This is a genomic window from Pseudarthrobacter sp. AB1 (genome assembly GCF_014926485.1).
GTDB lineage: Bacteria > Actinomycetota > Actinomycetes > Actinomycetales > Micrococcaceae > Arthrobacter.
Genome location: NZ_PZKO01000067.1, coordinates 1 through 170,880, shown reverse-complemented (window position 1 = coordinate 170,880; position 170,880 = coordinate 1). Strand labels below are relative to the sequence as shown.

The following is a 170,880-nucleotide window of genomic DNA, read 5'->3' as shown; positions in this document are numbered from 1 at the left end:
TCGGCGTAGCGGCGGGGCATGCCCATGACCCCTAGCCAGTGCTGGATCAGGAACGTGCCGTGGAAGCCAAGGAACAGCATCCAGAAGTGGATCTTTCCGAGGCGCTCGTTGAGCATCTTGCCGGTGAATTTTGGCCACCAGAAGTAGAAGCCTGCGAACATCGCGAACACCACCGTGCCGAAGACCACGTAGTGGAAGTGCGCCACCACAAAGTAGGAGTCAGACACGTGGAAGTCCAGCGGCGGCGACGCCAGGATGATGCCGGTCAGGCCACCGAAGAGGAAGGTGATGAGGAAGCCGATGCTCCACAGCATGGGGGTCTCGAATGTAATGGATCCCCGCCACATGGTGCCGATCCAGTTGAAGAACTTCACGCCGGTGGGGACCGCAATCAGCATGGTCATGAAAGCGAAGAACGGCAGCAGGACCGAGCCGGTCACGTACATGTGGTGCGCCCACACGGTCACGGACAGGGCTGCAATGGCGATGGTTGCGTAGACCAGGCCCTTGTAGCCGAAGATCGGTTTACGGCTGAAGACCGGGAAGATCTCGGACACGATGCCGAAGAACGGCAGCGCAATGATGTACACCTCGGGATGGCCGAAGAACCAGAACAGGTGCTGCCACAGCACCGCGCCGCCGTTTTCCGGATCGAAGATGTGTGCACCGAAGCGGCGGTCGGCGCCGAGAGCGAACAATGCGGCAGCCAGTGGCGGGAAAGCCATCAGCACGAGGATGGATGTCACCAGGGCGTTCCAGGTGAAGATGGGCATCCGCCACATGGTCATGCCCGGAGCACGCATGCAGATGATGGTGGTGATGAAGTTGACCGCACCCAGGATAGTGCCGAAGCCGGACAGCGCCAGACCGAAGACCCACAGGTCGCCGCCGATGCCTGGGCTGAACGTGGTGTTGGACAGCGGCGCGTACGCGAACCAGCCGAACGACGCCGCACCCTGGGGGGTGATGAAGCCGGACACCGCGATGGTGGAGCCGAAGAGGAAGAACCAGAAGGCCAGGGCGTTCAGCCGCGGGAACGCGACATCGGGGGCACCGATCTGCAGCGGCATGATGACGTTGGTGAAGCCGGCGAACAGCGGCGTCGCGAACATCAGCAGCATGACGGTGCCGTGCATCGTGAACAGCTGGTTGTACTGCTCCTTGGTCTGCAGGATCTGCATGCCAGGTTCGAACAGCTCAGCCCGGATGAGCAGAGCCATGACGCCACCGAGGCAGAAGAACACAAACGACGCGATCAGGTACATGTACCCGATGGTCTTGTGGTCGGTGGAGGTGATCCAGTTGACGACGATGCGTCCCTTGGACTTAGGAACTACGGGAGCCTCTAGGGTTCCGGCAGGTGCGGTCTGGGTATAAGTTGCCACGTCGCTCCCCTTACTTAATTTCGTTCAGGTTCGGGTTGCGGTCATACTCTTCACCGAGGAGTCCCGCGTTGCCGTCTGCCTTGAGCTTGTCCAGGTGGGCCTGGAATTCGGCTTCGGAGACAACCTTGACGCGGAACAGCATTTCGGAGTGGTACTCACCACAGAGCTCGGCGCACTTGCCGTCGTAGGTTCCCTCTTTAGTGGGCGTGAACCTGATGTAGTTGGTCTTGCCGGGGATCATGTCGCGCTTCTGGAGGAAGGCGGGAACCCAGAAAGAGTGGATGACATCGCGGGAGTTCAGTTCGAGGTCAACTGACTTTCCAACCGGCAGGTAGAGCGTCGGCAACGCTTCCTTATTGATGGTGTTACCAGTCAGGTGTGCCTGGACTCCTGCCTCGTGGACATCCTCGGTGACGACGTCGCCGGACTTGTAGTTGAAGTCCCAGGCCCACTGCTTGCCGCGGACATCAACAACGACGTCGGCCGGCTTGGAGCGGTCATCGATGGCCTGCTGGTCGCGGTCGGTGAAGTAGAAGAACACCAGGACCATGAACAGCGGGATGGTCAGGTAAAAGACCTCCAGCGGGAGATTAAAGCTGGTCTGCCGCGGGAAACCCGTGGTGCCCTTGCGGCGGCGGTAGGCGACAAGGCACCAAACGATCAAGCCCCACGTGATGATGCCCACAACGAGGGCGGCAATCCATGAGTTGACCCAGAGGTCCATGATCCGGTCAGTGTGATTGGTGGTGCCACGCTCGGTGGGCAGCCACCCCTTCTCTACCTCTGGCGAACATCCAGTCAAAACCAACGCGCCGGCAACTGCCAAGCCTGAGATCGTAGTGATCGTTTTGCGTCGGCTGCCGGTTCGGTTCTGCGAACTCACAGACGGCCCTTCCTACTTGTTGCTGTTGCCCGGCCACCCAAGGGGCCGTCCGGGCACACTAAAAGTTTTACTACTCGGTGTAGAGCTTACCGCTCTGCCGGGCGTTTCGCCCACATGTCGGCGCCGTGCCTCCGTGCCGTTTTCGGCGGACGGAATGCAGGCGCCGGCATCGGGCGAAATAACCGGGTCAGTGGAACGAATCACCACAGGCGCAGGAGCCACCGGCATTGGGGTTGTCGATGGTGAAGCCCTGCTTGGAGATTGTGTCCTCGAAGTCAATGCTGGCTCCACTGAGGTACGGCACGCTCATCTTGTCCACCACAACTTCGACGCCGTCATAGTCGCGGACGGCATCTCCATCGAGGAGGCGCTCGTCGAAGTACAGCTGGTAAATGAGGCCGGAGCAGCCGCCGGGCTGGACGGCAACGCGGAGGCGGAGATCGGTCCGGCCTTCCTGCTCCAGGAGGCTGCGCACCTTGCCTGCTGCGACGTCGGTCAGTTTGACCTCGTGTGCGGCCAGTTCATCGCTGGCAGCGCTGGTGGTCTCGGTGATGTTCTCGTTGGTTGCAGTGCTCATTTGGCCTACCTTAGGACGGTCCTGGCGGCCCCGCGTCAGCGGCGCCTGCCCCTACGGATACGGTACGGGCTATAGCTACATGCTACTTCGGTCAGCCCTGTAGCTCTAACTCCTGACGTAACCAAGCCGGTCCGCTGATTGTTCCCAATGGTGAAGGAATGCCGGCATCAGGGGGGCCCGGGATCAGGCCAGGCCTTCTGTGTTCAGCCGGGCGAGCAGCAGCGCCTCGGCCACCACGGCGTTCTGGAAATCACCAATGTGGAGCGACTCGTTGGCACTGTGGGCACGGGAATCGGGATCCTCGACACCGGTCACGAGGATCTGGACTTCCGGATATACGTCCGTCAGGTCCGCGATAAACGGAATTGACCCGCCGATTCCAGTCTCCACCGCCGGAACACCCCAGGCCTCCCCCAGCGCCCACATTGCGCACTTCGCCGCCTTTGAGGATGTATCAGCGAGGAACGACTTTCCGCTTTCTCCCGGAGTGAACACCACCTTTGCCCCAAAGGGTGCGTTGGCCTGGACGTGGGCTTGAACGGCTTCCATCGCTGCCGCCGGATCCTGGCCGGGCGCCAGGCGCAGGCTGAACTTGGCACGCGCCCGCGGCAGGAGCGTATTTGAGGCCACGTCCACGGCGGGAGCATCGAAGCCGATGATGGACAGCGCGGGCTTGGTCCACAGCCGGGCGGCGATGCTGCCTGTGCCTGCGAGCCGGACGCCATCGAGAACGGAGGAATCGGCACGGTACTCCGCTTCGGTGAGCTCCACGCCGACATTGTCATTCGATACGAGGCCTTCGATCGCCACGTTGCCGTCTGCATCGTGCAGGGTGACAATCAAACGGGACAGCAGGGTTGGCGCATCCAGTACGGGGCCACCGAACATGCCCGAGTGGACAGCATGCTCCAGCACCTGAACTTCAATGGTTCCGTCCACAAGGCCGCGCAGGCTGGTGGTAAGGGCGGGAATGCCCACCTTCCAGTTGCTGGAGTCGGCCACCACGATCACATCGGCCTTCAGCAGTTCCCGATGCGTTTCCAGGAACGAACGGAAGGTGGGAGAACCAGCTTCCTCCTCCCCTTCGAAGAAAAACGTCACGCCAAGCCCGAATTCCGCGCCCAGCACCTCGGTCGCTGCGGCATAGGCGGCCACATGGGCCATGATCCCGGCCTTGTCGTCAGCAGCGCCGCGTCCGTACAGCCTGCCGTCCCGTTCGACGGCGGCAAAAGGCTCTGTTTCCCACAGCGCCGGATCTCCGGGCGGCTGGACATCGTGGTGGGCGTACAGCAGGATGGTCGGCTTCCCTGCTGCCGCCTGGCGACGTGCGACGACGGCAGGACCGCCGGGTGTGCCGTCGACCTTGTTACTGCGCAGGACCTGGACATCCTCCACGCCGGCGGTGCGCAAAAGTTCCGCTACGGCCTGCGCGCTGGCTTCCAAGGGGGCGGGATCGAAACTCGGCCAGGCGATGCCGGGAATGGCCACAAGTGCCTTGAGCCGGTCGAGGGTGGTAGCGAAGGAAACTGCGACGGACAGCCTGAGTTGGTCCGCGTCGATGGCCCCTGCAGGGTGACCGGAGCCGGGGGTGTTGGCGTCGGACGGGTTGGCTGCTGGAGTGGGAGTCATGGCGAACACAATACCCGCGCCGAATCTCCTTGGGCCGCAAGGTATTCTGTTCACGTGTTCGGACGTAAAAAGGAAGCGCCAACGGCGCAGCAATCAATAGACCAGCAGGCCGCTGAAGCGGCAGCCCGGCAGGATGCCGCGTTGGGCAAGGGTGCGCCCACGCCCAAGCGCAAAGCCCAGGAGGCCGCCCGCAAACGGCCCCTGGTGCCGGAGGACCGCAAGGCGTCCAAGGCCGTTGAGCGCCAGGCCATCCAGGACCAGCGGGCCAAAATGCGCCAGGCGCTCGATACAGGTGATGAGAAATTCCTGCCCTTGCGCGACAAGGGACCGCAGAAGCGTTATGCCCGCGACTACGTGGATGCGCGCTTCAGCCTGGGCGAATACCTGATGTTCGGTGCTCTCGTATTTGTCATCATTTCCCTGATCGTGCCGGCTTCGAGCGAGCAGATGGTTTATGTCCTGGGCGGTTTCTGGGTCATGTTCCTGGCCGTCTTTGTGGATGTGTTCATTCTGTCCCGGCAACTCCGCAAGAAGCTGACCGAGAAGTTCGGCGAGGTTGAGCGCGGCACGGTCTGGTATGGCTCCATGCGCTCCCTGCAGTTCCGCAAACTGCGCCTGCCCAAACCGCTTGTGAAGCGCGGGCAATACCCGTCCTGATATGCATGCCGGACCAAGCGCCGGCAGCGCATTTCTTCTTAGACAGCAAAACCCCGGCAGTCAGGCTGCCGGGGTTTTGCTGCTTAGTCAGCTGTTGCGCCGGGCTTTCGCCAGGCCGCGGTTGATCCGGGACGCCCAGAAGGGCCCCTCGTACAGGAAGGCCGTGTAGCCCTGGACCAGAGAGGCGCCGGCATCCAGGCGGTCCTGGACGTCTTTGGCCGTCTCGACGCCGCCGACGGCCACCAGCGTGATTGCACCCCCGGTGGCCTCCTTGAGGCGGCGAAGGACTTCCAAGGAACGCTGCTTCAGCGGTGCCCCGGATAGGCCCCCGGCACCACATTCCTCCACTTTCGCAGCCGGAGACGCCAGCCCCTCACGCCCGATCGTCGTATTCGTGGCAATAATGCCGTCCAGCTTGAGATCCAGGGCCAGCTTGGCGACGTCGTCGATGTCCTCATCGCTGAGGTCCGGTGCAATCTTCACCAGCAGCGGGACGTGCCGGCCAGCCGCATTGTCCGCCTCGTGCCCCACGGCGGTCAGCAGCGGACGGAGGGTCTGGACATCCTGCAGGAGGCGCAGCCCGGGCGTGTTGGGTGAGCTGACATTGACCACCAGATAGTCAGCGGCCGGCGCCAGGCTCCTTGCACTGATCAGGTAATCGGCCACGGCGTCATCGAGTTCCACAACTTTGCTCTTGCCAATGTTCACCCCGATCACGGGGCGCACGGTGGGATGCCGGCGCTGCAGCGCCGCGCGTGCCGCTTTAAGGCGCGGTTCGACGGCGGCAGCGCCATCGTTGTTGAACCCCATCCGGTTAATAACAGCCCGGTCCTCGATGAGCCTGAAAAGGCGCGGCTTCTCGTTGCCCGGCTGCGCCTGCCCGGTGATGGTTCCTACTTCTACATGGCCAAAACCAAGTTCGGCGAGGGCCTCGATGCCGAATCCCTCCTTGTCGAACCCGGCTGCGAGGCCGAACGGGGACGGGAAGATCAGCCCAAAGGCAGAAGTCTGCAAGGAGGCCGCGGGCGCCGTGAACCGGTGCAGCAGCCTTCCTGCGCCGGAAGTATGGGCAAGTTTGATTCCCTTGAATCCGATCTTGTGGGCGCGTTCCGCGTCCATCCACGAAAAGGCCAGCCTGAAGAATGTCGGATATACGCGCATGGCTCTAGTTTTCCGTCTCGGACGGTCCAGACCAAACCGGGCCGCCATACATGCGGCTCCGGCTAGCATAAAGCCATGAGGTGGCAGCCAGATATCCTCGGTGCTGGCTTCGAAGCCTGCACCTTCGAGGCCGGGGGCGAAGACGGCGTCCAGCGCACCGCCACGCTGGTGCGCTTCCGTCCGGCGAAGGAACCGGCAGCCACCCGCGGGCGCCGGACAGTGCTGTTCCTCCATGGTTGGAGCGACTACTTCTTCAATGTGGACCTGGCGCAGTTTTGGACACACAGCGGCTACGAGTTCTACGCCCTCGACATGCATAACCACGGCCGCAGCCTGCGCCCGGAAACGCCGGGCGGCTACGTGGCGAACCTGGCGGACTATGACGCCGAGATCGAAGCGGCCATCGCCATCATTCTGGCCGACACGCACAGGCCGGAACTGGAAGCCAAGGCCTCCCTCACGCTGATGGGCCACTCCACCGGCGGCCTGGTGGCCGCCCTCTGGGTCAGCAACCACCCCGGAGCGGCCTCCCAGCTGGTGTTAAACAGTCCCTGGCTGGAGATGCACGGCAGCTCGCTGGTCCGCCGTGCTGCGTCCACGATGGTGGGACCCGTGGCGCGGTTCCGGCCGGAGGCTGTCCTGCGGCTGCCCGAGCGGGGGTTCTATTGGCGGACCATCAGCAGTTCAGCCGACGGCGAGTGGCCGCTTGACGACAGGTTCCGTCCGCCCATGGCATTTCCGCTCCGCGCGGGCTGGCTCAGCGCCATCCTGGCCGGCCACACCAAGGTGGCCCGTGGCCTGGACATCGACATACCCATCCTGGTGCTGCTGTCCCGGGGAAGCGCCACCGGGCCGTTCTGGTCCGAGGAAATGCGGCGCACCGACGCGGTACTGGACGTCAACATCATCGCCCTCCGCGCCCTGACACTGGGGCGCAGCGTCACGGTGGAACGGATCGACGGCGCGCTCCACGACGTCTTCCTCTCCCCTGCCAAAGTGCGGTCATACGCCTATGCGCGGCTCGCCCGCTGGCTCCGGGGTTACGGTACGGCTGAACCCGGTGCGGCGTCGACGGCGCCGCCGTAGCGCCGGTCCCGCTGGGCGTAGATTTCGACGGCGTCCCACAAGGTCCGCCGGTCGACGTCGGGCCACAGCGTGTCCATAAAGACGAACTCCGCGTAGGCCGACTGCCACAGCAGGAAGTTGGAGAGCCGCTGCTCCCCCGAGCTCCGCAGGAAAAGGTCCACGTCCGGCAGGTCCGGCTCGTCGAGGAACTTCTGGATGGTTTTCTCGGTGATGGCACCGGGCTTGAGCCGGCCTGCGGCAACCTCGGCGGCAATTGCCGATACTGCGTCTGTGATTTCCGCCCGGCCGCCGTAATTAACACACATGGTCAACGTGCAGGTGCTGTTGCCCGCGGTAAATTCCTCGGCCTCTTCGAGTTCGCGGATCACCGAGCCCCACAGCCTGGGACGCCGGCCGGACCACCGCACGCGGACACCCCACTCGTCCAGCTGGTTTCGCTGCCTTCGTAGCACGTCCTTGTTAAAACCCATCAGGAAGCGGACTTCTTCAGGTGAGCGGCGCCAGTTTTCGGTGGAGAATGCATAGACGCTCACGAACTCGATGCCCAACTCGATGGCGCCCGCCACGACATCCAGGAGGGCAGGCTCGCCCGCCTTGTGACCCTCGATCCGCGGCAGGCCCCGCTGGTTGGCCCAACGGCCGTTTCCGTCCATCACAATAGCCACATGGCGGGGGACGAATTCGGCGGGGATCGCCGGGGCAACCGCGCCTGAAGGGTGCGGATACGGTGCCACCACAGGGGTGGTCCGTTGCCGCGAAGGACTCTTCTTTTTTCCCAGGGCCACTGTCAGCCACGCTCCACATGTTTGAGGGATTTCAGGACACGCTCAAGGTGCCATTGCAGGTATACGGCCACCAGCCCCGCAGCCTCCCGGCGGTGCGGCACCTGCGAACCATCCGCCGTCGTCCAGTCCCCCGTCAGCAAGGCACCCAGCAGTACGACGGTCTCTGCCGCCGGCGCGGGCGAACCCGGTGGCCTGCAGTCGGCGCAGACCATGCCGCCGAGCGGAGCTGAAAACGCCGTATGGGGGCCGGGCCGGCCGCAGCGGGCGCAGTTGGTGAAACTCGGCGCCCAGCCGCCGGTGGCAAGAGCGCGCAGGAGATAGGAATCGAGGATCAGTCCGGGCGCATGTTCGGCCCGGCTCAGCGATGCCAGCGCACCCACCAGCAGGTTGTACTGGGCGGTGCCGGCTTCGCCGTCGACATCCGTCAGTTTCTCCGCAGTTTCGGTCATGGCAGCAGCAACGGTGTAGCGGCCATAGTCTGCGGCGATGTTGCTGCCGTAGGCGCCCTTGGCAACCGCCTGGGTGACGATGTCCAGTGTCTTTCCGGAGACCAGCTGCAGGTCTGCAACCATAAAGGGCTCCAGCCGCGCCCCAAACTTGCTGCTGGTCCGCCGTACTCCCTTGGCGACGGCGCGAATCTGACCGTGGTGCTTGGTCAGCAGGGTGATGATGCGGTCGGCCTCGCCCAGCTTGTGGGTACGAAGCACCACGGCGTCATCCCGGTAAGACCGGGCAGCAAAGGATTGTTGGACCACGGTTAATCTTCGCACTGAGTTCCGGAAAGCCGGCGATGCCGGCGCGTTGCGCGCCGGGATTCCCGGCGCGCAACGCATTCCGAATCAGGCGCGGGAATCCCGGATGGCCCGGTTGACTGCGGAAATGACGGCCTTGAGCGAGGACATGCTGGTGTTGGCATCAATGCCGACACCCCACAGGACCCGCTCCCCCACGGCGCACTCGACGTAGGCTGCGGCCATGGCGCTGCCGCCTTCCGAAAGGGCATGCTCGCTGTAGTCCAGCACCCGGACATCCACGCCGTCCTCGCGCAGGATGCTCAACAGCGCCGCAATGGGCCCGTTTCCGGTGCCTGTCCGTCGGGCCTGGACACCGTCAACAGTGAGCGAGGCGTGCAGGGTCATCCCGCCGTCGTCATCGGTTTCGGTGCTGACGGAACCGAGCGAGTAGCGGCCCCACTGGCCGTCCGTTTCGCTGGAGGGCAGGTACTCGTCCTGGAAATGCTGCCACAACTGGGCGCCGCTGACTTCGCCGCCCACGGTATCGGTCTTCTTCTGGATGACGCCCGAAAATTCCATCTGGGCGCGGCGCGGCAGGTCCAGGCTGTGTTCGTTCTTGAGCAGGTAGGCCACGCCACCCTTGCCGGACTGCGAGTTGACCCGGATGACGGCCTCGTAGCTGCGGCCCAGGTCCTTGGGGTCAACGGGCAGGTACGGGACTTGCCAGGTGAAGTCCGCGACGTCCTTGCCGGCGGCTGCGGCGTCCTTCTCCAGCGCCTCGAAGCCCTTCTTGATGGCGTCCTGGTGCGAGCCTGAGAATGCGGTAAACACCAGGTCGCCGCCGTAGGGGGAGCGCTCTGCGACGGGGAGCTGGTTGCAGTACTCCACGGTGCGCCGGATCTCGTCGATGTCGGAGAAGTCGATCATGGGATCGATACCCTGCACGAACATGTTCAGGCCCAGGGTGACGAGGTCCACGTTGCCGGTCCGCTCGCCGTTGCCGAACAGGCAGCCCTCGATCCGATCCGCGCCGGCCAGGTACCCCAGCTCGGCGGCGGCCACGCCGGTGCCCCGGTCATTGTGCGGGTGCAGGGACAGGATGATGCCTTCGCGCGGGTGCAGGTTCCGGCTCATCCACTCGATGGAATCGGCGTAAACGTTCGGAGTGGCCATTTCCACCGTGGCGGGCAGGTTGATGATGACCTGGCTGTCGGCGGATGCTTCGAAGACGTCGGCGATGGCGTTGCAGACCCGAACGGCGTACTCCAGTTCGGTTCCGGTGAACGACTCCGGCGAGTATTCATAGGTGATGTGCGTGTCCACGAGGGTTTCCTCGTACTTCTTGCACAGCCGGGCGCCCTGGAGCGCGATGTCCAGAATGCCGTCCTGATCCTGGTTGAACACCACGCGGCGCTGCAGGACGGACGTTGAGTTGTACAGGTGGACAATGGCCTGCTTAGCGCCGACCAAGGACTCATAGGTCCGTTCGATCAGGTGCTCGCGTGCCTGGGTGAGGACCTGGATGGTGACGTCGTCCGGGATGTGGTTTCCGACGATGAGCTGACGGACAAAGTCGAAATCGGTCTGCGAAGCAGACGGGAAGCCGACTTCAATTTCCTTGTAGCCCATGCGGACCAGCAGATCGAACATCTTCATCTTGCGGGCGGGGCTCATCGGGTCGATCAGCGCCTGGTTGCCGTCACGCAGGTCCACGGCGCACCAGCGCGGGGCCTTGTTGATGACCTTGTCCGGCCACGTGCGGTCAGGCAGTTCAACGGTGATCAGATCCTGGAACGGCGTGTAGCGGTGGACGGGCATTCCGGAGGGCTTCTGTGCGTTTCGCATTACTATCGGGGCCTTTTCTGTGGTTCAAATCTGAAAGGGTGGCCGGGCAACACAAACTCCGCGACGAGGATGGGCCTTGCGCTAGATCGCGTCTGAGGCCTCGCCGCGGCAGCTAAGAAGGAGCAGTTCTGCGCGCACCATTTCACAGTAACACGGGTGCGTAAGATGAAGGAGCAACACCTCCAGCACCGTCCACAATGCAGACGCCGCGCCGGTGCAACCGACGGCCGCGGCTCGTCACACGAAGGAGCTTTTGTGCCCATCTCGGGGATCGATCTGTCCAACATTGACCGCACCGTCAGGCCGCAGGACGACCTGTACCAGCACGTGAACGGGTCCTGGCTCAAGGCCACGGAAATTCCGGATGACCGGCCACTCGAGGGAACATTCACCGCACTGCGCGACGGAGCGGAAATCGCGGTCCGGGACATCATCGAGGAAGCGGCCGCCAAAGGTGAGGCCGCCAGCGGGATAGAACGGAAGGTCGGCGAGCTCTACAACAGCTTTATGGATGCAGCCACCGTGGAGGCCAAGGGAATGGAGCCCATCCGCGGTCGCCTTGCCGACGTGTTCGCCACCACCACGGTTGCCGACCTTGTGGCCCTGGCCGGGCGCCTGTTCCGGTCAGACGTTTCCGGGCTTTTCTACATTTACCCGGCTCCGGACGCGGGCAACCCGGACCGCATCCTGCTCTATACCGGCCAGGGCGGCCTCGGACTGCCGGACGAGTCCTACTACCGGGAAGAAAAGTTCGCCCCCATGGTCAAGGCCTATGGCGAGCATGTCCGGACCATGTTCACCCTGGCAGGGGTGGCTGATCCGGAGACGGCGGCCGCGCGCGTCGTTGCGCTCGAAACCAAACTTGCTTCCCATCACTGGGACAACGTCACCCTGCGCGACCCGCAGAAGACCTACAACCTTAAATCCGCCGAGGAAGCAGCCACGCTGTTCCCGCTGCTCAACACCTGGTTCGAAGCTGCCGGGATCGACGCCGACAAAAGCAGCGAAATCGTCGTGAGCACTCCGGACTTCTTCAGCGGGGCCGCTGGCCTGCTGGAGTCCGAACCGCTCTCTGTGTGGCAGGAGTGGCTCGCCCTGCGCGTCGTCAACGGCGCGGCGCCCTACCTGTCCGCCGAGTTCGTGGATGCCAACTTCTCCTTCTACGGAACAACCATCAGCGGCACCCCCCGGAACAAGGACCGCTGGAAGCGGGCCGTCGCCGTCGTGGAAGCCGCGCTCGGTGAGGCCGTTGGGCAGATTTACGTCTCGAAGCACTTCCCCGAATCCCACAAAGCCCGCATGCAGACCTTGGTGTCCAACCTGATCGAGGCCTACCGGCAGTCCATCACCGGCCTTGCGTGGATGGGTGCGGAAACCAAGGCTGAGGCGCTGCGGAAACTGGAGGCCTTCCGCGCCAAGATCGGCTACCCCGACAAGTGGATTGATTACTCCGCTGTGGAGATCGACCCCGCGGACCTACTGGGCAACGTCGAGCGGGCCCACAACGCCGACGTCAACCGCCACCTGGATGAGGTGGGCAAACCGGTGGACCTCAACAAGTGGCTTATGACACCGCAGACGGTGAACGCGTACTACCACCCGATGCTCAACGAGATCGTGTTCCCGGCGGCCATCCTGCAGCCACCGTTCTTCACGGCCGACGCCGATGACGCCGTCAACTACGGCGGCATCGGAGCGGTGATCGGCCACGAGATCGGCCACGGTTTTGATGACCAGGGGTCACAGTTCGACGGCGGAGGCGCGCTGCGGAACTGGTGGACCGAGGCTGACAGGACGGCCTTTGAGGAGCTCACGGCGAAGCTCGTGGCACAGTTCGATGCGTTGTCGCCGTATGCCGCGCCAGGGCATAACGTCAACGGCAAGCTGACGCTCGGGGAAAACATCGGCGACCTCGGTGGCCTGACCATCGCCTACAAGGCTTATCTCCTCAGCCTCGATGGCAGGGAACCCGAGGTGCTGGACGGACTGACGGGGCAGCAGCGGTTCTTCGCGTCCTGGGCGGCCGGCTGGCGGCAGGTGATCCGGTCTGAAGAGGCCATCAGGAGGCTCGCCACGGATCCCCACTCCCCCAACGAGTTCAGGACCAACGCCATTGCCAAGAACCTCGACGCCTTCCACGAGGCCTTTGGCGTGACCGGGCAGGACGGCATGTGGATGCCCCAGGAAGCCCGCGTCAGCATCTGGTAATCATCCCGGCAGAGACACCGGGAGGCGGGGCCTCCTGGCCCCGCCTCCGGTGTCTACTGGGTTCTGCCGTCAGTCCTGGACGATCAGCACCGGGTTGGCCTGCTGGCACACAGTATCGCCGGCCGTCTGGTTGACGATGTCCTCGGGCAGGGCGGCGCCCGCGCCGGCGCCGTAGGTTGCCCCGGTGGAGAAGTCAGTTCCAAGGTAGACCTGGACTCCGGCGACGCGCGGTGCCAGCTGGACCTGGGCGGCCGGGATCCCGAGCAGCGCAGCCACATCGGCTGCGACGTCGGCGAATTCAGTACCGTAGTAGACAACGCTCTGCGCGACAGGTGCGGCTTGTAGCGGCCCGGATTGGGTGAAACCGCCGGTAATCAAGGCCTGCACGATTTCCTGGGCGCGCCCCGGGATGCCGCTGCCGTTGGCCACGGTGACTGGCTGCAGCGCCTTGTCATACGGTGGCACAGCCGGGGCTGTTTCTGTGGGCAGGGCTGTCGTTTCTGTCGGCGCCGGGGTAGGAGTGGTGGGCGCAGTTGGATCCGTGAGGTCCACGTCCTCGCGGAGTGCCGCAAACAGCTGTGACCCTGCGGGCTCCGCAATCTGCAGGCGGTTGATATCCGTGGCTGCCGGCGTGTTGGGCACGGCCACAAACGCCACCTTGCTGATGTCGATGTCCTTCAGCCGGCTACCTATACTCACGAGCGACGGCACGGAGGCCAGCCCCTCATCCACGGTGAGGTTCTTCGTCACCACATCGGCAATGTTCAGCATTTTAGAGGGGTCGGACAGTGTGCCGTCGTCCTTGATCTTGCGCGTAAGGGAGGACAGGAATCCCTGCTGTGCCCTGATCCGGCCGAGATCGCCGCCATCGGCGAAGGCGTGCCTGGTCCGCAGGAAAGCAAGGGCCATTTCGCCCTTGACCGAGGATGTGCCCTTCGGCAGGCGCAACCGGGAGTCCGGATCGTAGACGGCGTCACTGATGCACACGTCAACGCCGCCCACCGTGTTGGAGAGTTCCTTCACAGCTGTAAAGTCCGCCATCATGAAGTGATCGATCTCCAGGCCAGTCAGCTTGTTGACCGTGTCTACGGCGCAGCCGATGCCGGCTTCATTCATGGCCTCGTTGATCATGGCACCGCTGCGGGCAGGATACGTCCGTTTGGTCTTCTGGTCGGTGCACTCCGGAATATCGACCAGCAGGTCCCGGGGGAAGCTGATGACGCTGACGCGCTTGTTGTCCGCCGATACGTCCATCAGCATCATGACGTCGGACTTGCCGTAACCGGTTGAGGCGTCCGCAGAGCCGTACTCAGCGTTTGCGCCGTCCCTGGTATCCGAGCCCAGGATCAGAATCTGCATCCGCTCCGATTTGTCGGCCTCGGGGTTCGCGGTGCCACCGGCGTTCAGCGGCGCAGTCGTGATGTTGGACTGAAGCCGAAAATACCAATACCCGGCGAAACCAAGACCGCCGACCACCAGGATGGTTACCACTGCGGTAGTCACCTTCACCCACGCCCGCATCCGGCTGCGGGAGCCGAGATGCCGGGCGACGCCGACGGCGGTGGCATCAGCGTGGCGGGAGACCGGACCGGTCCCGGCTGACGCGTCAGCTCCGTACTCGCGATTGTCGCGGCCTCGCCCCATGTGTGGTGTACCTTCCTCGAAAAAATTGAATCCGGCCTATTTTAGTTGCCCAGTCTGGGAACTTCCCGACGACCGGCCGGGGCACGGTGTAAGGGCCGCGTCAGAAGCCCAGCTTGACCAGCTGCTTCGGGTCACGCTGCCAGTCCTTTGCCACCTTCACATGCAGGTCAAGGTAGATTCGGGCGCCGAGCAGCGCCTCGATCCCCTTGCGGGCGGTGGTACCGACTTCGCGGAGCCGTGCGCCGCCTTTGCCGATGATGATGGCCTTCTGCGACGGACGCTCCACGTAAACGTTGACCCGGACGTCGAGGAAGGGCCTGTCCTCGGGCCGGCCTTCACGCGGAACAATCTCATCAACGACGACCGCCAGGGAGTGCGGCAGTTCGTCCCGTACGCCCTCAAGGGCCGCTTCCCGGATGAGTTCCGCGATCATCACAGCTTCCGGTTCGTCCGTCAGGTGGCCATCCGGATACAGGGGCGGCGATGCTGGCATGTGGCTGATCAGGACGTCTGCGAGGGTGTCGACCTGGAACCCGTCGGTGGCGGAAACGGGCACGATGTCTTTCCAGCCGTCCTCGCCGATGACATCCCGGCCCAATGCAGCGACGGCGAGCAACTGCTCCGTGAGCGCCTGCCGGTCCACGGTGTCCGCCTTGGTGACGACCGCGATGACCGGCTTGTTGCCAATGGCGGCGAGCTGCGCGGCGATGTACTTGTCGCCCGGGCCGATCTTCTCGTTGGCGGGAAGGCAGAAGCCGATCGCGTCGACCTCGGCGAGGGTGTCGGCGACGAGTTCGTTCAACCGTTTTCCCAGCAGGGTTCGGGGGCGGTGCAGGCCAGGCGTATCAACCAGGATCAACTGGGCGTCATCGCGGTGCACGATCCCTCGGATGGTGTGCCGCGTGGTCTGCGGCTTGGCGGAAGTGATCGCCACCTTCTGGCCCACCAGGGCGTTCGTCAGGGTTGATTTGCCCGCGTTCGGCCGCCCCACGAGGACCGCAAAGCCCGCCCTGTATCCGCCGAACTCTGTTGCGGCTGAATCCGGGCTTGCCGGACGACTATTTTTCTTGCTCACGTGGAACTCCCTGCTGGGTTGCTTCCGCCTCGTCGAGGACGTCTTCAAGGTCAGTGTCTGTCTTTGGTGCTGCTGCGGCAATGATGTGGCTGACGCGGTTGCGGCGGCCCTCGAGCCGTTCGGCGAGCAGTGAGATGCCATCCACCTCCACGCGGCTGCCCACGATGGGAACGCGACCCAGGGCCTTGGCCAGCAGCCCGCCCACGGTGTCAACTTCGTCGTCGTCGAGCTCTATGTCGAACAGTTCTCCAAGGTCATCGATGCTCATCCGGGCGCTCACGCGGTACGAACCACTGCCCAGGGCCACGGCCTCGGCGCTTTCCGTGTCATATTCGTCCACGATTTCGCCGACGATTTCCTCGATGAGGTCTTCGAGGGTGACAAGGCCGGCCGTGCCACCGTATTCGTCGATCACGATGGCCACGTGGGTTGACTCCTTCTGCAGCTCCCGGAGGAGGTCGCTCACCGGCTTGGACTCCGGGACGTACCGCACCCCGCGGGCCAAGGCTTCGACCGGGGGCGGCTCGTCGTCGGGCCCCAGCTCATGAAGCGTCGCCGCAACGTCCTTGAGGTAGACAATTCCGAGAATCTGGTCCGTATTGTCTCGGATCACGGGGATCCGAGAGTAGCCCGACCGCAGGAACATCGACATGGCCCGCCTGAGGCTGGAACCGGCGTCGATGCTGAGGATATCGGTCCTGGGCACCATTACGGCGCGCACCAGGGTATCGCCGAAGTCAAAGACTGATTGGATCATTTCCGCTTCGGTGTCTTCGATCATGTCCGATTCAGAGGCCCGGTCCACGAGTTCGCGGAATTCCTGTTCGCTGAAGAACGCGTCATCACCGGCAGGGGCGCCGGGAGCGGCGGCACTGCCCAGCGCCACGAGCCACCCGGGAATGGGACCGAGGACCCAGGTCAGGAACCTGATCAGCGATGCCGTATACCGGACCACCGCGGCCGAATGGAGCCTGCCGATCTGCCGCGGGGAAACTCCCACGATAACGAAGCCGAGCAAGGCCATGATCCCGGTTGCGGCAAGCCCGGCCAGCCAGACGTTGTCCAGCAGGCTGTGGAGCAGCACAGCCACGGCCACGGCTGAAGCCATCTCGAACCAGACCCGCCAGAACCTCAACGCCCGGATGTGGGCCACCGGCTGGGCCAGGATGCGCTGCATGGCGTTTCCGCGGGTTTTCAGCAGCGCGTCTTCGGCGTCATGCCGGGAAAGAAACGTGAACGCGGCCTCGGCTGCGGTCAGGAGTGCTGCGGTGCTGAGGAAGGCCAGGGCCATGCCGACAAGGAGCAGGGGCGTCACTGCGTGGTCTCGGCGGGTGCTTCTTTGCCGGTGAAGCCGGAAAGCAGCTGGCGCTGGAGGCCGAACATCTCTTCCTTTTCCTCGGGCTCTGCGTGGTCATAGCCGAGCAGGTGGAGGATCCCGTGGGTGGTCAGCAGCAGCATCTCATCCTGCAGGGAATGCCCGGCGTTGGCTGCCTGCACCTGCGCCACCTGGGGGCACACGGCAATGTCACCCAGCATCCCTTGTGGAGTGGGCCGGTCCGGCGTACCGGGGGTCAGTTCGTCCATGGGAACCGAGAGCACGTCTGTGGATCCGGGCTCGTCCATCAGTTCGATGTGGAGCTTTTCCATGGCTGGTTCATCCACCAGGAGAATGGAGAGTTCAGCCTGCGGGTGGATAAACAACTGCTCGAAAACGTACCGGGACAGTGCCACGAGCCCGGCTTCATCAACCTGGATGCCGGATTCGTTGTTAACCTCAATGCTCACGCGTTTTCCCCCCGCTTTTCCCGGCTCACCGAGTGTTTTACTTTGCTCCGCTGGACGTCATCCCAGAGACTGTAGGCACGCACGATGTCACCCACAAGGCGATGGCGGACCACGTCAGTGGAGTCCAGGACGGTGAAGTTCACGTCGTCGATTCCCTGCAGGATCTCCTCTACGATCCGCAGGCCCGACCGGGTGCCAAAGGGAAGGTCCACCTGGGTGACGTCGCCGGTGACCACCATTTTGGACCCGAAGCCCAAGCGCGTCAGAAACATCTTCATCTGTTCCGGTGTGGTGTTCTGCGCTTCGTCCAGAATGATGAAGGCGTCATTGAGCGTGCGCCCCCGCATGTAGGCCAGCGGCGCCACTTCGATGGTGCCCGCCGCCATCAGCCGCGGGATGGACTCGGGGTCCATCATGTCGTGCAGTGCGTCGTACAGCGGGCGCAGGTAGGGATCGATCTTGTCGCTCAGGGTGCCCGGCAGGAATCCCAGCCGTTCGCCGGCCTCGACTGCGGGCCTGGTCAGGATAATGCGGCTGACTTCCTTCTGCTGGAGGGCCTGAACAGCCTTGGCCATCGCGAGGTACGTCTTACCCGTGCCTGCAGGGCCAATACCGAAAATCACTGTGTTCGCGTCAATCGCGTCCACGTAGTTCTTCTGGTTCAGGGTTTTGGGCCGGATGGTCTTCCCCCTGCTGGAGAGGATGTCATGAGTGAGGACATCCACAGGGTTCTGCAATGACTGGCTGCGGAGCAGCGCAACGAGCTGGTGCAGCACCGCGGGGCTGATGACGGTGCCGCGGGCCACGAGGCCGCGCACTTCATGCAGGAGCCGCATAATGCGCGGAACTTCGTTGGCAGGGCCGCTGATGGACAGCTCGTTTCCACGGACGTGGAAGTTCACCGACGGGAACTGCTCTTCGATGTAACGCAAGGCCTCGTCATGGCTGCCGAGCGATTGGACCATCTGGTCGGAGTTGTCAAAGAGAACCACCTCCGTCCGGACACCAGGAAGTGAATGGGGGAATTCTGCGGCGGCGCGGTCAGTATTGAGCCGGCGCTTTCCGTTCGCTGATTCAGTCATGGTGCTGGCCCGCGGGCCTGTGGTCTCCTCCAGTTCGAAACTTAAAGTGCCGCCGGCTGCTGTGTGGACGGGGCTGTTGCCGAGCGCGCAGAAGCCAGCGGAGTCCTACCATCTTACGCCAGGAGGCACCTCCCGGCAGCGCCCGGCGGTCGCCGGGAAAGGTACCCGTCACCAGCGTGCTGCGGGACGGTTGCCGTCTTTAGGTATCAACTTCATATCAGGCGCATATCGTTCCCGTTGCAGTTGCACCGGCAGCCGGGATCTGGTCCTTTTGGCAGAACCGGTTATGCCATGCTGGAAATCACAGCCGTCCGGGGACCGGCTCACGGGGCCCAGGCCTCACCATTTCACAGCCGGGAAAGGACAGGCCACGAGAGTGCCGCAGACAGCGACCCCCCTTAGTGCCAGACGCGCCGAGCCGCGCTTCCGTCCGCAACTCCTCCTGGGTCTACTGCCAGCATTCCTCCTTCTCACAGGTTGCATCGCGGACCCCAACCCCGGGCCCAACCCGACGGCAAACTCCAGCCAGGCTGCCACCGGCTCACCCGGGGGCCCCTCCACCAGCGCGCCCTTGGAAACCACACAGTCTTCCAACAAGGCACCCGTCTACTGGATTGGCCGAAGCAACAACAACGTGTTCCTGTACCGGGAGTTCCGGGACGTGCCGGAGCAGGAGAATCCTGTGACACGTGCCCTCCGGGCCATGATGTCGGAGAAGCCGCTGGACCCGGATTTCTTTACGCCCTGGCAGAATCCGGAGAAACTTGCCTCGTCCATCTCCGGCAAGAACGTCATCACGGTCGACATCTCCGAAGATGCCTTTAACAGCAATCTCGACGCCGACATGGCTGGCCGCGCCATCCAGCAGCTGGTCTTTACCGCTACGGCGGCGGCTGCGAGTTCCGGCCTGATCGATTCCGGCCAGCAGATCCAGGTCAGGATCCTGGTGGATAGCCACACCGACTACGTTGCCTTCAACCACATCCAGCTTGGCGACCCAATGTCCCGGGCTGCCGGAATGGTGGCGCCTGTCTGGATCATCGATCCGCAGGAAGGGACGGACCTGGCTGGCGGAAGCGTCAAGATCACAGGCCGCAGCACGGTTCCTGGCGGCAAGCTCCGCTGGCAGATCCTGCGGGCCGAAGCGAACGGGAACAAGGCGCCCTACCTCACCGGGGAGACCACTGCAGCGGCCGAAGCGGCCCAGGCCGGAGTGTTCACGCTTGCGCTGAGCCTGTCCGCCGGGAACTATGAGCTCCGTGTTTCGCAGGTGGAGACAGCCGGCAGCAGCCAGGAGCTGAATGTGGATACGCGGAACTTCAAAGTCCGGTAGCAGGCCGCGTCAGGACACTGGCACTGTCCAGCGTCCCAGGACATCGCTCGCCAGGACAACCGCTGCCGGTCCGGCCGTGGATGACCTGAGGACGTGCTGGCCCAAGAGGGCCGTCACGGCCCCGGCGTCGCAAAGCCGGGTGACTTCGCGGGGACTGATTCCGCCTTCCGGGCCAACGATGAGCAGAATTTCCAGGGGTCCGGTGTCAGCCTGGGCGCCCTGCCATAACTCCAGGACGGACCGGAGCGGCCGGACCGCGTCTTCGTGCAGAATTACGGCCAGATCCGCTGCCGCCACTGCCGCCGCAAGGCCTGGCGTTTCGACGGCGGCGCGCACCTCGGGGATCCAGGCGCGGCGTGCCTGCTTGGCGGCGGCGGTGACCACGGACTGCCATTTTGCGTGGGCCTTGGCCGCGCGCTCACCCTTCCAGCGGACGATTGAGCGCTCGGCCTGCCAGGGAATTACGGCATCAATCCCGAGTTCGGTTGCCGTTTCCACGGCCAGTTCGTCGCGGTCCCCCTTGGCGAGGGCCTGCACCAGCACCAGCCGGATGTCGGGCCGGTCCTCCACAACGAGGGCGGAGCATTCCACGGTAAGCTCTGCCGGCGACGCCGAGACAACAGTTCCCGTCAGCCGTTTTCCGGCGCCGTCGGCAATGTCCACGGCCTCTCCAGGAGATAGCCGTTTCACGGTCACGGCGTGGCGTGCCTCCGGCCCTTGAAGGATAAATCGGGCACCGGGCACCAGCTCGTCGAGCGCCCCGGCACCGCTGAAGAAAACGGGATTGCTCACCGCTACAGGTTACCGAACCGGTCCCGCAGCTTGGCAAAGACGCCGCCGCTGGCTGCCAGTTTACCTTCCGTGAACTGCTCGCCCCGAAGCTTCGCCAGCTGCCGCAGGAGGTCCTCCTGCGCCGCATCCAGCTTGGCTGGCGTCTCAACCTGCAGATGGACCATCAGATCCCCGCGGCCGTAACCGCGCAGGTGCGTCACGCCGAGTCCGCGGAGCGTGATGATCTCCCCTGACTGCGTGCCCGCCTTGACGTCGATCTCCTGCAGTCCGTCAAAGGTTTCCAGTGACAGCTCGGTGCCCAGGGCGGCGGCTGTCATCGGAATGTGCAGCGTCGCGTGCAGGTCGTCGCCGTCGCGGGCGTAGGTGGCGTCGTTGTTGACCCGCAGTTCCACATAGAGGTCCCCGGATGGTCCTCCGGCCGGGCCCGCTTCGCCTTGCCCGGAGAGCTGGATCCGCGTGCCCGTGGCAACACCGGCGGGCACCTTGATGGTGAGGGACCGCCGGCTGCGAATGCGGCCCTGTCCGCTGCATTCGTTGCAAGGGTCCTTGATGACCGTCCCGAAACCATCGCAGCTGCCGCACGGGGCCGCCGTCATGACCTGGCCCAGGATGGAGCGCACGGCACGCTGAACCTGGCCGCTGCCGCCGCAGATATCGCAGCGGACAGGGTGGCTGCCTTCGCGGCAGCATGACCCGTTGCAGGTGGGGCAGGTAACCGCGGTGTCCACTTCAAGTTTCCGGTTGACGCCGAACACGGCATCGCGCAGTTCGATTCGGACACTGATCAGTGCGTCCTGGCCGCGGCGGACCCGGGACGCGGGGCCGGAGGAGCCGCCCGCGCCGAAGAACGTGTCGAAGATATCCTGGAACGCGAAGCCCTGGCCGGAGTATCCGCCGCCGCCGAACCCGTTGTCGGTGCCGTTCTCGTTGCCGGTGGTGTCATAGATCCGTCGCTTCTGCGGGTCCGAAAGTACCTCGTAGGCGTGGGTCACGGCCTTGAAGCGGTCCGAAGCATCCTCCCCGGGGTTTACATCCGGGTGAAGAGTGCGGGCCAGCTTGCGGTAGGCCTTCTTGATCTCTTCCCCGGTGGCTTCCGGCGAGACTCCGAGGACGTCGTAGTGGCTGCTCAAAGTTCGTATCTCTTCCTTGTTGTACTGCCGGCAGGCGGGCTGCCGGCACTGCTCTTCGTGCCTGGACCGTAGTGCTGTTACGGACCCAGAATTCTTGAAAGGTAACGGGCTACTGCCCTGACGGCGGCCATGGTGGTGGGATAGTCCATCCGGGTGGGGCCCAGCACACCGATCTTGGCGGTGCTGTCTGGTCCGTAGCCCGTGGCCACCACGGAGGCTTCCGCGAGCCCGTCGTACGGGTTTTCACGCCCGATACTGACTGCCACACCCCTCGGATCCTGCGCCATGTCGCTTAGGAGGCGCAGCAGGACAACCTGCTCCTCGAGGGCTTCCAGGACCGGTCCGATACTGAGCGGAAAATCCACATTGGAGCGGGCGAGGTTCGCTGTTCCGGCCATGACCATGCGTTCCTCACGGCTGTTGTGGGCGAGCGTTTCCAGCCCCTGGGCCAATGCCTGGGCCGCCGCACGCTGGCCCGGGCTGACGGACGAAACGACCCCCGGCAGCGACGGCGTCAGGCGGCTCAGCGAGATGCCCGCGAGGGATCCGAGGAAGTGTGCCCGCAACGACGCGACGACGTCGTCGCCGAGGTCCTGGCCGACGTCGATTACGCGCTGTTCTACCTTGCCGGTGGTGGCGATGAGGACCACGAGGACCTGCCGGGGCGCAAGCAGGACGAATTCGATGTGGCGGATGGTGGCGCGGCTCAGATGCGGATACTGCACGACGGCGACCTGGTTGGTTAGCTGCGACAGCATCCTGACGGTCCTGTCCAGGACGTCGTCCAGATCGTCTGCGCCCTCCAGCAGCGCCTGGATCGCCCGCCGTTCCGCCTGGGAAAGCGGCTTTACTGCTGAAATCTGGTCCACAAACAGCCGGTAGCCTTTGTCTGTGGGGATCCGTCCGGCGCTGGTGTGCGGGGCAGTGATCAGGCCGTCGTCTTCCAAGGCCGCCATGTCGTTGCGGATAGTGGCGCTGGACACGCCGAGGTGATGGCGTTCCACGAGCGCTTTGGACCCCACCGGCTCGCGGGAGTGCACATAGTCCTCCACGATGGCGCGCAGTACTTCGAGTTTGCGCGGCTCGCTCATACTCCACCTCCATCCGTGGTCACTGCGGGGTTAGCACTCGACGTGCCTAAGTGCTAACAGTCTAATATGAGTCACCCCGTTGTTAGCATTGGTACCGCTCCGGGCGAAATTCCGGGCCAGGATCTAGCGGCAAGGCGGAATCAATCCATGCATTACCAGAACTGGGGTCCGCAGGAGATCACCGCGCCCGTCAGGAGCGAACTTCCTGAGGTTCCCGTGGAACGCGGCATGGTCCTTGAAGATGCCCAGTCCGGCTGGGTGGGAGCGGTGACCCGGGTGGAGAAGTCCGGCGGCATGCATGTCGTGGCCCTCGAAGACCGGCGAGGCAAGTCCCGGTCCTTCCGGCTCGGCTTCGGGTTCCTCCTGGAGGGGCAGCCCATCCGGCTCGTTCCCCCGGCGCCCAGGCAGGCCGCCCCCGTGGCGGCCGGCCGGACGGCGTCCGGCTCAGTCCGCGTGGCCGGCCAGCGTGCCCAGGTGGCCAAGGCGAACAGAATCTGGGTGGAAGGAAAACACGACGCCGAACTGGTGGAGAAAGTCTGGGGTGACGATCTCCGCGTTGAGGGCATCGTCGTCGAACCTTTGCATGGCATTGATGACCTCGCCGGGGCGGTGGCCGCGTTCAGTCCGGGTCCCGGCCGCCGGCTGGGGGTCCTGGTGGACCACCTGGTGCCGGACTCAAAGGAGTCTCGCATCGCTGCCGCCGTAATGGATTCCCCCGGCGCTGCCGGCAATGTCCTGATCGTCGGTCACCCTTACGTTGACGTGTGGCAGGCCATCCGGCCCGCTGTCCTGGGCATCGAACAGTGGCCTGTGGTGCCCCGCGGGCAGGACTGGAAGACGGGTATTCTGACAGCGTTCGGCTGGCCGCACTCCACCAAGGAAGATATTGGGCTTGGCTGGCAAAGGCTGCTGGGCGCTGTCCGCAGCTACGCGGATCTGGAGGCATCACTGCTCGGGCGAGTGGAGGAAGTCATCGACTTCCTGACAGTGCCTTAACGCCGGATCCGGCTCCGGGCGGCGGCATTTGATGGCTGAACCAGTATTCTTGGTACTGCGGAGGCTGCAGTTGCTTTCAGTCCGGCATTCTCCAACCCAGCACCATTGCACTTTCGAAGGAAGAAAACCGTGGCACAAAACGCACGCGAGCACCGGGACGACCACGGCGGCCAGGGCCGTTCCGAGTACCAGGGCGTTCCGGCAAATGCGCTGCCGCTGACCGCCAGCGAAGACCGCCAGTGGGCCACGCTGGCGCACTTCGGCGGGATTCTCGGCTGTGTTCCCTCCCTGCTGATCTACCTGATTTTCCGTGAGCGCGGGCCGTTTACCGCCCAGGAATCCAAGGAAGCACTCAACTTCAGCCTGCCGCCCACCATTGCTGCGCTGGTGGCCAACGTCCTGGTGTTTATTCCGGTGGTGGGAAACATTTTCGCTGTCATCGCCACCCTGATCTGGATTGCCCTGACCTGCTTCTCGGTGGCCGCAGGCATCCATGTCAACAAGGGCCAGCCGCACCGATACCAGTACAACCTGCGCTGGATCAAGTAGTCCCCACCCGCACCCTGACGGCGTGGGCCCACCACTGTTAGTCCGGCAGGATCCTGCGGACCACGGCATCGGCCAGCAGGCGCCCCTTCAGGGTCAAAACCAGCGTGCCGCGGAAGGCTGCCGGCGGCTCCACCAGGCCGTCCGCAATGAGCCCGGCCACGGCGTGCTGACCGTGTTCGCCCAGCGTTGACGTTGCCAGCCCCGACACGAGCCGGGCCTCAAGCATCACGCGCTCCACGTCGCGGGTTTCGGCGTCGAGCGTTTCCCGCCCGGCGGCCGGTGACAGGCCCTGGGCGAGCCGTCCGGCGTAGGCCGTAGGGTGCTTGACGTTCCACCACCGGACTCCGCCGACGTGTGAGTGCGCACCTGGTCCGATGCCCCACCAGTCGTCCCCCCGCCAGTACGCCAGATTATGCCGGCATGCCTGCTCCGGCGTCCGGGACCAGTTGCTGACCTCGTACCAGCTGAGGCCCGCCGCGCCGATCAGTTGGTCGGCGAGTTCGTACTTGTCGGCGTGGTCGTCGTCGTCGATCCCCGGGACTTCACCACGGCGGATCTGGGCGGCCAGCTTGGTGCCGTCCTCCACGATCAGTGCGTAGGCACTGATGTGGTCAGGCTGGTAGGACAGGGCCGTCTCCAGGGAGAACCGCCAGTCCGCCAGGGACTCCCCCGGCGTCCCGTAGATAAGATCCAGGCTCACGGCCAGTCCGGCGTCCCGCGCCCACTGGACCACCTGCGGCACGCGACTGGGCGTGTGCGTGCGGTCCAAGACCTTCAGGACATGGGGAACCGCGGACTGCATGCCAAAGGACACCCGGGTGAATCCGGCCTCGGCCAGCACCTGCAGTGATGCAGGGGTGACCGAGTCCGGGTTTGCTTCGGTGGTCACTTCGGCGCCGGGTTCCAGGCCCCAGTGCCCGACGGCAGAAGTCAGGATCCGGGCGAGGTCTTCCGCAGGGAGCAGCGTAGGGGTGCCACCGCCGAAGAAGACTGTACTCAGCGGCCGGTCCGGAAGACCCGAGTCCCGCAGGGCGGTGGCGGCAAAGTCAACTTCGGACACGGCCGTGCTGGCGTAGGCGTCCTGCGACGCGCCGCCGCCCAGCTCGGTGGCCGTGTACGTGTTGAAGTCGCAGTATCCGCAGCGCACCGCGCAGAACGGGATATGCACGTACAGTCCGAAGGCCCGGTCCGAAGCACCTTCCACTGCCTGGGCGGGCAGCAGACCGTCCGACGGAGCCGGGTCGCCGAGCGGAAGAATGCTAGGCATTGCAGGGGCCTCCGGTGTTGCCGGCCACTGTCATCACTACTTCTTGGCCTTGTCCTTGGACTCGTCAGTGGTCAACGCAGCGATGAAGGCTTCCTGGGGGACCTCAACACGGCCCACCATCTTCATTCGCTTTTTGCCTTCCTTCTGCTTCTCCAGCAGCTTGCGCTTACGGGAAATGTCACCGCCGTAGCACTTGGCCAGAACGTCCTTGCGGATGGCGCGGATGCTTTCCCGGGCGATGATCCTGGAGCCGATGGCAGCCTGGATGGGCACTTCGAACTGCTGGCGGGGAATAAGCTCGCGCAATTTGCCCGTCATCATCACACCGTAGGCATAAGCCTTCTCGCGGTGCGTGATGGCGGAGAAGGCATCCACCTGTTCGCCCTGGAGCATGATGTCCACCTTGACCAGGTCGGCCACCTGCTCGCCGTCGGCCTTCCAGTCCAGCGAGCCGTAGCCCCGGGTCTTGGATTTGAGGATGTCAAAGAAATCGAACACGATCTCAGCAAGCGGCAACCGGTACCGGATTTCGACCCTGTCCTCGGACAGGTAGTCCATGCCGCCGATAACACCGCGGCGGCTCTGGCAAAGTTCCATGATGGCGCCCACGAATTCATTCGGCGCAAGGATGGTGGCAGCCACCATCGGCTCGCGGACCTCGGCGATCTTGCCGGAGGGGTATTCGCTGGGGTTGGTCACGTGGACCACATTCTTGTCCTCCAGCGTTACCTCGTACTCCACATTGGGGGCAGTGGAGATCAGGTCAAGATTGTATTCGCGTTCGAGCCGCTCCCTGGTGATTTCCAGGTGGAGCAAGCCGAGGAAGCCAACGCGGAAGCCGAAGCCGAGCGCGGCTGACGTTTCGGGCTCATAGACCAGCGCGGCGTCGTTAAGCATCAGCTTCTCCAGCGCATCGCGAAGCACGGGGTAGTCCGTGCCGTCCAATGGGTACAGGCCGGAGAAGACCATCGGCTTGGCATCCGCATAGCCGGGAAGCGACTGCGTGGCGGGCTTGGCAAGATTGGTGACGGTGTCGCCCACCTTGGACAGGCGGACGTCCTTCACACCGGTGATGAGGTAGCCCACTTCGCCGACGCCGAGGCCCTTGGAGGGGGTGGGCTCCGGGGAGCTCACCCCGATCTCCAGGAGTTCGTGGGTGGCCCGGGTGGACATCATCTGGATGCGTTCACGGGGGTGCAGCATGCCGTCAACCACACGGACGTAGGTGACCACACCGCGGTACGTATCGTAGACGGAGTCGAAGATCATGGCGCGCGCGGGCGCGTTCGGGTCCCCCACGGGGGCCGGAAGGTCGCGGACGATCTTGTCCAGCAGGACCTCGACACCCATGCCGGTCTTGCCGGAGACGCGGAGCACGTCGTCGGGGTCGCCGCCGATCAGGCTGGCCAGTTCGGCCGCGTACTTCTCGGGCTGAGCCGCCGGGAGGTCGATCTTGTTCAGCACCGGGATGATGGTGAGGTTGTTTTCCATCGCCAGGTACAGGTTTGCGAGAGTCTGCGCCTCGATGCCCTGCGCCGCGTCAACAAGCAGTACTGCCCCTTCGCAGGCTGCCAGCGAACGGGACACCTCGTAGGTGAAGTCCACGTGACCGGGTGTGTCGATCATGTTCAGCGCGTAGCTGGTCCCGTCGAGTTCCCAGGGCATGCGGACCGCCTGGGACTTAATGGTGATGCCGCGTTCGCGCTCAATGTCCATGCGATCCAGATACTGGGCCTTCATATCGCGGGACTTAACCACCCCGGTGAACTGCAGCATGCGGTCAGCCAGGGTGGATTTACCGTGGTCAATGTGCGCGATGATGCAGAAATTCCGAATGATGGCCGGATCAGTCGCGGCGGGCACCGGGGCGGTGCGGGCCATGGGAGACACGCAGAGTCCTTACTGTTGACATTCGTGCCGCCGCCGCCAGGACGCACCGAAGGCACCCTGCGGCTGGACCGCACATTTGGAACTTCCAGTCTCCCACGTCCGGACGCATCGTATTGCATTCAGGTCAAACGGGCACGGGGGCCCGACGATAGTCTTGCCCCATGCCTATCAACCTCCGCTCCTTGGCGAACGCCGTCCGGACATCCGTCAGGTTCCTACAGAAGTTCCGTTCAGGCCCAACCGGATCTGTGGGACCGGCCACGCCCAAGCCGGCCCGCCACGCACCACCGGCCACGCCGGCCACGCCGGCCACGCCCGGCGTCTATCCTGGCGACTTCAACGGCACAGCAGCCCTCCGGTACGCCCCGCAGCCCGACGGCAGTCCAGACCCCGGCGAGATTGTGTGGGCATGGGTGCCGTATGAAGAGGACCACAGCCGGGGCAAAGACCGTCCTGTTCTGCTGGTGGGCAAGAACCGGCAGTACCTGCTGGGGGTGATGCTCACCAGCAAGGACCACGACCATGCCGGCAAAGGCTCCGGAGAGTACCTGGACATCGGGACCGGCAGTTGGGACCGTCAACAGCGGCCCAGTGAGGCGAACCTCGGCCGGATCCTACAGATCAGCCCGGACGCCATCCGGCGTGAAGGTGCTGTTCTGGACCGGAAACGCTTCGATCTGGTGGCTGCAGGCATCCGGCGCCGACACGGCTGGAAATAGACCGTCAAATGGCCAGCCTGCGGGGGGTCTGCTATTCTGTATAGCTGTGTGTCCGTGCAGGTCGACGGCCACTCATGGTTGGTCGCCATAGGTATCCCCACGCCGCTCAGTCAATGGCCAATCTGAAAGCCCTCTAGACCATTTCCGCATTAAAAAGAGAGTTCACACGTGGCTAATATCAAGTCCCAGAAGAAGCGCATCCTTACCAACGAGAAGGCCCGCCTGCGCAACAACGCAGTCAAGTCTGAGCTGAAGACGGCCATCCGCGCCGTCAACACCGCCGTTGAGTCCACCGACAAGGATGCAGCTGCCGCTGCCCTGCTTGTTGCCGGCCGCAAGCTGGACAAGGCTGTCAGCAAGGGTGTTCTGCACAAGAACAACGCAGCAAACCGCAAGTCGGCCATCTCCAAGAAGGTCAACGCGCTGTAAGGTTTCCAGTTCACCTGAACTGATGATTATGGCCGGCACCCATGGGTGCCGGCCATACATCTTTAAGCCATCAAGGCTTCCGCCAGGGCCACCGCCCGCAGCCGGGATCAGCTGGAGTCAGTGCCCCCGCACAGAGGTCGCAATGATGGTCACCGCGTGTTCGACGGCGTAGACGGGATCACGCGAAAGGCCCTTGACCTGGGCGTCGGCCTCGGCAGTGGCCTGGATGGAGCGGACCAGGCCCTCCGGGGTCCACCGGCGCACATCGCGCTGGGCCTGCTCCACAAGCCAGGGCTGCATGCCCAGTTCCCGGGCGATCTGCGCCGGAGATCCGTGGGCGCCGGCAACCTTGGCCACCGTCCGCAGCTTGGCCGCCAGCGCCGCCACCAACGGAACCGGATCGGCTCCGGTGGCCAGCGCGTGGCGGAGGGTGGAAAGCGCCAGTGGCCCGTTTCCGGCCATGGCGGCGTCCGCGACCTTGAAGGCCGTGGCTTCGATCCGGCCGCCATAGTAGCGGTCCACCATCTCCGGAGTCACTGCCCCCGTGGCATCCGCGATCAGTTGACTGCATGCCGCCGCGAGTTCCGAAAGGTTGGCACCCACAGCATTGACCAGCGTCTGTACGGCGTCTGAACTGATCTTCCGTCCGGCGGCCCTGAACTCCGTCGCCACGAAGGTGGCCTTGTCCGCATCCTTCTTCAAGGGCTGGCAGTCCACTACCGGCCAGCCGCCGTTTTTGACGGCATCAAGAAGCTTCTTGCCCCGGACTCCCCCGGCGTGGCGCAGGACGAGCACCGCGTCCGGCTCCGGGCGGGCCAAGTAGGTCAGTGCGTCGGCCAGGAAGGCGTCGTTCATGCCTTCAACGCCTTCGACCTCGATCAGCTTGCGCTCACCGAAGAGTGAGGGACTGACGTTCATGGCGAGGGTCCCGGCTTCGTAGGCGCCTGCTGTGAGGCGGCTGACTTCCACGTCGGGGAACGCGGTGCGCACCTGGGCGCGGAGATGGTCCATGGCACGGATGCCGAGGTATTCCTCCGGTCCGCCCACGAGGACGATTTCGGCAGGTGTCACGTCCCGCCAGGTGGCCGAGTTGGACGCCGGAGTCCTGGTTCGAGTGGTCTGGGCTGCGGCCATGGTGGATTCCTCCCGGAAATTCTGGTGCAGTGTCTAAGCCTGCCACGGTGCGCCGCCGCCACCAAGCCGGGGGCACGGTGGTTTGGTCCACGCCGGCCTGGGCCACGCCGGTCCGGCCGCTGGCACACGGCGGCCCCCAGACGCCGTTCCAGGAGGTCCAACACAGATTCTGTCCGGGCGTGCAGTGCCAGGACCCAACGGAACACCTGACGCGGCCGGACGGCGAGCCAGAGAATACCAAGCGTCAGCACGGAGAACAGCACCATAGTCAGGAGACCGAACGGGCCCTCGGGCCACGGCAGCGCGGCCCCCGGCAACCCGGCCGTAATCCGCGCGGTCCCTGCCACCCCGGCACTGAAAGTCCAGGCCACCGCGATCAGGACTGTCGCCAACCACGGCGCGGCAACCACCAGCGGGACCGCTGCCGTGCCCAACAACGTCACCGGCGCCACCAGCGGGGCAGCCATCAGGTTCGCAAGCAACGAATACGTCGAGAACTGGGGCTGCAGAAGCACAATCACCGGGCCGCACAGCAACTGCGCGGAGAGCGGGACGGCCCAGGCCGCGGCTGCCCAGCGCGGAATAACCGCGGGGGTCCAATCAATCATCCGTCTGCCCAAAACGATGATGCCCAGCGTCGCGAGCACCGACAACAGAAAGCCAAAGCTGGTACCGAGACCGGGATCGATCAGGAGCAGGCCCATGACAGCGAGGCAGAGGAAACTGAGCCCGCGGCCCGTCCGGCCCCCTGCCAACGATGCCACCGCAATTGAACCCATCAACGCAGCACGCAGCACGCTGGCATCCGGGCCCACCAGCACCACAAACATAGCCAGACCGGTCAAAGCCAATCCTGCCGCGGGGAGCCGGGGCAGGCGAAGACTCCGTGCAGCGATCAACAGCGCGCCCAGGACCAGGCTGCAGTTTGCTCCAGAGACTGCCTTGAAAGGAGATGGGTGAAATCCGTGATCATGTTCGATCAAACTGCGAGCCAGCGCCGCTGTTAAGTGCGGGCTTTCAAACGTGGGGACCACCGAACGTACGCCCTGTTTGCGGCAGGCGCGAACGGGATTCCGATGCGGCGGTTCTCGTCCGTGTGCTTCTTGGCAGCGCCTAAGTAGATAATTTCCGCAGTCTCCTCGTCCTGGGCTCCAGGGATGAAGAAGGGTTGTGGTGTATAGGGTCGGCTGAGCAAATACGCATCGTTGTGTGTCATAGCGACACTGTAGGGCGCTTGGCATGTTCGTTGTGGGAGGAGAGCTTGTTCACCTTCGGCCCGCCCCGCCGCGACCTCCGAAGCCCTGGTCTTTCCCGTGACGCCAGAGGACGACGTCCATGATGCGCAGTTCAGACAGTCGTAGTTCCACTTCCGAGAGTCGGTGAATCTCCGTCAAACGCTCGGGCAGGCCGGTGCCGTCGGTCAGGAGCCGGTGCCAGTTCATCCACTGGTCTGTTGAGCTGTCCACTCTGATGACCTGGCCAATGACCTCGTCCCAGATCGGAATGAGGTGGGGCCGCTTCCTGGCCATGATCTTGCTTGCGGTCGTAGCTCCGATTCCCCAGCGGTTGCTCTTCGTTCTGCGGAGTTCCGTCCAGAGCAGGGCGGCAGGGCCGCGGCCCGTGAGCAGGGCCGCTGCTTTTTCGCTGCTGAGGCGGCTTAGAGGCACGTTAGTGGGAATTTGCTCCAGCAGCTCTGTGATGCGCGCTGCTGTTTCAGGTTCAGCGAGCCCCACAATGGCTTTTGCCGGGACGGTGACGCTGAGCATGGACACGGCCACGGCGTCACTGTCCGTGATGACATCTCGGCTTTCCATGTCCCCACGGCCTGCCCACTCATCGAAGTAGCTTCCAGTACTGAGAAGCCCCTGCTTGTCGGGTTCGAGGTAGTAGCGATGCAGTAGCTTGGCGGCCGCCTTCACGTCCTGGTCGCTCAGGATGTCGGGTAGATCCAAGGTGCCCTTTCGGTTCTTCTATGCGCACTGCTGACGTACGCTGCGCCAGCTCGTTGACGGCGGGCGTCCAGAAAAAACTTGCGTGGGGTTCAGCTCTGTTTCGCAGGGCCCCGCTCGGGAGCAGAAACCCATCTCTTCTCGACGATCAGGGCGCAATGAGTTGTCTGAATTTGGATCTACATGAGGTCAATCGGTAATGAGGTCGAAAACGTCGTCCACCTCGACACCCTGAATCAAGTCCAGCTCAAGCGGGTACCCGTCCCATGAGTTCTTGGTCTTCGCATCCACCAAGGCATTGATGACCTGATTTTCGAGCGCCCCGGGGTCTTCCATCTCAATCCGCTTGCCCTCGGCGTTGAGGATGACCCCCGCGTAAAGATACGGGGCGTCCGTCTCTGGGTCATTGACGTGTATGTGGGCATGTGTGGCGCCGGGAACGGCTTCGCATAGTGCGGCCGCGATCTGCGGAACCAGTTCGTTTCGCAACTTGATATCAAAATCTGCATTTACCCAAGCCATGTCCCCACCCATCAGTAGTAGTCTCACAGGGCTCATCAGCCCCTTGCCAGCACCCTATCGCGACTCAGGTCCGGCAGTTGATCTGGCTGCCTTGGATGTCAATAGGTACGGCAACTGACGGCCGTCCCCTGCCCATCCCTAGGAGGCATCCGTGGGAAGATCATGTTGCTAATTCAGCAGCCGGATACGGGCACAAACTGAAGCAGGGACATGGACATAAGACGAGCCAACCGGGGTGACCAGGTGGCAATAGGCCACCTGATATTCCCGTGGGACCGGGACAACGGTCAGAGGTACCAGCGTGGGCGTGGTCGGGTCAGTGATCGCGAGTTCGTCGCCGAGGACGCCGACGGGATAGCGGGCTGGATTTCGGGACACCACAACGCGAAGGCATGGCAGTTTCTCGCGGCGTACGAGGACCAGCCTGAGAACTGGATCTGCTCGCAGATCGTGAAGTTTTTCGTGCACCAGGAGAGGCGGTCCCAGGACATCGGAGGCCTCCTCCTGGCGGAGTTCGAAAGAGACGCCCAAGATGCCGGGTGTGATCTCGTTGTGGTGACACCCGACGACAATGGGGAGAAAGAGAGGCTTCTTAGGTTCTACCGTGAACACGGGTATGAGTTCATGGACCCGTGCAGTGATTATTCAACGAGGCCGGCGTGGTTGATGACAAAATCCTTGCCGGTCCTGCGGTAGGCAATGGAGCCTGTTTCAATGGACGAGCTGACTCCGGACATGGAGATGAGTTCCAGGGAGGCCGCGGCGTACCTGAGCGGTCCCGCGGGCTATACCCTCAATGCGAAGTTTGTGAGGGACCTCAAGTATGTCGACATGGGTCCGGTCGTGGAGAAGCGCGGCGGCCGGCTCGTTTACCGCAAGTCAGCATTGGACGCCTTCCTTAGCGAGAACGGTCCCGACCCTGAGGTCTGGATACAGGGTGGCTGGAAAAAGGTCGCCGACCAGTTGCGCGGGATAGCAGAAGTCACTGGGGATACTGGTTTTGACCAGATGATTGAGACCCTGGACAAACGTGGCCCCCAGGATGGCTGGGACCCAGACCAGGTGAAGTAGCAGTGTCGGGACCGCTGGGTACTCCCCTGACATCGGATAATCGACACGTGACTGACCGACCAGCCCTCTATCTGTTCCCGTATCTTCGTCTGCGCAAGGAAGTGACAGCTGGACCGTGGTCACTGCAACCGCTCGACCCGGAAATACTGGCTGCGCCTTTTAGCGACTTTGGTCGGACGTTGAGTGCACTCCTTGCCCGGTTCCGTGACGAAGCCGGCCAGCCGTTGACGACTGCGACTCTCGTTCAGCGTACGGAGCCAGAGCTGGACCCTGGAGAGGCACGCGAGCACGAACGAGATGCCCTCCGGGCTGCCGTGTCATTTGCCGTTGCCGATGCCAACGCCGGCTATGGGAATGAGATCCCTTGGGATGCGCCTGCATTGAACCTTGCTACGGCTGAGGTCGCGACGTTCTTTGTCGGTGAAGTCTCTGCACTCGAAAAAGGCACATTTGTCCGAACCAGAGGCGGAGCACTAAACCACCGAAGCATTGGCGGGGGCACGGTGCATGATGACTTCGTGGTCGTCCCGCCGCCGGAAGGGTTGGTATCGATCCCGGACCTTGCACTCGATGGTGTGCTCATGGACGCCGTGTACCAGGTTGCCGTTGAAGCGTTGTCAGATGACTCTCCCACCATCAACCGTGAGGTTTTGGCCGCGCTTCATTGGCACAGCCGGGCATGGGAAAATTCGCCGCTTCACATCATGCCGGACGTCATCGTGCAGCTAAAGACTGCCATCGAAGCACTCTCAGGTAAGCACAGAACCTCTGACGGGATACCCGTTCTCGAAGGGATCTACCGCTCAGTGGCGGGAACAATCGGTGCCGATGAGTTTTTGTGGCAGAAGTCAGGCCCGAGCTTTCCTCGCGTATTCGACAAGGGGACCAAAATGTACAGCTCCTTTGGTCACTGGTACTGGTACCTGGCAGACACTCGTAACGCGATCGTCCACGACACAGAATCACCCGTCATGGAGCACATCGCCGACGGATCACCGTTCCACGGGAATCTCTTTCGTGTTGCCGAGAGAGTGACACGCGAACTCATCAAGATTCGCCTCGCCCACCTGGGCCACCTGGAAGCCGCGCTCAGCCCGTCGAGGCGGGGTCACCTTCACATCGCCGGGTACCTCGGCCAGCAGATCAGAACCATCGCCCCGTTGCAGAGCCAGCCAGCTGGGGTGAAATGAGTAATGGCGGGCCGGCGACCATCACCTGCGTCGGTAGAGTGTGCCCATGATCACTTCTCGGTACACAACGCCGGCCTGCATCGCCTTTGTTGGGCTGCTTCTCGCCGGCTGTGCAGCGCCTGCGCCTCCGACAGCCGAGGAGACTTCAACACCGTCGACATCAGCGGCTCCGGGCAGCACGCTGACTGACGCGGAGCGTGTGACCAAGGCGGAGGCCGCAGTCCAGGCTGTACTTCCGAATGCGCCCATCTGGAAAGGCATGACTTTCAAAGGGGTCGTCGTTGACGCATCCGAGATCTGCGTTGACCGCACCTGGGCTCCGGGCGGAGGACCGGATCATGTCGGCGGGAACGCCGGCTACGTCGTGGTCAGCTTTCCTGCGGTCGCCCTGGGCAAACCACAGGACGGGACATGCGCAGATTATGCACTAGCATCTGCCAAGGCACAGCCCACCGTTGAGGTGCCCTCTGCCGTAGCCAATGACCCGGGTCTTCTTGTCAGCACCGATTTCGGAGATAAGTGGCCGCTGACAGTTCCTTATGTTGAGGCCCATTGTCAGGCCATCACCGTGGACGGCCGCCGCCTCAAGGCGGTCTTTCTCGACGCCCCAGGGGGTAAGACTTACGCACTCAATGGCACAGCCAAGGACCACAGCAGCCATCCCGACATTGATCCAATCTGGGCACCGCATCCCGACGTCGCCGGTCTGAAAATCGACATCAGCCCGGTCATTGATGCCGCGCTTGCACTTTGCGACTGACCCTCGCCGGGGATACTTCCCGGCGCTGCAACCAGCAGCCTAAGTTTAAGTCCCTCAACATGCACTACCGCGGTGAAGACGCGCGTAACGGAAGGAAGGCTCAGTCAGGTGGAGGTCAGCAAGCGGCATCACACGGTTCCAAACTTCTACCTGAAGGGCTTCGCATCTTCGGACAAGAGACCACGAATCGGCGCAGCCAGTCTCGACGATGGACGACGCCTGGTGGTTCCGACAAGCGATGCGACCGTGCGGAAGAACTTCTACTCCCTCGATGGCCACCCAGACGGCTCCGACGTCTTTGAGAAGGAGCTGTCCAATCTGGAAGGTGACGCATCAGCGGTGATCAAGAAGGCCGTGTCCGGTACCTGGCCGCTGACCCTCGAGGATCGCGAGATCCTGGGCACCTTCCTGGCCTTCCAGTTTCTCCGGGGCCCAGACACCAGGATCTCGCTGGACCAGATCAGCACAACGCTGCTGTCCAAGGTGATTTCACAGCTGGGTGCGGACGGTATCCGGAACACACTGGCCAAATCGGGTGGCAAGCCAGTCGATGACGACATCGTGCGCCGGCTGCTGGAACAGGCATCCCAGCCCGATGGGCTGACCGCGAAAACCACGTCGGCAGGCCACATCAACCACATGCTCGAACTCGTTCCGGAATTGGTACGCTACTTCGTGGGCCGGCCATGGGTCCTGATCAGGTTCAGCAGCAGGAAGCTGCTGACGTGCGACACTCCCGTGGCGCTCGTGCCGAACCCGGAATTCGAGGATGCGTATTCCGGGGTGGGTCTGATGACCGCCTGGGGAATCACCGTCCCTCTCACCAGGGAAGTCGGTCTTCTGCTGGCCAATCCGATGGCCCTGGCCGAAGAAGACACTCAGAAGCCCTTGGAGGAGCTGCTGGAGGACGTCGTCAGCGGGAAGTATGACCATGAGCAGAATCCTTCGACCAAGATGGCTCACTTTTTCAACAACCACACGATCGCCAACGCCCGCCGCTGGATCTTCCACCACCCGGATGATGCAGACCTGCTTCCTGATAGCCTTCCCGATCCCCGTGACCGGGAGGTGGAGTCCGAAGTGATTTCGGGCTAGGCGTCTAACGCATCCTCACTCATCCGGTCAGCCTATCTACGGGACCTGCCGTTTCCTTCCAGTAGGCTCGCCAGCGTGACTGATGAGTATGTGCGAGCCGCCTACGGGGCATGCGCTGCCGAGTACACGAGCCTTCTTGGCTTCGTCGAGGACATGCATGAACTGGATCGGCAACGCATCAAACGATGGGCAGAACGAATCGACGGCCAGGTGATCGACGTCGGTTGCGGTCTCGGCCACTGGACTGATTTCCTGCAGCGGAACGACGTGCAAGTGCAGGGCCTCGACCTCGTTCCGGAGTTCATCGACAGCGCGCGAGCACGCTTTCCGAGCGTCTCATACCGGGTCGCCTCGCTCCGGGATCTCGGCGTGCCAGACGGCTCTCTGCACGGGGTGCTCGCGTGGTACTCCTTCATCCACGTTCACCCTGCCGAGCTGCCTGCGATTCTCTCGGAGATCGCTCGCGCTCTGGCCCATGGAGGACATCTGCTCATCGGATTCTTCGAGGGCGCGGCGGCCCAGCCTTTTGAGCATGCGGTCACGACGGCTTACTACTGGTCTGTTGAGCAGATGCGACACCTGCTCAGCGAATCGGGGTTCGACGTGATCGACGTCGAAACGGGCCAGGATTCAGGTAAGCGGCCGCACGCCGCCGTCGCCGCCATTCTCCGCTGAGGGTTCCCCAGATTTGGCCGGCGGCAGCAGTGCCGATTAATTCTCGCGTTTACCGGCAACGCGACTCACCACCATCGGTATTTACTAGGGATCAAGCCCGCGAGCGAAGCCAGGCCGCCGGCGCAGAATATAACTCCCACGAAACCGGCAATCCCGTCACTTACCGGTCCTGTAGTGAGAAAGACGCCGAGGCCGAGGCCGGCTACTCCGCGGCCGAGGCGCCACGCGCGGTTCGCCTTCGTGTTCGGCTGGTATCTCGAAACCCATACTTCCGCCGCTCTCCTGCACGGTTTCCTGGCGGGTTCAGTACAGTTTGAGTGGGTCCCTCAATGACCCGGCCGAATTCGTCCACCCATTGGCCGGTTCCTACTTCCGGGCAGTGGGCGTGCACGCTCTCGTCGATGGCAGCGAAGTCCGCCGGGCATGGACCGATAGTTACACATTCAGGGCGCAACTGGCCGGGGGTCTCCAGTCTTCCCGATGTCATGAGCGGGACGGCCGCACAAGCGGCCCCGGACTTTCTCGCTGCCGCCCACCCGGCTTTCGTTCTTTGGTTCTTTCGTTCTTTCGTTCTTTCGTTCTTTCGTTCTTTCGGACAAGCGTGAGCGCTCGTTCTGGGCAACGGAGGCAAACATGTCAAAAAAGAGTTTGCTGAAGGTGCAGAGCCGAGCCGATGGAACTCCTGGCCACTGAAGCCACCATCGACAACTACGCCCAGCACAGGTCCTGGGTCGTGGGTCCTGCGTCACCGCGATGCTTTCGGTCTGGGCGCCCCCTGGTCGGAGCCCTCATGCTGCAAGTCTCGAGGCTCCTTTGCAGCAACTGCGGAGCAAGCCCGGGTTCATGCCACTGAAGATCGCAGTCGCCCTGGCCGAATGCGGTTATGCGCGCCCAAGACGCTTGAACGACGCTGAAAGTCCGCTTCTTCCAGACGTTCTCGCGATAGGGCCGGACAGAGACTAGGTGTTCTTTACCCAACTTGGTGCCTCTGTCGCGCCCTGGTAGAGGGCTCGTAGCGTCTCAAGATTTTCGACGCCCGCGGTCAGGAAGCCACCCAGAACGCTGATGCGCGAAGTGAGACGGAACATCTTGCCATTTTCAACATCGCCGGCGAACTTCCGCTCCAGGATCACGGGCATTACAGCACTGTTCGCATGAGCAAGGCCGCTGCACGATTTCCACACCTGGAGACCGGTGAAACTAACTCTGGTAGACACTGCTTTGTCCGCAGCAGAAACCACGTCAGTTGTTGTTGACCGCGCGGTGAGGTCCCTGTTCCGGTAGGCGGGAATGGCTTGCTGAAGCTCCAGCAACCGCCTGCGGACGTTGCCGCCTGTTCCCTGCTTTGGCCCGAAGACCTTGCCGAGGTTGGCGAGGTCTTCATTGTTTTCGTACGAGATGCGAAGCGAGAGGAAGGCTTGCTTGTCGACTCTGCCGGCACCCAGCAGCCAGAGCCCATAAGACGATGCTTCCACGGCAGACCGGATCATCGAATAAAGGGCCGTCATGGGAACATCATTGGCTTTCTCGATGTACTTGACGGCCGCCCGCAGGTTGTCGAGGGCAACCATGTGAAAGATGGAGAGCTGATTGGACATCGGCTGATATGGAGTGAGCGCATCGACGGCGGCAAGCCGACTGCCCTTCTCGGGATCTTGTAGATCCGGCCCATTCAGGACCGCTTCTACACGGTGCCCAGCTTGCTGGATGAGCCATAATCCAGCCCGTTCGTCCTCTTCAGATTCAGTTGTATCCAGCGAGTAGACCATGGCTTGACGGTACACAACTCAATCCCGCAATGGCCGATGCCACGTACCGGGATCTGAAGGAGCGTATCCCGCGAGGATGAGTGCCGGCTCCAGAAAGAGTCCTGCGAGCAAAAGTCCAACACCCTGTTGGACTTGCCACTGGTATAGCTTCAGGCAGCTCTGACGACAAGCAGTTCGGCCCACTCCGTGGTGTAGCGCGGTGACAGGGCCTCGCGCCGCATGCCCCAGTCGGGCGCCTCCACCATCCCGGCGCGGCCCAGGCCGATAGACCCAGTTCCGAATCGGTCCATAATGTCGCCAAGGAGGGCCCCGATGTGTTTTTCCTCGTGGGCGGTGGCAAATACGGGCAGCTGCGGTGCGGCGCCGGCCGGTGACAGCTCTGTCAGCATGACCCCTGCCCTGGCGTACGGCACCCCGTCCACGATCCGGTTCTCCAAGGCGGACACTGCCGCCTTGGTCAGGATCACCGGGTCTGCCGTCGGCGCCGGCAGCTTCACTGTCGCAGACGGGAACGAGGAGAATCGCTCATTGAAGTGTGACGTGCCCGCGAAGGACGACATCAGCGTGGCCTGCTGATGGTCCTTGGCCAGCCGGATGGCGGCCTGCTGGGCGTAGATCGCCATCACCTCGTGCATCCTGGCCGCCGAGGTTACCGGCTTGGAGAAGGACCTCGAAAAAATCAGCTGCTTCTTACTGGCGATCTCGGTCTCCAGCGGGATGCAGGGGATCTCGTTGAGCTCCATGATCGTGCGCTGCATCAGCACCGAGAACTTCTTCCGCATGACGACCGGGTCCGTGGCTTTCAGGTCAGCGATCGTGAAGATCCCCAGGGCGTTGAGCTTCTTCCCGAGCCGACCGGCGATCCCCCAGATGCCGGTCACCGGCACCCGGGCCATGATGTGGTCGCGATGAGGCACAGCAAGCGTGTCGTAGCTGCATACCCCGCCGAGGGCAGGGTTCTGCTTCGCAACCCGATTCACGAACTTGGCCAGGGTCTTCGTGGGGGCAATCCCGACACAGACCGGCAGACCTACGTGCCTGGCCACGGCAGTTTTGATCTCCCGCCCGATGCGCTCCAATTCCTGCGGCTCTCCGCGCAGCATGGCGAATGCCTCGTCGATCGAATACACCTCGACGATATAGCTGTAGCGGCCAATGAGCTCCATGACCCTGGAACTCAAATCTCCGTAGAGCTCGTAATTGCTGGATTTCGCAATGAGACCCCTGAGTCTGGGATCCGCCTTGAGCTTGAACCAGGGGTCGCCGTTTTCGATGCCCAGGGCCTTGGCCTCATTGGATCTGGCGACAACGCAGCCATCATTGTTGGACAGCACCACAACCGGTTTGCCGTCCAGCTTCGGGTCGAAGGCGCGCTCACACGAGACGTAGAACGAGTTCACGTCAATGAGGGCTGTCCGCTCCACCCGGCCGCCAGGAAGATCCTGCATCAGACGTGACCCTAGAGTCGATGGAGACAGCGGGTAACAACGCCCCAGACGCTGAGCTCGGCAAGCTCCGGAATAACCACGTCAGGATAGGCGGGATTCTCGGCAGCCAGCCGCACGCAGCCATGCTCCAGCCGCAGCCTCTTGATGGTCATCTCCCCGTCGATGATCGCGACAACGACGTTGCCGTCCACAGGGGTCAGCGACCTGTCCACAACCAGTTCGTCGCCGTCGTATATACCAGCACCGTCCATAGAGTGTCCGGACACCCTCACCAGGAACGTGCTGGTGATGTCGTTGATGAGGTGTTTGTTCAGGTCGATGCGGCCGGTGAAATAGTCCTGGGCAGGCGAAGGGAAGCCAGCCGGCACAGCAACAGAACAGTACAAGGGCCCCGGAAGGCCGGTCACAAAGACGTCCAGAGCGGCGACAACGACAGCACTCATCGACCACTACCTCCCGGGGATTTCGAAACTATGTTCTCCACAGGCTTATACACATGTGAATATGTCTTCGATTAAAAGTATACGACCGGTGCGGGGGTCCAGGGTCTGGGCCGCTGACGAGAGATCACCAGGTCGTCTATGTGGCGGACACCAGTGGGACGAGCCACTCCTGGATTTTCATCATCACGTCGTGGGGCTTCGGTGCCGCTGAGTAGACGCGTACTTCCCCGTAGTTTGGATGCTGGATGTCCAGCGGGATCAAGTCGTCTTCCCGGAGCCGCACCACGAGGTAGCCGGCTGCCAACAAGTCCCGTGTCTTGTATTCATCGACAAGGACCTTCGCAGGAGGGCGGTGCCAGTACGCGCCGTCGTACTCGATCACCAAGGTGTGGCCACCTACCACCGCGCTGATGTCGGCAGACCACGACTTTCTGGTCTGGAATACAGAGTCACGGAGGATTGCCCCGGACCGGGCGCCAGAGAAGGCAGCTTCCGCAGCCGCATGGTGGGCGAGCTCAACCTTGGACTTTCCCACCTTTTTGCATTCAGGGCAGCCCGATCCATTGGAACGCCCGGCCAGGGAGCTTGGCCAGACATGCGCATTGTTGATCGCACAGATCCATTCAGGAACGAAGTCTGTTTTCCCGTACGACCTGACTTCCCACGCCGTCACCGGGTTGGCGTCGCTCCACTCGGCTGCCAACCCGGGGTCCTGCCATGCCAGAGATCCCAGCTTGGTCTCACAGCGCGGACAGCGGAGACGGTCATACTTGTCCCGGTCCCTGGGGGTGGCCCCCCACTCATGGCCGCAGCAGTCGGCGACCCACCAAATAGTGCGCTTCGAGTCCCAAAAGACTGTCTGCGGGGCGAGTTTGCCGTTGCGTGTCGGATGCCACTGGCTCGCTATTTCCGGCAGTATGTCTGCCACCATGGAGCGCTTGGCTTTCCTGGTCTCCGCCGCTTTGCAGCTGGGGCAGCCAGACTGGAGGAAGGTCAGCGGCACGAGGCTGCACGCGTGGCCCTGGGGACACCTGAACTTTCGTAGGGGCCGGTGGCTGCTGCCCACCACCATCACCTGGGACGGGTCATCCCCATCGACCCATGCCGCTGCGAGTTCTGGAACGTCAGCGACTGGAGTGACCTTCCAGCGCTCATATTCCTCGTTCCACTGAGCACGTCTGGCGGCTGCGCACACGGGGCAGGAAGGCCTCTGCGCGGTCATCTCGTTAACCTTCTCCGGGAAACGGTGTCCGCAGCTGGGGCAGCGCCAATTGCATGCCCGCGTCGCTTTCAGCGTGACCGTCTGAAAGGCGGCCTCGTCGTTGTTCTCGTGGTCCCACCACGACAGGGCGGGGCTATCGGAATCGACAAGCAGCTGCCGGCCGCTTGTTTTTGCCCCCGGCGTCGTTGACCGCTTGTTCTGCTTACATGTACAACCCCAGCCATAGTCGCTGAGCCGCTGTGCTGTGATTCTGCCGCATCTCCGGCATTTACCCACGACGGGGTCCATTCCGTCGTTGAACTCGACGGTGTTGGAGATGAAGTCATAGCCGTGGCGATCCAAGTGTGCTTTGAGCCTCTCCCCGGGCCACCAATGAGCATCAAGAAATTGCTGGCCTTCGGGCTCGGGAAGCAGGTGCAGGATCATGACCGGCTTGCCGGCGCGCAGGATGGTCCGGAGCATAACTTCGAAGGCATCTGGAGGATTGAGCTTCCGGGCGTACGCTGCCCACTCTTTCCAGTGGCAGGCGCGGCACGTCTTTTCTTTCTCCGCGTTCTTATCCGTGACGTAGGTGAACTTGTAGTGGGCCGAGACCCCGCATTTCAGGCACTCTGTCAGCCACCAGGCATCGCGCCCGGGAAACGGCTCAATGGCTTTGAGGCCACCCTGTTCCAAAATCCCCTCAATGCACTTCAGGCACCATGCAGGCTTGCTCGTCGTACGGTATGCAGCCTGCCCCGAGCAGTCCGAAGTAGAACATGCCTGTGATGCGGCCAAAATTCTTCCCCCAAATCCTCGTTCACCTCCAATATAGGTTTTCCGGCCACGCACTTGCGGTGGACAGCTCTGCGCCGCGCCCCTAGCGCCGGGAAGCGGCGGTCTGGCGCAGGCTGATCGTGGTTAGGCTGAGTGCTACGGGCACAAGCGTGCCGAGCACGTTGACGTCTGGAGGATCGCCATGGCCGACCTTGTCCCTGAATACCTGACCTTCGACTACCGCTGCCATTTTCGGGGGATTCCCGGCACCCGCCATGACCCGGAAGACTACCCGGTGTTCTGGACCGTCAAGGTCAAGGCAACTGACTGGGAGAATGATGACGACGAGGGCAAGGAAGTGTCCGTCGGGGAAGCCCACCTGTACATGGTTCCGGACGCGGGGGCCATCGAACTGTTCCTGACCCTGGACGCAGTGAGCCAGGAAGTGGCGAATGTCGGGGAGATGCTGACGATTAACCGCCCGGACCTGATCGACGACATGGCCCTGGGCGGGGACCTGCTGGTCCTGTCCTCACTGCGGATCGCTCCGACATTCCGCGGCAACAAACTCGGCCACTCCATCCTGAAAGCTATTCTCTGCACGGTCGGCCGCTCCGCGAGCAAGGTCATCCTGGAGGCAGCACCGGTACTCACCAAAGGTGCCCCCGAGGAAGGAACACCGGAGCACGATGCCGCCAAAGTGGCGCTGCGGCAGTACTGGGAGAGTTTCGGCTTCCAGCCGGCCCACGGCGACTACCTGGTCTTCGACGACATGGCAGACGTCACGGACTAACGGAACCGGGGCAGCTGAAACCCTGCTTTCCCTGGAGATTCCGTCCGGATCCTTGGATCGCTACTCGACGTCCGGTTCCCCGTCGTCGATGATCTCGCCGGAGGCGATGCTCTCGGCTGTGCGCTGGTAAGCCTCGGCGACGTAGTCTTCGAGGTCCTGGCGAGCGGTGCGCCACAGGCCCCTCCCGCCGATCTGAATGGCGCGAAGCTCTCCGGTCTTGATGAGGCCCCGGATGAGGCTTTGCTTCACGTTCAGCTCTTCAGCTGCCTGCTCGATGGTCAGGAAGCGGTGTTGTGTGGATTCGTCGGACACCGAACCATCGTATGTGCGCGAAGATAAGTGCAGCGGTCGTAGACTCGGTCCATGAAGTCGGGATGGCGGATCCTGGGAACGTCACTGCTGGTTGCTATGGGGCTGCCAACCACTGGATGCAGTGTCATATGCCCGGCCGTGGGGTACGCCAGCGTCATTACCGTCAATGTTGAAGGCAACGCCGCGGCCGTCGATGAGGTGCAGTTATGCAGCGATCAGGGATGCTCCGAACGGCTGCCGGACTACGGGCCCGCCGTGCCCATGAAATCGGTGCAGCCAGGCTTGCCGAGTCCCACGGCACCGAGCCCCGCCGCTCCAAGCACTCCCCCGGTCGCCTTTCTTGGCACGAGGACCGACGCGAAGACCTGGACGTTCAGCATTTCCCAGCGGGGGCTACCGAAACACGTGACGGTCCGCGCCCTGGCACCCAACAAAACCGTGCTGGCCGAGCAGGAAAACGACCTCGTATGGACCAGGGTCGGCGGGTCCGAGCAGTGCGGCGGACCAGTCACCACTCCCGCAATCACCGTTAAGGTCGGCGCGAAGTAGCCCAGCCTGGCAGGTGATGACCATTCACTACTCTTCTATCCCCGCTGCCGGCGGCCGGCTGCGGACACGGCGATTATCGCAGCACTGGTTCGCTTGGTGATGTGGGATTATCCGAGGCTCTCGAACACCATGGTTGCCTGAATGCGGTCACCGCCGCCAAGTCCCTTGCTCCCACTGCTTGACGTGGTAATCGTGTGGAGCCGGTAGCCCTTCGCGGCCTGATCGTTGATGGCCTTCTCCAGGGAGGTCAGGTTGCCCGAACCCGTTCCCAACAGTTTCTCTTTGAGTATCACCTGTATGACGACGTACTGCTGCATGACGCTGCTTCCTTCCGTTGCTGGTCAACTGGCAGCAATGCTACGCGATGGCTCGGGACGCTCCTCGGGGCGTGAGCGGGTGGCGCTTTGGGTTTCACACCCCAATTAATCATCGGTGTTTTTCGACCGGCCGGTACCTGTCGCCAAAGGCGACCAGAGTGCTCTGGAGCAGCGTCATGCTGTGCAGTATGTCCACGGGACGGGAACGGCATTCTGCCGGCAGTGGACTGACCATCCACGCAGCGAACACGTTGTGTGGAATCTTCAGGCTCATCGCCTGGTCAAAGAGGCGCACCACCGGTTCGTGTAAAAGTCCATCTTTGAGTTGGAAGCCCGGGCAGAAGGTTCCCTCGCCGATGAACACCCGGACTGCACGGCGCATGGCCTCGGGGTCGCCAAGTGCCCGGAAGTGGGCCTCCAGGTCTGCGCTGGTCGGCAGCGTGAATTCTTCGCGGATGCTGTCCCAGATGCGCTCCGGGACAGCCGGCCAAAATCGCTCAGCCTTCACATTCAACGCAGTAGGCATGGCCGTCCTTCTCGCGCGCCTTCTGCGAACGGTGGCGGACCAGGAAGCAGGAATAACAGGTGAACTCATCGTCAGCCTGCGGGATGACCTGGACGACGAGCTCCTCAGCAATGAACTCCCCGCCGGGAGTCAGCCCATCGAGAGCATCAGCCTCGTCGAGCTCTTGAACCACGGACTGCGCATCCGGTGCTTTGGCGGACTTCAGGGCCTCCAGTGAGCTTTCCTGGGACTCCTTGACGTCGGTGCGCAGTTCATCGTAATCGGTTGCCACGGAGGTGTATCTCTTCTCTGTTGAGGGGGTGTTACCGGTCCTGCAACGTACAGGACATGGGAAGAATTCCCGGGGAGGGCCCACCTGTCACCCCAATGCGGCCGTCGTGATGCGCCCCTGCTGATTAAGGAGCATGATGCAGTGCAGCAAGGAATGTCTTTCCGTGCGGGGTCGGTGACAACATCCATCGCGTCAAAAGGTCAACGAAACGGCTCAGGTGGTTGACGATACGGACGGCAACACTCTCGGGGTCCTGGTCGGTGTAGGCACGCACGGCGTCGTCAACTGTATTCCCGGTTCCAAGGCTGCCGGCGATGTCCTGCAGCCCGAGGTGAATAAGTCCGTTCCGCAGCTTTGACTGTCCCAGAACCCATGCCGATTCAGGGTCGTCCAGAAAGTCGAACATTTCAGCGGACTGCGGGGGGCTGCCGCCGTCTGCCCGGATGGTTTCGAGGGCTGTCAGGGATTGGAACAAGGCGACGAACCGATGCTTGCGGGCGGCGGCTCGGCACCACGTGCAGAGCGATCGGGACGAGCTCATCATTGCAGAGGAAGAAACACTGTGAACTGTCAGTAGGGCTGCTGCTAGAGACGGTTCGAGCTCGCCGCCGAACAGCCGCGGTAACGCGCCGACGCTCTTCCCATCGAACCATCGAAAATCCGGGACGGAGCCGTGCTCATGAAAACTAATGCCGGAGTATTTCAATAGATAACCAGCGACGTTACCAACGCCAGTGCTCAGGCGCCCGATAGCGGGACCGCCAGTTGCAAGGTCGCTGACCTGCTCAGGCCCGAGCCCCGTCAGATAGTGCGCGCTGACAAGACTCGTATACGGCCGGCCATCGAGGATCACAACTGACAGATCGTCGCGGAGAATGTCGAAGAGTCGGCCCCGCCGGTCAGGCGGGAAGAAGGCCCCGCGGTTAGCCCGGAGAAGCTCATCGAAGTGTGCGACAACGCCGTGGAGATTTCGCTTTTTGTCGGCGAAGAATTTCCCGCTCATGCGGGCTGCCTTCGCCGTGTCTGCGTCCCATTTCGCGTTCAGGCTCCAGCCCAGAGTCTTGCCGAAGTGCAGGTGCGCCTCGTAGGCCGCCATGGCCCCGTATTGAAGTAAAGCGATCTCAGCGGCGATCGCGGAATTCGGAAGGCCGACCAGGGAAGTAGCTACGTAGTGCATATCGGCGCGTGCTATGTCGAGGGCAATGACCTCAATCGGGTCGAGCTCCGTTAAGGTCATGCACGTATCCCTTCGTGTAGCCAATCATTTTCTCCACCGGTCAGCACGAGCGAACCTAGCGGCCGCTCGTCGTGGATTCGCCGCCAATTCCGATTCCCCGAAGTAGCCGAACATTTACCTAATCGTAGGCAAACACGGAGTGGATGCCGGTGTATTCCTCGACGAACGAGGCGCTTCACGCCTGCTCAGCGCCCTCCTCCCCGTCGTCTGTGATCTCGCCGGAGGCGATATGTTCGGCGGTGCGGCGGTACCCCTCGGTGATGAAGTCTTCGACGTCGTTGGCCCCAATGCGCCACTGGCCGCGTCCGCCGACCTGGATGCCGCGCAGCTCACCGGTCTTCAGCAGGGCGCGGACCTGGACGGGTGAAACGTTCAGTTCTTCGGCAGCCTGGCCAATGGTCAGGAAGCGGCGATTCTTGGGTTCGTCGGACACCGACCCATCCTATGTGCGGGCCTGCCTGTCCGGCGGGATCAGCCCCGTGCCCGGCAACGAAAGCCGCCGCTCCCAGACAGGAACTTTGCCGGTGAGCTTCTTGGACGTCAGGTGCCAGTGGTGGCATTCCTGGCAAGGGTAGGCCCGGGCGGGCTGCTTGCCGTCCTTCCCGCGGGAACGGATCGATTCCAGGGCCCGCAGGGCCAGATACTGGGTGGGGTACGGGCTTTGTGACAGGCCATTGAGGGCACCAATCGTTCGTGTGACCGAACGGTTCATACCCGCCTACAGTCGCCATGTTCATAGCGGTTTGCTTCTGGCCGGCCAGCGTAGCCCCTGCAGATTAGGCTTCTGAGATGCACACCGATTCGCGAGCACACCAGCCCTCATCAGGCGACGCTCCGCAGAGTCCGCCGGTCACCAGGACTAACCGCCGGGCACCGGACCCGGAGTTCGTGGAAATGTACCGGAAGGGCATCCCGGCCCCGAAGATCGCCGCCGGAGCCGGCCTGCCCGCAAGCACCGTCCGGTATCACCTTCACCTGGCAGCCCGGGAGGAGCCGGGGCTCCGGGATGAGCTTAGAACAGCACCGGGCAGGGCACCGCGCAACAACCGGGCCGGGCTGAGGAACCTCCGGGATGTCCTGGCTTTCCACCAGACACAGGGACGCCTGCCGACGACCGGCGGGAGCACGGCACGGGAACGGGCCCTGGGCGTGTGGCTGCACCGCCGCCGGCAGGACGCTGCCGCGGGCACCCTCTCCCCCGCCTATGGCCCCGGCTTCGGACGCCTTGGCTTTCAACGCTCCCTCGACGGTGGTCTTGGTGCGCCCGGTTTTCTTGGCGATCGATGCCGCTGAAACACCGATCAGGGAAAGCTGGTGGTAAGCGTCGGCCTCGTCCGCTTCGGTCAGCTCGGCGCGCTGGATGTTCTCCACAACTTGGGTGACGATGCGCTCGGCTTCCTCGGGGCTTTCCATGATCATGACGGGGATGAGGGGCCGGGCAGCTTCGACGGCGGCGCGGGTGCGGCGCTGGCCCATCAGGACGTGCACGGTCCCGTCCTCCTTGCGGTGGGCAATGACGGGTTCAAGCACGCCGTGTTCCTTGATGCTGGCAACGAACGAAGGCGTCAGGGCGGCGTCCTTACGCACGTTCACATCAACGCTGAGGGCTGCCGGGTCCAGCCATTCCAGCGTCGGGGTGGACATGGGGGTTTCTTCTGTCTGTGGGGCCACCCGGGGAAGCCTTTCTGCACCCGTCGACCCGCTTGCTCGCGGGCGTGTCTGCTCCTTGGAGTGCCCGTGCGTTTATTTTGCGTCCGGTTGGGTCTTCAAGGGTGCACTTGTCGGCAGTGGGTCCCGGTCTCCGGAAGGGATTGCGGCGGCATCTGCCTTCCAGGATCTGTTCGCACGTGCGGAACGGGTCCAAAGGAAAGAGCGCCGGGGGCCGGTTGCTTTGACCACCAGAACGGCGATGAGGCTCGTGACAGGGATGGCGAGTACCAGCCCCACGGAGCCGACCAGGGTTCGGACTACTTCCTCGGACATCTCGGTGCTGGTCAGCGCCTCCCCTAGTGGGCGGCTGTAGAGCATCACAATGATCATGATGGGCAGGGCGGCGCCTGCGTAGGCGAACGCGATTGTATAGACGGTGGAGGCAATATGATCGCGTCCGATCCTCATCGCGGAGCTGAAGAGCTTGCGGGCAGAGGTTTCCGGGGCCAGTTCGTAGAGTTCCCATACCGCGGACGATTGGGTGATGGTGACGTCGTTGAGGACGCCAAGTCCGGAAATTATGAGTCCGCACAGGACGATGCCCGAGATCGAGATGTCGCCCGATATGTTGGCCAGGGTGGCGGCCTCAAAGTTTCCGCCGCCCGACAGGTTCGCCGCGTGCGTTGTCCAGGCCGCCAGCAGCGCGGTGATGCCCAATCCGAACATTGTCCCCAGCAGGGCGGTGGACGTTCGCGCTGAGAACCCGTGTGAGAAGTACAGCATGCCTATCATGATCACGGTCGAGCCTACGACGGCGAGAAGCAGCGGGGGTTTGCCTTCCACCAGGCCCGGGAGCATGAACCCAGCCAGCACAGCGAACGCGCCCACCAGTCCAATCAGAGCCCGGAGCCCGCGCCAGCGGGCCACCGCGACCACGACCACGGAATACAGGACGGCCAGCAGAAAAATCGGCACGGTACGGACGAAGTCGACAAAGATGAACTGGGGTGTGGTCTGGCTGGTGCTGGCGCCTACGGATGCCGTCAAGTCCACGTAGCTGATGTTGTCTCCGGCCTTTACCCCATGGGACTTCGCGACGTCCGGGTTGATAACCACCTTGACCGGGCTGCCGCCTTTATCCGGCTCGGTAAACGCAAACACACAGTCGGAGGCGTCCTGTCCGCGGGCATCCGGGCTTGCTTCCTGCGTACAGCTTTCCTGAACCACGCGGTGGATCTTGCCGGTCTCAAAGGTCGCACCGGGCGCACCGGCGTACGGGTTGGCAAGGGTGAGACCTTCCCTGCTCCCCGAGGGCCACATCAGGATCATGGCGGCCAACGTCAGCAGTGCCAGAGGTACCAGCACGGCGAACAGCAACCGGTTTGCCCGCCGCCGCAGGGCCACCGCGCCCGGTGACGGATCCGGCTCGGTAAGAGAGTGGGCGTGTCCGTGGCCCATCAGCAGTTCAACCTCACCCGTTGAACTCTACGGCTCAAGGAGCCCTTGCCCCGCCCCGACAGCTGTCGGGGCACCGGTCATGACGTCCGAGAATCCTGGGCCGAAGGGAGGCGCCGGCTGCCGGGGGACCGTGTTGTGGCGTGTCCGTTGGGCAAGCGTGTCCCATGTCCTGCCCCTGTCATTCGCCCTGCTCAGCCTGCGGATGAGCGGCCGCGCCGTGTCCTTCCCCGGGTTCCTTCGTCAGCTCCCGCCCCGGGCTGTCTCCCCGGGTCCGGACCATCCGCACGATGATGGCTGCAAGCAGGCCGGCCGCCATGGTGACAAGTCCCCCGACACCGATGTAGAACAAGGCGGGCGCGATGGCGGGCACGGCCGCAGAGGCGTCGGCGGCCGCGGTAATGACCCACCAGTACCCGGCTGTTGCTGCTGTCCAGATCGCTCCGGCGATGCTGACGAGCCAGGACAACGGGGAGAACCATCGGGGGCCGGCTCTGTAGGAGAGCGCCACGGCCAGGGTCCCGGTTCCTGCCGCAGCCAGGACGAGACCGCCAAAGACGAACCGGCCTGCCAGAATCCCCACCAGCACGCAGGCTGCGCCGATCAGGACAACCCGTCGGGCCGGAAGCGGCATCCCCGTGCGGCCAGCTGGTGCTCCTCCAGGAGGCGTGGTAAGGGAATCTTCGTGGTCATCGCTGCTCATACGGTTCTCTGGTCCTCACGGGTTTGGTGATAGTGCGTGGCATGTTCGCATCAGACTGGCGAATTGCTCAGTGTCACCCCATGCTGACACACGGGTAACACCGGCATTGGCCTCCCGTCACACTCACGCATACCCCCTGGGGGTAGTTGCGGGCATACCCTTAGGGGGTATAAATTGGTTATATGCATGAAGAAATTGCCATCAGCAAGGACGTTTCCGAGGACACCGGCACCGCCGTGGGTGCGGACCACGGGTACACCAGCGAGAAGGACGCGTATCTGCGTCGGCTTAAACGCATTGAGGGGCAGGTGCGCGGGATCGCCCGGATGGTGGATGAGGATTCGTACTGCATCGACATCCTGACCCAGGTCGCGGCCGTGAACAAGGCCCTGCACGCGGTCAGTTTGGGCCTGTTGGAAGAACACATTGGCCACTGCGTCGTCAACGCCGCGGCGGAATCCGACGAAGCCGGCGGGGCGAAAGTCAAGGAAGCAACAGAGGCCATAGGGCGTCTGCTGCGCTAGCAACGAAGGGGAATCGCCATGAGCATCAATACAACGGTCAACATCTCGGGCATGGACTGCAGCCACTGCGTTGCCTCAGTCACCGAAGAGCTTCAGAAGCTCAACGGCGTTAAGGAAGTGGCCGTCGAGCTGAACAAGGACGGACTTTCGGTTGCCACGATCACCTCGGCGTCCGATCTGGAGCCTGAACAGATCAACGAAGCCATCACGGAAGCCGGCTACGTCCTGGTCAGCAGCGGGACCTAAGGATGGCCGCCGAAACCTTTACCGGGACCCGCATCATCGAACTCGACATCGAAGGCATGACCTGCGCCTCGTGTGTCGCCCGGGTCGAACGCAAACTTGGCAAACTCGACGGGGTCGAGGCCAGCGTGAACCTTCCCCTGGAATCCGCGCAGGTCACCGTTCCGGACTCCATCACGGACCAGCAGATCATCGATACGGTCACAGCCACCGGCTACTCGGCACGACTCAAGGCAGCTCCCGGAACGGGCGAAGGAGGCGGCCTCCGGCCTGAGGATGACCCGGCCGTGGATGGCCTGGACGATGACGATCGGCCCGCCTCTGCCGCAGCCGCCGCCCTGCGTCCGCGGCTGTTGCTCGCTGCCGTTTTAACCCTGCCGGTGGTGATCATTTCCATGGTCCCGGCCGCCCAGTTCCCGCACTGGGGCTGGGTGGCCTTGGCGCTGAGCCTGCCCGTGGTCAGCTGGGCCGCGTGGCCATTCCACCGTGCCGCAGCGGTCAACGCCCGGCATCTGGCATCCACCATGGACACCCTGGTGTCCATCGGCGTGAGTGCCGCCTTCCTGTTTTCGGCCTGGCAACTGTTCGTGGACCCCGCCCTGACCGAACACGCTGGCATGGACATGAGCGCCCATGCCCTGTACTTCGAAGTCGCCGCCGTCGTCACGACGTTCCTGCTGCTGGGCCGCTACCTGGAAGCCAGCGCGAAACAGCGCGCGGGCAACGCGCTGCGGGCACTACTGAACCTGGGGGCGAAGGAAGCAATAGTGCTCCGCAACGGGATCGAAACCCGGATCGCCGCCGACCAGTTACAGCCCGGCGATGTCTTCATAGTCCGCCCGGGCGAAAAGATCCCTACCGACGGATACGTCATCGAGGGTCAAAGCGCCGTGGACACCTCCCTGATCACCGGCGAATCCTTGCCGGTGGAGGTCGGGGTCGATGACACGGTGATCGGTGCGACGATCAACACGAACGGACGGTTGCTGGTAAAGGCCACGCGGGTGGGCAGCGAAACCACGCTCGCGCAGATGGGAAGGCTGGTCAGCCAGGCCCAGAGCGGCAAGGCCCCCATTGCCCGGCTTGCTGACCGGATCAGCTCAGTCTTTGTCCCCGTCGTCCTCGGCATCGCGGCCGTCACCTTCGCGTCATGGTTCTTTGCCACCGCTGACCCGCAGTCCTCCTTCACCGCCGCGGTCGCGGTCCTGGTGATCGCCTGCCCCTGCGCCCTGGGCCTGGCCACGCCCACGGCACTGCTGACCGGGACGGGACGCGGCGCACAGCTGGGCATCCTCATCAAGGGCCCGCAGGTCCTCGAAGACACCCGGACCGTGGACACCATCGTGCTGGATAAGACCGGAACGGTCACCAGCGGACAGCTTTCCGTTTCCGCCGTGCAGTCCTTCACCTCGACGACCGGGGAGGAGATCCTTGCCCTGGCAGGAGCCGTCGAAGCCGCCAGCGAACACCCGATCGCCCACGCCATCGCCCGCGCAGCCAAGGCCAACGCACCGCTGCTGCCCGTCACAGCTTTCGACAGCGCACCGGGTGGGGGTGTGCGCGGGACCGTGGACGGCCGACGGGTGGTTGCCGGCCGGGCCGGCTGGCTGGAGGATAACGGCATCACTCCCGCCGCGGACAACTACACGGCGCTGCGGTCACAGGAGGAAGCCGGCGCGACCGTCATCTGGGTCGGCATTGATGGTGAACCCGAGGGAATCATCAGCCTCACCGACACGGTCAAAGAAGGATCTGCGGCCGCGATCGGACGGCTGAAAGCTCTGGGGTTGCGGCCCGTCCTGCTGACCGGGGATAACGCATCGGTCGCCGCCGCCGTGGCCGCCCAGGTGGGTATCCCGGCGGAAGATGTGATGGCCGGAGTCCTGCCCGAGGGCAAGGTGGAGGCCGTCCGGCGGCTGCAGGCCGGCGGAGCCATAATGGCGATGGCCGGTGATGGCGTGAATGATGCTGCCGCCTTGGCGCAGGCTGATCTGGGCATCGCGATGGGCAGCGGCACCGACGTGGCGATTGCCGCCGCGGACCTGACAGTGATGGGCAGCGACCTGGGCCAGGTCGCGGACGCCATCGAGCTCTCCCGGCGGACGCTGGCCACGATCAAGACCAACCTGTTCTGGGCGTTTTTCTACAACGCCGTCGGCATCCCGGTCGCGGCCCTCGGTCTGCTAAATCCGATGATCGCAGGAGCCGCCATGGCAGCCAGCTCTGTGCTGGTGGTCAGCAACTCCCTGCGGCTGCGCCGCTTCACCGGACAGAAGAGGACGGGGACCCCGATCGTAGCGGCGCGCACACCGGTCCGCTGACCAGGCATCAGGATGCCCGGCCGCAAGAGGAGCGATCCTGCGAAGGGCATGGAGAAGGCCGGTGATGCGCTGCCCCCAAGGCAGCGAATCACCGGCCTTCTCGTTGTTGGTTACCCGGCGCGGACGAAGGTGACTGAGCCTTTGGCTGTCATCCACGTCAGGGGGTGGACTGCGGTTTCGTTCTTGCCGTTCAGGCCCGAGCTGAGGACCTGGCCGTTGCCGACGTAGATACCCACGTGTCCGGGCTGCATGACCATGTCCCCGGGCTGGGGGTCCGTGACGACGGTGCCGTAGTTCATGAACTGCATCGGTCCAAGATCCCCGACGGGGATCCCGGCAGCATTAAGGGCGTTCTCCACCAGTCGGGTGCAGTCCTGGATCATGCCGATCTGGGCGTAGGCGGCCGAAACCATGGTCGCGTTCACCCCTCCGGCGGCCGGAGCAGCAACCGGCGCAGCAGCGGGGGCTACGGTGATGGTAGCTTTCGCCGGCGCGGCGGAAACTGCCGGCGCGGCTGCAGGCTTGGGTGCGGGGGCTGCGGGCTTGGGTGCCTCCACGACGGGGGCTGGTGTGGTGCTGACAGCGGGTCGCTCGTAGGAGATCCTGACGGTCGCATCGGCGCTCAACGGCGCCGGAGCCTGACTGGTCACCTCAAGGTTTGAAGCCGGTTCGGCATCGCGCTGCGCGGGGGCTTCTGCGGCCTGCGCGGCGATGCCACTGGTCAGAACCAGGCCGGAAGCAGCTGCGATAACGGCCGCCTGGCGGCCTACACCTCCGGCGTTGTCGGCGAATGTCCTGGACAGGGCCGCGAGCGGGCTTGCCTGGACGATGACCGCGCGGTGGCGGCCGTGAGTTCTGCGAATGGACATGAAGTGGCCTCTCCCAATGCCTGCGGGGTGAGCTGTCGGATTCGGATGGGAGTCACCCGGCCGCGGTCCTGCACCAAATGCAGTACAGCGGCTTCACCCCAAGGCCTGCCCGAAGCAGGCCACAAATTGGGTTCCCCGTCTCTGCCGGACGAAATATGCGATCGGATCCCGGGCCGCGGCAGAGTTAGGCAATCAGCTCGGGAGTGCCGCCTTCGGAGAAAACCGGCACGAATTCGACCGTACAGGAGAGCTGACCCAATGTCACATTTGAATAACGGGGCCACCCGAGGGCAGAGGACCCCGGCCCGGTGATGCAACCCGACCCCGGCCTGCCGGTCTAAACAGGGGTGCGCCGGGGGCCCGGCCGCTCACGCCGGCTGTTCGATCTCCGCGAGGGGACGCCGGCATCCACCTTGCCAAGAATACCCCATGGGGGTATCATTCAGGTGTTGTCAGTGAAGTGGTTTGTCCAGGCCGGTGCGCTTTCCGGCCGTTACAGCCGTTCAACCCCAGCGCGTCCCCATGATTTCTCTTGCACAGGACCAAACTGACATGTGTGCACTCGAAACCCGGACCGGGCTGCCCATCGTGGCCGCTGAACCGTCCGGATGCAGCTGCTGCTGCTCCACCGCTTCCCGGACCTGGCGTCGCCGGCACTTCAAGGCAGCGACTACTCCGTCGAAGGAATGACCTGCGGGCATTGCGTCCACAGCGTTGAAAAGGCAGTGTCCGCCCTCGCCGGAGTGGAGGCCGTCACCGTCGAGCTGGTGGCCGGAGGGGCAACCCGGCTCAGCGTCTCCGGCACCCCTACCAAAGCGGAGATCCGGGACGCTGTCACGGCCGCCGGGTACAGCCTCACCAGCAGGTAGTCCAACGCCCGCCCTGACGGACAGCGCCGCTGCCGCCGTCAGGGCAGACTTTCCAGCCAGGAGAGGGCAACAATGGAAGATCACAATCATCACGGCCCTGGACGCCCAGTTGTTGCGCAGGGTGAAACTGAATGCTTCCCAGGTTCGTTGAACTGTAAGCCCGGCAGGGTAGGATCCCTGCCGTACCCTTAAACCCATGAATGGCTACGGAAGGAGGAACACCATGGCAGCAACCGGATCCGTCCGCGTCACGGCGTTCCTGACCCGTGCCGTTCTGCTGACGGGATTCCTGGCCATTGTGGCCGGGATCCTCGGTATGCACATCATGACCGGAGCCCACTCCATGCCGACGGCCACCCCAGGCATGGATACGGCCGTTCAGCAGATACAGAACCCGGTCAGCCATCCCGGCCGCGCCCCTGCACAGTCTTCCCAGACGGCCTCCGCGGCCGGGCCCGGGATGCTTGCCGGATCAGCTTCCTCGTGCGCCGATGCCACCAATGCCGCCGGCTGCCAGAGTATGTCGGCGATGGACGCGGTCTGCGTCCTGTCCCCGGCGAACACCTCCCTGTCGGCGCCGCTGCCCGGCACCGCACCGCTCCAGACCCCTGACACGAATGCCCTCGCCAAGGCAACTATCAGTTATTCCTTCCCGCCGGAGAGTCCTTCCCCCGGCGACCTCTGCATCAGCCGGACGTAAAGCTGCGCTGCGCCGTGTCCTGCCCGGCGCACCCTCCACGCCACGCTTGCGTACCCCCCCCTGCATACGCCCGCCTGAGATTCGGCGAGCCCTGCAGCCACGCTATCCACAGCGGCGCCTGACGCCGGTCGATATTTTGAAGGACCTGATGTTGATGAAGAAAACACTGACCATTTCCGCTGTCACCATCGCCGCGGCGATCGCCCTGGCCGGTTGTTCCGCGGGTTCGGACGGAGGGAGCATGCCCGGAATGAACCACGGCAGCTCCGGGATGTCCTCCAGCTCCGCGCCCGCTGTCGCGGACTTCAACGACGCCGACGCCATATTCGCCCAGATGATGATCCCGCACCATACCCAGGCCGTGGAGATGTCCGACATGATCCTCGCCAAGGAAGCAATCCCGGTCCCCGTGACGGATCTGGCCACGAAGATCAAAGCGGCCCAGGCACCGGAAATCGAGAAGATGACCGGCTGGCTGACCAGCTGGAACCAGCCCACTGAGATGCCCACGGACATGCCCGCCGGGCACAGCATGTCCGGCATGATGGGCGATGAAGACATGGCCAAGCTTGAAGCCGCTCAGGGAACCGAGGCGGCCAAGCTGTTCCTGACCCAGATGATCGCCCACCACGAAGGCGCCATCATGATGGCCAAAACTGAAACTACGGACGGTAAGAACGCCGAGGCAGTCCAGCTCAGCAAAGACATCGTCACCTCCCAGGAAGCTGAAATGCAGGAAATGAAGGACCTGCTGGCCGCCCTCTAGCTGGCAGACCCTGCGCCTCCCCTTCACACCTCTTTTTCGTTCCGTCACCTGGAGATTAATCGTGCCTGCGCGCTCTCTTAAACGTTCCCGTATCATCGCCGTCTCAGCCGCCTCACTGTCCCTGGCGCTGTCCCTGGCTGCCTGCGCCCCGTCCATTGACCCGACGGCCGACACCCCGTCATCAGCCGGCTCCGCCACAGGTCTGCCCAGTGCTCACATCCATGGCCTGAGCGTCAACGGTGAAACCGGCCAGGTACTCCTGGCGACGCACGAGGGCCTGTTCGACGTGTCCAAAAAGCCCGCCGTCAGAGTCGGACCCACGAACGATCTGATGGGCTTCACCGCCGCCATGGAGCAAGACGTCTTCTACGCTTCCGGCCACCCCGGGACAGGCTCGACGCTGCCCAACCCGCTCGGACTCATCAGGACCAGCGACGGCGGCAAAACCTGGGAGCAGCTCTCCCGGCAGGGCGAATCGGACTTTCACGCCCTCGCCACCACCAAGTCCGGGATCGTGGCCTTTGACGGGACGCTCCGCACCAGCCCGGACGGAAAAACCTGGAAGACCGCCGCCTCCAGCTTTGCCCCGGCAGTACTGGCCGGGAACCCTTACAGCGATACCGTTCTCGCCACCACCCAACCGGGCCTGCAGCGTTCCACCGACGGCGGCGCCACCTGGGTCCTGGACAAGGCAGCCCCGGCGATCCAGTTCGCCGCGTTTGCCAGCGCCACGGAAGCCGTCGGAGTCGAACCCGGCGGCGCCGTCCACTACTCCCCTGACGGCGGGGCCACCTGGACCCCGAAAGGCAAGATCAGCGGCGCGGTCCAGGCCGTCGCAGCGACCGAAGGGTCGGACGGGAACCCCTGGATCTGGGCCGCTACCTCTACCGGTCTGGTGGTTTCCACGGACGGCGGGGCCACGTTCCGGTCCTCTGACGCGGACTGAACCGATGGATATCGGCGGGTACTTTGCGTCCATGGTGAGCTCCGGAGCGTTGCATATCGCCATCCCGCTGGCCATGACGGCAGGGCTGGTGTCTTTCCTCTCGCCCTGCATCCTGCCCCTGGTGCCAGGCTACCTGGGCTTCGTGTCCGGACTGACGGACCCGACGCAACCGCACAACCGCCGCCGGGTCCTCACCGGCGTCGGGCTCTTTGTCCTGGGTTTCGCCGCCGTATTCACCCTCTACGGGGCCGCGTTCGGCGCCATCGGCTCCTGGCTGCTGCGCTTCCAGGATGCCCTGATGCGCGGCCTCGGTGTCGTGGTGATCCTGATGGGACTGGCGCTCCTGGGCCTGGTCCCCTGGCTACAGCAGACCCGCAAACTCACCCTCGGCCGCAGGACAGGACTCGCCGGCGCACCCCTGCTCGGGATCGTCTTCGGGCTCGGCTGGACACCCTGCATGGGCCCGACGCTGAGCGCTGTCCTGTCCCTGAGCGTTACCACCGGCAGTGCCGGACGCGGCGCGCTGCTGGCCTTCGCCTACTGCCTGGGCCTGGGCATCCCCTTCGCCCTGACGGCCATGGGTTTCGGCTGGGTCAGCAACACCCTTGCCCTGGTCCGCCGCCACATCCGGGTCGTCAACATCGCCGGCGCCTCCATGCTCATCATCCTGGGGGTCCTCATGGTTTCCGGTGTCTGGGTGAAGTGGATCTACCAGCTCCAGAACCTCTCCGGAACCTTCCTCACCCCGATCTAAAACCCCGCACCTCCATGGGTCCCCCATTGAAGCCCGATCAGGAGAACTCCTATGAATACCCTCACCGATCATCACCTCGGCCGCCGCCGTTTTCTGAGCCTGTCGGTCGCCGGGGCCGCCGCTGCGGCTCTCGCGGCCTGCACCAACACCCAGGGCACCGCCGGCCTCCCGGGCCGTATCCAGCCCACCGATCCAATCGTTGCCGACTACGAAGCCCGCCGGGCGGCCAGCGGAAAATCCGTCACCCGAAACCTGACGGCAGGTACCGTCCAGGCAACCGTCGCCGGCAAACCCCTCACCACCTGGGGATACAACGGCGGCCTTAACGCGCCGGTACTGCGGGCCGTGGCCGGGGACCGCCTCCAGGTCCCGCTGACCAACAACCTCAAGGACGAAACCAGCATCCACTGGCACGGCCTGGCCCTGCGCAATGACCAGGACGGGGTTCCCGGCCACACCCAGGACCCGATCGCCGCCGGCGCCGCGTTCACCTACGATTTCCGGCTCACCCACCCCGGCACGTACTGGTACCACTCCCATGTTGAGATGCAGCGCGAAAGGGCACTCTACGGAGCACTGATCATCGAGGACCCGGCAGAAAAACTCGTCTACGACCAGGACTGGGTCATCGTCCTCGATGACTGGATGGACGGTATCACCGGCACCCCCGATGATGTCCTCAAAGAACTCTCCGGCGGCATGCCCATGTCCGGCGGCACGATGCCCGGCATGGACCACGGTTCCATGTCCGGCTCCATGTCCTCCGCATCCCCTTCCCCTTCCGACCCCGGGTCAGCGGGGATGGGGATGAAGCACATGCTGATGGGCTCCCGCAGCGACTTCCTCGGCGGGGACGCCGGGGATGTCAGCTACCCGTACCACCTGTTCAACTCAAAATCCCCGGATGAAGCGGACACCTTGGCCGCCGCGGCCGGACAGGTGATCCGGCTGCGGATCATCAACGCCGCCGGAGACACCGCCTACCGTGTGGGCATCCCGGGCCAGAAGCTCACCCTCACCCACACCGACGGATTCCCGGTCGTCCATCAGGACGTGGACGCCGTCGTGCTCGGGATGGGCGAACGCATCGACGCCCTCATCACCGTCAAAGACGGATTCACTCCCGTGGTGGCGCTGACCGAGGGGAAAATCGGCCAGGCACTGGGATTTATCAGCACCGGCACGGGAAAACAGCCTCTCCCGGCCACCCTGCCGAACAAGCTCGAAGGCACCGTGGTCGACGGCGGTCAGCTCAAAGCAGCCCCCGACGTCGTCCTCTCCGCCAAAACGCCTGACCGGACCCACGAGCTCAAACTCACCGGCGGCATGGAGAAATACGACTGGGGCATCAACGGGCACCGCTTCGACATGACCAAGCCCTTCGAGAACGCCTTCGATATCAAAGCCGGCGAACGCGTCGAGGTGCGATTCATCAACGACACCGACATGTGGCACCCCATGCACCTGCACGGCCACACCTTCCAGGTCGGTGCCGACGGGGCGCGCAAGGACACCGTGATCGTCCGTGCCAAGCAGACCGTCACGGTGACATTCGACGCCGACAACCCGGGCCAGTGGCTGACCCACTGCCACAACGCCTACCATGCCGAACGCGGCATGATGGGCGTCTTCTCCTACATCAAATAAGGGACCCGACCATGAACACCCCTGTCATGACAGAACTGATCTTCCCCTCCCCGACCGTGAGCGCCTTCCAGTTTGGGCCGCTGACCATCCGCTTCTACGCCCTCGCCATCATCGCCGGCATCGTTGTCGGTGTCTGGCTCACCGCCCGGCGCCTGCGGTTCCGGGGCGGCACCATGTCCCAGACCCTGGACATCGTGACATGGGCGGTGCCGTTCGGCATCGTCGGTGGCAGGCTCTACCATGTCATCACCGACAATCAGCTCTACTTCGGGCCGGGCAAAGACCCCTGGGGCGCGGTCCGGATCTGGGAAGGCGGCCTCGGGATCTGGGGCGCCGTCGCCCTGGGCCTGGCCGGCGCCTGGATCGGGGCACGGCGCGCCGGGGTGCCCTTCACTGCATTTGTGGACGCGGCCGCCCCGGGCCTGCTGATCGCCCAGGGCCTGGGCCGGTGGGGGAACTGGTTCAACAACGAACTCTACGGCGAACCCACGGACCTGCCCTGGAAACTCCAGATCCACGCCATGAACCAGGCCACCGGGCAGGCCGTCATGACCCCCGATGGCACACCGGTGATTCTCGGCTACTTCCAGCCCACTTTCCTCTACGAATCCCTGTGGTGCCTGGGCGCCGCGTCGCTGTTGATGTTCCTGGACCGCAGATACAGGCTCGGTGCCGGCTCAGTCTTCGCGCTCTACGTCGTCCTCTACACCGCCGGCCGGTTTGCCTTCGAACTGATGCGCTCCGACCTCGCCAACACCATTCTGGGGCTGCGCGTGAACACCTGGGTCTCCGGCCTGCTCTTTGTTGCCGGGCTGGCCCTCGTCCAGGCCTTCCGGTCCCGGCCGCGCTCCGAAGTCGAAACCAGCTCGCCCGATCTGCGCCAGGATCGTGCCGCAGCCACCGAAAGGACAAACACATGAGTAACGCCGGAAAACGACGCACCGACCACGAGGCTGTCCTGGCCGCCGTCCGGGCCCAGCAGAAGGCCAAGCAACGCAAATGGAACCTCTTGGTCTACGGCGGTTTCGGCCTGGTCCTGGCGATCATCATTACCGCCGTTGCCTTCACCGTCACCGCATCGGTCCAGGAAAAAAACGTCGCCGCGGAGGCTGCGAAAAGGCCCATCGACGGGGTCCAGACCTACACCGAGCTCTCCCGCAACCACGTCCAGGACGCCGTCGCCTACCCCCAGGAGCCCGGCGTGGGAGGCGACCACGCGCCCGTCTGGACAAACTGCGGCGTCTACACCGAACCGGTCAACGAACAACGCGCTGTGCATTCCCTCGAACACGGCGCCGTGTGGCTGACCTACAAACCGGACCTGCCAACGGCAGAGATCACCAAGCTCACCGACCTCGCCAAGGCCAAACCCTATCTCCTGCTCAGCCCCGACAAAGACCAGACCGGACCGGTCACAGCCACCGCCTGGGGAACCCAACTGAACGTCCAGGACGCCGGCGACCAACGCCTCGCCGCCTTCATCGGCGCCTACGCCCAGTCACCTAAAGCACCCGAACCCGGCGCCGCCTGCACCGGCGGAACCAACGGCTAACCACCACCCTCAAGGAAAACCATGAAAAATTTCCGCAAGCCCAAGAAAGCGGCCGGCGCCGAATCACGCTACCGCCGGCACCGGCGGCTCGTCCGGATCGGACAAGCCCTCATGGCCGCCGGGGCGCTGGTCGCCATCAGCCACTGGATCGCCCACCTGGCCGCTACCGGGCAGGGGCCCAGCCTTACCGAGGACATTTTCATCGGCTACCCCACCGGTGGCCTGCTGATCCTCATCGGCGCTGTTCTGGCCGGCCGCACCGAGACGAAAAAGCGCTGAGCATGCCGCCCCTGGATGTTGTCCTGGCCTCCTGGACCCTGAACTGGCCGTCCCTGGCTCTGCTGGCCGCCGCAGCCCTGCTCTATGGCCGTGGCCTCCGCACCGCACGGCACCGAGGGATCCGGTGGCCCTGGTGGCGGACCCTGACGTTCTATCTCCTGGGCCTGGGCAGCTTCGCCGTGCTCAGCTTCGGGTTCACCGGGGTCTACAGCCACGACCTGCGCTGGGTCTTCACATTGAAGACCACCTCATACCTGTTCATCGTTCCGCTCCTCGTCACCGCGGGTAAACCCCTCACCCTGGCCCGGGAGACCCTCGGACCGGCCGGTATGGCACGACTGGACCGGTTTCTGGGCCACGCACTGATGCGGGCGCTGAGCAACACCATCGTCGCCGCGCTGCTGGGCCTGGGAATCTTCACCCTCTTCCTGACACCGCTGTTCCACCCCCTGCGGACGGACCCGCTCTGGGACATGGCCCTGACCATACTCGTGCCGCTGACCGGGATGCTGATGGTCGTGCCCATCATCGAAGACGCGTCCTCCAAGACCGTCAGCGCGCTGATCATCGTCGAATTCATCTACGTGTTCATTGAACTCGTCGCCGACGCCGTGCCAGGGATCATGATGCGAATCAGCCCACAAATCCTGGACGGGGCAACCCAGGGACTCACCGGACATCCGGGCTGGCTGCCGGGACCGCTCCGGGACCAGCAGCTCGCCGGGGACCTCCTGTGGTTCCTGGCCACGGCGGGCCGGATCCTCGTCTCCGGGCAGGACACCTCCACTCTCGGACCCGCGCAGCTGTCGCGGCTTCGGTTGCAGGAATTCGGTTTCGTCTTCCAGACCTTCAACCTGCTCTCTGCACTGACGGCGGAGGAAAATGTCATGATGCCCCTGCTCACGGCAGGGGTGCCCCGGAAAGAGGCCCGGGCCAGAGCCCGGGCGGCGCTGGAACAGCTCCAGCTCGGGCACCGGTTGCGGAATCTGCCCCGGGACCTCTCCGGCGGGGAGAAGCAACGCGTGGCCATCGCCCGGTCCCTGGCGAATGACCCCCGGCTGATCCTCGCCGACGAACCAACGGCCAACCTGGACGCAAAGACCGGGCAGGACGTGACCCTGCTCCTGTGTGAGACGGCATGCCGGGAAAACAGGGCCGTCATCATCGTCAGCCATGACCAGCGGCTCCGCACGGCCGCTAAACGGGTCATCACCATCGAGGACGGGCGCCTCACCGCCGAAGAAGCAGGCGACCACAACCTGAATTGCCGGATGCACCCGAACGCGGCACCGGCATGAAGATGACTGATGAAGAACTGCTCGCAGCACTTGCCGACCCGGCCGAGGACCCGGCCCGGATGGAACGGATCGCCACGGAAATCGGAGCCGGATTTCATCTGCTCTCGGGCCGGTTCGGGAAAGCAGTGGCCGTGTTCGGATCTGCACGCCCCGGACCGGACGATCCCCGCTACGCAGCAGCCCGGATACTGGGGTCCCGCCTCGCCGCCGCGGGTTTCGCGGTCATCACCGGTGGAGGCCCGGGCCTGATGGAGGCGACCAACCGCGGCACCGTCGAAGCCGGCGGCACCTCTGTTGGTTTGGGCATCGAACTCCCGCATGAACAGTCACTGAACCCCTACCTGGATGTGTCCATGACCTTCCGGTACTTCTTCGCCCGGAAGCTCATGTTCATTCGGTACGCCTCGGCTTTCATCGTCCTTCCCGGGGGTTTCGGCACCCTTGACGAACTCTTTGAAGCCCGCACACTCGTCCAGACTGGCAAAATCCACGAATTCCCTGTGGTCCTGGTCGGCGCGGAACACTGGTCAGGGCTTATGGTCTGGATCCGGGACCGCCTCCAGAGCCCGGGATTCATCACTCCCGAGGATATCGGGCTCCTGCGGGTCACCGATGACATCGACGAAGCCATCGAGCTGATCCAGCGCTGCCACCTGCGTCAACGCGCCCTCTGACCCGGAAAAGGGATGAGGAACGGGCGGGTGACGGACATGTGCGGAGAGCCCCCGGCAAGGAAACGCCAGACGCTGGCCGCGACGACGTCCACGTCGCCGAGGCCGGAGGAGAACATGGTCCCGTTGCGTCCTGCAAGCCAAGCCTGAAGGCCAGAAAACACGGGCCCCGCGGCGGCGATCCAGAGTATCGTTGGTTCCTCGCGGCCAGCAGGGTCGCGCCGATCATGAGCCAGGCCAGGAACGCCGCCCGCTGTCCCGGCCAAGGACAGGAACAGCAGGACCGCGATGAACTGCGGGGTCCAACTTATCGCCGGCAGAGAATCCACGCACTCCCTATCGGACCTCCCGACTGGACAATGCTCGCGCCCGTCGTCGGCGTCGGTGTCTCGCTGTTCCTATCCGGGGAACGCCCGCCGCCGGGCGGTGGTCGGCATCGGACTGATTTTGGCCTCGCTCTGGCTAGTGCTCCCGGGACCTCCCAGGGGGACCGGCCAGGGCAAGGGGACTACGACTCCCCGAGGACTCTTGACGGCGGAAGCCCGCGGGAACGAGAGTGGACATAAGGGCACCAATGGGTCCAGATGGCAGCGAGGAAGCAGAGATGATGTTTTGGGGCGGGGACATGGGCGTCTTGGGGTACATCCTGATGGGCGTGAGCTTTGTGCTGTTCTGGGGTGCCATCATCACCGCCATCATCCTCTTCGCCCGATCCATGGGAGCCGGGAACCGGTATAAAGATGGCGGGCCCCGTTCAGGCGTCGCCGAGAATCTGCTCGCAGAACGTTTTGCCCGCGGTGAAATCGACGAGAACGAATACACAGCCCGTCTCACAGTGCTCCGCCGGGGCTGGGGAGCGTGACCGGCCGCCGTTTCCGGCAGGGGCAACCAAAGCGTGCGTGTTATCTTGCACTGAGGTCCGGTGTGGGTAACCGCAATTCGGGGGTGCGAGTGCCCGCTATGTCTGTGGACTGCCGAGAATGCTTTGTTTGCCAACATCAGACCCCATTTTCATGGCGTTCACACTAATTTTCGGGGGGTGATTATGGCTGCCATCGGGGAGTGGATTCTCGTGGCATGCGGATTGGCTGTGGCCGGCATCGGCTTCTTCTTCGCCGTCCTCCGGCCGCCGCTCCTGCCCGAGGACCGTCGCTACATCGACACGTCCGCACACGCCGCCGATACGGAGTCGCCGGGCCTGCTTCGTTGGCTCAGGTTGGTGTTCATTGTGATGGGGGGTTACATGGTGGCCACTGGTGTTTTGACCGTCAACATTGCCATGTCTGGCGTCCGAGAAGGCTCGACCGCCGCGCTGGTGGTTGCAGGGGTGGCCGGTGCTGCTTCGGTCGGCGTCATGGTCGTGGTCAATATCGTCCTTCGTTCGCACTTCCGGTGGCCGTTGGTGGCCCTGGGCGCGCTGTGGACCACCGCCGTGGTCCTATTGGCATTCGGCGCCTGATGGAGGGCAGTCGCGCGGCGTGGCGCACCGGTGCTATGCATCGAGGAGGCGTGCGGGCCGCCTGTCCGGGCTGAATCTTTATCCGGCTCAAGGCAGTTGAAACCGTCAGATTTCCCGGCCGACCCGGGCCGGTAGTCTTAAACGAAGACAGCCCAACGGAAGGAGGAAAGACCATGACAGCAAGCCTGTCCGCGCGCGCTGTGTCCTTCCTCCGCCGAGTGGCCCTGTTGGCCGGGATGCTGGCCCTCATCGCCGGGATTCTGGGCATGCGCATCATGACCGCGTCGTCCTGATGCGCTCGGACCCGCTGGACGTGCACATCGCCCTGCAGACCGGCAAAGGCACAGTGCGGAAGATGCGCCAGAACCTGGGTTGGGCCGTGGGGTACAACGCGATAGCGCTGCCCATCGCGGCAGGGGTCTTCGCGTTCGCCGGGGGCGTCCTCAGCCCGGAGATCGCGGCCCTGTCGAGGTCCGGTTCCCGCTTCCTGGTTACCGTCAACGCCCTCCTGCTTAAGAGGCTCCGGCTTCCCCGGCCGGAAACACCCGAGGCCACCACGGCGCGTGCTGCCCGGCCGCTGTCCCTGGTCGGGAACCGCTAGGCACGCCGCCATGGACCTCCGGCTCATCTCCCGCGTACTGTTCCTGCGCGCTGCGTGGCGCAGAAGGGACCACTGGGACGCCGCACGAATCACCGCCCACCAGGACCGCGCCCTGCAGGAACTGCGTCGTGCCGCCTACGCGGGCTCGGAGTTCTACCGGCGCCATCACGCCGGCCTTCACGACGCTCCGCTGCACCAGCTGCCGATCGTGACCAAGGCGGACCTGATGGACCACTTCGACGAGGCTGTTACCACACCGGACTTCAGGTTGGCGGATCTGGAGAGCCATCTGCGGTCCCTGACCGAGCACGGTGGAGACCCGGGGATGCCGTGGAAGGGCCGGTGGTGGGCGGCTGCGACGGCAGGGACCACTGGCCGGCGGGGAACGTTCGTCTGGAACCGCTCTGAGTGGGGGACTGTCCTGGCGTCCTATGCCCGGGCGAACGATTGGGCAGGGATCTCCGCCGGCCCCACCCGGCCCCTGAAAATGGCCCTCGTGAGCTCCCGCGTCCCCACACACCAGTCAGCCGTCGTCGGCGCCTCGCTGCGCTCCAAGCTCATACCGACCCTCCGCCTGGACGTCACCGCACCCATGGATGAGACGGTCGCAGCGCTCAACCGGTTCCGGCCCAGGGTCCTGGTCGGCTACGCCTCAGCACTCAAACCCCTCGCCGCTGAGCAGCGCGCCGGCAGGCTGCACATCTCACCCCAGGGCGTGATGTCCGCCTCCGAAGTGCTCAGCCCGCACACCGCCGCGGAACTGGAAGCGGCGTGGGGGAGCGCGCCCTTCGACGTGTACGCCGCCACCGAAACAGCCGGGATCGCCTCCCCGTGTACCTACCGGAACCGCCATGTCTATGAGGACCTGCTGATTATCGAACCCGTGGACCAGGACGGGAATCCAGTGTCGCAAGGGACAACCGGGGCAAAGCTCCTCGTCACAGTCCTGTTTTCGCGGACCCTGCCGCTGATCCGCTACGAAATGTCCGACACCGTGCGGCTGGGCGGACGAGATTGCCCCTGCGGACGCTCCTTCACTTTAATGGAGGACATCGAAGGCCGGATCGAAGACGTACTCCACCTGGCAGGCCAGGCCGGAAGCGTAGATGTCCACCCGATCGTGTTCCATCACGTTCTGGACCAAGCCGCCCTTGCCGGATGGCAGGTAATCCAGGAACCCTCCGGGCTGCGGGTACTCCTCGCGGGCCTCGCGCCCGGAGCGTCCATACAGGGAGTCCGGACGGCAGTAGGCGACGCCCTCACCGCGGCAGGAGTTGTGCCGACTGGTGTGGATGTACACCTGGTGGAACACCTTGAACGGACAGCACTGGGCAAGGCGCCCTTCGTGCGCGGGTTGAAGGGCCCGCGATGACAGAGTCACCAACCGCCGCTGCTGCTTTGCCGCCTTTTGACGCCGTTATATTTGATCTGAATGGCGTCGTCAAGGAAACGGCGGCTGTGCATGAGGCAGCATGGACCGAGCTCTACGAGGTGCTTAAAGATCCGCGGGTCCCACCAACGGCACGCAGGAACCCGTTCAACACCAGGGACTACCAGAAGTATGTCGACGGCAGAGGCCGCAACTCCGCCGCTGTTCTAGCAGCCGGGGGCCTGTCCCGAGCCTTTGACCTGGTCATCGATGGCGAGATTGCCCGGAAGCGGGGCTAGCCGGGAAACCAGACCCCGCATCGTTCCTTGAAGTGGTGCACCGGCTGCGCAGATAATGTTCTCGGGCACGATGACCGGCTTTGTCGCAGCCCCTTCGAGGCGGTCATCGATGGATTTCATGGACCGGTAGGGCAACGCGGAGGCGGCCATTGACGCGGCCTCGGCCCAGCCCGGCCGCATGGTTTCCGGGGTCAGGCACCGGGCCAACAGTGTTGCCGCATCCACAGCCTTGGTCGCGCGTCGTATGACGGCAGCGGGTCTCCCGGGACGGTCAGGTCTTATGCCTTCAATCTGCGGGACTTCTTCGCTTTTCTCGCACCGCGGCGGTGTTCACAGCAAGTTGATTGCTGCGGGATAGGCCACCGGGAATTGCATACCGGGCACCGTCCGGTCCTGCGCCGGGCATCGTCTGTGGCATCTGACCTGTGGCAGGACCTGTGACGGAAGCTTTGCGTCTGGCTACGCCGTTTGCCGTCGCGCCATTGCCTGCTGTTTTTCAGTTTTTCCCTGCCCGTATCGCGTGAGCCCACGAGGTTTATAGATTGACAGCACCGTGGTGACAACCAGCGCCAGCAGCGCAGCACCGGCATCAAACACGAGCTGGACCCGCATGCCGGTCATGTCCGCCGAACCCAGGGATGAAGATGCTGCGATTTCCGCCATTGAGGTAACGGGCTGCAGATGAACCAGCAGCAAGGCGCTGGCCACGGTGGTAATCATGAGCTTGATCAGCACCCAGTAGTGACGGAACAGAGATGTGGGGATGCCGAAGTTATGGGATGAGACTGTGGAGACACATCGCGGGGCAGTCCTGACCGCTATCTTGGACGCTGCCGCAACCCTGGTCGCCGGCCATTCGGCGGCTGCGGTGACGATGTCCGGTATCGCCCAGACGGCCGGTATCGGCCGCGCAACGCTCTATAAGTACTACCCGGATGTCGAGACGATCCTAGCGGCCTGGCATGAGCGTCAGGTCCATGCGCACCTGGAAGTCCTGACCCGGATTAGGGACAGCACGCGGGGCGCCCGCGAGCAGCTTGAAGCCGTGCTGGAGGCCTACGCCTTCCTCTCACACTCCGGGCACGGAGCAGCCGACGCCGTCGCCCTGCACCAAGGCGCACATATGGGCCCCGCCGAGCGCCACCTGTCGGGATTTCTGACAGAACTCCTGCGCCAGGGTGCGGAAGCCGGGGTATTCCGGGGGGACGTAGCCGCGGATGAACTCGCCGCGTTCTGCCTTCACGCCCTCGAAGCGTCCGCCGGCCTGACATCGCCGGAGGCCGTTCACCGGCTGGTCAAAGTCACCTTGGCCGGGCTCCACCCGGTGCCCTGAGTAGGCAGGTGTCCCCTGGGACCTGCGCCTGCAGGCATCCCGGGACCGACTGCTGCTGTCCACCCCGGGTCGTCAGTCTGGGCTTCGATCAAAGGTGAAGCCACAGGCGCACCGGTACATCAGCACGCCCCCGGACGGCTCCGGGGGGTGACTGACCGATGCCTCCGGGAAGAGAAGTACAGGCATTTTGTCGGCCGGGACCAGACGCATAGGCTCACCGCAATGCATGTGGGTGGCCAGCATTCGCCGCAGCTGCGGGTCGTCGACCGGGCTCCCGGACGCGGCACCTATCCCGGCCAAGGTGCCGCCGGCAGGAGGGATGGACCCCTGACGCGGGCCTGAGGGCTGCCTGGGTTTCATTTATTCCTTTCGACGGAAGATGGCGCCACGGTCGCCGAGCGATTCGTGGCGCTGGTCGCGCCCCCGACACGGATTAACGATTCGACTGGCACTTTCCTCCCCTTGGATGCTCCGGCGGCAGAGCTCAGGGACGCATTGGGGGTTGCCTTAAGGCCGGGATGCCGCCGGGCAGGCCTTCCCTCGGGTGCCGGATGTCGTTGGATCTCCGGTCACCGTTGGGTAGGGCCGTGGGGCAGGGTCAGCCGAGCGAGCCGAGAAGGTCGTTGCATGCCCTTTCGCAACGGCGGCAGGCCTCGGCGCAGAGCCGGCAGTGTTCATGCATGCCTGCGTGTTGTTCGTATTCCTCGGCGCAGGCCTTGCAGATGGTGGCGCAGGCCTGCAGCACCGCGCGGGAGACGTTGGCGTCATAGCCGGTGTGGCGGGAGAGGACGTTTGCAGTGGCCGCGCAGATGTCCGCACAGTCAAGATCGGTGCGGATGCATTTGGTCAACTCGGCGACCATGTCTTCGCCGAGGCAGGCATCAGCGCAGGCGGTACAGGCCTGTGAGCAGTCAAAGCACGCCGCAATGCATTCGGCGAGCATGTGCTGATCGATGCCGCCGAGATCCTTCGGGTACGCATCGAGCATCTTGTGGGTGCTTCCGTGTGTCATTTCTTTCTCTCTTTCCAATATTGAACGGGAGGAACCTGGTGCGGAGACCAGCTGATGTTTTCTGATGTGCCGGCTGTTTGGCTGATGTTCTTTCTCGGGCCTCCTTCTGATCGGCTGAAGGCAGGACCCAAAGGGCGGCCCGCACGCGGTGTCTACGCCAGCCAGGTCGAAGGGTGCCACTTGCCGGCCATATGGCCTGGCGTTCGCGCGGCCGGACGGGGAGAACGTGCGCTTTATGTCCGACTGACAGACAGTTGAGTTAGGGTTAGCGCCTGCCAGCTCAGCGGTGCTTGGGGCCTGTTGGCGATGTGGGATGCCGGGGGCCGGGCGCGCGGGCCAGCGGAATCCGGTATGAGCGTTCCTGACCTTGGCTGCGCCGCGTCGGTCACAGCAACAGGCCACGACCGTGGACTGACTGCCCGGGTGTCTCCGGTCTCGTGGCATCCTCTGCGCGGGCCCCCGCGGAGCACGTCGGAGGCGGATTGGGCTCCGACTGGGCTCACTCTGTTCGAACGTCCCCGAGGGTTCTCCTGTCCCCCGGGGATCGCAGTCTCGGGCTGGCGCTGTGCGGCGGCGCCAGGCCTGGGGTCTGACACGCCCACCACGTGTTCCTGTCCATCGCAGAAGGTAACTGGCCCGGCCGAAAGGAGGACGACCACGAGGCAGGAAAGGACAGCCCGCGGCGCCGCAAGCCTGCGGACCAGCAGTGGAAGCGTCGAACGTTGAAGGGCCATCTGGTCTCTCCTGAAGGCAAGTCCCGCCCAGCGTAACCTTCCGGTGCCCCGCCAGTCACCATGCCTGTCCCCTTAAGCCCAGAGCGCTTTTGATAACGGATTTGTAACTTAAGCCGACGCTTCGCTAAAGTTGGATAAGCACATACCCCCAACGGGTATGGATGTGACCGCTTCGCCAAACCCCGCCGGCGGTCCGTGAACCTGATCTTTCTCAGGCGGGGGCGGAGGACCCAACTTTGGTGCGTAATGATGCACCTTGGGGTGAAGCCGACCCTGTGACTGCGCGTCCTGATCGCGTCCTGCAGGGCAGCCGGACAGTCCACTCGTCCGAATCCGACAGCTAACTTCGCCGGCGCCGAGAGGACCGCTATCTTGCCTGCCCAGCCAAAACACGGCCGTCGCCGTGCCCTTCCGGCCGCTGCCTCACCACGCCGCCGTCCGTTTTTCCAGGAACCAACGTTCCGGCTACGCGGCCAGCAGTTCGGCCTAACAGCAGCCGTCACAGGAATGATTGCCCTCACTGCTCTGTCCGCGGCGCAGGCTGACTCCGGCAGCCGCGCTGCGGCCCAGGACAGGCCGGCGGCCGTGGCAGCCGCGGCTCCGGAAGCAGCGGTTACGGCAGCAGCTGACACTGTTCTTACCTTTGACCGCCCGGAGGTGACCTCCCAGCCGGCGCCTGCGCCCGTTGCCCCGGCGCAGTCCGCGGGGGCGGTTAAGGCACCCGAGGCTGCCCCCGAGCCCGTGCCGGCATCCCCATCCACGGGGTTGCGTTCCCCGCTCGCGTCGATTAACGTCAGTTCCCCTTTCGGCTTCAGGATCAGCCCGATCACCGGGGCCGTGGGGGAAATGCACACCGGGATCGATCTGACCGGGGCGTGCTCGACGGCGGTCTTCGCCGCCGGTTCCGGCACTGTCACCGAGGCCGGCTGGAGCCCGTACGGTGGCGGCAACCGGATCGTCGTTGATCACGGCAACGGGCTGAAGACCACTTACAACCACCTGGCCAGCATCGGTGTCTCCCTCGGACAGGCCGTGGTTCAGGGCCAGCAGATTGCAGGGGTAGGCACAACCGGTGCCTCCACCGGCTGCCACCTTCACTTCGAGGTCATGGTCAACGGCCAGACCGTCGACCCGGCTGCCTTCATCTAAGAGGCCCGGCCCGCAGCCTTTTAGATGGCTGCGCTGACTGCTTGCGCGTGAAGGCGGCAGCCGCGCGATGAAGCGGTACAGTTGCGGGTGCGTCCTGCACCCTGTTTTTGACTTTCCTGATGGACCTGCGCTCACTGCCAGTCAGGGTTCCAGACCCGGGCGGATAACGCAGGAAGGCCGTCTGCGGGCGCCCACATATCGAGCCGGACAAAGGACTATACAGTGCAAATCCCGATGGCAGCCGCAGGCCTGTACGCCCTGGCCACGACGCCGGCCCCGGGTCCCGGGAACGAAGGGCTGAGGCCAGGGCTGGATGCGGATCAGGTAACTCCCGGATTCCTGGGTTTCGCGATGACGGCGTTCATGGTCATCGCAGTTGTCCTGCTCATGGTTTCCATGACCAGGCGAATCCGGCGCGTGCGATACCGGGCGCAGTTTGAGCAAGGAAGCGAACCCGTTTCGGCAGGGACGGACGACAACGCCCCCAGCCAGCATGGGATCAACAGACCCGAGGCGACCAACGGAACCGGACGGGGCGGCGAAAGCCCCGGACGGGACTGAGGCCGCGGCTCCCGCGGCAGGCTAAGTCGTCCAGGTCCTCGGTGGTTCCCGCTGATCACCTGGCCGTGAAGGCTATGGCGGACATAGCCCCGGCCGGGGGACATTGAGTGGCGATGTCCGCCGCCCTATTGTCCCTGGGAGCCGTCGCGTGGATTTTTTAGTCAAACGGTTGCTCCGGGTGTGCCCCGGTCCACACCCGGTACCTGTCTCCTCCTATAGGGCTCATCTTCCTATTCCTCTCCTGAAGGACCTTTGCTAGACCAGCCACGGAGACGCTCTGGACTTCCGACGCATGTCCGGAAGGCCCTGCCGCCTGGGTCCACTTGGTTTCCGGTCGCTGACCGCTAACCCGGTGCCACGGCTCCTGTAATGAGGGATTTGAGGATGCTCTGGTCGGCCAGGCCCAGGATCCGCGCCGCGACTCTGCCTTCTCTGTCCAGAACGAGTGTGGAAGGGACAGCCTGGGGTGGAACGTACTGGGACATGGCCAGCAGGATGCCCCCGTCTTTGTCGTGCATGCTGGGGTAGGTGACGCCGAAGGTCCGTTCGAATGCGGCGGCGGTAGGTTCCTCATCACGGATGTTCACGCCGAAGAAAGAGACGCCTTGTGTTTTGAACTCCCTCGATAGCGCCTCCAGCCGTGGAGCTTCGAGCCTGCACGGCGCACACGCGGCGTACCAGAAGTTCAGGACGATCACTTTTCCGGCCCAGTCGCGGGAGTTCACGGCTGTCCCGTCGTACAGTTGCCCCGTCAGCACCACCGGGGGTTTCCGTTCGGCTGCAGCATATTCGGTGACGGAGCCGTCCCCGGCGATGTAGTTTTTGTTGTCACCGGCGCTGGCCTGCCGGGCGAGGGTATCCGTGGAGCCGCAGCCCGCGAGCAAGGGCAGGCCAAGACCAAGTATTCCCAGGGAGAGAAGACGGCGGCGGGGTAACCCGGCCCTTTGCACGGGTCCTGGGGCAGCGGGTGGGGCCGTCGAGGGGCGGAACTCATGCATGATTTGTCCTTTGATAAAGGCCGATGCGAAGTTGAATGGGGTCGCGGAAACGTGGGACCCGCAGGGCAGCGGTTGCGGCGGTCGCCGGTGTTCTCGAATGTCAGTTCTCAGGCTCGTCAGGGCGTCTGCTGAATGGGACACCGTGATCGGCCTGAGCGTGGCGTGTTCCATCTCCGTGTCCCTAAGTGCCAATAAAGCGATGGGGAGCGGGAGTAGGGGAGCGGGCTTTGCGCATCACTGCTGCCCCCCGGTTGTGCGTGGTCCGTGCAGGTGTTCGTGGTTCGGCGCCTCCAGCTGGGCGTCGGTGAGGCTGTCGAAGGAGCTCGCTTCGTTCCGGTCGCTGCGTGCGAAACGGACGAACATGAGGATGATCAGGGGCACGTCGACATGAGGGTCCCGATCATGGACAACAGGGTTGTCTTTCCCGACCCGGAGGGCCCCATCACGAGCACAATGTCCCCGGCATCAACGCTGAGGGAGACGTGGTCCACGGCGGTCACCGCCGTGTGGCCGGCCCCGAAGGTCTTGGACACGTCTTCGACCGAGACGACGTTCATGCCCGGAACACTTCCGCCGGGTCAATGCGGGCCAGCCGGCGGACCGGCAGCAGCGAGGACACCACCGCCATGACCAGGGTGACGCCGAAAATCCAGGCGGCATCGAGCCACCTAATTTCCGTGATGAACTCCGGGACATAGATTCCCGCGGCGGAGCTGACGACCAGGGCCAGAACCGCACCGACGAGGTACCCGAGCACGGCCGCGGCGACCGCCTGCTCCACCACGACGGTGTAGAGCTGGCGGTTGCTCACCCCGATGGCCTTCAGAACCCCGTACTCGCGGGCTTTTTCGATGGTCGAGGTGAAGATGGTCAGGCCGATCACGGTCATGCCCACCGCGATTCCGATCAGCAGCAGGACCAGGATGATCGGCAGGAACGTGTCACGGACGATGTTCGTATTGTTTTCCACGAACCTGTCCTTGGTGATGGCATCGACCGCCGGGTCGGCTTCGATCCGGGACGCGACGCCGGCAGCGTCCGCGTTCGCTTTCAGTGTGACGAGGAAGAAGTTGGTCGCTCCGGGCAGTTGGAGGATGCTTTCGGCGTCGTCTTTGGTGGCGAACGCGAAGGAGAAGCTGAGGATGTAGCCGCCCTCGGAATAGCCGGCGACTTTCAGTTCCCTGCCGGCGACCGGGATGGTGTCCCCGATCCGGATGTTCTCGCTGCGTCCGACCACCCCGTCAATGATGATTTCGCCCTTGTCCGGGACGGCCTTGCCCTCGACCACCCGGGCGGGCGCTCCGACGTTGTTCTCCGTGTCGTCGGCAATAACGTAGAGGTTGATGTCCTTGCCGTTGTGCGCGAACGCCACACGGCGCCCGCTGAACGGTTTGGCCGAGGCAACCCCCTCAATGGCGGTGAGCTTTTCCCTGACGATCAGGGGCAGCACCGATGGGGTATGGAACATGTCCGTCGCGCCGGTCTGGGTAATCCAGTAATCGGCCGGCACGGTCCGGATGTATTCGCCGATCTTGTTGCTCCAGCCCTGGTACAGGCCCTGGATGCTCATGATCAGCAGCACGCTGAAAGCCACCCCGCCGACGCTGATCAGGAGCCGGGTCTTTTCCTGGAGCAGGTTCTTTATGGCCAAGAACAGCATGGCACCACTTCCCGGGTTGTATCCGGCCGCCCGGGCATTACAGCCCCTCCTGCGGTGTCCGCCCTCGACTGCCGGCGGTCCGCCGTCCGAAGCGAGGGACGAACCCGAGGACCTGGCGCCGGTAGGCGGCATACTCGTCACCGAACTCAGCCTCGACCATCCGTTCTTCCTTCCGGTCCAGGCGCAGGTACACGATGACCAGGACCGGGAACATGAGAAGGGTCAGCAGCGTGGGCCATTGCAGCAGGAACCCGGCCATGATGGTCAGGAACCCCAAGTATTGGGGGTGGCGCAGCCTTGCGTAGACACCGGTCACCGCCAGCCGGTGGTCCCGCTGGGCCGCGAAGAGGACCTGCCAAGACACGTATAGCAGGATGAACCCGGCCGCGATCAGCACGTTGCTCAAAATGTGCAGCGGGCTCAGGTGCGGATCCCCCTGCCAGCCGGTGAGATCCTGCCACAAATGACCCGAGTTGTGATTCAGGAGATCCCCACCCGGCATCCGGTTACCCAGCCATCCCGAGAGCAGGTAGATCGTCAGCGGGAAACCGTACATTTCGGTGAACAGCGCCACGATGAACGCCGAAAATCCGCCCAGCGCCCGCCAGTCCAGTTTCGTTCTGGGACGGACGAAACTGAACGCAAAAATGATGAACACGGCCGAATTGATGATCACCAGCCCCCACAGGTCATACCCGTAATCAGTGGACATGGCCGGCACCTCCTCCGGGCCCTGGCCGGGCAGGCCCTCCCCGGGCCTCCTGCCCGCCGTGCCCCTGATGGGAGCTGCCGTGTCCGCCGTGGCTTCCATGCCCGAACATACAAAAGCTCATCACCAGCACCACACCCAGATAGGGCAGTGCATCCAGGACATGGAGCCAGTGGTTGGTGATGAGGTAGATCGCCGCTGCGGTGATGAGGACTATCAGCAGCGTCTGTGTCCAGGGCTGTAATGGGCCGCGGGACGGAATCGGGCGGCGTGCTTCAGGGAGACGCGGATCAGGAAGACTGCTCATTCCTTGAGTGTTGACCCGCCGGGCCCTGTCCGCAAGGGCCTGACGGCCCCGAAGCCCACCGGAGGCCGACGCTGTGGGACCATTGCATATAATACCCCTAGGGGGTATTATATGGGTGTTGTCAGTGACGTGGTTTGTCCAGGCCCCCGGGCCGTTACAGCCGTTCATCCCCAACAGCCCCCCCCTTTACATCCACCCTCTCGAAGGAAAACTGACATGTGTGGAACCACCGAATCACGAACCCAACTCCCCCTGGCCTCCGCCGCACAGCACGGCTCCAGCTGCTGCTCCCCCGCCGCAGACACCCAGGCCGGGGCTTCGGCGACAGTCAAGGCGGAGCTCCACGCTTCCGGTGCGCAGTACGGCGTGGACGGGTTGACCTGCGGACATTGCGTTCAGACCGTTGAGAAGGCTGTGTCCGGCGTATCAGGGGTCCAGACCGCAACCGTCGATCTCGTCCCGGGCGGCACGTCCCGGCTGACCGTCACGGGCACTGCCGCCCGGGAGGCCCTGGCCGAGGCAGTCCGGTCCTCCGGCTATGCCCTGGCCGGCGCGAAGTAGCCATCCAATGGTTGGCTGACAGAGGGAGGCCCGGCTTTCCCGGGCCTCCGTGCTCCTTTGGCTTACCTGTTGGGTGTCAGTGGCCCGCAGTGTGGTCACCGGTATGGTCCACCGTGGGTACCGGGCCGGGGTTCACATCCCCCCCTGTGCCGCTGATGGCCGGGCCGATGACGAACGCGGACAACGAGAACATGGCCACGAAGACCAGCAGCCCCAGCACCGGGGCAATCCAGCTGCCGAACCGCCGGTAGAGGCGGATTAGCATGGGAATGGACGCCAGAAGCCCCAGTGCCCCGAACAGTACGGTGCCGCCGGATCCCGCGACCAGGGCGGTCCCGGCCAGCAGCCCGATATGGTGCAGGACGTGCGGCAGGAGCCCCATGATCAGGCCGACCGCGCCGACCAGCGTGTGCCACAGTGCGTGGAGCCTGCCCCTAAAGGTACGCGCTGCCGGAACCGATTCTCCGTGACCGGTGCCGGCGGCCGGATGCAGGTGGGAGGAATGGTCAGCTGTCACGGTCTCTGCTTCCCGGCGGCGTGAGGCATCCGGCCGGTCACCGGATTGCTCATACCTCACCACTGGTGAGCGACCGGACTACGAGCACCGGGCAAGTCGAATGATGAACGACCTGCGTGGACACGGAGCCGAGCAGCAACCCGGTGAATCCTCCGAGGCCGCGGGAACCCACCACCACCAGGTCGGCGTTCTCGGCCGCCTTCAGGAGCACGCCGGCCGTGCTGCCCTGGACAACATCACCGCTCACAGTCACTCCCCCGCTGTCCACCCGACTCAAGGCGTCGTCCTGAAGCCTGTGGGCGGCCTGTGGAAAGATCTCCGGATCATGGACCAGGCCTTCCATCCCGACCGTCACGGGCGGGTACTGCCAAGCAGTCACGGCCTGAACTTCTCCGTGGCGCAGCCGCGCCTCAGCGACTGCCCATTCCAGTGCGAAGCGCGAGGGGGCAGACCCGTCCACCCCCACCACGACCCTGAACACTTCGTCGCCGCCCATGAGCACCGCCTTCCACCAGGTTCTTCACAATGTTGCCCTCAGTGTGTCCCCCACGTGATTCTCACCGCAAGGGCCGAAGTTCCCGACAGCAACCGCACAGCGGCCGGCAGGCTCCAGGGCCATAGCGCAGTCAACCACAGTTCCACTCTCCGCGGCGGGTTGGCCGGATTCAGGCGGTTTCGAGTTCCTTCAGGGCTGCGAGGAGCCTGCGATCGGCGTCCGTGGCGACTTCGGAGACGGCAGGGGCGTCGCTGAGCTCCACCATGGTCTGCGGGTCGATGGTCTGGATGACGGTGGTGCCGGTGTCTGGCCCACGCCTGATGACGACGTTGCAGGGCAGCAGCAATCCCATGTCCGGGTCCGCGGCGAGAGCTTTCTGCGCCAAGGCTGGATTGCAGACGCCCAGGATGAGATAGTCGCCCAGGCCCTGCCCTGCGTCGGACCCGAGCTTGGCCTCGAAGGTGGCGCGGACATCGATTTCGGACAGCACGCCGAAGCCTTGCCCGGAGAGGGCTTCACGGGTCCGGGTTACTGCTTCGGCGTAGGGCAGGGCGACGGTGATGGTGTGTGCGTAGCTCATTGTTGTGCTCCTTCATCGCTGTTCTCATTTATGCAAAGGGCTTCGGGGTCGCCGTGCTACCGGGCTTCGATCAGGCCCATCATGCCGTTGTCCTCGTGGTCGAGGATGTGGCAGTGGTAGACGGTTTTGCCGGTGAAGTCATCGAAGGCGACCCGGACCCGGACGCTGCTGCGGGCCTGGACGTTGACCACGTCCTGCCACACGGGAGTGTCCACGGGCCGGCCTGCCTGTTCGAGAATCTGCATTGGCCACACGTGCAGGTGCACGGGGTGGTCCATCGGGCTCGTGTTCCTCAGGGTCCATTCCTCGACGGCGCCGACGGGGACGGTGGTGTCGACCCGGGCGGGGTCGAACGGCCTGCCGTTGATGGTGAAGCTCATCATCCCCGACCCCGCCCCACCGCCCATACCCATGCCCTGGGCGCCGCTGTTCATGCCCATGGCGAAGACCAGTTCCCGGTGCGCGGTCACAGCCACAGTCCGGAGATCCCGCGGTGCCGGCTGGGCCGGAACCGGTCCTACTGCGGCAGCCGGCGCGCCAGCAACGGCCAGGGTGGCCAGGACGGTCCCGTCCGGCCCGGGCGGGGGTTGCCCGCCTCCGTTGTTGCCGCCCATCATGGATCCTATACTGCCCCTGTCCACGGGCAGGGTGCGCAGCACGGCCGCACCCTCCGCCGCGGTGACCAGCAGGTCCGCCCGGTTGCCGGGGGCCAGCAGCACCTCCTCAACGTACCGGGGTTCCTGGTAGCGGCCCGAATCCACACCCAACAACTGCAGGAACTGGCCGTCCAGGCGCAGTTTCAGATACCGGGCAGTGCAGGCATTGATGATCCTCCACCGTTCACGATCTCCGGGCCGGGCGGCCAGTTCCGGGTTCAGCTGCCCGTTGACCAGGATCAGGCTCCCTTCCCGGCCCATCATTTTCTCCATCGCCGAGACGGCGGCGATGGAACCGCCACCGTCTAGGGAAATGTCAGAGATGACCAGGACCCGTTCCCTGCTGACCGGTACGGGCTGGGGGTCCTGGACGATGATCGCCCCGTACAGGCCGCCGAAGATCTGATCGGCCACGCTGCCGTGGCGGTGCGGGTGGTACCAGTACACGCCCGGCGGATGGTGTGCTGGCAGGCGGTACTCATAATCAAAAGACGTTCCCGGGTCAACCGAGACCAGCACGTTGTCGCTGTTGCCCTCGGGGGAGACGTGCAGGCCGTGGACGTGCAGGTTGGTCGGGCCCTCCAGCCGGTTCTCCAAGGCCACGTTCACCCGGTCCCCGGCCTTCAGGAACAGGGTGGGCCCGGGCAGGGACCCGTTATAGGAGAAGACGCTGGCGTCCCTGCCCGCCACCCGCACCCGGCCCTGGGCTGCTGACAGTTTCACCTGAAGGTGACCATCTGCACTGTGCAGGGCCTGCGGCTCACTGAGGTCCTGCCCGCCGGCAGCCTGAAACACGGCGCCCGTGCCCTGGCCCCACAGCAGGCCTGCCGCGCCCGTCACGCTCGCCACCGCCCCCGCACCTCCCAGGAACAGTGCACTGCGACGACTCAAAGGCTGCATCATGCATCGTCCCCGAGGACCTTGAGCCGTTCACGGTATTCTTCCGTGCTCAACTCTCCCCGGGCGTACCGTTCGTCCAGGATCCGGCGGCCCGCACCGGCGCCCGAAGCGGGCCCGGCCGTGCCGGGGCCCGCCCCGCGGCCGGTTCCGCCACGATTCATACCGCCGTAGAAGAACCGCGCGGCAAGGATCACCAGCAGCACGATACCGAGAATCAGAAGCCCCCAGAACAGCCAGGTCCAGCCCATCATCGAACCATATCCGCCCATCATTTTCCTTCTCCGTTCCTATGGCATCGGCTTCTATCCCGCCGCCCGCCCCCGGGAGCCGCGGCAGTTCGTGGCGGGGCCGGTGCAACGATGGCGAGCAATGACGCCGCCGTATCGGACCCTAAGGTCCAGGCCACAACCGGAGCGGGTCACACCTGCTCCCTCCGTGGGCTGGTTTTTCGGTGGTTGCGGCTCAGGCGAGGGACAGGAAGAGTTTTTCCAGGTCTTTCTTGTCCATGCTGGCATCTTCCCGGGTGATGCACTGCTCCAGGCCGGTGGCGATGATGGCGAATCCTGCCCGGTCCAAAGCCTTCGAGACCGCTGCGAGCTGGGTGACAATGTCTTTGCAGTCGCGGCCCTCTTCCAGCATCCGGGTGACGGCGGCGAGTTGTCCCTGGGCGCGCTTGAGGCGGTTGATAACCGGGGCGAGTTCTGTCGAATCAAGTTCCATGGCGGACTCCAGAGCTAGGCGGTGCTACCAACAATATACCCGTGCGGGTATAACGGCCAGCGCTGGGGCGCCTGCACCCGGGCGGCCGTCGACCGCTCGCAGGATACCCCGATGGGTATCCTCGCGTATTGGACGGCCCCCCGGAAACTCCACCATTGCCTTCACGACGGAGAGGCCCATGCTTATTGAGCGGTCGTCCTTATCTGGACCATGCTGCACGCCCGCTTCCCCGGCATCCCAAACCCGAGCGCAGCTAGGAACACCATGGATACGAACAGCAGGATCGAACAGGAAATCCCGGGCACCCATGACCGGCGAAGTGTTCATGCGGGATCAGCGCTGCCCAACCAGCACTCGAGGTTCCCTCAAAGACTCTCCTCGTCCTCCGGGAACCGGGCACAGTGAGACATGCCGAAGATCACGATAATGACCGAGGTCCTTGTGACAAGGATTTGAGGTTCCGCGCAACCGGCCGGGGTAGGATCGCTGCAGAGGGCGAAACCTACTAGTTCTTTTTCGCGATGAACACGGGGTGGGCAAAAGTGCGTCATTCGATGCGACAGCACCAGGCCTTTTCCAACGTGGCCACAATCACCGCGGTCCTATCGTTCCTCCTCGCCGTAACGGGCATTCTTGACCTGCCGATGACGTCTTCGCCAGCAACCGGACCTGGCGCTGTATCGCACACCATCGCGTCGTCCCGCACGGAAGCCGCTGAAGGCGTGAGCCTTCGCTACATCCTGTCCGGTGACACAGTTGTCGCTGCGAATAAGGCACCGGGGAGACAACCGGTTCCGTCCCGTACTGGACACTGCCCCATGAACCTGGGCTTGTCGGTGGCCTGCCCTGATGTGCTGTCGTCTGCCGTCCTTGCCGCATCAGTCCCGGGATCTCCCGGCAGCGCCCCGCCTGCCGATACGGCAGCACAGCCAGCCGGGGCGCTGCCCGAGGTTCCCGGGGCACCCCTGCACCCTGTATCGCTCATCCGGCTGTCCATCAGCCGCGTATAGGATACCCCTGCCGTCCGGACTTTTGATCGGGGGCGTCGACGTCCCGCCACTGTGTCCACGCATCTGGAGCGGACGCACTCCGGAACTAACCAGGCCGTCAGATCGGGAAACCTCATTTCCAGGCCTGTCACCACCGCTAATACCCGGCCTGCGCGCCACGAGAGCGACGGCTGGACACTTCTTCAACCGCTTTATCGAGCCCTGAGAGGAATTTCTGTCATGAGTAATAGGACACAAACCGCGGTCATGGAGGTGGCAGGTGTCCATTGGGCCTCGTCCAAGAGCATCGCCGAAGCCACGCTCTCCCGCCGGCCGGGCGTGCTCAGCGTGGAAGCGAATCCGGTCTCGCAGACCGCGAACGTCACGTTCGACCCAGACAAGACCTCCATCGCCGAGCTGGCCAGCTGGGTACGGAAATGCGGCTACCACTGCGCCGGGCTCTCCGTCCCGGACCACATCTGCGATCCCATGGCCGGCGTCAGCCCGGCCCCGTCGAAGGATCAGGGCCATACTCACGATGACCACACCGCCATGTCCCATGCCGGTCATCCCGGGCACGGCACGATAGCCGCCAAGGAACCCCAGGCCCACGCCGGGCACAGCGGGCCGGTCACTAGGAATGCGCAGGAGGTCATGGGTCATGGCGGCGGCCACGGCGGCATGTCGATGGCTTCCATGGTGCGTGACATGCGCAACCGGTTCGTTGTGGCAGCCACACTCTCGGTGCCGATTACCCTCTGGTCACCGATTGGCAGGGATGTCTTCGGGTTCACGGTCCCGGCCCCCTTCGGGTTGCGGGACGACGTCTTTGCTCTGGTTCTGTCTCTGCCGGTCATTTTCTATGCGGGCTGGATCTTCTTCGACGGCGCCTACCGGGCGCTGCGTGCCCGGACCCTGGACATGATGGTCCTCGTCGCCGTCGGTGTCGGGGCCGGCTGGGTCTACAGCCTGGTCGTCACACTGACCGGCGGCGGAGACGTTTTCTACGAAGCGGCCACCGTTCTGGCCAGCTTCGTCCTGTTGGGACACTGGTTTGAAATGCGCGCACGGGGCGGGGCCAACGACGCCATCCGGACGCTGCTGGAACTGGCCCCGGCCAAGGCACTGGTGATCCGGAACGGGGAACCGGTGGAAGTCCCCACCTCCGAGGTCATGCCCGGGGACCTGCTGCTGGTGCGCCCGGGGTCAAAAATCCCCACGGACGGTACCGTCGAAGACGGCGAATCCGATATCGATGAGTCCATGGTCACCGGAGAAAGCCTGCCGGTGGCCAAGAGCGTTGGCTCCAAAGTCATCGGCGCCACCGTCAACACCACAGGAACGCTAAGGGTCCGCGCCACCAAGGTCGGCGCGGACACAGCCTTGGCACAGATCGTCGCCCTGGTCCAGGAAGCCCAGAACTCCAAAGCCCCAGGGCAGCGCCTTGCCGACCGGGCAGCGTTCTGGCTCGTCCTTGTCGCACTCATCGGCGGCAGTGCCACCTTCGCGGTGTGGCTGCTGACCGGTGCCAGCCTCCAGACCGCATTGCTCTTTGGCATCACGGTTGTTGTCATCACCTGCCCTGACGCGCTGGGCCTGGCTACCCCCACGGCGATCATGGTCGGCACCGGCCTGGGCGCCAAGCGGGGCATTTTGTTCAAGAACGCCACCGCACTGGAAACGGCTGCCCGTATCGAAGCCGTTGTCATGGACAAGACCGGCACCCTGACCCAGGGCAAGCCGGAAGTCACCGACTTCATCGCCGTCGGCATCGACGAGGAGGAACTGCTTGCCCTTGTGGCCGCCGTGGAACGCGAATCCGAGCACCCCCTCGCCGCCGCCGTCGTCAACCATGCCGTGGGCAGGGGCGTACCCACACTGGAGGCCACGGAGTTTCGCAATGTTCCCGGCCACGGCGCCGGAGCGACGGTCCGGGGACGCCAGGTGTTTGTGGGCAACCGCAAGCTTATGGCCGCGCAGGGCATTGACATCGGCCCTGTGGCCGAGAAGCGGCAGGAACTGGCGTCAACGGGGCGAACGGCGGTCCTGGTGGCCGTGGACGGCCGGGCGGCAGGGGTTATCGCCCTTGCCGACGCAGTCCGCGCGACGGCAGCTGCGGCTGTCGCGGCGATGCACGAAGCCGGCATCGAAGTCATCATGCTCACCGGTGACAACGAGGCAACCGCCCAGCGCATCGCCTCGCAACTGAACATCGACACCGTCATCGCCGAGGTGCTGCCCGGGGACAAGACAGCAAAGATCGCAGAACTGCAGGCAGCGGGCAAGCGGGTCGCCATGGTCGGGGACGGCGTCAACGACGCCCCGGCACTGGCCCAGGCTGACCTGGGCATCGCGATCGGGGCGGGGACGGATGTGGCCATCGAGACCGCCGATGTTGTCCTGATGCGCTCGGATCCGCTGGATGTTCCCATCGCCCTGCGCATCGGCAAGGGAACGCTGCGCAAGATGCGGCAGAACCTGGGCTGGGCCATCGGTTACAACGTCATCGCCCTGCCCATCGCTGCCGGCGTCTTCTTCACCTCCCTGGGCATCAGGCTCAGCCCGGAAATCGCTGCGATCTCGATGTCCGGCTCCAGCGTCATTGTCGCCGTGAACGCGTTGCTGCTCAAGCGACTTCGCCTGCCGGAGCAGGGAGAGGCCACCGGCCGCACGATCAAGACTGAACCTGCCCCGGAGCCAAGCGGCGTCCGCTAAAGCCGCCCTGCGGCGCGTCCCCGTTACTTTCACCGACAGGCAGGACCTCCCATGAGAGACGATCAGCTTCCGCAAGCCCGGGAACCCGTGCTCAGCCCCGACCAGCTGGACCGCGTCCATGCCTGGTGGCGTGCGGCGAATTATCTGTCCGTGGGACAGATCTACCTCATGGACAACCCGCTGCTGCGCGAGCCGCTGCGCCCGGAGCACATCAAACCCCGGCTGCTGGGGCACTGGGGGACCACCCCAGGCCTGAATTTCATTTACGCCCACCTGAACCGGGCCATCATGGACCGGGACCTGGACATGATCTACATCATGGGCCCCGGCCACGGCGGACCGGGGCCGGTGGCGTCGGCCTGGCTGGAAGGCACCTACAGCGAAACATACCCGGATATTTCCCTGGACCTCGCCGGGATGAAGCGGCTGTTCCGCCAGTTCTCTTTTCCCGGCGGCATCCCCAGCCATGTGGCCCCGGAGACACCGGGATCCATCCACGAGGGCGGGGAGCTCGGCTACGCGCTCTCGCACGCCTACGGCGCAGCATTCGATAACCCTGACCTCATCGTGGCGGCCGTGATCGGTGACGGGGAAGCAGAGACGGGCCCGCTGGCCGCGAGCTGGCACTCCAACAAATTCGTGAACCCGGCCCGGGACGGCACCGTCCTGCCGATCCTGCACCTGAACGGCTACAAGATCGCCAACCCCACAGTCCTGGACCGGATCAGCCCTGAGGAACTGGACGCCCTGTTGCGCGGGTACGGCCACACCCCGTATTACGTGGAAGGCTCCGACCCGGAACAGATGCATCAGGACTTCGCCCGGACCCTGGATACCTGCCTCGACGAGATCCGTGAGATTAAGCGCGGCGCCCGTGAGGACGGCCGGACGGACCGGCCCCGCTGGCCCATGATCGTCCTGCGCTCTCCCAAGGGCTGGACGGGACCGGCTGAAGTGGACGGGCTGAAGGTGGAGGGAAGCTGGCGTTCACACCAGGTGCCCTTCACCCAGGCCCGCGAAAACGACAGCCACCGCGCAGTGCTGGAGAAGTGGCTGCGCAGCTACCGCCCCGAGGAACTCTTCGACGACGCGGGGGCTCCGGTGGAGGCGGTCGGCGGGTTGCATCCGGCCGGGGAGCGGCGCATGAGCGCGAACCCGCACGCTAACGGGGGGCTGTTGCTGCGCGACCTGCGGATGCCCGCCTTCGCCGAATATGCCGTGCCCGTGGCCCACCCCGGGACCGGGGCCGTGGAATCCACCCGGGTCCTGGGCACATTCCTGCGGGACATCATGGCTGCGAACATGGACAATTTCCGGGTCTTCGCCCCGGACGAAAACAACTCCAACCGGCTGGGGGACATATTCGACGCGACCGACCGGGCCTGGAATGCCCGGACCGTTCCAGAGGACGACCATCTCGCCCGCGACGGTCGGGTCATGGAAATCCTCTCCGAACACACCTGCCAGGGCTGGCTGGAAGGCTACCTGCTTTCGGGCCGGCATGGATTCTTTTCCTGCTACGAGGCGTTCATCCACATCGTTGACTCGATGTTCAACCAGCACGCCAAGTGGCTGACAACGACCAACGACATCCCGTGGCGCCGCCCGGTCGCTTCCCTGAACTACCTGCTGACCTCCCATGTGTGGCGGCAGGACAACAACGGGTTTTCCCACCAGGACCCCGGGTTCATCGACCATGTGATCAACAAGAAGACCGACGTCATCCGCGTCTACCTGCCGCCGGACGCCAACACGCTCCTGTCCGTGGCCGACCACTGCCTGCGCAGTCGCCAGTACGTCAACGTCATTGTCGCCGGAAAGCAGCCGCAACTGCAGTACCTGGACATGCAGCAGGCGATCGTGCACTGCACCAAAGGCATCGGGATCTGGGACTGGGCCAGTTCGGATGCGGACGGGGAACCCGACGTGGTCATGGGCTGCGCCGGTGATGTGCCCACAATGGAGACCCTGGCCGCCGTCGACATCCTCCGCGGGCGGTTCCCGGATCTGAAGATCCGGGTGGTCAACGTTGTTGACCTTATGCGCCTGCAGGATGACACGGAACATCCCCATGGCCTGTCCGGGCGGGACTTCGATGCCCTGTTCACCGCGGACAAACCGGTGATCTTCGCCTACCACGGCTACCCGTGGCTGATACACCGGCTCACCTACCGCCGGACGAACCACGGCAACATCCATGTCCGCGGCTACAAGGAGGAAGGCACCACCACGACCCCGTTCGATATGTGCGTGCTCAACCAGCTCGACCGGTTCAACCTTGCCATCGACGTCATCGACCGGGTGCCCCGCCTCAAGGACGTTTCGGCGCACATCCGGGAGGAACTCAAGAACAAGCTCATCGAGCACCGGCAGTACATCCGCGCCTACGGCGAAGACATGCCGGAAATCCGGAACTGGGAGTGGACGTCCGCACCGGGTCCCGCCAACAACCCGGCTGATGAAGTAGCGGAACCGGCGTAGCATGGCGCAGGTCCATGCGGGCGGCGGCCGCCCATCCAGTGATTCCCGGCATGGCGCAGCATTGCCGTATCAGGCGGTGCTGTTCGATATGGACGGAGTTGTCACACAGACCGCCGGCGTGCACGCGGCAGCCTGGAAGCAACTCTTCGACTCCGTCCTTCAGGACCCCCGGCTCGCCGGGCGCCCAAGGACGGATCCGTTCGACGAGGACGCGGACTACCGGCGGTACGTCGATGGCCGGCAGCGCGAGGAAGGAGTCACCGCCTTCTTGGCCTCCCGCGGCGCCCGGCTTCCCGCCGGGCGGCCGGATGACGGGCCGGATGTCTGGTCCGTCCATGGACTCGGCGCCCGCAAGAACGCCCTGTTCCTCGAGGCCGTGACGCGCAATGGCATCCGGGCCTACCCCGGGACCAGCGCCCTGCTGGCCCGCCTGCATGCCGCGGGCATCCCCGTGGGCCTGGTCACGGCGAGCCGCACCGCCCGCGCCCTGTTGGCCGCTGCCGGCCTCGACACCGGATTCGACGTCATCATCGACGGGCAGACCGCCGCCGAACAGGGCCTGCCGGGCAAGCCCGACCCGGCCATGTTCCTCGAGGCGGCGCGCCGCCTCGGCGTGGCACCCGGGCATGCCGCGGTTGTCGAGGACGCCGCTGCCGGGGTGCAGGCAGGACGCCGCGGCGGCTTCGGTCTGGTCGTCGGCATCGACCGCGCGGGGCATCGGGAACAACTGGAACTGGCCGGCGCCGACATTGTCCTCGGCGACGTCTCTGAGCTGGACCTGGGGGTTTCACGCACGGATCCGTGGACGCTGGTCTACGAAGGGTTCGATCCTGCTCACGAAGGCCACCGGGAAGCGCTGACCGCCCTCGGTAACGGGTACATGGCTACGCGCGGAGCCCAGCCGGAGCACAGTGATGACGGCGTCCATTATCCCGGGACCTATCTGGCCGGTGTCTACAACCGGACAACGAGCACCATTCACGGCCGCGACCTGGAAGAAGAGCATTTGGTCAATGTCCCTAACTGGCTGCCCGTGGACGTGCGCATCGGCGCCGGCCCGTGGTGGTCAACTGGGGATATCCAGGTCAGCGATCAGCGAAGCGAGCTCGATCTGCGCTGGGGCCTGTCGACACGCCGCGCAACCCTGACCGGGCCGGACGGGGAACAGCTTACCGTCGTGCAGCGGCGGCTGGTCTCCATGCACAATCCCCACCTGGCCGCGCTGGAGACGACCCTGTCGGCCCGCGGCTTCAGCGGGACCGTGAGCATCCGTGCGGGCATCGATGCCCGGGTGGCCAACACCAATGTCCGCGACTATGCCGGCACCGGGCAACGGCACCTGACCGATGCTGAATTCACGGAAGTGGACGGCGACACCGTCCTGTGCGCCGTCCAGACCAGCCAGAGCCGAATACGCATCGCCCTGGCCGTCCGGACGGTATTCGACGGCGCCCCGGCGGCAACGCCCCGGGACGCCGGGAGCGACGGCGGACGGTACCAGCGGCAGTTCGAGCTCCGGCTGACCGACGGACAGCCGGCCACCATGACCAGGACCGCGTCGCTGGCAACCTCCCGCGACGGCGCCATCTCCTCGCCTGAGGCCGCGGCCCTGGCCGGGCTTTCCCGCGTTGACACAGGCTTCCCCGCACTGCTCAAGGACCACGAGGCGGCCTGGCGGCGCCTGTGGGACCGGTTCGGGATCAGCCTCGACGGCGACCGGCAGTCCCAGCTGATACTCAACCTGCATGTGTTCCACCTGCTGCAGACAATTTCCGTCTATACCGCGGCACTGGATGCCGGCGTGCCGGCCCGGGGCCTGCACGGGGAAGGCTACCGCGGGCACGTCTTCTGGGACGAACTGTTCGTCTTCCCCGTGATCGGGCTCCGGCTCCCTGAGGTCAGCCGGGCCCTGCTGGAGTACCGCTGGCGCAGGCTGGATGCTGCGCGGGCCGCCGCACGTGCGCAGGGCCTCCAGGGGGCGCTCTTCCCCTGGCAAAGCGGCAGCGACGGACGGGAGGAAACGCCCCGCCAGCTCTACAACGCCCGGTCCGCCCGCTGGATGCCGGACAACTCCAGCCGCCAGCGGCACGTCGGACTCGCCGTCGCCTACAACGCCTGGCAGCACTACCAGGCCACCGGGGACCGGGACTGGCTGACGGCCCGCGGCGGGGAACTGATCATCGAAGTGACCCGGATGTTCGCCTCCCTGGCCATCCATGATCCGGTGGAGGACAGATTCCACATTTCAGGGGTGATGGGACCCGACGAATACCACGACGGGTACCCGGACGCACCCGGGACCGGCCTTCGTGACAACGCCTACACCAACGTCCTGCTCTCCTGGCTCTGCGACCGCGCCGCCGATGTGCTGGCAGAACTCGCCGGCCATCCCGGCGATGACCTCACGGACCGGCTACAGATCACCGAGGAGGAAATCAGCCACTGGTCCAGGATCAGCCGCAGGCTCGCCGTGCCGTTCCATGCCGACGGAGTCCTCAGCCAATTCGACGGTTACGAAGACCTGTCAGAACTGGACTGGCCGGCCTACCGGGCCACGTACGGCAACATCGGCCGGCTCGATCTGATCCTCGAAGCCGAAAACGACGCCGCCAACCGGTACAAACTCGCCAAGCAGGCTGACGTCCTGATGCTGATCTACCTGCTGGGGCCCGCAGGGGTGATCAGGCAGCTGCACCGGCTCGGCTATCCGTTCGCGCAGCCGGATCTGGAGCGCACGGTGGAGTACTACCTGGCCCGGACCGCGAATGGGTCGACGCTCAGCCGGGTGGTGCACGCCTCGGTACTGGCCCGGATTGATGAATCCCGGGCCTGGCAGGTCTTCCGTGAAGCCCTGGTCTCTGATCTGGACGACACCCAGGGCGGCACGACCCGGGAAGGTATCCATCTGGGCGCCATGTCCGGGACGGTCGATGTCGTCCTCCGGGCTTTCGCCGGCCTTCAGACAGAGGCCGGCGCGCTGACCTTTTCTCCCCGGCTGCCGGCCCGGCTGGGAAGTGCCGGGTTCCAGATCCTGTACCGGGGCCACCGGATCGAGGTGTCCCTGAGGGCGGAAAACCTCCGGATCAGGCTGCAGCCCTGCAGCGCCCCCGCTGTCCGGATAGGTGTCGAAGGGCACTATGCCCAGCTCGCCGGCGGGCAAGTCATGGACTTCCCCCTGGTACCGAAGGACCGCAAATAACCATCGGGGCTGGGAACCGCCGACGACGACACAACGCAACCGCACGTGGAAAGGCATACCAATGAGTAAGACCAGAGTGGCTGTCAACGGATACGGAGTCATCGGCAAGCGGGTAGCCGACGCGGTCCTGCTGCAGCCGGACATGGAACTGGCCGGCGTCGCCGATATCATCACCGACTGGCGGATCCGGTCCGCTGCGGGACGCTTCCCGCTGTTCGCGTCCACTGCCGAAGCGCGGGACGCCATGGGTCAGGCAGGCCTGACAATCTCCGGAGACCTGGACGACCTGGTGGGCCAGGCGGACGTCATCGTCGACGCGACCCCCAAACACGTGGCGGCCGGTAACCTGCCCCGCTACCGGGACGCCGGTGTAAAAGTCGTCCTGCAAGGCGGTGAATCCCATGACACCACAGGACATTCATTCGTGGCGCAGGCCAACTATGACAGCGCAGTGGGCCGGGACATGACCCGTGTCGTCTCCTGCAACACGACCAGCATCGTCAGGGTACTCGGTGCTCTGCAGGACGCGGGGCTCCTGGCCAGGGCCCGCGGAGTCCTCATCCGCCGCGCCACCGACCCCTGGGAATCACATCTCGGCGGGATCATGAACACGATGGTCCCGGAACCGAAAATACCCTCCCACCAGGGCCCGGACGCCCGGACCGTCCTGCCCGATCTGGACGTTGTCACGATCGCGGCCAAAGGCGCCCACACCCAGACCCACAACCATTACTGGACGCTCCAGCTCACCCGCGCCGCCAGCCGGGAAGAAGTCCTCGCAGCACTGCGCGCCGCACCGCGGATAGCCTTTATCCGGATGGCCGACGGACTCGTCGCGCTGAACTCGACCATCGAACTGATGAAAGATCTGGGCCGGCCCCGCGGGGACATGTGGGAAGTCGCAGTCTGGGAGGAACTGGTCACCGTTGAAGGGGACGAGGCCTACCTGACGTACCAGGTCTACAACGAGGCCATCGTCGTACCCGAAACCATCGACGCCATCCGCGCCCTGACCGGGTCCGCCCCGGACGCGGCAACGTCAATACGGATTACCGACGCCACATTGGGCATCCGGCAGGACTTCCTCGCCGAGCATCTGCCTGTCCTGCCCGGAGGCCAGCCATGAACCACGACCACCAGCACCCCGACCAGCCGGCCGGCACTCCCGTCCCCGGGGGCCAGCCGATGGACCGGGGATCCCTGCTGAACTTCGTGGCCGGCCCCGGTGGCAGCACGCTGCGCCGCACACTGATCGTCCTGACCGTTGCCGTCGCAGTGTTCTACCTGCTGACCAGCCACTGGGTGCACGTGCTCGATGCGCTGCCCTACGTTTTCGTGGTGGGGATGCTGGGAATGCACCTGTTCGGCCACGGCGGCCATGGCGGCCACGGCGGCGGGGGGTGGAAATCATGACAAGCGATGATTCCGGGTACAACCTGTGGTTCCTGGTGATTCTGAACTCTGCCATATTCATTGTTTTCGCGTTCAGCTTCGTCAAACCGAAAACGAAACTCGACTGGCGGGCCTTCGGCGGGTTCGCCGCGTTCATCGTCGCGTTGTTCACGGAGATGTACGGTTTTCCGCTGACCATCTACTTCCTCTCCGGCTGGCTGGGCAGCCAGTTCCCGAATCTGAGTCTTCTGACCCATAATTCAGGGCATCTGTGGCAGGACCTCATGGGCTGGCAGGGAGATCCGCATCTGAACCCCCTGCACCTGCTGAGCAACGTGCTCATAGCTGCCGGCTTCATCCTGCTGTATCAGGCATGGCGCGTTTTGTATGCGGCACAGACGGAGCGCCGGTTGGCGGTCGCTGGTATCTACGCCCGGCTCCGCCACCCGCAGTACCTGGGGTTCCTGACGATCATGTTTGGGTTCCTGTTGCAGTGGCCCACCCTCCTGACCCTGATCATGTTCCCGATCCTGGTTGTCGTCTATTACCGCCTTGCCAGGCACGAAGAGAAGAACATGGCGGCCGAATTCGGAGAGGAGTACAGCGTCTATGCCCGCAACGTTCCAGGTTTCATCCCCCGGTTCGGTAAAAACAAAGGGGCACCGCGCGTTCACGGCCCCGACCACCCCCAGTAACCAGGCGTGGCGTGCGGAACGCCCCGGGCCAGGCAGTCCATGCAGGAGTCATCCACGGTGGGAGCCATCCATGCGAACGAAACGCGGATCGGGAAGATCCGGCCAACACGACACGCGACATCCAGGGCCGGGGCCGCTCTGTGCCGGAAGAACATGCGCGGCTGTCCTGCTGGCCTGTTTCTTCCTCGTCGGAGGCGTTATATCGACCCCACCGGCATCCGCCCATGAGGGAGATCCTTCGTCAGAGGGGTATCTGCTGGTTCAACAGGCGCTGGGGCACCTCGTCCACGATCCGGGCAATGTTGGTCCGGCCCTGGAGAAAATCGACGCGGCCCTCGCGGCGCCGGACCAGGACGGGGTATCCGTGGCTGAACTCCAACAGGCCAAGGCTGCCCTCCAGGCCGGAAATCCAGCCCAGGGACGTGCCCTGCTGCAGGAGTCCATCACGGTGGCCCTGAGCACGCTGGAGCCCGCGACCGGCGGTGAGACCGGGACAACGGCCGTCCTTGACCCGCTCCCGCCCCGCGGAGGGCTATCGGGAGCGGACTGGGGGTTTTTGACAGTATCCCTGCTGGCGGTTATCACGGGATTGTTGCTGGCCTATATGTTCCGTCCAGACCAGAACGTCCGGGAGCTGCGATTGCTGCTGGCCTGGAAGCACAGACGCCAGGATCTGCCATCGAAACATCAGCGGTCAGGCCGAAAGGAGCGGTGAATCTGAGATGAACGATGAATCGGCAACCACCGGCGGCCCAACCCCGGCACAGGCGCCGCGCCGCGGCCGGGCACGGCGTCTGCTGGATGTGATCGATGAGCGGCTGGGCATCGGGGCCCTGGGGTACGCCGTCCCGGAACACGCAAACTCCCTGGCCTGGAGCCTCGGGGGTGTCACGGCGGCAGCCTTCGGAATCCTGGTGGTGAGCGGTATTGTGCTGGTCCAGTTCTACAGCCCCACACCGGAAACGGCGAACCAGTCGGTCCGGGGTATCGTCACGGACGTCTGGGGCGGAAGCGTTCTGCGTGGCGTGCACTTTTGGGCGTCCCAGGCCATGTACGTCACCGCTGCCCTGCACCTGATCAGGGTTTTCGTCACCGGCTCATTCAAACGCCCGCGCGAAGGAAACTGGCTCATCGGCGTGGCACTGTTCGCACTGATCACCCTCGCCCTGTTCACGGGAACAGTCCTGAAGTGGGATCAGGAGGGCTTTGAGGCGCTGGGCCACAACGTGGAGATCGGGGATCTGCTCGGCGGGGCCGGGTTCTGGTTTTCCGCGGAGTTCGCGGATCAGGTGTCGATCCTCGTGCGGGTCTACGGCGCGCATGTGGTGATCCTTCCGGGAACCATTCTGGTCCTCGTGACTCTGCATGGGCTCCTGGTAAAACGTCACAGAATCTCTCCCCACCCGTCGCTGCCGGCCGATATCTCAGGGGAACAGGCTTCGGCTGCGGAACCAACCGAACCCTTCACCCATCACCTGCGCCGCATCGGCGCGTTCGGCCTGGTCCTGGCCGGCGTGCTTGGCATCCTGGCGGTGCTTCTTCCACCGCCGGTAGGTGCGACGCCGGTCGCCGGCATCGAAGTGACCCGGCCCCCATGGAATTTTTGGTGGCTTTACACCTTGGAAGACTGGTTTGGTCTGCCCGCCATCCTTTTTGCCGAGGTCGCGTTTTTCATTCTCCTCGCCGCGGTTCCCTTTGCGGACCGGAGCCGGAACCGGCTGTGGCGACGGCGCCCCGTCTCGATGGCTGTTGGCCTTGTGCTGGTGCTGGGCCTCCTGACGCTCACAATTCTAATTTTTGTCATCCCGGTCAAAGAACATCTGGGGGCATGAGCATGCGCACGTCACCAACACATCCGCGAGACCGGCGCGCACGACGGGCGTTTTGGATACTCGTCGCGGCTGCAGTGCTGGCCGCAGGTTCGCTGACGGGCGCCCTCGCCGCGGCCCCTGCACCTGTCACGGGCTTATGGACCGCCGCCAGCGGAACCGTCCTGGCCGTTTCGCTGAGCCTCGCTGTGCGTATTCTCAACTTCCAGGACCGGGCACGCAGGGCGCCGGACCAGCCGCCCGAGAAGCCTTCTGCCGGTGCCGTTCAGGACAGGTTATGAAGGCCGGCAGTGATTTACTGCCGGACGCTCAGCCCGTGAACGACGCCGCGCCCTGCATTTGCCCGGCCGATCCAACTGCCCAGATCCCTGGCCGGATGTGCCCGGTCTCCACGTGCGTGCACAACAAGTTGTCCACCGTACCCGGTGGCTGGAGGCTGAAATTTCGGCTCCGCCGGCCTCCCCTCGGTCGGGGCAGGCCCCTAAGGGAGGATTTCTGATGGTTCAACAGCGCCTGGCGTATCCGGGTTGCAGGCCGCCCGGCTACGGGAAAACCGTCTTAGAGGCAGCCGGCTCCGTCATCGCGGCCCCGGACCGGGAACGCATGGACTCCCGCGATGACCGGCAGGCGAAAATGCCCGTGAGCGTGGGGCGCGCCCGCTCACGGTGCGGGGCAGAGCCGGCAAGTGAAGGACCGAATACACCGCTGGGTACCCCTTCCCCAATGAACACGAGAATCACTAGGCCGTCCGCCGTGCCGGCCGAACGCCGCTCCGGTATCCTGCCCTCGAAGGGGTTAGTGTGCGCCTACCCCAGACAGTAATCAATGCCGGACAGGTCGGAGACCTCCGTCGGCCCAAGCCGATGCGGATGCTGTGGATAACCTTTGCCTGGGGCTCGTGCTTTCTGGCGATCAGTATCGGTCTGAAGGATGCCCCGCTGCTGTGGTTTGCCGCGTTGCGCGCACTCATTGCCGGCGGGGTGCTTCTCGCAGTTGCGGGATTCCGGCGGGAACCGGCGCCGCGCGGGGCACGGACTTGGACTCTGATAGCAGTGATGGGAATTGTCAATGTCACACTGGCATTCGCTGCCATGTTCGGCGGTCTGGCCGGCCTCTCAACAGGGGCCGCCTCCGTCCTGGCCAACGCACAGCCCCTGCTCATAGTGCTTCCGGCCTGGTGGATATACAAGGAGCGCGTGTCCGGGCGAACGCTGGCAGCGATGGGGACAGGCTTCGCAGGGCTATTGGCCGTCGCCCTGCCCAGCGGAACTGGCACCGGTGCGTGGCTGTCCATCACCGCGGCTCTCGCGGTCACTGCCGGGACTTTGATTTCGAGGCAGATAAAGGCCGATGTCCTGCAGGTGATTGCCTGGCATTTCCTGATCGGTGGCGCAATTCTTGCCGTCATCGCCGGGCTCACCGAAGGGGCACCGGCCATCAACTGGGGTGTGCGCTTCATCGGCATTCTCCTGTATGTCTCCCTCGTCGGCACCGCTGCGGCCTTTCTCGGCTGGTTCACAGAAGTCCAACAGTGCCGCCTGGACGCGGTCACGGCGTGGACCTTCCTGGTTCCGGTGTTCGGCATCCTGTTGTCCATGGTTGTCTTGGGCGAACGCCAGAGCAGTTGGAGCTTGGCCGGCATGGGCCTGGTTCTGGTGTCCATGGTCGTCCTTGTGCTGCCGCGAAGACAGCCCACCCTGCAAAGACCTGAAAACTCCCATGGACAATAGACCGCGCCCCGCCGCATGGAAAGGCAAGACGTGCAGGAACGTGAGGCACGCCCTTCCACTTCGAAGACCCCCACATCACACGGAAATCAGAACGGACAATGACAACCAACATACGTGTACACCGCTATCAGGAAATCGGCGAGGTTCTGGCCCGGCATGGGCTGGGCTTCCTCGTGGGCATCACCGGACTTGGGCGGTGGGTCCCGTTCCACCAGGGGCTCATGGGCCATGAACGAAGGGCCGAGCCGTACACGAATCCGGACCACTTGCGGTTGGCCCTCGAAGAACTGGGACCGACGTTCATCAAGCTCGGCCAACTCCTCTCCACCCGGCCTGACCTCTTGCCGCCCCGGTACCAGACGGAGTTGGCTAAACTCCAGGACGCTGCCCCGCCGGTGCCAGGCGCAACGATCCGACAGGCAATCCGCGAAGAGCTGGGGTCCGGACCGGACGATGTGTTTGCGGACTTCACCCTTGAGCCCCTCGCGAGTGCCTCTATCGGCCAGGCCCATGCGGCGACCCTCCACGACGGAACACCCGTCATAGTCAAAGTCCGCCGGCCCGACGTCATTCCCACGATCGAGGCAGACCTGGATATTCTGCAGAACCTCGCGGTCCAGATCAGCAACCGGTGGGAGGCAGCGGGCGACTACAACCTCCCCGGCATAGCCGCGGAGTTTGCACAGACTTTGAGGGCAGAACTCGACTATCTGCAGGAAGGGCGGAACGCGGAGCGATTCGCCGCGAACTTTGCATCCGACCCCGGCGTCCACATTCCCCGCGTCTTTTGGGAGACGACCACGTCCCGGGTGCTGACGCTGGAGCGGATCGTGGGAATGAAAGTCAATGATCTCGCGGCCCTGGACCGTGCAGGGATCGACCGGGCTGCGTTGGCTGTCCGGTCCGCCGGCACAGCCCTCAAAATGGTCTTTGAGGACGGGTTCTTCCATGCCGATCCGCATCCGGGCAACCTGTTCATCGAATCCGACGGTCGCATAGGTCTCATCGACTTCGGCATGGTCGGCGAGGTGAACGACAAACTCCGGGGCCAACTCGGCGTCCTGCTGACTGCATTGGCCCGCAGCGACCCGGGCCGTATCGGCTCCGCTTTGCTGGACCTTTCCGTAACCCGGCAGCCTGTGGACCGCAGCCGGCTGCGCGCGGACGTCACCCGGTTTATTGCCCACTACGAAGGCCGCCCACTAAATCAAATCGAAATCGGGCCGCTGATCACCCAAGCGGTCGCGCTGATGCGCACTTCCCACCTGCAGATGCCGCAGGAACTGGCGAAGCTCCTGAAAATGATGATCATGGCCGAAGGCATCGGAGTTGAACTGGACCCCGGCTTTAACCTGAGCGTGATGCTTGCCCCCTACGCGAGGAAGCTCATGGTGGGCCGCTTTGCGCCGCAGGCACTTGCCAGCCGCATGGCCGCAGCCGGTGCTGACGCAGCGGAACTAGCTGAGGACCTGCCGGAGTTACTGCGTCGAGTCGTGGATACCCTCGACACAGCAGGCCTGGAAGTCCATTTACGGGCCGCGGAGCTGGAACCCCTGGTCGGGCGGGTGGAACGCATCGGCAACCGCCTGGTAGCAGGCATGATTGCCGCGGCGCTGATCGGAGGTGTCGGAGCTCTGACGTCGGGAGACAAGGAACGCTGGGGCAGCTGGGAGAAACCATTAATGCGCGCCGGACTGGGCGCGGGCGGTGCGCTTGGCGCTTATCTGGTCTGGACTTCACGGCGCGCAGGGGGATCACATCGATGAGGAGTCAAGATTCCGCACGCCGGACCGGATCCTGCTGCGCCCCCTTCCCCCGGCTGGCTCGGCCCGTATCTTTCCACCGCCAATTCAATCCGGCCAAGGCTCAGCGAGATGAAATTGCAACAGCGAAGGATGCAGGGTGAAGGATCCAGGCTGCGGTGCGGACTCGAAAGACACCGGAAGGGCAGCCGTTGCCCCGGACGGCGATCCCGGGGCGGCCAACATCCGGGGGCGTGCCACGCCGGCATCCGTGACGGAATGTGCCCCCTGCGTTGCCCGGCCATCAGCGCTGCCGCAACGGGTTGCGTCGATCCAGGCGGCCATCGCCGCGGAGAGGGAGCCACTGCTCGCTCTCACGCATCTGCTGCAGCTGTGCCGGGACGAGCATCCCATACTGCAGGAGCGGATCCAGGATGCCGGCTGCCGCGCTAAGGCGGAGCAGGTCACGGCCGGCGTCAGGGTCCTACTGCCCACCACATCGACCGAACCTGAAATGGGCGCTCCGGTTGCCGCTGCACTGGCGGCGGCACTGACGGCCGACGACGGCCTGCCCGCAGTTGTTGTCGCACGGCTATTGGCTGAACTTTTGGATGAACAGTACTGCCATAGCTTCCGCGAGTCCTTTCGCCGACGGAGCCCTTACCAGCCAGGCGTTGGAGATCCTATCCCCCTGGACAGTCCAGACCTCCGGCATGTGACCGCGCTGACCGCGACCTCCCCGCCGTGGCGGCTGGCCAACCGTCTCGACGAGACCCGTCACGTCCGGCTCGCCGGAGAATGGGCCACACAGTTCCAGGTCATCTTCGACTACAGCCTTGCCCGCGAGCTCACCGGGATCATAGATCGCAGCACCGTCGTGGCAACCTGCCATCCCAACCGCACCTTGGCTGATTTCCACTTTCCGGCCGACGCCAGCGGGCGGACATTCCCTGTAGGCCCGAAAGATGAGGACAAACAGCACGAGGAGATCGACCGGCTGATCAATGCGGCGGTCGCAAACGGCGCGAGCATTGTTGTCCTGCCCGAGCTCTGCGTCACCGAGTCCCTCGCTGCCCGCCTGCAGAGCTGGACATGCCGGACCGGCGGGCCCAAGATGCTCGTCGCCGGAAGCTACCACCACGACGACGAGCACGACGGGTCGCCGCGGCGGCGTAACACGGCCGTCGCCTATCTCCGCGACGTCGCGTCTCCGTTGACCCAGGACAAGCACTCGCCAGCCGACCGGCCGGTCAACGAAGGTATCCAGCCTCAGGGTTGGCCCCAGCTGCGGGTCCATGTCAGTGACGACGGATGGCATCTGGTACTGGCAATCTGCCGGGATCTGCTCAATCCCCACGCTGTGCACGCTCTAGCCGAGTCGGGCGCCAACCTCCTGCTGGTACCGGCGATGAGCGAGACCCTCGTTGCCTTTGGCGGCCCGGTGGCGAACCTCGTAGGGGCCAGCCAGGCCTTCGTGGCGGTAGCAAACAACCCCGCAGATTTCTCAGAGACGACTGACCTGACGGTCCGCCGTCCGGCCCGTGCGTTGTTCGGTCATCCGGGGTTTGGGCAGTTGACCCGGCTGGTGCAGCCGGCCAGCTCCGCTCCCGGGGTGGGGTTGCTGCGTGTACAAACCGGCCAACTTCAATGGCTTGACTCCGATGCCGGCCGGGCCAGGCTGAACCGCGGAACGTCCGTGCGGCCGCCATGGGCCGACACGTTGGCCCGGCTGAGCGGACCTGACCGTCCAGAACCGAACCGTCAGCCGACCCCGGTCACACTTAACCAGGCGGCGGTGCTTGTGCTGCTCACGGACAGCCCACAGGGCCCGTCCGTGCTCCTTACTGAACGGGCATCCGATCTAACCAACTACCCAGGGCAGCTGGTGTTTCCCGGCGGCGCCGCCGAAGCCGACGACGACGCGCCGGCCGCCACGGCGCTGCGCGAGGCCTGTGAGGAAACCGCATTGGACCCAGGCAGCGTGCACATTCTGGGCACTCTGCCCGCAATCGCCCTTCCCGAAAGCGGATTCCTGCTGACGCCCGTCATCGCATGGTCTGAGGGGCCCATCTTCCCCGGCACGGCCAACATAGCCGAGGTCAGCCATATCACCACAATTCCGTTGTACCAGCGGGCAGGCGCAGGACAACAGCGACCGGATCCTGCACCGGACGAAGAAACCTCGGCGGAACGCCAACCCGCGACGCTCGGAGCCGGCACAAGCGCGATACTTGACATGCTCCGAGGCATGCTTTGGGGCCCGATGAGCACCCGGGCAACGGAGCCATGACAGGGACGACGAAGCACTCGCCGATACCGCCGGTCCTGCCTCAGGCCGCGGCAGGGAACCGAGGCTGGCCCTGACTGGGAAACCCCTCACATCACCCGTCACCGGCAGTCTGACCTGCGGCGTAGCATCCTCCGTAATTGCAATCTACATCAGGTACCTTGCCGCTGAAACCTGTATGGGAGACTGATGGCAACCAGCCAGGCAGGACCCCAACGGACGGCGGAGATCATGGGCGACGGAGACGGATTCAGGATCGCGGTCGGGGTGGATGGCTCTACGGAATCACGGTTCGCCCTCGAATGGGCCGTCACGGAGGCCCGTCTCCGCCACGGACAGGTACGGGCAGTAACCGCCTGGGAGTATCCTCCCGAGGCCGCCGGGATGGAAGCGATGATCTGGGATAGCAACCTTTCCGAGCCGACTGCCCGGGGAATGCAGACGGACATTTTGAAGGGAGTGGACACCGAAGGTGTCGACGTCACTGGTGACGTCGTCCAAGGGCCTACAGTCACCGTCCTTATAAATGCTTCCAAGGACGCCGACCTGCTGGTCGTTGGTTCCCGCGGCCAAGGAGGATTCACCGGGCTGCTGCTCGGGTCCGTGTCCACGCAGGTACTCCACCATGCCGCCTGCGCCGTGCTCGTAGTCTGGACCAGGCCAGGAGTCCTCGAAGAGGGAGACATCTTCGAGGGACCGCCCTGTCCCAAAGCACCGGCGATGGGGGCAGGAGCAGCGGAATGGAAGCAAGTAGTCCCAGCGCGCCGAACAGTGCGGTGCCAACCGACCCTGCGACAAGTGCCGTGCCGGCCAGCAATGTGGTGCCGGGCCCCATCCATGGCAAAGCGGTCCCACGGGTTGCTGGCGATTGCCGAATACCGTGCCGCTGCCCCCAGATGGCTCGGATCAATATTTCCCGGCTGTGACTCCCGGGCTATTGTCCCGTTCGGAGGACAAGCTTTCGCTGAAACCGGGGGACGAACCGGCTCAACGATGGGTCGCGCCGGCGATGGGGCTGCAGGTCTTCGCCGGCGATGTTCTCTCTGTCCGCATTTGTGATCGGCCCTGGCGATCATGGCACCGAAGGCGACCTAAGCCGTGGGCCGGTACCCGGTCTGGACCACACCACGGATCACATGATGAAAAATTCAATTCGCCAGAGAACGGGTGATGACAGGCAGTCAGGTATTACTGGTCGAACCTGGCCCCGGATCCCGCCTTCGCGCTCTTGACAAGCGACCGCGCGCTAATGCGGCCATATAAGCGATGAGGAGTATCGCGATGAATAGACCAAAATCAGATCCCAGCAAGAGATTCACGGAAAGAAATATGCCGAAGGTGAAAACTCCGGTGACGAAGAGTATCCGCTCCGCCCAAATGTCGCCTCCGCGGTACGAGAAGCCTGCCAGACCGGCAATGGCAATTCCGAGTCCGATGGCGAAGGCACCCCAGGACGTGAATACCAGTCCCATCCAATGGAACAGTGCTGGGTGAAGGCTGCGCAGCTCCTCTGGCGTCATCCCGGTGTATCGCTGGTCTTCCGGTAAAAGCACGACGACAGGCCTCAGCACCACGAAGGCGGACCCCATCAGGACGGTCAATGCACCTACGGCTACAAGAGTCACCCATGCCACTTTCGGGGGGTTTTGATCGTGCATAGCTCTCCTACGGCAGGGACTACCTATCGGACGTCGATGACTCCCATCATTCCACTGTCCTCGTGGTCCAGTATGTGGCAGTGGTACACGGAACGACCCGTGAAATCGTTGAAGGCGACCCTGACCTTGACCTGTCCGTGAGCCTGCACGTTGACGACGTCCCGCCAGACGGCGGGCCCGGTGTCTGACCCTGATCTTCAACGATCTGCATCGACCACACATGCAGATGGAACGGATGATCCATCGGGCTGGAATTTGTCAGGGTCCACTCCTCGACGGTCCGGGCGGCCACCGTCGTGTCCGTCCGGGTCTCGTCGAACCCGATATGGCCGCGGCACTTGAGGCTGTGCCGAGTAGTACGAAGACCGTTGAAAAACTGACAGAGAAGTCCGAGGCCGAGGCCGCCCGCGAGCTGGTGAGGATGGCCAAGGAGCAGGGCCTGGCCTTGACCGGTCCTGACGGGGCCGACGTCACCGGTACGTCGTCCAAGGGCCCACAGTCACCGTCCTTATAAATGCTTCCAAGGACGCTGACATGATGGTGGTCGGTCCCGCGGCCACGGAGGATTCACCGGGCTGCTGCTCGGGGTCCGTGTCCACGCAGGTACTCCACCATGCTGCCTGTCCCGTGCTCGTAGTCAGGACCAGGCCAGGAGTCCTCGAAGTTGGATAACATCTTCGGTCGAGGGGGTCGCCCCAGTGGGCCGGGTGCACTGTCGGCTGTATCTGCGGCTGCCATGCATCAGCGGGTTCCTGAATGAGGGAGGGCCGGGTCAGCGTTGAGGCCGCGACGGTGGAACCGGAACAGGACTTCGACGGCGAGGGCGCCGACGAGGCCGACCAGCACAGATACCGTCAGGTGGTCTTGCCGAAGCACTATGAAATCAAAGATATCCCGCAGCGGAGGCACGGTCAGCAGGAAGACCAGTGCGGCATACATGGCACCAATGATCACTAACCGCCAGCTGTTTACCGTCCGCGAGAGAACGACCAACACCCACAGGGCGATCAGCGTCAGTACGAGAACGGAACCCGTCCGCGCCGCCGCGATGCCGGAACCCGCCAGCAGGGAATACGCATTGATGGCGAGGACTGAGAGAGCGGTAATCAACCCCGCCGGTACGGCAAAAGAGAGTGAGCGTTTCAGGAAGCCGGGCCGGTAGCGACGCGTGTTCGGCATCAGAGCCAGAAAAAACGCAGGAATTCCTATAGTGATACCGTCCGTCGCCGAAAATTGGCGGGCAGGAACGGGAACCCCCAGAGCAGTGTTTCACTTCCACCGCTCGTCACCCGAGCACGTGCCCGTCGACGCGACCGACGGCCGGGGGCCAACACGCCTGTCCACGCGCAGGGCTGAAGTGAATCGTGCTTTCGCCGCGGGGTGGCGTGTGCGCCTGGCCCGGCCGAGATGGCCCCCGGTTTGCAGCCCATGGGCAAAAGGCTGCAACGTTTCTTTCCTATACGCTGGGCCTCGCAGGCCGTATCTCCGATCGGCCAATTCGTTGCGAGGAGTTTGCCCATGGTTTCCAGCGATTCCCGCACTCTACATGCGGGGACAGCCGCATCGGCAGGTTCCTCCACGCCACCGTGGCACACACTCTCAGCAGCCGAGACCGCAGCGGCCCTCCGGACAGACCCTTCGGTTGGGCTGACCACAGCTGCCGAGGAATCACGGCAGCTGGAGCACGGGCCCAATGTGCTGGTTGAGGCACAAAAGAAACCTGCATGGAAAAAGGTACTGCGGCTCCTGGCGGGGAAGATGACTATCCTGCTGGTCGTTGCCGCCGCAGTGAGCGCCACGGTCTCCCGGGAATGGGAAACGCCCGTCGTGATTCTGGCTGTCATCATCCTCAACACTCTCCTGAACTACGTTCAGGAGAGCCGGGCGGACAGCAGTCTTGCGGCGTTGCGGAAGATGACCGCGGACACCGCACGGGTGCGCCGGGACGGGGGCGAGCAGGAAATTTCCAACTCCGAACTGGTGCCAGGAGATGTTGTGCTGCTGGAAGCCGGGGATTCCGTCCCCGCGGACGGCCGGCTCATCGAGGCTGTGAGACTCTCATCGAGGCTGTGAGACTGCAGATTGTCGAAGCCGGCCTGACCGGCGAGTCCCAACCGGTGGACAAGCCACTCAGGTGCTCGCAGACGCGAAACAGCCGCTGGCAGACCGGACGAACATGGTTTTCATGGGTACCGACATCAGTCGGGGGCGGGCCGTTGTTCTGGTCTCGGGGACAGGAATGGAGACCCAGATCGGCAGCATCGCGACGCTGCTCGGCGGGGCTGCAACCGGGAAAACCCTGCTGCAGCGGCGGATCGATCAGCTTGCCCGGACACTCTGACGATCGTCGCCATCGTTGTTGTCGGCGTCGTCTTCCTACTCGGACTGTTCCGTGGTCAGCCCTTGTCCGAGCTGCTGATCACCGCGGTTTCACTCGCGGTAGCCACCATCCCTGAGGGCCTGGCTGCCGTCGTCGCTTTCACTCTGGCCATGGGCGCTTCCCGGCTTGCCCGGCGCGGCGCGATCATTAAGCAGCTATCCGCCGTGGAAACCCTCGGCAGCACCACCCACATTTCAAAGGACAAGACTGGAACGCTGACGCTCAACGAAATGACCGTGCGGCGGCTGCTCGTTGCCGGCCGCAGCTTCCGGGTCACCGGCAACGGCTATTCGACAGACGGCAAGATTCTGAGCAGCGATGGCGACCCGCCTCCAGGGGTTCTCCACCCGGTATGAGAGCGCCGTGGCCAATACAGCGGCGCAGGCGGTCGCGAGCACTAAGCCTCCGGCGAAGTACCGGCCGGCCAAGACGCCGGCAAGGACGCAGAGGCTTCCGACGAGGAGGAGACGCCGGGGCCCAAGTGGCATCCGGGCACCGCTGCCAGGCATGTCCTTCGCAGGTTGTTGTGAGCTCCGCAGTGTTGCGTTCTGGTGTGTCATAGCGTTTCGGGTCCTCTGTTGTAGTGAGTCCTGCCGGGTCTTCCGTTCGGATTGCCGGCGTGCAAGATGACATCACGGCTCTTTGTTCCAATACTCAAACACTACAGATTTGGCGGCGTCCCGTTCGGCACATCCGCATCTCTGACGGGATGTCCGGCCCACCAGCCCAGCCGCTCCCCTGCCTCGCTCCCGGATGGCGTGACGGCAAGATCAGTCCCTCCCTGCCGGTTCGTTCGCTGATGCGACAGGTACTTGAGTACATACCCCTAGGGGGTATATACTTCTACATGTCGGAAGGAGCTGCTGTGAACCACACTGTCGATGATGCCGCCGGCGCGGCTGTTGCGTCGCCTCACGGGTACGCCGCGGACAAAGAGGCATACCTGCGACGACTCAAACGCATCGAAGGCCAGGTGCGCGGGATTGCCCGGATGGTCAGCGAGGATTCCTACTGCATTGACATCCTGACCCAGGTCGCGGCCGTCACTAAGGCCCTGCACGCGGTCAGCATCGGGCTCCTCGATGAACACATCGGCCATTGCGTCGTCAGCGCCGCAGCCGAATCGTCCGAAGCCGGGGATGCCAAAGTCAGGGAAGCGTCAGACGCCATTGCCCGTCTGCTGCGCTAGGAACGAAGGAGAAAATCATCATGAGCGTCAATACCACCGTCAATATTTCCGGCATGGACTGCAGCCACTGCGTCGCTTCCGTGACCGAGGAACTTCAGGAGCTTGACGGGTCCAGGAGGTCGCCGTGGAACTGAACAAGGACGGCATCTCCGTTGCCAATATCACCTCGGCGGGCAAGCTCGACCCGGAGAAAATCGGCGAAACCGTCGCAGAAGCCGGCTACCTCGTAGTAGCCAGCGAGGCCTGAGTATGGACTCCGACGCCGCGTGACCAATACGCGCATCATTGAACTGGACATCCAAGGGATGACCTGCGCTTCGTGTGTTGCGCGGGTGGAACGGAAACTGGGAAAACTCGACGGAGTCCAGGCGAGCGTCAAACCTGCCCCTTGAATCCGCCCAGGTCACGGTGCCGGATGCCATCACCGACCAGCAGATCCTCGACACCATCACCGCGACCGGATATCACTCCTGGCGCCTGAGCGCCGTGCGCCGTGCAGTGAACTCCTGCTCGTCGATTTCCCCCCGGGCGAAGCGCTCATTGAGAATACGCTCGGCGTCGTGGTGCGGCGGCCGCAGAGCGGCCGGTCCCTCACCCGGATGGGTCCGCCGGACCAGGAGCACAACGACAGTGACCACCCCGCCCCAGAAAATCAGCATCAACACGGCCATGGCCACCCACGCGCCGACACCCCAGCCATTCCCGTACCAGCCATCCATCATGATCAGACCTCCTCCAAGGACACTATGTTCGCATCGCTTCCCGGAACAGGGCCCAACGGCCCTGCGGGTATACATAGTCGCATCATGGGCCGGGGGCGGCCAGCCACGCTCCGATGCGTACGGGGACGCAAAAGGCAGGCAGCGGCGCCCGTTTCGCTTCCCATGAGCCTCCGGTCCGGAGGCCGGGCGGGTCTCAGGCGGTTTGGAGCTCTTTCAGGGCTGCGAGGAGCCTGTGATCGGCGTCCGAGGCGACTTCGGAGACGGCCGGGGCGTCGCTGAGCTGCACCATGGTCTGCGGGTCGATGGTCTGGATGACGGTGGTGCCGTTGTCCGGTCCGCGTCTGATGACGACGTTGCAGGGCAGCAGCAGTCCCATGTCCGGGTCCGCGGCGAGAGCTTTCTGCGCCAGGGCAGGATTGCAGACGCCCAGGATGAGGTAGTCGCCCAGGACCTGTCCGGCGTCGGACCCGAGCTTCGTCTCGAAGGTGGCGCGGACATCGATTTCGGACAGCACACCGAAGCCCTGCCCCGAGAGGGCTTCACGGGTCCGGGTTACGGCTTCTCCGTAGGGCAGGGCGACGGTGATGGTGTGTGCGTAGCTCATAGTGGTGCTCCTTCATCAGTTTTCTCAGGCGTGCAAAGGCTGCGAAGACGCTGTGCTACCGGGCTTCGATCAGGCCCATCATGCCGCTGTCCTCGTGGTCGAGGATGTGGCAGTGGTAGACGGTTTTGCCGGTGAAGTCATCGAAGGCGATCCGGACCCGGACGCTGCTGCGGGCCTGGACGTTCACCACATCCTGCCACACGGGACTGTCCACGGGCCGTCCGCCCTGTTCGATGATCTGCATTGGCCACACGTGCAGGTGCAGGGGGTGGTCCATCGGGCTCGTGTTCCTCAGGGTCCACTCCTCGACGGCACCGGCGGGGACGGTGGTGTCGACCCGGGCCGGGTCGAACGGCCTTCCGTTGATGGTGAAACTCATCATCCCCGACCCCATGCCACCGCCCGTGCCCGAGCCGCCGCTGTTCATACCCATACCCATGGCGAAGACCAGTTCCCGGTGCGCGGTGACCGCAACAGCCCGCAGGTCCCGCGGCGCCGGCTGCGCCGGGACCGGTCCCGGCGCCCCGGCCGGTGCGCCGGCAACGGCCAGGGTAGCCAGGACCGTCCCGTCCGGCCCGGGCGGGGGTTGCCCGCCTCCGTTGTTGCCGCCCATCATGGATCCTATACTGCCCCTGTCCACGGGCAGGGTGCGCAGCACGGCCGCACCCTCCGCCGCGGTGACGAGCAGGTCCGCCCGGTTGCCCGGGGCCAGCAGCACCTCGTCAACGTCCCGGGGTTCCTGGTAGCGGCCCGAATCCAGGCCCAGCAGCTGCAGGTCCTGGCCGTCGAGGCGCAGTTTCAGGTACCGGGATGTGCAGGCATTGATGATCCTCCACCGCTCACGCTCGCCCGGCCGGGCGGTCAGAGCCGGGTTCAGCTGCCCGTTGACCAGAACCAGGTTCCCTTCCCGGCCCATCATTTTTTCCATCGCGGACACGGCGGCGATGGATCCGCCACCGGTGAGGGAGATGTCCGAGATGACCAGGACCCGTTCCCGGCTGACGGGCACGGGCTGGGGGTCCTGGACGATGATCGCCCCGTACAGGCCGCCGAAGATCTGGTCGGCCACGCTTCCGTGGCGATGCGGGTGGTACCAGTACACGCCCGGCGGATGGTCCGCCGAGAGCCGGTACGCATAATCAAAGGACGTTCCCGGTTCGACCGAAACCAGCGCATTGTCGCTGTTGCCCTGCGGGGAGACGTGCAGCCCGTGGACGTGCAGGTTGGTCGGATCCCCCAGCCTGTTCTCCAGCGTCACATTCACCCGGTCCCCGGGCCGCAGGAACAGGGTGGGGCCGGGCAGGGACCCGTTATAGGAGAAGACGCTGGCGTCCCTGCCTGCCACCCGCACCTGGCCCAGGGCCGCTGACAGTTTCACCTGAAGCCGGCCGTCGGCACTGTGCAGGGCCTGCGGCTCACTCAGGTCCTGCCCACCGGCAGCCTGAAAGCCCGTACCCTGGCCCCACAGCAGGCCCGCCGCACCCGTCGCGGCGGCTGCAGCGCCCGCACCTCCCAGCATCAGGGCACTGCGACGGCTGAGAGGCTGCATCAGGTGTCGTCCCCGAGGACTTCGAGCCGTTCACGGTATTCTTCTGTGCTCAATTCTCCCCTGGCGTACCGTTCGTCCAGGATTCGTCGGGCGGCACTGGCGCCCGTAGCGGGCCCGTCCGTGCCAGGGCCCTCCCCGCGGCCGGTTCCGCCACGGTTCATGCCGCCGTAGAAAAACCGTGCGGCGAGGATTACCAGCAGGACGATACCGACAATAAGGAGCGCCCAGAACAGCCACGTCGAGCCCATCATCGAACTATATCCGCCCATCATTTTTCTTCTCCGTTCCTGGTCCACCGGCCGCTGTCCCTCCGGCCGCCTCGGGAGTCGTGGCAGTTCGTGGCCGGGACCGGTGCAACGATGGCGAGCAATGACGCCGCCGTATCGGACCCTAAGGTCCAGGCCACAACCGGCACGGGCCACAACGCCCCCTCCGTGGGTTTGGTTTTCGGTTGGTTGCGGCTCAGGCGAGGGACAGGAAGAGTTTTTCCAGGTCTTTCTTATTCATGCTGGCATCTTCCCTGGTGATGCACTGCTCCAGGCCGGTGGCGATGATGGCGAATCCTGCCCGGTCCAAAGCCTTCGAGACCGCTGCGAGCTGGGTGACGATGTCTTTGCAGTCACGGCCCTCTTCGAGCATGCGGGTGACGGCTGCAAGCTGGCCCTGGGCCCGCTTGAGCCGGTTGACCACCGGGGTCAGTTCTGTCGAATCGAGTTGCATGGCGGGCTCCAAATGTGGTGGGTGCTTTGCTAATTATATACCCCGGAGGGTATAACGGCCAGCGGTGGCCCGGCCGCACCGGGTAAGGAACGGGGACGGGGCGGCGTCTAGATGTGCTGCCCCGACAGGTTGGTTAAGCGCCTGATGGGCGGATGGCCTTCGATTGCCGCCGGACTGCTCGACAGGCTTCGGTCAGAACCGTTCCGGCTGCTCGCCAAAGTTGAAGTGCCGCCCGCTGATCCGCGACGGTTTGATTTCGACATAGAAGTCTTTGAACGTGGGCACCCACGTCTTCAAGTTCAGCGCCTCCGCATCGGCGATCTCCTGGCTCAGGGTAAGCACGCGGGCCGTTCCCTTGACCACTACGCTCCAGGCTTCCTCGCTGGTGATGCCGTCGGCTTCGAACAGCACGTTCTCATTGATGGTGAGCTCGGCGAGCTTGGTGCCGGGGGCCGTGCGCAGCAGCAGGACGCCGTCGTGGGCGCGGTAGTTGATCGGGAATATATCGGTCTCGCCTGCGGCGGTCAGGACAATGCGCCCGTGCTGGGTGTTTTCGAGCAGCTTCCAGGATTGCTCTTCGTCAAGGACAAGGATCGGGTCGTCGTGTGTGAATAACATGGGGCCATCCTTCTACGGTTCGTAGAAAAATGTAAGGGGTATTCGCGGTTCCATGTCGGAGGTCCATAGGTCCCTTTCGGTCCGGAACGGTTTTCGGCGTCTATATGGGGGCTAGGGTGGGCGCTGTCGGCAATGGCCGCGAAGAGCCTGTCATGAGTCAGAACAGTTCTCGCAGCACCCGAAACGTGGGAGGGGTCCTAAGCAGAACTTGATCAATGCGAGCGTTGGACTGATCCGGTCCGCACCACGGACAATGTCGTATCCGGTTGGCGGGTGGGACATCAGCGCCTGGGACTCCCCGTCGATAAACCATAAGTACTTCACTGCATTGGCGCGGTTCCTGACCAGCAGATGCGATGGACAGCGCCCCGACCATCATGGCGGAAGCCCTCACTTCGGTAGGTATTAGACCGACACGCATATCAGCGCGAACGCGGGAACCGGTCGCGAACGGACCTGGACGCCGCGAAGGCCAGGGCCCAGGGGCGGAGGTGGACGGGCGGGCCTCGCTGCGATCCATCTCACTTGGCCGGCGGCGGCAACGCACCCGGCAGCGGCGCCGGGTGCACTGGAGTGCAGCTACGATGAAGCCGTGCGCTGTACATCCAGGAACCGATAGATCTCCGAGAGATTCAAAGGGCGGAACACCGTGCATCAAGAACGACAGACCATGAACCAAACGGAAAAAAGACCCAGAATAGTCGTCGGAGTCGACGGAAGTCCCCCATCGATCCTGGCCTTACGCTGGGCCGGTGCCCTCGCACCCCTGCTGCAGGTGGACATCAGAGTTGTGACCGCCTGGGAATTCGAGATTCCCTATGGCCGGCTTACCCCCGCTGTCGCGGACCCGGATCACGTCGCCCGGGGTGTCTGTTCCGAAGCCGTCAGCAAAGCCTTCGGCTCCGTCCCTCCCCCGGACCTGGAGCTGGTCATACGGCAGGGCCCTGCCACCAAGGTCCTGGTCGACGAAAGCCGGCAGGCCCAGCTGCTTATCCTCGGAAGCCGCGGCCTCGGCGGGCTCGAAGGCTTACTCATCGGCGCCGTCAGCGCCGCGGTTGCAGAACATGCGAAGTGCTCAGTGCTGATCGCACATGGCACCGAACTGCCACCTGCACTCGCGGCGACGCCCGGGACAAATTGGGATCATATCCCCAAGACACCAGATAAAGGGCGGAACCATGCAGGAGTCTAAAAACATCGTCGTTGGCTACGACGGGTCAGTGGAATCCGGCCAGGCAGTCCGCTGGGCGGCGAGACAAGCCGTCCTCCGCAGTTGCGGGCTGCATCTGGTGCACTGCTCCCTGTGGCCGCTGCTGACCCACGACCTGGGTCCGGTCCCCGGCGTGGCAGACAGCGGACTCGAACGTTCCGGCGAGATTGCCCTTGACGAGGGCCTGGCCCTGGCGAAGGACGAAGCCCCCGCCCTGGATATTAAGACCAGCCTTCTGTATGGGTGGGCTCCGGAACATCTCCTGAAACTTTCTGTCGGTGAGGTGATGCTCGTCGTCGGAAGCCGGGGTATCGGCGGTTTTATGGGCCTCTTGGTCGGATCCGTGAGTCTGGAAATGGCGGCGACGGCCAGTTGCCCGGTTGCCGTGATCCGTGCCGGTGGCCACCCTGAGGGGCCCGTCGTCGTCGCGGTGGACAGTTCCGGCTCGCCAGCGGCACTCAAGGATGCGTGCGCTCTGGCCTCCCTGACGGGCGCGAAACTGACCATCGTCCACGTCCAACACGCCCCTGCTGGTTTCAAGTTGCTTCGGGACCCGGCAGAGGATAGTCACCCCAGCACCCAGGAACTTCTCGACTCAGTCCTGCACAGTGCCCGCGAGACCACACCCGGAATCAGCATCGAGGGACAGTTGCTGACTGACGCCTCCGTCCCCAGGGCCATCCTGGAAGCCGCACGCGGCGCCAGCATCACCGTCGTCGGGACCAAAGGCCACGGACTCATCAGAGGCACCATCGGCTCTACAGCCCATGCCGTCCTGCACCATGCCAAGGGCCCCGTCCTCATTTCCCGACGCCGTGCCACCCCGGAAGACGGAGAGGAAAACCGCAACCCGTCCCTGTTCAACAGGCCGATGGTGGACGGACGGTCTAAGGTCCCAGATGTCAGGGCGTGATGCCCATTCAGGAGTCGGCGCATCGATGATCGCTTCCCCGACCGGTGGGCTCGTACGCGTGCACGACCCTTTCGCCCGGCCGGCCGCCGAGGTGCTCGCGGAGCTGGGCTCAAACCATCATGGCCTCAGCGCCGGTGCCGCAGAACAGCGCCTAGCCGATTATGGCCCGAATCGGCTGGCTGCGGCGGCCGCGAGGAACCCGGCGCTGCGGTTTCTGAACCACTTCAACGACGTGCTCATATATGTGCTGCTGGCCGCTGCCGTGATCAAACTGATCTTCCGAGATTGGATCGATGCCGCGGTCATCATTGCTGTTGCCGTGATCAACGCTGTGATTGGGTTTTTGCAAGAGGGCCGGGCCGAGAAGGCCCTGGACGCTATTCGCAAGATGCTCTCCTTGCACGCCCAGGTCCGCCGTGACGGGGTATGGGTTGATCTGAACGCGGAAGCGCTTGTTCCCGGGGACATTGTGCGGGTCAAGTCCGGTGACAAGGTGCCCGCCGATATTCGACTCATTGAGGCAACCAACCTGCGCGTGGAAGAATCCGCCCTTACCGGTGAGTCAGTTCCCGCCGATAAGAAGACCGGTCCGGTGCCGACGGACGCTGGCATTGGCGACCGGCACAGCATGCTCTTCTCGGGTACCATCGTTGCTGCCGGCCGCGGCACAGGAGTTGTTACGGCCACTGCCGCAGACACTGAGATCGGGCGCATCCAGACCTTGATCACAGGGGTGCAGAGCCTCGACACACCGCTCACCCGGCAGCTTGACTCCTTCGGGAAGAAGCTGTCGCTACTTATAGTCGGCGTCGCCGCGATCATGCTCGCGATCGGTCGTCTCCTGCACGATCAAGACGGAAATGATCTGCTGTCGGCGGCTATTGGGTTCGCGGTCGCGGCCATCCCCGAGGGACTTCCGGCCCTCGTCACCATCACCCTCGCTCTCGGTGTGCATCAGATGGCCAACAGGCGGGCCATCGTCCGCAACCTGACCGCGGTCGAGACGCTCGGTTCGGTCACCACCGTCTGCTCCGACAAGACCGGCACGCTCACCCGCAACGAAATGACAGTACGTATCGCCGTCACCCGACAGGCGCGATACCCGGTCTCCGGCGTCGGTTACGAGCCGGTCGGCGCGATCATCCTCAACGGCGAAACCGCCACACTTGGCGCCCACCCCGATCTGAACGAACTCGTCACGGCCATGGCGGTGTGCAATGACGCCCGCGTCATGGAGGAAGGCGGCCAATGGCGGGTCGTCGGTGAACCGACCGAGGGCGCACTGCGCACCCTCGCCGTGAAGGCCGGATTTGATTCCGCCGCACACGAGCGAGTCGCCGTCGTGCCGTTCGAGTCCGACAGCAAGTTCATGGCCACGCTGAACCGAACCCGCGAGGGACACCTGGGCATTTTCCTTAAAGGCGCTCCGGACGTGTTGCTCGGTCGGAGCAGCCACCAGCTCGGCGCCGACGGGCAGCCGGAGCCGCTCGATGCGGATTTTTGGGATACGTGTGTCGATGATCTCAGCGCGCAAGGCCTGCGCGTGCTGGCCGCCGCCAGCGCCGTCGCCGCCGACGGTATGGCCGACCTGAACGTCGGGGACGTCGACGACGGCATGCTGTTCCTTGGAGTGGTCGGCATCGTTGATCCTCCCCGGCCGGAGGCGATCGAGGCGATCGCCACCATGCACGCCGCCGGCATCCGCGTGAAAATGATCACCGGCGACCACGCGGGCACAGCTCGGGCAATCAGCCGCGAGATGGGAATCACCGATGGCGCGCACTCACGGGTGATAACCGGTGCCGAGCTGGAGGCCATGAGTCAGGACCAACTCATCCGGGTTGTGCGCGACGTGGACGTCTATGCGCGTACCAGCCCCGAACACAAACTCCGTATCGTCAAGGCACTGCAAACGCACAAAGAGGTCGTTGCGATGACCGGTGACGGTGTTAACGACGCACCCGCCCTCACCCGTGCTGACGTCGGCGTGGCCATGGGAATCAAGGGCACAGAGGCGACTAAGGAGGCGGCCGATATCGTCCTCGCTGACGATAACTTCGCCACCATCGAACGTGCCGTCGAAGAGGGGCGGCGCATCCGCGACAACCTGCAGAAGTCGATTATCTTTCTCTTGCCCACGACGGCGGCCCAGTCGATGATCATCCTTGTCGCCGTGTTATTCGGATTCACTTTGCCGCTACAACCGACGCAGATCCTGTGGATCAACCTGATCACCGCGATCACCCTCTCGCTCGCCCTCGCCTATGAGCCGGCCGAGCCCGAATTGATGCTGCGCCAGCCGCTCAAAACCGGCGGATCTCTCCTGGACCGGGCTTATCTGGGACGAATTGTCTGGGTAGCGGTGCTCATCAGTGGCGCCACCACGGCAGTGTTCTTTCTCGAGCTCGCTGCCGGTGCTTCCTTGGCAATGGCGCAAACGACCGCGGTGACCATGCTCGCTCTCAGTCAACTCGCCTACTTATTTAACTCACGCTTCGTACGTGCCTCCAGCCTGAACTTGGCAGTCCTGCGCCGAAACCCGGCGATCTGGATCTGCGCCGGTGCGCTCCTGACATTACAGCTCGCGTTTGTCTACGCTCCGTTCATGAACCTCTGGTTCCACTCGGCCCCGATCGGTTTGTGTGAATGGGGTTACACGCTCGGCCTGTCGGTCGCGATATTCCTGCTCATTGAAGCAGGTAAGGCAATCGAACGGGTGAATGAGCGCCGGCAGCTGTGACCAAATCCGAAACGCTTCGGCACTACCGCTCTAGAGCTACTCCGGTACAGATACGACCGAAGCAAAGTCTCACTCATCCTGATCGGCATGCCGATCGCGGACGGAGACCTGCGGCGAATTTTTTCGTTTGAAACGGTGCCAGCGGGTTAGCCAGGGGTCGCGCCCCCTGGGACGGCAGACAGGGCAGGACCGGCCGGGCAGGATGGTGGAGGTGACCCGATAATCCCACACCATTGGCCTGTCGGCCCGGATCCACCAGCGAGATATTCGACGTTCTACGAGCCGGCCCCAATCCCGGAAACCCGGGGCTGCAATTACGGCCACCACACATAGGATTAATCATGACCGAGCATGCACACCACTCCCAGGAGACCGGGACGGCCGAGCAGGTCAAGGATCCCGTCTGCGGGATGACCATCGACCCCCACGCCACCGGACACCACACCGAACACCAGGGAGATACGTACTACTTCTGTTCGGCCGGATGCCAGGGCAGGTTCGTGGCAGATCCGGGCCGGTACCTCCACGGCACCGGCCCGTCCGGGAGCGTGGCCCCGGCGAACGACGGGGAGCTCGATTACACCTGTCCTATGCACCCTGAAATCCGGCAGGCGGGGCCAGGCTCCTGCCCGATCTGCGGGATGGCCCTGGAGCCGGTGGTCATCACGGCCGACAGCGGACCCAACCCCGAACTCGGCTATATGAGCCGGCGCTTTTGGGTCGGCCTGGCCCTCACAATTCCGGTCTTCATCCTCGAAATGGGCGTGCACCTCTTCCCCGCGCTGCACGAAGTGGTACCGCCGCGGCTCTCCGCCTGGATCCAGTTCTTCCTGGCCACACCCGTCGTCCTATGGGCCGGCTGGCCCTTCTTCGTCCGCGGCTGGGCCTCGCTCCGGACCATGCAACTGAACATGTTCACGCTGATCGCGATCGGCACCGGCGTCGCCTGGCTCTACAGCGTGGCTGCCATCTTCGTGCCCTCCGCCTTTCCGGAGGCGTTCCGGGGCATGGACGGCAGCGTCGATGTCTACTTCGAGGCCGCCGCGGTCATCGTGGTCCTGGTCCTGCTCGGCCAGGTACTCGAGCTGCGGGCCCGGGAGCAGACCTCCGGCGCCATCAAGGCCCTGCTGGACCTGACACCCAAGACCGCGCGGCGGATCGGAAGCGACGGCGTCGAGCTGGAAGTGCCGCTGGGCCTGCTGCAGGTCGGTGACCGGGTCCGGGTCCGGCCCGGGGAGAAGGTCCCGGTCGACGGCGAGGTTGTGGAGGGGCGCTCCACGCTCGATGAATCCCTTATCACCGGCGAATCGATGCCCGTGACCAAGCAAGCCGGGGACCACGTGGTCGGCGGCACGCTGAACCAGACCGGAGCGCTGGTCATCAGCGCCGGGAAACTGGGCAGCGACTCCATGCTGGCCCGTATCGTCGCCATGGTCGCCGCCGCCCAGCGGTCACGGGCCCCGATCCAGGGCCTGGTCGACAAGGTCTCCGCCTGGTTCGTTCCCATCGTCATCGCCATCGCCGTGGCCGCCTTCATCATCTGGGCCCTGGTTGGACCCGAACCCCGGATGGCGCACGGACTGATCGTGGCCGTTTCCGTGCTGATCATTGCCTGCCCGTGCGCCCTGGGCCTGGCCACGCCGATGTCCATCATGGTCGGCGTCGGGCGCGGCGCAGGACTGGGCGTGCTCATCAAGAACGCCGAAGCCCTCGAACGCATGGAAAAAGTCGACACGCTGGTGGTCGACAAGACCGGGACCCTGACCGAGGGGCGGCCCTCCGTCACCGCGATCGTCACGGCCGCGGGCTTCGAGGAACAGGACGTGCTGCGCCTGGCCGCCGCGGTCGAGCAAGCCTCCGAGCACCCGCTCGGCCTGGCCATCATCGAAGCCGCTCAGGGCGCCGGCATCACCATTCCCTCCGTGGAGGAATTCGACTCGCCGCTGGGCAAGGGCGTCGCCGGAACGGTGGAAGGACGGCGGGTGACGCTGGGCAGTGCACAATTCCTGGCTTCCGGGGGCGTGGGGACCGACACGCTCGCAGCGCGCGCCGACGAGCTGCGAGCCGACGGTGCGACCGCCATCTTCGCCAGCGTCGATGGGCTCCTTGCCGCGGTTTTCGCCATCGCGGATCCGGTCAAGGAAAGCACCCCCGCCGCGCTGGCCGCCCTGCGGAAGGAAGGCATCCGCGTCCTCATGCTCACCGGGGACAACCGCACCACCGCCGAGGCGGTCGCCCGGCGGCTGGGCATCACGGAAATCGAGGCCGAAGTGCTCCCCGATCACAAGAGCGCCGTGGTCGAGCGCCTGCGCAGCGAAGGACGGATCGTGGCGATGGCCGGGGACGGCGTCAACGACGCGCCCGCCCTGGCCGCGGCCGACGTCGGTATCGCCATGGGTTCCGGAACCGATGTGGCGATCGAAAGCGCCGGCATCACCCTGCTCCGGGGGGACCTGACCGGAATCGTGCGGGCCAGGAAGCTCTCCGAAGCCACCATGGCCAACATCCGCCAAAACCTCGTCTTCGCGTTCATCTACAACGCGGCCGGGATCCCACTCGCCGCAGGAATCCTCTACCCCGCGTTCGGCCTGCTACTCTCCCCGATCGTCGCCGCCGCCGCGATGGCGCTGTCCTCCGTCAGCGTCATCACCAACGCGCTGCGCCTGCGCGCCATGAAAATCTGACCCGCACCGGCCGCGGGGCAGCACCCTACCCCGCCGGCCCGGGCTGCCGGCCGGAACCTGATCCGCCCCGTGGGTGGCATGGTTCCCGGTTCACCCCAAGGGGCGGAAAACTTCGCTTCGGCAGAGAACGCGGCCAACTGCCCGGATCAGTCATCCAAGGCAGCGCCTTGGTGCGGAGCAGGACCGGGCACTGCTGACCGGTTATTCGCCGGCCGAACGCTTGGCGCCTTCGGCAGGGGTCCACCATGTGTTGGGGGGAGCGACGGTGAACCGGCGCCCTGAGATGGTAGCGGGTACGACCCGTACGAAGTGGTCTTTCCTGCCTGCCTGCCACGGAAACAGCGGCAGCGAAAAGGTGCTCAAAACGTCCTCGGTCTGGGTCAGAAGCTCGGCTTTGCCCCTGATCACCACGCTCCAGGCCACTCCTGTTTCCGGAACCCCGTCGGCTTCCATGGCGACCGGGAACTCTGCCAGGGCCGCTTCAAGCTTCGTCCCAGACCCTGTCCGGAAGACCACCGTTCCATGATCCGTGGTGTAGTTGACCGGAAAAATATCGGGCCCGTCTCCATGCCATACGGCCAGACGGCCCACAGACACCTGCCGCAGCAGACTCCAGCACTCCTGGCTTTCCAACAGCTCTGTCCCGGGCACCGCCGGCTTGTTCTCCATACCGCCGATCCTAAGCTCAACCGTCGTCAAGGGACAGGGGCGCTGAAGGATCCCTTGCCGGGAATTGCTCACGTCCACGGTTCCCGTATCTGGAAGGAGGGCCCGTTGCGCTGGAGGCAGACGGACTCAACCCCTACGGAACGATTGCCTGGAGCGTCGTGGTGAAAGGCCATCCTGACGTGGTCGGAGAGGATGAGGACGCTCCGGAGGCGGCGGAGCACAGGGTCTCGCCGTGGGGGCCAGGGGTGAAGGATCACCTGGTCCGTATCACGCCCACGGAAGTCAGTGGCCGCCGTTTTGTTATCAGTCATACCAGACGATGGTGGCCGCCCCTGGAGTCCTGAGGCGGGGCAGATGCCCCGTCCTGTGCATCTCCCAGTGACGGGCAAGAAGGGCTGTCTTGACAGTATCGACCGCTGATCCGCGGTAGTCCGCCACCGCAGATGCAAGGGCGATGTTTTCAACCTGACAGCGCAGGGAACCTTGTTCGTCCAGCCGCACTGGACGGCCGCCGGGACACACTGCTTCCACCCGTTGCCTGACTAACGGAGGGAGGGAACCATGCTGCGACGGTTTCTTACGGGCGGCGCATGGGTCTTGGGGCCCTGTTTGGGCAGAGCAACCCCCCGTAGGATCTCCTCATGACCGACAAGAACATAGTGCCTGAGGCAGAGATTCTCGATCCCGACGATTGTTGGAGGCTGCTGGGTGAAACGACCGTGGGTCGGCTCGCGGTCATCGTCGATGGCCATCCCGACGTCTTCCCGGTGAACTTCACAGTGGACAACCGGACACTCGTCTTCCGCACGGGCAGCGGAACCAAGCGGCAGGCGATTGAAGCCGACGCCGTCGTTGCTTTGGAGGCGGATGCCGTGAGCGCCGAATTCGGCCTGGCCTGGAGCGTTGTGGTCAAAGGTCGGGCTGAGGAGACTACGCCCACTGGTCCGGCCATGGACGAAATCCGCCGCGGACTTTTTCCTTGGCAGGGGGTTGGACAAGACCATCTGATCCGGATCGTTCCCCGGTTGGTATCAGGCAGGCGCTTCAGCGTCACCACGCCCATGTTGTGGCGCACGTCCTTGAACGAGGCCACCCGCGCAGGACTTGAGTAGCACAGCGGAACTCCAATTGGGCAGCCGAACCTGAATGGTCGCGTTTCAATGCGTTGGGCCCCGAGGTTTCCTGCCGCACGAGGGCCGGGGACGCAAGGACGTCCAGGAGGAACGGCGGTCAGCTTCCCTCGCTCTGGCGTCCCGACGTTCCGGGTTCCCGACGGTCTGGCATCCGCGGACCCAGCCGCGGCCGAACTGTGCCCGGCGCTCGGGGCCGCCTGCCGGGGCGCACGAGCGTGGCCCAAAGGTGCCAGAGCATCCCGGCAAAGGTGGCGAGGAACGCTGCGACGGCTACCCACAACTCTGCACGGCCGATAACAGCGACAATGGGCAGATGGTCTGCGCGCCCCAGATAAATTCCCGCCACGGCGTACATACCGAGGGGGAAGATGACGCTCCAGAGCCCAGGTTCGAAGGCCAGCGGCACGCGGTGGATCACGTGCCTCCACCACCCGGCCGCGAGGAGCACGGGAAAGAGCCACGAGGCGAAGGCCCAGAACACCACGGACGAACCGGCCACGAGCCCGCGGGTCGCGTCCACCATGGGCGCGCCGGCCATTTCGACAATCCGCGCGCCGGCCAGGACGCTGATCGCCATGGCGCCCATGGCCACGAAGTACTGTGGGCGGAGGTCCTCCGGCCTGATGGGGTAGGTCATGAGCCGCAGCGAGACGAATATCCCCACAGCGGCATAGAGGATGATCCCCACCGACCATGCCACGACGGCGACCAGAGCCAAGGTCGCGCGCCAGTCCGGCCCGGCGAGAGGCTCGACAGACGCCGCCGCGACCGCCACGGACTGGCTCGCTACGCACCATATGAACCATGTGCCGTTTGCGTCCTTGACCACGGGCCGCTCGTCCCGGCCGAGCACAGCTGTCCACGGCACGACGTAGCCGAGCACCACCCAGGCAAGCATCGCGACAACGAGGAGCAGCGCCGTCGCATCCGGCCAACCTGCCATTCCGAGCCGCACGCCGAGCACATTCGTCCCGGCGATGAAGGTGAAGAAGCCGAACGCCCGGGCGGGATCCATGAAGTCGCGGCGCATATCCTCGTGAAACCTGATCAGACGCACCAGGCTGAGCACGAGGATCACTGTGTAAGAGGCCGCGCAGATCACGAGGAGTGCAGCCGACAGCGCGTGGAAGCCTTCGAGCTCGAGCCCCACCGAAATGATCCCGCTGGCCATCGTGAGAGCGAAATACCCCGGTGTGAGGGTCTGCACTGCCTCGGCGACGCGCGAACCGAAGGAACTCGGGGAGTGAGCGGCCGTGGTCATAGCACCAAGCTTAAGTGGCATCCCGCCTGCGTGACGAGGGCCACAGTCCCATCGATCCGAGTATGGAAAGTAACGGTGTATCTGCCCGGACACGCCAGCTATCTCAGACGAAGAACTGCTCAAGATTGGTTGTATCAACTGCTTCTGGCCGCTACCAGGATCTTTATATCTGGCTCTCCGCTTGGTTAATGAGGGCAGTGATGTCCGCCGGACGAGGCTGTTTCGTAGCGGCGCCTACTGCCCGTCAGCGGCGTCAGCTCATTTGGTGCGGGCATGGGACCTATGGTTGCCTACTCAATTGCTGGGTGCTTGCCGTTGCTGGGTGCTTGGCGCCTTCAGCGGGGGTCCACGCCTGGGCGGCGATCCTGAGCTTCCACAGCCATCGGAAAACCGTTTAGAGCGGCCTTAAGCTTTGTCCCCGTCCCTGTCGAGAAATTACCGCTCGATGTCAACGGTGCAGTTGACAGGAAAACTGCCAGGTCGTCTCAAAGCCACACTGCCAAGCGGCCCACAGACACCCGTCGCAAAGATTCAAGCACTCCTGGGTCCCAACCCACCCTGCGTCCCTGATGAAGTGCCCCGGGGCGCGCTCGCTCTTTGGTGCCGCTCCCCTCACAGCGTCGGTTCTGCCCCGAATGGGGGATCACCACGGAATCTATCTGAATGCGCCGGGACGGACGTCGCGGTGAAGCTGAGGAGCATCCTCAGACAGCCGGTCAGAACCCTCGAACACGGAGCATGGACTCGTGGCGGATCAGAAGCGTTCTGGCTGCTCACCCAGGTTGAAGTGCCGCCCGCTGACACGCGACGGTTTGATTTCCACGTAGAAGTCCTTGAGTGTGGGGATCCATGTCTTGAGGTTCAGCGCCTCGGCTGCGGCAATGTCCGAACTCTGCTCAAGGACCCGGGCGCGTCCCTTGACTACGACGCTCCAAGCTTCGTCAGAGGTGATGCCATCTGCCTGAAACACCACGTTCTCATTGATGGTCAGCTCGGCAAGCTTGGTGCCAGGTGCCGTACGCAGCAGCAGGAGGCCGTCGTGTGCGCGGTAGTTGATGGGAAAGACGTCCGTTTCACCGGCGGCGGTCAGCACCAAGCGCCCATGCTGGGTGTTCTCCAGCAACTTCCAGCACTGCTCATCGTCAAGGACAAGGATCGGGTCATCATGAGAGAACATCATGGTTACATCCTTCGGACGTTCGTAGAGCAATGTAAAGGGCAACCCACGATCCGTTCTAAAATACTCCCGTTGGTTGATTAGCGGATGATGGCGGACGGCGCTCCGAGTAAGACCGTTTAACCCGCAGATTGCCCCGTGATTGGTCGTCCATGACCGTGGTGACCCAAGTCCGTGCCCGGCATCAGGCTAGCCGTGCGGCCGGCCGGAACCCTCGTCCGCACGCCCGGGAGCTTCAACCGCGGCGGGCGTGCGGACGACAGCGAGTGTGAAGACGAACGCTGCCACAGCCGTCACCACGAGCAGCATGAGCCCGATGAAGTAGCTGTTGTCGGCGGCGTTGTACGTGGCGCCCATGACCAGTGGAGGGAAGTAGCCGCCCATGCCGCCGGCCGCGCTAACGATGCCGCTGATGCTGCCCACTTTGCCCGGCGGTGACAGCCTGCCCACCCAAGCGAACACGCCTCCGGTGCCCAGGCCGAGCGCGGCCGCCATCGCCACGAAGGTCAGTCCGGCCGGGATCTCGCCGTCGGGCCGAAGGTTCACGATGTAGGCCAGGACTGCGATGCCTGCCAGCGACGAGAGAACCACCGGTTTGGAGCCGATACGGTCCGCAAGCACGCCGCCGATAGGGCGGAAGAGGACGGCCGCCAGGGCAAAACCCGCGGTCCGGGTGCCTGCTGCTGTGGGATCAAAGTCGTAGATGTCCCGGAGGTAGGTGGGCAGGTACGTGGCAAAGGAGACGAATCCGCCGAAGACGATGGCGTAGAGGAAGCACAGCTTCCAGGTGACGGAGAGGCCTGCCGCTTCTCTTAGTTTGGGAACCACAGGGGCGGTGTTCCGCTGCCACCCGGGCGCCTCTTTGACGTTGAACCAGACCAGGGCTGCCATGGCGATGAGGAGGCCGGCGATCAGGAGATGCGTTGCCAGGTAGCCGATCGCGCTTACCAGGCGCGGAGTGAGGAAGGCCGCGAGAGCGGTCCCGCCCATCCCGGCCCCGAAAACACCGGTGGCGAAACCACGCCGGGAGGGCTCGTACCAAGCGCTGACAAAGGGAATGCCGACGGCGAACACGGTGCCGGCGATGCCCAGCAGCAGGCCTGCTCCCAGCACCACGGCATACGATCCGAGCGTGCCGCCGAAGGCTACCAGCAGGACGGGGGGAACACTGCCCAGCAGCACGAATGTAAACATGACACGGCCGCCGAAACGGTCTGCCATGGCTCCTACCACGATCCGGCCAAGCGATCCCACGAAAATCGGCATGGCGACCAGAACAGCAGTGGCCGTGGGGTCCAGCCCCATCTCCTGGGTATAGCGGGCGCCCAGGGGCGCCACAATGTTCCAGGCCCAGAAGGCCATGAGCGAGGCGCTGGTGGCCAATGCCAGCTGCCGCCCCTTGCCGGTGCGAGGGGACTCAGGAAGTGGAGCGGATCCGGTAACTGTGTACTCCTCTGCTCACTGGTTCCGGGTATCCCGGTCCCTGGTCCCGACGGCGGACCAGCCGCGCCTGGCGGGCGGGGTGGCGTTCCGTGCCCCGTCGCCCCCGGCCGGGCGGCCGCGGTCACGCGATCGGTAGACGATGTACGGACGGAACAGGTAATGCAGCGGCGCGGTAAAGGCATGGACCAGCCGTGTGAAAGGCCAGATCATGAAGAGCGCCATACCCACCAGCGTGTGGAGATGGAAGGAGAACGGTGCAGCTGCCATAGCGGCGAGGTCAGGTTGGAAGATGAAAAGTGAGCGGAACCACGGAGCCACGGTTTCGCGGTAGTTGTGCCCGTGCTCGCCCTCAAAGACGCTGGCGAGGGTGGTCCACAGGCCAAACACGATGGCGGCGGTGAGCACCACGTACATGGTTTTGTCGTTTTTGGTGGTCGCCATAAACACCGGCCCGGTGGTGCGCCGGCGGTAGATCAGCAGGATGATGCCGCCCAGTGTTCCCACGCCCGCTATGCCCCCGACAAACAGGGCGTTGAAGTGGTAGAAATCCTGGCTCATTCCCACCGCTTGGGTCCAGGCCATCGGGATGACCAGGCCGAAGAAATGCCCGGCAATGACGGCGAGCAGGCCGAAGTGGAACAGCGGGGAGGCAATCCGGAGCAGCTTCGATTCGTACAGCTGGGAGGACCGGGTGGTCCAGCCGAACTGGTCGTACCTGTACCGCCAGATGAGGCCGCCCACCAGGACCACCACCATGACGTAGGGCAAGACGCCCCAAAGGACGATGTCCAGGGCGGTGAGTTCGACGGCGGCTCCGGGGTCTGTCTCGAAGGTTGGCATGGTCAGGCCCCTTTCACGGGCAGCAGGCGCGGATCGTAGGGGTCCAGCCCTACCGCTTCGGTGGGCGGGCCGTAACCTGCCATCCGCATGACGGCCTGCTCATCAGCCGGCGATTTCCCGGGAAGCGTGGCGCAGATGGCCTGGAGAATTCGGGCATGCGGCAGTTCGTCCCGCAGTAGCCCGAACCTGAGCATCTCAAGGCTCGCCCGGTACCGGATCAGCAGCCCGCGTCCCGCCGCCATGTCCACCAGGGCGGCGTATTCCAGGACCATGGGCAGGTAGTCCGGCAGCTCGCCGTGGGTATCCACCAGGATGTCGCTTTGTCGGTACGTCTTCTTGAAGGTGCCCAGCACCTCGCCGCGGCGCCGGGTGTCCCCGTCAGTCCAGTAGCTCAGGTGCAGCGCGTGGCGTCGGCCGAGGTCGAACTCGCGCACATAGTGGGCCTGGATCTCCATCGGCTCCGAGGATTCGAGCAGATCCAACACGTCGTCGAAGTCCTGGCTGGCACCGGGCAACTCGGCGAGTGCCGCCCGCATCAGCGGGACCCGGCCGATGAGCTCCTCGTCGGGGTAGGACAGGCACCAGGCCGCGGCGAGGTAGAGGACCTGAATCCGGCGGGTCATGGCTGCTCCCCCGGGGTGTGCTTTTCGGGGAATAGCCCCGGCGGCGCACCGGTGCCGTCCCAGTTCAGCAGGTTCACCCGGCCACGCAGGGACGTTTCACCGGGCGCCGAGTCAGAGGTCTGACGGTCGCGGAGAGCGTTGAACGTTTCCACCGCCACCGGGACGGGCCTGCCGCTCGCCTCGCCGAACGGGGAGGAATCCTGCATGCCCGGTCCGCCGTCGAAATCGAGTGAACAGCCCATCTCCTCAAGGTCATGCGCCTGTTCCACGTGGGCCTTGGGAATGACATAGCGTTCGTCGTATTTCGCGATGGCCATCAGCCGGTACATCTCGTACATGGTTTGGCTGTCCATGCCCACAGCCTCCGGAATGGAGTCGTCGGGGTCGTTGCCCAGGCTGATGCCGCGCATGAAGGAGCGCATGGCCGCGAGCTTCTTCAGCACCGCTGTGACCCGGTCCGCGTCCCCGGCGGTGAAAAGTTCCGCGAGGTATTCCACCGGGATCCGCAGCGCGTCGATGGCGCCGAACAGGTTGCCGTGATCCTCGCCGTCGTGCCCCTGGTCCCGCAGCAGGTCCACCACCGGCGAGAGCGGCGGGACGTACCAGACCATTGGCATTGTCCGGTATTCGGGGTGCAGCGGAAGTGCCACTTTGTAGATCTTGGCGAGGGCGTAGACCGGGGAGCGCCGGGCGGCGTCGATCCAGTCCTCCGGAATGTTCTGGGCCCGGGCTTCGGCCTGGACGGCGGGATCGTTCGGGTCCAGCAGCACGTCCATCTGGGCGTCGTAGAGTTCCTGCGGGTCCGTGACGGACGCCGCCGCAGTGACGGCGTCGGCGTCGTACAAAAACAGCCCTAGGTACCGCAGCCTGCCCACGCAGGTCTCAGAGCAGACCGTCGGCAGCCCAACCTCCACCCGGGGGTAGCAGAAAGTGCATTTTTCGGCTTTGCCCGTCTTGTGGTTGAAGTAGATCTTCTTGTAGGGGCACCCGGTGACGCACTGGCGCCAGCCGCGACATTTGTCCTGGTCCACCAGGACAATCCCGTCCTCCACCCGCTTGTAGATGGCGCCGGAGGGGCAGGAGGCCATGCAGGAGGGGTTCAGGCAGTGCTCGCAGATCCGCGGGAGATAGAACATGAAGGTCTGCTCGTACGCGAACTTGATCTTGTCCTCGGACTCGCGGCGGACCTTCTCCACGATCGGGTCCAGGTGGCCGTATTCGGTGGAGCCGCCCAGGTCATCGTCCCAGTTCGCGGACCAGGTGATCTTGGTGTCCTCGCCGGTGATCAGGGACTTGGGCCGGGCCACCGGGAAGTCGTCGCCCAGGGGCGCGTCCACAAGGGTCTTGTAGTCGTAGGTCCACGGCTCGTAATAGTCCTTGAGCTCGGGCTGGACCGGGCTGGCGAAGATTCCCAGGAGCTTCTTCACCCGGCCGCCGGCCTTGAGCACCAGCTTGCCGCGCTTGTTCAGCTCCCAGCCGCCCTGCCATTTCTCCTGGTCCTCGTAGCGGCGCGGATACCCCTGGCCGGGGCGGGTTTCCACGTTGTTGAACCAGACGTATTCGGTGCCGGCCCGGTTGGTCCAAGCCTGTTTGCAGGTCACCGAGCAGGTGTGGCAGCCGATGCACTTGTCCAAGTTCATGACCATGCCCATTTGAGCCATAACGCGCATCAGTACTGCACCTCCTGGGAACGACGGCGGACGGTGGCCACCATGTCACGCTGGTTCCCGGTGGGGCCGAGGTAGTTGAAGGCGTAAGCCAGTTGGGCGTAGCCGCCGATCAGGTGCGAGGGTTTAACCAGCAGTCGGGTGACGGAGTTGTGGATGCCGCCGCGCCGTCCCGTGGCCTCGGACTTCGGCACATCGATGGTGCGCTCCTGCGCGTGGTGGACGTAGACCACGCCAGCCGGCATCCGGTGGCTGACAATGGCCCGGGCCACCAGGACGCCGTTGATGTTCAGGCACTCCACCCAATCGTTGTCCTTGACCTGGATGGACTCGGCATCGGCAGGGCTCATCCAGACCGTGGGCCCGCCGCGGGACAGCGAGAGCATCAGCAGGTTGTCCTGGTATTCGGAGTGGATGGACCATTTGGAGTGGGGCGTCAGATACCGGACCACTACTTCCAGCTGCCCGTTGCTGCCGAGCTTGGGTTCGCCGAAGAGCCGATGCATGTCCAGTGGCGGCCGGTAGATCGGCAGGGCTTCCCCGATGTCGATCATCCAGTCATGGTCCAGGAAGAAGTGCATCCGCCCGGTCAGGGTGTGCCAGGGCTTGAGCCGTTCCACGTTGATGGTGAACGGGGCATAGCGCCGGCCGCCGGTCTCCGAGCCGGACCATTCCGGCGACGTGATCACGGGGACCGGGCCTGCCTGGGTCTGCGCAAACGTGATGAACTTTTCCTCGGAGCCTTCGGACAGGTCCGCCAGCTTCCGCCCGGTGCGGACTTCCAAGTCCTTGAAGCCCTGAACGGACAGGGCGCCGTTTGTGGTGCCGGAGAACGCCAGGATTGCCTCGGCCATCTTCGCGTCGGTATCGATCGCTGGGCGGCCGTCCGCGGCACCTCCGAGCATCACTCCGTTGGAGCGGCTGAGCCGCGCCAACGGGCCGGCGAGTTTGTAGGTGACGTTCTTGACCGTGAAGCCCAGCTTGTCGGCCAGTGGCCCGACGGCGGCGAGCTTGTCCGCGATGGCCGTGTAGTCCCGCTCCACCACGGAGAAGACGGGCATGTTCTGCCCGGGTACAGCGGGGATGTCCGTGTTCCGCCAGTCCCGCACAATCCCGCCGGGCTGGGCGATCTGCCCCGGGGTGTCGTGCTGCAGCGGCACACTGACCAGGTCCCGGCGCACGCCCAGGTGCGTCTTCGCCAGCCGGGAGAACTCCCGGGCCAGCAGGTGGAACGTGTCGAAGTCCGTTTTGGTCTCCCATGGCGGGTCGATGGCCGGGCTGAAGGCGTGCACAAACGGGTGCATGTCCGTGGAGGACAGGTCATGCTTCTCGTACCAGGTGGCGGCGGGGAACACGACGTCGGACAGCAGCGTGGTGGACGTCATCCGGAAGTCCGCGGAAACCAGCAGGTCCAGCTTCCCCTCCGGGGCCTCCTCATGCCACTTCACGTCCTTGGGCTTAAGCCCTTCGGCGTGGTCTTTCAGGACGTTGTTGTGGGTTCCCAGCAGGTTGCGGAGGAAGTACTCATTGCCCTTGGCGGAAGAGCCGAACAGGTTGGAGCGCCACAGCACGAGCGTCCGCGGCCAGTTCTCCGGGGCATCCACGTCCTCGATCGCCGGGTTCAGGGTGCGGTTTTTCAGCGCGTCCGCGATGTAGCTGGGGGTGTCCTTCGCGGTGCCGGCGGCGACGGCGGCCTCCGCCTCATCCGCGAGGTCCAGGGGGTTCCGATCGAACTGCGGATAGAACGGCATCCAGCCGAGCCGCGCGGACTGGGCCAGTGCGTCCGCGGTGTGCATCCCGTCCAGGGCTCCGGTAGAGAGCGGGGACTTCAGCGCATCCGCGGAGTACCCGTCCTGCCGCCACTGGTCCGTATGCATGTACCAATAGCCGGTGCCGATCATGGTCCGCGGCGGCCGCGACCAGTCGAGCCCGTTGGCCAGCGACACCCAGCCAGTGGCCGGCCGGGTCTTCTCCTGGCCGACGTAGTGCGCCCACCCGCCCCCGTTGCGGCCCATGCAGCCGGTCAGCATCACGAGCGCCAGCACCGCCCGGTACGTGGTGTCGCCGTGGAACCACTGGCAGATCCCGGCGCCCATAATGATCATCGAGCGGCCCTTGGACTCCTCAGCGTTGCGGGCGAACTCCCGCGCGACACGAATACAGGCGTGCGCGGGAACGCTGGTGATCTCCTCCTGCCACGCCGGGGTATACGGCGTCGCGGCGTCATCGTAGCCGGCAGCCCACTCCCCCGGCAGCCCTTCGCGGCCGACGCCGTACTGGGCCAGCATGAGGTCGAATACGGTGGTGACCAACTGGCCTTCGACCTCGAGGACGGGCACGCCGCGCCTCAGGACGCTGCCGGCGCCGCCGGCGTCCTCGAAGCACGGCAGCAGGATCTCGACGCTGTCCCCGGACACTTCGCGCAGCGACAGGGCCGGCTCGATCCCCTCAAGGTCCAGGTTCCATTTGCCCTCACCGCTGCCCGAGTAGCGGAACCCCATGGAACCGTTGGGCACCGCGGGGAGGCGGGTCTTCCTGTCGAACAGCACCGTGCGGAACGCCGCGTCCTCGGCCCCGGACTCGGCCGGAAGGTCCTTCGCGGTGAGGAACTTCGACGGCGTCAGCGAACCGTCGTCGCGCCGTTCCAGCCGGACCAGAAACGGCAGGTCCGTGTACTGGCGGACGTAGTCAGCGAAGAAAGGCACCTCACGCTCGATGAAGAATTCCTTGAGCATGACGTGCCCCATGGCCATCGCCAGTGCCGCATCCGTTCCGGCCTGGGCGGGGAGCCATTCATCGGCGAACTTCGTGTTGTCCGCATAGTCCGGGCTGACCGTCACCACCTTGGTGCCGCGATACCGCACCTCCGCCATCCAGTGCGCGTCCGGGGTCCGGGTCACGGGCACGTTGGAGCCCCACATCATGAGGTAGCCCGCGTCCCACCAGTCACCGGACTCCGGCACGTCGGTCTGGTCCCCGAAGACCTGCGGACTGGCCACGGGGAGGTCGGCGTACCAGTCGTAGAAAGACGTCATCACCCCGCCGATCAGCTGGATGAAGCGGGTCCCGACGGCGTGCGAGACCATGGACATGGCCGGGATCGGCGAGAAGCCAGCGCAGCGGTCCGGCCCGTACGCCTTGATGGTGTTCACGTGCGCGGCGGCGGCGATTTCGATCGCCTCGTGCCAGGACACCCGCACCAGGCCGCCCTTGCCGCGGGCCTGCTGGTAGCGGCGGCGCCGTTCAGGGTCCCCCACGACGTCGGCGAAGGCCAGCACCGGGTCACCCAGCCGGGCCTTGGCCTCACGGTACATCTCCACTAGGACACCGCGGGCGTAGGGGAACCGGACCCGGGTAGGTGAGTAGGTGTACCAGGAAAAGGCCGCCCCGCGCGGGCACCCCCGCGGCTCGTATTCCGGGCTGTCCGGCCCCACCGACGGGTAGTCCGTCTGCTGGGATTCCCAGGTGATGATGCCGTCCTTGACGTACACCTTCCACGAGCATGAGCCGGTGCAGTTCACCCCATGTGTGGAGCGGACCACTTTGTCGTGGCTCCACCGGTCGCGGTAGAAGATGTCGCCTTTCCGGCCCCCCTCCCGGAACACCGCCCTGCCGTCCTCCGTCTGGTCCCATTTCGTGAAGAAACGGCCCAACTTCAACATCGCATCCGAGGCTGCTCCGTCGAGCCCAGGGACAAACCGATCCTCAGTCATGTTGCCACCCTAGGGACAACAATGCGCAACCGCTACAGTTTCCGGATTTATAAACAAAACGTGCGCTAATCCTTTTATATTCAGGCTGCTCGATTCGCCGGTTCTGCTACGCCATATCGGCCGCATATCAGCAGTGGCGGAAACGGCATCCCCGCTTCCCCAACCCGTAGCTGGTCCAGGTTACGTCAGGAACTGACAGTTACAGTGGGTGGTGCTGGCCGTGGTCCAGTCCGGTTTCGCCCTTGGAGGGTTGGAAGGTTTCTTCGATCGCCCACCGGGCGCCGGCGATCCTGACCAGCTCGGCCAGCGAGACCCGGTTCGGGCCGTGGCAAATGTAGTAGGCGAGGTCGGTCGGGTCTTTCAGGGACCGGCGGGCCAGCAACCAGTGTTCTCCGGTTTCGGCGGGTCCGTTGATGCGGGCCCTGGCCCAGGAGTACAGCCGGTCGCCCTTGGTCCCGGCCCCGGCGGTCCGGGACCGCCAGGCAGCGCCGCGCAGCGAAGCGATGAGTTTATCCGCGCGCCATCGCTCGCCGATCCCGGCACCAGCCGACGGAAGTGGACGGGAGGGGTTTCGCCGCCATTGCACATACCTCCGCTTTACCTTGCCTGCCAACCATATCCAGAGTCGAGGCGCCTGTAATCGTTCGGGACGTTCGCCCCTACCCGCGCATGGCGGCCGGCTGCACACTGGATATTGACGTCGGACTCATGCGTCCAATGCACGTTCAGGAGGGTACAAATGTCACTTTCCAGGCGCGAGCGTGGCCAGCTCAACGAGATTGGGCGCCAGTTGCTCGAGGATGACCCGCAGCTCGCCGCACGCTTGGGGCAGCCGCCGCGGCCAGCGTCCAATGGCTGGATCCTGGCCGGCGCGGTGCTGCTCACTTCAACCGGCTTTGTCATCTTGATGATCGGAGCTGCGCTGATGTCCACGGCACTTGGCGCCGCTGGCTTCATCGCCATGGCAGCCGGTGGATCAATCGCATCGCGCCGTATCGGCCCTCCGCGACTCCGGTGGGTGAAGCGGCCGCCCAATCCTGAGGTTCGACACAACACCTCGGTCGAATAGATGCTGGAGAAAAGTATTTCGCGGCCGGACTGGCTGAGCTTGGTCTTCTTCTCCTGCTGATGGGTCTCGTTTCCCCGGGGCACGCCGGAAACTTGTGAGCCTGCTGAACGAGGGCCAGAAGACACATGCAAAGGGGCTGCTAGTGCGCGATACTGACGGCATGAACGCTGCGGCGGGAAAGCCGGACCGGGTCCTCCTTTTTATCGTGTCCGCGATAGCCCTGTTGGTGATCGTCGCGCTGGCAGTCGTTTTCACCCGCGGAGAACCAGAGGTGCTGGATGAGTCCACGCCTGCGGGCGTTGTCCAGCGGTACAGCACGGCGGTCATCGACGGCGACACGGCCACTGCCGATTCCTACCTCACGGAGGCTGCCCGCTCCTCCTGCAGCGGGTTCCGCGAAAGCGGCCCGCTGCCCACCCGGATTGTCTTGATCGCAACCACCGAGCGGGACAGCACGGCCCTGGTGAAGGTCTCTGTCGTTGGCTCCGGTTCTGGCGGCCCATTCGGACCCTCCGAATACGAGATGGAGGACCGCTTCTCCCTGGTGAAGACCGATGGCAAATGGCTGGTCGACCAGGCACCGTACCAGCTTCTGTCCTGCACCGGATCGACGTTGAAGCAATGACTTCCCGAGTCTCCACAACAGCTTCAACGGCAGGGTCCGCCCAACTCACCCTCCGCCGCCTGATCCTCTACGTACTGTTGTTTGCCTTGGTGGTGATCGCGGCTGTCGGGCTCAGCGGCCTTTTGGAGCGCCTGTTCAGTACGGGCGCGCTGCTGGCCTCCAGTGATGTGACCGGACTTGCCCGCTCCCTTGCCTTCACGTTGATCGGCGGACCGCTCGCCGCGCTCCTGTGGTGGGTTGTCTGGAAAAGGCTCGACGACGGCGCGGAGCGCATCTCAGCGGGGTGGGGCCTCTACTTGGCCGCCGCCTACGCGGTGTCGCTGATCGTGTCTGTGACGGCCCTCCTGGGGTTGGCGGCGTCCTTCATCGGCCAGCAAGAACCCCGGTGGTATTCGCCGTTGTCCGTTGGCCTTGTCTGGGCCGGAATATGGATCTGGCACCGTTGGATGTGGCGGCACCCCGTCAAACATCCCGTCAATCTTGACGACGTCCCGGCCGTTATCGGTACGGCCTTCGGACTGCTCTTGGGCGCGTTCGCCGCCATCACGGCCCTGGGCGGCTTGCTCGACGTCGCAATCCGGGGCTTCACCAGCCTCACGCCGGGGACGGAAGCGTGGTGGCAGTCTGTGCTGCGGGCCCTGGTTTGGGCCGCTGGCGGAAGTATTGTGTGGTGGTGGCACTGGTTCAAGGTCGGCGGCCGCAAACTGGAGACCAGGCTGATGGATGTAGCACTGATTGCCGTTGGGATCTTTGCTGCGGGCATCACGGCGCTCGGCGGAGCCGGCGTCGTGGTTTTTGTGCTGCTGAGAACGGCATTCGACCGGGGTGACCCCATGAGTGAACTGCTGGCTCCGCTGGGCTCGGCTATCGCCGCTGCCGCCGTCGGCGCCTTGGCGTGGCGATATCACCGCGTCAGTGGGGCGCGTCGTTCCGTTGCCACGCGGCGTGCAGGGCGGCTTGTGACGTCGGGCGTTGCACTGGCGGCAGCTGCGTCCGGCATTGGCGTTGTTATCAATGCAACGCTGGCCATTACGGTTTCTCCCCTTGCGGGGAGCGGCACGCGCACCCTGCTGCTGGGCGGCATCAGTTCCCTCCTGGTGGGCGGTCCCGTCTGGTGGCAGGTGTGGAAGCCGGGGAGCCAACGGCAAAGCGCGGACGCCATTCCTCCCGGCAGGCGCGTTTACCTCATCGTGTTCTTCGGCATTAGTGCCGTGGTGGCGCTCATTGCCCTCCTGGTGATCGGGTACCGGATCTTCGAGTTCCTCCTTGGCGATGTGACCGGAGGCAGCTTCCTGGACCGCATCCGGGCGCCGTTCGGCCTCCTGGTGGCAGCGGGCCTCGTTGCCGCGTATCACTTTGCCCTGTGGCGGCGCGAGCGCGTACTCCTGGCGGCCGCGTCCCTGACCAGCGCGCATATCATCGACCGGGTCACGTTGGTGACGGCGTTCGATCCGGCGGCATTGTCCAAGGCGATCACCGCCGCCAACGGCGCGAAGGTCACTGTGTGGAGAAGGGCCGATGCCGGCCTCGAACCGTTGCTGGCGGGAGTCGACCTTCCACCGGAGCCAGGGCTGGTCGACCGGGTGGTCACGGCACTTGCCGGCGTCACCGCCCAGCACGTTCTGCTGGTGATCGGTCCGGCGACCGGTCAGCTAGCCCCCATCGAGGTAATTCCCTTGGAAAACAGAAATATCGTCCCCAATGATGGGCCGGTAAGCGGCGTTATCCCTTCTGGAAACTAGGTGACTGCAATGGGTGGACTAGTGCATTTTGAAGGAAACGTGATCGGACTCTGGCAGAACGGAGAGCCGGCTGCCCAACCTGAGGGATAGCGAATCGTGCCTTTGGCCATGCCAAGGCTTTTCAAGCTCAGGCAGTTCCTCCGGTTTATAGGTGACTTTTGGCCCTACAAGTCCACTAGCTCACGTTTCAGGCTGGAGGGGAGCAATCGTGTAATGAAGGGAAGCGGTCATAGTGGAGTCAGCGTTGCAGGATGCCAGGTTCGTGGTGGGGGTGGACGGGTCGGAGGCCTCGGTGGAGGCGCTCCGGCAGGCCCAGCGGCTGGCCGTCCCGGTTGGGGCCAAAGTGCTGGCCACCGCCTGCTGGGACGATCCACAGGTTTACGCCGGCTACGTCGCAATGGGCATAGACCGCTTCGAGGAACGTGTGGAGCTGATCCTCAACGAAGCGATGGAAAAGGCGTTCGGTCCGGAGACGCCCACCAACGTCATTCCTCGTGTCGTCAGGGGCCACCCCAGAGATGCGCTCATTGACGCCAGCCGCCACGCTGACATGATCGTCGTCGGCAGACGCGGCCATGGCGGATTCGGTGGCCTGCTCCTGGGATCCGTCAGCTCGGCCTGCGTTGCCCATGCGCACTGCCCGGTCCTCGTCGTCCACAGTCCCGAACAAAAGTCACAGGAAGGCCAGCCGTGAGATCCTCCAACCCAATCGCCGTCGCCACCAATGATTCTGCCCAGAGCCAGGCGGCCGTACGGTGGGCTGCGCAGCGGGCCGCGCGCGCCCACGTAGCCCTGGTGATCCTCCACGTAGTGGACGATCGCTGGGTGGCGGAGCCCATGCCCTGGACTGGAATGCTGCTGGAGAAGGCCGACGAACTGTTGGAAACCGCCGCCGGGCGCGTTCGGGGAACCGTTCCGGTTGAGATCACCACCAAAGTCCTGGAAGGAGGCGTCGCCGGCTCGCTGGGTAAGTACTCGACCAAGGTGTCAATGCTTGTGGTAGGTTCCGGCGCCCCCCATTTGGGTGGTTCGCTGACCGACCGGGCCCTGCAGGTCGCCGCCGCAGCGAAGTGTCCAGTCGCAGTCATCGGAGACCACGAGATCGAAGGCCGGCAGGGCGTGGTCGTAGGCGTTGATGGGTCGGAAGAAGCCACCCAGGCCGTTGCGTTCGCTGCCGCGGAGGCAGACCGGGAAGGCCAGGAGTTGACAGTGGTCTACGCTTCCCGGGGGCCCGACCGATGGATCGATAGTGCCGCCCTCACCGAGCATCTGGCCCAACGGGTTCAGGATGAGGAGCAGGTCGTGCTGTCCGAAACAATCTCCGGCCTCGGCGAGGATTATCCGGACCTTGTGGTGCACAAAGTCCTCGAAACCGAAATGGAACCGGCCGTGGCGCTGGTGCAGGCCGCAGCGTCCGCGCGGCTGCTCGTGGTGGGAAGCCGCGGCCGGGGCGGGTTCAAACGGCTGCTGCTCGGTTCCACGGCCCACGCGGTTCTGACGCATCCGCCGTGCCCTACGGTGATAACCCCCATCCAACGCGTGAAGCACAAGTAGGAGGAGCCCCAGCATGCAAGGCAACGGCTCAGGACCGGAAAGAGAAGTCCTCGACATACATGACTGCTGGAAATACCTCCGTTCGGCTTCGGTCTGCCGGGTCGCCGTAACAACGGCTGGCGGGCCCGAAATTTTCCCCGTGAACTACGTCCCCGACTATGGGACAGTCGTCTTCCGTACGGGCCCGGGTACCAAACTGGATGCGGTGCTTGCTGAAAGTCCGGTCGCGCTGGAAGCCGACGGCCTGAATACCTACGGAACCATCGCATGGAGCGTCATCATCAAGGGGACTGCCAAGGTTGTGGGCACGCAGGAGGATTTCCGGGAAGCAGCCGACGCCGGGCTGTCACCCTGGGAGGCGGGAGGCAAGGACCACCTGGTGCGTGTAACGCCCACGGAGGTCAGCGGCCGTCGGTTTGTCATCAATCCCCCGTCCGGCTGGTGGCCACCGCTGGACTCAGCACGGAAATAAACGTCCCGGCGACAGGGGAAGTCACGCCAGGTTTAGGCACGACGCCGGCCGTTACCTCACTGCCGCAACGCTCACCGGCGGGCCGCCCACCGGCGTCGCGGTTGGACGGCGGCCATCGCTCAGGGCACGAAGCGCGTTCAGGATCGTGGCCAGATCGACAAGCTCCTGGAGGAGGGCGCCGGCCACAGCTGGAATGTATCCGAATACCGCTGCTACCATCAGGCCGATGCTCAGCAGGATGCCTATCCAAATGCTCGCCAGCGCTATCCGGACCGTGCGCTGCCCGATGTCGACTGCCAGCGCCGCCTTGGATAGGTCGTCAAGCATGATGACGACGTCGGCCGACTCGCTCGCCGCGGTTGACCCTTTGGCGCCCATGGCGACACCAACATCGGCGGCAGCCAGGACCGGGGCATCGTTCACACCGTCGCCCACCATCAAGACCGGGCGTTCCCGCAGCCCGGCAACGATGGCGACCTTGTCACCGGGAAGACAGCCTGCCTGGAACCGGGAGATCCCGGCCTGCGAAGCGATCTTTTCGGCAGTGGCCCGCGCGTCGCCGGTGAGCAGCAGCGTTTCCCGAACGCCCAGCCGGCGCAGGTCAGCCAGCGTACTCACCGCATTGTCCCGGAGCGGGTCACTCATGATCAGCGCTCCCCCGAAACGGCCGTCAACGCCCACATAGACCGCCAGTTGTCCACCGGCCACCTCGGCCTCCTCGAACCCCGAGGTGACGGAACGGACAAAGTCAGGTTTACCCACCACCACCGTCTGGTCGCCGCAGGTGGCCGTGACCCCCTGGGTCGCGTGTTCGGACGCGTTTCTCCCCTGCAGAAGCTCAAGGCCTCGGTGCTGGGCAGCATCAATCACAGATGCGGCAAGGACATGGGACGAGTACTGCTCCGCCGAGGCCGCCAGTTGCAGCAGCCTGTCCTCGGAGATGCCTGCCGATGCCGCCTTGGAGATTCTGACGGCGCTGAGGGTCGGACGGCCATGAGTGAGCGTGCCTGTCTTGTCGAAAACGGCCGTGCGCACCCGGGCAAGCTGCTCGAGCGTTCCCCCATTCTTGATGATGATTCCAGCGTGGGCCGCCCGGCTTGTGCCGGCGAGGAATGCCACGGGAGCTGCGATAAGCAGCGGGCAGGGTGTGGCGACAACAAGGACCTGTGCGAACCGGGCCGGGTCCTGGCTGAAATACCAGCCCATCCCGGCCAGGGAGAACGCGAGGAGCGTGAATGGAATCGCATACCGGTCTGCGAGCCGGACCACCGGCGGCCGGCTGGATGCAGCCTCCTGGACCAAGGCCACGATCTGGCTGTACTGAGAGTCTTTCGCCGTGGACGTCGCCTTCATGTGCACGGCGTTGTCGCCATTGACGGATCCGCTGAGCAGCGTGTCTCCCTTTGCGTGTTCCACCGGCAAGCTCTCACCCGTCAACGTGGATTCGTCGAAACTGCCGGCCGCCGTCAGAAGCAGCCCGTCCACCGGAACCACCTCCGATGGCTTGATCAGTAGGATGTCGCCCCGGCTGACGTCCCCGGCCGGGATGTCTTCCGGGGGCAAACCCGGCAGTTCACGGTGTGCCGTTTGCGGGACGCGCTCGAGCAGGGACCTGAGTTCCCGGGTAGCACGCCCCTGGGCGATCTCTTCCAGGGCTTCGCCCCCGGCGAGCATCAGCACGATGATCAGGGCTGCCACGTACTCCCCTACAGCCACGGTCGCAGCGATTGCAGTCACGGCCAGGAGGTCAATCCCCCATCGGCCGCTGCGCAGCGCCTTAACCATGGAGCCGGACCGAAAGATCGCAACCAGGAGGGCGTAGCCGCTTGTCGTCCATTGGGCTGCCGATGCCTGCCCTGTGGCCAGGAGCACCGCAACGGCCGCCCCCGCCACGACGGTGCCGGCCACCAATGGAAAACGAATAATCGTGGTCCGCAACGCTGTCAGGGTCATGATGTCGACCCTACGGCCGTCCGGCGGTCACACGTAGGGGCCTTCGGACCCCTTGGGTCCAGCTTTAAGAGACGTACCGGGACCTTTGTCCCTGACGGTGTACGTCCCGTTCTGGAAGGATTGGCACAACTACCGCCGCCCACCACCCGAACGAAGTAGTTTTGGAAGGAGCATGCGCATGGCAGGATCATTCGAATTGTTCACGGATGCGGAATCACAAGTGCGGTTCACCCTTGTGGCGCAGGACGGGACGGTACTCGCCGTTTCCGGGCCGTACCCGGATAAGCGCGACGCCGCAGCCGCTATCAAGGATGTCCGTGAATGCGCCGGAACCGGTCTCATAAGAGATTTTTGCGCGGCTCCACAGACGGTCCGGGCAGGCGGTCACCCGGTTGGAGACCCAGTCGTCCGGCATCCTTCCGCCGCGGTCGGCAACGCAGCAAGCGCCTGACATGCAGCCAGCGGCGACGGCGGACGTCAAGACGCGGACTGTCCTGGCGGTTAATGGCCTGGTCAAACGCTACGGCGAGCGGACGGTTGTCGACGGCGTGACCTTCAACATCCGGGCGGGAGAAACCTATGGCCTGCTTGGGCCAAACGGTGCCGGCAAGACCACGATTATCTCGATGGTGGCTGGCCTAATCGCTGCCGACGCCGGGTCGGTCACCGTTGTGGGTGAAACGATGACTCCAACAAGCACACGTCCAAAGGGACACATTGGCCTTGTCCCACAGGAATTGGCGATCTATCCAGACTTGTCGGCGCGCGAAAACCTGTGGTTCTTCGGACGCCTCCAAGGGCTACGTCGCAAGGAACTCAGCGCCAGGACGAACGAACTGCTGGAACTCATCGGGTTGGCCGACCGGGCCGGAGAGCAGACCAAGAAGTTTTCGGGCGGAATGAAGCGCCGGCTGAACATTGGAATCGGACTTCTGCACCGTCCCACCCTGCTGATTCTCGATGAACCGACAGTTGGGGTTGATCCACAATCCCGGAACTCCATCCTGGAGTCGGTGGAGGGTCTGGCCACGGAAGGCATGGCCGTGCTCTACACCACGCACTACATGGAAGAGGCGGAGCGGTTGTGCGACCGCATCGCCATCATTGACGAAGGCCGGGTCCAGGCGGAAGGAACACGGGACCAACTGCTCAGGCTAAACCGGCGGCGTGGACCGCATCAATCTGCGCGGTAGCGGTAACACCAGCGCGGCTGCGGCAGCTTTGAAGGCGTTGCCGGGCGTGCAGCAGATCGACGTCAGTGCGACGGGTTTGCTCCTCACCGTCAGTGACGGGCCAAGTCTCTTGCCGGCCATCGTGACCGGGGCAGGGAACGCGGGGATGACGTTGACCACAGTGGAGATAGCCCGGCCGGACCTGGAATCCGTCTTCCTTCACCTGACCGGCAAAGCCCTCAGGGATTGACATGCGGGAAATCTGGGTAATGGTCGGAAATGACCTCAGGCAGCGTGTTCGCGATAAGTCAGTGTTCATCTTCTCCCTGCTGGTTCCGCTATCCCTCATGGGAGTCCTGAACCTCACCTTCGGCGGCTTCGGCCTCGACAGCGTCGAACTGAAGCCGGCCACCGTGGTTGCCAGTAATGAAGACGGCGGACCACTTGGCGGCGCCTTGCTCAATGCGCTTGATTCGCTGGAGATCATGGACGTCACGGTGAGAAGTGCCCCTGCCGCGGAGGTGCAGCAGGAGGCGCAGAATAGCGGTGCGGATCTGGGGCTGGTCATCCCCGCTGGCTTCACTACCGCTGTCACCTCCGACCAGGCTGTGTCCGTGCAGGTGGTGGAGGGCGACCGGCAAAGGATCGAAACTGACGTCCTGGTTTCAGTGGTGGACGGTCTTCTGGGCCAGCTTGGAGCCGGAGCAGTCGCAGCGATGGCCGGGGAAAGCGCCGGCCTCATCCTGGCCCTCTTCGCCGCAGTCGCTGCCGCGGCGGCGATGGTGATCGGCTCAATTTTTGACAACGACGCCGCAGCTTCCGGCGTCGGGGTGGGCCTGGGACTGGTGCTGGCCGGGCTGGGAGGTTCCATGGTGCCTGCGGAGTTCTTCTCCGAAACTCTTCAGACCGTTTCGCATGCCACCCCGCACCGCTGGGCCTATGACGCCTTCGCTGTGGTCCAGCGGCACGACGGCGGGCTGGCCGACATCCTGCCTCAATTGGGGATTCTCGCCGCGATGGCCGCGGCGTTGCTGGCACTGGGTGCCCTCCTGTTGCAGCGGAGTCTCAACCGCGCGCTGTAGGACCATCCGTTGGGGTAGGGCCGTCCGGCGGAAGGGGTCCAGCCGGCAGGGCCGGCGGGCGCACCGTCTTGCCGTCGCCTGCACCTGGAAGGCCCTCGTGGAGATCCTTGGCGCCCTGGTCAAGGCGGAACGGCGGATATTCATCCCGCATCAGGGCGACGTAGGTGATGACACGGTAGATCCAGCGGTTGAAGCCCAAAAGCAAGTCGAAGAGCGGGCGCTGGTAGCGGCCGCTGAACAGCAGGATCACCGCAGCGACAAGAACCAAGAGGCCTAGCAGCGAAAACCCGGTACCGGTCTCGTATCTGATGTCTGGGGTCGCGGGGTCGCTCCAGCGGACGGTGCTGGTGCCGGTGAGCGCCGCAACGATCACAAGGTGCGGAAGCGCCAGCAGCCACCACTTGACCAACACGAGCCCTCGGGACAGGCGTTCCGGGTAGTCGACCTCGAAGTCAGCAGGGTAGTCCGTCCTGGCCAATGTAAACGGCGGGTACCTGTCTGTTCCAAGCGCTGAGTAGCCATAGAAAGCCACTCGCCAGTTCCAGCGAAGGACTCCTACGTTGAAATCGAAGAGTGAGCGGGGAAATCGGCCTGTAAAGAGGATTGCGAATCCGGCAATTACCGTGACCACAACGAACGCAAACCAGAGAAAAAACAGCACGATGAAGTGCGGTATGGCCAGGAACCACTTCACGAGCCACAGCCACCTGGACAACACCGGGTCGAGCTCCCCCCCACAGTCGAGCCGGGTACGGCGCCGTCTCCGCAGCGGGATTGGACAGTGGTGGAACGGCGGCAGGAACGGCGAACGCCATGGGCGCTGGCACTGCGGCTCCTGGCGTGGCCGCCGCCGTCGCGTGCCTGCCCAGTCCTTGGGCGCCGAAGATCAGCAGCGGAACCCCGATAACCAGCAGAATGGCTCCCGCTGCCAGCAGGCCAGCGGCTATCGGCCCAAAAAGCTCAGATCGGAACCCGGCCTGCAGGTCGGCGCGGATGTCCGGGCTGGCATCGGCATTCATTATCACTACCGACCAGTTCCCCGGCTCGATATTCCAGTCTAGTTCTTGTTCACCGGATCCCGAAGCGGAAGTCGCCCAAAAGTCTTGCCCGGACGGAAGAGGCGGTTGTTGTGCTCCCTGCGTTTCGCGATACTCCACATGGAAGGGCCGGAAACTGACGTCGAGCAACTCGGAGTAGTTGGCCCCGGACAGGTAGCGCTCCACGTCAGAGCGGGGTGCTATGCCGACAAAGATCTCTTTGTCGGCATTAGCGGATGCTGCCGAAATCCGGATGCTGCCCACATCAAAGGGCAAAGGCCCTGGGTAGGCGTCATCACGCATGTTGTCCGGCCCGGCGGAAATGATCGCTGAGGAATTAACGTCGAATCGTTCACTCGGTGAGGTGAGGTAGCCGCCGTCGTTTTGGAGTGAATTGACCCACGAGGCACCTATGCCGCCGAAGAGCAACCCGATACCCAGCATCGAGAACAAGATGCCAAGAATGAGCATGGTGATGGAACGGGCCCGCATGGAAGTCCTCCCGTGGTCGATATTCGGATTTTTACGCCAGCCCCGGCCGCGCATGGCTCCCTCCAGAGTCAGCCCCGCGTGTCGCCGCGGGTAGGGCCATAGGTCACTCATGGCAGCCGTAACCAGTGGCTGATATCAGGAGGCGTGTCCAGATGCAGGACGCGTGATGATGGTGGGACAAGGCAACCCCATCAGGACCTTTTCGGCTATGGATCCGATGGGCTTCCGAAGTCCGCCCCGCCCCCTGCAGCCAATCACCAACAGGCTTGCCTGTTCTGCGGCACGGATGAGCACATCGGCAGGAGAGTCATCCAGCTCCAGCGCCTCGTAAACAGTCAGCGCCGGAAATTTCTCCCGCACGCTGCCAGCAGCTTCTGAGATGAGCGTCAGGTGGTCAGGCTTACGGCTGAAACCGGGTTCGGTCCAGCCTCCTGCGTCAGCTGGAGGCAGCACTTTCGATACCGCATGCAGAACTGTCAGCGCCTCTCCCATCCGGTCTGCCTCCTCCGCCGCCATCTTCAGGGCAAGCACGGCGTCAACCGACCCGTCGATGCCAACCACCACCCCTGTTCGGCTCGCCACCCTGGGAGCGGGAATGACGGCGACTGGACTACGGCACAGGACTGCGGCCTGAAAGCTTACCGACCCAAATCCCTCCCCCCGCCTGTCTGCTGAACGGTCCGAACCGAGAACCACAATCTCGGCGCGAACGGACAACAGGCTTAGCACCGGCGCCGGCTCGCCCGCCTGCCAGCTGGTAACGATCTGCAGCGTCGGATGCCGCGCAGCCACCCGGTCACGCTCCAGGCCCAACAGCGCCTCCGCCGCGGCCACGGCCTCCCCGTACTGCGCCGGCAGTACGTAGTACGAGGGTTCCGGTACCACCCGCACCAAATGCAGACGAAGACCTCGTCCGATCGCTCTCTGGGCAGCCCAGTCCGCAGCTCCTTGACCTGTGACTGAGCGATCAGCCCCTGCCAGAACCTCGTGCGCTTTCACGTCTTACTCCCTGTCCTCGCTCCACTGATCCAGTGTCTCGCTGAGGCGCTGAACGGCCAGTGCCTTAAGCCCCCCGCGGCCTAATGCCGGGGCTTTCGTCCCTGTTGCCCGTACCCGGCGACAGTGTCTACTGGATGGACACGCAAACCGCGGCGTTTCCAGCAAAGGAAGATCATGACCAACATCAGCATTCTCGGCAGCGGGCACATGGCCCGCGCACTCGCCACGGCGATGCTGCGAGGGAACAACCCGGTACAGATTCTTGGCCGTGACGGCTCCAAAACACGGGACCTAGTCGAAAGCCTCGGACCCGGCGCCACAGGAGGCGTGACGGGGGCCCCCATCACAGGAGCAATAATCTTCCTGGCCATCCCGCACAAGGAAGTGCACAACGCCATCCTGGAAATCGGAGACTCTCTTGACGGACGAGTCGTCGTAGATATCAGCAACACCGTGGACGTCACGAATTTCGATCGGCTGACCACGGAGCCCGGAATGTCCGCAGCCGAAGAAACAGCCCGCCTGTTGAACGGACGTGCAGATGTGGTTAAGGCGTTCAACACCACGTTCCCCACCACCTTGGAGGCTGGAAAGGTCGGCGGGCAACATCTGGACGTATTCATCGCCGGCGACTCGGAGCAAGCCAAAGAGAAAGTCAGCGCGGTCGCAGCGGCCGCAGGACTCAGGCCCATCGACGTCGGGCCGCTTCGGCGTTCGCGCGAACTCGAAGCCATCATGCTGGTTGTCATGGGCCTGCAGGTCAGCCCTGAGCACCAGCACTTCAACTGGGACACCGCGCTCAGGATATTTCCATAGGATAAATGCCTGCAGATCCCCTGTAGGCACTCTAGCGCGGGTGCTTCAGCGACACGGCCTCAAGATGCTCGGGGACCCTGACGTTCCAGCCCAGTTCACGTCTGACCCGAACCCGCAAAGCGTCAGACGCGTCCGGCTCACCGTGGGTGACATAGGTCACACGAGGAGCTCGCGGGGCGTCACGCATCCACTCGATGATTTCATTGGAATCCGCATGCGCCGACAGGCTGTCCAACATAACGACTTCGGCTCTGATGGTAAGGTCCTGGCCGAAGATCCGTAACTGCTTCGCACCGCCTGCAAGAGCGGCGCCACGGGTTCCCGCGGCCTGGTAACCGCTGAGCACCACCACGTTTTTGGGGTCGGGTCCGTAGGCCTGCAGATGGTGCAGGATACGGCCGCCTGTGAGCATGCCGCTCGCCGAGATGATGACCATGGGGCCGCCGCGCAGGTTCAGCAGTTTGGAATCATCGACGCTTCGGGTCATGGTGGCCACCCGATACATCTCTGTGTACTCGCGTTCCTGCAGCCGATGTTCTTCGGGGTGCCTCTGGTACATTCCCGACGCGTCGATGGCCATCGGGCTATTGAGGTAAATGGGGATGTCCGGGATCGCCCCGCGCCGCCGGAGGCGCGAGAGATGCAGCATCAGCGTCTCCGCCCTGCCCACCGCAAAGGCGGCAACGAGGACAACCCCGCCCCTCTTGGCTGCCCTGTCTATAACTTCGCCAAGCTCGTCCTCCGGATTTGTCTCCGGGTGGATCCGGTTGCCGTACGTGGACTCGGCCACCAGGACGTCGGTGGCTTCAAGTGCCCGCGGGCGGTGCATCAGTGGATCATGGGGCCGGCCGAGGTCCCCGGTGAAGTGCACGCGCGTGCCGTGGACAGTCAGCCGTATCTGCGAGGCGCCCAGGATGTGCCCTGCCGGCACAAAAGTGGCCAGGATGCCTCCCCCAAGGTCGAGGGGTGTGTCAAAATCGTGCGGCTCGAAGCTGTTCAAGGACCGCACGGCATCCGCGGCTGTGTAAACCGGGACGGCGGGGCGATGGGATGAATATTCGTGCAGGTCCGCGTAGCGCGCTTCCTCCTCCTGGAGGTGTCCGCTGTCAGGCAGGAGGAGCGTGCACAGTTCCGTAGTGGCCGCAGTAGCGTGGACTCGCCCCCGGAAGCCGTCCCTGACCAGTGCCGGTACGTAGCCTGTGTGGTCCAGGTGGGCGTGGGTCAGCAGGACTGCGTCTATGGATGCCGGGGGTACCGGAAAGGGTACCCGGTTGCGGGCACGGATGCGTTTGAATCCCTGGAACAACCCGCAGTCGATAAGAATCCGCTGTCCACCCGATTCCACGAGGTACCGGGACCCCGTCACGGTGTCGGTTGCCCCCAGGAAGCGGAGAGTGTCCTCGTTCTTATCCTTCATTCCTGCTCTTTTCCGAGAAAAACGGATAGGCCGCGGACCTAAACGGCCGGTGGCACAACATTCTCCCGGTTCCAGCGGCAGGGGTAGGGCCATTGGTCACAGCGTCCGGGCGCCAGCGGTTCGGGTCATTGGACCCTTGTGGCATCCTGGCTGTTCCTAAAGAATGAGTCAGGCGCAGGCGGGGCACCTTTGGTGCCCTTGGAACGGCGGCGCGGAAGGGATAGGAATGAACGCCATCGCAGCATCGGAGGACGGGGTTGCCTCGCCCAACACCGGCATTACGGTGTTCATCCTGGACGATCATGAACTGGTCCGCCGGGGACTCCAAGACCTCCTGGAGAGCGAGGGATTCGTGGTCGTCGGCATGTCCGGCTCCGCCGCCGAAGCGGCACGCCGAATTCCAGCGCTGCACCCGGACGTCGCAATCCTTGATGCGCGGTTGCCGGACGGGACAGGCATCGAGGTCTGCCGCGATGTCCATTCAGTTGACGAAACGATCAATTGCCTGATTCTTACAAGCTACGACGACGAGCAGGCTCTCCGCGGTGCGGTCCTGGCCGGGGCCTCAGGGTACGTTCTCAAGGAAATAGGTGGTTCGGACCTGATCGGTGCCCTGCGTCGCGCTGCCAGGGGTGAATCCCTGTTTGATGCCAACCTGAAAGCCAGGATCGTTCAGGGACTGGCAGAACCTGAGCGCGTGGACCCAAGGGTCGCGGCGTTGACCCGGCAGGAGCGCAAGGTACTGGAACTGGTCGGGGAAGGCCTGACGAACCGCCAGATCGGCGAACGCATGCTGCTGGCCGAAAAGACAGTGAAGAACTACGTCTCGTCCCTGCTAGCGAAGCTGGGTTTCGAGCGGCGGACGCAGGCTGCGGTCCACATGGCGCAGCATTCCTCCCCTGACCAGTAGCAGTCAAAAAACCGGAGCCCCCCAGGTCAATGCGGTTCCCGTCTCGGGGGAGCTGGACACCTCGAAAGTGCCGCCCAGCGTCTGGGCCCTGTATTCCATGTTCGACAGTCCGTTGCCAGGCGGTGCCACGATGAATCCTGTGCCGTTGTCCTGGATCACGACGCAGACGAATCCGTCCTCCACGGAAACTGAAACGCGGATCGAATCCGCTCCCGAGTGGCGAACAGCGTTGCTCAGCCCTTCGGTGATGACAGCCAAAATGTTCAGGGCAGTTTCCTCGTCCCGGATCGCGTCGATTGGCCCCGTCAGCGTCAGGAGGGGAACGAAAGGCAGGGACTGCGTGCCGCTGCGGACCGCCTGGAGGACACGGCTGCTGAGAAGTTCCTTCCCGGTCTCGGAGTCACTCAGCGAATAGATGGTGTTGCGAAGCTCCCGGATAGTCTCGTCAAGTTCGGCGGTCACAGTCTGGATCGTCCTGGCTGCGGAGTCACCGGTGATGAAACGCCGGAGGCTTTGGATGCTGAGCCCCGCTGCGAACAGTCGCTGAATGACGAGGTCGTGGAGGTCGCGGGCGATCCGGTCTCTGTCGCTGAATACGGCAATCTGTTCCCGCATCCGGTGCGCCCGGGCCAGTTCGAGCGCCAGCGCCACGTGCGACCCGAACACCGGACCCATTTCCATGTCCGTCCTACTGAATGTCCCGGAAGCCCGTTCACGCTGGAGGACCAGGAGCCCGTGGTGGGTGCCGCGGGCGCTAAGGTCGATGACCAGCAGCCGGCCCGCAATCGGCGCCAGACTGCCGTCGAGGGCTAACGAAGCGTCTTCAATCAGAGCGGCTTGACCCGTAGCGAGAACGGTGTCGATTTCGACAGAGTCAAACGACAGAAGCCGTCCGGCCCACTCCGAAGCGGCTCCTCCCGCGACTCCCTCGATGCGGAATAGGCTGGAGGTCTCCTCCGGGACCAGGATGAGGGCAAGGGCGGAACTGGACTCCCGGAGTGCCCTTGCGGCGATCATGTCCAGTCCCCCGTTCTGGCCCTCCGACGTCTCCTCGTCGCCCATCATCTTGCCGGTCACATCCATGCACGCCTGCAGCCATGCGGTTCTGCGCCGGGCATCGTCATAGAGTCTGGCGTTTTCAATGGCGACGCCGGCGGCCGCGGCAAGTGCCTCGGCCAGCTCCTCGTCTTCGTCCGTGAAGTCGCCGCCGCCCCTCTTTTGAGTCAGGTAAAGGTTGCCGAACACAACTTCCCTCACACGGACCGGCACGCCGAGGAAAGATTTCATCGGCGGATGATTCTTGGGAAACCCGTAGGCATCCGGATGCTGGCTAAGATCATGCAACCGCAGCGGCTTCGGATCGCGGATCAACAGGCCCAGAACGCCATGTCCTGTGGGGAGGGGGCCAATTTTACGGGCGAGTTCCTCGTCTATCCCCACAGTGATGAAATGGCTCAGGGCACGGTCACGTCCAATCACTCCCAAGGCTCCATATTCAGCCTGGAGGAGGTGGCAGGCTGAACTGACCATCCTGTGCAGTACGGCCTCCAGGCTGAGGTCCTCAGCCAAGGCAACGACGGCACTCAGAAGCCCCTGCATCCGCTGTTGGGCGCTTACCAGCTCCCCGGCACGGTCAACAAAGTCGGTAAGAAGTTCGTCCGTCCGGGAGTCGGGAACAGGTAGCCAGGCACCCGCCCCGGTCGGTTGAGTGGGCTGGTTCAATGAAACCGCCTTGTTCGATGGAGACATCCATGTGGCCCGGTCTGCCGGTGCCCACAGACTACTCCCCACAAGGAACGATCATCTAGGCTCGACTGATTGATTAGGGGTCTTTGTGCCCTACATAGGGGAGGAACTGCTCCGTATGATCTTGGCCATGACCACAGATGCATCGATACCGGAGACCGCCGTGCTGCCAGCTGAGGAGTGCTGGCGGTTGCTGCAAGGCGATTCGGTGGGCCGCCTTGCCGTGTGGGTGAACGACCACCCAGAGATCTTTCCTATCAACTACAAGGTCCACCATGAATCACTGGTCTTCCGGACGGGTGCGGGCACCAAGCTTGCATCCGCCCTGGGCCAGCAGGTGGCACTTGAAGCCGACGGTGCCGACACGGACGGCGGCGTGGCCTGGAGCGTCGTCGTGAAAGGGCCGGCTACAGCACTTGACCGGACCCCCGAAGTCCTGGACTCCATCGGACACTTACTGTTCCCCTGGGAAACAGGCCGTAAAGACCATTTCCTCCGAATTGTCCCCGAGAGTGTCAGCGGAAGGCGGTTCAGGATTTCCGCGCCGCTGACCTGGGGCGGTCCCCTGGACGAGGCCACCCGCGCCGGATTGGAATAACCGGTTCATGCGGGCATGGTGGGTTGAGGATCCCGGTCCCATCGCGTCAGGCCCATTGCGGATGGGCGAACGCCCCGATCCGTCCCCGGGGCCGGGCGAGGTCCTGCTCTCTGTACTCGCATGTGGAGTCTGCCGCACAGATCTCCACCTGGCTGAAGGAGATCTGCCGCCCCATGGCGCCCGCCGGATCCCGGGTCACGAAGTGGTCGCCGAGGTGGTGGGGCTCGGAGCTGGCAGCTCCCGATTCCGGCCCGGCGAGCGTGTGGGAGCAGCCTGGCTGGCCCGCACCTGCGGCTCCTGCCGTTTCTGCCGGCGCGGGTCCGAGAACCTGTGCCTGGCACCGACATTTACCGGATGGGACACCGACGGCGGCTACGCGGAGCTGATGACCGTCCACGAGGATTACGCGTACCGGATACCCGAAGCATTTACTGATGAGCAAGCGGCGCCCTTGCTGTGCGCAGGGATCATCGGCTACCGGGCGCTTCGTTCGTCCGGGCTCCCGCCGGGAGGCCGGCTCGGCATTTATGGCTTTGGTGGGTCGGCCCACCTGACAGCGCAGATGGCCATCTACGAGGGTGCAAGCGTCTATGTCATGACACGGTCGGCGGCGGCGCAGAGGCTGGCCCTTGAACTGGGGGCAAAGTTCGCCGGGCCCGCTGAAGCCGACCCGCCTGAACTCTTGGACGCGGCCATCCTCTTCGCTCCTGCGGGCCGGCTGGTACCAATCGCGCTTCGCGCTCTGGACCGCGGAGGAACCCTCGCCGTCGCAGGCATCCACTTGAGCGACATCCCGGTCCTGGACTATCAAAGGGACCTTTTTCAGGAGCGCCGCCTGCGCAGTGTCACGGCCAACACCAGAGCTGACGGGCGGGAATTCCTCGCGCTGGCAGAGCAAATACCCCTCCGCCCCACCACTGTCCCCTACCCGTGGACAAAGGCAGACCAGGCATTGCTGGACCTGTCCCGGGACCGTTTCACGGGAGCCGCCGTGTTGCTTCGACCAGCCTGAGGCGCCGCCGGAAACCGTGTGCCTTCAGTGACCTTCGGCCCTAGGCCACCGCCGGATCCTGGGGGAAGGTACTGCCATGAGTGATAACGATCGCATCCTTGTCGGAATCGACGGTTCCGAATACTCCCCCGCGGCGCTGCGCCTCGCCGGACGCCTGGCGTCTGCGCTGGCCGCACCGTTGCACGTCGTCACCTGCCTGGGCTTCTCCGACTTCTACCTGCCCGCGCACCTGCCTCCCGGGTACATCGACACCACGGCCGAGCTCGAGGCGATCGCCAAACGCCTCATGGAACAGGCCATCGACAGGGCCTATGGCTCGGAGCGCCCGGAACATCTCACGACAGCTGTGAAAGTGGGATCGCCGGCGAAGGTTCTGGTGGAAGAAAGCCGGAACGCACAACTGCTAGTTGTCGGGCGGCGCGGCCACGGCGGCCTGTTCGGCCAGCTCATGGGCTCCGTGAGCGCAGCGTGTGCAGCCCATGCGCATTGCCCTGTGCTGGTAGTCAGCCAGGATGCCGAGGAAGACCGTGGAACAAACCCCTGAACTGCCGGCAATAGTGGTGGGTGTGGACGGAAGCGCTCCGTCCATACTCGCCCTACGCTGGGCCCGAGCACTCGCCCCACTCCTCAGCGCCCATATCCGGGCCGTGTCCTCCTGGCAGTTCCAGATCGCCTTCGGCACCTTCACCCCGGTTATCCGGAACCCCGAAGAGGACGCCCGGAAAATCTGTGCGGAGGCAGTGGACAAGGCCTTCGTCGGCGTTCCTCCTGCGGGGCTCGAAATGGTGGTTATCCAGGGGCCGGCGGCCAAGGTCCTGGTCGACGAAAGCAGGACCGCGCAAATGGTCATAGTGGGCAGCCGCGGCTACGGAGGATTCGAAGGGCTGCTGCTGGGGGCGGTGAGCGCAACCGTGGCTGAACACGCAAAATGCCCTGTGCTCGTCGCGCACGGCACAACCCTGCCGGCAGGGCTCGCAGATATTCCCGGGCAGTCTTCCGCGGAAGTGGGCCGCCAGGCCGGGTCCAGCCATGCCCTCCCCTGACCGCGTGGTGGTTGGCTACGACGGGTCGGTTGAGGCAGCCCTGGCTGTTCGCTGGGCCGCACGGCACGCAGCGCTGTTGGATTGTGAACTGCAGGTGGTTCACTGCTCACTGTGGCCGCTGCTGACCAAAAACCTCGGACCCGTCAAGGGCGTAGCCGGCTCCGGCCGGCAACATCAGGCGCGGGCCATCCTTGATGAGGGGCAAGCTGAGGCGCTTTCCATGGCGCCCCGGGTCAGGATCCGGAGCAGCCTCGTATACGGGCTGCCCGCAGCCCATCTCCTGCGGCTCTCCGACGGCGCACGGCTCCTCGTCGTGGGCAGCCGCGGGATCGGTGGCTTTATGGGGCTCCTCGTGGGATCAGTAAGCCTGGAACTCGCGGCGACGGCCTCCTGTCCCGTTGCGGTCATCCGGTTAGTTCATAACCCGGAAGGGCGCATCGTGGTGGGAATTGACTCTTCCGGGTCGTCGGGCGCCCTGAATACTGCATGCGCCCTGGCAAGCGCTACGGGGGCGGACCTGACCATCATCCACGTCATCCGGCCCCACGGCGGCACATCCAACGAGGCCGGAGGCGGCCAAGTAGCGGCCCGCCGTCTCCTCCAGACGGCGGCTCACAACGCCCTCGCCCTGGCTCCGGAAGCGGTTATCAGCCAGAACGTTGCCCAGGATACTTCGGTCCCGCGGGCGCTGCTTAATGCCTCACGCGGCGCCGCCCTCATCGTTGTCGGCAGCAAGGGCCGGGGGCTCCTCAGAGGAACTATCGGGTCAAATGCCCACGCAGTCCTTCACCACGCCACGGCCCTTGTCCTGATTTCCCGGCAACTGGAGCCCGGGTGGACCGCGGGCAATGTGAAGACCTGAGCCGCCGCCGTCGGACTTCCGGGACTTTTGTCCCTTACCGGCGAGGCAACCGGGCGTCATCGTTAAGGTGGAGCAGCATTCCGCGCGCCGTGGAACCCTATCAACAGCAACAGGCAGGAACAGTTATGAAAGCTATCGTTTACGGAGGCCCAGGCAAGAAGTCCTGGACGGAAGTGCCCGATCCGGCGATCCGGAATCCCACCGATGCCATTGTCAGGGTTGACACCACCACCATCTGCGGGACGGATCTGCACATCCTCAAAGGCGATGTCCCGGCCGTGACGGAAGGAAGAATCCTGGGCCACGAAGGAGTGGGAACCATTACTGAGGTCGGGTCGTCCGTGACCAGCCTGAAACCGGGCGACCGCGTGATCATCTCCTGCATCAAGTCCTGCGGCCACTGTGCCAACTGCAAGAGCGGCCTCTATTCGCACTGCATGGGCGACGAGGGTGCCCCGGGCATCGGCTGGGTCTTCGGCCACCTGATCGACGGCACGCAAGCCGAATACGTGAGGGTCCCGTACGCCGAAAACTCCCTCCATCTGCTGCCCGACGGGGTAAGCGACGAGCAGGCCGTCATGCTGTCGGACATCCTCCCCACGGGCTTCGAAATCGGGGTCCAGTACGGCCGGGTGAAGCCCGGGGACACGGTGGCGGTGGTCGGTGCGGGTCCGGTCGGGCTGGCCGCAATCGCCACCGCCGGGCTCTACGGAGCGGCCACCATTATTGCCATCGACCTTGACGCGAACCGCCTGGAGAAGTCCCGCGAGTTTGGCGCCACCGAGGTCGTCCTGTCAGGCGACGCCGACTGGAAGGAACAGGTGCTGGGCCTGACCGACGGCCAGGGCGTGGATGTGGCCATCGAGGCAGTGGGCATTCCCGCGACTTTCAGCATGTGCACGGAGATCGTCCGGCCGGGCGGGAACGTCGCCAACGTGGGAGTGCACGGCAAATCAGTGGAACTCCATGTGGAGAACCTCTGGATCCAGAACATCAACATCAGCATGGGACTCGTGAACGCCAACACCACTCCGATGCTGCTGAAACTCGTGGCCCAGAAGAAGCTCCCGGCGGAAAAGTTTGCAACACACCGCTTCCGTTTTGACCAGTTCATGGACGCCTACGACACCTTCGCCCGGGCCGCGGAGACAAACGCCCTGAAAGTAGTGATCACGGCATGAAAGGCTACGTTGTTTACGACTCCGCATAGGGACACACCAAGGCGGTTGCAGAGGCCATCGCACAAGGCCTCAAACCTATCGGCGCTGCAGCGGTTTCCGTGACGGACTTCAACCCCGGGAACCTGTCAGGCGGCGATCTGCTCATCGGCCGCTCCCCCATCAACGGCTGGCGGCCCACCGCCAACATCACCAAACGGCCCAAGGAAGGCGGCGCCCACATAATTTCCCACCCAGCCTCGTTCTGCGTCCGGGGCACCGAAGGGCCCCTGCGCGGCGGAGAACTGGAAAAGCAGCCAGTTGGGCCCCGGGCCTGGCCTCGGCACTCGAGCGGAAGGCAACACTATGAAAGCAGCCATCGTTTACGAATCCCTTTACGGCAACACACACGCCATCGCCGATGCGATAGCGCAAGGGCTGGAAGAGGTGGCCGAACCCCACGTGATGTCCGTCGACGAGGCGGGCCAGACGCAGCCCACCGCCACCGATCTTCTGGTCGTGGGAGGGCCAACTCACCTCCACGGCATGAGCAGGAAGCCGATGTGGGAACTGGCAGTCAAAGACGCCCTTGAACACCCGGAGAAGGGACTGGTCCCGGACGCCTCGGCAGGAGGACCGGGGTTGCGCGCATGGTTCGATTCCCTGGACGAGGCAACCGGGAAGGCGGCCGCCTTCGATACCCGGATGGAGGGCAACAAGTTGCTGACCGGGCACGCGTCCAAAGGCATCGCGAAGCGACTCAAGCAACATGGCCTTGAGCTCATAGCCGAGCCTGCAAGCTTCCTCGTCGATGACACCAACCAGCTTTTGCCCGGTGAAATCGACCGGGCACGGGAGTGGGGAAAGACGCTCGGCACAGCCCTCTCTACAACACCCTAAGGACGCCGCGTGAGCACGGCAGCGGCGCCTTATCCGCCCGGGGCTGATGCGCCTGCAGGATCCGGGCTCTCTGCCGAGGACGTGAGGGAAAGAACGCTGGCGGGCCTGGCCAACGGAGGACCTGACACTTCGAGCAGGAGCCTGAGGCAGATTATCCGGGCCAACGTGCTGACTCTGTTCAACGGCATTGTTGGCGGCTGCTTCCTGCTGTTGCTCGTCCTGGGGCATTGGCAAGACGCGCTCTTCGGATTCGCCGCACTCAGTAACGCCGTCATCGGGGTGGTCCAGGAGTACAGGGCCAAGAGGCTGCTGGACCGGCTGGCTGTCGTTGATGCCGCTCGCGTACGGGTGCTTCGTGGCGGCCTCGTGCAGGAAATTGCGGTTGCGGACGTGGTCCTGGGCGACATCACCGTGCTGCAGGCCGGTGACCAGGTCGTGGCGGACGCTGTCATCATCGACGACAATGGCCTGGAGGTTGACGAGTCCCTCCTCACCGGGGAATCAGAGGCCGTGGACAAGGACCGGGGCTCGAGAGTGCTGTCCGGCTCCGCGGTCACGGCGGGGCAGGGCAGGGCGCGGGTGGTCGCCGTGGGGGCCGGTTCGTATGCCAGCCGGCTCACCGCCGAGGCCAAACGGTTTTCACTGGTCAATTCGGAGATACGCAACGGGATCGCCCGTGTCCTTCGGTGGATCAGCTGGGCCCTCTTGCCCGTCGTTGTGATCGTCACCAACGGCCAGATGCAGGCGAAGGGCGGCTGGGATGTAGCTTTCACCACCGGGACCTGGGTGGAGGCGCTCGTCGGCGCAGTGGCGGGAGCCATAGCCATGATTCCCTTGGGCCTGGTGCTCATGACCAGCGTTGCGTTCGCTGTCGGGAGTGTGCGGCTGGCCCGCCAAAATGTGCTGGTGCAGGAACTGGCCGCTGTGGAGGGCCTGGCCCGCGTGGACGTTCTCTGCATCGATAAGACCGGCACCTTAACGGAGGGCAAGGTGGTTTTCGACGGCGTGCACGCTGCCGGCAGGTCCTCCCCGCCGGGCTGGCGGGAGGCACTGGGATGGTTCGGCGCCGACCCTCACGCCAACGCCACCGCCGGCTGCCTGGCGGGCACCTTCGCCTTTGACGGCAACCGGGTCCCGGCCGCCGTCGTCCCTTTCTCATCCGCCAGGAAGTGGAGCGCAGCGAGCTTTTGTCCGCCGCATGCTGCTGCGGGAACATGGGTGTTTGGTGCACCCGAGATGGTATTGCAGAGGAACAACGCATCCACCGGTGACGTCCTGGTCCAGTCCCGCCGCCTCGCGTCGGCGGGTTTACGCACCCTGGTACTGGCCTACTCGCCGAGCGTCGTGCCCGAAGGGGATCCCGACGACGTGCAACTGCCCACAGGCCTTGTTGCCGCCACACTGGTGACATTCCGGGAAAGGGTCCGCCCGGATGCTGCGCGGACCCTGTCCTATTTCCGCCAGCAGGGCGTCGACGTGAAGATCCTCTCCGGTGATGACCACCGGACGGTGACGGCGGTGGCACGTGAGGTGGGGCTCGACGTCGTCGGCGGCGGCTACGATGCACGGCACCTGCCCTCAGACCCGCATCTGATGGAAGAAACGCTGGACCGCTTTTCCGTATTCGGCCGCGTCACGCCCGCCCAGAAGAAGGACACGGTCCTGGCGCTGCAGAGAATGGGCCACACCGTCGCCATGACCGGCGATGGAGTCAATGACGCCCTGGCATTGAAGGAAGCGGACATCGGCATCGCCATGGACACCGCGGCACCAGCCACCAAAGCGGTGGCCCGTTTGGTGCTACTAGACGGGCGCTTCGACCGGCTTCCGGCCGTCCTCGCGGAGGGCCGCCAGGTCATCGCCAACATTGAACGGGTCTCCGTTCTGTTCCTGAGCAAGACGATGTACGCCGTAGCCCTGTCCGTGGCGTTTGGCGCGCTGATGTGGAGCTTTCCGTTCCTGCCCCGGCAGCTCTCCGCCACTGACGGTCTCACCATCGGCATCCCCGCGTTCTTTTTGGCCCTGATGAGCAACAGCCGCCGCTACAAGCCCGGATTTTTGAAACGGTCACTGGCCATGGCGGTCCCGGCCGGAATCATCATCGCCACGGCGGTCCTGGCCGTGCAGGTGTACGCCCTCACGGCGGGGGGCTTCACCGCCGGAGCCGGCCGCACAGCCGCGGTGATTACGCTGTCTCTGGTTGCCCTGAGCGTGCTGGCAGCCGTCAGCCGCCCCATCAGCACCGTGCGTCTAGCCATCATCGCTGCCATGTGCCTGGGTCTGGTCCTGCTGATGACCGTCCCCATCCTGCAGGATTTCTTTAAGCTCGAATGGCCACCGCCTCAACTATCAGCTGCCTCCTTCGCCGCCGCCGCCGTCGCCATCCTTGCGGTCCTGGCACTGAGCCAGGTCCACGCACGGCGGTACCCGGTCGACCGGCCGGCGAAGGTGACGCGACCCTCAGTGACGCGGCCCTAGAGCCAGTCCGCCGAAAAATCCTGCGGCGGCCACCAGCGCGTGCGCGGCGAAACCGCAAACCTTCGCCCGGAGACCTCCGTAGGGACGATCTGCACGAGATGCTCTTTGAGTCCGGGCTGCCAGGGTTCGCGGTCAGGACCGGCTTCCTGGAGGGCCGCCGGATCTCCGTCAAACGGCCCAGGCATTCCCTTGACCACAACGCTCCACACCTCGGTGGCGTAGGGGTTCAGTCCGTCTGCCTCAAAGGCCACGGCGGCGCCGCTGAGGAGGGCACGGAGTTTCGTGCCAGGCGCAGTGCGGATAACCACCGTTTCGCCGACGGTCATGAAGTTCACGGGAAAGATCTCGGGGACCGCACCATTGATCACGGCCAGCCGCCCGATATAGGACGACTGCAGATACTTCCAGCAGTCAGCCGGGGCGAGAACTTCCGTGTGAGACTCTGAGGAGGAGCTGCTCATGCAACTGATCCTAGCCCTCCGGTCCCAGAGCTCATGAACCGCACGATCACCGCATTCTTCCCAGGCAGTCAGGACCAAAGCCTCTGGGTCCTCCCCGCCCATTGCCCGACCCTTAAGGAGTCGGGCACACCTCATGCCTGGCGGTCATCGAGCAAGGAGGCAGACATGGCTGATTTGATGAAATGGTTTGACACCCGGCGCTCCCCCGTCGAGATGATTGAGAGGCTTTTCGAAGGTGACACTGCGGCCTCGGGGATCCGCGTCGAAGAATCCGTTGAAGGCAACACACTTGTGGTTCGGGCCGAACTGCCGGGGATCGATCCGGACAACGACGTCAGCGTCTCCATCGTTGACGGCGCCCTGGAGATCAAGGCCGAGCGCAGGGAGAGGTCCGAGCAAAAGGACAAGGACAGTTACCGTTCGGAGTTCCGCTATGGTTCATTCGTCCGGAGGCTCGCTCTGCCCGACGGCGTTCAACACGATGACATCACGGCCTCCTACAAGGACGGGGTGCTGGAGGTCCGGACGCCGGTGCCGACGGCCGCCCAGCAGCCCCCGGCAAGGAAGATCGAGATAGCGCGCGGATAGCAGCCGGGTCCGGCCCGGGATCAGCCAAACAGGACCGCTGCCTCCCGGTAACGGTCCTCAGGCACGGTCTTGAGCCGGCCCAGCGAAGCGTCAAATCCGACGTTCACAATGCTGGTACCGCGCAGGGAGACCATGGTCCCCCAGCGGCCGTTTGCAGCGGAATCCACGGCTGCCATCCCCAGCCGGGTAGCCAGCACCCGGTCAAAGGCAGTGGGGGCGCCACCCCGCTGGATGTGGCCCAGGACGGTAGCCCGGGTTTCGACTCCGGTCAGCCTCTGCAGCTCGCGCTCAAGGAGTACGCCGATGCCGCCCAACCGTGGCCTGCCGAAGGTGTCCAGGCCGCGGGGCGAGTACGGCGCATCCTGGCCTTCGGGGACGAAGGCTTCGGCAACAACCACCAAGGGGGCCCGCCCGCGGTCGCGCGCCGACTGCACCCACTCGGCAACCTGTCCCAACGGAACCCGTTGTTCCGGAATGAGGATCGCGTGGGCGCCCGAAGCCATCCCCGCATGAAGGGCTATCCAGCCGGCGTTCCGGCCCATGACTTCGGCGATCATGCAGCGGTGATGCGACTCTCCCGTGGTGCGAAGCCGGTCGATGGCCTCTGTTGCCGTCTGGACCGCGGTGTCGAATCCGAACGTGAAATCAGTGGCGCCGAGGTCGTTGTCGATGGTCTTGGGGACTCCAACCACCTTAATTCCCTGGATTGACAGTTCCTGCGCGGCCGCCAGGGTGCCCTCTCCGCCGATGGCGACCAGGCCATCGACGCCAAGACGGCGTAGGCTTTCGCGCACCGCCTCCACTCCGCCTGACTTAAGGGGATTGGTCCGCGATGTGCCAAGAATGGTCCCGCCGAGACGGGCAATTCCCCGCACGGCATGCCTAGGCAAGGGGACCAGGTCCCCTTCAAGCACCCCTCTCCACCCGTCGCGGAAACCGACAAAGTCAAAGCCGTGGGAAATGGCGCCACTCAGCACGGCACCGCGGATCACGGCATTCAGTCCGGGGCAGTCCCCGCCGCTGGTCAGGAGGCCCAGCCTGCTCATCTTTGCTGGTTCTCGGCCGCGGCGATCACCGGAACCGTCTTGAGGTAGGTGTCCGGGTTGAGCGAAATGGAATCGATGCCCTCCTTCACCAGGAATTCCGCGAAGTCCGGGTGGTTGCTCGGGCCCTGCCCGCAGATACCGATCTTGATCCCGGCTGCATGCGCCTTGTGAATGACTTGTGCGATCATCGACGTGACGGCTTCGTCCCTCTCGTCAAAAAGCCCGGCCAGCAGTTCGGAGTCGCGGTCAACCCCCAGGACAAGCTGTGTCAGGTCATTCGACCCTATCGAGAATCCGTCGAAGCGACGGGCGAATTCCGAGGCGAGGATGACGTTCGAAGGGATCTCGCACATCATGTAGATCTGCAGTCCCTCCTCACCACGGACCAGGCCGTTTTCTGCCATCGCCTTGATCACCAGGTCTGCCTCGTGGAGGGTGCGGCAGAACGGAACCATGACAATGACGTTGGAGAATCCGATTCTCTCGCGCACCCTTTTCAGCGCCCGGCATTCCAGGGCGAATCCTTCCCGGTAGCGCTTGTCGTAATAACGAGAAGCCCCGCGGAAGCCCAGCATGGGATTCTCTTCGGCAACTTCGAAGGAGCCACCTCCGATCAGGTGCGCGTATTCGTTGCTCTTGAAGTCGCTGAGCCTGACGATCACGGGATGCGGATGATAGGGCGCCGCGATCTTGGCGATGCCCGTGGCAAGGACGTCAACGAAGTATTCCTGCACGTCGCTGTAGCCGTGCGTGAGCTCCTTGATGCGTGCAGCCTCGCCGAAGTCTGTGACGCGTTCGGGATGGACCAGCGCCATGGGATGAATCCGGATGAGGTTGCTGATGATGAATTCCATCCGTGCCAGGCCCACGCCGGCCGCGGGCAGGCGCCACCATTGGAAGGCAGCCGAAGGGCTGGCGATGTTGACCATGACGGCGGTCCGGGTTTCCGGCAGGGCCCCGAGGTCAACCTCTTCGACATCGAAGGCGAGGGTGCCGCCGTAGACCTCCCCGTCCTCGCCGCCCGCGCAGGAAAGTGTGATGGGCATTCCCTCTTCAAGGACCGACGTGCCGTTTCCCGTCCCCACTACGGCGGGCACGCCCAGTTCCCTGCTCACAATCGCGGCATGGCTTGTCGGGCCACCGTGGTCGGTGACGATGCCGGCGGCGCGCTGCATGATGGGAACCCAGTCAGGGTCAGTCATTTGGGTTACCAGGATGGCGCCGTCCCGGAATTTGTCGATATCCCGGGCGTCCCGGACCACACAGGCGGAGCCGTGTGCGATCGATTCACCGATCGCCGCACCGGAGACAAGCCGAGGACCCGATTCGCGAAGGTGGTAGACGCGGAAGACAGACCCGCTGCGCCGCGCCTGGACCGTTTCCGGCCGTGCCTGGACCATGAAGAGTTCGCCGGTGGACCCGTCCTTGGCCCACTCCATGTCCATCGGACACCCGTAGTGGTCCTCCACCGCCACAGCCCAGCGCGCCAGGCCCAAAATCTCGGAATCGGTGAGCACCAAGGAGCGCCGCTCCCGGTCTGTCGTGTCAATGGTCCGTGTGCGCGCGTGACCGCCCCGGCTGTAGACCATCTTCCGTTCTTTCGACCCGATTGTTTTTTCGATGATGGGTGCAAATTGTGTGGTGGACAGCAGCGGCTTGAATACCTGGTACTTATCGGGATTGATGGTCCCCTGGACCACCGTTTCGCCCAGTCCCCACGCGGCGCTGATCAGGACGCTGCGCGGGAAACCGGATTCTGTGTCGATGGAAAACATCACCCCGGATGCCCCAAGGTCTGAACGCACCATCCGCTGCACGCCGATGGACAGGGCCACGTCCAGATGCTCGAACCCCTTGATTTCCCGGTAGCTGATGGCCCGGTCGGTAAACAGGGAGGCATAACACCGCCTGCAGGCCTCCATCAGCTCCCGCTCTCCGGCGACGTTAAGGAAGGTTTCCTGCTGTCCGGCGAAACTCGCGTCCGGAAGGTCCTCTGCCGTTGCGCTGCTGCGCACGGCAACCGAGGCCCGGGCCTGTCCTGTCCGTTGGGACAAGGCTCTGTAGTGTTCCCTGATGTCGGCGGCGATGTCCGGCGGAAACTGCCCTTCAAGGATGAGTTCCCGGATGGCTTCGCCGGCCTCCCGCAGGCTTGTCCGGCCCGCCCGGTATTCATCGATCCAGGCACGGATCCCCGGTTCGATGCCGTTGGCGGCGACGAACGCCCGGTAGGCGGAGGCGGTGGTGGCAAAGCCCTCCGGTACCCGGACGCCCGAACTTATCAGGGAGCGTGTCAGCTCACCCAGCGATGCGTTCTTGCCGCCCACGGCCGGCACATCGCCCATCCCTACGTCTTCCAGCCACACCACGTGAACTTCAGTCATCGTCGTCCTTGCATTCATGGCTCGATCTTCCCGGCTCAGCCGCAGCAGCAGCAGAGGCTTTGGTCCTGCGGACTCCAGGCAGGGGAAGGGCACTATCCGGCGTTGTGTCCGCGCCGCCTTAGCTTCTTGTAAGCCCAGTCGGCTGCCAGCACCGCCGGAACAGCCAAAACCGCAACGCCGAAGCCCATGAGCGGCGGAGGGAGTTGTCCAAGCACTGCGGAAACAGGCACTAAGTAAAGGCACACGGCCAAAACGCCGATTTCTGCCAGTACGGCCCAGAGCAACAGGCGGTTTGTAAGCCAGCCCTGCTCCCAGGGCGGCAGGGTGGCGCTGCGGCAGGCGAAGGCATTTGCCAGCTGGCCAAACACAACGGCGGTGAAGGCGGCCCCGGACGCCGCCAGCACCAGACCGCCATCATGCGGGTCTCCGCGCGCCCACCCTCCCCCGAGCAGCACCACGGAAAAGGCGGTCATTTCCATGACCGCTTCTACGGGACCCAGCACGCAGAACACCCGGAACATCAGCCGGCGGTCCATCAGATGCCGTCTTTCCGGCGGCCGGTTGAGCAGTCCTTTTCCTGGCGGCTCACCGCCAAGGGCGAGAGCGGGCAGCAAATCGGTACCGATGTCGAGGGCGAGGATCTGAAGTACACCGAGCGCGAGGGGAAACTCGCCGCCGGACAGTGCCCAGATGACGAAGGGCGTCAGCTCGGCAACATTGTCTGTCAGGTGGTAGGTCAGGAAGCGGTGAATGTTGGAATACGTGGCGCGGCCCTGTTCGATTGCTGCGACGATCGTGGCGAAGTGATCATCCAAAAGAACCAAATCGGCAGCTTCACGGGCAACGTCAGTTCCGCTGAGTCCCATGGCCACCCCGATGTCGGCTTCCTGGAGTGCAGGACCGTCGTTGACTCCGTCGCCCGTCATGGCCACGATGTGGCCGCGGCTCTGCAGGGCCTTGGCCACCCGCAGCTTCTGTTCCGGGGAGACCCGGCTCACCACTATGCCGTCCCGGTCGAGCAAGGCGCCGAGAACCTGTTCGTCTTCAGGAAACTGCGATCCTTCCAGAACCAGTTCCGGGGATCCCATCAGTCCGATTTCCCGGGCAATCGCAGCAGCCGTTGTGGGATGGTCGCCCGTGATCATCCCGACCCTGATGCCGGCTTCGCGGGCAGTCTGGATCACCTCGCCCACGCCCGGCCTGGGCGGGTCGTGGAGCGCGATCAGCCCCAGCAGGGCAAGCTCCACTTCGGCCTCCTCGGGAAGGCGCCCCAGCCAGTCCTGTACCGGACCGGGCAGCTCACGCATCGCGACCGCCATGACCCGCAGCCCCCGTGAAGCCATCGCTTCAACTTCCTCCGCCGCAGCGCCTGCGGACTCTCCGCAGAGCGGCAGGACCGATTCGGGTGCCCCCTTTACAAAGAGAGTGGCGCCGACAATGACCGATTCACGGCGACGGCGGGGATCAAACGCGAACCGCCGCGCAGGATTGGCATTCTCCGGAGCGGACCCGGAGAGCCGGCGCGCCAAGACATCAATGGCAGCCTCCATGGGATCCCCCTCCGGCCTCCACTCAGCTCCGTGGAGAACAGCCCTGCCCTGGGAGGCAGCCCGTGCCGCGAGGGCGGTTCTGGTGGCCGCGGCGATCGCGGTCCCTTCGATGGCGGCGTCCGGCTGGTAACCCTCCCCCGTCACCTTCACATGGCCGTCGGCTGTGTAGACTTCGACGGCGTTCATCCGGTTCTGCGTCAGGGTTCCCGTCTTGTCGGTACAGATGAACGTGGTGGACCCCAGAGTTTCCACGGCCTCCAGGTTGCGGACCAATGCGTTGCGCGCCGCCATCCGTTGGGCCCCCATCGCCAATGACAGTGTGACGGTAGGCAGGAGGCCCTCGGGGACCAGGGCTACGGCGACGCCGATGGCGAAGAGAAATGCGTCGCGCCAGGGGATGCCCACCAGCAGGGATACGAGGAAGAAGAGCCCTGCGACTGCGAGTGCGACAGTTGCAATGAGACGGACGATGCGGCGCAGCTCACGGGCCAGCGGTGTCGGCGGAGATACGGTCCCGCTGGTCAGTTCGGCGATTCCGGCAAGCCGCGTATTTCCACCCGTGTGGGACACCACGGCGTCTGCTTGTCCGTTGACGAGGAACGTCCCGCCCCAGGCGCTGTCCCCGATGGCCTTCGGAACCGCTTCACTTTCGCCCGTCAACATGGACTCATCCACAGCGCAGCCGGAGGCAACGGCAAGGATGACGTCGGCTGGCACCCTATCGCCCGCTGTGAGTACGACGGCGTCACCCGGGACCAGTTCACTGGTGTGAAGCCTGCGGATGTGTCCGTCCCGACGGACGGAGACGTCAGCCGGCAGCAGCGCGCGCAGTTTTGCGGCTGCGTGCTGGGCACGTTCCTGCTGGATGTGGGCGAAGATCCCATTGACGACGACCACTACGATGATGGCGACGCCAAGCTGCGGCAGCCCTCCGATGAACGCGAGGGCGGCGGCACACCACAGCATGACGGCGAAGAAATGCGTCAACTCCCCCAAGAGCTTCCGCCACTGCCGTACCGGCTTCGCGGTGGGAAGAACGTTTGGCCCCGACTCCCTGAGCAATGCTGCCGCGCGTTCAGAACTCAGACCGGTTGCATCCAGCCCGAATTGAGGGGAACCCGCTCGTTGCGTCACTGCTGCTCCAAATTCGCCGACGTCTGGTTCGTTGACAGGCTGTACCAGGTGGGCCCCAGCGTCTAGGGCCAAAGGTCATGGTCTGAGGATGATGCGGATGGTGTGCCGGCGTCGTGACCTTGGACCCTGTTCATCCTTACCCGCCGGGAACATGCTTTGAGGAAAGCCTGTGCACGTACGGGCACGCGAGGAGAAGATCATGGCCAAAGCCGCTGAGGAGAAGATCATCGTCGGCGTGGACGGTTCCGACGCATCCATCGAAGCTCTTCGCCAAGGGACTCGTCTGGCGCTGGCCCTTGGGACCCGCCTGGAAGCCTGGGGATGCTGGGAGTATCCGGCAGGTTATGAAGGCTATCTTGCTATGGGGGTAGAAGGTTTCGCCCGCGAAGCTGAGGAAAATCTGGAGCGTGCACTCGCGGAAGCCTTTGGCCCCGAACGTCCGCGCCATGTCATTGTCAGGCTCGTCCACGGATCGGCACGGACGTCGTTGGTTGGCGGAAGCAGGCACGCCTCTCTACTTGTGGTCGGACGCCGCGGGCATGGCGGGTTTGCGGGCCTGCTGCTCGGATCGGTCAGCGCTGCCTGCGTCGCCCACGCGCACTGTCCTGTCCTCGTGGTGCACTCGCCCCGGGCGGAAGAACCCGCTTCGTAGGTGATTCCCGCCGTCGTCCTGTTCTTCCTTTAGCTGGCCGCAAGCGGGAACTGCCGTGTATCGCCGGCGCCCAGAAGGACACGTTCGGAGCCGACCTGCAGGCAGATGGCGGGAGCGTCCCCAGTGGCTGCAGAGACAGTCAATTTCCCGTGCTCCAGGCTGATTGCGAGCAGATGATCCCGGTAGCGGACATGGAAGGACACCATTCTTATCCCTTTGGGCATCTTCGGAGCGAAAAGGAGCGCGTCACTGGTAATCCTGAGGCCGGCAAAGCTTCGCTGCACAACGTCGATGGTTCCCGCCATCGCACCAAGGTGGATACCTGTCCGCGTGGTGCCTCCTTGAGTGTCATCAAGATCGGCACTCAGGGCTTCACGGAACGTACTCCAGGCCCTGTCGGGGTCCCTTGCGGCCAACACTGAAGCGTGGGCGACCCGGCTGAGAGTGGAGCCGTGCGCCGTGCGTGCCAGATAGTAATCGACCGTCTCTTCGAGCTGTGTGGCGGACACGTCATAACCCAGTCCGGCCAGGAAGTGCGTCAATTCCTTCTCGCCAAGGACGTAAAGCAGCATTAGCACGTCAGCCTGTTTGGCCAGCCGGTACCGGTTTGTGCTGTCTCCCTCAGCCTCGAGGATCAGGTCCAGGCGTTCGATGTTTGTGTAGGCGTTCCGGTAGTGCTCCCAGTCCAGTTCCTGCAGTACTTCATAGCCGGCGAACTGGCTGATGATTCCATCGTGAAACGGTACGAACATCCGCTTGCTGACGTGCCGCCAACTCGCGATTTCCGAGGGATCTATCGCCAGACGAGCCTCGAGGTCCTCGAGGTCGTGACCGTGGAGCAGTGTCATAATCTCGCAGGCTTGGGCGCAGACCCATGAAGCCATGACGTTCGTGTAGGCGTTATCGTCCAGCCCGGCGCCAGGGTTGTCCGGGTAGCCGGTGTGATATTCATCCGGACCCATGATTCCCCGAAGGTGGAACCGGTCCGTTTCCTGATCGTATTCGGCCATGGACGCCACGAGTCGTGCCACCTCCAGAATCAGTTCGGCGCCGTGGCGCAGGAGCCATTCCCTGTCCTGCGTGGCCAGGAAATACTGCCACGCGTTGAAGGCGACAGCGAGCCCTGCGTGCCGCTGAAGATGGGAATAATCCGGTACCCACCGGCCAGAGCGCCGATTGAAGAGCCAACGGGGAGTCTCCTCCCTCCCGTCACTGCCGCTCTGCCAAGGGAAGAGCGCTCCCTGGAGCCCTGATGCGGCGGCGGCTTCCCGGGCCGCCGGAAGCCTGCGCCACCGGTAGTTGATGACGGAGCGCGCTACGGAAGGCATCCTGGAGGTGAGGAGGGGCAGGACGAAAAGTTCGTCCCAGAAGATGTGGCCACGGTAGCCCTCCCCGTTCAGCCCGCGCGCGGGCACTCCGGCGTCCAGTTCTGCGGTGTGCGGGCTTAGCGTCTGGAGCAAATGGAAAACATGAAGGTTCAGGATCAGCTGCACCTGTGGGCTGCCGTCGATATCGATGGCGAACAGTGCCAGCAGCCTCCCCCAGGCGTCCTCGTGTTCGGAGAGCAAGTGCTCAAAGCTTTGGTCGGCGGTCATGAGTACGTTCCTAGCGGCCAGTGCCGGCGAGGATACTGCCCGGTCACGGGAGGTGACCATGGCTGCAGTCCTGGTGACCACTACCGGCTCGGCGTCGGTCAGCGGAAGTTCCCAGGAGCGGTAATACACGCCCTCCTCCTCGCCCGGCTCGCCGTTGCCGGTATGTCCGGAGATTTCCGTGCGCAATGCGGTGGCGATCCTGATGTGGCTTTGGCTGGTTTCCACTTCAACTATCGGGACTGGTTCAGCCGGGTCTGATACTCCCAGCCGGACCAGATGATGGTGGGTCAGGAGCGCGTCTTCCGGCACATTCTCGTTGGTGATGCCGGAGTCCACCCCGCTGCGGATCACTACGGAACCGCTCCAGCCCAGTGCCGTTAAGGATGACCTGAGAGCCATCAGGTGTGGTTGGGCCATCGACACGAAACGGAGCTGGCGCAGTGCCAACCGACGCCCGTCAGGTGCCTCCAGTACCACTTCCCGTTCAAGGGTGGCCCTGCGCATGTCGAGCACCCGCCGTTCCCGGAGAATCTTCAGCCCGCCCCGGGACCACCAGTCCCTTCCGTCCAGCCGCAGGTCCAGCACCAGCCAGTTCGGCGCATTCACCATATGCTCGTCTTCGACATCCTGGCCCTGCACCCTACTCACCAGTCGGTTGTAGACCCCGGCAAGGTACGTTCCGGGATAGTGCACTTCACTCTTCCTGCTCTCGGGAGCCGCGCCGCGGACAGCCAGATACCCGTTCCCGAGCGTCGTCAATGCCTCCCGGTGACCTTCATGGGCGGGATCGTAGCCCTCATAGATGAGGCGCCATGGGTCGGTGAGAACCCGGCCCAGGTCCAGTTGGCCTACATCAGTCAGTACGACGTCGGCGCCTGCCGCCTCCAGTTCGGTTCTCCTGTCCGCCCTGTCGATGCCAACGACCAGGCCGAAGCCGCCGCGGCGTGCCGCCTCCACACCGGCTATTGCATCTTCGATCACCACCGCGCGGGCAGGCGGGACTCCGAGGCGGTGCACGATTTCGAGGAACACTGCGGGGTCAGGTTTACCGGGAAGTCCTAGCTCGCCCGCGATGACACCATTCATGACCAGGTCGAATGAACCCGAGAGGCCTGCCGCTGCCAGGACAGCTGAAGCATTGCGGCTTGACGTTGCCAGGGCCACTGGGATCCGTGCCGAGCGGAGCCTTTCAATCAGTGCGACCGTTCCCGGAAAGGTCCTCACGCCGTCACGTCCCAGCCTCTCCTTGAAAAGCTGATCCTTGAGTTTGGCCAGGCCGTGTACCGACCAGTTCCCGGCGGCGTCAGCACGGCTGCCTGCGGGCAGGGTGACGCCTCGGGACGCGAGGAAGGCTTCCACGCCGTCTTCCCGGGGCCTGCCATCCACGTATTTAAGATAATCACCCGTGGTGAACGCATCCTTCTGTGCCTCCAGAGGAAGCCGGGGATCCTGCAACACCTCATCAAAGAGTTGCTTCCATGCTCCCTCATGGACAGCGGCCGTGTCCGTCACGACGCCGTCCAGGTCAAAGATCACAGCGTCAAAGGGCGACAGTGCCGCGGAAGCGGTTGGTGACTCGGTCATGGCCGGTCCCTGCCGGCGGCCCAGGCGCGCACGAAAGATGCTTTGCCCCGCGGTGTCCGTTCCACGTGTTCAACCACCCTTACCTCCAGCGGAGTCTGGGCAGCCCAGTCGTAGGCCCGCGCATAGGAGGCCAGGACGGTCGCCCACTCAGAGCGGTTCCAAAGGAAGGTCCCGCGCCGCCCGGTGGTTCCGGCTGTCCCTGCGGCCCACCAGCGTCCCTTCCACGGTATTAACGGGTCTCCCCCACCCTGCGTCAAGGGCCGCAGCTGGTCCTCAATGACTGTGTCCTCGAAGTTCCCCATCAGCTCCATTTTGGTCACAGGTGGCAATTGCGACAGGGGTGCATTGAGCAGCCAAGCGTGATGGCGGCGGTAGAAGGCTGAACCTTGATAAGCAGCGTGGCGCAGTTCTTGTGGGGCCCGCTCCTGATGTTCCTTGATACGGGGTTCGTCCCACTTGTCCCGTTGCCGCCATGCGGCGCATTGGAACAATCTCCGGGGTACAAGGCCAATATCCATGGCCGGGCGAGCCTAGCGGCTTCCCGGCAACGACAGGGGCTGCGGTGCACGCGCCGCCGCCAGGAGCGCCGTTCCGGGATGGGAAAGCCTGTACCTCATTTGCGGCCCCCGCCTCTGAGTACGTCCAACCTCGCGGTGTATTCGACCTCGTCGATTTCTCCGCGGGCAAACCGCTCTGCCAGCACGTTCTCGGCATAGCCAGCGCCTGAGGTCAGGTCGCGTCCTCGACTGCCAGCTCCGGTTGCTCGGGCCAGAAGAACGACGGCGGCGATGACTGCGCCCCAGAACACCACGAAACTGATAACCATGAGGACGTAGCCCCAGCCGCCCATGTTCCCGTCCCAATACATCATCGCAAGTCCTCCCAGTAACGCCGAGGCAACGGTTGCACCAGCCTTGAATTTACTGTCGATACCAGCTGTTTGCCGCGCCAGAGGCTTTGGTCCCGCCGCCGTCCGAACGTCCCTGCCGGAGGCAGTCATAACAGGAACGAGGTTCAGAAGTTCCACCAGCACCGCCGTGCGCCCGCTCCTGCACCGCTTTCTAAGGTTGGCTTCCTTTTGCCGGACCCCTCGGGAGCGTCCCGCCGGAGTTCCCGTATTCAAAGAGGCCCTTCGGCCCTGACGTGACTCCGGTTTCATTGGTTAGCTTGCAATATGCATGAGCGGCAGCCTTCCGGGAGGTTACAACGGAATTCATGGCCGGAAGAAGCGGGGCGATCTTGGCGTGCCTTGTATCTTTCGGCTGGCATTGCAGCGGTTCTTTTCGTTGTGCTGTTGATAGCTGCTCTGGTTTGATTTCATAGCACCGCCGCCGGTCCATGGCGGCGCTGAGACGCTAGAATTCATTGCCGAGAACAAGTCTCTGTATATTGCCGAACAAATCCTTTGGATACTGCCCAGCATCCTGCCGGTAGTCGTGTTCGTCGCGCTCTTCGTGGCCTTGGCCCCGCTCGGCAGAAGTACGGCGCTTCTCGCTACTGTCGTAGGAGGCGTCCCATGGGCCTTGCTGTTGGCTGTGCCTGTCTCCAGCCGGGGCTCGCTGAGTCTTGTGTACCACAGCGACCGCTACTCTATTGCAGGTTAGGACGGTGAGCGGGGCGTCTTCGCTACAGCAGCGGAAGCGATCATTGCTGAAAACAACACTCCCGCCATCGCCGGGCTCCTTTCGCCCGTGGGCATTCTTCTCGTCTCGTTGGTCATGCTCAAGGGGCGTACTGCCGCGCGCGTTTGCCTGGCTGGGCCTCATAACGGGAGCACTGGGAATTCTCAGTGAGGCATTGCGGTTGTTGCAGCTCATCCGCTCAAATGGGGCGCCGATGATGGCCGCTTTAATAAGGAGAATGATGGACAGCCTCCGGTGGAAGTCCACGAAGGTGAGAAGCAGGGATAGCAAGTGAACCGACGGCGATTCCTTCCCGGGGTGAGTTGATTTACCCCCGTCGTTCTGCGCCGAATTGACCCAGGAAGCCGCGATGCCACCAAGGACCAGGCCAAGGCCGATCATTGACAACATAACGCCCAGGATGAGCATGACAAGAGAACGGCCTTCTGGAGGTCCTCCCCTCATAAGCGTTGGCTTCTGGTCATTGGACTCAGCTGGAACGTTCCTGGCCGGATGCCGCTGCCCTTCGTTGATCGGTGTTCAGCGAGCCGAACCTTGTCCCGCCTCCCGGCTGCAATTTCTTGCAGCCTCCGATTTCAGACGGGGGTCTGGTAGGGCCAAAAGTCACTGCCGTCCGGCGCTTAGAGGGATTGAGGACTGAGACGCGCCCCGGAACCAGCCTCGTCTCCGAAAACTGTTGAATAATCAGGTGGTGGACGCGTTATGGAAGAAGGATGTTCTCGGCGAGGGATTCGAACAGCTTGAACTCGCCCTCCCAGACAACGCCGTGGCTACGCTCGTGAGGTATAAGTCCGACGAGGAACCCGACACGGACCCTGTGGCGGCAGATGCGGACGTCCTCTACGTCCATGGCTGGTCCGACTACTTTTTCCAGCACAAACTGGCACGTTTCTGGCACCGAAACGGCGCGCGGTTCTTCGCTCTGGACCTGCATAACTACGGGCGCAGTCTGCGGCTTGGCAACACACCTGGCTTCGTCACCGACTTGAGGGATTACGACGAAGACTTGGCCGCCGCCTTGGAGGCCATGGGCCGCATCTCCGGCAAGCCTCTGATCCTGCTGGGCCACTCGACCGGCGGCCTCACCCTGAGCTGGTGGGTTCACCGGCACCCAAGGGTGGCGACTGCGCTGATCCTGAACAGCCCCTGGCTTGAATTTCAAGGCAACGAGATAGGCCGCCGCGCTATTTCCCCGCTGGTCCAGATCCAGGCTCGGCGCCACCCGCTGGCTCCACTACCCATCCAGGACCCGGGAATCTATTCACGATCTATGTCCTCAGAGTTCGACGGGCACTGGTCCTACAACAAACACTGGCGCCCTTACCGCGGATTCCCCGTCACCAGCGCCTTCCTCAACGCCGTGTTCCAGGCCCAAAACGCCGTCGACGCCGGCTTCAGCATCGATGTCCCGATCCTGACCATGCTCTCCACCCGGGATTACCTTCAACCCCGCTGGACGGAAACAGCCACCGAAGCCGACGTTGCCCTGAACGTTGACGTGGTCGCGCACCGCGCGCTTTCCCTCGGAAACAATGTCACCGTCGTGCGGATACCCAAGGCCGTGCACGATATCTTCCTCTCCCCTGCCCCGGTAAGGAAAAACGCCTACCGCGAAATGGAGCGCTGGCTCGGCGGATACCTCAACCGGCGCGATTAGGAACAGATATCCGTAGCGCCGCCACGGCACCTACGGGAAGACTTTGTACCCTGTTGCGGCCGGCAGACCCACGCAAGGCTGGAAGACAGAACCAACTGCTCAGGAACAAGCGCGCACTCAAGAACCATTCACCCGCCGTCGTACGGCTCCCGGAAGCTGACGCCGTCCCCGGGCCTTTCCAGGTCCGGCACATCCGGAAGGCACGTAAATGCTCAACCATCCGAAAGCCAACAGAATACTCTGGGCGAGGTGTTCAGGGATAATGGCGACTCAAGTAAGGATCCATTAGGGTCTCATGTGACCCGCGGCGGTTCCCCACGCTCAGCGGAATCGCCTCGGCGTGCCGGCGCCCTAGCGGGGGTGAGACGGCGGGAGTGCGGGCCTTTGCTATTCCGAGGCGCGTTGCCAAGCTGCCCGGTTCCGTAGGACGTATTCAGCAGCAGCTCGCCAGTGCTCGCCGTGGCCATTGACGTGCATATCCGCCCAGGGCTGGAAACCAGTACCGTGCGAGGACTTCAAAAGGTTGTACATGGCTGCCGCTCGCTTCCCCAGAGCTTCCGGCAACGCCCTACGCAGGGGCTCATCAGCCCCATAGCCGTCAACAACTGCACGTAACCTCAACGTAGCTTCTTCCACCGGTTGGCCTTCGAACAACACGCCGAAAGACTGAGCGGCATAGGCCAGATCCCAAAGTCGCGTGCTCGGTCCAGCAGCGTCCCAATCGATGAACACCCGGCGTTCTCCCATGATGAGATTCCATGGGGCCAAGTCGTTGTGGCACATCAAGTCCGGATTCTCAGCGGGGAGCAGCAGGTTCCACCCTTCAGAATCGGGAAGGTCCACTTTTTCGCTCGCATCATGAATCTGCCGAATCAGCCGGCCTACCCGCATGAGATCATCGTGTCCAAGTGGCAACTGATCCAGCGCAGATACGCCTTCTACGTACTCGATCACGTGTCGCCCAGCATCGTCACGGCCCAAGGGCAGGGGAACATCAACGCCCATTGCCCGTAGGGCACCAAGATAGCTCTGGACAGCGGAAGAGTTCTCTAGCCACGGCTTTCGAACTGTGCCACCAATTCGAACAACGCTTTCTGCCCTAACTCGGCTGAAGCCCACCAACGAGCGCATAGGCCCGGAAAGATGCCCTGGCCCCTCGGATTCCTCCGCTGCGATGCGGGTAAGGGCAATTGCTGCCAGGCCCGGCTGATCATAAACAAGTCCCATGCACCAACGTCACGGCCGTCAAGGCTCAGCTGTCTGTGACTGCCATGAGATGCCAGGCGGGCGAGCGGGGATCGCGCCGCAGATGGAATGTGCACAGCTCGGTGCTTGAACCGGGGCGGACCTGAACAAGCCAGTTTTCGGCGCTGACGGCTGGCCGGTCTCTGGCCGTGGCCACGGGCCGATCGCAGCTCGATGCCGGTTTCTTCCCATCCCGATGGGAGCGGGCCACCAAAAGCGAACGCAACTATCTGCGGAGCATGGCCGAGGACGGCGATGCCGGATCGAACACCGGCGTGGTGGCGGAGCGTCTGGGTACCAGCCAGAACAAGCTCGGACCAGCGCGGGCCGGCCTGATATCCAAAGGACTCATCTACGCCCCCGAGCATGGCCAAGTGGCATTCACCGTTCCTGGAATGGCAGCCTTCATCCAGCGCCAGTACGACGCACCCGCATAGCCGTTTAGCCAGCCAATACCTGCCGCCAGGCGACCTGAGCTGCGGCCAAACGGTGTTGTTGGATGGCGTTGCCCGCTAGGCCGTGACCCCCACCTTCGTTCGACGGATAAGTCACAGCCAGAGCTAGCCCGGGGTTTTCATCAGTCTTGGGCTGACGGGTGTGTTTAAGAGACGAAAAGGTGCTCTGACAAGGGAAAATAGGGGTGTCTACGCCGTTATTTCCGTGTCTTGAAGGAGCACCTTTTCGATGCCCCAGTCTACCAAGGTCTTCCCATCCGTCCCGGTCACTTTCACCGGCCAGTCGCTGGTCTCCCATGCCGGTGCCAGGGTCCTGACTTCATTCATTGACGCCCTCGGGTTCCGGGATCTGTGCGAGGACCGGCTGGGCCAGTTCGTCCCCGCGATGGCCTCGCACCGGCCAGGGAGGCTGCTCGGGTCGCTGGCGGTGATGCTCGCCGCCGGCGGCGAGTACGCCTCCGACCTGGACATCCTGCGCTCCCAGCCCGGAGTGTTCGGGAAAGTGCCCTCGAACGCGACAGTCTCGCGGTTCTTCGAACGCA

174 protein-coding genes, 5 pseudogenes and 2 riboswitches are annotated in these 170,880 nt (G+C 64.1%); of the genes and pseudogenes, 93 read left to right on the top strand and 86 right to left on the bottom strand.

Annotated elements, in window-relative coordinates; all coding sequences use genetic code 11:
- From DAD99_RS19010 to DAD99_RS18995, 4 genes are all read right to left on the bottom strand, one after another.
- Positions 1-1,385 (bottom strand): cbb3-type cytochrome c oxidase subunit I (locus tag DAD99_RS19010; RefSeq protein ID WP_193342769.1); only part of this gene is annotated, 1,385 nt, incomplete at its 3' end.
- A 10-nt stretch (positions 1,386-1,395) separates the two neighbouring features.
- The gene (coxB, locus tag DAD99_RS19005) at positions 1,396-2,268 is read right to left on the bottom strand and encodes a cytochrome c oxidase subunit II (RefSeq protein WP_193342768.1); all 873 of its coding nucleotides are present in this window, start codon (positions 2,266-2,268) and stop codon (positions 1,396-1,398) included.
- 187 nt (positions 2,269-2,455) lie between these two features.
- Entirely contained in the window at positions 2,456-2,845 is a 390-nt protein-coding gene (locus DAD99_RS19000) for an iron-sulfur cluster assembly accessory protein (protein ID WP_056340087.1), read from the bottom strand.
- A 183-nt stretch (positions 2,846-3,028) separates the two neighbouring features.
- The gene (locus DAD99_RS18995; protein WP_193342767.1) at positions 3,029-4,474 is read right to left on the bottom strand and encodes a dipeptidase; all 1,446 of its coding nucleotides are present in this window, start codon (positions 4,472-4,474) and stop codon (positions 3,029-3,031) included.
- Between the two features lie 54 nt (positions 4,475-4,528).
- Between DAD99_RS18995 and DAD99_RS18990 the strand changes: the two genes are divergently transcribed.
- Entirely contained in the window at positions 4,529-5,131 is a 603-nt protein-coding gene (locus DAD99_RS18990; protein WP_193342766.1) for a DUF3043 domain-containing protein, read from the top strand.
- Between the two features lie 87 nt (positions 5,132-5,218).
- Here DAD99_RS18990 and DAD99_RS18985 read toward each other — a convergent pair whose 3' ends face one another.
- Positions 5,219-6,292 carry a quinone-dependent dihydroorotate dehydrogenase gene (locus tag DAD99_RS18985; protein WP_193342765.1) on the bottom strand — a complete coding sequence of 358 codons (1,074 nt, stop codon included), beginning with the start codon at positions 6,290-6,292 and terminating at the stop codon, positions 5,219-5,221.
- 75 nt (positions 6,293-6,367) lie between these two features.
- Between DAD99_RS18985 and DAD99_RS18980 the strand changes: the two genes are divergently transcribed.
- Complete coding sequence (locus tag DAD99_RS18980; protein ID WP_193342764.1) at positions 6,368-7,378, top strand: alpha/beta hydrolase; 1,011 nt, start codon at positions 6,368-6,370, stop codon at positions 7,376-7,378.
- On the opposite strand, the gene DAD99_RS18975 is transcribed toward DAD99_RS18980, so the two are convergent.
- From DAD99_RS18975 to leuA, 3 genes are all read right to left on the bottom strand, one after another.
- Positions 7,333-8,163, bottom strand: coding sequence for an isoprenyl transferase (locus DAD99_RS18975; RefSeq protein WP_185260597.1), 831 nt, complete (start codon positions 8,161-8,163; stop codon positions 7,333-7,335). The genes DAD99_RS18980 and DAD99_RS18975 overlap by 46 nt on opposite strands.
- A gap of 2 nt (positions 8,164-8,165) precedes the next feature.
- Positions 8,166-8,918, bottom strand: coding sequence for a DNA repair protein RecO (gene recO / locus DAD99_RS18970; protein WP_193342763.1), 753 nt, complete (start codon positions 8,916-8,918; stop codon positions 8,166-8,168).
- Positions 8,919-9,002: 84 nt separating this feature from the next.
- Positions 9,003-10,742, bottom strand: coding sequence for a 2-isopropylmalate synthase (leuA, locus tag DAD99_RS18965; RefSeq protein ID WP_193342762.1), 1,740 nt, complete (start codon positions 10,740-10,742; stop codon positions 9,003-9,005).
- A 255-nt stretch (positions 10,743-10,997) separates the two neighbouring features.
- Between leuA and DAD99_RS18960 the strand changes: the two genes are divergently transcribed.
- Positions 10,998-12,950 carry a M13-type metalloendopeptidase gene (locus DAD99_RS18960; RefSeq protein ID WP_193342761.1) on the top strand — a complete coding sequence of 651 codons (1,953 nt, stop codon included), beginning with the start codon at positions 10,998-11,000 and terminating at the stop codon, positions 12,948-12,950.
- A 69-nt stretch (positions 12,951-13,019) separates the two neighbouring features.
- Here DAD99_RS18960 and DAD99_RS18955 read toward each other — a convergent pair whose 3' ends face one another.
- From DAD99_RS18955 to DAD99_RS18935, 5 genes are all read right to left on the bottom strand, one after another.
- The gene (locus DAD99_RS18955) at positions 13,020-14,594 is read right to left on the bottom strand and encodes an LCP family protein (RefSeq protein WP_193342760.1); all 1,575 of its coding nucleotides are present in this window, start codon (positions 14,592-14,594) and stop codon (positions 13,020-13,022) included.
- Positions 14,595-14,694: 100 nt separating this feature from the next.
- Positions 14,695-15,669 carry a GTPase Era gene (gene era / locus DAD99_RS18950; RefSeq protein ID WP_193342759.1) on the bottom strand — a complete coding sequence of 325 codons (975 nt, stop codon included), beginning with the start codon at positions 15,667-15,669 and terminating at the stop codon, positions 14,695-14,697.
- Positions 15,653-16,984, bottom strand: a complete 1,332-nt coding sequence (locus tag DAD99_RS18945; protein ID WP_193342758.1) for a hemolysin family protein — start codon at positions 16,982-16,984, stop codon at positions 15,653-15,655. Before DAD99_RS18945 ends, era begins: the two co-directional genes overlap by 17 nt.
- Positions 16,981-17,454, bottom strand: a complete 474-nt coding sequence (gene ybeY / locus DAD99_RS18940) for an rRNA maturation RNase YbeY (RefSeq protein WP_193342757.1) — start codon at positions 17,452-17,454, stop codon at positions 16,981-16,983. The genes DAD99_RS18945 and ybeY overlap by 4 nt, the downstream gene beginning before the upstream one ends.
- Positions 17,451-18,536: a PhoH family protein gene (locus DAD99_RS18935; protein ID WP_193342756.1), complete on the bottom strand. Its 1,086-nt coding sequence runs from the start codon at positions 18,534-18,536 to the stop codon at positions 17,451-17,453. The genes ybeY and DAD99_RS18935 overlap by 4 nt, the downstream gene beginning before the upstream one ends.
- 376 nt (positions 18,537-18,912) lie before the next feature.
- Here DAD99_RS18935 and DAD99_RS18930 point away from each other — a divergent pair, with 376 nt between their 5' ends.
- Positions 18,913-19,869, top strand: a complete 957-nt coding sequence (locus tag DAD99_RS18930; RefSeq protein WP_375372275.1) for a GerMN domain-containing protein — start codon at positions 18,913-18,915, stop codon at positions 19,867-19,869.
- A gap of 9 nt (positions 19,870-19,878) precedes the next feature.
- Here DAD99_RS18930 and DAD99_RS18925 read toward each other — a convergent pair whose 3' ends face one another.
- From DAD99_RS18925 to hrcA, 3 genes are all read right to left on the bottom strand, one after another.
- Positions 19,879-20,661: a 16S rRNA (uracil(1498)-N(3))-methyltransferase gene (locus DAD99_RS18925; protein ID WP_193342754.1), complete on the bottom strand. Its 783-nt coding sequence runs from the start codon at positions 20,659-20,661 to the stop codon at positions 19,879-19,881.
- 2 nt (positions 20,662-20,663) lie between these two features.
- Positions 20,664-21,791 (bottom strand): molecular chaperone DnaJ, encoded by a 1,128-nt coding sequence (gene dnaJ, locus DAD99_RS18920; RefSeq protein WP_185260608.1) that lies wholly within the window; start codon positions 21,789-21,791, stop codon positions 20,664-20,666.
- A gap of 77 nt (positions 21,792-21,868) precedes the next feature.
- Complete coding sequence (gene hrcA, locus DAD99_RS18915) at positions 21,869-22,882, bottom strand: heat-inducible transcriptional repressor HrcA (protein WP_193342753.1); 1,014 nt, start codon at positions 22,880-22,882, stop codon at positions 21,869-21,871.
- A gap of 147 nt (positions 22,883-23,029) precedes the next feature.
- Here hrcA and DAD99_RS18910 point away from each other — a divergent pair, with 147 nt between their 5' ends.
- Positions 23,030-23,878 (top strand): DUF3097 domain-containing protein, encoded by an 849-nt coding sequence (locus DAD99_RS18910; RefSeq protein WP_193342752.1) that lies wholly within the window; start codon positions 23,030-23,032, stop codon positions 23,876-23,878.
- A 129-nt stretch (positions 23,879-24,007) separates the two neighbouring features.
- The gene (locus DAD99_RS18905) at positions 24,008-24,427 is read left to right on the top strand and encodes a DUF4870 domain-containing protein (RefSeq protein WP_185260611.1); all 420 of its coding nucleotides are present in this window, start codon (positions 24,008-24,010) and stop codon (positions 24,425-24,427) included.
- Positions 24,428-24,464: 37 nt separating this feature from the next.
- Here the strand turns inward: DAD99_RS18905 and hemW are convergent, their stop codons facing one another.
- Positions 24,465-25,694 carry a radical SAM family heme chaperone HemW gene (gene hemW / locus DAD99_RS18900; protein WP_193342751.1) on the bottom strand — a complete coding sequence of 410 codons (1,230 nt, stop codon included), beginning with the start codon at positions 25,692-25,694 and terminating at the stop codon, positions 24,465-24,467.
- A gap of 36 nt (positions 25,695-25,730) precedes the next feature.
- The gene (gene lepA / locus DAD99_RS18895; protein WP_193342750.1) at positions 25,731-27,584 is read right to left on the bottom strand and encodes a translation elongation factor 4; all 1,854 of its coding nucleotides are present in this window, start codon (positions 27,582-27,584) and stop codon (positions 25,731-25,733) included.
- A 161-nt stretch (positions 27,585-27,745) separates the two neighbouring features.
- Here lepA and DAD99_RS18890 point away from each other — a divergent pair, with 161 nt between their 5' ends.
- Positions 27,746-28,303 carry a type II toxin-antitoxin system PemK/MazF family toxin gene (locus DAD99_RS18890; protein WP_193342749.1) on the top strand — a complete coding sequence of 186 codons (558 nt, stop codon included), beginning with the start codon at positions 27,746-27,748 and terminating at the stop codon, positions 28,301-28,303.
- A 168-nt stretch (positions 28,304-28,471) separates the two neighbouring features.
- Positions 28,472-28,732: a 30S ribosomal protein S20 gene (gene rpsT, locus DAD99_RS18885; RefSeq protein WP_056340153.1), complete on the top strand. Its 261-nt coding sequence runs from the start codon at positions 28,472-28,474 to the stop codon at positions 28,730-28,732.
- A 117-nt stretch (positions 28,733-28,849) separates the two neighbouring features.
- On the opposite strand, the gene holA is transcribed toward rpsT, so the two are convergent.
- The 4 genes from holA to DAD99_RS18865 form a co-directional block, all read right to left on the bottom strand.
- Positions 28,850-29,866: a DNA polymerase III subunit delta gene (gene holA, locus DAD99_RS18880; protein ID WP_193342748.1), complete on the bottom strand. Its 1,017-nt coding sequence runs from the start codon at positions 29,864-29,866 to the stop codon at positions 28,850-28,852.
- Positions 29,800-31,107 (bottom strand): ComEC/Rec2 family competence protein, encoded by a 1,308-nt coding sequence (locus DAD99_RS18875; protein ID WP_193342747.1) that lies wholly within the window; start codon positions 31,105-31,107, stop codon positions 29,800-29,802. Before DAD99_RS18875 ends, holA begins: the two co-directional genes overlap by 67 nt.
- A 24-nt stretch (positions 31,108-31,131) precedes the next feature.
- Positions 31,132-31,818, bottom strand: a complete 687-nt coding sequence (locus DAD99_RS18870; RefSeq protein ID WP_193342746.1) for a DUF6308 family protein — start codon at positions 31,816-31,818, stop codon at positions 31,132-31,134.
- Positions 31,819-32,004: 186 nt separating this feature from the next.
- A complete protein-coding gene (locus DAD99_RS18865; protein WP_193342745.1) occupies positions 32,005-32,337 on the bottom strand; it encodes a hypothetical protein in 333 nt (110 codons plus the stop codon).
- Positions 32,338-32,547: 210 nt separating this feature from the next.
- On the opposite strand from DAD99_RS18865, the gene DAD99_RS18860 reads away from it, so the two are divergent.
- The 6 genes from DAD99_RS18860 to DAD99_RS18835 all read left to right on the top strand — a co-directional run bounded on the left by DAD99_RS18860 (position 32,548) and on the right by DAD99_RS18835 (position 37,128).
- Positions 32,548-33,033: a GNAT family N-acetyltransferase gene (locus DAD99_RS18860; RefSeq protein WP_193342744.1), complete on the top strand. Its 486-nt coding sequence runs from the start codon at positions 32,548-32,550 to the stop codon at positions 33,031-33,033.
- Positions 33,034-33,051: 18 nt separating this feature from the next.
- On the top strand, positions 33,052-33,408 hold the full coding sequence (locus DAD99_RS18855; protein WP_193342743.1) for a hypothetical protein: 357 nt from the start codon (positions 33,052-33,054) through the stop codon (positions 33,406-33,408).
- Positions 33,409-33,455: 47 nt separating this feature from the next.
- Positions 33,456-34,598: a hypothetical protein gene (locus DAD99_RS18850; RefSeq protein ID WP_193342742.1), complete on the top strand. Its 1,143-nt coding sequence runs from the start codon at positions 33,456-33,458 to the stop codon at positions 34,596-34,598.
- 46 nt (positions 34,599-34,644) lie between these two features.
- The gene (locus DAD99_RS18845; protein WP_193342741.1) at positions 34,645-35,358 is read left to right on the top strand and encodes a DUF2511 domain-containing protein; all 714 of its coding nucleotides are present in this window, start codon (positions 34,645-34,647) and stop codon (positions 35,356-35,358) included.
- Between the two features lie 108 nt (positions 35,359-35,466).
- Complete coding sequence (locus DAD99_RS18840) at positions 35,467-36,453, top strand: DUF4238 domain-containing protein (protein ID WP_193342740.1); 987 nt, start codon at positions 35,467-35,469, stop codon at positions 36,451-36,453.
- Between the two features lie 75 nt (positions 36,454-36,528).
- Positions 36,529-37,128, top strand: a complete 600-nt coding sequence (locus DAD99_RS18835; protein ID WP_309233404.1) for a class I SAM-dependent methyltransferase — start codon at positions 36,529-36,531, stop codon at positions 37,126-37,128.
- A 959-nt stretch (positions 37,129-38,087) separates the two neighbouring features.
- Here DAD99_RS18835 and DAD99_RS18830 read toward each other — a convergent pair.
- The 4 genes from DAD99_RS18830 to DAD99_RS18815 form a co-directional block, all read right to left on the bottom strand.
- The gene (locus tag DAD99_RS18830; protein ID WP_193342739.1) at positions 38,088-38,897 is read right to left on the bottom strand and encodes a hypothetical protein; all 810 of its coding nucleotides are present in this window, start codon (positions 38,895-38,897) and stop codon (positions 38,088-38,090) included.
- A gap of 149 nt (positions 38,898-39,046) precedes the next feature.
- Positions 39,047-40,345, bottom strand: a complete 1,299-nt coding sequence (locus DAD99_RS18825) for a Y-family DNA polymerase (RefSeq protein ID WP_193342738.1) — start codon at positions 40,343-40,345, stop codon at positions 39,047-39,049.
- Positions 40,346-40,356: 11 nt separating this feature from the next.
- Positions 40,357-40,788 (bottom strand): LexA family transcriptional regulator, encoded by a 432-nt coding sequence (locus tag DAD99_RS18820; protein WP_193342737.1) that lies wholly within the window; start codon positions 40,786-40,788, stop codon positions 40,357-40,359.
- Positions 40,789-40,924: 136 nt separating this feature from the next.
- Entirely contained in the window at positions 40,925-42,685 is a 1,761-nt protein-coding gene (locus DAD99_RS18815) for a zinc-ribbon domain-containing protein (RefSeq protein ID WP_227008235.1), read from the bottom strand.
- Between the two features lie 283 nt (positions 42,686-42,968).
- Here DAD99_RS18815 and DAD99_RS18810 point away from each other — a divergent pair, with 283 nt between their 5' ends.
- Positions 42,969-43,559 carry a hypothetical protein gene (locus DAD99_RS18810; RefSeq protein ID WP_193342735.1) on the top strand — a complete coding sequence of 197 codons (591 nt, stop codon included), beginning with the start codon at positions 42,969-42,971 and terminating at the stop codon, positions 43,557-43,559.
- 60 nt (positions 43,560-43,619) lie between these two features.
- Here DAD99_RS18810 and DAD99_RS18805 read toward each other — a convergent pair whose 3' ends face one another.
- Positions 43,620-43,871 (bottom strand): helix-turn-helix domain-containing protein, encoded by a 252-nt coding sequence (locus tag DAD99_RS18805; RefSeq protein ID WP_193342734.1) that lies wholly within the window; start codon positions 43,869-43,871, stop codon positions 43,620-43,622.
- 51 nt (positions 43,872-43,922) lie between these two features.
- On the opposite strand from DAD99_RS18805, the gene DAD99_RS18800 reads away from it, so the two are divergent.
- Positions 43,923-44,420, top strand: a complete 498-nt coding sequence (locus tag DAD99_RS18800) for a hypothetical protein (protein ID WP_193342733.1) — start codon at positions 43,923-43,925, stop codon at positions 44,418-44,420.
- Positions 44,421-44,527: 107 nt separating this feature from the next.
- Here the strand turns inward: DAD99_RS18800 and DAD99_RS18795 are convergent, their stop codons facing one another.
- From DAD99_RS18795 to DAD99_RS18755, 9 genes and pseudogenes are all read right to left on the bottom strand, one after another.
- Positions 44,528-44,737, bottom strand: a complete 210-nt coding sequence (locus tag DAD99_RS18795; protein ID WP_193342732.1) for a DUF4177 domain-containing protein — start codon at positions 44,735-44,737, stop codon at positions 44,528-44,530.
- A 109-nt stretch (positions 44,738-44,846) separates the two neighbouring features.
- Positions 44,847-45,263: a hypothetical protein gene (locus DAD99_RS18790; protein WP_193342731.1), complete on the bottom strand. Its 417-nt coding sequence runs from the start codon at positions 45,261-45,263 to the stop codon at positions 44,847-44,849.
- The gene (locus tag DAD99_RS18785; protein WP_193342730.1) at positions 45,235-45,534 is read right to left on the bottom strand and encodes a DUF4193 domain-containing protein; all 300 of its coding nucleotides are present in this window, start codon (positions 45,532-45,534) and stop codon (positions 45,235-45,237) included. Before DAD99_RS18785 ends, DAD99_RS18790 begins: the two co-directional genes overlap by 29 nt.
- A gap of 124 nt (positions 45,535-45,658) precedes the next feature.
- Positions 45,659-46,771: a hypothetical protein gene (locus DAD99_RS18780; RefSeq protein WP_193342729.1), complete on the bottom strand. Its 1,113-nt coding sequence runs from the start codon at positions 46,769-46,771 to the stop codon at positions 45,659-45,661.
- A gap of 175 nt (positions 46,772-46,946) precedes the next feature.
- Positions 46,947-47,204, bottom strand: a complete 258-nt coding sequence (locus DAD99_RS18775) for a helix-turn-helix domain-containing protein (RefSeq protein ID WP_193342728.1) — start codon at positions 47,202-47,204, stop codon at positions 46,947-46,949.
- A gap of 9 nt (positions 47,205-47,213) precedes the next feature.
- Positions 47,214-47,483: a hypothetical protein gene (locus DAD99_RS18770; protein WP_193342727.1), complete on the bottom strand. Its 270-nt coding sequence runs from the start codon at positions 47,481-47,483 to the stop codon at positions 47,214-47,216.
- A gap of 476 nt (positions 47,484-47,959) precedes the next feature.
- A pseudogene (locus tag DAD99_RS18765) lies at positions 47,960-48,415 on the bottom strand (ParB/RepB/Spo0J family partition protein); the annotation flags it as partial.
- Positions 48,416-48,514: 99 nt separating this feature from the next.
- Positions 48,515-49,879, bottom strand: a complete 1,365-nt coding sequence (locus DAD99_RS18760) for a YibE/F family protein (protein WP_193342726.1) — start codon at positions 49,877-49,879, stop codon at positions 48,515-48,517.
- 178 nt (positions 49,880-50,057) lie between these two features.
- Positions 50,058-50,579 (bottom strand): hypothetical protein, encoded by a 522-nt coding sequence (locus DAD99_RS18755; RefSeq protein ID WP_193342725.1) that lies wholly within the window; start codon positions 50,577-50,579, stop codon positions 50,058-50,060.
- A gap of 182 nt (positions 50,580-50,761) precedes the next feature.
- Here DAD99_RS18755 and DAD99_RS18750 point away from each other — a divergent pair, with 182 nt between their 5' ends.
- Genes DAD99_RS18750 through DAD99_RS18740 form a run of 3 tightly spaced genes read left to right on the top strand, consistent with a single transcriptional unit; the run spans position 50,762 to position 53,667 of the window.
- Positions 50,762-51,103, top strand: coding sequence for a metal-sensitive transcriptional regulator (locus tag DAD99_RS18750; protein ID WP_193342724.1), 342 nt, complete (start codon positions 50,762-50,764; stop codon positions 51,101-51,103).
- 18 nt (positions 51,104-51,121) lie between these two features.
- Positions 51,122-51,349, top strand: a complete 228-nt coding sequence (locus tag DAD99_RS18745; RefSeq protein ID WP_193342723.1) for a heavy-metal-associated domain-containing protein — start codon at positions 51,122-51,124, stop codon at positions 51,347-51,349.
- A 2-nt stretch (positions 51,350-51,351) separates the two neighbouring features.
- The gene (locus DAD99_RS18740) at positions 51,352-53,667 is read left to right on the top strand and encodes a cation-translocating P-type ATPase (RefSeq protein ID WP_193342722.1); all 2,316 of its coding nucleotides are present in this window, start codon (positions 51,352-51,354) and stop codon (positions 53,665-53,667) included.
- 110 nt (positions 53,668-53,777) lie between these two features.
- Here DAD99_RS18740 and DAD99_RS18735 read toward each other — a convergent pair whose 3' ends face one another.
- Positions 53,778-54,536, bottom strand: coding sequence for an NlpC/P60 family protein (locus DAD99_RS18735; RefSeq protein ID WP_193342721.1), 759 nt, complete (start codon positions 54,534-54,536; stop codon positions 53,778-53,780).
- A 3-nt stretch (positions 54,537-54,539) separates the two neighbouring features.
- Positions 54,540-54,737: riboswitch (cyclic di-AMP (ydaO/yuaA leader) on the bottom strand.
- Positions 54,738-55,144: 407 nt separating this feature from the next.
- On the opposite strand from DAD99_RS18735, the gene DAD99_RS18730 reads away from it, so the two are divergent.
- The 11 genes from DAD99_RS18730 (at position 55,145) to DAD99_RS18680 (ending at position 64,021) form a co-directional block, all read left to right on the top strand.
- Positions 55,145-55,405: a heavy-metal-associated domain-containing protein gene (locus DAD99_RS18730; RefSeq protein ID WP_193342720.1), complete on the top strand. Its 261-nt coding sequence runs from the start codon at positions 55,145-55,147 to the stop codon at positions 55,403-55,405.
- Positions 55,406-55,628: 223 nt separating this feature from the next.
- On the top strand, positions 55,629-56,105 hold the full coding sequence (locus DAD99_RS18725) for a hypothetical protein (protein WP_193342719.1): 477 nt from the start codon (positions 55,629-55,631) through the stop codon (positions 56,103-56,105).
- Between the two features lie 154 nt (positions 56,106-56,259).
- The gene (locus DAD99_RS18720) at positions 56,260-56,871 is read left to right on the top strand and encodes a DUF305 domain-containing protein (RefSeq protein ID WP_193342718.1); all 612 of its coding nucleotides are present in this window, start codon (positions 56,260-56,262) and stop codon (positions 56,869-56,871) included.
- Between the two features lie 61 nt (positions 56,872-56,932).
- On the top strand, positions 56,933-57,817 hold the full coding sequence (locus DAD99_RS18715; RefSeq protein ID WP_193342717.1) for a F510_1955 family glycosylhydrolase: 885 nt from the start codon (positions 56,933-56,935) through the stop codon (positions 57,815-57,817).
- Positions 57,818-57,821: 4 nt separating this feature from the next.
- Positions 57,822-58,571, top strand: a complete 750-nt coding sequence (locus DAD99_RS18710) for a cytochrome c biogenesis CcdA family protein (protein WP_193342716.1) — start codon at positions 57,822-57,824, stop codon at positions 58,569-58,571.
- A 51-nt stretch (positions 58,572-58,622) separates the two neighbouring features.
- Positions 58,623-60,218 (top strand): multicopper oxidase family protein, encoded by a 1,596-nt coding sequence (locus DAD99_RS18705; protein ID WP_193342715.1) that lies wholly within the window; start codon positions 58,623-58,625, stop codon positions 60,216-60,218.
- Between the two features lie 11 nt (positions 60,219-60,229).
- A complete protein-coding gene (gene lgt, locus DAD99_RS18700) occupies positions 60,230-61,138 on the top strand; it encodes a prolipoprotein diacylglyceryl transferase (protein ID WP_193342714.1) in 909 nt (302 codons plus the stop codon).
- Complete coding sequence (locus tag DAD99_RS18695; RefSeq protein ID WP_193342713.1) at positions 61,135-61,770, top strand: DUF3105 domain-containing protein; 636 nt, start codon at positions 61,135-61,137, stop codon at positions 61,768-61,770. The genes lgt and DAD99_RS18695 overlap by 4 nt, the downstream gene beginning before the upstream one ends.
- A 21-nt stretch (positions 61,771-61,791) precedes the next feature.
- Positions 61,792-62,049, top strand: a complete 258-nt coding sequence (locus DAD99_RS18690) for a hypothetical protein (protein ID WP_193342712.1) — start codon at positions 61,792-61,794, stop codon at positions 62,047-62,049.
- Between the two features lie 2 nt (positions 62,050-62,051).
- The gene (locus DAD99_RS18685; RefSeq protein WP_193342711.1) at positions 62,052-63,347 is read left to right on the top strand and encodes a cytochrome c oxidase assembly protein; all 1,296 of its coding nucleotides are present in this window, start codon (positions 62,052-62,054) and stop codon (positions 63,345-63,347) included.
- Positions 63,344-64,021 carry a TIGR00730 family Rossman fold protein gene (locus tag DAD99_RS18680; protein ID WP_193342710.1) on the top strand — a complete coding sequence of 226 codons (678 nt, stop codon included), beginning with the start codon at positions 63,344-63,346 and terminating at the stop codon, positions 64,019-64,021. Before DAD99_RS18685 ends, DAD99_RS18680 begins: the two co-directional genes overlap by 4 nt.
- Here the strand turns inward: DAD99_RS18680 and DAD99_RS18675 are convergent.
- Positions 64,006-64,347 (bottom strand): hypothetical protein, encoded by a 342-nt coding sequence (locus DAD99_RS18675; RefSeq protein WP_193342709.1) that lies wholly within the window; start codon positions 64,345-64,347, stop codon positions 64,006-64,008. The two genes, DAD99_RS18680 and DAD99_RS18675, sit on opposite strands and share 16 nt — an antisense overlap.
- Positions 64,348-64,622: 275 nt before the next feature.
- Between DAD99_RS18675 and DAD99_RS18670 the strand changes: the two genes are divergently transcribed.
- The 5 genes from DAD99_RS18670 to DAD99_RS18650 all read left to right on the top strand — a co-directional run bounded on the left by DAD99_RS18670 (position 64,623) and on the right by DAD99_RS18650 (position 67,746).
- Complete coding sequence (locus tag DAD99_RS18670) at positions 64,623-64,880, top strand: SHOCT domain-containing protein (RefSeq protein ID WP_193342708.1); 258 nt, start codon at positions 64,623-64,625, stop codon at positions 64,878-64,880.
- Between the two features lie 183 nt (positions 64,881-65,063).
- Positions 65,064-65,477 (top strand): hypothetical protein, encoded by a 414-nt coding sequence (locus tag DAD99_RS18665; protein WP_193342707.1) that lies wholly within the window; start codon positions 65,064-65,066, stop codon positions 65,475-65,477.
- Positions 65,478-65,769: 292 nt separating this feature from the next.
- Positions 65,770-66,078, top strand: a complete 309-nt coding sequence (locus DAD99_RS18660) for a hypothetical protein (protein ID WP_227008234.1) — start codon at positions 65,770-65,772, stop codon at positions 66,076-66,078.
- Positions 66,079-66,088: 10 nt separating this feature from the next.
- A complete protein-coding gene (locus tag DAD99_RS18655; RefSeq protein WP_193342706.1) occupies positions 66,089-67,450 on the top strand; it encodes a phenylacetate--CoA ligase family protein in 1,362 nt (453 codons plus the stop codon).
- Positions 67,447-67,746 carry a hypothetical protein gene (locus tag DAD99_RS18650; protein ID WP_193342705.1) on the top strand — a complete coding sequence of 100 codons (300 nt, stop codon included), beginning with the start codon at positions 67,447-67,449 and terminating at the stop codon, positions 67,744-67,746. Before DAD99_RS18655 ends, DAD99_RS18650 begins: the two co-directional genes overlap by 4 nt.
- A 459-nt stretch (positions 67,747-68,205) precedes the next feature.
- Here the strand turns inward: DAD99_RS18650 and DAD99_RS18645 are convergent, their stop codons facing one another.
- On the bottom strand, positions 68,206-68,481 hold the full coding sequence (locus DAD99_RS18645; RefSeq protein WP_227008233.1) for a hypothetical protein: 276 nt from the start codon (positions 68,479-68,481) through the stop codon (positions 68,206-68,208).
- A 52-nt stretch (positions 68,482-68,533) separates the two neighbouring features.
- Between DAD99_RS18645 and DAD99_RS18640 the strand changes: the two genes are divergently transcribed.
- The gene (locus tag DAD99_RS18640; RefSeq protein WP_309233399.1) at positions 68,534-69,079 is read left to right on the top strand and encodes a TetR/AcrR family transcriptional regulator; all 546 of its coding nucleotides are present in this window, start codon (positions 68,534-68,536) and stop codon (positions 69,077-69,079) included.
- A 598-nt stretch (positions 69,080-69,677) separates the two neighbouring features.
- Here DAD99_RS18640 and DAD99_RS18635 read toward each other — a convergent pair.
- Complete coding sequence (locus DAD99_RS18635; protein WP_193342702.1) at positions 69,678-70,091, bottom strand: four-helix bundle copper-binding protein; 414 nt, start codon at positions 70,089-70,091, stop codon at positions 69,678-69,680.
- Between the two features lie 898 nt (positions 70,092-70,989).
- Positions 70,990-71,192, top strand: a riboswitch (cyclic di-AMP (ydaO/yuaA leader).
- Between the two features lie 5 nt (positions 71,193-71,197).
- On the opposite strand from DAD99_RS18635, the gene DAD99_RS18630 reads away from it, so the two are divergent.
- Both DAD99_RS18630 and DAD99_RS18625 read left to right on the top strand, forming a co-directional pair.
- The gene (locus DAD99_RS18630) at positions 71,198-71,974 is read left to right on the top strand and encodes a M23 family metallopeptidase (protein ID WP_227008232.1); all 777 of its coding nucleotides are present in this window, start codon (positions 71,198-71,200) and stop codon (positions 71,972-71,974) included.
- A 222-nt stretch (positions 71,975-72,196) separates the two neighbouring features.
- Positions 72,197-72,535, top strand: coding sequence for a hypothetical protein (locus DAD99_RS18625; protein ID WP_375372274.1), 339 nt, complete (start codon positions 72,197-72,199; stop codon positions 72,533-72,535).
- Positions 72,536-72,879: 344 nt separating this feature from the next.
- On the opposite strand, the gene DAD99_RS18620 is transcribed toward DAD99_RS18625, so the two are convergent.
- The 6 genes from DAD99_RS18620 to DAD99_RS18595 all read right to left on the bottom strand — a co-directional run bounded on the left by DAD99_RS18620 (position 72,880) and on the right by DAD99_RS18595 (position 76,209).
- Positions 72,880-73,533 (bottom strand): TlpA disulfide reductase family protein, encoded by a 654-nt coding sequence (locus DAD99_RS18620; RefSeq protein WP_193342701.1) that lies wholly within the window; start codon positions 73,531-73,533, stop codon positions 72,880-72,882.
- A 234-nt stretch (positions 73,534-73,767) separates the two neighbouring features.
- Entirely contained in the window at positions 73,768-73,914 is a 147-nt protein-coding gene (locus tag DAD99_RS18615) for a hypothetical protein (RefSeq protein WP_193342700.1), read from the bottom strand.
- The gene (locus tag DAD99_RS18610) at positions 73,905-74,090 is read right to left on the bottom strand and encodes an ATP-binding cassette domain-containing protein (protein ID WP_193342699.1); all 186 of its coding nucleotides are present in this window, start codon (positions 74,088-74,090) and stop codon (positions 73,905-73,907) included. The genes DAD99_RS18615 and DAD99_RS18610 overlap by 10 nt, the downstream gene beginning before the upstream one ends.
- Positions 74,087-75,193 carry an FtsX-like permease family protein gene (locus tag DAD99_RS18605; RefSeq protein ID WP_193342698.1) on the bottom strand — a complete coding sequence of 369 codons (1,107 nt, stop codon included), beginning with the start codon at positions 75,191-75,193 and terminating at the stop codon, positions 74,087-74,089. The genes DAD99_RS18610 and DAD99_RS18605 overlap by 4 nt, the downstream gene beginning before the upstream one ends.
- Before the next feature lie 37 nt (positions 75,194-75,230).
- Entirely contained in the window at positions 75,231-75,905 is a 675-nt protein-coding gene (locus tag DAD99_RS18600) for an isoprenylcysteine carboxylmethyltransferase family protein (protein ID WP_193342697.1), read from the bottom strand.
- Positions 75,895-76,209 (bottom strand): DUF2933 domain-containing protein, encoded by a 315-nt coding sequence (locus tag DAD99_RS18595; protein ID WP_193342696.1) that lies wholly within the window; start codon positions 76,207-76,209, stop codon positions 75,895-75,897. Before DAD99_RS18595 ends, DAD99_RS18600 begins: the two co-directional genes overlap by 11 nt.
- A 216-nt stretch (positions 76,210-76,425) precedes the next feature.
- Here DAD99_RS18595 and DAD99_RS18590 point away from each other — a divergent pair, with 216 nt between their 5' ends.
- Positions 76,426-76,770, top strand: coding sequence for a heavy-metal-associated domain-containing protein (locus DAD99_RS18590; protein WP_193342695.1), 345 nt, complete (start codon positions 76,426-76,428; stop codon positions 76,768-76,770).
- Between the two features lie 76 nt (positions 76,771-76,846).
- Here DAD99_RS18590 and DAD99_RS18585 read toward each other — a convergent pair whose 3' ends face one another.
- The 6 genes from DAD99_RS18585 to DAD99_RS18560 form a co-directional block, all read right to left on the bottom strand.
- Positions 76,847-77,287: a hypothetical protein gene (locus DAD99_RS18585; RefSeq protein ID WP_193342694.1), complete on the bottom strand. Its 441-nt coding sequence runs from the start codon at positions 77,285-77,287 to the stop codon at positions 76,847-76,849.
- A gap of 49 nt (positions 77,288-77,336) precedes the next feature.
- Entirely contained in the window at positions 77,337-77,783 is a 447-nt protein-coding gene (locus tag DAD99_RS18580; RefSeq protein ID WP_193342693.1) for a universal stress protein, read from the bottom strand.
- Between the two features lie 169 nt (positions 77,784-77,952).
- Positions 77,953-78,363: a DUF302 domain-containing protein gene (locus DAD99_RS18575; RefSeq protein WP_193342692.1), complete on the bottom strand. Its 411-nt coding sequence runs from the start codon at positions 78,361-78,363 to the stop codon at positions 77,953-77,955.
- A gap of 56 nt (positions 78,364-78,419) precedes the next feature.
- A complete protein-coding gene (locus DAD99_RS18570; protein ID WP_193342783.1) occupies positions 78,420-79,919 on the bottom strand; it encodes a multicopper oxidase family protein in 1,500 nt (499 codons plus the stop codon).
- The gene (locus DAD99_RS18565) at positions 79,919-80,191 is read right to left on the bottom strand and encodes an SHOCT domain-containing protein (protein WP_193342691.1); all 273 of its coding nucleotides are present in this window, start codon (positions 80,189-80,191) and stop codon (positions 79,919-79,921) included. The genes DAD99_RS18570 and DAD99_RS18565 overlap by 1 nt, the downstream gene beginning before the upstream one ends.
- 190 nt (positions 80,192-80,381) lie before the next feature.
- Positions 80,382-80,639 carry a metal-sensitive transcriptional regulator gene (locus tag DAD99_RS18560; protein ID WP_193342690.1) on the bottom strand — a complete coding sequence of 86 codons (258 nt, stop codon included), beginning with the start codon at positions 80,637-80,639 and terminating at the stop codon, positions 80,382-80,384.
- A 554-nt stretch (positions 80,640-81,193) separates the two neighbouring features.
- Between DAD99_RS18560 and DAD99_RS18555 the strand changes: the two genes are divergently transcribed.
- The 7 genes from DAD99_RS18555 to DAD99_RS18525 all read left to right on the top strand — a co-directional run bounded on the left by DAD99_RS18555 (position 81,194) and on the right by DAD99_RS18525 (position 92,110).
- Complete coding sequence (locus DAD99_RS18555) at positions 81,194-81,649, top strand: hypothetical protein (RefSeq protein WP_193342689.1); 456 nt, start codon at positions 81,194-81,196, stop codon at positions 81,647-81,649.
- Between the two features lie 219 nt (positions 81,650-81,868).
- Complete coding sequence (locus tag DAD99_RS18550; protein ID WP_193342688.1) at positions 81,869-84,343, top strand: cation-translocating P-type ATPase; 2,475 nt, start codon at positions 81,869-81,871, stop codon at positions 84,341-84,343.
- 51 nt (positions 84,344-84,394) lie between these two features.
- The gene (locus DAD99_RS18545; protein WP_193342687.1) at positions 84,395-86,824 is read left to right on the top strand and encodes a phosphoketolase; all 2,430 of its coding nucleotides are present in this window, start codon (positions 84,395-84,397) and stop codon (positions 86,822-86,824) included.
- Position 86,825: 1 nt separating this feature from the next.
- Entirely contained in the window at positions 86,826-90,023 is a 3,198-nt protein-coding gene (locus DAD99_RS18540) for a beta-phosphoglucomutase family hydrolase (RefSeq protein ID WP_193342686.1), read from the top strand.
- Between the two features lie 61 nt (positions 90,024-90,084).
- A complete protein-coding gene (locus tag DAD99_RS18535; RefSeq protein WP_193342685.1) occupies positions 90,085-91,149 on the top strand; it encodes a type II glyceraldehyde-3-phosphate dehydrogenase in 1,065 nt (354 codons plus the stop codon).
- On the top strand, positions 91,146-91,436 hold the full coding sequence (locus DAD99_RS18530; RefSeq protein ID WP_193342684.1) for a DUF2933 domain-containing protein: 291 nt from the start codon (positions 91,146-91,148) through the stop codon (positions 91,434-91,436). Before DAD99_RS18535 ends, DAD99_RS18530 begins: the two co-directional genes overlap by 4 nt.
- Positions 91,433-92,110: an isoprenylcysteine carboxylmethyltransferase family protein gene (locus DAD99_RS18525; RefSeq protein WP_193342683.1), complete on the top strand. Its 678-nt coding sequence runs from the start codon at positions 91,433-91,435 to the stop codon at positions 92,108-92,110. Before DAD99_RS18530 ends, DAD99_RS18525 begins: the two co-directional genes overlap by 4 nt.
- A 241-nt stretch (positions 92,111-92,351) precedes the next feature.
- Here DAD99_RS18525 and DAD99_RS18520 read toward each other — a convergent pair whose 3' ends face one another.
- Complete coding sequence (locus DAD99_RS18520; protein ID WP_193342682.1) at positions 92,352-92,489, bottom strand: hypothetical protein; 138 nt, start codon at positions 92,487-92,489, stop codon at positions 92,352-92,354.
- On the opposite strand from DAD99_RS18520, the gene DAD99_RS18515 reads away from it, so the two are divergent.
- From DAD99_RS18515 to DAD99_RS22200, 7 genes are all read left to right on the top strand, one after another.
- Positions 92,475-92,825 carry a hypothetical protein gene (locus DAD99_RS18515; protein WP_193342681.1) on the top strand — a complete coding sequence of 117 codons (351 nt, stop codon included), beginning with the start codon at positions 92,475-92,477 and terminating at the stop codon, positions 92,823-92,825. The two genes, DAD99_RS18520 and DAD99_RS18515, sit on opposite strands and share 15 nt — an antisense overlap.
- Positions 92,826-92,832: 7 nt before the next feature.
- On the top strand, positions 92,833-93,942 hold the full coding sequence (locus DAD99_RS18510) for a cytochrome b N-terminal domain-containing protein (RefSeq protein WP_193342680.1): 1,110 nt from the start codon (positions 92,833-92,835) through the stop codon (positions 93,940-93,942).
- The gene (locus DAD99_RS18505) at positions 93,939-94,220 is read left to right on the top strand and encodes a hypothetical protein (protein WP_193342679.1); all 282 of its coding nucleotides are present in this window, start codon (positions 93,939-93,941) and stop codon (positions 94,218-94,220) included. The genes DAD99_RS18510 and DAD99_RS18505 overlap by 4 nt, the downstream gene beginning before the upstream one ends.
- Positions 94,221-94,739: 519 nt before the next feature.
- Positions 94,740-95,669, top strand: a complete 930-nt coding sequence (locus tag DAD99_RS18500; protein WP_309233397.1) for a DMT family transporter — start codon at positions 94,740-94,742, stop codon at positions 95,667-95,669.
- Positions 95,670-95,767: 98 nt separating this feature from the next.
- Positions 95,768-97,435: an AarF/ABC1/UbiB kinase family protein gene (locus DAD99_RS18495; RefSeq protein WP_193342678.1), complete on the top strand. Its 1,668-nt coding sequence runs from the start codon at positions 95,768-95,770 to the stop codon at positions 97,433-97,435.
- A 136-nt stretch (positions 97,436-97,571) separates the two neighbouring features.
- Complete coding sequence (locus DAD99_RS18490) at positions 97,572-99,701, top strand: NUDIX domain-containing protein (RefSeq protein ID WP_309233396.1); 2,130 nt, start codon at positions 97,572-97,574, stop codon at positions 99,699-99,701.
- A 186-nt stretch (positions 99,702-99,887) separates the two neighbouring features.
- Positions 99,888-100,757, top strand: coding sequence for a universal stress protein (locus DAD99_RS22200; protein ID WP_309233395.1), 870 nt, complete (start codon positions 99,888-99,890; stop codon positions 100,755-100,757).
- A gap of 122 nt (positions 100,758-100,879) precedes the next feature.
- Here the strand turns inward: DAD99_RS22200 and DAD99_RS18480 are convergent, their stop codons facing one another.
- Both DAD99_RS18480 and DAD99_RS18475 read right to left on the bottom strand, forming a co-directional pair.
- Positions 100,880-101,323: a hypothetical protein gene (locus tag DAD99_RS18480; RefSeq protein WP_193342677.1), complete on the bottom strand. Its 444-nt coding sequence runs from the start codon at positions 101,321-101,323 to the stop codon at positions 100,880-100,882.
- A gap of 56 nt (positions 101,324-101,379) precedes the next feature.
- A pseudogene (locus DAD99_RS18475) lies at positions 101,380-101,675 on the bottom strand (multicopper oxidase domain-containing protein); the annotation flags it as partial.
- Positions 101,676-101,681: 6 nt separating this feature from the next.
- Here DAD99_RS18475 and DAD99_RS18470 point away from each other — a divergent pair.
- Both DAD99_RS18470 and DAD99_RS22355 read left to right on the top strand, forming a co-directional pair.
- A pseudogene (locus DAD99_RS18470) lies at positions 101,682-101,819 on the top strand (IS256 family transposase); the annotation flags it as partial.
- A gap of 47 nt (positions 101,820-101,866) precedes the next feature.
- Complete coding sequence (locus DAD99_RS22355) at positions 101,867-102,028, top strand: universal stress protein (protein WP_193342779.1); 162 nt, start codon at positions 101,867-101,869, stop codon at positions 102,026-102,028.
- Between the two features lie 69 nt (positions 102,029-102,097).
- Here the strand turns inward: DAD99_RS22355 and DAD99_RS18460 are convergent, their stop codons facing one another.
- On the bottom strand, positions 102,098-102,535 hold the full coding sequence (locus DAD99_RS18460) for a hypothetical protein (RefSeq protein WP_193342676.1): 438 nt from the start codon (positions 102,533-102,535) through the stop codon (positions 102,098-102,100).
- A 339-nt stretch (positions 102,536-102,874) separates the two neighbouring features.
- On the opposite strand from DAD99_RS18460, the gene DAD99_RS22080 reads away from it, so the two are divergent.
- The 7 genes and pseudogenes from DAD99_RS22080 to DAD99_RS22340 all read left to right on the top strand — a co-directional run.
- Positions 102,875-103,429, top strand: coding sequence for a cation-transporting P-type ATPase (locus DAD99_RS22080; protein WP_255527502.1), 555 nt, complete (start codon positions 102,875-102,877; stop codon positions 103,427-103,429).
- 112 nt (positions 103,430-103,541) lie between these two features.
- The gene (locus DAD99_RS22075; protein ID WP_255527501.1) at positions 103,542-103,697 is read left to right on the top strand and encodes a hypothetical protein; all 156 of its coding nucleotides are present in this window, start codon (positions 103,542-103,544) and stop codon (positions 103,695-103,697) included.
- Positions 103,694-104,092, top strand: a complete 399-nt coding sequence (locus tag DAD99_RS22070; RefSeq protein WP_309233408.1) for an HAD-IC family P-type ATPase — start codon at positions 103,694-103,696, stop codon at positions 104,090-104,092. The genes DAD99_RS22075 and DAD99_RS22070 overlap by 4 nt, the downstream gene beginning before the upstream one ends.
- Positions 104,093-104,583: 491 nt before the next feature.
- Entirely contained in the window at positions 104,584-104,925 is a 342-nt protein-coding gene (locus tag DAD99_RS18450; protein WP_193342675.1) for a metal-sensitive transcriptional regulator, read from the top strand.
- A 20-nt stretch (positions 104,926-104,945) separates the two neighbouring features.
- Positions 104,946-105,059, top strand: coding sequence for a heavy-metal-associated domain-containing protein (locus DAD99_RS22350; protein ID WP_375372273.1), 114 nt, complete (start codon positions 104,946-104,948; stop codon positions 105,057-105,059).
- Entirely contained in the window at positions 105,050-105,172 is a 123-nt protein-coding gene (locus DAD99_RS22345; protein WP_375372272.1) for a hypothetical protein, read from the top strand. The genes DAD99_RS22350 and DAD99_RS22345 overlap by 10 nt, the downstream gene beginning before the upstream one ends.
- Before the next feature lie 58 nt (positions 105,173-105,230).
- Positions 105,231-105,390, top strand: a pseudogene (locus tag DAD99_RS22340) (heavy metal-associated domain-containing protein); the annotation flags it as partial.
- On the opposite strand, the gene DAD99_RS18435 reads toward DAD99_RS22340, so the two are convergent.
- From DAD99_RS18435 to DAD99_RS18410, 6 genes are all read right to left on the bottom strand, one after another.
- Entirely contained in the window at positions 105,390-105,647 is a 258-nt protein-coding gene (locus DAD99_RS18435; RefSeq protein WP_193342674.1) for an SHOCT domain-containing protein, read from the bottom strand. The pseudogene DAD99_RS22340 and the gene DAD99_RS18435 sit on opposite strands and share 1 nt — an antisense overlap.
- 193 nt (positions 105,648-105,840) lie before the next feature.
- A complete protein-coding gene (locus DAD99_RS18430) occupies positions 105,841-106,251 on the bottom strand; it encodes a DUF302 domain-containing protein (RefSeq protein WP_193342673.1) in 411 nt (136 codons plus the stop codon).
- 55 nt (positions 106,252-106,306) lie between these two features.
- Complete coding sequence (locus DAD99_RS18425; protein ID WP_193342672.1) at positions 106,307-107,800, bottom strand: multicopper oxidase family protein; 1,494 nt, start codon at positions 107,798-107,800, stop codon at positions 106,307-106,309.
- Positions 107,800-108,072: an SHOCT domain-containing protein gene (locus DAD99_RS18420; protein WP_193342671.1), complete on the bottom strand. Its 273-nt coding sequence runs from the start codon at positions 108,070-108,072 to the stop codon at positions 107,800-107,802. The genes DAD99_RS18425 and DAD99_RS18420 overlap by 1 nt, the downstream gene beginning before the upstream one ends.
- Positions 108,073-108,262: 190 nt before the next feature.
- Positions 108,263-108,520, bottom strand: coding sequence for a metal-sensitive transcriptional regulator (locus DAD99_RS18415; protein WP_193342670.1), 258 nt, complete (start codon positions 108,518-108,520; stop codon positions 108,263-108,265).
- A 192-nt stretch (positions 108,521-108,712) separates the two neighbouring features.
- Positions 108,713-109,138, bottom strand: coding sequence for a pyridoxamine 5'-phosphate oxidase family protein (locus DAD99_RS18410; protein WP_193342669.1), 426 nt, complete (start codon positions 109,136-109,138; stop codon positions 108,713-108,715).
- A 670-nt stretch (positions 109,139-109,808) separates the two neighbouring features.
- On the opposite strand from DAD99_RS18410, the gene DAD99_RS18405 reads away from it, so the two are divergent.
- The 4 genes from DAD99_RS18405 to DAD99_RS18390 all read left to right on the top strand — a co-directional run bounded on the left by DAD99_RS18405 (position 109,809) and on the right by DAD99_RS18390 (position 116,685).
- Positions 109,809-110,330 carry a universal stress protein gene (locus tag DAD99_RS18405; protein ID WP_227008231.1) on the top strand — a complete coding sequence of 174 codons (522 nt, stop codon included), beginning with the start codon at positions 109,809-109,811 and terminating at the stop codon, positions 110,328-110,330.
- Positions 110,317-111,261 (top strand): universal stress protein, encoded by a 945-nt coding sequence (locus tag DAD99_RS18400; protein ID WP_193342668.1) that lies wholly within the window; start codon positions 110,317-110,319, stop codon positions 111,259-111,261. The genes DAD99_RS18405 and DAD99_RS18400 overlap by 14 nt, the downstream gene beginning before the upstream one ends.
- 25 nt (positions 111,262-111,286) lie before the next feature.
- Positions 111,287-114,001: an HAD-IC family P-type ATPase gene (locus DAD99_RS18395; protein WP_193342667.1), complete on the top strand. Its 2,715-nt coding sequence runs from the start codon at positions 111,287-111,289 to the stop codon at positions 113,999-114,001.
- Positions 114,002-114,342: 341 nt separating this feature from the next.
- Positions 114,343-116,685: a heavy metal translocating P-type ATPase gene (locus DAD99_RS18390; protein ID WP_193342666.1), complete on the top strand. Its 2,343-nt coding sequence runs from the start codon at positions 114,343-114,345 to the stop codon at positions 116,683-116,685.
- Positions 116,686-116,886: 201 nt separating this feature from the next.
- Here the strand turns inward: DAD99_RS18390 and DAD99_RS18385 are convergent, their stop codons facing one another.
- On the bottom strand, positions 116,887-117,354 hold the full coding sequence (locus tag DAD99_RS18385) for a pyridoxamine 5'-phosphate oxidase family protein (protein WP_193342665.1): 468 nt from the start codon (positions 117,352-117,354) through the stop codon (positions 116,887-116,889).
- Between the two features lie 89 nt (positions 117,355-117,443).
- Here DAD99_RS18385 and DAD99_RS18380 point away from each other — a divergent pair, with 89 nt between their 5' ends.
- Together DAD99_RS18380 and DAD99_RS18375 are read left to right on the top strand one after the other, a co-directional pair.
- On the top strand, positions 117,444-117,698 hold the full coding sequence (locus DAD99_RS18380) for a pyridoxamine 5'-phosphate oxidase family protein (protein ID WP_193342777.1): 255 nt from the start codon (positions 117,444-117,446) through the stop codon (positions 117,696-117,698).
- Positions 117,699-117,995: 297 nt separating this feature from the next.
- Positions 117,996-118,466 carry a pyridoxamine 5'-phosphate oxidase family protein gene (locus DAD99_RS18375; protein ID WP_193342664.1) on the top strand — a complete coding sequence of 157 codons (471 nt, stop codon included), beginning with the start codon at positions 117,996-117,998 and terminating at the stop codon, positions 118,464-118,466.
- A 118-nt stretch (positions 118,467-118,584) separates the two neighbouring features.
- On the opposite strand, the gene DAD99_RS18370 is transcribed toward DAD99_RS18375, so the two are convergent.
- The 8 genes from DAD99_RS18370 to DAD99_RS22335 all read right to left on the bottom strand — a co-directional run bounded on the left by DAD99_RS18370 (position 118,585) and on the right by DAD99_RS22335 (position 129,797).
- A complete protein-coding gene (locus DAD99_RS18370; protein ID WP_193342663.1) occupies positions 118,585-119,748 on the bottom strand; it encodes a tellurite resistance/C4-dicarboxylate transporter family protein in 1,164 nt (387 codons plus the stop codon).
- A 754-nt stretch (positions 119,749-120,502) separates the two neighbouring features.
- Positions 120,503-120,928 carry a pyridoxamine 5'-phosphate oxidase family protein gene (locus tag DAD99_RS18365; RefSeq protein ID WP_193342662.1) on the bottom strand — a complete coding sequence of 142 codons (426 nt, stop codon included), beginning with the start codon at positions 120,926-120,928 and terminating at the stop codon, positions 120,503-120,505.
- 186 nt (positions 120,929-121,114) lie between these two features.
- A complete protein-coding gene (locus DAD99_RS18360) occupies positions 121,115-122,287 on the bottom strand; it encodes an MFS transporter (RefSeq protein ID WP_227008244.1) in 1,173 nt (390 codons plus the stop codon).
- A gap of 96 nt (positions 122,288-122,383) precedes the next feature.
- A complete protein-coding gene (gene narI / locus DAD99_RS18355; protein WP_193342661.1) occupies positions 122,384-123,208 on the bottom strand; it encodes a respiratory nitrate reductase subunit gamma in 825 nt (274 codons plus the stop codon).
- Between the two features lie 2 nt (positions 123,209-123,210).
- Positions 123,211-123,831 (bottom strand): nitrate reductase molybdenum cofactor assembly chaperone, encoded by a 621-nt coding sequence (narJ, locus tag DAD99_RS18350; protein ID WP_193342660.1) that lies wholly within the window; start codon positions 123,829-123,831, stop codon positions 123,211-123,213.
- On the bottom strand, positions 123,828-125,501 hold the full coding sequence (narH, locus tag DAD99_RS18345) for a nitrate reductase subunit beta (RefSeq protein ID WP_193342659.1): 1,674 nt from the start codon (positions 125,499-125,501) through the stop codon (positions 123,828-123,830). The genes narJ and narH overlap by 4 nt, the downstream gene beginning before the upstream one ends.
- Positions 125,501-129,211 (bottom strand): nitrate reductase subunit alpha, encoded by a 3,711-nt coding sequence (locus tag DAD99_RS18340; protein ID WP_193342658.1) that lies wholly within the window; start codon positions 129,209-129,211, stop codon positions 125,501-125,503. Before DAD99_RS18340 ends, narH begins: the two co-directional genes overlap by 1 nt.
- A gap of 199 nt (positions 129,212-129,410) precedes the next feature.
- The gene (locus DAD99_RS22335) at positions 129,411-129,797 is read right to left on the bottom strand and encodes a hypothetical protein (RefSeq protein WP_193342657.1); all 387 of its coding nucleotides are present in this window, start codon (positions 129,795-129,797) and stop codon (positions 129,411-129,413) included.
- A 153-nt stretch (positions 129,798-129,950) separates the two neighbouring features.
- Here DAD99_RS22335 and DAD99_RS18330 point away from each other — a divergent pair, with 153 nt between their 5' ends.
- The 6 genes from DAD99_RS18330 to DAD99_RS18305 all read left to right on the top strand — a co-directional run bounded on the left by DAD99_RS18330 (position 129,951) and on the right by DAD99_RS18305 (position 134,673).
- Positions 129,951-130,280: a DUF3040 domain-containing protein gene (locus DAD99_RS18330; RefSeq protein WP_193342656.1), complete on the top strand. Its 330-nt coding sequence runs from the start codon at positions 129,951-129,953 to the stop codon at positions 130,278-130,280.
- Between the two features lie 142 nt (positions 130,281-130,422).
- Positions 130,423-130,905 (top strand): hypothetical protein, encoded by a 483-nt coding sequence (locus DAD99_RS18325; RefSeq protein ID WP_309233392.1) that lies wholly within the window; start codon positions 130,423-130,425, stop codon positions 130,903-130,905.
- Positions 130,902-132,647 carry a DUF5671 domain-containing protein gene (locus DAD99_RS18320; protein WP_193342655.1) on the top strand — a complete coding sequence of 582 codons (1,746 nt, stop codon included), beginning with the start codon at positions 130,902-130,904 and terminating at the stop codon, positions 132,645-132,647. The genes DAD99_RS18325 and DAD99_RS18320 overlap by 4 nt, the downstream gene beginning before the upstream one ends.
- Before the next feature lie 232 nt (positions 132,648-132,879).
- Positions 132,880-133,341, top strand: coding sequence for a universal stress protein (locus DAD99_RS18315; RefSeq protein WP_309233391.1), 462 nt, complete (start codon positions 132,880-132,882; stop codon positions 133,339-133,341).
- Positions 133,338-134,201 carry a universal stress protein gene (locus DAD99_RS18310; RefSeq protein WP_193342654.1) on the top strand — a complete coding sequence of 288 codons (864 nt, stop codon included), beginning with the start codon at positions 133,338-133,340 and terminating at the stop codon, positions 134,199-134,201. The genes DAD99_RS18315 and DAD99_RS18310 overlap by 4 nt, the downstream gene beginning before the upstream one ends.
- Before the next feature lie 13 nt (positions 134,202-134,214).
- Positions 134,215-134,673, top strand: coding sequence for a pyridoxamine 5'-phosphate oxidase family protein (locus DAD99_RS18305; RefSeq protein WP_193342653.1), 459 nt, complete (start codon positions 134,215-134,217; stop codon positions 134,671-134,673).
- 51 nt (positions 134,674-134,724) lie between these two features.
- Here DAD99_RS18305 and DAD99_RS18300 read toward each other — a convergent pair whose 3' ends face one another.
- Entirely contained in the window at positions 134,725-136,626 is a 1,902-nt protein-coding gene (locus DAD99_RS18300; RefSeq protein WP_193342652.1) for a heavy metal translocating P-type ATPase, read from the bottom strand.
- A 178-nt stretch (positions 136,627-136,804) separates the two neighbouring features.
- Between DAD99_RS18300 and DAD99_RS18295 the strand changes: the two genes are divergently transcribed.
- Genes DAD99_RS18295 through DAD99_RS21895 form a run of 4 tightly spaced genes read left to right on the top strand, consistent with a single transcriptional unit; the run spans position 136,805 to position 138,880 of the window.
- The gene (locus tag DAD99_RS18295; protein WP_193342651.1) at positions 136,805-137,077 is read left to right on the top strand and encodes a YegP family protein; all 273 of its coding nucleotides are present in this window, start codon (positions 136,805-136,807) and stop codon (positions 137,075-137,077) included.
- Between the two features lies 1 nt (position 137,078).
- A complete protein-coding gene (locus DAD99_RS18290; RefSeq protein ID WP_227008230.1) occupies positions 137,079-137,819 on the top strand; it encodes an ABC transporter ATP-binding protein in 741 nt (246 codons plus the stop codon).
- Positions 137,794-138,048, top strand: a complete 255-nt coding sequence (locus DAD99_RS21900) for a hypothetical protein (RefSeq protein WP_227008229.1) — start codon at positions 137,794-137,796, stop codon at positions 138,046-138,048. Before DAD99_RS18290 ends, DAD99_RS21900 begins: the two co-directional genes overlap by 26 nt.
- A 1-nt stretch (position 138,049) precedes the next feature.
- A complete protein-coding gene (locus DAD99_RS21895; protein ID WP_227008228.1) occupies positions 138,050-138,880 on the top strand; it encodes an ABC transporter permease in 831 nt (276 codons plus the stop codon).
- Here the strand turns inward: DAD99_RS21895 and DAD99_RS21890 are convergent.
- The 3 genes and pseudogenes from DAD99_RS21890 to DAD99_RS18275 all read right to left on the bottom strand — a co-directional run bounded on the left by DAD99_RS21890 (position 138,864) and on the right by DAD99_RS18275 (position 141,408).
- Complete coding sequence (locus DAD99_RS21890) at positions 138,864-139,358, bottom strand: DUF4389 domain-containing protein (protein WP_227008241.1); 495 nt, start codon at positions 139,356-139,358, stop codon at positions 138,864-138,866. The two genes, DAD99_RS21895 and DAD99_RS21890, sit on opposite strands and share 17 nt — an antisense overlap.
- Positions 139,359-139,421: 63 nt before the next feature.
- Positions 139,422-139,541 (bottom strand): annotated as a pseudogene (locus DAD99_RS21885) (hypothetical protein); the annotation flags it as partial.
- Positions 139,542-140,544: 1,003 nt separating this feature from the next.
- Positions 140,545-141,408: a universal stress protein gene (locus DAD99_RS18275; protein WP_193342650.1), complete on the bottom strand. Its 864-nt coding sequence runs from the start codon at positions 141,406-141,408 to the stop codon at positions 140,545-140,547.
- Between the two features lie 174 nt (positions 141,409-141,582).
- Here DAD99_RS18275 and DAD99_RS18270 point away from each other — a divergent pair, with 174 nt between their 5' ends.
- Positions 141,583-142,224: an NADPH-dependent F420 reductase gene (locus DAD99_RS18270; RefSeq protein WP_193342649.1), complete on the top strand. Its 642-nt coding sequence runs from the start codon at positions 141,583-141,585 to the stop codon at positions 142,222-142,224.
- A 31-nt stretch (positions 142,225-142,255) separates the two neighbouring features.
- Here DAD99_RS18270 and DAD99_RS18265 read toward each other — a convergent pair whose 3' ends face one another.
- Entirely contained in the window at positions 142,256-143,641 is a 1,386-nt protein-coding gene (locus tag DAD99_RS18265; RefSeq protein WP_193342648.1) for an MBL fold metallo-hydrolase RNA specificity domain-containing protein, read from the bottom strand.
- 226 nt (positions 143,642-143,867) lie between these two features.
- On the opposite strand from DAD99_RS18265, the gene DAD99_RS18260 reads away from it, so the two are divergent.
- Entirely contained in the window at positions 143,868-144,551 is a 684-nt protein-coding gene (locus DAD99_RS18260; RefSeq protein WP_193342647.1) for a response regulator transcription factor, read from the top strand.
- Positions 144,552-144,554: 3 nt separating this feature from the next.
- Here the strand turns inward: DAD99_RS18260 and DAD99_RS18255 are convergent, their stop codons facing one another.
- Positions 144,555-146,273, bottom strand: a complete 1,719-nt coding sequence (locus DAD99_RS18255; protein WP_309233390.1) for a GAF domain-containing protein — start codon at positions 146,271-146,273, stop codon at positions 144,555-144,557.
- A 154-nt stretch (positions 146,274-146,427) separates the two neighbouring features.
- On the opposite strand from DAD99_RS18255, the gene DAD99_RS18250 reads away from it, so the two are divergent.
- The 8 genes from DAD99_RS18250 to DAD99_RS18215 all read left to right on the top strand — a co-directional run bounded on the left by DAD99_RS18250 (position 146,428) and on the right by DAD99_RS18215 (position 154,347).
- Positions 146,428-146,895: a pyridoxamine 5'-phosphate oxidase family protein gene (locus DAD99_RS18250; RefSeq protein ID WP_193342645.1), complete on the top strand. Its 468-nt coding sequence runs from the start codon at positions 146,428-146,430 to the stop codon at positions 146,893-146,895.
- 7 nt (positions 146,896-146,902) lie between these two features.
- Complete coding sequence (locus DAD99_RS18245; protein WP_193342644.1) at positions 146,903-147,907, top strand: zinc-dependent alcohol dehydrogenase family protein; 1,005 nt, start codon at positions 146,903-146,905, stop codon at positions 147,905-147,907.
- Positions 147,908-147,983: 76 nt separating this feature from the next.
- A complete protein-coding gene (locus DAD99_RS18240; protein ID WP_193342643.1) occupies positions 147,984-148,451 on the top strand; it encodes a universal stress protein in 468 nt (155 codons plus the stop codon).
- On the top strand, positions 148,435-148,950 hold the full coding sequence (locus DAD99_RS18235) for a universal stress protein (RefSeq protein WP_309233387.1): 516 nt from the start codon (positions 148,435-148,437) through the stop codon (positions 148,948-148,950). The genes DAD99_RS18240 and DAD99_RS18235 overlap by 17 nt, the downstream gene beginning before the upstream one ends.
- A complete protein-coding gene (locus DAD99_RS18230) occupies positions 148,937-149,812 on the top strand; it encodes a universal stress protein (protein WP_193342641.1) in 876 nt (291 codons plus the stop codon). The genes DAD99_RS18235 and DAD99_RS18230 overlap by 14 nt, the downstream gene beginning before the upstream one ends.
- A 125-nt stretch (positions 149,813-149,937) precedes the next feature.
- Positions 149,938-150,993, top strand: coding sequence for a zinc-dependent alcohol dehydrogenase family protein (locus DAD99_RS18225; protein WP_193342640.1), 1,056 nt, complete (start codon positions 149,938-149,940; stop codon positions 150,991-150,993).
- A 342-nt stretch (positions 150,994-151,335) separates the two neighbouring features.
- Entirely contained in the window at positions 151,336-151,869 is a 534-nt protein-coding gene (locus tag DAD99_RS18220) for a flavodoxin domain-containing protein (protein WP_193342639.1), read from the top strand.
- Positions 151,870-151,878: 9 nt separating this feature from the next.
- The gene (locus DAD99_RS18215; RefSeq protein WP_193342638.1) at positions 151,879-154,347 is read left to right on the top strand and encodes an HAD-IC family P-type ATPase; all 2,469 of its coding nucleotides are present in this window, start codon (positions 151,879-151,881) and stop codon (positions 154,345-154,347) included.
- Here DAD99_RS18215 and DAD99_RS18210 read toward each other — a convergent pair.
- Positions 154,344-154,808, bottom strand: a complete 465-nt coding sequence (locus tag DAD99_RS18210) for a pyridoxamine 5'-phosphate oxidase family protein (RefSeq protein ID WP_193342637.1) — start codon at positions 154,806-154,808, stop codon at positions 154,344-154,346. The two genes, DAD99_RS18215 and DAD99_RS18210, sit on opposite strands and share 4 nt — an antisense overlap.
- A 165-nt stretch (positions 154,809-154,973) precedes the next feature.
- On the opposite strand from DAD99_RS18210, the gene DAD99_RS18205 reads away from it, so the two are divergent.
- A complete protein-coding gene (locus DAD99_RS18205; RefSeq protein WP_193342636.1) occupies positions 154,974-155,396 on the top strand; it encodes an Hsp20/alpha crystallin family protein in 423 nt (140 codons plus the stop codon).
- Between the two features lie 20 nt (positions 155,397-155,416).
- Here DAD99_RS18205 and DAD99_RS18200 read toward each other — a convergent pair whose 3' ends face one another.
- The 3 genes from DAD99_RS18200 to DAD99_RS18190 form a co-directional block, all read right to left on the bottom strand.
- Positions 155,417-156,442: a 6-phosphofructokinase gene (locus DAD99_RS18200; RefSeq protein ID WP_193342635.1), complete on the bottom strand. Its 1,026-nt coding sequence runs from the start codon at positions 156,440-156,442 to the stop codon at positions 155,417-155,419.
- The gene (gene ppsA / locus DAD99_RS18195; protein ID WP_193342634.1) at positions 156,439-158,823 is read right to left on the bottom strand and encodes a phosphoenolpyruvate synthase; all 2,385 of its coding nucleotides are present in this window, start codon (positions 158,821-158,823) and stop codon (positions 156,439-156,441) included. Before ppsA ends, DAD99_RS18200 begins: the two co-directional genes overlap by 4 nt.
- 92 nt (positions 158,824-158,915) lie before the next feature.
- Positions 158,916-161,507 (bottom strand): cation-transporting P-type ATPase, encoded by a 2,592-nt coding sequence (locus DAD99_RS18190; protein ID WP_309233384.1) that lies wholly within the window; start codon positions 161,505-161,507, stop codon positions 158,916-158,918.
- A gap of 199 nt (positions 161,508-161,706) precedes the next feature.
- On the opposite strand from DAD99_RS18190, the gene DAD99_RS18185 reads away from it, so the two are divergent.
- Positions 161,707-162,159, top strand: a complete 453-nt coding sequence (locus tag DAD99_RS18185; protein ID WP_193342772.1) for a universal stress protein — start codon at positions 161,707-161,709, stop codon at positions 162,157-162,159.
- A gap of 29 nt (positions 162,160-162,188) precedes the next feature.
- Here the strand turns inward: DAD99_RS18185 and DAD99_RS18180 are convergent, their stop codons facing one another.
- The 4 genes from DAD99_RS18180 to DAD99_RS22065 form a co-directional block, all read right to left on the bottom strand.
- Complete coding sequence (locus tag DAD99_RS18180; RefSeq protein ID WP_193342633.1) at positions 162,189-165,338, bottom strand: HAD-IA family hydrolase; 3,150 nt, start codon at positions 165,336-165,338, stop codon at positions 162,189-162,191.
- Positions 165,335-165,640 carry a hypothetical protein gene (locus tag DAD99_RS18175; RefSeq protein ID WP_193342632.1) on the bottom strand — a complete coding sequence of 102 codons (306 nt, stop codon included), beginning with the start codon at positions 165,638-165,640 and terminating at the stop codon, positions 165,335-165,337. The genes DAD99_RS18180 and DAD99_RS18175 overlap by 4 nt, the downstream gene beginning before the upstream one ends.
- Before the next feature lie 311 nt (positions 165,641-165,951).
- Entirely contained in the window at positions 165,952-166,209 is a 258-nt protein-coding gene (locus DAD99_RS18170) for an SHOCT domain-containing protein (RefSeq protein WP_193342631.1), read from the bottom strand.
- Between the two features lie 484 nt (positions 166,210-166,693).
- Positions 166,694-167,389: a hypothetical protein gene (locus DAD99_RS22065; RefSeq protein ID WP_255527500.1), complete on the bottom strand. Its 696-nt coding sequence runs from the start codon at positions 167,387-167,389 to the stop codon at positions 166,694-166,696.
- 283 nt (positions 167,390-167,672) lie between these two features.
- Here DAD99_RS22065 and DAD99_RS18160 point away from each other — a divergent pair, with 283 nt between their 5' ends.
- Positions 167,673-168,638, top strand: a complete 966-nt coding sequence (locus DAD99_RS18160) for an alpha/beta hydrolase (RefSeq protein ID WP_309233382.1) — start codon at positions 167,673-167,675, stop codon at positions 168,636-168,638.
- 387 nt (positions 168,639-169,025) lie between these two features.
- Here DAD99_RS18160 and DAD99_RS18155 read toward each other — a convergent pair whose 3' ends face one another.
- Positions 169,026-169,643 (bottom strand): phosphotransferase, encoded by a 618-nt coding sequence (locus DAD99_RS18155; RefSeq protein WP_227008226.1) that lies wholly within the window; start codon positions 169,641-169,643, stop codon positions 169,026-169,028.
- Positions 169,644-170,032: 389 nt separating this feature from the next.
- Between DAD99_RS18155 and DAD99_RS18150 the strand changes: the two genes are divergently transcribed.
- Both DAD99_RS18150 and DAD99_RS18145 read left to right on the top strand, forming a co-directional pair.
- Complete coding sequence (locus DAD99_RS18150; RefSeq protein WP_193342629.1) at positions 170,033-170,320, top strand: hypothetical protein; 288 nt, start codon at positions 170,033-170,035, stop codon at positions 170,318-170,320.
- Positions 170,321-170,567: 247 nt separating this feature from the next.
- Positions 170,568-170,880, top strand: a 313-nt coding sequence (locus tag DAD99_RS18145) for a transposase (RefSeq protein WP_193342628.1), incomplete at its 3' end; no start/stop codon positions are given.

Coding starts and splice junctions, on each gene's coding strand:
- DAD99_RS18330 (WP_193342656.1), top strand. CDS start 129,951: ATGTCACTTTCCAGGCGCGAGCGTGGCCAGCTCAACGAGATTGGGCGC.
- DAD99_RS18395 (WP_193342667.1), top strand. CDS start 111,287: ATGATCGCTTCCCCGACCGGTGGGCTCGTACGCGTGCACGACCCTTTC.
- hrcA (WP_193342753.1), bottom strand. CDS start 22,882: ATGAGCGAGCCGCGCAAACTCGAAGTACTGCGCGCCATCGTGGAGGAC.
- DAD99_RS18910 (WP_193342752.1), top strand. CDS start 23,030: ATGCATTACCAGAACTGGGGTCCGCAGGAGATCACCGCGCCCGTCAGG.
- DAD99_RS18590 (WP_193342695.1), top strand. CDS start 76,426: ATGTGTGGAACCACCGAATCACGAACCCAACTCCCCCTGGCCTCCGCC.
- DAD99_RS18720 (WP_193342718.1), top strand. CDS start 56,260: ATGAAGAAAACACTGACCATTTCCGCTGTCACCATCGCCGCGGCGATC.
- DAD99_RS18450 (WP_193342675.1), top strand. CDS start 104,584: ATGTCGGAAGGAGCTGCTGTGAACCACACTGTCGATGATGCCGCCGGC.
- DAD99_RS18650 (WP_193342705.1), top strand. CDS start 67,447: ATGACAGAGTCACCAACCGCCGCTGCTGCTTTGCCGCCTTTTGACGCC.
- DAD99_RS18210 (WP_193342637.1), bottom strand. CDS start 154,808: ATGAGCAGCTCCTCCTCAGAGTCTCACACGGAAGTTCTCGCCCCGGCT.
- DAD99_RS18495 (WP_193342678.1), top strand. CDS start 95,768: ATGACAACCAACATACGTGTACACCGCTATCAGGAAATCGGCGAGGTT.
- DAD99_RS18660 (WP_227008234.1), top strand. CDS start 65,770: ATGCGCTCGGACCCGCTGGACGTGCACATCGCCCTGCAGACCGGCAAA.
- DAD99_RS18580 (WP_193342693.1), bottom strand. CDS start 77,783: ATGGGCGGCGACGAAGTGTTCAGGGTCGTGGTGGGGGTGGACGGGTCT.
- DAD99_RS18730 (WP_193342720.1), top strand. CDS start 55,145: ATGCAGCTGCTGCTGCTCCACCGCTTCCCGGACCTGGCGTCGCCGGCA.
- DAD99_RS18780 (WP_193342729.1), bottom strand. CDS start 46,771: ATGACCTTAACGGAGCTCGACCCGATTGAGGTCATTGCCCTCGACATA.
- ppsA (WP_193342634.1), bottom strand. CDS start 158,823: ATGACTGAAGTTCACGTGGTGTGGCTGGAAGACGTAGGGATGGGCGAT.
- DAD99_RS18290 (WP_227008230.1), top strand. CDS start 137,079: ATGCAGCCAGCGGCGACGGCGGACGTCAAGACGCGGACTGTCCTGGCG.
- DAD99_RS18400 (WP_193342668.1), top strand. CDS start 110,317: ATGCAGGAGTCTAAAAACATCGTCGTTGGCTACGACGGGTCAGTGGAA.
- lgt (WP_193342714.1), top strand. CDS start 60,230: ATGAACACCCCTGTCATGACAGAACTGATCTTCCCCTCCCCGACCGTG.
- DAD99_RS18225 (WP_193342640.1), top strand. CDS start 149,938: ATGAAAGCTATCGTTTACGGAGGCCCAGGCAAGAAGTCCTGGACGGAA.
- DAD99_RS18980 (WP_193342764.1), top strand. CDS start 6,368: ATGAGGTGGCAGCCAGATATCCTCGGTGCTGGCTTCGAAGCCTGCACC.
- DAD99_RS18770 (WP_193342727.1), bottom strand. CDS start 47,483: ATGAACCGTTCGGTCACACGAACGATTGGTGCCCTCAATGGCCTGTCA.
- DAD99_RS18865 (WP_193342745.1), bottom strand. CDS start 32,337: ATGGCTTGGGTAAATGCAGATTTTGATATCAAGTTGCGAAACGAACTG.
- DAD99_RS18250 (WP_193342645.1), top strand. CDS start 146,428: ATGACCACAGATGCATCGATACCGGAGACCGCCGTGCTGCCAGCTGAG.
- DAD99_RS18670 (WP_193342708.1), top strand. CDS start 64,623: ATGATGTTTTGGGGCGGGGACATGGGCGTCTTGGGGTACATCCTGATG.
- DAD99_RS18550 (WP_193342688.1), top strand. CDS start 81,869: ATGAGTAATAGGACACAAACCGCGGTCATGGAGGTGGCAGGTGTCCAT.
- DAD99_RS18185 (WP_193342772.1), top strand. CDS start 161,707: ATGGCCAAAGCCGCTGAGGAGAAGATCATCGTCGGCGTGGACGGTTCC.
- DAD99_RS18525 (WP_193342683.1), top strand. CDS start 91,433: ATGACAAGCGATGATTCCGGGTACAACCTGTGGTTCCTGGTGATTCTG.
- DAD99_RS18270 (WP_193342649.1), top strand. CDS start 141,583: ATGACCAACATCAGCATTCTCGGCAGCGGGCACATGGCCCGCGCACTC.
- DAD99_RS18745 (WP_193342723.1), top strand. CDS start 51,122: ATGAGCATCAATACAACGGTCAACATCTCGGGCATGGACTGCAGCCAC.
- DAD99_RS18540 (WP_193342686.1), top strand. CDS start 86,826: ATGGCGCAGGTCCATGCGGGCGGCGGCCGCCCATCCAGTGATTCCCGG.
- leuA (WP_193342762.1), bottom strand. CDS start 10,742: ATGCGAAACGCACAGAAGCCCTCCGGAATGCCCGTCCACCGCTACACG.
- DAD99_RS18385 (WP_193342665.1), bottom strand. CDS start 117,354: ATGGAGAACAAGCCGGCGGTGCCCGGGACAGAGCTGTTGGAAAGCCAG.
- DAD99_RS18695 (WP_193342713.1), top strand. CDS start 61,135: ATGAGTAACGCCGGAAAACGACGCACCGACCACGAGGCTGTCCTGGCC.
- DAD99_RS18535 (WP_193342685.1), top strand. CDS start 90,085: ATGAGTAAGACCAGAGTGGCTGTCAACGGATACGGAGTCATCGGCAAG.
- DAD99_RS18560 (WP_193342690.1), bottom strand. CDS start 80,639: ATGGAACTTGATTCGACAGAACTCGCCCCGGTTATCAACCGCCTCAAG.
- DAD99_RS18305 (WP_193342653.1), top strand. CDS start 134,215: ATGCAAGGCAACGGCTCAGGACCGGAAAGAGAAGTCCTCGACATACAT.
- DAD99_RS18555 (WP_193342689.1), top strand. CDS start 81,194: ATGCGACAGCACCAGGCCTTTTCCAACGTGGCCACAATCACCGCGGTC.
- DAD99_RS18510 (WP_193342680.1), top strand. CDS start 92,833: ATGAACGATGAATCGGCAACCACCGGCGGCCCAACCCCGGCACAGGCG.
- DAD99_RS21895 (WP_227008228.1), top strand. CDS start 138,050: ATGCGGGAAATCTGGGTAATGGTCGGAAATGACCTCAGGCAGCGTGTT.
- DAD99_RS22065 (WP_255527500.1), bottom strand. CDS start 167,389: ATGCTCATCCTGGGCGTTATGTTGTCAATGATCGGCCTTGGCCTGGTC.
- DAD99_RS18200 (WP_193342635.1), bottom strand. CDS start 156,442: ATGAGCAGGCTGGGCCTCCTGACCAGCGGCGGGGACTGCCCCGGACTG.
- DAD99_RS18635 (WP_193342702.1), bottom strand. CDS start 70,091: ATGACACACGGAAGCACCCACAAGATGCTCGATGCGTACCCGAAGGAT.
- DAD99_RS18830 (WP_193342739.1), bottom strand. CDS start 38,897: ATGGTCTACTCGCTGGATACAACTGAATCTGAAGAGGACGAACGGGCT.
- DAD99_RS18390 (WP_193342666.1), top strand. CDS start 114,343: ATGACCGAGCATGCACACCACTCCCAGGAGACCGGGACGGCCGAGCAG.
- DAD99_RS18505 (WP_193342679.1), top strand. CDS start 93,939: ATGAGCATGCGCACGTCACCAACACATCCGCGAGACCGGCGCGCACGA.
- DAD99_RS18750 (WP_193342724.1), top strand. CDS start 50,762: ATGCATGAAGAAATTGCCATCAGCAAGGACGTTTCCGAGGACACCGGC.
- DAD99_RS18595 (WP_193342696.1), bottom strand. CDS start 76,209: ATGAGCAGTCTTCCTGATCCGCGTCTCCCTGAAGCACGCCGCCCGATT.
- DAD99_RS18460 (WP_193342676.1), bottom strand. CDS start 102,535: ATGCCGAACACGCGTCGCTACCGGCCCGGCTTCCTGAAACGCTCACTC.
- DAD99_RS18955 (WP_193342760.1), bottom strand. CDS start 14,594: ATGGGGCGAGGCCGCGACAATCGCGAGTACGGAGCTGACGCGTCAGCC.
- DAD99_RS18180 (WP_193342633.1), bottom strand. CDS start 165,338: ATGACCGAGTCACCAACCGCTTCCGCGGCACTGTCGCCCTTTGACGCT.
- DAD99_RS18875 (WP_193342747.1), bottom strand. CDS start 31,107: ATGCCAAGCGCCCTACAGTGTCGCTATGACACACAACGATGCGTATTT.
- DAD99_RS18810 (WP_193342735.1), top strand. CDS start 42,969: ATGGCCGACCTTGTCCCTGAATACCTGACCTTCGACTACCGCTGCCAT.
- DAD99_RS18530 (WP_193342684.1), top strand. CDS start 91,146: ATGAACCACGACCACCAGCACCCCGACCAGCCGGCCGGCACTCCCGTC.
- DAD99_RS18425 (WP_193342672.1), bottom strand. CDS start 107,800: ATGCAGCCTCTCAGCCGTCGCAGTGCCCTGATGCTGGGAGGTGCGGGC.
- DAD99_RS18825 (WP_193342738.1), bottom strand. CDS start 40,345: ATGCAGGATCTTCCTGGCGGCCGGGTGGAGCGGACAGCCCTCATTGAC.
- DAD99_RS18690 (WP_193342712.1), top strand. CDS start 61,792: ATGAAAAATTTCCGCAAGCCCAAGAAAGCGGCCGGCGCCGAATCACGC.
- DAD99_RS19000 (WP_056340087.1), bottom strand. CDS start 2,845: ATGAGCACTGCAACCAACGAGAACATCACCGAGACCACCAGCGCTGCC.
- DAD99_RS18795 (WP_193342732.1), bottom strand. CDS start 44,737: ATGCAGCAGTACGTCGTCATACAGGTGATACTCAAAGAGAAACTGTTG.
- DAD99_RS18365 (WP_193342662.1), bottom strand. CDS start 120,928: ATGATGTTCTCTCATGATGACCCGATCCTTGTCCTTGACGATGAGCAG.
- narH (WP_193342659.1), bottom strand. CDS start 125,501: ATGCGCGTTATGGCTCAAATGGGCATGGTCATGAACTTGGACAAGTGC.
- DAD99_RS18685 (WP_193342711.1), top strand. CDS start 62,052: ATGCCGCCCCTGGATGTTGTCCTGGCCTCCTGGACCCTGAACTGGCCG.
- DAD99_RS18545 (WP_193342687.1), top strand. CDS start 84,395: ATGAGAGACGATCAGCTTCCGCAAGCCCGGGAACCCGTGCTCAGCCCC.
- DAD99_RS18245 (WP_193342644.1), top strand. CDS start 146,903: ATGCGGGCATGGTGGGTTGAGGATCCCGGTCCCATCGCGTCAGGCCCA.
- DAD99_RS18155 (WP_227008226.1), bottom strand. CDS start 169,643: ATGGGCGTTGATGTTCCCCTGCCCTTGGGCCGTGACGATGCTGGGCGA.
- DAD99_RS22080 (WP_255527502.1), top strand. CDS start 102,875: ATGGTTTCCAGCGATTCCCGCACTCTACATGCGGGGACAGCCGCATCG.
- DAD99_RS18680 (WP_193342710.1), top strand. CDS start 63,344: ATGAAGATGACTGATGAAGAACTGCTCGCAGCACTTGCCGACCCGGCC.
- DAD99_RS18420 (WP_193342671.1), bottom strand. CDS start 108,072: ATGATGGGCGGATATAGTTCGATGATGGGCTCGACGTGGCTGTTCTGG.
- holA (WP_193342748.1), bottom strand. CDS start 29,866: ATGGCCGCAGCCCAGACCACTCGAACCAGGACTCCGGCGTCCAACTCG.
- DAD99_RS18360 (WP_227008244.1), bottom strand. CDS start 122,287: ATGGCCTTCTGGGCCTGGAACATTGTGGCGCCCCTGGGCGCCCGCTAT.
- DAD99_RS18740 (WP_193342722.1), top strand. CDS start 51,352: ATGGCCGCCGAAACCTTTACCGGGACCCGCATCATCGAACTCGACATC.
- narJ (WP_193342660.1), bottom strand. CDS start 123,831: ATGACCCGCCGGATTCAGGTCCTCTACCTCGCCGCGGCCTGGTGCCTG.
- DAD99_RS18655 (WP_193342706.1), top strand. CDS start 66,089: ATGGACCTCCGGCTCATCTCCCGCGTACTGTTCCTGCGCGCTGCGTGG.
- DAD99_RS18320 (WP_193342655.1), top strand. CDS start 130,902: ATGACTTCCCGAGTCTCCACAACAGCTTCAACGGCAGGGTCCGCCCAA.
- DAD99_RS18890 (WP_193342749.1), top strand. CDS start 27,746: ATGCCTATCAACCTCCGCTCCTTGGCGAACGCCGTCCGGACATCCGTC.
- DAD99_RS18340 (WP_193342658.1), bottom strand. CDS start 129,211: ATGACTGAGGATCGGTTTGTCCCTGGGCTCGACGGAGCAGCCTCGGAT.
- DAD99_RS18800 (WP_193342733.1), top strand. CDS start 43,923: ATGAAGTCGGGATGGCGGATCCTGGGAACGTCACTGCTGGTTGCTATG.
- DAD99_RS18855 (WP_193342743.1), top strand. CDS start 33,052: ATGGACGAGCTGACTCCGGACATGGAGATGAGTTCCAGGGAGGCCGCG.
- hemW (WP_193342751.1), bottom strand. CDS start 25,694: ATGCCTAGCATTCTTCCGCTCGGCGACCCGGCTCCGTCGGACGGTCTG.
- DAD99_RS18610 (WP_193342699.1), bottom strand. CDS start 74,090: ATGAACGTCGTCTCGGTCGAAGACGTGTCCAAGACCTTCGGGGCCGGC.
- DAD99_RS18175 (WP_193342632.1), bottom strand. CDS start 165,640: ATGGGGAACTTCGAGGACACAGTCATTGAGGACCAGCTGCGGCCCTTG.
- DAD99_RS18820 (WP_193342737.1), bottom strand. CDS start 40,788: ATGAGTGCTGTCGTTGTCGCCGCTCTGGACGTCTTTGTGACCGGCCTT.
- DAD99_RS18565 (WP_193342691.1), bottom strand. CDS start 80,191: ATGATGGGCGGATATGGTTCGATGATGGGCTGGACCTGGCTGTTCTGG.
- DAD99_RS18995 (WP_193342767.1), bottom strand. CDS start 4,474: ATGACTCCCACTCCAGCAGCCAACCCGTCCGACGCCAACACCCCCGGC.
- DAD99_RS18575 (WP_193342692.1), bottom strand. CDS start 78,363: ATGAGCTACGCACACACCATCACCGTCGCCCTGCCCTACGCCGAAGCA.
- narI (WP_193342661.1), bottom strand. CDS start 123,208: ATGCCAACCTTCGAGACAGACCCCGGAGCCGCCGTCGAACTCACCGCC.
- DAD99_RS18735 (WP_193342721.1), bottom strand. CDS start 54,536: ATGTCCATTCGCAGAACTCACGGCCGCCACCGCGCGGTCATCGTCCAG.
- DAD99_RS18985 (WP_193342765.1), bottom strand. CDS start 6,292: ATGCGCGTATATCCGACATTCTTCAGGCTGGCCTTTTCGTGGATGGAC.
- DAD99_RS18620 (WP_193342701.1), bottom strand. CDS start 73,533: ATGCATGAGTTCCGCCCCTCGACGGCCCCACCCGCTGCCCCAGGACCC.
- DAD99_RS18845 (WP_193342741.1), top strand. CDS start 34,645: ATGATCACTTCTCGGTACACAACGCCGGCCTGCATCGCCTTTGTTGGG.
- DAD99_RS18790 (WP_193342731.1), bottom strand. CDS start 45,263: ATGCCTACTGCGTTGAATGTGAAGGCTGAGCGATTTTGGCCGGCTGTC.
- DAD99_RS18300 (WP_193342652.1), bottom strand. CDS start 136,626: ATGACCCTGACAGCGTTGCGGACCACGATTATTCGTTTTCCATTGGTG.
- DAD99_RS18240 (WP_193342643.1), top strand. CDS start 147,984: ATGAGTGATAACGATCGCATCCTTGTCGGAATCGACGGTTCCGAATAC.
- DAD99_RS18725 (WP_193342719.1), top strand. CDS start 55,629: ATGGCAGCAACCGGATCCGTCCGCGTCACGGCGTTCCTGACCCGTGCC.
- DAD99_RS18170 (WP_193342631.1), bottom strand. CDS start 166,209: ATGATGTATTGGGACGGGAACATGGGCGGCTGGGGCTACGTCCTCATG.
- DAD99_RS18860 (WP_193342744.1), top strand. CDS start 32,548: ATGGACATAAGACGAGCCAACCGGGGTGACCAGGTGGCAATAGGCCAC.
- DAD99_RS22350 (WP_375372273.1), top strand. CDS start 104,946: ATGAGCGTCAATACCACCGTCAATATTTCCGGCATGGACTGCAGCCAC.
- DAD99_RS18435 (WP_193342674.1), bottom strand. CDS start 105,647: ATGATGGATGGCTGGTACGGGAATGGCTGGGGTGTCGGCGCGTGGGTG.
- DAD99_RS18265 (WP_193342648.1), bottom strand. CDS start 143,641: ATGAAGGATAAGAACGAGGACACTCTCCGCTTCCTGGGGGCAACCGAC.
- DAD99_RS18415 (WP_193342670.1), bottom strand. CDS start 108,520: ATGCAACTCGATTCGACAGAACTGACCCCGGTGGTCAACCGGCTCAAG.
- DAD99_RS18230 (WP_193342641.1), top strand. CDS start 148,937: ATGCCCTCCCCTGACCGCGTGGTGGTTGGCTACGACGGGTCGGTTGAG.
- DAD99_RS18260 (WP_193342647.1), top strand. CDS start 143,868: ATGAACGCCATCGCAGCATCGGAGGACGGGGTTGCCTCGCCCAACACC.
- DAD99_RS18405 (WP_227008231.1), top strand. CDS start 109,809: ATGAACCAAACGGAAAAAAGACCCAGAATAGTCGTCGGAGTCGACGGA.
- DAD99_RS18430 (WP_193342673.1), bottom strand. CDS start 106,251: ATGAGCTACGCACACACCATCACCGTCGCCCTGCCCTACGGAGAAGCC.
- DAD99_RS18705 (WP_193342715.1), top strand. CDS start 58,623: ATGAATACCCTCACCGATCATCACCTCGGCCGCCGCCGTTTTCTGAGC.
- DAD99_RS18220 (WP_193342639.1), top strand. CDS start 151,336: ATGAAAGCAGCCATCGTTTACGAATCCCTTTACGGCAACACACACGCC.
- DAD99_RS18935 (WP_193342756.1), bottom strand. CDS start 18,536: ATGACTGAATCAGCGAACGGAAAGCGCCGGCTCAATACTGACCGCGCC.
- DAD99_RS18600 (WP_193342697.1), bottom strand. CDS start 75,905: ATGTCCACTGATTACGGGTATGACCTGTGGGGGCTGGTGATCATCAAT.
- DAD99_RS18370 (WP_193342663.1), bottom strand. CDS start 119,748: ATGACCACGGCCGCTCACTCCCCGAGTTCCTTCGGTTCGCGCGTCGCC.
- DAD99_RS18605 (WP_193342698.1), bottom strand. CDS start 75,193: ATGCTGTTCTTGGCCATAAAGAACCTGCTCCAGGAAAAGACCCGGCTC.
- DAD99_RS18760 (WP_193342726.1), bottom strand. CDS start 49,879: ATGGGCCACGGACACGCCCACTCTCTTACCGAGCCGGATCCGTCACCG.
- DAD99_RS18295 (WP_193342651.1), top strand. CDS start 136,805: ATGGCAGGATCATTCGAATTGTTCACGGATGCGGAATCACAAGTGCGG.
- DAD99_RS18710 (WP_193342716.1), top strand. CDS start 57,822: ATGGATATCGGCGGGTACTTTGCGTCCATGGTGAGCTCCGGAGCGTTG.
- DAD99_RS18410 (WP_193342669.1), bottom strand. CDS start 109,138: ATGTTATTCACACACGACGACCCGATCCTTGTCCTTGACGAAGAGCAA.
- DAD99_RS18755 (WP_193342725.1), bottom strand. CDS start 50,579: ATGAGCAGCGATGACCACGAAGATTCCCTTACCACGCCTCCTGGAGGA.
- DAD99_RS18665 (WP_193342707.1), top strand. CDS start 65,064: ATGGCTGCCATCGGGGAGTGGATTCTCGTGGCATGCGGATTGGCTGTG.
- DAD99_RS18375 (WP_193342664.1), top strand. CDS start 117,996: ATGACCGACAAGAACATAGTGCCTGAGGCAGAGATTCTCGATCCCGAC.
- DAD99_RS22200 (WP_309233395.1), top strand. CDS start 99,888: ATGGCAACCAGCCAGGCAGGACCCCAACGGACGGCGGAGATCATGGGC.
- DAD99_RS22075 (WP_255527501.1), top strand. CDS start 103,542: ATGGGTACCGACATCAGTCGGGGGCGGGCCGTTGTTCTGGTCTCGGGG.
- DAD99_RS18570 (WP_193342783.1), bottom strand. CDS start 79,919: ATGCAGCCTTTGAGTCGTCGCAGTGCACTGTTCCTGGGAGGTGCGGGG.
- DAD99_RS18205 (WP_193342636.1), top strand. CDS start 154,974: ATGGCTGATTTGATGAAATGGTTTGACACCCGGCGCTCCCCCGTCGAG.